The organism is Variovorax paradoxus, assembly GCF_009498455.1.
Taxonomy (GTDB): Bacteria; Pseudomonadota; Gammaproteobacteria; order Burkholderiales; family Burkholderiaceae_C; genus Variovorax; species Variovorax paradoxus_H.
On the sequence record NZ_CP045644.1, the window covers coordinates 5341087 to 5565887 of the forward strand.

The 224801-nt window shown below is 67.0% G+C and carries 211 protein-coding genes and 3 tRNA genes (1 of these 214 running past the window's edge); 92 read left to right on the forward strand and 122 right to left on the reverse strand.

What is annotated here, in order from left to right:
• The first annotated feature begins 84 nt into the window (after window positions 1-84).
• Complete coding sequence (locus GFK26_RS24625) at window positions 85-945, forward strand: dienelactone hydrolase family protein (RefSeq protein ID WP_153284277.1); 861 nt, start codon at window positions 85-87, stop codon at window positions 943-945.
• On the opposite strand, the gene GFK26_RS24630 is transcribed toward GFK26_RS24625, so the two are convergent.
• Entirely contained in the window at window positions 909-2105 is a 1197-nt protein-coding gene (locus GFK26_RS24630) for an MFS transporter (protein ID WP_153284278.1), read from the reverse strand. The two genes, GFK26_RS24625 and GFK26_RS24630, sit on opposite strands and share 37 nt — an antisense overlap.
• A gap of 91 nt (window positions 2106-2196) precedes the next feature.
• Here GFK26_RS24630 and GFK26_RS24635 point away from each other — a divergent pair, with 91 nt between their 5' ends.
• Complete coding sequence (locus GFK26_RS24635; RefSeq protein WP_153284279.1) at window positions 2197-3159, forward strand: LysR substrate-binding domain-containing protein; 963 nt, start codon at window positions 2197-2199, stop codon at window positions 3157-3159.
• Here GFK26_RS24635 and GFK26_RS24640 read toward each other — a convergent pair.
• From GFK26_RS24640 to GFK26_RS24650, 3 genes are all read right to left on the reverse strand, one after another.
• On the reverse strand, window positions 3108-3872 hold the full coding sequence (locus tag GFK26_RS24640) for a fumarylacetoacetate hydrolase family protein (RefSeq protein ID WP_153284280.1): 765 nt from the start codon (window positions 3870-3872) through the stop codon (window positions 3108-3110). The two genes, GFK26_RS24635 and GFK26_RS24640, sit on opposite strands and share 52 nt — an antisense overlap.
• 295 nt (window positions 3873-4167) lie before the next feature.
• Window positions 4168-5145, reverse strand: coding sequence for a Bug family tripartite tricarboxylate transporter substrate binding protein (locus GFK26_RS24645; RefSeq protein WP_153284281.1), 978 nt, complete (start codon window positions 5143-5145; stop codon window positions 4168-4170).
• Window positions 5146-5275: 130 nt separating this feature from the next.
• The gene (locus GFK26_RS24650; RefSeq protein WP_153284282.1) at window positions 5276-6520 is read right to left on the reverse strand and encodes a pyridoxal-phosphate-dependent aminotransferase family protein; all 1245 of its coding nucleotides are present in this window, start codon (window positions 6518-6520) and stop codon (window positions 5276-5278) included.
• 121 nt (window positions 6521-6641) lie between these two features.
• Here GFK26_RS24650 and GFK26_RS24655 point away from each other — a divergent pair, with 121 nt between their 5' ends.
• Both GFK26_RS24655 and GFK26_RS24660 read left to right on the forward strand, forming a co-directional pair.
• On the forward strand, window positions 6642-7361 hold the full coding sequence (locus GFK26_RS24655; protein ID WP_153284283.1) for a GntR family transcriptional regulator: 720 nt from the start codon (window positions 6642-6644) through the stop codon (window positions 7359-7361).
• Window positions 7362-7370: 9 nt separating this feature from the next.
• Window positions 7371-10427, forward strand: coding sequence for an FAD-binding and (Fe-S)-binding domain-containing protein (locus tag GFK26_RS24660; RefSeq protein ID WP_153284284.1), 3057 nt, complete (start codon window positions 7371-7373; stop codon window positions 10425-10427).
• A gap of 27 nt (window positions 10428-10454) precedes the next feature.
• Here GFK26_RS24660 and GFK26_RS24665 read toward each other — a convergent pair whose 3' ends face one another.
• Genes GFK26_RS24665 through GFK26_RS34725 form a run of 6 tightly spaced genes read right to left on the reverse strand, consistent with a single transcriptional unit; the run spans window position 10455 to window position 17542 of the window.
• A complete protein-coding gene (locus tag GFK26_RS24665) occupies window positions 10455-14237 on the reverse strand; it encodes a pilus assembly protein (RefSeq protein ID WP_228121771.1) in 3783 nt (1260 codons plus the stop codon).
• A 58-nt stretch (window positions 14238-14295) separates the two neighbouring features.
• A complete protein-coding gene (locus tag GFK26_RS24670) occupies window positions 14296-14787 on the reverse strand; it encodes a type IV pilin protein (RefSeq protein WP_153284285.1) in 492 nt (163 codons plus the stop codon).
• A gap of 22 nt (window positions 14788-14809) precedes the next feature.
• Window positions 14810-15415 carry a pilus assembly PilX family protein gene (locus GFK26_RS24675; RefSeq protein ID WP_228121772.1) on the reverse strand — a complete coding sequence of 202 codons (606 nt, stop codon included), beginning with the start codon at window positions 15413-15415 and terminating at the stop codon, window positions 14810-14812.
• Window positions 15412-16416, reverse strand: a complete 1005-nt coding sequence (locus tag GFK26_RS24680) for a PilW family protein (protein ID WP_153284286.1) — start codon at window positions 16414-16416, stop codon at window positions 15412-15414. Before GFK26_RS24680 ends, GFK26_RS24675 begins: the two co-directional genes overlap by 4 nt.
• Window positions 16413-17009, reverse strand: a complete 597-nt coding sequence (pilV, locus tag GFK26_RS24685) for a type IV pilus modification protein PilV (RefSeq protein ID WP_153284287.1) — start codon at window positions 17007-17009, stop codon at window positions 16413-16415. The genes GFK26_RS24680 and pilV overlap by 4 nt, the downstream gene beginning before the upstream one ends.
• Window positions 17006-17542: a GspH/FimT family pseudopilin gene (locus GFK26_RS34725; RefSeq protein ID WP_416222513.1), complete on the reverse strand. Its 537-nt coding sequence runs from the start codon at window positions 17540-17542 to the stop codon at window positions 17006-17008. The genes pilV and GFK26_RS34725 overlap by 4 nt, the downstream gene beginning before the upstream one ends.
• A gap of 320 nt (window positions 17543-17862) precedes the next feature.
• On the opposite strand from GFK26_RS34725, the gene GFK26_RS24695 reads away from it, so the two are divergent.
• Window positions 17863-18420, forward strand: coding sequence for a methylated-DNA--[protein]-cysteine S-methyltransferase (locus GFK26_RS24695; RefSeq protein ID WP_153284289.1), 558 nt, complete (start codon window positions 17863-17865; stop codon window positions 18418-18420).
• A gap of 10 nt (window positions 18421-18430) precedes the next feature.
• Here the strand turns inward: GFK26_RS24695 and GFK26_RS24700 are convergent, their stop codons facing one another.
• Together GFK26_RS24700 and GFK26_RS24705 are read right to left on the reverse strand one after the other, a co-directional pair.
• Window positions 18431-19651, reverse strand: coding sequence for an MFS transporter (locus tag GFK26_RS24700; RefSeq protein WP_153284290.1), 1221 nt, complete (start codon window positions 19649-19651; stop codon window positions 18431-18433).
• Window positions 19652-19729: 78 nt separating this feature from the next.
• On the reverse strand, window positions 19730-20611 hold the full coding sequence (locus GFK26_RS24705) for a LysR substrate-binding domain-containing protein (protein ID WP_153284291.1): 882 nt from the start codon (window positions 20609-20611) through the stop codon (window positions 19730-19732).
• 78 nt (window positions 20612-20689) lie between these two features.
• Between GFK26_RS24705 and GFK26_RS24710 the strand changes: the two genes are divergently transcribed.
• From GFK26_RS24710 to GFK26_RS24780, 15 genes are all read left to right on the forward strand, one after another.
• The gene (locus GFK26_RS24710; RefSeq protein WP_153284292.1) at window positions 20690-21865 is read left to right on the forward strand and encodes an MFS transporter; all 1176 of its coding nucleotides are present in this window, start codon (window positions 20690-20692) and stop codon (window positions 21863-21865) included.
• Window positions 21862-22485 (forward strand): pyridoxamine 5'-phosphate oxidase family protein, encoded by a 624-nt coding sequence (locus GFK26_RS24715; RefSeq protein WP_153284293.1) that lies wholly within the window; start codon window positions 21862-21864, stop codon window positions 22483-22485. The genes GFK26_RS24710 and GFK26_RS24715 overlap by 4 nt, the downstream gene beginning before the upstream one ends.
• A gap of 98 nt (window positions 22486-22583) precedes the next feature.
• The gene (locus GFK26_RS24720) at window positions 22584-23801 is read left to right on the forward strand and encodes a multidrug effflux MFS transporter (RefSeq protein ID WP_194273949.1); all 1218 of its coding nucleotides are present in this window, start codon (window positions 22584-22586) and stop codon (window positions 23799-23801) included.
• 1 nt (window position 23802) lies between these two features.
• A complete protein-coding gene (locus GFK26_RS24725; protein ID WP_228121774.1) occupies window positions 23803-25233 on the forward strand; it encodes an MFS transporter in 1431 nt (476 codons plus the stop codon).
• 20 nt (window positions 25234-25253) lie between these two features.
• Complete coding sequence (locus tag GFK26_RS24730) at window positions 25254-25940, forward strand: paraquat-inducible protein A (RefSeq protein WP_153284294.1); 687 nt, start codon at window positions 25254-25256, stop codon at window positions 25938-25940.
• On the forward strand, window positions 25937-26680 hold the full coding sequence (locus GFK26_RS24735) for a paraquat-inducible protein A (protein WP_153284295.1): 744 nt from the start codon (window positions 25937-25939) through the stop codon (window positions 26678-26680). The genes GFK26_RS24730 and GFK26_RS24735 overlap by 4 nt, the downstream gene beginning before the upstream one ends.
• Window positions 26677-28338, forward strand: a complete 1662-nt coding sequence (locus GFK26_RS24740) for an intermembrane transport protein PqiB (RefSeq protein ID WP_153284296.1) — start codon at window positions 26677-26679, stop codon at window positions 28336-28338. Before GFK26_RS24735 ends, GFK26_RS24740 begins: the two co-directional genes overlap by 4 nt.
• The gene (locus GFK26_RS24745; RefSeq protein WP_153284297.1) at window positions 28335-28961 is read left to right on the forward strand and encodes a PqiC family protein; all 627 of its coding nucleotides are present in this window, start codon (window positions 28335-28337) and stop codon (window positions 28959-28961) included. Before GFK26_RS24740 ends, GFK26_RS24745 begins: the two co-directional genes overlap by 4 nt.
• A 157-nt stretch (window positions 28962-29118) precedes the next feature.
• On the forward strand, window positions 29119-30729 hold the full coding sequence (locus GFK26_RS24750; protein ID WP_153284298.1) for an MFS transporter: 1611 nt from the start codon (window positions 29119-29121) through the stop codon (window positions 30727-30729).
• Window positions 30730-30748: 19 nt separating this feature from the next.
• Window positions 30749-32230 (forward strand): flavin-containing monooxygenase, encoded by a 1482-nt coding sequence (locus GFK26_RS24755; RefSeq protein WP_153284299.1) that lies wholly within the window; start codon window positions 30749-30751, stop codon window positions 32228-32230.
• A gap of 175 nt (window positions 32231-32405) precedes the next feature.
• The gene (locus GFK26_RS24760) at window positions 32406-33842 is read left to right on the forward strand and encodes a PAN domain-containing protein (protein WP_153284300.1); all 1437 of its coding nucleotides are present in this window, start codon (window positions 32406-32408) and stop codon (window positions 33840-33842) included.
• A 211-nt stretch (window positions 33843-34053) separates the two neighbouring features.
• Window positions 34054-34563: an RNA polymerase sigma factor gene (locus tag GFK26_RS24765; RefSeq protein ID WP_153284301.1), complete on the forward strand. Its 510-nt coding sequence runs from the start codon at window positions 34054-34056 to the stop codon at window positions 34561-34563.
• 81 nt (window positions 34564-34644) lie between these two features.
• Entirely contained in the window at window positions 34645-35661 is a 1017-nt protein-coding gene (locus tag GFK26_RS24770; RefSeq protein WP_153284302.1) for a FecR family protein, read from the forward strand.
• Between the two features lie 105 nt (window positions 35662-35766).
• Window positions 35767-38181: a TonB-dependent siderophore receptor gene (locus GFK26_RS24775; protein ID WP_153284303.1), complete on the forward strand. Its 2415-nt coding sequence runs from the start codon at window positions 35767-35769 to the stop codon at window positions 38179-38181.
• Between the two features lie 136 nt (window positions 38182-38317).
• Entirely contained in the window at window positions 38318-38794 is a 477-nt protein-coding gene (locus tag GFK26_RS24780) for a VOC family protein (RefSeq protein ID WP_153284304.1), read from the forward strand.
• A gap of 18 nt (window positions 38795-38812) precedes the next feature.
• Here GFK26_RS24780 and GFK26_RS24785 read toward each other — a convergent pair whose 3' ends face one another.
• From GFK26_RS24785 to GFK26_RS24820, 8 genes are all read right to left on the reverse strand, one after another.
• A complete protein-coding gene (locus GFK26_RS24785; RefSeq protein ID WP_153284305.1) occupies window positions 38813-40255 on the reverse strand; it encodes an MATE family efflux transporter in 1443 nt (480 codons plus the stop codon).
• Complete coding sequence (locus GFK26_RS24790; RefSeq protein ID WP_153284306.1) at window positions 40252-40824, reverse strand: DUF2239 family protein; 573 nt, start codon at window positions 40822-40824, stop codon at window positions 40252-40254. Before GFK26_RS24790 ends, GFK26_RS24785 begins: the two co-directional genes overlap by 4 nt.
• 68 nt (window positions 40825-40892) lie before the next feature.
• The gene (locus GFK26_RS24795; protein WP_153284307.1) at window positions 40893-41333 is read right to left on the reverse strand and encodes a MarR family winged helix-turn-helix transcriptional regulator; all 441 of its coding nucleotides are present in this window, start codon (window positions 41331-41333) and stop codon (window positions 40893-40895) included.
• Window positions 41330-41692 carry a GIY-YIG nuclease family protein gene (locus tag GFK26_RS24800; protein WP_153284308.1) on the reverse strand — a complete coding sequence of 121 codons (363 nt, stop codon included), beginning with the start codon at window positions 41690-41692 and terminating at the stop codon, window positions 41330-41332. Before GFK26_RS24800 ends, GFK26_RS24795 begins: the two co-directional genes overlap by 4 nt.
• A gap of 56 nt (window positions 41693-41748) precedes the next feature.
• Window positions 41749-42258, reverse strand: coding sequence for a hypothetical protein (locus GFK26_RS24805; protein WP_153284309.1), 510 nt, complete (start codon window positions 42256-42258; stop codon window positions 41749-41751).
• Between the two features lie 91 nt (window positions 42259-42349).
• Window positions 42350-42688 (reverse strand): hypothetical protein, encoded by a 339-nt coding sequence (locus GFK26_RS24810; RefSeq protein WP_153284310.1) that lies wholly within the window; start codon window positions 42686-42688, stop codon window positions 42350-42352.
• A 23-nt stretch (window positions 42689-42711) separates the two neighbouring features.
• Window positions 42712-43614, reverse strand: coding sequence for a hypothetical protein (locus GFK26_RS34355; RefSeq protein ID WP_228122103.1), 903 nt, complete (start codon window positions 43612-43614; stop codon window positions 42712-42714).
• A gap of 77 nt (window positions 43615-43691) precedes the next feature.
• A complete protein-coding gene (locus GFK26_RS24820; RefSeq protein WP_153284311.1) occupies window positions 43692-44384 on the reverse strand; it encodes a hypothetical protein in 693 nt (230 codons plus the stop codon).
• 379 nt (window positions 44385-44763) lie between these two features.
• On the opposite strand from GFK26_RS24820, the gene GFK26_RS24825 reads away from it, so the two are divergent.
• The 5 genes from GFK26_RS24825 to GFK26_RS24845 all read left to right on the forward strand — a co-directional run bounded on the left by GFK26_RS24825 (window position 44764) and on the right by GFK26_RS24845 (window position 51229).
• A complete protein-coding gene (locus GFK26_RS24825; protein ID WP_153284312.1) occupies window positions 44764-45558 on the forward strand; it encodes a LuxR C-terminal-related transcriptional regulator in 795 nt (264 codons plus the stop codon).
• Window positions 45559-45598: 40 nt separating this feature from the next.
• Window positions 45599-46564 (forward strand): sensor histidine kinase, encoded by a 966-nt coding sequence (locus GFK26_RS24830; protein ID WP_153284313.1) that lies wholly within the window; start codon window positions 45599-45601, stop codon window positions 46562-46564.
• 79 nt (window positions 46565-46643) lie between these two features.
• The gene (locus GFK26_RS24835) at window positions 46644-49019 is read left to right on the forward strand and encodes a Tex family protein (protein WP_153284314.1); all 2376 of its coding nucleotides are present in this window, start codon (window positions 46644-46646) and stop codon (window positions 49017-49019) included.
• A gap of 40 nt (window positions 49020-49059) precedes the next feature.
• Window positions 49060-50136 (forward strand): phospholipase, encoded by a 1077-nt coding sequence (locus GFK26_RS24840; RefSeq protein WP_153284315.1) that lies wholly within the window; start codon window positions 49060-49062, stop codon window positions 50134-50136.
• Between the two features lie 106 nt (window positions 50137-50242).
• Complete coding sequence (locus GFK26_RS24845; RefSeq protein WP_153284316.1) at window positions 50243-51229, forward strand: tripartite tricarboxylate transporter substrate binding protein; 987 nt, start codon at window positions 50243-50245, stop codon at window positions 51227-51229.
• Window positions 51230-51244: 15 nt separating this feature from the next.
• Here GFK26_RS24845 and GFK26_RS24850 read toward each other — a convergent pair whose 3' ends face one another.
• The 7 genes from GFK26_RS24850 to GFK26_RS24880 form a co-directional block, all read right to left on the reverse strand.
• On the reverse strand, window positions 51245-51631 hold the full coding sequence (locus GFK26_RS24850) for a DUF4150 domain-containing protein (protein WP_056580973.1): 387 nt from the start codon (window positions 51629-51631) through the stop codon (window positions 51245-51247).
• A 28-nt stretch (window positions 51632-51659) separates the two neighbouring features.
• Window positions 51660-52286: a DUF3540 domain-containing protein gene (locus GFK26_RS24855; protein WP_228121775.1), complete on the reverse strand. Its 627-nt coding sequence runs from the start codon at window positions 52284-52286 to the stop codon at window positions 51660-51662.
• Between the two features lie 56 nt (window positions 52287-52342).
• The gene (locus GFK26_RS24860) at window positions 52343-53467 is read right to left on the reverse strand and encodes a pentapeptide repeat-containing protein (protein WP_153284318.1); all 1125 of its coding nucleotides are present in this window, start codon (window positions 53465-53467) and stop codon (window positions 52343-52345) included.
• Window positions 53464-56121, reverse strand: a complete 2658-nt coding sequence (locus GFK26_RS24865) for a DUF2169 family type VI secretion system accessory protein (protein WP_153284319.1) — start codon at window positions 56119-56121, stop codon at window positions 53464-53466. Before GFK26_RS24865 ends, GFK26_RS24860 begins: the two co-directional genes overlap by 4 nt.
• 7 nt (window positions 56122-56128) lie before the next feature.
• Complete coding sequence (locus GFK26_RS24870) at window positions 56129-56566, reverse strand: hypothetical protein (RefSeq protein WP_153284320.1); 438 nt, start codon at window positions 56564-56566, stop codon at window positions 56129-56131.
• Window positions 56567-56580: 14 nt separating this feature from the next.
• A complete protein-coding gene (locus tag GFK26_RS24875; RefSeq protein WP_153284321.1) occupies window positions 56581-58923 on the reverse strand; it encodes a type VI secretion system Vgr family protein in 2343 nt (780 codons plus the stop codon).
• A gap of 174 nt (window positions 58924-59097) precedes the next feature.
• Window positions 59098-60234, reverse strand: coding sequence for an iron-containing alcohol dehydrogenase (locus GFK26_RS24880; RefSeq protein WP_153284322.1), 1137 nt, complete (start codon window positions 60232-60234; stop codon window positions 59098-59100).
• A gap of 63 nt (window positions 60235-60297) precedes the next feature.
• On the opposite strand from GFK26_RS24880, the gene GFK26_RS24885 reads away from it, so the two are divergent.
• The 3 genes from GFK26_RS24885 to GFK26_RS24895 are packed head-to-tail and all read left to right on the forward strand — an operon-like array spanning window position 60298 to window position 63019.
• On the forward strand, window positions 60298-61170 hold the full coding sequence (locus GFK26_RS24885; RefSeq protein WP_153284323.1) for a 2-keto-4-pentenoate hydratase: 873 nt from the start codon (window positions 60298-60300) through the stop codon (window positions 61168-61170).
• Window positions 61171-61223: 53 nt separating this feature from the next.
• A complete protein-coding gene (locus tag GFK26_RS24890) occupies window positions 61224-62138 on the forward strand; it encodes an alpha/beta hydrolase (protein WP_153286098.1) in 915 nt (304 codons plus the stop codon).
• Window positions 62135-63019, forward strand: a complete 885-nt coding sequence (locus GFK26_RS24895; protein WP_153284324.1) for a YbgC/FadM family acyl-CoA thioesterase — start codon at window positions 62135-62137, stop codon at window positions 63017-63019. Before GFK26_RS24890 ends, GFK26_RS24895 begins: the two co-directional genes overlap by 4 nt.
• A gap of 9 nt (window positions 63020-63028) precedes the next feature.
• Here the strand turns inward: GFK26_RS24895 and GFK26_RS24900 are convergent, their stop codons facing one another.
• A complete protein-coding gene (locus GFK26_RS24900; protein ID WP_153286099.1) occupies window positions 63029-63943 on the reverse strand; it encodes a hypothetical protein in 915 nt (304 codons plus the stop codon).
• 148 nt (window positions 63944-64091) lie between these two features.
• The gene (locus GFK26_RS24905; RefSeq protein ID WP_153284325.1) at window positions 64092-65018 is read right to left on the reverse strand and encodes a YgfZ/GcvT domain-containing protein; all 927 of its coding nucleotides are present in this window, start codon (window positions 65016-65018) and stop codon (window positions 64092-64094) included.
• A gap of 138 nt (window positions 65019-65156) precedes the next feature.
• Here GFK26_RS24905 and mltG point away from each other — a divergent pair, with 138 nt between their 5' ends.
• From mltG to GFK26_RS24935, 6 genes are all read left to right on the forward strand, one after another.
• Window positions 65157-66182 (forward strand): endolytic transglycosylase MltG, encoded by a 1026-nt coding sequence (mltG, locus tag GFK26_RS24910; protein ID WP_153284326.1) that lies wholly within the window; start codon window positions 65157-65159, stop codon window positions 66180-66182.
• Window positions 66179-66850, forward strand: coding sequence for a dTMP kinase (gene tmk / locus GFK26_RS24915; RefSeq protein ID WP_153284327.1), 672 nt, complete (start codon window positions 66179-66181; stop codon window positions 66848-66850). The genes mltG and tmk overlap by 4 nt, the downstream gene beginning before the upstream one ends.
• Window positions 66847-67869, forward strand: a complete 1023-nt coding sequence (locus GFK26_RS24920) for a DNA polymerase III subunit delta' (RefSeq protein ID WP_153284328.1) — start codon at window positions 66847-66849, stop codon at window positions 67867-67869. Before tmk ends, GFK26_RS24920 begins: the two co-directional genes overlap by 4 nt.
• Entirely contained in the window at window positions 67866-68267 is a 402-nt protein-coding gene (locus tag GFK26_RS24925; RefSeq protein ID WP_153284329.1) for a PilZ domain-containing protein, read from the forward strand. Before GFK26_RS24920 ends, GFK26_RS24925 begins: the two co-directional genes overlap by 4 nt.
• An 83-nt stretch (window positions 68268-68350) precedes the next feature.
• Entirely contained in the window at window positions 68351-69157 is an 807-nt protein-coding gene (locus GFK26_RS24930) for a TatD family hydrolase (protein ID WP_153284330.1), read from the forward strand.
• Window positions 69154-69834: an ankyrin repeat domain-containing protein gene (locus GFK26_RS24935; RefSeq protein ID WP_153284331.1), complete on the forward strand. Its 681-nt coding sequence runs from the start codon at window positions 69154-69156 to the stop codon at window positions 69832-69834. Before GFK26_RS24930 ends, GFK26_RS24935 begins: the two co-directional genes overlap by 4 nt.
• A 13-nt stretch (window positions 69835-69847) precedes the next feature.
• Here GFK26_RS24935 and GFK26_RS24940 read toward each other — a convergent pair whose 3' ends face one another.
• A complete protein-coding gene (locus tag GFK26_RS24940; protein WP_153284332.1) occupies window positions 69848-70468 on the reverse strand; it encodes a hypothetical protein in 621 nt (206 codons plus the stop codon).
• A gap of 419 nt (window positions 70469-70887) precedes the next feature.
• Between GFK26_RS24940 and GFK26_RS24945 the strand changes: the two genes are divergently transcribed.
• The 6 genes from GFK26_RS24945 (at window position 70888) to GFK26_RS24970 (ending at window position 77528) form a co-directional block, all read left to right on the forward strand.
• A complete protein-coding gene (locus GFK26_RS24945) occupies window positions 70888-71727 on the forward strand; it encodes a DUF6502 family protein (protein ID WP_153284333.1) in 840 nt (279 codons plus the stop codon).
• Window positions 71724-73064 (forward strand): DUF5666 domain-containing protein, encoded by a 1341-nt coding sequence (locus GFK26_RS24950; RefSeq protein ID WP_153284334.1) that lies wholly within the window; start codon window positions 71724-71726, stop codon window positions 73062-73064. The genes GFK26_RS24945 and GFK26_RS24950 overlap by 4 nt, the downstream gene beginning before the upstream one ends.
• 360 nt (window positions 73065-73424) lie before the next feature.
• Window positions 73425-73895 (forward strand): hypothetical protein, encoded by a 471-nt coding sequence (locus GFK26_RS24955; protein WP_153284335.1) that lies wholly within the window; start codon window positions 73425-73427, stop codon window positions 73893-73895.
• Between the two features lie 375 nt (window positions 73896-74270).
• Window positions 74271-75953: a sensor histidine kinase gene (locus GFK26_RS24960; protein ID WP_153284336.1), complete on the forward strand. Its 1683-nt coding sequence runs from the start codon at window positions 74271-74273 to the stop codon at window positions 75951-75953.
• 35 nt (window positions 75954-75988) lie between these two features.
• Window positions 75989-76675, forward strand: coding sequence for a response regulator (locus GFK26_RS24965; RefSeq protein WP_153284337.1), 687 nt, complete (start codon window positions 75989-75991; stop codon window positions 76673-76675).
• A 79-nt stretch (window positions 76676-76754) separates the two neighbouring features.
• Complete coding sequence (locus tag GFK26_RS24970) at window positions 76755-77528, forward strand: response regulator transcription factor (protein ID WP_153284338.1); 774 nt, start codon at window positions 76755-76757, stop codon at window positions 77526-77528.
• 16 nt (window positions 77529-77544) lie between these two features.
• On the opposite strand, the gene GFK26_RS24975 is transcribed toward GFK26_RS24970, so the two are convergent.
• Window positions 77545-77934 (reverse strand): RidA family protein, encoded by a 390-nt coding sequence (locus GFK26_RS24975; protein ID WP_153284339.1) that lies wholly within the window; start codon window positions 77932-77934, stop codon window positions 77545-77547.
• Window positions 77935-78072: 138 nt separating this feature from the next.
• Between GFK26_RS24975 and GFK26_RS24980 the strand changes: the two genes are divergently transcribed.
• Window positions 78073-79008, forward strand: coding sequence for a LysR family transcriptional regulator (locus GFK26_RS24980; protein WP_153284340.1), 936 nt, complete (start codon window positions 78073-78075; stop codon window positions 79006-79008).
• A gap of 25 nt (window positions 79009-79033) precedes the next feature.
• On the opposite strand, the gene GFK26_RS24985 is transcribed toward GFK26_RS24980, so the two are convergent.
• The 5 genes from GFK26_RS24985 to GFK26_RS25005 are packed head-to-tail and all read right to left on the reverse strand — an operon-like array spanning window position 79034 to window position 82357.
• On the reverse strand, window positions 79034-79516 hold the full coding sequence (locus GFK26_RS24985; RefSeq protein ID WP_153284341.1) for a nucleoside deaminase: 483 nt from the start codon (window positions 79514-79516) through the stop codon (window positions 79034-79036).
• A 19-nt stretch (window positions 79517-79535) separates the two neighbouring features.
• Complete coding sequence (gene uraH, locus GFK26_RS24990) at window positions 79536-79871, reverse strand: hydroxyisourate hydrolase (RefSeq protein WP_153284342.1); 336 nt, start codon at window positions 79869-79871, stop codon at window positions 79536-79538.
• Window positions 79872-79916: 45 nt separating this feature from the next.
• Window positions 79917-80429, reverse strand: a complete 513-nt coding sequence (locus GFK26_RS24995) for a hydroxyisourate hydrolase (RefSeq protein ID WP_153284343.1) — start codon at window positions 80427-80429, stop codon at window positions 79917-79919.
• Entirely contained in the window at window positions 80422-80976 is a 555-nt protein-coding gene (gene uraD / locus GFK26_RS25000; protein ID WP_153284344.1) for a 2-oxo-4-hydroxy-4-carboxy-5-ureidoimidazoline decarboxylase, read from the reverse strand. Before uraD ends, GFK26_RS24995 begins: the two co-directional genes overlap by 8 nt.
• A gap of 49 nt (window positions 80977-81025) precedes the next feature.
• Window positions 81026-82357, reverse strand: coding sequence for an MFS transporter (locus GFK26_RS25005; RefSeq protein ID WP_228122087.1), 1332 nt, complete (start codon window positions 82355-82357; stop codon window positions 81026-81028).
• A 205-nt stretch (window positions 82358-82562) separates the two neighbouring features.
• Here GFK26_RS25005 and GFK26_RS25010 point away from each other — a divergent pair, with 205 nt between their 5' ends.
• Entirely contained in the window at window positions 82563-83522 is a 960-nt protein-coding gene (locus GFK26_RS25010) for a LysR family transcriptional regulator (protein ID WP_153284346.1), read from the forward strand.
• Here the strand turns inward: GFK26_RS25010 and GFK26_RS25015 are convergent.
• Entirely contained in the window at window positions 83519-84427 is a 909-nt protein-coding gene (locus GFK26_RS25015; protein ID WP_153284347.1) for a LysR family transcriptional regulator, read from the reverse strand. The genes GFK26_RS25010 and GFK26_RS25015 overlap by 4 nt on opposite strands.
• Window positions 84428-84566: 139 nt before the next feature.
• Between GFK26_RS25015 and GFK26_RS25020 the strand changes: the two genes are divergently transcribed.
• On the forward strand, window positions 84567-85553 hold the full coding sequence (locus GFK26_RS25020) for a tripartite tricarboxylate transporter substrate binding protein (RefSeq protein ID WP_153286100.1): 987 nt from the start codon (window positions 84567-84569) through the stop codon (window positions 85551-85553).
• Entirely contained in the window at window positions 85550-86740 is a 1191-nt protein-coding gene (locus GFK26_RS25025; protein WP_153284348.1) for a M20 aminoacylase family protein, read from the forward strand. Before GFK26_RS25020 ends, GFK26_RS25025 begins: the two co-directional genes overlap by 4 nt.
• 4 nt (window positions 86741-86744) lie before the next feature.
• On the opposite strand, the gene GFK26_RS25030 is transcribed toward GFK26_RS25025, so the two are convergent.
• Window positions 86745-87626: an AraC family transcriptional regulator gene (locus GFK26_RS25030; RefSeq protein WP_153284349.1), complete on the reverse strand. Its 882-nt coding sequence runs from the start codon at window positions 87624-87626 to the stop codon at window positions 86745-86747.
• Between the two features lie 104 nt (window positions 87627-87730).
• On the opposite strand from GFK26_RS25030, the gene GFK26_RS25035 reads away from it, so the two are divergent.
• From GFK26_RS25035 to GFK26_RS25045, 4 genes are read left to right on the forward strand one after another with little or no spacing between them, the layout of a single operon-like run.
• Complete coding sequence (locus tag GFK26_RS25035; RefSeq protein WP_153284350.1) at window positions 87731-88279, forward strand: carboxymuconolactone decarboxylase family protein; 549 nt, start codon at window positions 87731-87733, stop codon at window positions 88277-88279.
• Window position 88280: 1 nt separating this feature from the next.
• Window positions 88281-88832 carry a redoxin family protein gene (locus GFK26_RS25040; protein ID WP_153284351.1) on the forward strand — a complete coding sequence of 184 codons (552 nt, stop codon included), beginning with the start codon at window positions 88281-88283 and terminating at the stop codon, window positions 88830-88832.
• On the forward strand, window positions 88829-89080 hold the full coding sequence (locus GFK26_RS34365) for a hypothetical protein (protein ID WP_228121776.1): 252 nt from the start codon (window positions 88829-88831) through the stop codon (window positions 89078-89080). The genes GFK26_RS25040 and GFK26_RS34365 overlap by 4 nt, the downstream gene beginning before the upstream one ends.
• Entirely contained in the window at window positions 89014-89538 is a 525-nt protein-coding gene (locus GFK26_RS25045; protein WP_228121777.1) for an MOSC domain-containing protein, read from the forward strand. Before GFK26_RS34365 ends, GFK26_RS25045 begins: the two co-directional genes overlap by 67 nt.
• 6 nt (window positions 89539-89544) lie before the next feature.
• On the opposite strand, the gene GFK26_RS25050 is transcribed toward GFK26_RS25045, so the two are convergent.
• Window positions 89545-90906: a homoserine dehydrogenase gene (locus GFK26_RS25050; RefSeq protein WP_153284352.1), complete on the reverse strand. Its 1362-nt coding sequence runs from the start codon at window positions 90904-90906 to the stop codon at window positions 89545-89547.
• A gap of 317 nt (window positions 90907-91223) precedes the next feature.
• Here GFK26_RS25050 and GFK26_RS25055 point away from each other — a divergent pair, with 317 nt between their 5' ends.
• From GFK26_RS25055 to GFK26_RS25070, 4 genes are all read left to right on the forward strand, one after another.
• Complete coding sequence (locus GFK26_RS25055; protein ID WP_153284353.1) at window positions 91224-93917, forward strand: bifunctional acetate--CoA ligase family protein/GNAT family N-acetyltransferase; 2694 nt, start codon at window positions 91224-91226, stop codon at window positions 93915-93917.
• A gap of 69 nt (window positions 93918-93986) precedes the next feature.
• On the forward strand, window positions 93987-95000 hold the full coding sequence (locus GFK26_RS25060; protein ID WP_153284354.1) for a DUF4105 domain-containing protein: 1014 nt from the start codon (window positions 93987-93989) through the stop codon (window positions 94998-95000).
• Complete coding sequence (locus tag GFK26_RS25065) at window positions 94997-96922, forward strand: esterase/lipase family protein (RefSeq protein ID WP_153284355.1); 1926 nt, start codon at window positions 94997-94999, stop codon at window positions 96920-96922. Before GFK26_RS25060 ends, GFK26_RS25065 begins: the two co-directional genes overlap by 4 nt.
• Before the next feature lie 324 nt (window positions 96923-97246).
• Window positions 97247-97453 carry a dodecin gene (locus tag GFK26_RS25070; RefSeq protein WP_056581096.1) on the forward strand — a complete coding sequence of 69 codons (207 nt, stop codon included), beginning with the start codon at window positions 97247-97249 and terminating at the stop codon, window positions 97451-97453.
• A gap of 29 nt (window positions 97454-97482) precedes the next feature.
• On the opposite strand, the gene GFK26_RS25075 is transcribed toward GFK26_RS25070, so the two are convergent.
• The 3 genes from GFK26_RS25075 to GFK26_RS25080 form a co-directional block, all read right to left on the reverse strand.
• Entirely contained in the window at window positions 97483-98712 is a 1230-nt protein-coding gene (locus tag GFK26_RS25075) for an SAM-dependent methyltransferase (protein ID WP_153284356.1), read from the reverse strand.
• A 185-nt stretch (window positions 98713-98897) separates the two neighbouring features.
• Window positions 98898-99113, reverse strand: a complete 216-nt coding sequence (locus GFK26_RS34505; RefSeq protein WP_265590112.1) for an amidase family protein — start codon at window positions 99111-99113, stop codon at window positions 98898-98900.
• Window positions 99095-100369 (reverse strand): amidase, encoded by a 1275-nt coding sequence (locus GFK26_RS25080; RefSeq protein WP_194273952.1) that lies wholly within the window; start codon window positions 100367-100369, stop codon window positions 99095-99097. Before GFK26_RS25080 ends, GFK26_RS34505 begins: the two co-directional genes overlap by 19 nt.
• Window positions 100370-100482: 113 nt before the next feature.
• Here GFK26_RS25080 and GFK26_RS25085 point away from each other — a divergent pair, with 113 nt between their 5' ends.
• Window positions 100483-101289 carry a helix-turn-helix domain-containing protein gene (locus GFK26_RS25085; RefSeq protein WP_194273953.1) on the forward strand — a complete coding sequence of 269 codons (807 nt, stop codon included), beginning with the start codon at window positions 100483-100485 and terminating at the stop codon, window positions 101287-101289.
• 35 nt (window positions 101290-101324) lie between these two features.
• Here GFK26_RS25085 and GFK26_RS25090 read toward each other — a convergent pair whose 3' ends face one another.
• Window positions 101325-102317: an AraC family transcriptional regulator gene (locus GFK26_RS25090; protein ID WP_153284358.1), complete on the reverse strand. Its 993-nt coding sequence runs from the start codon at window positions 102315-102317 to the stop codon at window positions 101325-101327.
• Between the two features lie 235 nt (window positions 102318-102552).
• Here GFK26_RS25090 and GFK26_RS25095 point away from each other — a divergent pair, with 235 nt between their 5' ends.
• Complete coding sequence (locus GFK26_RS25095; RefSeq protein WP_153284359.1) at window positions 102553-103605, forward strand: aldo/keto reductase; 1053 nt, start codon at window positions 102553-102555, stop codon at window positions 103603-103605.
• Here GFK26_RS25095 and bioD read toward each other — a convergent pair.
• The 3 genes from bioD to bioA are packed head-to-tail and all read right to left on the reverse strand — an operon-like array spanning window position 103588 to window position 106956.
• Window positions 103588-104346: a dethiobiotin synthase gene (gene bioD / locus GFK26_RS25100; protein ID WP_153284360.1), complete on the reverse strand. Its 759-nt coding sequence runs from the start codon at window positions 104344-104346 to the stop codon at window positions 103588-103590. The genes GFK26_RS25095 and bioD overlap by 18 nt on opposite strands.
• Window positions 104343-105575 (reverse strand): 8-amino-7-oxononanoate synthase, encoded by a 1233-nt coding sequence (gene bioF, locus GFK26_RS25105; RefSeq protein ID WP_153284361.1) that lies wholly within the window; start codon window positions 105573-105575, stop codon window positions 104343-104345. Before bioF ends, bioD begins: the two co-directional genes overlap by 4 nt.
• Window positions 105559-106956 (reverse strand): adenosylmethionine--8-amino-7-oxononanoate transaminase, encoded by a 1398-nt coding sequence (gene bioA / locus GFK26_RS25110; RefSeq protein ID WP_153284362.1) that lies wholly within the window; start codon window positions 106954-106956, stop codon window positions 105559-105561. Before bioA ends, bioF begins: the two co-directional genes overlap by 17 nt.
• A 319-nt stretch (window positions 106957-107275) precedes the next feature.
• On the opposite strand from bioA, the gene GFK26_RS25115 reads away from it, so the two are divergent.
• The 6 genes from GFK26_RS25115 to GFK26_RS25140 all read left to right on the forward strand — a co-directional run bounded on the left by GFK26_RS25115 (window position 107276) and on the right by GFK26_RS25140 (window position 114373).
• On the forward strand, window positions 107276-107428 hold the full coding sequence (locus GFK26_RS25115; protein WP_153284363.1) for a hypothetical protein: 153 nt from the start codon (window positions 107276-107278) through the stop codon (window positions 107426-107428).
• A 149-nt stretch (window positions 107429-107577) separates the two neighbouring features.
• Window positions 107578-110244: a type VI secretion system Vgr family protein gene (locus tag GFK26_RS25120; protein WP_153284364.1), complete on the forward strand. Its 2667-nt coding sequence runs from the start codon at window positions 107578-107580 to the stop codon at window positions 110242-110244.
• Window positions 110245-110255: 11 nt separating this feature from the next.
• Entirely contained in the window at window positions 110256-112559 is a 2304-nt protein-coding gene (locus GFK26_RS25125; RefSeq protein ID WP_153284365.1) for a M23 family metallopeptidase, read from the forward strand.
• Window positions 112556-112963: a hypothetical protein gene (locus tag GFK26_RS25130; RefSeq protein ID WP_153284366.1), complete on the forward strand. Its 408-nt coding sequence runs from the start codon at window positions 112556-112558 to the stop codon at window positions 112961-112963. The genes GFK26_RS25125 and GFK26_RS25130 overlap by 4 nt, the downstream gene beginning before the upstream one ends.
• A gap of 45 nt (window positions 112964-113008) precedes the next feature.
• Window positions 113009-113659 (forward strand): hypothetical protein, encoded by a 651-nt coding sequence (locus GFK26_RS25135; protein ID WP_153284367.1) that lies wholly within the window; start codon window positions 113009-113011, stop codon window positions 113657-113659.
• Between the two features lie 30 nt (window positions 113660-113689).
• Window positions 113690-114373, forward strand: a complete 684-nt coding sequence (locus GFK26_RS25140; protein ID WP_153284368.1) for a hypothetical protein — start codon at window positions 113690-113692, stop codon at window positions 114371-114373.
• A 370-nt stretch (window positions 114374-114743) separates the two neighbouring features.
• Here GFK26_RS25140 and GFK26_RS25145 read toward each other — a convergent pair whose 3' ends face one another.
• The 4 genes from GFK26_RS25145 to GFK26_RS25160 all read right to left on the reverse strand — a co-directional run bounded on the left by GFK26_RS25145 (window position 114744) and on the right by GFK26_RS25160 (window position 118962).
• Window positions 114744-115610: an NmrA family NAD(P)-binding protein gene (locus GFK26_RS25145; RefSeq protein WP_153284369.1), complete on the reverse strand. Its 867-nt coding sequence runs from the start codon at window positions 115608-115610 to the stop codon at window positions 114744-114746.
• Window positions 115611-115629: 19 nt separating this feature from the next.
• A complete protein-coding gene (locus GFK26_RS25150) occupies window positions 115630-115941 on the reverse strand; it encodes a plasmid stabilization protein (protein ID WP_153284370.1) in 312 nt (103 codons plus the stop codon).
• 89 nt (window positions 115942-116030) lie between these two features.
• Window positions 116031-116651 (reverse strand): alpha-ketoglutarate-dependent dioxygenase AlkB, encoded by a 621-nt coding sequence (locus GFK26_RS25155; RefSeq protein WP_153284371.1) that lies wholly within the window; start codon window positions 116649-116651, stop codon window positions 116031-116033.
• Window positions 116629-118962, reverse strand: a complete 2334-nt coding sequence (locus GFK26_RS25160) for an ATP-dependent DNA helicase (RefSeq protein WP_153284372.1) — start codon at window positions 118960-118962, stop codon at window positions 116629-116631. The genes GFK26_RS25155 and GFK26_RS25160 overlap by 23 nt, the downstream gene beginning before the upstream one ends.
• 141 nt (window positions 118963-119103) lie before the next feature.
• Between GFK26_RS25160 and GFK26_RS25165 the strand changes: the two genes are divergently transcribed.
• The 5 genes from GFK26_RS25165 to GFK26_RS25185 all read left to right on the forward strand — a co-directional run bounded on the left by GFK26_RS25165 (window position 119104) and on the right by GFK26_RS25185 (window position 125747).
• Window positions 119104-122613, forward strand: coding sequence for a response regulator (locus tag GFK26_RS25165; protein ID WP_153284373.1), 3510 nt, complete (start codon window positions 119104-119106; stop codon window positions 122611-122613).
• Between the two features lie 89 nt (window positions 122614-122702).
• Window positions 122703-123485, forward strand: a complete 783-nt coding sequence (locus GFK26_RS25170) for a CheR family methyltransferase (protein WP_153286102.1) — start codon at window positions 122703-122705, stop codon at window positions 123483-123485.
• Complete coding sequence (locus GFK26_RS25175) at window positions 123482-124096, forward strand: chemotaxis protein CheB (RefSeq protein WP_153284374.1); 615 nt, start codon at window positions 123482-123484, stop codon at window positions 124094-124096. Before GFK26_RS25170 ends, GFK26_RS25175 begins: the two co-directional genes overlap by 4 nt.
• Window positions 124086-125303 carry a hybrid sensor histidine kinase/response regulator gene (locus GFK26_RS25180; protein ID WP_153284375.1) on the forward strand — a complete coding sequence of 406 codons (1218 nt, stop codon included), beginning with the start codon at window positions 124086-124088 and terminating at the stop codon, window positions 125301-125303. Before GFK26_RS25175 ends, GFK26_RS25180 begins: the two co-directional genes overlap by 11 nt.
• A gap of 84 nt (window positions 125304-125387) precedes the next feature.
• Window positions 125388-125747 carry a response regulator gene (locus GFK26_RS25185; RefSeq protein ID WP_153284376.1) on the forward strand — a complete coding sequence of 120 codons (360 nt, stop codon included), beginning with the start codon at window positions 125388-125390 and terminating at the stop codon, window positions 125745-125747.
• A gap of 15 nt (window positions 125748-125762) precedes the next feature.
• Here GFK26_RS25185 and GFK26_RS25190 read toward each other — a convergent pair whose 3' ends face one another.
• The 12 genes from GFK26_RS25190 to GFK26_RS25245 form a co-directional block, all read right to left on the reverse strand.
• Window positions 125763-125993, reverse strand: coding sequence for a hypothetical protein (locus GFK26_RS25190; protein ID WP_228121778.1), 231 nt, complete (start codon window positions 125991-125993; stop codon window positions 125763-125765).
• Between the two features lie 189 nt (window positions 125994-126182).
• The gene (locus tag GFK26_RS25195) at window positions 126183-126536 is read right to left on the reverse strand and encodes a hypothetical protein (RefSeq protein ID WP_153284377.1); all 354 of its coding nucleotides are present in this window, start codon (window positions 126534-126536) and stop codon (window positions 126183-126185) included.
• A 111-nt stretch (window positions 126537-126647) separates the two neighbouring features.
• The gene (locus GFK26_RS25200; protein WP_153284378.1) at window positions 126648-127595 is read right to left on the reverse strand and encodes an adenylate/guanylate cyclase domain-containing protein; all 948 of its coding nucleotides are present in this window, start codon (window positions 127593-127595) and stop codon (window positions 126648-126650) included.
• Window positions 127596-127850: 255 nt separating this feature from the next.
• Entirely contained in the window at window positions 127851-128363 is a 513-nt protein-coding gene (locus GFK26_RS25205; protein ID WP_153284379.1) for a hypothetical protein, read from the reverse strand.
• Complete coding sequence (locus GFK26_RS25210; RefSeq protein WP_153284380.1) at window positions 128308-129285, reverse strand: LD-carboxypeptidase; 978 nt, start codon at window positions 129283-129285, stop codon at window positions 128308-128310. Before GFK26_RS25210 ends, GFK26_RS25205 begins: the two co-directional genes overlap by 56 nt.
• Window positions 129282-130397 carry a tRNA adenosine(34) deaminase TadA gene (tadA, locus tag GFK26_RS25215; RefSeq protein ID WP_153284381.1) on the reverse strand — a complete coding sequence of 372 codons (1116 nt, stop codon included), beginning with the start codon at window positions 130395-130397 and terminating at the stop codon, window positions 129282-129284. The genes GFK26_RS25210 and tadA overlap by 4 nt, the downstream gene beginning before the upstream one ends.
• The gene (locus GFK26_RS25220) at window positions 130387-130587 is read right to left on the reverse strand and encodes a hypothetical protein (RefSeq protein ID WP_373696558.1); all 201 of its coding nucleotides are present in this window, start codon (window positions 130585-130587) and stop codon (window positions 130387-130389) included. The genes tadA and GFK26_RS25220 overlap by 11 nt, the downstream gene beginning before the upstream one ends.
• Before the next feature lie 7 nt (window positions 130588-130594).
• Window positions 130595-131230 (reverse strand): FMN-binding negative transcriptional regulator, encoded by a 636-nt coding sequence (locus tag GFK26_RS25225; protein WP_153284383.1) that lies wholly within the window; start codon window positions 131228-131230, stop codon window positions 130595-130597.
• A 64-nt stretch (window positions 131231-131294) separates the two neighbouring features.
• Entirely contained in the window at window positions 131295-131993 is a 699-nt protein-coding gene (locus GFK26_RS25230) for an ankyrin repeat domain-containing protein (protein ID WP_153284384.1), read from the reverse strand.
• Window positions 131993-132493, reverse strand: a complete 501-nt coding sequence (locus GFK26_RS25235; RefSeq protein WP_099796854.1) for a GlcG/HbpS family heme-binding protein — start codon at window positions 132491-132493, stop codon at window positions 131993-131995. The genes GFK26_RS25230 and GFK26_RS25235 overlap by 1 nt, the downstream gene beginning before the upstream one ends.
• A gap of 116 nt (window positions 132494-132609) precedes the next feature.
• Complete coding sequence (locus GFK26_RS25240; RefSeq protein WP_153284385.1) at window positions 132610-133269, reverse strand: response regulator transcription factor; 660 nt, start codon at window positions 133267-133269, stop codon at window positions 132610-132612.
• Window positions 133266-134744 carry an ATP-binding protein gene (locus GFK26_RS25245; RefSeq protein WP_153284386.1) on the reverse strand — a complete coding sequence of 493 codons (1479 nt, stop codon included), beginning with the start codon at window positions 134742-134744 and terminating at the stop codon, window positions 133266-133268. Before GFK26_RS25245 ends, GFK26_RS25240 begins: the two co-directional genes overlap by 4 nt.
• Before the next feature lie 61 nt (window positions 134745-134805).
• Between GFK26_RS25245 and GFK26_RS25250 the strand changes: the two genes are divergently transcribed.
• Window positions 134806-135879: a DUF72 domain-containing protein gene (locus GFK26_RS25250; RefSeq protein WP_153284387.1), complete on the forward strand. Its 1074-nt coding sequence runs from the start codon at window positions 134806-134808 to the stop codon at window positions 135877-135879.
• A gap of 10 nt (window positions 135880-135889) precedes the next feature.
• Window positions 135890-136399, forward strand: coding sequence for a GNAT family N-acetyltransferase (locus GFK26_RS25255; protein WP_153284388.1), 510 nt, complete (start codon window positions 135890-135892; stop codon window positions 136397-136399).
• Here the strand turns inward: GFK26_RS25255 and GFK26_RS25260 are convergent.
• From GFK26_RS25260 to icd, 22 genes are all read right to left on the reverse strand, one after another.
• A complete protein-coding gene (locus tag GFK26_RS25260) occupies window positions 136396-136911 on the reverse strand; it encodes a GNAT family N-acetyltransferase (RefSeq protein WP_265590113.1) in 516 nt (171 codons plus the stop codon). The genes GFK26_RS25255 and GFK26_RS25260 overlap by 4 nt on opposite strands.
• A 22-nt stretch (window positions 136912-136933) precedes the next feature.
• Window positions 136934-137365 (reverse strand): DUF3574 domain-containing protein, encoded by a 432-nt coding sequence (locus GFK26_RS25265; RefSeq protein ID WP_153284389.1) that lies wholly within the window; start codon window positions 137363-137365, stop codon window positions 136934-136936.
• 17 nt (window positions 137366-137382) lie between these two features.
• Entirely contained in the window at window positions 137383-138822 is a 1440-nt protein-coding gene (gene sbcB / locus GFK26_RS25270) for an exodeoxyribonuclease I (protein ID WP_153284390.1), read from the reverse strand.
• Entirely contained in the window at window positions 138823-140271 is a 1449-nt protein-coding gene (gene cls, locus GFK26_RS25275; protein WP_153284391.1) for a cardiolipin synthase, read from the reverse strand.
• A 100-nt stretch (window positions 140272-140371) separates the two neighbouring features.
• Window positions 140372-142693 (reverse strand): ATP-dependent Clp protease ATP-binding subunit ClpA, encoded by a 2322-nt coding sequence (clpA, locus tag GFK26_RS25280; protein WP_153284392.1) that lies wholly within the window; start codon window positions 142691-142693, stop codon window positions 140372-140374.
• Window positions 142694-142760: 67 nt separating this feature from the next.
• Window positions 142761-143120 (reverse strand): ATP-dependent Clp protease adapter ClpS, encoded by a 360-nt coding sequence (gene clpS, locus GFK26_RS25285; protein WP_070060554.1) that lies wholly within the window; start codon window positions 143118-143120, stop codon window positions 142761-142763.
• A gap of 141 nt (window positions 143121-143261) precedes the next feature.
• Complete coding sequence (locus GFK26_RS25290) at window positions 143262-143852, reverse strand: hypothetical protein (protein WP_153284393.1); 591 nt, start codon at window positions 143850-143852, stop codon at window positions 143262-143264.
• Entirely contained in the window at window positions 143849-144892 is a 1044-nt protein-coding gene (locus GFK26_RS25295) for an ImpA family type VI secretion system protein (protein WP_153284394.1), read from the reverse strand. Before GFK26_RS25295 ends, GFK26_RS25290 begins: the two co-directional genes overlap by 4 nt.
• 23 nt (window positions 144893-144915) lie before the next feature.
• A complete protein-coding gene (gene tssG / locus GFK26_RS25300) occupies window positions 144916-146073 on the reverse strand; it encodes a type VI secretion system baseplate subunit TssG (protein ID WP_153284395.1) in 1158 nt (385 codons plus the stop codon).
• Window positions 146070-147131 (reverse strand): TagK domain-containing protein, encoded by a 1062-nt coding sequence (locus tag GFK26_RS25305; protein ID WP_194273954.1) that lies wholly within the window; start codon window positions 147129-147131, stop codon window positions 146070-146072. Before GFK26_RS25305 ends, tssG begins: the two co-directional genes overlap by 4 nt.
• Window positions 147132-147169: 38 nt before the next feature.
• Window positions 147170-147910, reverse strand: coding sequence for a type VI secretion system-associated protein TagF (gene tagF / locus GFK26_RS25310; RefSeq protein ID WP_153284397.1), 741 nt, complete (start codon window positions 147908-147910; stop codon window positions 147170-147172).
• A 3-nt stretch (window positions 147911-147913) separates the two neighbouring features.
• Window positions 147914-151981, reverse strand: coding sequence for a type VI secretion system membrane subunit TssM (gene tssM / locus GFK26_RS25315; protein WP_153284398.1), 4068 nt, complete (start codon window positions 151979-151981; stop codon window positions 147914-147916).
• A 24-nt stretch (window positions 151982-152005) separates the two neighbouring features.
• Window positions 152006-153358 (reverse strand): type VI secretion system protein TssL, long form, encoded by a 1353-nt coding sequence (gene tssL / locus GFK26_RS25320; protein ID WP_153284399.1) that lies wholly within the window; start codon window positions 153356-153358, stop codon window positions 152006-152008.
• A gap of 53 nt (window positions 153359-153411) precedes the next feature.
• The gene (locus tag GFK26_RS25325) at window positions 153412-154068 is read right to left on the reverse strand and encodes a hypothetical protein (RefSeq protein WP_153284400.1); all 657 of its coding nucleotides are present in this window, start codon (window positions 154066-154068) and stop codon (window positions 153412-153414) included.
• A gap of 12 nt (window positions 154069-154080) precedes the next feature.
• Window positions 154081-155343, reverse strand: coding sequence for a sterol desaturase family protein (locus GFK26_RS25330; RefSeq protein ID WP_153284401.1), 1263 nt, complete (start codon window positions 155341-155343; stop codon window positions 154081-154083).
• On the reverse strand, window positions 155340-156695 hold the full coding sequence (gene tssK, locus GFK26_RS25335; RefSeq protein WP_153284402.1) for a type VI secretion system baseplate subunit TssK: 1356 nt from the start codon (window positions 156693-156695) through the stop codon (window positions 155340-155342). The genes GFK26_RS25330 and tssK overlap by 4 nt, the downstream gene beginning before the upstream one ends.
• A 35-nt stretch (window positions 156696-156730) precedes the next feature.
• Window positions 156731-157258: a type VI secretion system lipoprotein TssJ gene (gene tssJ / locus GFK26_RS25340; protein ID WP_153284403.1), complete on the reverse strand. Its 528-nt coding sequence runs from the start codon at window positions 157256-157258 to the stop codon at window positions 156731-156733.
• 176 nt (window positions 157259-157434) lie between these two features.
• Window positions 157435-157920 (reverse strand): Hcp family type VI secretion system effector, encoded by a 486-nt coding sequence (locus GFK26_RS25345; RefSeq protein WP_062471480.1) that lies wholly within the window; start codon window positions 157918-157920, stop codon window positions 157435-157437.
• Window positions 157921-158045: 125 nt separating this feature from the next.
• A complete protein-coding gene (gene tssC / locus GFK26_RS25350; RefSeq protein WP_153284404.1) occupies window positions 158046-159536 on the reverse strand; it encodes a type VI secretion system contractile sheath large subunit in 1491 nt (496 codons plus the stop codon).
• Between the two features lie 34 nt (window positions 159537-159570).
• Entirely contained in the window at window positions 159571-160116 is a 546-nt protein-coding gene (tssB, locus tag GFK26_RS25355) for a type VI secretion system contractile sheath small subunit (protein ID WP_153284405.1), read from the reverse strand.
• 96 nt (window positions 160117-160212) lie between these two features.
• Window positions 160213-162918, reverse strand: coding sequence for a type VI secretion system ATPase TssH (gene tssH, locus GFK26_RS25360; RefSeq protein WP_153284406.1), 2706 nt, complete (start codon window positions 162916-162918; stop codon window positions 160213-160215).
• A 360-nt stretch (window positions 162919-163278) separates the two neighbouring features.
• A complete protein-coding gene (gene icd, locus GFK26_RS25365) occupies window positions 163279-164538 on the reverse strand; it encodes an NADP-dependent isocitrate dehydrogenase (protein WP_153284407.1) in 1260 nt (419 codons plus the stop codon).
• 219 nt (window positions 164539-164757) lie between these two features.
• Here icd and GFK26_RS25370 point away from each other — a divergent pair, with 219 nt between their 5' ends.
• The 3 genes from GFK26_RS25370 to GFK26_RS25380 all read left to right on the forward strand — a co-directional run bounded on the left by GFK26_RS25370 (window position 164758) and on the right by GFK26_RS25380 (window position 165999).
• Window positions 164758-165096, forward strand: coding sequence for a cell envelope biogenesis protein TolA (locus tag GFK26_RS25370; RefSeq protein WP_153284408.1), 339 nt, complete (start codon window positions 164758-164760; stop codon window positions 165094-165096).
• 152 nt (window positions 165097-165248) lie between these two features.
• The gene (locus GFK26_RS25375) at window positions 165249-165437 is read left to right on the forward strand and encodes a hypothetical protein (RefSeq protein ID WP_153286104.1); all 189 of its coding nucleotides are present in this window, start codon (window positions 165249-165251) and stop codon (window positions 165435-165437) included.
• Window positions 165438-165528: 91 nt separating this feature from the next.
• A complete protein-coding gene (locus GFK26_RS25380; RefSeq protein ID WP_101493050.1) occupies window positions 165529-165999 on the forward strand; it encodes a DUF192 domain-containing protein in 471 nt (156 codons plus the stop codon).
• 67 nt (window positions 166000-166066) lie between these two features.
• On the opposite strand, the gene GFK26_RS34370 is transcribed toward GFK26_RS25380, so the two are convergent.
• Together GFK26_RS34370 and xseA are read right to left on the reverse strand one after the other, a co-directional pair.
• Window positions 166067-166648 carry a superoxide dismutase gene (locus tag GFK26_RS34370; protein WP_228121780.1) on the reverse strand — a complete coding sequence of 194 codons (582 nt, stop codon included), beginning with the start codon at window positions 166646-166648 and terminating at the stop codon, window positions 166067-166069.
• Between the two features lie 39 nt (window positions 166649-166687).
• Window positions 166688-168016: an exodeoxyribonuclease VII large subunit gene (gene xseA, locus GFK26_RS25385; RefSeq protein ID WP_228121781.1), complete on the reverse strand. Its 1329-nt coding sequence runs from the start codon at window positions 168014-168016 to the stop codon at window positions 166688-166690.
• A gap of 312 nt (window positions 168017-168328) precedes the next feature.
• Here xseA and GFK26_RS25390 point away from each other — a divergent pair, with 312 nt between their 5' ends.
• From GFK26_RS25390 to adk, 6 genes are all read left to right on the forward strand, one after another.
• The gene (locus GFK26_RS25390) at window positions 168329-168961 is read left to right on the forward strand and encodes a MotA/TolQ/ExbB proton channel family protein (RefSeq protein ID WP_070060550.1); all 633 of its coding nucleotides are present in this window, start codon (window positions 168329-168331) and stop codon (window positions 168959-168961) included.
• Window positions 168962-168975: 14 nt separating this feature from the next.
• Window positions 168976-169401 carry an ExbD/TolR family protein gene (locus tag GFK26_RS25395; protein ID WP_153284409.1) on the forward strand — a complete coding sequence of 142 codons (426 nt, stop codon included), beginning with the start codon at window positions 168976-168978 and terminating at the stop codon, window positions 169399-169401.
• A complete protein-coding gene (lpxK, locus tag GFK26_RS25400; protein WP_153284410.1) occupies window positions 169402-170397 on the forward strand; it encodes a tetraacyldisaccharide 4'-kinase in 996 nt (331 codons plus the stop codon).
• The gene (locus tag GFK26_RS25405; protein WP_013541700.1) at window positions 170378-170560 is read left to right on the forward strand and encodes a Trm112 family protein; all 183 of its coding nucleotides are present in this window, start codon (window positions 170378-170380) and stop codon (window positions 170558-170560) included. Before lpxK ends, GFK26_RS25405 begins: the two co-directional genes overlap by 20 nt.
• Window positions 170557-171330 (forward strand): 3-deoxy-manno-octulosonate cytidylyltransferase, encoded by a 774-nt coding sequence (kdsB, locus tag GFK26_RS25410; RefSeq protein ID WP_153284411.1) that lies wholly within the window; start codon window positions 170557-170559, stop codon window positions 171328-171330. Before GFK26_RS25405 ends, kdsB begins: the two co-directional genes overlap by 4 nt.
• 135 nt (window positions 171331-171465) lie before the next feature.
• Window positions 171466-172122: an adenylate kinase gene (gene adk / locus GFK26_RS25415; protein ID WP_153284412.1), complete on the forward strand. Its 657-nt coding sequence runs from the start codon at window positions 171466-171468 to the stop codon at window positions 172120-172122.
• Between the two features lie 31 nt (window positions 172123-172153).
• Here adk and GFK26_RS25420 read toward each other — a convergent pair whose 3' ends face one another.
• On the reverse strand, window positions 172154-173140 hold the full coding sequence (locus GFK26_RS25420) for an asparaginase (protein WP_153284413.1): 987 nt from the start codon (window positions 173138-173140) through the stop codon (window positions 172154-172156).
• A 73-nt stretch (window positions 173141-173213) separates the two neighbouring features.
• On the opposite strand from GFK26_RS25420, the gene lexA reads away from it, so the two are divergent.
• The 9 genes from lexA to GFK26_RS25465 all read left to right on the forward strand — a co-directional run bounded on the left by lexA (window position 173214) and on the right by GFK26_RS25465 (window position 182434).
• The gene (gene lexA / locus GFK26_RS25425) at window positions 173214-173897 is read left to right on the forward strand and encodes a transcriptional repressor LexA (RefSeq protein WP_153284414.1); all 684 of its coding nucleotides are present in this window, start codon (window positions 173214-173216) and stop codon (window positions 173895-173897) included.
• A 144-nt stretch (window positions 173898-174041) separates the two neighbouring features.
• Window positions 174042-174425, forward strand: a complete 384-nt coding sequence (locus GFK26_RS25430; RefSeq protein WP_153284415.1) for a hypothetical protein — start codon at window positions 174042-174044, stop codon at window positions 174423-174425.
• Window positions 174426-174592: 167 nt separating this feature from the next.
• On the forward strand, window positions 174593-175600 hold the full coding sequence (locus GFK26_RS25435; RefSeq protein ID WP_101493041.1) for a D-2-hydroxyacid dehydrogenase family protein: 1008 nt from the start codon (window positions 174593-174595) through the stop codon (window positions 175598-175600).
• Between the two features lie 4 nt (window positions 175601-175604).
• A complete protein-coding gene (locus tag GFK26_RS25440; protein ID WP_153284416.1) occupies window positions 175605-176765 on the forward strand; it encodes an MFS transporter in 1161 nt (386 codons plus the stop codon).
• 133 nt (window positions 176766-176898) lie between these two features.
• Window positions 176899-178419 carry a 3-hydroxyacyl-CoA dehydrogenase gene (locus GFK26_RS25445; protein WP_153284417.1) on the forward strand — a complete coding sequence of 507 codons (1521 nt, stop codon included), beginning with the start codon at window positions 176899-176901 and terminating at the stop codon, window positions 178417-178419.
• A 26-nt stretch (window positions 178420-178445) separates the two neighbouring features.
• Complete coding sequence (locus GFK26_RS25450) at window positions 178446-179225, forward strand: oxepin-CoA hydrolase, alternative type (protein WP_153284418.1); 780 nt, start codon at window positions 178446-178448, stop codon at window positions 179223-179225.
• A 60-nt stretch (window positions 179226-179285) separates the two neighbouring features.
• Entirely contained in the window at window positions 179286-180005 is a 720-nt protein-coding gene (locus GFK26_RS25455) for a Crp/Fnr family transcriptional regulator (RefSeq protein WP_153284419.1), read from the forward strand.
• Window positions 180006-180015: 10 nt separating this feature from the next.
• Window positions 180016-181122, forward strand: coding sequence for a phosphotransferase (locus GFK26_RS25460; protein ID WP_153284420.1), 1107 nt, complete (start codon window positions 180016-180018; stop codon window positions 181120-181122).
• A 34-nt stretch (window positions 181123-181156) separates the two neighbouring features.
• A complete protein-coding gene (locus tag GFK26_RS25465) occupies window positions 181157-182434 on the forward strand; it encodes an acyl-CoA dehydrogenase family protein (RefSeq protein WP_153284421.1) in 1278 nt (425 codons plus the stop codon).
• Between the two features lie 103 nt (window positions 182435-182537).
• On the opposite strand, the gene GFK26_RS25470 is transcribed toward GFK26_RS25465, so the two are convergent.
• The 5 genes from GFK26_RS25470 to GFK26_RS25490 all read right to left on the reverse strand — a co-directional run bounded on the left by GFK26_RS25470 (window position 182538) and on the right by GFK26_RS25490 (window position 188051).
• Window positions 182538-183035, reverse strand: coding sequence for a GNAT family N-acetyltransferase (locus GFK26_RS25470; RefSeq protein WP_153286105.1), 498 nt, complete (start codon window positions 183033-183035; stop codon window positions 182538-182540).
• Window positions 183036-183037: 2 nt separating this feature from the next.
• Complete coding sequence (glmM, locus tag GFK26_RS25475; protein WP_153284422.1) at window positions 183038-184375, reverse strand: phosphoglucosamine mutase; 1338 nt, start codon at window positions 184373-184375, stop codon at window positions 183038-183040.
• A gap of 6 nt (window positions 184376-184381) precedes the next feature.
• Window positions 184382-185290, reverse strand: a complete 909-nt coding sequence (gene folP / locus GFK26_RS25480) for a dihydropteroate synthase (protein WP_153284423.1) — start codon at window positions 185288-185290, stop codon at window positions 184382-184384.
• A gap of 9 nt (window positions 185291-185299) precedes the next feature.
• The gene (ftsH, locus tag GFK26_RS25485) at window positions 185300-187216 is read right to left on the reverse strand and encodes an ATP-dependent zinc metalloprotease FtsH (protein ID WP_153284424.1); all 1917 of its coding nucleotides are present in this window, start codon (window positions 187214-187216) and stop codon (window positions 185300-185302) included.
• Window positions 187217-187382: 166 nt separating this feature from the next.
• Entirely contained in the window at window positions 187383-188051 is a 669-nt protein-coding gene (locus GFK26_RS25490; protein WP_153284425.1) for an RlmE family RNA methyltransferase, read from the reverse strand.
• A gap of 33 nt (window positions 188052-188084) precedes the next feature.
• Between GFK26_RS25490 and GFK26_RS25495 the strand changes: the two genes are divergently transcribed.
• The gene (locus GFK26_RS25495) at window positions 188085-188564 is read left to right on the forward strand and encodes a YhbY family RNA-binding protein (RefSeq protein WP_099796820.1); all 480 of its coding nucleotides are present in this window, start codon (window positions 188085-188087) and stop codon (window positions 188562-188564) included.
• A 41-nt stretch (window positions 188565-188605) separates the two neighbouring features.
• Window positions 188606-189325 (forward strand): glycosyltransferase, encoded by a 720-nt coding sequence (locus GFK26_RS25500; RefSeq protein ID WP_167395020.1) that lies wholly within the window; start codon window positions 188606-188608, stop codon window positions 189323-189325.
• A gap of 49 nt (window positions 189326-189374) precedes the next feature.
• On the opposite strand, the gene GFK26_RS25505 is transcribed toward GFK26_RS25500, so the two are convergent.
• The 21 genes from GFK26_RS25505 to rpsB all read right to left on the reverse strand — a co-directional run bounded on the left by GFK26_RS25505 (window position 189375) and on the right by rpsB (window position 211101).
• Window positions 189375-189797 carry a DUF4149 domain-containing protein gene (locus GFK26_RS25505; RefSeq protein ID WP_153284426.1) on the reverse strand — a complete coding sequence of 141 codons (423 nt, stop codon included), beginning with the start codon at window positions 189795-189797 and terminating at the stop codon, window positions 189375-189377.
• Between the two features lie 5 nt (window positions 189798-189802).
• On the reverse strand, window positions 189803-190279 hold the full coding sequence (greA, locus tag GFK26_RS25510) for a transcription elongation factor GreA (protein ID WP_056581276.1): 477 nt from the start codon (window positions 190277-190279) through the stop codon (window positions 189803-189805).
• Between the two features lie 66 nt (window positions 190280-190345).
• The gene (locus GFK26_RS25515; RefSeq protein WP_153284427.1) at window positions 190346-191215 is read right to left on the reverse strand and encodes a Kdo hydroxylase family protein; all 870 of its coding nucleotides are present in this window, start codon (window positions 191213-191215) and stop codon (window positions 190346-190348) included.
• A gap of 15 nt (window positions 191216-191230) precedes the next feature.
• Window positions 191231-194479 carry a carbamoyl-phosphate synthase large subunit gene (gene carB, locus GFK26_RS25520; protein ID WP_153284428.1) on the reverse strand — a complete coding sequence of 1083 codons (3249 nt, stop codon included), beginning with the start codon at window positions 194477-194479 and terminating at the stop codon, window positions 191231-191233.
• Window positions 194472-195665 carry a glutamine-hydrolyzing carbamoyl-phosphate synthase small subunit gene (gene carA, locus GFK26_RS25525; RefSeq protein WP_153284429.1) on the reverse strand — a complete coding sequence of 398 codons (1194 nt, stop codon included), beginning with the start codon at window positions 195663-195665 and terminating at the stop codon, window positions 194472-194474. The genes carB and carA overlap by 8 nt, the downstream gene beginning before the upstream one ends.
• A gap of 142 nt (window positions 195666-195807) precedes the next feature.
• Window positions 195808-196593, reverse strand: coding sequence for a TrmH family RNA methyltransferase (locus GFK26_RS25530; RefSeq protein WP_153284430.1), 786 nt, complete (start codon window positions 196591-196593; stop codon window positions 195808-195810).
• 7 nt (window positions 196594-196600) lie between these two features.
• Complete coding sequence (rnhB, locus tag GFK26_RS25535) at window positions 196601-197332, reverse strand: ribonuclease HII (protein WP_153284431.1); 732 nt, start codon at window positions 197330-197332, stop codon at window positions 196601-196603.
• Window positions 197304-198452 carry a lipid-A-disaccharide synthase gene (gene lpxB / locus GFK26_RS25540; RefSeq protein ID WP_153284432.1) on the reverse strand — a complete coding sequence of 383 codons (1149 nt, stop codon included), beginning with the start codon at window positions 198450-198452 and terminating at the stop codon, window positions 197304-197306. The genes rnhB and lpxB overlap by 29 nt, the downstream gene beginning before the upstream one ends.
• Before the next feature lie 10 nt (window positions 198453-198462).
• Window positions 198463-199251 (reverse strand): acyl-ACP--UDP-N-acetylglucosamine O-acyltransferase, encoded by a 789-nt coding sequence (lpxA, locus tag GFK26_RS25545; protein WP_153284433.1) that lies wholly within the window; start codon window positions 199249-199251, stop codon window positions 198463-198465.
• Window positions 199252-199276: 25 nt separating this feature from the next.
• A complete protein-coding gene (gene fabZ / locus GFK26_RS25550) occupies window positions 199277-199759 on the reverse strand; it encodes a 3-hydroxyacyl-ACP dehydratase FabZ (protein WP_228121782.1) in 483 nt (160 codons plus the stop codon).
• Window positions 199756-200733, reverse strand: coding sequence for a UDP-3-O-(3-hydroxymyristoyl)glucosamine N-acyltransferase (lpxD, locus tag GFK26_RS25555; RefSeq protein WP_153284434.1), 978 nt, complete (start codon window positions 200731-200733; stop codon window positions 199756-199758). The genes fabZ and lpxD overlap by 4 nt, the downstream gene beginning before the upstream one ends.
• A 14-nt stretch (window positions 200734-200747) precedes the next feature.
• The gene (locus GFK26_RS25560) at window positions 200748-201293 is read right to left on the reverse strand and encodes an OmpH family outer membrane protein (protein ID WP_153284435.1); all 546 of its coding nucleotides are present in this window, start codon (window positions 201291-201293) and stop codon (window positions 200748-200750) included.
• Window positions 201294-203723, reverse strand: coding sequence for an outer membrane protein assembly factor BamA (bamA, locus tag GFK26_RS25565; RefSeq protein WP_153284436.1), 2430 nt, complete (start codon window positions 203721-203723; stop codon window positions 201294-201296).
• Window positions 203724-203761: 38 nt separating this feature from the next.
• Entirely contained in the window at window positions 203762-205138 is a 1377-nt protein-coding gene (gene rseP / locus GFK26_RS25570; protein WP_153284437.1) for an RIP metalloprotease RseP, read from the reverse strand.
• A 21-nt stretch (window positions 205139-205159) separates the two neighbouring features.
• Entirely contained in the window at window positions 205160-206347 is a 1188-nt protein-coding gene (gene ispC, locus GFK26_RS25575) for a 1-deoxy-D-xylulose-5-phosphate reductoisomerase (protein WP_153284438.1), read from the reverse strand.
• A complete protein-coding gene (locus tag GFK26_RS25580) occupies window positions 206344-207189 on the reverse strand; it encodes a phosphatidate cytidylyltransferase (protein ID WP_153284439.1) in 846 nt (281 codons plus the stop codon). Before GFK26_RS25580 ends, ispC begins: the two co-directional genes overlap by 4 nt.
• Window positions 207190-207212: 23 nt before the next feature.
• Window positions 207213-207938, reverse strand: a complete 726-nt coding sequence (uppS, locus tag GFK26_RS25585; protein WP_153284440.1) for a polyprenyl diphosphate synthase — start codon at window positions 207936-207938, stop codon at window positions 207213-207215.
• An 8-nt stretch (window positions 207939-207946) separates the two neighbouring features.
• Entirely contained in the window at window positions 207947-208507 is a 561-nt protein-coding gene (frr, locus tag GFK26_RS25590; RefSeq protein ID WP_153284441.1) for a ribosome recycling factor, read from the reverse strand.
• A gap of 11 nt (window positions 208508-208518) precedes the next feature.
• Window positions 208519-209241, reverse strand: a complete 723-nt coding sequence (pyrH, locus tag GFK26_RS25595) for a UMP kinase (protein WP_153284442.1) — start codon at window positions 209239-209241, stop codon at window positions 208519-208521.
• Between the two features lie 99 nt (window positions 209242-209340).
• Complete coding sequence (tsf, locus tag GFK26_RS25600; RefSeq protein WP_153284443.1) at window positions 209341-210264, reverse strand: translation elongation factor Ts; 924 nt, start codon at window positions 210262-210264, stop codon at window positions 209341-209343.
• Between the two features lie 81 nt (window positions 210265-210345).
• A complete protein-coding gene (gene rpsB / locus GFK26_RS25605; protein WP_095745188.1) occupies window positions 210346-211101 on the reverse strand; it encodes a 30S ribosomal protein S2 in 756 nt (251 codons plus the stop codon).
• A 205-nt stretch (window positions 211102-211306) separates the two neighbouring features.
• Between rpsB and GFK26_RS25610 the strand changes: the two genes are divergently transcribed.
• Window positions 211307-212629: an amidase gene (locus tag GFK26_RS25610; RefSeq protein WP_153284444.1), complete on the forward strand. Its 1323-nt coding sequence runs from the start codon at window positions 211307-211309 to the stop codon at window positions 212627-212629.
• A 57-nt stretch (window positions 212630-212686) separates the two neighbouring features.
• A complete protein-coding gene (locus tag GFK26_RS25615; protein WP_153284445.1) occupies window positions 212687-213940 on the forward strand; it encodes a D-amino acid dehydrogenase in 1254 nt (417 codons plus the stop codon).
• Here GFK26_RS25615 and GFK26_RS25620 read toward each other — a convergent pair.
• Entirely contained in the window at window positions 213930-214349 is a 420-nt protein-coding gene (locus GFK26_RS25620; RefSeq protein WP_153284446.1) for a hypothetical protein, read from the reverse strand. The two genes, GFK26_RS25615 and GFK26_RS25620, sit on opposite strands and share 11 nt — an antisense overlap.
• A 43-nt stretch (window positions 214350-214392) precedes the next feature.
• Between GFK26_RS25620 and GFK26_RS25625 the strand changes: the two genes are divergently transcribed.
• Window positions 214393-215856: an NAD(P)H-hydrate dehydratase gene (locus tag GFK26_RS25625; protein WP_153284447.1), complete on the forward strand. Its 1464-nt coding sequence runs from the start codon at window positions 214393-214395 to the stop codon at window positions 215854-215856.
• Window positions 215857-215865: 9 nt separating this feature from the next.
• Here GFK26_RS25625 and GFK26_RS25630 read toward each other — a convergent pair whose 3' ends face one another.
• Both GFK26_RS25630 and rnr read right to left on the reverse strand, forming a co-directional pair.
• The gene (locus GFK26_RS25630; protein WP_062471631.1) at window positions 215866-216630 is read right to left on the reverse strand and encodes an SDR family oxidoreductase; all 765 of its coding nucleotides are present in this window, start codon (window positions 216628-216630) and stop codon (window positions 215866-215868) included.
• 63 nt (window positions 216631-216693) lie between these two features.
• Complete coding sequence (gene rnr / locus GFK26_RS25635) at window positions 216694-218964, reverse strand: ribonuclease R (RefSeq protein WP_319360921.1); 2271 nt, start codon at window positions 218962-218964, stop codon at window positions 216694-216696.
• Window positions 218965-219045: 81 nt separating this feature from the next.
• Between rnr and GFK26_RS25640 the strand changes: the two genes are divergently transcribed.
• Together GFK26_RS25640 and GFK26_RS25645 are read left to right on the forward strand one after the other, a co-directional pair.
• Window positions 219046-219130, forward strand: a tRNA-Leu gene (locus GFK26_RS25640).
• Window positions 219131-219401: 271 nt separating this feature from the next.
• Window positions 219402-219486, forward strand: a tRNA-Leu gene (locus GFK26_RS25645).
• Between the two features lie 84 nt (window positions 219487-219570).
• Here GFK26_RS25645 and rimO read toward each other — a convergent pair.
• The 6 genes from rimO to GFK26_RS25675 form a co-directional block, all read right to left on the reverse strand.
• Window positions 219571-220977, reverse strand: a complete 1407-nt coding sequence (rimO, locus tag GFK26_RS25650; protein ID WP_153284448.1) for a 30S ribosomal protein S12 methylthiotransferase RimO — start codon at window positions 220975-220977, stop codon at window positions 219571-219573.
• Window positions 220978-221059: 82 nt separating this feature from the next.
• Window positions 221060-221620, reverse strand: a complete 561-nt coding sequence (phaR, locus tag GFK26_RS25655) for a polyhydroxyalkanoate synthesis repressor PhaR (RefSeq protein WP_153284449.1) — start codon at window positions 221618-221620, stop codon at window positions 221060-221062.
• 69 nt (window positions 221621-221689) lie between these two features.
• Window positions 221690-222076, reverse strand: coding sequence for a hypothetical protein (locus GFK26_RS25660; RefSeq protein WP_228121783.1), 387 nt, complete (start codon window positions 222074-222076; stop codon window positions 221690-221692).
• A 201-nt stretch (window positions 222077-222277) separates the two neighbouring features.
• Window positions 222278-222354: transfer RNA gene (locus GFK26_RS25665), tRNA-Val, on the reverse strand.
• A 38-nt stretch (window positions 222355-222392) separates the two neighbouring features.
• Window positions 222393-224582 (reverse strand): RelA/SpoT family protein, encoded by a 2190-nt coding sequence (locus tag GFK26_RS25670; protein WP_228122089.1) that lies wholly within the window; start codon window positions 224580-224582, stop codon window positions 222393-222395.
• A gap of 58 nt (window positions 224583-224640) precedes the next feature.
• Window positions 224641-224801, reverse strand: partial view of an alpha/beta fold hydrolase gene (locus GFK26_RS25675; RefSeq protein ID WP_228121784.1) — the final stretch only. The gene runs 793 nt beyond the window's last position; only the last 161 of its 954 coding nucleotides appear in the window; the start codon falls outside the window, past its right edge — the gene reads right to left on this strand; the stop codon is at window positions 224641-224643.

Consider the following 224801-nt stretch of genomic DNA (forward strand, 5'->3'; position numbering starts at 1 on the left):
CCTGATAGGCGTCTGAATGGACACTGGCAGTCTAGCGCCGCACCGGGTGCAATGGCAGCCACCTCAACCTTCTGGATTTCGACCATGACGCAGCCCATGGACAGGACCGATCCGCTCGACGACTTCACGCGCCGCGGGATCACGCTCGCCAGCGCCACCAAGGCGGTCTACGTGGCCGGCACCGGCCCGGCCGTGATCGTGATGACCGAGATGCCCGGCATCAGCCCGCACGTGGCGCGCTTCGCCCGCTGGGTGCGCGACGCCGGCTTCACGGTCTACATGCCGTCGATGTTCGGTCGCGACGGCGTCGTGCCGGACGCGGAGGAGGGCAAGGCCGTGTTCCAGCGCGCCTGCGTGAGCGCCGAGTTCCGCGCCTTCGCGGGCAACGCCTCGAGCCCGGTGACGCAGTGGCTGCGCGCGCTGGCGCGGCTGGCGCATGCCGAATGCGGCGGGCCGGGTGTGGGCGCGATCGGCATGTGCTTCACCGGCAACTTCGCACTCACGATGATGTTGGAGCCCGCGGTGCTGGCGCCCGTGCTGTCGCAGCCGTCGCTGCCGATGGACAACCCCGGCGGCATCGAGATTTCTCCGGAAGAGATCGCCCAGGTGCGGCAACGCCTGGAGCGCGAAGACCTGACCGTGATGGCCTATCGCTTCGAGGGCGACCGCTTCTGCCGGGCCCAGCGTTTCGCGGCGTATGCAGACGCGCTGGGCGATCGCTTCGTGGCCCGCGTGCTGCCCGACAGCGCGGCCAACACGCGCGACCTGCCGTCGTTCTTCTCGCAGCTGGTGGCGAGCCCGCACAGCGTGGTGACGGCGCACCTGATCGACGAGGCCGGCCAGCCGACGATCGCGGCGCGCGACGAGATCCTTTCGTTCTTCGCGCGCCGCTTGTCGGGTGTGTCGGATCAGGCCCGTGCGGAGGCGCCGTCGGCTGGCAGCTGACCGGCCTTTTGCGCACGACGGTCGAGCGAACGGCTCCAGAGTGCAATCGCCAGGCCCACGAGCGTGAGCAGCGCGGCCACCCAGCCCAGGGCGTGCAGCCCGGGGCCGTGGTCGATCGTCACGCCGCCGACCCACGCGCCGAGTGCGTTGCCGAGGTTGAAGGCCGCGATGTTGAGGCTCGACGCGAGGTTCTGGCCCGCACCCGAAGCCTTCTCCAGCACGCGCAGCTGCATCGGCGCCACGGTCGCGAACGAGGCCACGCCGAGCAGGCCGACGAACACCACGGCGGTGAAGGGCGTGCCGATGGTGAACTGCATCGCGCCGAGCACCACGGCCAGCGCCACCAACGTGCCGAGCACGGCGGCCATCGGTGCGCGGTCGGCCAGCTTGCCGCCGAGGATGTTGCCGACGGCGAGGCCGCCGCCGAACACCAGCAGGATCGGCGACACGGCCGACTCCGACAGGCCGGTGAGCTGCGTGAGCAGCGGCTGGATGTAGGTGAAGACCACGAACACGCCGGCAAAGCCGAGCACCGTCATCGCCAGGCCGAGCAGCACCTGCGGGCGCGCCAGCACGGCGAGCTCTTCACGCAGCGGCGCGGGTTTGACCTCGCCCTTCACGCGCGGCACGAACACGGCGAGCACCATGAGCGCGAGCACGCCGATCACCGTCACCGCCCAGAAGGCCGAACGCCAGCCGAACTGCAGGCCCAGCCACGCACCGGCGGGCACGCCGAGCAGCGTGGCGGCGGTGAGGCCGGTGAACATGATCGCGATGGCCGAGGCGCGGCGCTCGGGCGCTACGAGGCCGGTGGCGACCACAGAGCCGACGCCGAAGAAGGTGCCGTGCGCCAGCGAGGTGATGACGCGCGCGGCCATCAGCATTTCGTAGTTGGGCGCGAGCGCACAGGCGAGGTTGCCGAGCGTGAAGATCGCCATCAGCGCGAGCAGCACGGTCTTGCGCGGCAGCTTGCGGGTGGCGATGGTGAGCACGGGCGCGCCGACCGCGACCCCGAGCGCGTAGCCCGAGATCAGCAGGCCGGCGGCCGTGATGGAGACCTGAAGGTCCGTCGACACCTGCATGAGCAGGCCCATGATGACGAATTCGGTGGTGCCTATTCCGAAGGCACCGGCGGTGAGGGCAAGAAGAGCGATGGGCATGATGCCTGTACTGTGCGGACGATCGGTCTCGATGACTAGAATGCCGCGAGTACATGCACTTGTGAATTCAAGTCACAACCGAAGGAAAGCCATGCCGCGCATCGACGTCAACCGCTCCGGTGAAATGGAGGCCTTCGTGCAGGTGGTGGAGGCGGGCGGTTTCTCGGCGGCGGCACGGCTGCTCGACATGACGCCCTCGGCCGTCAGCAAGCTGGTGGCGCGGCTTGAGCTGCGCCTGGGTATCCAGCTCGTGCACCGTTCCACGCGCAAGCTGCAGCTCACGCCCGAGGGGCTGCATTTTTACGAGCGCAGCACGCGCGTGCTGGCCGACATGGACGAGGCCGAGCGTTGCGCCGCAGCCGGTGCGGCGCCGCGCGGGCGCGTGAGCATCAACGCGAGTGTGTCTTTCGGGCATCACAAGCTGGTGCCGCTGGTGCCGCGCCTGCTCGAGATGCATCCGGAGATCACGCTCGACATTGCGCTGACCGACCGCATCGTCGATCTGATGGACGAGCGCGCCGACATCGCGATCCGCTGGGGCCAGTTGCCGTCGTCCGACCTGGTGGCGCGGCGCCTGGGCGAAACCAGCCAGTCCATCGTGGCGGCGCCGGACTACCTGGCGAAGTACGGCACGCCGCGCACGCCGCAGGAACTGGAGGCGCACAACCGGCTGGGCTGGAGCTACCGGCGCAACACGCCCGACTGGCCGTTGCGCGTCGACGGCCGCATGGTGATGCTGCCGGTGGCGGGGCCGGTGCGCGCGGGCGACGGCGAGACGCTGCGGCAGTTGGCGATTGCGGGGGCGGGTGTGGCGCGGCTGTCGCTGTATCACATCCAGCACGACATCGATGCGGGCCGGCTGGTGCCTTTGCTCGAAGAATTCAACCCGGGCGAGATCGAGCCGATCCACGCGGTGTACATCGGCAAGGCCGGCACGCTGCCCGCGCGGGTGCGGGCGGTGCTCGATTTTCTGGTGGCGTGCTCGGGCGTGAGCGGTGGGCGTTACACGCTCAAGCGTACGGCGCCGATGCCGGGGAACTCGGCCTTCACCTGATCGCCGCGGCGGCAGGGCAGCACGCCGACCCACGAACCGGTGGTGACGACGGTGCCGGCGGGCACGGTCTGGCCGTGGCGCGTGAGGTGGCGCAGCCAGATCGGCAGCAGCCACGTCGGATCGGCCAGCGGATGCGTGCCTTCGCGCACGACGGTTTCAGCCTCGCCGATTTTTGTTTCGCAGCGCTGCGAGGCACAGTCGACGGCGGCGTACGGTTGCCAGTCGCCGAGCGCGAGCGCGCCGTGTACCTGCGAGTCGGCCAGGCGCAGCAAGGCGGGTGTGGTGGCCAGGTCTTGCCAGCGCGCATCGACGATTTCGACGGAGACGGCCATGGCGTCGATGAGCGCTGCTGAGTTGTCGTGGTCGAGTGCGGCGGCTTGGGCGGGTGTGACGTCCTGGCCGAGTCTCAATGCAATCTCTGCTTCGATGCCAGGGGTGTGGAATGTGAGGTCGCTGAAGTTGGCGGGGCTCTGGCGCACACCATGTGGGGGCAGCGGGGCATGCGTGAGCGTGGCGCTGCGGGAGCCACCGCCGGACTTCCAGGTCTTCGGGATGCCGTCGAACCAACCGAGGGCTGCGGCTACGGCGTCTTGCACTTCGTAGGCCTGCGTTGCGTCTGGCAGTGCGTCGGTCCAGGGCGTAGCGTCGAGCGTGTGGTTGGCCTGGCGTGCGGCGATGAGGGCTTCGGTGAGGGCTTTTTGGTCGGGCGTCATTCTTGGAATCTTCTCAGGTTCTTTGGGTGTTTGTTCAGGGCGCGTGCACAGGCCACTGGGTGCTTCCCTCCGCGAATGTCCCCCGCTTCGCTCCTCCTTGATTTCGCTGCGGGAAGCACCCAGTGTCCTGAGCACGAGAAGCCGCGCTGGTGTGCGGTCGATCAACGACTGCACTGAACACGCTCACGTCGATGGGGTGCCTTGCGCAGCGAAATCAAGGAGGAGCCCGAAGGGCGGGGGACATTCGCGGAGCAAGGCTCCCCGTCGGCGGGAGCGTCGCCCCGAACGACAGCCCTCAGGTCTCGACCTGCACCTTGCCGTCCTTCACGACCTTCGCCCACTTGGCGATCTCGGTGTTGATGAACTGCTTGAACTTGTCCTGCGAACCGCCGCCGTCTTCCGCGCCGTAGGTGTCGAGCCGCTCCTGCACGTCGGGCATCGCGAGCACGGTGTTGACGTCGCGGTTCACCTTCTGCGCGATGGCGGGCGGCAGCTTGCCGGGGCCGGCGAGGCCGTACCAGGTGGTCGCTTCGAAGCCGGCAAAGCCCTGCTCCTGCATCGTGGGCACGTTCGGATGGCCCTTGGCGCGCTTGGTGCGCGTCTGCGCCACGGCGAGCACGCGGCCGTTCTTCACGTGCGGGGTGGCGGCGGTCATGGTCTCGAAGCTGAACTGGATCTGTCCGCCCATCAGGTCGGCAAGCAGCGGGCCGCTGCCTTTGTACGGCACGTGCAGCGCATCGACGCCGCCCTGCAGCTTGAACATCTCCAGCGCCAGGTGCTGTGCCGAGCCCGGGCCGGCCGAGCCGAAGCTCACGGTGCCGGGCGCGGCCTTGCAGGCGGCGACGATGTCTTTCACGCTGAGGGCCTTCTGCGTGGGGTTGGCGATGAGCAGGTTGGGCGTGACGCCCACGAGCACGATCGGCACGAAGTCGCGCTCGACGTTGTAGCGCAGCTTGGGCTGCAGGCTGGGCGCGAGCGCGTGGCTGTTGATGTGGGCCATGAGCAGGGTGCTGCCGTCGCTGGGCTGCTGCGCCACGTAGTCGGCCGCGAGCACGCCGGCGACACCGCCCTTGTTCTCGACGATGACCTGCTGGCCCCACATGATCGTGAGCTTCTGCGCGACCACGCGTGCCAGTGCGTCGGTGCCGCCGCCGGGCGGGAAGCCCACCACGATGCGCACGGGGCCGGTGGGCCACTCCTGCGCGAACAGCCGGGGTACGCCCAGCGTGGCGGCCGCACCGGCGGCGGCCTGGATCAGGGAACGTCTTTGCATCTTCTTTGTCTCCGTCGGTTGGGGAATCCGATGCGTGCCGGGAGCCGCTTGCGCGGGCCCGGCAGGGTGGTGGGCCGCCGCATCGTTCGAGCGATGCGCTGCGGCCCGTGTGAGGTTCTGCGCGCCCGGCTCAGGCTGCTTTTTGCAGGCCGACCGGTGCGGCGGGGTGGCTCGCGAAATAGTCCATCGCTGCCTGCACGCCGCTGCCTGCCAGCTTGATGCCGCTGAGCTTCATGCCCATCTCGACACCCGCGACCATCGCCACGAGCGTCAGGTCGTTGCTGTCGCCCAGGTGGCCCATGCGGAACATGCGGCCCTTGAGCTTGCCGAGGCCCGTGCCCAGCGAGAGGTCGAAGCGCTGGTGGATCAGGCGGCGCACGGCGTCGGCATCGATGCCTTCGGGCGTGATCACGCCGGTGAGCACGGGCGAGTACACGGCCGGGTCGGCGCACTGGATCGGCAGGCCCCAGGTGTTGACCGCGGCGCGCACACCGGCAGCCCAGCGCTGGTGGCGCGCGAACACGTTGTCCAGGCCTTCGCCGAGGATCATGTCGAGCGACTCAGACAGACCGTAGAGCAGGTTGGTGTTCGGCGTGTAGGGCCAGTAGCCGTCCTTGTTCATCTCGACGATTTCGTCCCAGGCCCAGAAGGCCTTGGGCAGCTTGGCGTGCTTGGCGGTTTCGAGGGCGCGTGGCGATAGCGCGTTGAAGCTGATGCCCGGCGGCAGCATCAAGCCCTTTTGCGAGCCGCTCACGCAGACGTCGACACCCCATTCGTCATGGCGGTAGTCCGCACTGGCCAGGCCCGAGATGCTGTCGACCATGAGCAGGGCGGGGTGGCCCGCCGCATCGATGGCCTTGCGCACCGAGGCGATATCGGAGGTAACGCCGGTGGAGGTCTCGTTGTGCACCACGCACACGGCCTTGATCTTCTTCTCGGTGTCCTTGCGCAGGCGCGCCTCGATGAGTTCGGCCTGCACGCCGCGGCGCCAACCGGGCGCGTTGGGCAGGTGCGCGTCGGTGCCGGTGTAGGCGAGGAACTCGGTCGACAGGCCCAGGCGCGTGGCCATCTTCTGCCAGAGCGACGCGAAGTGGCCGGTCTCGTACATGAGCACGTGGTCGCCGGGGCTGAGCGTGTTGGCGAGTGCGGCTTCCCATGCGCCGGTGCCCGACGCGGGATAGATCGCGACCGGGTGCTTCGTCTTGAAGATCTCCTTGATGCCGCCGAGCACCTTCAAACCCAGCGTGCCGAACTCGGGCCCGCGGTGGTCGATGGTCGGCAGGCTCATGGCCCGCAGGATGCGATCGGGCACCGGGCTGGGGCCGGGAATCTGGAGGAAGTGACGGCCGGTGGGGTGGATGTCGAGTTGCAGCATGGGCTCTCCTTTTGCAGCTAGTTTTGCATTCAAAATGCATTTAAGTATGATGGTTTACACCTATCAACCTGCGTTGTGGCGGCTATTTTTTGCATTCAAAATGCAAGCAAGGGAACATCACATGACCGCTGAAATCATCGAAATCTCCAGGCTGGCCTTGCATGACCAGGTCGCGTCGCGCCTGCGCACCATGCTGGTCGAAGGGCGCATTGCGCCGGGCGCCAAGCTCAACGAACGCGAGCTGTGCCTGCAGCTGAACGTGTCGCGCACGCCGCTGCGCGAAGCCATCAAATTGCTCGCGGCCGAAGGGCTGGTCGACCTGCTGCCCAACCGCGGCGCGGTGGCAGTGAAGCTCACCGAGGCCGACGTGCTCAACACCTTCGAGGTGCTGGCGATGCTCGAGGGCATGTCGGGCGAGCTGGCGGCCAAGCGCATCACCGACGAGGAACTGGCCGAGGTGCGCGCGCTGCACTACGAAATGATGGCCTGCTTCGCGCGCCGCGACCTGTCGGGCTACTACCGCCTGAACGCGCGCATCCACACGGCCATCAACGACGCGGCGGCGAACCCGGTGCTGTCGAACACGTACCGCTCGATCAACGCCCGCGTGCAGTCGCTGCGCTTTCGCACCAACCAGGACGAGACCAAGTGGCAGCACGCGGTCGAGGAGCACGAACAGATGGTGCAGGCGCTGGCCGCACGCGACGCGCAGGCCATGCGCAAGGTGCTCACGGCGCACGTGCTGCGCAAGCGCGACACCGTGCTGGAGCTGCTGCGCGCGGGCCAGATCTATCCCACTGCCAAGAGCAAGAGCAAGACCACGAGCAACAACGCGAGCTAAGCACCCACCATGCGCATCGACCCCGCCAGCCACATGCAGCCAGCCGGAACCGTTCTTCCGCCCAACGACACCTGCGAACTGCTGGCGCGCCGGCTGCGCACCGACACGCAGGGCGAGGTGCTGTTCGACGACGGCTCGCGCGGGCGCTACGCCACCGACGCGTCGATCTACCAGATCACGCCGGTCGGTGCCTTCGTGCCGACGAACGAGCGCGACATTGCCACCGCCATCGACATCGCCCGCGACCTGAAGGTGCCGGTGCTCGCGCGCGGCGGCGGCACCAGCCAGTGCGGCCAGACCACGGGCGCGGCGCTGGTGATCGACAACAGCAAGCACTTTCGCAAGGTGCTCGACGTGAACGTGGAAGAGGGCACGGCGACGGTCGAGCCGGGCCTGGTGCTCGACCACCTGAATGCGCAGCTCAAGCCGCACGGGCTCTGGTACCCGGTCGACGTGTCGACCAGCGCGCAGGCCACGCTGGGCGGCATGGCGGGCAACAACTCCTGCGGCTCGCGCTCCATCGCCTACGGCAACATGGTGCACAACGTGCTGGGCGCGAGCGCGTGGCTGTCGAGCGGCGAGCTGGTCGAGTTCGGTCCGGTGGGAGCCCTCGGCGCGCGCGCGGCCGGCATTGCGCAGTTCGTGCACGGGCTGGCGCAAGAGCACCGCGACGCCATGGCGCAGCACTGGCCCAAGGTGATGCGCCGCGTGGCGGGCTACAACCTGGACATCTTCGACAACCAGAGCGAGCGGCCCTACACCGCCGACGGCAGCGTGAACCTCGCGCACCTGCTGATCGGCGCCGAAGGCACGCTGGCCTACACGCGCAGCCTGAAGCTCAAGCTCGCGCCGCTGCCGCGCGCCAAGGTGCTGGGCATCGTGAACTTTCCGACCTTCCATGCGGCCATGGACGCGGCGCAGCACATCGTGAAGCTCGGGCCGACGGCGGTGGAGCTGGTCGACCGCACGATGATCGAGCTGAGCCTGGCCAATCCGGCGTTCAAGCCGACGGTGGAGACGGCGCTGATTGGCAAGCCCGCCGCCATCCTGCTCGTCGAGTTCTCGGGTGCCGACAAGGCCGCGCTGCTGCCGCAACTGAAGCAGCTGGTCGAACTGATGGGCGACCTTGGCCTGCCCGGCAGCGTGGTCGAGATGGCGGACGATGCGCGGCAGAAGAACCTGTGGGAAGTGCGCAAGGCCGGCCTCAACATCATGATGAGCCTCAAGGGCGACGGCAAACCCGTGAGCTTCATCGAAGACTGCGCCGTGCCGCTCGAGCACCTGGCCGAATACACCGACGGGCTGACCGAGGTGTTCGCGAAGTACGGCAGCCGCGGCACCTGGTACGCGCATGCCTCGGTCGGCACGCTGCACGTGCGGCCGATCCTCGACATGCGCGCCGACGGCGGCGCCAAGATGCGCGCCATTGCCGAAGAGGCCAGCGCGCTCGTGCGCAAGTACAAGGGCGCGTTCAGCGGCGAGCACGGCGACGGGCTGTGCCGCGGCGAATGGATCGAATGGCAGTTCGGGCCGGCGATCAACGAGGCCTTTCGCGCGATCAAGCAGCAGCTCGACCCGATCGGACTGTTCAACCCCGGCAAGATCATCGACCCGCCGCGCATGGACGACGGCGCGCTGTTCCGCTTTGCGCCGCCCACCGCGCCCAAGCCCTACCGCCGCATCGAACTGAAGCCGGTGCTCGACTGGTCGGGCTGGAACGTCAACGCCGACCCCGTGACCGAGCTGACCACCGCGCCCGGCACCGGCGGCGACAGCACCGGCGGCCTCGCGAAGGCTGTCGAGATGTGCAACAACAACGGCCACTGCCGCAAGTTCGACGCCGGCACCATGTGCCCGAGCTACCGCGTGACGCGCGACGAGCAGCACCTGACGCGCGGCCGCGCCAACACGCTGCGCCTGGCGCTGTCGGGCCAGCTCGGCGCCGATGCGTTCACCAGCGAGGCCATGCACGACACCATGGACCTGTGCGTCGGCTGCAAGGGCTGCAAGCGCGACTGCCCGACCGGCGTCGACATGGCGAAGATGAAGGTCGAGTTTCTCGACCACTACAAGAAGCGCCACGGCCACACGCTGAAGGACAAGCTGGTCGCCTACATGCCCGACTACGCGCACCGCGCCAGCCGCATGCCGTGGCTGCTGAACCTGCGCAACCGCGTGCCGGGTGCGGCGTGGCTGGGCGAGAAGATGCTGGGCTTTTCAGCCAAGCGCTCGCTGCCCGAATGGCGCACCGACACCTTCTGGCGCGGCAAGGACACGGTGGCGGCGGGTCTGTTTTCTGATCAAGCGTCGGTGCTGGCTGCGGCTGCGCGTGGCGAGAAGGTCGCCGTGCTGTTCGTCGACACCTTCAACGGCACCTTCGAAAGCGAGAACGTCTTTGCAGCCGCGCGCGTGCTGCACGCCGCAGGCTATGCGCTGCACACGGTGGAGAAGGGCGGCGGGCACCACTGCTGCGGCCGGACCTTCCTGGCCAGCGGCATGGTGGACGAGGCCAAGGTGCGCGCAGGGGCGCTGATCGACGCGCTGCTGCCGCTGGCACAGGCAGGCGTTCCCATCGTCGGGCTCGAGCCCTCGTGCCTGCTCACGCTGCGCGACGAAACGCTGGTGATGGGTTTCGGCGACAAGGCGCAAGTCGTCGCGAAGCAGGCGCTGCTGTTCGAAGAGTTCATCGCCCGCGAACGCAAGGCCGGCCGCTTCGAACTCGCGCTGAAGCCGGCCACCGCGCCGATCCTGTTGCACGGCCACTGCCACCAGAAGGCCTTCGGCGCGGTGACTCCGATCATGGAAGTGCTGAAGCTGATTCCGGGCGCCGAGCCCGAGCTGATCGAGAGCTCATGCTGCGGCATGGCCGGCAGCTTCGGCTACGAGGCGAGCCACTTCGAGGTATCGATGCAGATGGCCGAAGCGAGCCTGCTGCCCGCCATCCGCGCGAAGCCCGATGCGATCGTGGTGGCGGACGGCACGAGCTGCCGGCACCAGATCGGCGATGGGGCGCAGCGGGAGGCGGTGCATGTGGCGGTACTGTTGGCGCGGCACATGGTGCTCTGAGGCTGGCCCGGCTTTCTTCTTCGGAACTCAGAAGGGTGGAGAGACCACCTGGCGCCAGCTGCGGCGCCAGGTGCGGGAAGTCCCACAGCCGTCACCGACTTTCTGCGTATCGCCCACACCGGTGAGAAAGCCGGTTTCATTCGTGCAGTTGGCTTCGGGCTTGCCGTCCGGTCGGCCTTCGTTGGGCTGGCCAACCATGTTGCGCGAGGTCACGTTGCCCCGCGTGAAGCCGCCCGCAGGATTCGAGACGATGGAATAGAAGTCGAAGCTGCCGTTGCCATCGACGTCGAACGAATACTTGTTCTTGCCGGTCAGCGCGTCCAGTACGTAAGTGTTGTTCGGCAGGCTGCCAGTGGCAGTGCAGGACTCGATCCCCAGGTTCTTGTCCTCGGGCAGGAAGGACGTCGCGATGATGCTGCTGCCCAGGTTGGCCAGGTCGCCCACCACGCGCTCGCCGCTTTCCATCGCCCCGGGATAGTGGATCACGCCGAGATTCAGCAGCCATCCCTTTTTGTCTTTCCAGTCGATGGCGTTGCTGCTGACCTGGTAGAAGTTCTTGTCGCGCTCGATGAGCGCGCCGGCTTTTGCAGAGACCTTGTCGATGGTTTGCGCCACCAGGTCCGGGACGGTGACAGGTGCGAGGCCCGCCTTGGCGTCACCGCCGATCGGTACCTGGTCCCAGATGCCGTAGAGGGCCTGCTTCGCGGCGGGTGTCGCGAGGTCACCCTCGTCGAGCAGGATGCCCGTGCCGATCACGACGATGGCGCCGCACGATGTGGTGGCGCTATAGGTGCAGGTTCTGCCGTCGCCGGGATGCACCTGCCATGCCGGTGCGGCGTAGATCGGCTGCGCCTTGCCGCCCGCCGTGGTGAACAGCCGCCTGGGAACAGCCGTCGCGAGTTGGGTGCTGCGTAGATCGAAACGCCACAGGTTGCCGTTGGCGTCGCCAGCGTAGGCAGCCACGATGCGGCGGGTGGTGTCTCGCACCGCAACCAAGCCGCCCAGGCCGCGGTTGCCACCCGTAGCGTCGTTGCCAAAGCCCGCGGGAAGTGAAATGAACTTCTTGAGCTTGCCAGTGAGCGCCTCTGTGACGTACAGGCCTGTTTTCTTGCCGGTTGCCCCATAGTGGCCGCTGCCTGTCAGCATGACCCAGGTGCCGTCGTCCAACTGGCCCGCGGCAGGGTTGTTGGTCACATGGGCCAGATCGAGGTAGTCCGGGTGTTTGTTGTTCACCTCCCAGAGAAAGTGCTTCTCGGTCGGCGTGCGGTCGGTTTCGTTCAGAGGCGACTCCAGGCCGTACAGGAATGGGGTTGCGCGCCCGCTGGTACCCAGCACCAGCTGGCGCCAGGTCTTCTCTCCGCCGGCTGGCGCAACGCCGTTCTTGTCGTACACGTCATGCTCAACCAGCGGGCCATCGAGCGTGTAGCGGAAGCGGAAGTTCGGATCGGCCAGATCGATCTGCGACGCCATGGCGCCCTTGGGCATGAACGCGGCCAGCTCGACGCCGGAGGTGGCAACGTCCCGCGCGGCGTTCAGCACGTGCACCTTGCCGTTGTTGGTGGCTGCAAAGATGGTGGGCGGGAGCGAACTCTTGCGCGTTCTGAAGGTGTCATAGGTGCCAGAGCCGTCGACCGAGCCTTTGGCGTAGCCCATGTCGAAGCGCCCACCTACGAACACCGGCGGCGAGTTGACCGCGGCGCCGATGGGCTGCTTGCGCAGCCGGTAGACCGTGCCGGCGGTGTCCTTCTGAGGATCTTCGCCGAGCAGGTATCGGACGAATTTCTCATCGGTGGTTTGCTGCGTGTCGGCATTCAGCAGGGCTTGAAAATCTGACGGCAGGCGGTCCAGTCTTGTGCTGTAAGTGATTGACGTGCGCACAGCGGAAATCGCCGGGGCGTTGGGGTCGTAGTTCGACAAACCGAAGATCTTTCGCTTGTCGACCGCCGGCATTCGGGCATTGGCAGACCAGGCCGGCATCGGCTTTTTACTGGCGTCGACGGCGTCATAGCCGCCATTGGCATTCAGCTTGAAGGCCTTGATGTCGCCGCTGTTGTCCGCCGTCTGGTACTCGGTCGTGTACTTGTACTGGCCTTCCAGCGTCTGGAACTCGTTGCTGTTGCCGGACACCGCCACCCCCGCGTCGTTGCCGGAACCGACCATGCTGCTCAAGGCGTTGTCGAGCGCGCGGCGCACGTCGTCGCCCGAGTACACGCTGTAGGCGCGGCCACCGCCGGTGAAGCCGGCACGGATGAAGTCGTCGACGCGCCGGGCGTTGTCCGCATCCGTGGTGCCCGTATTCAGATTGCCGGTTGCCCACTGCGGCGGCGTCACCGGGTTGCCGGCGAGCCAGTCGTTGTTGTACTTGTCGATCTGGCCCCAGTTCAATCCAGTGTTTTTGCCCTCTCCGGACGGCGTCAGGCCCCAGCCAATGGTGAACGTGGTCATGTTCTGCCAGAACGTGGGGTTGTGCTGGCCTTCCATTGTGGGAACGTTGTTGGCCAGGGCACCGGAAAAATCCGTGTGCCAGAAGTAGCGGGCCGTCAGGTCGGCGAAGCCGTTGCTGCTGCTGCCACCGATGTAGGGGATATAGAGATTCCTGGCGCGCAGTTTTTGGGCCAGATCCGCACTGTCGTAGCCGATGGCGCCTTTCGGGTCGTACTGAAACTTCGTCGCGTTTCCGGAGGGCGTGCCGTCATAGTTGATGCTTCCCGCGGTGGCTGCGTAGCGCGTGTCGATCTCTTGGGCAGTGCCTGCGTTCCAGGCGCCATCGGACAGCACGATGGCGTAGGCACGCCTGCAACTCAGTTCGCCGCTCGTCAGGTCGTTGGGATCGTTTTTCCAGGGACTGCTCAGTGGGGCCGAGGTGATGGACGTCGTTACGTTGCCGGCATAGTAGTTGGCGGCGAGCACAAGGGCGTTGTGGCTCGGTGTTCCTCCTCCCGGGTTGATGCCGTAGATCCATTCGTAGAAATTGGTTTTCCATTTCCTCCCGGTGGCGCCCGCTTCGTCCCTGAAGTAATTGACGCCACTCACGATGCTCGACGCCTTGCTTCCGCCATTGTTGTATTGCGTGTAGCCCACCCTGAACTTGTTGTCGTAGCTTTGCATCGCCAAGCCCAGCGCGCTACTGACCGCAAGCGCGCGAGAGCGGTACCACTCGTACCAGTTCGCGATGTTCTGGCGCTCCAGCGCTGCAGTGCACTCGGTGGTACTCCCGCAGTCCGTTCGTTTGTGCCCCGCGGGCAGTGGAACGGTGCCTGTGTCGGACGACTGAATGATGCGGACAGTCCTGTTGGCCTCAATGGAGCAGATGTCGCTTTTGCACAGGACGTAGGTGAATTTCTTTGCGCCTGCGGTCCATCCGGTTTCGTGCTGAGGCTTGGAATTATTTGACGATTGGTTGTCCACGAAAGTGGTCGAATTGAATTGCTTGCTGCGGTCTGCGTTGACCCTGGCAGCGTAGGTGATGGCCGGGTTGTAGTACTGGGTGTTGACGCTGCTGGATCGCATGGCATACCAGCCGTACCTGGTCCCGCAATTCCATCCACTTTTTGGGCAGTTGTCGTCGACCGCATACCCGTCCTGAGCTTCGAAGTCCATCGATCCCGAGTTGTCCAGCACAAACATCAGGTTGGGCTTGGCGCCCGGCACGGCGTTGTAGAGCGGGGTCTGGCTCGGTGTGGTGGCGGCGAGCGCGCCGCCGAGGGGCAGGAGCACCGCACCCAGAGCCGCAGCGAGGCCGGCAAACGCCCGTCCCATGCGCGAGGCTGTGGCAGAGGCGGGAACAAGAATGTGGCGCGTGGTGGTCATGCGATCTTCCCTGGCGTTCGGAGGAGGAGGAGCTTCGTGTGGGTAGGGCATGCGTGGCTCACCGCCAGCAATCTGTGGCCCCGAGGCCCGTGGCCTGGTCTGTGACGCCCTTGGCCCCCAGGCTGTTCAAGGTCTGCGTGCCGCACCGGTCGCGGCTCATGCTCCCGGTGCCTGTGGCCTTGAGGGTGTAGGAGGGCGGGTTGTCGCGCGCGACCACGGAGAAGGTGTAGTTGGCGGCGGCGCCTGATCGCGGCGACTGGCGCAACGCGGCGGGCAGCATGCTGTCGTTGCCGATCTTCTGTTCGGCTTCGACAGTGATCTTTCCTGCGACGGCGGTGTAGCGGTCGTTGGCTGAGTAGTGGCGCTGCATGTACTGGGCGGCTTCCATCAGGAGCCCCTGGGCCTCGGCGCGTTTGGAGCGGCGCACGTGCTCCTGGTAGTTCGGCAGTGCGATGGCCGCGAGGATGGCGACGATCGCGACGACGACCATGACTTCGATCAGCGTGAAGCCGCGGCGGGCGTGCGAGAAAACGGAACGTGGGTGTTTCATGGATTGAAGAGGCAAGAGAAGGTCATTTGTCTCGCGTCAGCACGGACTGCAGCCATGCTTCGGCGCCCTGCGTGGCTTTCCCGGTCGTGCCGTCGAAACTGGCGTTGTTGGCGAAGCCCCGCGCGGTGATGAGGTAGCCGGTCAGCTGGGGCGTCGAGGTCGTCGCAATCTTCTGGACGAGGCAGCGCGGTTGAATCTCCAGCTGCACGGCGTCGACCTGGGTGCCGTTGGGCTTCTTGTTGATGTAGTCCTTCGGAACGAGGATCGCGCTGTTGCCGACCCAGCTGCTGCTGTCGCGCCATGCCGCGCCCACATCGAACTCCGAGCCGATGGTGGTCGCAATGATCCGGGCGCGCATGCCGGTGGTGCCGTACTCGGTGTAGTCCTTGCCGTCGCCGTCGAACATGGCCACCTGCTCGCAAAAACGCAGCGCCGTCTCGGCCGCCTCGCGGGCCACTTCGGCCGAACGGATGCCGTTGATGCTGCGTTCGCTCTGCGTGGCATTGCGAATAGCGAAGGTGCCAACCAGCGAAAGAATCACGACCAGGATCAGCGTGACGACCAGCACCACGCCGCGTTCGTTCGTGCCGGTGTTGCGGCGCACAGGAGGGGGCGGCTTCGTGTTCATGGGGTGATCATTCGGTTGCGCAGCAGCACCGTGGTGGTGAAGGTCCTGCGCAGATAGCCATCGGTGCCGGTGTGGTCGGTGTTGTCGCATCGCTTGTAGGCAAAGCCGCCGGCAGGCACGTCGCGCACGGGCCGGTCGCTGCGCATCTGCAGGCACATGCGCACGCTCAGCACGCGGCCCCAGCGGTCTTCGGCGAGGTCGGCAAGGACGCCGCTGCTGACCTGGGCATCGACACCCGCGGCATCCAGGTACTTGACGATCTGATGCCGCTGCGGGTCGTAGGTGGCCGCGAGTTCGATGCTGGGCCGGTTGGCGACGCCATACAGGATCCGCATGCTCTCGACGTTGGCCAGCAGCGGCTGAGGGGTGCCGATCGCGTTGACGGCATCGCGCTTCTCCATGCCGCGGCAAGACAGCATGGGGGCTGTGCTCGCGTCGGTCACCAGATAGCGGTTGTCGGCCAGTGCGTAGTTGCCGGGTGGGGGCGCGCCGGGTGCCGGCGTGGGAGGCGGGCTCACCTGCGACGCCGTGAGCGCGTTGATGCCGTTGCCCAGGCAGTTCGTCGCCAGCTTGGTATCGGTGCCCGTGGGCATGGTGTTGTCGGTGGTGGCTTCGTAACGGATGGCGATGGCGTCGCTGCCTTTGCCCGTGCACGAGAGCTTGTCGAAGGCGGCCGCGGCGTCGGTGAATGCGCCGTCGCAGCCCCGCACCGCAGATCCGGCGAAATTGCCCATCACCGTGGCGCCGCTGCCCGGAATGAGCTGCTGCGAATAACCGGCCTGCTTGAGCTGCTGCTGGATCAGGTTGAGCGCAAGGATGCCGTCCTCGTTCAATTGCGTCTCGGCCTGCGACAGCTGGCTGCTGCGGCTCGAGGTCGAGAACGTGGACAGGGCGGCTGCCAGGATCACCAGTCCGATCGTCAGCGAGATCATCAGCTCGATGAGCGTGAAGCCGCGGGCCGGGTTGCGCATGCGCGAGGGAGCAGCGAAGACGGCGCTCATAGCGTGATCCGGAAGTACATGCAGTTCACCTCTGCCGGGGCCGAGATGTTGGCGCCGTCGATGGGGCAGGTCTGGCGCTGCCCGAAGCCGGCGTCTTCGGCGATGGCACTCCATATCAGCCAGATGTTCAGCACGCGCGTGGCCGGCAGGCCGTTCACGCCGGAGGGCGCATCGACCAGTTCCGTGGTCACGTAGGCCGTGCCGCCCGGCAGCCTGTTCTCGACATTGGTGAGCCACTGCGCCAGGTCGTAGGTGGCAATGGCCGCCCCGCAGGTGTTGACCGGCTTGTCGGGAACGGAGGTGTCGATCTTGCAGGCGACGGGCAGCGCTGTGGGGTCGGTGGATGCCGCCTCTCGCACGCTGGCGTTGTAGGCCTTGGTGTGGGCGTAGCCGGCAAAGCCCGAGAGGTTGGCGCGGGCGCGCTCCGCGTAGTCGTTCACGAGGCTCAGTCCGGTGGCGCGCATGCGCGAGAACTGGTTGTACTTGAGGGCCGCCGACGTGAGCCCCGCCATGCCGAACAGGGCGATGGCCAGCACCACGATGGCCACCAGCACCTCGATCAGCGTGGCGCCGCGTTGTGTGGGGTGCTTCATTCGTCGTTGCCCGAGCAATCGACGCCATCCGCTGCATGGCGGATTCGCCCCGGCTTGCTGATGCACAGCGTCCTGCGCGCCCATGGGGTGGTGACGAGCGTGTCGAAGCCGGGGGCCTCGACGGCGACGCTGTTGCTTCCCGAGCTCACCAGGCCGTTGGGCAGGAAAACGAAGTCTGCGGCTTTGCCCAGCGTGATCTTCGCGATGCCGGGCAGTGCGCTCTGTCGCAGCAGCAGCTCGTCGCCCGCCGATTCCGAATAGGCGGAGGCCGCGTCGCGGTCGTTGTTGACGAAGACGATCCAGCCGACCGCGAAATCCCTGGCGCCCGTACCGGTTTCGCAGCCGACCGTGGTTCCCGCGCGCAATTGGCAGACGATGACGGGGCGCGCACGCGCGATGGCTTCGGTACGTGCGGTGCGCAGCGAGCCTGTCAGCGCATTCACCGTGTTGGACAGCCGCCACTGCACGATGAAGCGCGTCATGGATGGAGCCGCCAGCCCGAGCAGGATCGCCAGGATCGCGAGCGTGACCATCAGCTCGATGGCCGTCAGTCCCCGCTGGTTGCGCAGCCTCGTCGGCCGCGAAGAATCGCGTCGCCTCATGTGCATTTCCTCCCTGTCGTTCTGGAATGTCAGCCGACAACTTCTGGGCGCGAGACTAGTGGCCGATGCACGTGTCCGACAACGGCTTGCCGACGTTCGGTCCGTTCGAAACGATGAGCGGAAACGCCTCGAAGCGCCGAGTGAAAGTCTGGTATTTCGGGGTGTTTGGCTGGTACTTTTTCTCTTCTGCGGAAGAGGGCTTCGAGCGCTTGCTCGTGCCTCGTTTTTCAACCTTGAATCACAATGCTTCGATGACTGCCGCATCCACTCCCGAATCCGGCTTCGCCTTGTTCCCGACCGCCATCGGCGCCTGCGCGCTGGCCTGGGGGCCGCAGGGACTGGTCGGCGTGCAACTGCCTGAAGAGCGGGGCGAAGCCGCGACGCGTGCGCGCATGCGCCGGCGCTTTCCTGACCTGGAGGAAGCCCCACCGTCGCAGCATGCGCAGCACGCCATCGCGGGCGTGCAGGCGCTGCTCGAAGGCGCGACCGACGACCTGTGCGACATCGCGCTCGACATGCGCGGCGTGTCCGAATTCCACCAGCGCGTCTACGCGATCGCGCGGCGCATTCCGCCGGGGCAGACGCGCACTTACGGCGAGGTGGCCGAAGAATTGGGCGACAAGGGCCTCTCGCGCGCAGTCGGTCAGGCCATGGGCCACAACCCCTTCGCGCCGGTCGTGCCGTGCCATCGCGTGCTGGCCGCGGGCAACAAGCCCGGCGGCTTCTCGGCGGGCGGCGGCGCGTTGACCAAGCTGCGCATGCTCGACATCGAAGGCGCCACGCCGAGCGGGACGCGTTCGCTGTTCTGAACTGGAACGCTCAGGCCGCCGGCACCGGCAGGCGGTGCAGCCTTGCGATGTGCGATCCGAAGATGATCGCGGCTTGCAGCACGAAACCCGCGAGCGCCAGCAACAGGCACGCGGGCTCCCCCCACATCGCACCGACCACGCCGCCGAGCGCCGCACCGACCGGGCGCGCGCCTGCGTTCACCGTCAGGAACACCGCCGATACCCGGCCCAGCATCGCCGAGGCCGTCACGCTCTGGCGCAGCGTGGTCGAGGTGATGACCCAGACCATCGGTCCCGCACCGAACAGGAAAAACGAAAGCGCGGCCAGCGACGCGCTCGGCACGATCAGCGTGGCCGCCATCGTCGCGGCAGCGGCGACCGCCACGGCGGGCCCGACCTGGATCGCGCGCCCGAAGGGCAGCCGTGCCGTCACGCGCGAGGTCAGCAGCGCGCCGACGACCATGCCCGCACCGTACATCGCGAGCGTGAAGCCCACGGCCTGCGCGCCGAGGCCGAGCACGCGCACCGCATAAGGCACATAGCCCGCCTGCAGCACGAACCACGAGATGTTGAAGACCGCACCGGTCATCAGCATGGGCCGCAGGAACGCGTGCTGCCAGACGAAGCGAGCGCCGTCTTGCACCTCACGCAGCGGATGGCGTGACGGGGCCGCGGGGCGGGGCGCTTCGTTCAGGCGCAGCAAGAGGCCCACGGCCGCCACCGACAGCACCGCCGCCAGCACGAAGGCCGACGAGGCCCCGGCCCACGCGACGAGCGCGCCCGCAAGCGCAGGCCCCGCTGTGAAGGCGGCGCTGCGCGCCAGCTCCAGCCGCCCGTTGGCGAGCGCCAGCGCGTCGCGTGGCACAAGGGCTGGCACCAGCGCGGGCGCCGCGACGCTGAAGCCCACGGTACCGACCGCGCCGAGGAACCCGAGCACGGCCAGCCCGCCGATGCCGAGCGTCGACGACAGCACCATGCCCAGCAAGGCCAGCAGCGACACGGCGCGCAGGCCCTCGGCCCACACCATCAACCGGTGGCGCGACATGCGGTCCGCGAGCAGACCCATTGGCAGCGAGACCAGCAGGAAGGGCAGCGTCTGCACCGCGGCCAGAAAACCGATCTCCCCGGGCCCGGCGCCGAGCGCGAGCACGGCCACCAGCGGCACGGCCGCGAGGCTCAGTTGTTCGGCGGACTGCGCCGCGAGGTTGGCCCACGCGAGGTGGGAGAAGGAGCGGGGAAGGGGCGAGGGCATGTGGCGGAACACGAAAGCAAAGCCTGCATCGTGCGTTCCGCACCCCTTTGCCGCTGGCCGTTTACGGACGTGGAAGCGTCAGCCCGAGTTCATCTGCTCGAACCACTCGGCAACGCACACCGCTTCGGGTGCCGCGTCAGGTGCGAGGCCGTAGTAGTAACGCTCCAGCGTCATCCGCAATTCCGGCAGCGGCGACTGCAGTCGCCCCGACGCCAGGTCGTGCGCCACCAGCGAGGTCGGCGCGAGCGCAATGCCCAGCCCGTCGACTGCGGCCTGCAGCACGAAGTGCAGGTGATCGAACTGCAGCCGCCCGGCCGGCCGCGCGCGCGGTGCGCCGACCTGCTTCTTCCAGTCGTCCCAATCGTCTTTGCGCGTGCGTGCCGACAGCAGCACATGCGAAGCGAGGGCGCGCAGGTCGGGCAGCGGCTGCGTCTTGAACAGCGCCGGCGCGCCGACCACCAGCACCTCGTCTTCGAGAAAAGGCCGCACCTTGATCGACGACGGCCAGCCCTCAAGGCCACGGCGCACGGCAATGTCGAAGCTGCCCGTCGCCTGCTCGGGCATGACGGTGCTGGTGACGACCTGCGGCTCGATGTCGGGATGCCGTTCCACGAACGACGGCAGACGGGGAATCAGCCAGCGCACGGCGAACGACGGCCGCACGTTGATGCGCACCGCACGCGCCGGTCCCTGCAGCTGCAGCGCACGCGCCGCCGCGTGGATCTGCGCGAGCGCGGGTTCGGTTTCCGCAAAGAACTGCTGGCCCTCGGGCGTCAGCGTGACCTGCCGGATGCGGCGTTCGAACAGCGCCACGCCCAGGCTGGCTTCGAGGCTCTTGATCTGCCGGCTCACTGCGCTGTGCGTCACATGCAGTTCGACCGCGGCGCGCGTGAAGCTCAGGTGGCGGGCCGCCGCGACGAAGGCACGCACGGCATGAAGGGGCGGTTCGCGAAGCGGCATGCGTGCGATTTTCTCACGCATGCCGCGCGGGAATGTCGGTTGTCGGCGGGTGGCGCGAGCGGGCACGATACGGGCTCGATGTCCGCCGCACCACCGCCTTCTCCCACAGTTCCCGTCCGATCCACCGACCTGGATTCCCGCCACGCCGCGATGGCGCTCGGCCTGTCGCTGCCGGCCGATGTGGTGCTGTACCTGCTGCTGCCCATGTACGCGTCGCAGTTCGGCGTTTCGCTGGCCGAGGTCGGCCTGCTGCTGGCGGCCAACCGGCTGGTGCGGATCGCGGGCTACGGCTGGGTGGCGCGTTTCTATGCGCGCCATGGCGACCGGGCGAGCTGCACACTGGCCGTGGTGGCCGCCGCGTGCTGCGGGCTGGGCTACGCCACGCTCTCGGGGTTCTGGGCGCTGCTGCCGTTGCGGCTGACCTGGGGCCTGTGCTTCGCGGCGCTCAATCTGTCGACGCAGGCCCTGGCCACGGCCGACCCGATCGGTGCCGCGCGGCGCAGCGGGCGGTCGCGCGCCTTCATCGCGACCGGGCCGGTGCTGGCGTTGCCGCTCGGCGCGCTGCTGGCGTACACGGTCGGGCCGCGCGCGATCTTCGGCGTGCTGGCGGTGGTGTCGTTGCTTGCGCTGTTCGTCACCTGGCGGTTGCCGTCGAAGCCGCATCACAGCGCAGCGCCGACGCGGCGTTTCCAGCGGCCGAATGCGCTGGACGGCTGGTCGTTCATGGAAGGGCTGGCGCTCGACGGCCTCTTCATCGTGGGCCTGTCGTACCTCGGCAAGGACCTGCTGCCCGGCGGCGCGGTGATCGTGGCCGGCGTGCTGATGGCGCTGCGCTACCTCGCAGAAATCTTCCTCGGGCCGGTGGGCGGGCGCATGGCGGAGCATTTCGGCGCCGAGCGCCTGCTCGTGAGTCTGTCGCTGGTGACGTCGCTCGCGCTCGTGGGTTTCGGCATGGGTTGGCTGTGGAGCTGCGCCGCGCTGATCGTGGTGCTGCGCGCGCTGCAGCTGCCGCTCTTGCCGCCCATCGTGGCACGTCGCACGCCCGGGCCCGAGCGCGTGCGGGCGCTCGCGGCCCGCGCGGTCTGGCGCGACATCGGCGCGGGCGCCGGGCCCTTGTTGGCCGGCGTGCTGCTGCCCATTGCTTCGCCGCCGTGGATCTACGGCACCGCCGCGCTGCTGTTGGCGGTCGCGGCACTCGCATGCGTACGGCGCGCCTCCGCACCAAACCCGATTCAGGAGAACATCACCCCATGACCACCATCGACACCGTTGCGCAACTCGAAGCCCTGTTCGGCCAGCCGGGCGAGGCCTCGCTCAAGAAAGAGGTGCCGTACCTGCACCCGAGCTACCAGGCGTTGATTGCCGCATCACCGTTCGCGGTGCTGGCGACCCTCGGCCCCGGCGGGCTCGACGCCTCGCCGCGCGGCGACGCCCCGGGCTTCGTCGCGGTGCAGGACGAGAAGACGCTGCTGCTGCCCGAGCGCCGCGGCAACAACCGCATCGACAGCCTGCGCAACATCGTGACCGACCCGCGCGTGGCGTTGCTGTTCCTGATTCCGGGCGTGGGCGAAACGCTACGCGTGAACGGACGCGCACGCATCACCGCAGCACCCGAATTGCTGGCGCGCTTCGCGGTGGAAGGGCGAGCGCCGCAGTGCGTGATCGAGATCACCGTCGAGACCGTGTTCTTCCAGTGCGCCCGCGCCATCCAGCGTTCGAAGCTCTGGGCGCCCGTGCCGGAAGACGTACCGCGCACCGTACCGCGCACCGTGCCGACGCCGGGCGCCATCCTTTCCGCGCTGACCGATGCGGCCTTCGACGGCGCCACCTACGACCGCGAACTGCCCGCGCGGCAGCGCTCGACGCTGTACTGAACAGGGCGCCGTACCGCCCGGTAGAACGAATGCACTAGCGGCGAAAGCCGCCGACCCCACGCCTGCACCGATTGCGAGCCTTCGCCACAATCGACCCGATGCGTTCTTCTCCGTTCTTCAAAATGGCCCTGCTGCTGGGCCTGCTCTCCGCCATCGGGCCTTTCGCGATCGACATGTACCTCCCGGCATTGCCCGCCATCGGGCAGAGCCTGCATGCGGACATCGGCGCGGTGCAGATGAGCCTCACCGCCTTCTTCCTGTCGCTCGGCGCGGGGCAGCTGCTCTACGGTCCGATCTCCGACATGGTCGGGCGCAAGCCGCCGCTGTATGCCGGGCTGGTGCTGTTCGCGCTCGCCAGCGTGGGCTGTGCGTTGGCGACCGACATCCAGACGCTGATTGCGTTGCGCTTCGTGCAGGGCCTGGGCGCGGCCGCCGGCATGGCGATTCCGCGCGCCGTGGTGCGTGACCTGCACACCGGCACCGACGCCGCGCGGCTCATGTCGCTGCTGATGCTGGTGTTCAGCGTGTCGCCGATTCTTGCGCCGCTCGCGGGAAGCGTGGTCATCGCCTTCACCGGCTGGCGCGGCGTGTTCTGGGCCGTCACCATCGCCGCGGTGGCGGGCCTGGCCATGATGGTCAAGCTGCTCGACGAAACACGCCCGGCTTCGGAGCGCGTCGAAAGCAGCCTGGGCAGCGCGCTGTCCGCCTACTGGCTGCTGCTGCGCGACTGGCACTACCTCGGGCTGGTGTTCATCGGCGGCTTCGCGATGGCGGGCTTCTTCACCTACCTGGCGAACTCGTCGTTCGTGATGATCGACCACTACGGCCTGTCGCCCGCGATGTACAGCGTGGCCTTCGGCGTGAACGCGGCGGCCTTCATTGCGGCCTCGCAGTTCACGGGCTCGCTGGGCGAGCGCTACGGGCTGGTCAACCTCGTCAAGTTCGGCGTGGTCTGCTGCGGCGTGGCGATGGTCGCGATGTTCGTCTACTTCGCGATGGGCGGCGACAACCTCTGGGTGCTGATCGTTCTGTACTTCATCGCTTCGGGCTTCATGGGCCTCGTGATCCCGACCACCGGCGTGCTGGCGCTCGAGATGCACGGCGCCATTGCCGGCACCGCCTCGGCGCTGCTGGGCACGTTGCAGATGCTGACCGGCGCACTCGCGATGGCGGTGGTGGGCCTGTTCTCCAACGGCCGTCCGCTGCCGATGGTGGCGGGCATGGCCGCCGGTGCGCTCATCGCGCTGGTGCTGACCTGGCTCACGCTCGGCGGTGTGCGCTCGGAGCCGACCGAGGGCAGGGCGCAGGAGGCCTGACATGACGGTGGCCATGGCAGGTGACGGCAAGCCGGCTCCGCTCGACGGCCTGGCCGCGCCCGCGCGTGGCTGGGCGATGCTGGTCATCATCCTCGGGCTCACGGTCTCGGTGCTCGACGGCACCATCGTCAACCTCGCGCTGCCGGGCATTGCGCGCGAGCTGCAGGCCACGCCGGCGCAGGCGATCTGGGTGGTCAACGCGTACCAGATCGCCACGCTGGTGATGCTGCTGCCGCTGGCGTCGCTGGGCGACCTCGTGGGCTACCGGCGCGTGTACCTCGTGGGCATGGCGGTGTTCACCGTGTCGTCGCTGGCCGCGACCTTTGCCAACTCGCTCGGCACGCTGATCGCGTCGCGCGCGCTCCAGGGGTTGGGCGCCGCCGGCATCATGAGCGTCAACGCAGCGCTGGTGCGGCTCACGTATCCGTCGGCACAGCTGGGCAAGGGCATGGCGATCAACTCGCTGGTGGTTGCCACCTCGTCGGTGGCCGGGCCTTCGGTGGCGGCGGCGATCTTGTCGGTGGCGTCGTGGCCGTGGCTCTTTGCCATCAACGTGCCGCTGGGCATCGTCACCTTCGCGCTGGGCATGCGGGCGCTGCCGTTCAACCGCTCGGCGCCGGCGGCGGGCGCGCGCTTCTCGCTGCTCGACGTGACGCTCAACGTGCTGATGTTCTCGCTGGTGTTCCTCGGCGTGGACCAGCTGGGCGTGCGCGAGGGCGGGGTGCAGGCCGCAGGCACGCCGTGGCTGGCCTGGGCGACGCTGTTGGCCGGGCTGGCGGTGGGCTTTGTTTACCTGCGGCGCCAGCGCAAGCTGGCGGTGCCGCTCTTTCCCATCGACCTGCTGCGCATCCCGGTGTTCGCGCTGTCGATGGGCACGTCGGTGGCGGCGTTCTGCGCGCAGATGCTGGCCTACATCGCGCTGCCGTTCTTGCTGCTCGACGTGTACGGCCGCAGCCACATCGAGGCCGGGCTGCTCATCACCGCGTGGCCGCTGGCCATCGTGGTGATGGCGCCCATCGCCGGCCGGCTGATCGGGCGCTACCCCGACGGGCTGCTCGGCGGCATCGGCCTGGGCCTGCTGGCCGCCGGCCTCGCGCTGCTGGCGGCGCTGCCGGCGCATCCGGGCAATGCCGACATCGCCTGGCGCATGGCGCTGTGCGGCCTGGGCTTCGGCCTGTTCCAGTCGCCGAACAACCACACCATCGTGAGTTCGCCGCCAGCGCACCGAAGTGGTGCGGCCAGCGGCATGCTGGGCACGGCGCGGCTCACGGGCCAGACGCTGGGCGCCGTCGTGCTGGCGGCGGTGTTCAGCATCTGGAGCCCACACGGCGGACATGGTCCGGTGGTGGCGCTGGTGCTGGCGGCGGGCTGCGCGGCGGTGGCTGCGGTTTTCAGCAGTCTGCGGCTGAAGACGACAAGTCCGCACGCCTGAATAAGGTAGGGTACGGCCTCATGAAGGAAGTACCTGACACCGTGGTCTGCCCCGGCTGCGACGCGGTCTATGCCCGTGCGCCGCTGGCGCCGCGCGACGTGGCCGAGTGCCCCCGCTGCGGCACCGAGCTCGACCGCCACCCGGGCGCGCAGCAGCGGCGGATCCTGCCGCTGACGGTCGCGAGCCTGATCATGTTCGCCATTGCCAACCTGTTTCCCATCGTCGAGATCGAGCTGCAGGGCCTGCGCAGCCAGACCACGCTGGCCGGCGCGGTGGTGGTGCTGAGCACCGAGGGCATGTCGCCGGTGGCGCTGCTGGTGCTGGCCACGACCATCCTGTTTCCGCTGCTGCAGCTGTGCATCCTGGCCTACCTGCTGGTGCCGCTGGCCCGCGCGCACCGGCCCTGGGGTTTTGCGATGCTGGTGCGCATGATGCAGTCGCTGCGGCCCTGGGGAATGATCGAAGTCTTCCTGCTCGGCGTGCTGGTGGCGATCGTCAAGCTGTCGAGCATGGCGACGGTCGTGCCGGGCCCCGCGCTGTGGGCCTTCGTGGCGCTCACCGTGACGCTCACGGCGGTGCTGTCGTTCAACCCCGGCGCGTTCTGGGAAATGACCTTCCGCCAGGCCGATGAAGAAGACGCGGCCGCCGCCGCCGCCGCGGCAGCAGGCGCGGGCGCGGGCGCCGAGGCGCCGGAGGTGCGCGCATGAACGTGCGCGGGCTGCCCGCCCGCCTGGCTTCGGCCCGCCCCTGGGAGGCGCAGGCCGACGACGAGCACGACCACGAGAACCCCGCGCCGACGGCCGCCGGGCTCGGCCTGCACGTCTGCCCGCACTGCACCGCCGTCTGGCGCGACGCCGAAGACGGCGACGCCTGCGCCCGCTGCGGCACGCACCTGCACACGCGCAAGCCGCAGAGTCTGAACCGCACCTGGGCCTTCCTGATCGCGGCCTGCATCATGTACATCCCGGCCAACCTGCTGCCGGTGATGATCACGCGCACGCTGTTCGGCGCGCAGTACGACACCATCCTGAGCGGCGTCATCTACTTCTGGGTGTCGGGCGCCTGGGGGCTGGCGGCCATCGTGTTCATCGCGAGCTTCCTGGTGCCGCTGTTCAAGCTGGCGGTACTGCTCTTGCTTGTGGTGCTGGCGCAGCGGCGCAGCAACTGGCGCCGCCGCGAGCGGGCCAAGCTGTATCACATCATCGAGATCATCGGACGCTGGTCGATGCTCGACGTGTTCGTGGTGTCGCTGCTCACCGGGCTGGTGCAGATCCAGGGCTTTGCGGTCATCACCGCGGGCGTGGGCATTGCTGCCTTCGGCGCGGTGGTGGTGCTGACCATGCTGGCGTCGCTGAGCTTCGACCCGCGCCTGACGTGGGACGGCCCGGTGCCGCAAGCCGACGCGGACGCAACCGAATTTGAAAGCAGGGAAGAAAAAATCGCATGAGTGAAGAAGACACGCAACCGCAAGACCGTCCGGCAGCGTCGGCCCCGCCCGCGCTGCCGAAACCGAAAGTGGCGCGCCGCCGCGAGTGGCTGCCCTCGCTGATCTGGCTGATTCCCATCGTCGCCGCGCTGGTCGGCGTGACGCTGGTGGCCCGCATCCTCATGGAGCGCGGCCCCGAGATCGTGCTCACCTTCAAGACGGCCGAAGGCCTCGAAGCTGGCAAGACCGCCGTGAAGTACAAGGACGTGCAGATCGGCCTGGTGCAGAGCCTGCGCCTGGCACGCGACCGCTCGCACGTGCGCGTGCTGGTGCAGCTCAACAAGGAGGCCGAGGGCTTCACCTCGGCCGACTCGCGCTTCTGGGTGGTGCGGCCGCGGCTCGACACCTCGGGCATCTCGGGCCTGGGCACGCTGCTGTCGGGCGCCTACATCGGTGCCGACGCGGGCGTCGAGAAAGAAACCGCGGGCGAGTTCACCGGCCTCGAAACGCCGCCCATCGTCACGCGCGGCGACTCGGGCCAGCAGTTCTTGCTGCGTGCGCGCGACGTGGGCTCGCTCGACGTCGGCTCGCCCGTGTACTTCCGGCGCATCAAGGTCGGGCAGGTCGCGGCCTACGAGCTCGACGGCGACGGCCGCGGCGTCACGCTGCGGGTGTTCGTCAACGCGCCGTACGACAAGTTCGTCGGCATGAACACGCGCTTCTGGCAAGCCAGCGGCATCGACGCGCAGCTGAGCGCCAGCGGCTTCACGCTGCGCACGCAATCGCTGGCGACCATCCTGCTCGGCGGCATCGCCTTCCAGGCGCCCGACGACGCCATGGGCCCGCTCGCCAAGGAGAACACGGCCTTCGTGCTGGCGCAGGACGAAGCCACCGCCATGAAGGAGCCCGACGGGCCTTCGCAGACCTTGCTGATGTACTTCAACCAGTCGCTGCGAGGACTGACGCCGGGCGCGCCGGTCGACTTCCGCGGCGTGGTGCTCGGCGAGGTGAAATCCATCGGCGTCGAGTTCGACCGCGCCGAGCGCGAGTTCCGCATGCCGGTGCTCGTGCAGATCTACCCCGACCGCCTGCGCCGCCGCGAGAGCGGGGCCGGTGCGCAGGGGGTGGAGTCGCGCGCGACGCAGCAGGAACGGCTGCGCTTCCTGGCCGAGAAGGGCCTGCGCGCGCAGCTGCGCAACGGCAACCTGCTGACCGGCCAGGTCTACGTGGCGCTCGACTTCTTCCCGAAGTCGCCGCCCGCGAAGATCGACCTGTCGAAGAGCCCGATCGAGCTGCCGACCGTGGCCAACGGCCTGGACGAGATCCAGTCGCAGGTGCAGGAAATCGCGACCAAGCTCAACAAGGTGCCGTACGAGCAGATCGCCACCGACCTGCGCACCACGCTGGCCACGCTCAACAAGACGCTCACCAGCGCCGAGCAGACCGTCAGCCGCATCAACACCGATGTGACGCCCGAACTGGCCGCCGCCATGAAGGACGTGCGCAAGACCGTCAACACAGCCGAACGCACGCTGGCCGACGACTCGCCGCTGCAGCAGGACATGCGCCAGACCTTGCGTGAACTGACGCGCGCCGCAGGCTCGGTGCGCGTGCTGACCGACTACCTCGAACGCCATCCCGAATCGCTGCTGCGCGGCAAACCGGACGACAAGAAATGAAGACGACGACCTTCGCGCTCGCGTGCGCCGCCGCTGCGGTGCTGCTGGCAGGCTGCGCGAGCAAGCCCGACAACTACTACACGCTGGCGAGCCCGCCCGCGCTCACCGACGCCGCGCCGCGTGTGCCCAACGCGGCATCGCCGCTGTACATCGAGCTCGCGCCCGTGGCCGTGCCCGAGCGGCTGGCGCGCCCGCAGATGGTCGTGCGCCGCCCGACCGGCGGCGTGCAGGTCGATGTGCTCGAGCAGCACCGCTGGGCTTCGTCGTTCGAGAACGAGCTGCGCGATGCGCTCGGCAACGGCATCGCCGGCCGGCTCGGTGCGCTCGACGTGACCCAGGGCGGCCGCCAGACCTCGCAGCCCGTGTGGCGCGTCGCGGTGCAGGTGCGCCAGTTCGACCTCGTCGATGGCGGGCGCGTGGACGCGGGCTTCAGCTGGACGCTGCGCCGCTCCGACGAGGCGCGCACGCTGGTGTGCCGGCTCGACGCGGGCGAGGCGACCGGCAGCGGCATGGATGCGCTGGCGCAAGGTGCGCAGCGTGTGACGGCAGCAGCGGCGGCGGCCATGGCGCGCAGCGTGAACGCAGCGCAGGCGAACCCGGGCGCAACGGCGTGCGCGATCTGACGCGTTGCCTTTGTCTTTCTCCCTCCCTCTGGGGAGGGCAGGGGTGGGGCACGACGGTGCTCGAAAGAGCATGGCGCCTCGTTGGAAGATGCCCCCATCCCAACCTTCCCCCAAAGGGGGAAGGCGCAACACCGGCAACCCCTGAACCGGAGGCCCCATGGCACAGATCGGCAAAGCGCCCTGCGACGACACGCTGATCCTGCATGGGCCAAATCCACCCACGGAAGAGGGCGCCTGCCCCGAAGCCTCCAAACCCTGGGTGCTCGCCGCGGCCATCGTCGGCTCGAGCATGGCCTTCATCGACGGCACCGTGGTCAACGTGGCCTTGCCTGCCATCCAGGCCGACCTGCACGCCACGGCCTTCCAGGCGCAATGGGTGGTCGAGTCCTACGCCTTGCTGCTCGCGGCGCTGCTGCTGGTGGGCGGCGCGCTCGGCGACCACTACGGGCGGCGGCGCATCTTCGCCATCGGCGTCGTCGTGTTCGCCCTGTCGTCGGTCGGCTGTGCGCTCGCGGCCGACGTGCAGCAGCTCATCGCCGCACGCGCGATTCAAGGCATCGGCGGCGCGCTGCTCGTGCCGGGTAGCCTGGCGCTCATCAGCGCCTCGTTTCCCGAGAAAGAGCGCGGCAAGGCCATCGGCACGTGGTCGGGTTTCAGTGGCATCACGGCGGCGGTGGGGCCGGTGCTGGGTGGTTTTCTGGTCGATCACTTCTCGTGGATCTGGGCCTTTCTCATCAACGTGCCGATGGCGCTGCTCGTGCTGTGGATCGTGCGCCGCCACGTGCCCGAGAGCAAAGGCGCCGCAGCGCGCGGCGGGCTCGACCTGTGGGGCGCGCTGCTCGCGACCGCAGGGCTGGGCGGCATCGTCTACGCCTTCATCGAGGCGCCGACGCAGAGCTGGCGTTCGCCGGCCGTGCTTGCGGCGCTGGCCATCGGTGTCGTGGGCAGCGTCGGCTTCGTCATCGCCGAACGCCGGGCGCGCACGCCGATGCTGCCGCTGTCGCTGCTGCGCATCGGCAATTTCAGCGGCGCCAACCTGCTGACCTTGCTGCTGTATGCGGCGCTGGGCGGCGGGCTGTATTTCTTTCCGCTCAACCTGATCCAGGTGCAGGGCTACTCGGCCACCGTGGCCGGCGCGGCGCTGCTGCCGTTCATCTTTCTCATGTTCGCGCTTTCGGGATGGGCCGGGCAGCTGGTCGATCGCTTCGGGCCGCGGCTGCCGCTGGTCATCGGGCCGGCCATCGCGGCTGTGGGCTTTGCGCTGTTCGCGCTGCCGGGCGTGGGCGCGAGCTACTGGAGCGGCTTTCTGCCCGCCGTGGTGGTGCTGGGCTTCGGCATGACGGTGACGGTCGCGCCGCTCACCACCACGGTCATGAATGCCGTGGGGCCCGACCTCGCGGGCGTGGCCTCGGGCGTGAACAACGCGGTGTCGCGCGCGGCGGCAGTGCTGGCGATTGCGGTGTTCGGCGCCATCATGGCCTGGGCCTTCGACGCGGCGCTGGCCGAGCGGCTGCAGGCGATGGGCGCCTCGGACGAGGTGCGATCTTTTCTTGCGACCGAACGCGACCGATTGGCCGCGGCCGGCGCACCGCCGGGTGCCGATGCGGCGACCGTTGCCGCCGTGAAGCGCGCGGTGGCGGAATCGTTCGTCGCGGGCTTCCGCTGGGTGATGCTGCTGAGCGCCGGCCTGGCCGTGCTGAGTGCGGTGAGTGCCTGGCTGATGATCCGTCGCGCGCCCACAGAAAAGCCAGACAACAACAAGCCATGAGCCAGGAGACAAGCCCCCGATGGAAGCAGAAAACCCGTCCGACGCGCCGCATGTCGATGTCCTGATCGTCGGCGCCGGCCTCTCCGGCATCGGCGCCGCCTGCCACCTGCAGGCGCAATGCCCGGGCCGCAGCTACGCGATCCTCGAAGGGCGCGAACGCAGCGGCGGCACCTGGGATCTGTTCCGCTACCCGGGCGTGCGTTCCGACTCCGACATGTACACGCTGGGCTACGTGTTCCGCCCGTGGACGCAGGCCAAGGCGATCGCCGATGGTCCGTCGATCCTGCAGTACGTGCGCGACACCGCGCGCCAGCATGGCGTGGACGACAAAATCCACTACCAGCACCGCGTGGTGCGCGCCGGCTGGTCGAGCGCCGACGCCTGTTGGACGGTCGATGTCGAGCAAGGCGCCGACAAGCAGCTCGTGCAGTGGCGCTGCAACTTCCTCTTCCTGTGCAGCGGGTACTACCGCTACGAAGCGGGCTACACGCCCGACTTCGCCGGCATGGCCGATTTCAAAGGCCGCATCGTCCATCCGCAGCACTGGCCCGCCGACCTGGACCACGGCGGCCAGCGCGTGGTCGTGATCGGCAGCGGCGCCACCGCGATGACGCTGGTGCCTGCGATGGCGAAGACCGCCGCGCACGTCACGCTGCTGCAGCGCTCGCCGACCTACGTGGTGGCGCGCCCGGCTGAAGACCCGATGGCCAACCGCCTGCGGCGCCTGTTGCCGGCGATGGCCGCGTACCGCCTCACGCGCTGGAAGAACGTGACGCTCGGCATGCTGTTCTTCCGGCTCGCACGGCGCAAGCCGGCACGCGTGAAGCGCATGCTGCTGGGCGGCGTGCGCCACGCGCTCGGGCCCGGTTACGACGTCGCCACGCACTTCACGCCGCGCTACAACCCGTGGGACCAGCGCCTGTGCCTCGTGCCCGACGGCGACCTGTTCGCGGCGCTCAACGCGGGCCGCGCCTCGATGGTCACGGACCACATCGACACCTTCACGCCCAAGGGCCTGCGATTGAAGTCGGGCCGCGAGCTCGAGGCCGACATCGTCGTGACCGCCACGGGCCTCGAACTGCAGGTGCTCGGCGGCATCGAGCTGAGCGTGGACGGCCGCCACATCGACCCGGCGAGCACGTTCAACTACAAGGGCATGATGTACAGCGACGTGCCCAACCTGGCTTCTTCCTTCGGCTACACCAACGCCTCGTGGACGCTCAAGTGCGACCTGACCTGCGCCTACGTCTGCCGGCTGCTGAACCACATGCGCAAGCACGGCTGGCGGCAATGCACGCCGCACAACGCCGGCCCCGACCTGTCGCCCGAACCGTGGATCGATTTCAGCTCGGGCTACGTGCAGCGCTCGCTCGACAAGTTTCCGAAGCAGGGCGCGCATACGCCGTGGAAGCTGCACCAGAACTACCTGCGCGACATCCTCCTGTTGCGCCTCGGGCGCGTGGACGACGGGGTGATGGCGTTCTCGAATCGCGCGCGTTAGCGGCTGCTTCGTGACACGGCGATGTATAGCTCTGCTGAATACAACATCGAAGATTTTTGAATTGGATCGATGGCAGGCGGCGGTGATTTACTCCGCCCGGCGTTGCTCTCACCGTGCGAAAGACGGCGGGGCAGCACCCGGGAATCACCCCACGACCCTGTGATGAGGAGACCTCATGAAGTCATCGATCCGCGCATCCCTGGCGGGCCTGCTGTACGCAGCGCTTGCAGGCCATGCAAGCGCCGCTTCGCTGGACGCTTTCGCGACCACGCCGAACGCGGCCATCTCCGGCAACAACATCGAGAACCTGACGCAGTCGACGCCCGAGATGTGCGCGTCGGCCTGCCTGGGCGCGCCACGCGGCGCCTGGTGCGTCTCGTTCGACTACAACAAGACCAACCAGAGCTGCGACCTGAGCGACAAGCGCGCCGCCGACGTGGGCGGGCTGAAGACCGACTACGCTGGCAACCCCTATGACCACTACAGCCTCAAGCCCGATCCGCTGAAGCCTTTTGCGCACACGGCCAACGCGGCCATCAGCGGCTACAACGTCGAGGCCCTGCAGACCGTGACGCCTGCCGACTGCGCCAACGCCTGCACCGACGCAAGCCGCACGGCGTGGTGCAAGTCCTTCGACTACAACAAGACCCAGCAGCGCTGCGACCTCAGCGACAAGCGCGCCGGCGACGTGGGCGGCCTGAAGACCGATTACGCCGGCAACCCCTACGACCACTATTCGCTGATTGCGGGCGAGGGCATTCCCAACCCCGTGCCCGGCAACAAGCACATCCTGCTGATCGGCCTGGACGGCCTGCGCGGCGACGCCATCCAATGCGCGGGCTGCGTGCAGACGCCCGCGATGTCGGCGCTGATTGCCGGTGGCGCCTTCCACGGCAACGTGCTGGCGGGCGGCACCAAGCAGGCGACCGTGAGCGGGCCCGGCTGGTCGTCGGTGTTCACCGGCTTCTGGGCCGACAAGCATGGCGTGACCTCGAACACCACCACCTTGCCGCTGAAGAAGACCCACGTGTTCGACCAGATCAAGGCGGCCTGGCCGACGGCCACGACCGCGGTGGTGGGCGACTGGTTCAACATCACCCACAACCTGCGCCCGGCGCTGGCCGACTTCGTGGTCGCCAATGCCGCCAAGAATTCGCAGCAGGCCACCGACACCGTGAAAGGCTGGCTGAGCTGGAAGCACCCGCCGACGGCCATCTTCTATTACCTGCACAACGCCGACATCCACGCGCCGAGCTACGAGCCGCTCAATGCGTTCTACCAGGGCAAGATCGCCGGCGAAGACCAGCAGATCCAGCAGGTGCTCACGGCGCTCACGTCGCGGCCGAACTACGCGAACGAAGAATGGCTGATCGTCGTCACCTCGGACCACGGCGGCACCGGCAGCGGCCACGGCGGGCAGACTGCGGGGGAGCGCAGCACGCTGCTGATCCTGAACAACAACCACCAGAACCCGCTCAAGCCCAGCTACTGCCTGGGCAACCTCGGGGGTACCGCGTTGACGCAGATCGACGGAACGACGCCGCACATCCTGGACTTCCTGGGCCTGCCGAACACCACCGAAGGGCAGAAGCACCCCGCGTGCGGCAACTGAGGCCGCGCGAATCTGGCGCGCGCCGAAGGAGAGGGGAGCTCGCGCGCATGCCGTGCGCGGCAGGCGAAATGCCTACCCTTCGACGAGGTGCGGGTTGAACCCGCACATAATCTCGCGTTTTCTTTTGTTCTGAATCTCTCAGGTAGCCACGCCGTGTCGAAGCCAACCTGCCCCTGGACTTCGATCCGCCTTTTCCGGCTGTGGTGCGCCTGTGTTCGAACACTATTACCGCGAGCTGCTGAGCTTTCTGTCCCGCAAGGTACCCGACCGCGCCACCGCGGCCGACCTGGCGCAGGAGAGCTACGTGCGGGTGTACGAGGCGCAGCGCACGGGCAGCGTGGTGCGCGACCCGCGCGCGCTGCTGTACCGCACGGCCCGCAACCTCGTCACCGACCACCACCGCCGCACCAGCGTGCGCGCGGGCGGCGACGCGGCGACGCCCGATGAGCCGCCGCCCGACGCCGACGACTGCATCGGTCCGCAGACCTTCGAGCCCGACGCCATCCTGTCGTCCAGCCAGGGCATGGCGGCCATGGTCGAGACCATCGACCGGCTGCCCCCGCGCTGCCGCGAAGCCTTCGTGCTCTACAAGTTCGACGGGCTCTCGTATGCCGAGGTCGCCGAGCGCATGGGCATTTCGGTGCGCACGGTCGAGATGCAACTGCGCATCGCGATGGAGGCGTGCTGGGCGTGCCTGGAGCGGACCCGGGGTTCGCAGTGAGATGAGCGACCGCAGATCACGCACCATTACGGGGTTTGACCACGCTCGTGCGTCTACCCCCATAAGAACGATGCCCACGCCATGACCCTCACGTCGCCTCCGTCCGAAGAAGCCCAGCGCCTGCGACAGGACGTGCTGGACTGGTTCGTCCGCCGCCAGCGTGCGCACTGGGGCGCGTCCGACGAGCGCGCGTTCCAGGCCTGGCTCGGTGCCGATGCGCGCCATGGCGCGGCCTTTCGCGAATGGGAGTCGCGCTGGCGCGCCTTCGACGCGATCGCGCCCGAGACGGTCGCGGGCTGGCGCAGCGGCTTCGAAGGCCGCACATCGGTTGCGCCCACGCGCCGCGGCTTCCTGAAACCGGCCTTCGTGCTGGCCGCCTCCGGCATGGCGGTCGGCGCCGGCTACCTCGGCTGGCGCGAGGTGCAGGCCCAGCCCGTGTTCGAACAGGCCTTTGCCACCCGGCGCGGGCAGCAGCTCGAAGCACCGCTGCCCGACGGCTCCCGGCTGCGGCTGGACACCGCCACCCGCCTCGAAGTGCGCCTGTTCCGCGACCGCCGCGAGGTGACGCTGATCGACGGGCAGGCGGTGTTCGCGGTGCAGTCCGATGCGAAACGACCGTTCGATGTGCTGGCCGGTCCGCTGCGCGTGCGGGTGGTCGGCACGCGCTTTGCCGTGCGCCACACCCCCGGCATGCCGGGCGCCGACGGCACGCGGGTGTCGGTGGAAGAGGGCAAGGTGCGCGTGCTGCGCCGCGCGCCGGAGGCGACGAGCGAAGTCTTCCTGACCACCGGCCGCCAAGTGGAGAGCGATGCGCAGGGCGTGTTTTCCGCAGTCTCGGCCGTGCCGCGCGACGGCATCGCACCCTGGCGCGAGCACCGCCTGAGCTTTGTCGACACGCCGCTGGCCCGGGCGCTGGCCGAACTGGAGCGCTACGGCAGCACCGGCCTGGTGGTGAACGACCCGGCCGTGGCGGCGCTGCGCCTGAGTGGCACCTTCGATCCGCGCGACGCGCGCACGCTGCGGCTCGCTTTGGCCAGCGCCCTGCCGGTGCGGCTGAAGGAAAACGGCGCGGTCGCCGAGCTCGTGCCGGCCCTCTAAAACAAAAGAACCCAAAGATTTTTTCGCCGGCACTACGGGGATTCCGCCGGCTCGTGCGTCAGCCCAGATAGGAACCATTTGCATTCACTACCTGGAAGACGTTCGATGACGAAGCGCTTGATAACAAAGATGACACCCGCGCCGCTGGCCCTGGCCGTTGCACTGGCCCTGGCGAACGCGCCCCTGATGGCCCGGGCGCAGGGCGCGCCCCAGCCGATCAGCATCGCCGCGCAGCCGCTGGCCGAGGCGCTGAACGACTGGGCGCGGCAGACCCGCATCCAGCTGGTCGTGCAGCAGAACCTGGTCGCGGGCAAGTCCGCACCGGCCATCTCGGGCAGCCTCACGGCCCGGCAGGCGCTCGACCGGCTGCTGGCCGGCAGCGGCCTGGCGGCCACGATGGAAGGCAACGCGGCGGTCATCAAGGCCGCGCCGGCATCGGGCGGCACCTCCACGCTGCCGGCCGTGACGGTCGTGGCCGACGGCGAAGAAAGCGCCACCGGCCGCGTGCAGGGCTACGTCGCCAGGCGCAGCGCCACCGGCACCAAGACCGACACGCCGATCATCGAGACGCCGCAGTCGATCTCGGTGATCACGGCCGACCGCATCGAGGCCATGGGCGCCGCCAACCTCAAGGACGCGCTGGGCTACACGCCGGGCGTGTCGACCACCACCTACGGCGCCGATTCGCGCTACGACTGGATCTCGCTGCGCGGCTTCGACGCCTATTCGCCGGGCTTCTATCTGGACGGCCTGCCGCTGCGCAACAACAGCACCTGGGGCGTGTGGCGCACCGAGAACTACGGCGCCGAGCGCATCGAGCTGCTGCGCGGCCCGTCGTCGGTGCTGTACGGCATGAGCGGCCCCGGCGGGGTGGTGAACGTGGTCAGCAAGCGCCCCACGGCCGAGCCGATTCGCGAGCTGCAGCTGCAGGTGGGTGACCACGCCCGCAAGCAAGTGGCGGGCGATTTCTCGGGCGCGCTGGATGCCGACGGCAAGCTGCTGTACCGCATCACCGGCCTCGTGCGCGACGCGCAACTGCCGGCGGGCAAGGAGGCCGACGACCGCATGTACATCGCGCCCGCACTCACGTGGAAGCCGTCGAGCGACACCACGCTCACGCTGCTGTCGCAGTTCTCGCGCACGCGCGCCGGCGTCTACACGCGCGCACGGCCGCAGGTCGGTTCGCTCGACGCGACCGCCATCGGCACCCGCATTCCCTCGAAACTGTTCGTCGGCGAGCCCGGCTTCGACCGCTTCAATCAAGACCAGGAGATGGTCGGCTACCAGTTCGAGCACCGCATCAACGACACCTTCACGGTGCGGCAGAACGCGCGCTACGCGCACCAGAAGCTCGACTACACGGGCACCCAACTGACCGGCTTCATGGCGCTGAACCCCGAGGTGCCGAACGACCCGCTCAACTTCCAGCAGATGTCGCGCAGCGTGTTCGGCAGCCGCGAGAACATCGGCGCGCTGGCACTCGACAACCAGCTGCAGGCCGACTTCCGCCTGGGCGAGACGCAGCACAAGGTGCTGGTCGGGCTGGACTACCAGCGCACGCGCATCGACCAGGTCACCTTCAGCGGCGGCAGCGCCTCGCCGCTGAACATCTACGCGCCGCGCTACGGCGGCCCGATCGAGTTGCCCGCGCCGTACTTCGACGGCATCACCCGGCTTGCGCAGACCGGCGTCTACCTGCAGGACCAGATCAAGTGGGGCGACCGCTGGACGCTGACTTTGGGCGGGCGCTACGACACCGCCGACAGCACGGTGGACAGCCGCCTCGACGGCGCGCGCCAACGCATCCGCGACCACAAGTTCACCAGCCGCGCGGGCCTGGTCTACCTGCACCCGAGCGGCTGGGCGCCGTACCTGAGCTACTCGGAGTCGTTCGCGCCCACGGCCACCATCGACCCGGTGTCGGGCGACCCGTTCAAGCCCGAAAGCGGCAAGCAATACGAGGCCGGCGTGCGCTACCAGCCCACGGGCAGCAAGGCGATGTACAGCGCCGCCATCTTCGATCTGCGGCGCAAGAACTACATCAGCTACGACGCCGAGTTCATGCCCAAGCAGACGGGCGAGATCTCGGTGCGCGGCCTGGAGCTCGAGGCCACGGCCGAGATCGTCTCGCGCCTGAACCTCACGGCCTCGTACAGCTACACGCCGCGCGCCATCGTCACGGCCAGCGCCAACACGAGGGAGATCGGCAAGCAGGCCACGGCCGTGCCGCGCCACCGGCTGTCGGTGTGGGCGGACTACCGTTTTGTCAACGGTGTGAAGGTGGGACTGGGCGCCCGCTACACGGGATCGAACTACGGCGACGGCGAAGCCGCGTGGCCGAGCAAGGTGCCCGCATCGACGGTGTTCGACGCCATGCTCGGCTACGACATCGACCGCTGGAGCCTGGCGCTGAATCTGCGCAACCTCACCAACAAGACCTACTTCGCCAACTGCGGCTTCCGCAACTGCTACTACGGCTATCCGCGCACGGCGACGGCCACGGCAACCTACCGTTGGTGAACGCGTGCGGCGACGGGCTTCGGGCCGCCGCCGTGCGTGCGAACTTCTCGGTGACAGCGGCCGCACGGGTTGACAACGCCCGGTTCGGGCTTTGATACTGAACCCTTCAGTTCATCATCCAACCCAAGGAGATTCCATGCAGAAGATCATTCCCTGCCTCTGGTTCGACGGCAACGGCGAGGACGCGGTCAAGTTCTACACCGCCATCTTTCCGAAGTCGCGCCTCACCGACACACTGCTCTGGGGCGACGTGAATCCCGCCAAGAAGGGCCAGCTGCTCACCGCGACCTTCGAGCTCGACGGCCAGTCGTTCATGGTGCTCAACGGCGGGCCCGAATACAAGATCACGCCGGCCATTTCGCTCATCGTGACGTGCGAAACGCAGGAGGAGGTCGACTACTACTGGGACAAGCTGCTCGAGGGCGGCGGCCAGCCCGTGCAGTGCGGCTGGCTCACCGACCGCTTCGGCGTGTCGTGGCAGGTCACGCCGATGCCGCTGATCCGCATGTTCCAGGACAAGGATGCGGCCAAGGCCGCCCGTGCGATGGCGGCCATGATGAAGATGATCAAGCTCGACATCGCCACGGTGAAGAAAGCCTTCGACGGGGAGTGACCCCCGCCGAGGCGCGCATCAGACCAGCCGGCCGATCGACTTCTTGCGCCACACCAGCCGGTAGTACGCGGTCTGCAGCAGCAGCATCGCGCCGAAGGTGACCGGGTAGGCGATCCAGATGCCGTCCAGGCCCAGGCCGAAGGTGCGGCTCATGAGCCAGGCCACCGGCACTTCGACGCCCAGGATGCATGCAATGGTGATGAGCGTCGGCACCAGCACCGAGCCGCTGGCACGCATGATCCCCGACACCGCCGAGGCCATGCCGAACAGCACCATGCTCCACAGCATGATGTGCAGCAGGTTCTGCGCAATCTCGATCACCGGTGCGCTGGTGATGAAGAAGCCCATCAGCGGGCGCGAGAACAGGTAGCCCAGCAGCACCAGCCCGCCCGTGAGGACGAGGTTCATGCCGAGCGCGGTCTGCACGATGGCGCCGAGCCGGTTGGCGCGGCCCGCGCCGATGGCCTGCGCGCCGAGGATCGACGTGGTGATCGCGATCGAGATGGCCGGGAACTGCACGTACGCCACCACCTGGTTCACCGCGCCGTACGCGGCCGTGGCGTTGGAGCCGTAGCTGTTGACCATCGACAGCAGCACCACTTCGGCCAGCGCCACCACGATCATCTGCACGCCCGTGGGCACGCCGATTTTCAGCACGGCCTTCAGCAGCTGCGGCTGGATGCGCAGGCACCGGAAGAACTCCGCATCGGGCGCGAGCGGGCTCTTTTTCTGGCGCAGCCGGAAGCCCAGCCACGTGGTCGCGACCGCGAACGACAGCACCGAGGCCCATGCGCCGGCCGCCACGCCGAGCTGCGGCAGCCCGCCCCAACCGCGGATGAGCGCGGGCGTGACGACGAGGCCGATGGCCGTGGAAATCAGCAGCGTCAGCAGCGGCGTGATGGTGTCGCCCACGCCGCGCAGCATGGCCGTGGCCAGCAGGAACAGGAACACGCCGGGCATTGCGATCAGCATGATGCGGGCGTAGCGCGTGGAGTCGGCCAGCACGTCGGGCGGTGTGCCCAGCATGGCCAGCATCGGCGTGGTGAAGACGCCGCCGAACACCGCGATCGCCAGGCCCAGCAGCAGGCCCACCGTGAGCGTGGTGCCCGCCACCGCCTTGGCCTTGGCCGCGTCGCGCGCGCCCCAGGCCTGGCCGATGAGCACCGAGGCACCGGCCCCCAGGCCGATGATGAAGGCGATGAAGAAGAACATCACCGGGAAGAAGCTCGAGACCGCCGCCAGCGCGCTCACGCCGAGCATCTGCCCGACGTAGACGTTGTTGATGGTGCCGGAGAGCGACTGCAGGATGTTGCTGAGCAACATCGGCGCCAGGAAGAACAGGAACACCTTCCACAGCGGACGCGCCGCACCCGCGGGCGCCACGGGCACGCCCCGCAGGCCGCTCGGGTTGCCGGGGCTGGTGGCGGTGGCGGTGCTGCTGCTGTCGGGCGCCGCGCTCATGCGGCGCCCCAGCCACCGGCCGACAGCTTGTGCAGGTGCACGCGCAGGTCGGTGGGCCAGGGTTCGACAAGATCGCTGAAGCGCTGGTGCTCGCCCGCGAACAGCGCGCGCGTGGCTTCCTCGAAGTGGGGCAGGTTGCCGGCGATGGCGGTCATGAAGCGGTAGGTGGCTTCGCGCGCGGCGCGCACGGTGTCGCGGTCGGCGTGCACGTGGCGTGCGTCGTCGACCAGCTTGCGCAGCGCCACCGAGGCGCCGCCCGGCTGGCGTCCGAGCCAGTCCCAGTGGCGCGGCAGCAGCGTGACTTCGCGCGCCACCACGCCCAGCCGCGGACGGCCGACGCCGCGGGGTGCGTCTTCGTGTTTTTCGGCTTCGAGCGCGGAGGTTTCGATGGCCTTCGGGTCGCGCAGATCGACATCGAGCTGCTCGCCGGTCTGGTCGTTGAACACGAGGCAGGCGGCGGCGTCGCCGCGCTCGCGCAGTTGCGTGAGCACCTGGGCCTTGGTGCCGGCAGCGACACGCTGGAAGCCGGCAAACGCAGTGAATGTGGTCGGTAGTTCGTCGGGTGACATGCGGATTCTTTTCGGGTTGTCGATCCGGGCGGAACGAAACGAGGTTCGTAATCTACCCGCAGGACGGTTCAGGCGTGCGGCGTGTCGTGATCGCACAGCGTCCGCAGCGCGGCATGGAGGTCTGGCAGGCGTTGCGGGTCCAGCGATTTCACGGCGTCGGCGCAGATCGCCTCGACGGTCGGGAGGGCAGCCTGCATCAATTGCTTGCCGCCGCCGCGAATCACCGCGTGGCGCCGGTTGTCGCCCTCCGTTCCCGTCATGCGCTCGGCCAGGCCGGTCTTTTCGAGCAGCACCATCTTGCGGATCAACGCCGACATTGGCAACCCCAGCGTGTGCGCAAGCTCGGCCATCGGCACGCGGCCGTTGCCGGCACGCAGCAACAGGTGGAGCAGGGTGAAGTCTTCGTAGTCCAGGCCATGGAAGGCGCCCAGGTCTTCGTTGAGCTTCAGGCTCAGGCTGGCGTGGGCGCGGCCGAGGTCGAGGCAAAAGCCCAGTGCGTCGGTGCTCATGGTGTGTTGTAGCCCTTGTCACCGGTGCAGGGGAGTTCCTCGCGCCAGAGTTCAAGCAGCTTTTCGAGTTCGGCCGCGCGGTCGAAGGCGGGGTCGTCGCGCTCCTTCACCCGGTCGATCACCTCGAAGCTGAAGTGCGTCGCGCCCTGCGCCACCCAGTCGCGCTGCAATGCCTTGTTGCGGTGCGAGCGCAGGTTCAGTTCGAAGCGGGCTCGGTTCATGGCACCTTCTACGTCGAGGCTGCCGGCCACGTAGACGCGGCCGTCCGTCAGGTTGCGGACGACGAACACGCCCGCGGGGCGCACGCTGTCCTTGTATTGCTTGATGAGGGTACGTCGCGTGAGGGGAGATGGATTCATCTCCAAATATTACCCGGGCAAAATATAAAACACAATACACCCGGGTAAAAATGGATTCACCCGACCCGCAGCCGGTGCCATCCCCGAAGGACGCGCCGGTGCACCGCGCGCACGATGCGCCAGGGGCGGCTTTCGCGCACCCGCGTCAGCACCAGGTCTTTCCATGCCTTCCAGCGCGGGTACCAGCGGGCGAACCAGGCCAGCTGCATCAGCGAGCCTTCGACCAGCTGGAAGATCCGCGCGACCACCGCCGTGCCCGCGAGCTTGGCCAGCAGCAGCACGGCCATGCCGCTGAGCGCGTGGCCGCGCCCGAACAGAAACAGCGCCATCAGCTTCACCGGAAAGAGCAGCAGCACCGGCACGAGGAACGCGAGCAACGCGCCCCACGGCGGCAGCGCGCGCAGCAGGTTTTCGAGGCGCGCCCAGAAGGGCAGGCGCGCAAGCCGCGCGACCAGCGCCGCGAGCGGTGCCCAGCCCCATTCCTCGAACAGCAGCACCGGCACGAGGATCGTGGTGGCAACGGCGCGAAACAGGGCGCGCAAGGCGCGCACGAGGGGGTTGTGCATGCGCGAAGGGTATCCGCACATGGCGGCGCGCCGCCGGAACCTTGCGGACCCGGCGGCGCCTCGTTCGAAAAGGCGGCGTCTGCGTGTCGGTCTACTTGCGGCCGACGCTGCTGTCTTCCGCAGGCCGGAAGAACAGGTACTCGCCTCGGCCCAGTTCAGGCGTCACTTCGTAGCCGCTGCAGCGCGCGACGCTGCACTGGATGATCACGACGCGCGGCCAGATCGTGGCCGAGGTCGGAAACCCCGGCATGTACTGCGGCACGTGCCAGACGCCGTAGTCGCCCACCGGCTCGGCGTTCTCCGTGCCGCTGGCGTTCTGCAGGCCGCTGCCCAGTGGCATCCGCTCGATGCGGATGATCGGCGTGGCGGCGACCGACGCCGTCGCCACGCAACAGGCGGCCAGCCAGAGAGGAACGGTCCTGGTGTTCATGGTGATGGACTCCGGATCCGGCCTCATTGCGCGTCGGCCGGTGCGGCTGCCACCTCGTCGGCCGGGCCAGCCGGCAGGCGGCGCGTGATGCGCGCTTCCAGGATGTCCGGCTGCGGGGCCAGCGCGACCGGTGCCACGGCGCTCACCATCACCGGTGCCGGTTGCGCGGCTTCCACGGCCGGCGCGGGTTGCGGCGCCGGGGTTGCCATGGGCATCGCCTCGACCAGCGTGGCCGGTGCGGCGGGCTGTTGCACCGCCACGACCGGCGCGGGCGCCGGGGCCAAGGCGACAGGCGCTGCAGGTGCGACGGGCGCTGCGGCCACCGGTGTCACCGGCGCCGCCGGACGTGCCGCCACCGGTGCGCCGCTGCCCGATGCCTGCGGTCCGAAGGCGCTCACGCGCTCTTCGGCAGTCATCGACTGCGGGCACTTCGAGCCGGTCATCTCCAGGGCCGCCTGCGCCTGCGGGTCCATGCAGTCCATGGCCAGCGACGCGGCCTTCATGCCCTTGTTCCAGAGCTCGCGGCTCATCTTCAGGCGCTTGCAGTGTTCGTCCGTCCAGGTGGTGCCGAAGCTCAGCCCGACCCCTGGGCCGTTGGCACTGGCGCTCGAGCTGCCCATGCAGGTGTCATTGCTGGTCGTCAGGTTCGGGCCGCTCACGGAGGGCACGTTCTTGACGGTGTAGCTGCCGCGGTAGTCGACGACGCTGGTCGTCGCGCCGGTGTTGTTGATGTTCTGTGTGCTGTCCAGCGTCGAGCGCGTGGTGACGTCCGAGGGGGCCGAACTGTTGAAGTTCACCGCCTGGGTGTTGCCTTGCGCCGATGTGGTGGCCGAACTCGACGACTGGTTGTTGGCACCACCCGCCGTTGTTTGTGCCAAGGCGCCCGCCGACAAGCCCAGCAAGGTCAGGGCGATCAATGTTTTCATTTTTTCGACTCCTTTGGGAAACAGGGGAGGGGCGTGCCCCTCCCCATGGGTGGTCCACAACCGATGGTCCGGATCGCTCAGGGCGCGTTGGCCGTTGCGCCGGAGATCGCGCCACCCGCGGTGCCGCCGCCGTTGCTGAAGCCCGCTGCGTTGCCCACGGCGAAGTTGATGACGCCCGAGGAGCCGCCGGTCGAACCCGAGGTGGCCGAGGTCGTCGTGCCGTTGACGATGCCGTTGACCGCACCCGAATTGGCGCTGAAGCCAGCCGTCGTGCCCGAGGTGCGCGTCACCACGGCGAGACCGCCGCCGGGGCCTGCAGCGGTGGCTGCGGTGTTGTTGGTGGTCGAGCCGGCTGCGCCGCCCGCAGCACCGCTCACGGGGTTCGCACCGCCGCCGGCGTAGTTGGCATTGGCGCTCGAGGTCGCATTGGCCTGTGCGTTCGCACCGCCTGCGGCCACGCCGTTGCCGGTCGTTGCAGCCACGCTGGTCACGCGGCCTTGCGTGGTGGCCGCGCCGCTGGCCGTGGCGCCACCGAAGCGCAGGAACGAATTGCCCGCTGCGCCGCCCGCCGCGTTGGCCGTGGCCGACGAGGTGGAGCTGGCTGCGTTGTAACTGAGTGCGCTGCCCGTTCCGGAGCTGGCGGCGACCGAGCCCGCCGAGCTGGAGGAACCGGTCGTGGTGTTGGTGACGGCGAGCGCCACGCTGCTGCCGGTTGCGGTCCCGATGCCAGCCACGAGAACCACTGCCATGGCGATAAGAGTCTTCTTCATGATGCTTCCTCGATAGTGTTGAAACGAACCCGATGGCCGGCGAATCCGGCCATCAGCGACGGTCAGCGAGCACGGAGTGAAGGGATTCCGTTGCGACCGGAAGGCAGTTTCAGCGGGGGGAAGCGAACGAAAAATGCCTCAGGCTGGGTAGAGGAAGGCTATGGCGAAAGCAATGCCCGAAGGCGTTTTCGGCGGGGGCAAAGAGCCGGTTCCAGGCCCTGTTCCCCTCGCGGGGACTATCACTTTGGTTCACAATCTGGCAATATTGCAACCGAAAGAAACCAAGGTAATCAAAAAAACCGATAGACGGAAAAAGAGTAGAAATCGATTAACTTTTGTTCACGAAGTCGCAACTTTTATCTGTGACAAGGGGGCGTAAATGGAAAACGATCTCGACATTTCATTGACCGATGTCGGTGGTGGCGCTAGGAAATTCTCCAATCCTGGCCAGTTCGGAGGGCTCCTCGCGCCCTCGGCAGATACCCTGCCGTGGCCGGACTACCTCATGGGCCAGGAAACCAAGCCCGTTCGTGTCCTGCTCGTCGACGACGACCCCTTTGTCCGCCGCGTCATCGCCCAGGAACTGCTGGGCGACCTGCGCATCCAGCTCGAAGGCCAGGCCGGCTCCCTGCGCGAGGGCCGGCGCCTCCTGATGCAGCATGAATTCGATGTGCTCATGGTCGACATCCGCCTCGGGGACGGCAGCGGATTCGAGCTCATCGAAGAAGCCAAGAAGCACCGCAGCGCCGCCGAGATCATCGTCATTTCCGCGCTGGAAGACGAGCCTCAGGTACTGCACGCCTTCGAGCTCGGCGCCTCGGGTTACCTGGTGAAGAACGCCTGGTTCCAGAGCTACGCCCAGGCCGTGCTGCAGGTGGTGAACGGCGGTGCCGCCATCACCCCCCGGCTGGCGCGCCGGCTGCTCGTGCACCTGGACCACCAGCGCGCCAATCCGAGCCCGGTGCGCCCGCCGGACAGCAAGGCGACCCTGTCCGCACGGGAGCGCGAAGTGTTGCGACTTGTAGCCACGGGGTACGTGACCGAAGAGATCGCGCTGCAACTCACCATCAGCGCCCAGACGGTGAACGCGCACGTCAAGAACATCTACCGCAAGCTGCACGCCCACACCCGCGCGCAGGCCGTGAGCTTCGCCTCGCACCGGGGGCTGCTCTAGGGCGCGCTTCGGGCGCGCCGCGTTCGCAGCGGAGCCACCGATGCTCGCGCCCGCGCCCCAGCTCCCGCCGTACTTCCTGGAGGACCAGTTCGTGTGGCTTTCGATCGCTGCCTGGTGTGTGCTCCTGATCTGGCTCTGGCCGCACGCCTCGCGCCAGCGAAGGATGCTGTGGGTGTGGCTGGCATTCGCGCTGCACCTGACACCGGTGGCGGGGCAGGCGATTCGCGCGACCTCCGCGATCACCACGCTGGGTACCGAGGCGCCGATCGCCTTCTGGGCCCTGCAGGGCGTCAACGCCGCCGTACTTTGCATGATCGTCGGCACGTGGTACCTCACGCGGCGCCGCCTCTTGCGCAACCGCCAGGCGCAGGCCGTGCTCGCGGAGCGCCGCCGCATCGCCAGCGACCTGCATGACGGCGTCGGCTCGCGGCTGGTGGCGCTCATGGCCAGCTACGACCCGCGCTCCGCCGACGCCCGCGAGCTGTCGATGGCCCTGCAGGCCTGCCTGCTGGAGCTGCAGATGACGGTCGATTCCCTCGACGACCAGGCCGACACCAGCATCGGCGAGCGTCTGGGTCATTTGCGTTACCGCCTGCAACCGGCGTTCGACCGGCTCGGCATCACGCTCGTGTGGAACGTGCAGGACGTGGCGCTGTCGCCGCCGCTGTCGTCCGAAGCCGCGATGCAGCTGTGCCGCATCGCGCAGGAGGCCTTGTCGAACGTGCTGCGCCATTCGCAGGCCACCCGCGTCGAAGTGCGCTTTGGCCCGCGCGAGCGCTCGCACGGGCTGGTGCTCGAAGTGCTCGACGACGGCCGCGGCCTGGGTGCGGCGGCCGGCCAGGCCGGGGGCAAGGGGTTGCGCAGCATGCGCGAGCGCGCCGACGCGCTGCACGGCGAGCTGGCCGTCATGGACGCGGTGCCGCACGGGCTGCGCGTCCGGCTCGTGATGCCCGGTGACGTGCTGCCACAGGCGGCGGTTGCGGCGCAGGCCGAGCGCACGTTGTAACCATGCCGCGGGGGTACCCGGCGGGACGCATCTTCGCCTATGGCAAACTTCCGCGCTTTGCCAGGGACGCGCTCAAGACATGCAGAAAATCATTCGCCAGCTCGCCGTTGAAATCAAGGTCGGCGAGCACCAGGTGAAGGCCGCCGTCGAACTGCTCGACGAAGGCGCCACGGTTCCGTTCATTGCCCGCTATCGCAAGGAAGTCACGGGCGGCCTCGACGACATCCAGCTGCGCGAACTGGAAGCCCGCCTGTCTTACCTGCGCGAACTTGAAGACCGTCGCGTGGCGGTGCTCAAGGCCATCGACGAGCAGGGCAAGCTGACCCCCGAGCTGCGCGCCGCGATCGAATTCGCGCCCACCAAGCAGGAACTCGAAGACCTGTACCTGCCGTTCAAGCAGAAGCGCCGCACCAAGGGCCAGATCGCCCGCGAATTCGGCATCGAGCCGCTGGCCGACAAGCTGCTGGCCGACCCCTCGCTCGACCCGACCGTCGAAGCCAAGGCCTTCCTGCAGCCCGCCACCACGCTGGACGACGGCAAGCCGGGCCCCGATTTCTCCACCGTGCCGCTCGTGCTCGACGGCGTGCGCGACATTCTTTCCGAGCGCTGGGCCGAAGACGCCGTCCTGGTGCAGCGCCTGCGCGAATGGCTCTGGGCCGAGGGCCTGCTCAAGTCCAGCCTCATGGCCGGCAAGGATGAAAACAACGCCGACGTCGCCAAGTTCCGCGACTACTTCGACTACGACGAGCCCATCGGCCGCGTGCCCTCGCACCGCGCCCTGGCCGTGTTCCGCGGCCGTGCGCTCGAGGTGCTCGACGCCAAGCTCGTGCTGCCCGTCGAACCCGAGCCGGGCAAGCCCAGCATCGCCGAAGGCAAGATCGCGCTGCACCTGGGCTGGAGCCATGCCGGCCGCCCGGCCGACGACCTGCTGCGCAAGTGCGTGGCCTGGACCTGGCGCGTGAAGCTGGCGCTGTCGACCGAGCGCGACCTGTTCACCCGCCTGCGCGAAGACGCCGAAAAAGTCGCCATCAAGGTGTTCGCCGACAACCTGCGCGACCTGCTGCTGGCCGCACCCGCCGGCCCGCGCGTCGTGATGGGCCTGGACCCCGGCATCCGCACCGGCGTGAAGGTGGCCGTGGTCGATTCGACCGGCAAGCTGGTTGAAACCGCCACCGTGTTCCCGCACGAACCGCGCAAGGACTGGGAAGGCTCGCTGCACACGCTGGGCAAGCTGTGCGCCAAGCACGGCGTGAACCTCATCGCCATCGGCAACGGCACCGCCAGCCGCGAGACCGACAAGCTCGCCGGCGACCTCATCAAGCTGCTGGCCAAGATGGCCGCGCAGGCCGGTGCGCCCGAAATGACGGTCGACAAGGTCGTCGTCAGCGAAGCCGGTGCCTCGGTGTACTCCGCCAGCGAATTCGCCTCGCAGGAAATGCCCGACGTCGACGTGAGCCTGCGCGGCGCCGCCTCCATTGCGCGCCGCCTGCAAGACCCGCTGGCCGAGCTCGTGAAGATCGACCCCAAGAGCATCGGCGTGGGCCAGTACCAGCACGACGTGAACCAGAGCGAACTCGCGCGCACCCTGCAGGCCGTGGTCGAAGACTGCGTGAACTCGGTGGGTGTAGACCTCAACACCGCCAGCGTGCCGCTGCTCAGCCGCGTGTCCGGCCTGTCGGGCAGCGTCGCCAAGGCCGTGGTGCGCTGGCGCGAAGCCAACGGTGCGTTCTCCACCCGCAAGCAGCTGCTCGACGTGACCGGCTTCGGCCCCAAGGCCTTCGAGCAGAGCGCCGGTTTCCTGCGCATCCGCGACGGTGCCGACCCGCTGGACATCACCGGCGTGCACCCCGAAACGTACCCGGTGGTCGAGCAGATCATCGTCAAGACCGGCAAGCCGATCGCCGAGCTGATGGGCCGCGCCGACATGCTCAAGACGCTCAAGCCCGAGCTGTTCGCCAACGAGAAGTTCGGCGTCATCACGGTCAAGGACATCCTGGGCGAACTCGAGAAGCCCGGCCGCGACCCGCGCCCCGACTTCAAGGTGGCGCGTTTCAACGACGGCGTGGACGACATCAAGGACCTCGTCGAAGGCATGATCCTCGAGGGCACCGTGAGCAACGTCGCCCAGTTCGGCGCCTTCATCGACCTGGGCGTGCACCAGGACGGCCTGGTCCACGTGAGCCAGCTGAGCCACAAGTTCGTCAACGACGCCCGCGAAGTCGTCAAGACCGGCGACATCGTCAAGGTCAAGGTGATGGAAGTCGACGTGGCCCGCAAGCGCATCGGCCTGTCGATGAAGCTCGACGCCGCCCCCGCGCGCCGCGACGGCCCGCGCGACAACCGCTTCGAAGGGGCAGGGCGCGGCCAGCAGCAGCAAGGCCGGCGCGACAACGCGCCGCAGCCGGAGGGGCAGATGGCGAGTGCGTTTGCGAAGTTGCAGGGGTTGCGCAAGTAAGCACCCCGCGGACCGCACGTTTCTTGCAAACACCACCGGCATGAAAGCCCTGCGCATCTACGCCGGCCCCGCGGCCCGCCAGCACATCGAGCAGCACGGCCTGCGACCGCAGGACGTGCGCACCATTCCCGGCGCGGCGGGCGGGCCCAAGGGGTTGATCCTCGGGCCGCTCGATCGCTTCATCTTCGGGCGCTGGCTCACGCAGTCGAGCCAGCCGGTGGACCTGGTGGGCGCGTCGATCGGCGCGTGGCGGCTGGCGACGGCGTGCCTGTCGGACCCGGAGGCCGCCTTTGGGCGCTTCGAGCACGACTACGTACGCCAGCAGTTCGAAGTGCCACCGGGCCAGAAGCGGCTCAGCCCGCACCAGCTCAGCGAGCGCTTCGCAGAAAGCCTCGACACCTTCTATGGCGGACGCATCGGCGAGGTGCTGGGCCATTCGCGCTACCGGTTGCATGTGGTGACCTCGCGCGGGCGCCACATCCTCGGGCGCGAGGGCAGGGCGCGCACGCCGGTCGGCTACCTGGGCGCCTTTGCGAGCAACAGCCTGCATCGCAAGAGCCTGGGCGCGTGGCTGGAGCGCTGCGTGTTCTCCACGCCCGGCGCGGCCTTGCCTTTCGGCACGACCGACTTCCGTACGCGACAGCATGCGCTGAGCGAGGCCAACTTCAACCGGGTGCTGCAGGCCTCGTGCTCCATTCCGTTTTTGCTGGCCGCGGTGCACGACATTCCGGGCGCGCCGCGCGGCGCCTACTGGGACGGCGGCATCACCGACTACCACCTGCACCTCGACTACCAGCCTGTCGACGAAGGCATCGTGCTGTACCCGCATTTCCAGCAGGCCGTGGTGCCGGGCTGGCTCGACAAGGGGCTGCGCTGGCGCCACAAGTCGACGCGCTTTCTCGACCGCATGGTGGTGCTCGCGCCGAATCCCGACTGGGTGAAGACGCTGCCGCACGGCAAGCTGCCCGACCGCAAGGACTTCATCCGCTTCGCGAACGACGCCCAGGCGCGCATCTCTGCGTGGGGCCAAGCCACGCGTGAGGCGACGCGGCTGTCGGACGAGTTCGAGGCCTGGCTCGGCGACGACGGGCGTTCGCGCGACATCCTGCCGCTCTGAGCGCACCTTGTCCCTTCGGGGACAAACCCTGAGAGCCAGTGCGCGAGGGCGCTTCGAGAATGGCCCGATTCATTCTCAGAAGATGCCATCCGAAGGGTTCCCGACCATGCCGCACGCCACGCTCTCCCGCCGCCGTTTTTCCCTTGCCACGGCCGCCGCCGCTGCCAGCCTCGCCGCACCGTCTTTCGCGCAGAGTGCGTGGCCGAACAAGCCGATCCGCATCGTCGTGCCCTACACGCCGGGCGGCTTCACCGACCAGATGGCGCGGCTGGTGCAGGCCGGCCTGCAGACGCGGCTCGGCCAGCCCGTGGTGATCGACAACAAGCCCGGTGCCAACAGCCTGATCGGCGTCGATGCCGTGGCCAAGGCCGCGCCCGACGGCAGCACCTTCGGCGTCGTCATCGCGGCCTACACGGCCAACACCACGCTGTACCCCAAGCTGCCCTACGACCCGCGCAAGGACCTCGTGGGCGTGTCGCTCATGGGCGTGTCGCCGCTGCTCGCGGCGGTGAACAACGATGCGCCGTTCAAGACCGCGCGCGAGCTCATCGACTACGCGCGCGCGCATCCCGGCAAGATCAGCTTTGGCTCGTCGGGCAACGGCTCGGCGGCGCACCTCACGAGCGAGCTGTGGAAGTCGCTCACGCAGACCTACATGATCCACATCCCGTACCGCGGCGCGGTGCCTGCGCTGACCGACCTGATGGGCGGGCAGATCCAGCTGTTCTTCGACGCGCCCACGGGCCTTATCAACCAGGGCAAGGCCGGCAAGGTGCGGCTGATCGGCGTGGCCGGCGACAAGCGCCTGCCGGCCGTGCCCGACGTGCCCACCTTCATCGAGCAAGGTTTTGCGGGCTTCACCGGCAGCACCTGGGCCGGCATGCTGGCGCCGGCAGGCACGCCGCGCGAGATCGTCAAGCGCATGTCCGAAGAGGTCGCGCGCATCATCAAGAGCGACGAGACGCGCGCCAAGCTCGATGCCATGGGCACCTTCCCCGCGGGCAGCACGCCCGAGGAGTTCGACGCCTTCATCGCGGCCGAGACCACCAAGTGGGGCAAGGTGATCCGCACCGCGGGCGTCAAGCTGGAGTGATCGCCCCTCGCTGCTTCAGGGCGCCAGCACCAGCACCTTGAACTGGCTGGGCACGATGCGCATGCCCACGATGTTGCAGCGGTTCTGCACCGCCAGGCTGGTCATGCGCGTGCAGGGCGTGCCCTTGAGCAGCACCGTGAACGCGCCCGTGATGTGGCGCGACGGCCCCATCACGGTCTGCGACACCACGCCCATCAGCACACCGGCGTTGTCGCCGTTGGTGATCGGCGTGGTGGTCGCCATGTTGTGCACGGGCGTGCCGCCGTACAGGATGTTCCAGGCGTTGGGCAGGGCCGTCGGCCCGAGCGCGATGTTGGGGTAGGGCACGGGCAGCGCGGGCGGTGTCTTGCAGACATCGGGAAACGCGAGGTCCATTCCCATCATCTGTGCGTTGGCGAACATGGCGAAAGCTCCTTTTTCTCTGTCTGCATCAACCCATGTGGATCTGTTCGGCGTCGACCTTCACCAGCGCCTGGCTGGTCACGAAGGTGTTCTTCGCGTGCAGGCGCAGGCTTTCCGAAGCCTGCATGTCGATCTGGCCCGCGCGCACCTGCTCGACCTCTTCGGTGAGGCGAAAGCTCGAGCGCGTGAGCAGGCTCAGGCGATCGAGCACGGTTTCGAGCGTACGGCCCACGAAGCGCGCGACCAGTGTGGTCACGCGCACTTCGGCGCCGCGGTAGGCCATGTCGGTGATGTCGACGGTGGCCTTGTCGGCCTGAAGTGCGAACGCAGAGGCTTGCAGCGCGATGCCACCGCGGCGCGAGCGGATCGTGAGGTCGCCGTCGCTCACGAGCTGCGACTGGCTGGGGTCCGCCTGCGTGACGACGGCGATGAGGAACAGCTGGTCGCGCTGCGGCCCGGCCACGAGCACGACGTCGCCCGTGTTGGGCTGGAGCAGGCAGCTCGCGGCGCGCGGGCAGTGCCAGGGCGCGCCGCCTTGCTGCGGCTCGACAACGAAGCGGCCGTCGGGCAGCGTTTGCACGACGGTGCCGAGCGCACTGCCGGTCCAGGGCGGGGCGGCGACCGACGGCAGCGGCTTGCGCAGCAGCGCGTGCATCTCAGTCTCAGGCGCAGTCGACGGCGGCAAGACAGGTTCGCGAACGGCGCGGTGGTTCATGGCGGGGTGTCCTGTGGATCGGTCGGCAGCGGCCGCCCGAAGGTGTCGCGGCCGGCGCGCTGCGGGCGGCTCGCGCGGGCCGCGGAAAAGCGCTCGGCCTCGAACAGCGCCGGGTCGCTGTCGAGCACGCCGAGGCGGTCGCTCCAGCGCACGCCGGTCTCGATCGCGCGGTGCATCTGGGTCCGATGGAAGGTGGCGCCGCGCAGGTCGGCCTCGCTGAGGTCGGCGTACGAAAAGTCCGCGTACACGAGGTGGCTGCGGGCGAACGCGGTGCGGCGGCAGCTCGCGCGATGGAACACGCACTGTTCGAGCCGCGCGTCCGACAGGTCGGCATCGTCGAGCCGCGCACCGACCCACAGGCTCTGGTCGAAGTGCCCGCCGCGCGCATCGGCCCGGCGCAGGTCGGCTTCAGGGAACAGGCACTGGGGCGCCTGCACGCCCGACAGCACCGCGCCTTCGAGCTTCGCGCCCTTGAAGTTGCACTGGCTCAGCCGTGCACCGGCGAAGTTGCAGCCCGTCAGGTCGGCATCGATGAACTGGCAGAGATGAAAGGACTGAGTCGAGAAGTCCTGCCCCGCGAGGTCGGCCTCGCCGAAGATCACGTTGTGGAAGCTCGCACCCCGGAAGTGCGTGCCGCGCAGCGCCGCGCGGTAGAAGACGGTGGTGTTCAGCGCCACGGCGTCGAAGCGCGTGCCGTCGAGGCGGCATTCGCCGAACACCGACTTGGTGAGGTCCGCGCGCTCGAAGCCCGCGCCGTCGAGCGTGCTCTGGTGAAAGGTGGCCTGGCCCGCCTGCGCTTCGGCCATGTCGGCACCGCACAGGTCGGCTTCGTTGAAGACCGCGTGCGCCATCGCCGCTGACCGCAAGTGCGCGAGGGGCAGGGCGCATCGGTTGAAGGCGGCGTGCTGCAGGTCGGCGGCGTCGAGCACCGCGTCGTCGAAGCGGCAGCTGTCGAACACCGACTCTGTCAGCAGCGCCGCATGCAGGTTCGCACGACGGAAGTCGCAGGCGCCGAAGCTGCCGCCACGCAGGTCCATGCCGTCGAAGTTCATGCCCTGGAAGTCCTGGTCCTGGATGTGTTCGCCGCCGCGGATCTTCGCTGCCAGCTCGGCCGGCGTCATCGGGCCGAATCCGCGGCGCGGCGCGGGAGGGTCTTGGCCTGTTCGAGGTACGCGCCGTGCGTGTCGGTCACGCTGTCGATCAGGGTCTGCGAGACGTCGGCGCGGAACAGGTTGGCCTCGCGCAGGTCGGTGCGGACCAGGCGGGCTTTCTGGAGGCTGGCATGCATGAGGTTGGCGCCGCGCAGCGAGGCCTGCGTGAAGTCGGCGCGGATGAACAGGCTTTCGGGCGCATCGCAACCGCTGAGGTCGGCGCCCGTGAGGCTGCAGGCCGACAGGTCGCAGGTGTCGAGCGTGGCGCGCACGAAGCGCGCGCCGTCCAGCGGCATCTCGCGCAGGCCGCATTGCACCAGCGTCGCGTCTACGAAGTCCATGGTGCGCAGGCTGCTGGTGCCGACGAAGCAGGTGGTGTGCAGGGTCGCGCCGCGAAAGGCGATGCCGGTGTCGCCCGGCGTGTGGGCCCAGGCGCAGGCTTCGAGCCTGGCGCCACTGAAGTCGAGCCGCTCGGCGATGCACGCGATCAGCCCGACCTTGTGGAGCACGGCGCCGCGAAAGCTGCAGTCTTGCAGGCGCGTCTGCTCGAGGAAGGTCACGTAGGAGAAGCGTGCGGCGTCGAAGCGGCAGTGCGAAACCTGCAGGCCGAGCACGGCCAGGTGTTCCAGCGAGGCTTGCGAGAAGTCGCAATGGTCGAGTTGCGTCTGCTCGAGCGTGGTGTGGTGCAGTTGCGCGCCGGCGAACACGGTGTGGATGCACTGGGCCAGGCTGAGGTTCGCACAGTGCAGCACGCAGCCCGCGAGCGACGCGCGCGACAGGCGCGCACGCACGAGCACGGTCTCGGTGGCATCCGCGCCATCGAGCCGGGCGCCTTCGAGGTTCGCGTGTTCGAGCAAGGTGCGGTGCAGCCGCGCACCGCGCAGGTCCATGCCCGACAGGTCGGCGCCCGTGAGGTCCATCTCCGAGAGGTCGCGCGTGGTGGCCATCACGTCCAGTACGCGTTGGCGTGCCTCGGTGGCGCGTTCGCCTTCGAGCACGTCGGCCGGCGACTGGTGCTGCGCGCCCATGCGGTACATGTCGATCAGCCCACGCTGGCCTTTCTCGACCACCTCTGCGAAGGCCTGCTGCTGCGCGGGCGGCAGCGCGGCCGTGCCCGTGGCAGCGGCGATGCCGAACATGCCCTGCAGCACGGTCTGCGCATCGAAGACGGGCGGGCCCTTGGTCGTGGTGCGGTCGATGCGCGAGACCAACTCTGCGGAGTCGAAACCGACCTGGCGTGACTCGGCCGCGTTGAGTTGCCCCGCACGTTCCAACTCGCGCCGACCGTCTTCGAGCGCCTTGCGTTGGTCCTCGGTGAAGCGCCGCGTGCGCTCGACGAACTCGGGCAGCTCGGCGAGCGTCGGCATCTTTCGGAACGGTTCGGGCATCGGCCGTTCGCGCAGCAGGCGCGGATCGTGACCGGCCTCGCTCGCCTTCTGCATCATGTCCGCGCGCAGCCGGTCGCCGCGTTCGCGCATGTTGCGCACGAGCGCGGATTCCTCGCCGTCGTCCAGCGTGTCGAGCCAGGGGCCGATGGCCTGTGCGGGCAGCAGTTCGTCGTCGCGGGCCGCATGCAGCGCGCCGGTCTCGGGATCGCAGCGGCGCTGGAGGAGGGCGAAGTAGTGCGCCAGCGGGCGCGGCGCATCGCTTGCGGCTTCAATCGCCGGCATGACATGCGTCACATCGTCGGCGTCGTCTTCCACGATGTCGATCTCGCCGTGGTGGATCAGCGCCACCTGTCCGCGGTGCGGAAAGAACCACGCCGTGGTCAGGCGCATGGGCACTTCGTCGAACTGCTCGGGCTCGCGGCCGCGACCGCTCCGTCGCGCGATGAAGGCGCGCGCACGCCAGTCGGGCAGGCGCCCGCGCTGCACCGGCTGCGTCGGGTGCATGTGCCAGATTTCATAGGGCGTGCCACCGGGGATGTGATCGCGCGCGGGCCAGCGCTGCTGCGGCGGCGCGGCGTTGAAGAAGCGCCAGTCCATGTCCTCCGAGAAACCGGGGAACAGGTGCTCGCGCCAGTGGCCGTCGTACTGGCGGCCGATCAGGCGCATGCGGCTGGGCCGCGTCAGGTCGATCGCGCCGAAGCCGGCCGGCTCGATCTCGCGGTCGGGCCGGTCGATGCGCTGCTTCGGGTCTTCGATGTTGGCCAGGCGCTGCACCTGCAGGCCGTTGACGATCTCGTGCGCATGGCCGACGCCCTGCGGGTTCTCGGCGAAGCCGGGGCCGCCATAGGCGCGTGTGGCGTCGAGCCGCATCGACTCGAAGGGTCGTGGCGCAGTGGCGCGGCCATCGAGCCAGAAGCGATCGCCGAACACCAGCAGTTGGCGAGAGAGTTCACCCACGCGCATCGCGACGGCGCAGGCGGTCTTGTCGTCCCGATGGTGCGTGTAGGCGTGGCCGGTGGCCAGGAATTCGGCGTGGGGTTTGGGAATGCCCAGGTCGATGGCGCCCGTGGGGCCGAGCTCTTCGGCGGCGATCTTCCAGAACTCCGGCTCGGGCAGCAGAACGGGCGCGGCGTCCATCGACACCATGCCCATCAGCGTGACGCCCAGGCGTTGCTGGCGGCCCCGCAGAAAGGGGCGCGTGATGACGCTCAGCCGCAGCGGCTTGACGGTTTTCAAGGCGCGGCTAGCTCCGTGCAGGCGCCATTTCGAGCGGCGTGCGCTGCCGGTCGACCGACACCACGTCGGGATGTGCCGGGTCCTGGACCAGGTGCAGCGTGGCGCCCGGCACCGCGAGGCGGGGCAGCAGCAGCTCGTCGACCAGCGTGCGCAGCACCACGGTCGGCACCGGCGACGTCGGCGGCATCTGCAGCGTGAATTCGAGCGCAACCATGCACTGGCCATGGCTGCCCGGGCTCGTGAGCTGGTGTTCGGAGCGCCGCACCTGTGCCACGACGCCGTGCGTGGCCACGCCCGCAAAGCCCAGGCGCTTGCCGATGCGCCGCTCCTGCGTGTACTTGCGCTGCTCGCGCGTGGCCGTGACGACCACCGCGACGCCGGCCAGCAGCGCCCCGCCCATCATCACGGCGAAGACGCTCCAGAGGATTTGCTCCCAGACGGCCATCGATCGGTGGAAGCTCAGACCTTGACGGTCATCGCCTTGGCGGCGAAGGCCAGGCCGCCGCTCGCGATCTTCATGCCGATGTTCGCGACCTTGAGGTACTTTCCCTCGATCTCGGTCGCGGAGTTCTGCGAGCGGAACACCGCCACGTCGAGCCGTATGCCCGAGAACTGCGAGTTGAGGAGGTAGTTCTGCTGGCGCAGTCCCCACAGGTCGAGCGCCACCCCGACCGCCGAGAAACGCGCCCCCACGCCGCCCGCGCGGTACCAGCGCCAGTCGTTGCTCTTGGCGTAGTTGTTGATGTAGGTCTTCGAGTTGTTCGTGTAGTCGTTCGTGATGTTCTTGTAGGTGTTCGACGTCGTGTTGTAGACGTTGGTGTTGATCACGTGCTGCGTCGTGTTGTGGATGTGGTTCGTGGTGTTGAAGGTCACGTCCGGCGAGGTGTGCACGGTGGGTCCGGTCACCGTGGTGTTCGACGGACCGTTGACGAGCACGGTGTTCGACGTGTTGATGGTGTCGTTGCGGCCCGCGCTCACGAAGCGGATTTCCTGCCCGTCGATGGTGCCGTTGAAGCCGCCGCTGATCGCGAGCGTCACGCCGCCGGAGATGGTGTCGTTCAGCCCGCCGCTGAGCGTGCGCGTCTTGCCGCCCGTGATGCGCTGCGTCACGCCGCCGCTCACGGTTTCGCTGAAGCCGCCGGTCACGTCGCGCGTGTCGCCGCCGGTGATGGTCTCCGTCGCGCCCGCGGTGATGTCGCGCGTCTCGCCGTCCTGGTAGGTGGCCGACTCGTGGCCCTTGATGAGGGTGGTGCGCGTGCCGTCGGTGGTGTGGGTTTCGTCGGCTTCCACTTCGACGTCGAGGTTGCGCTCGGCGTGCAGCAGGATCTGCTCGGCGCCCGCGCGGTCTTCGAAGCGCAGCATGTTGGCCTGGTTGGCCGCACCGCCGGTGCTGGAGCGCGTGAGGATGCCGCTGGCCGTGGCGTTCGCGGGCAGTTCCCACGGCGGCATCTGGTCGCTGTTGTAGACGCGGCCGGTGATGATGGGGCGGTCGGGCTGGCCGCCGATGAAATCGACGATCACTTCCTGGCCCACGCGCGGCATGTGCATGGTGCCGTAGTTGGCACCGGCCCAGTTGCTCGACACGCGCACCCAGCACGAGCTGTTTTCGTCCGACTTGCCGTAGCGGTCCCAGCGGAACTGCAGCTTCACGCGGCCGAAGCGGTCGGTCCAGATCTCTTCAGGACCGACCACGGTGGCGGTCTGCGGGCCGTTGGTGCGCGGGCGAGGCGTCTTCCGCGCGGGGCGGTAGGGCACGCCCGAAGGCAGCACGGTGAAGTCGAACTCGCACACCGATTCGCTGCTGCCGCCGCTCGAGTACTCGGGCTCGCGCAGGTCGTAGCGCGTTTCGGTGACGAGGTACTCGCGGTTGTCGGCCTCGCGCGGGCAGTGCGTCATCTCGAACAGGTGGCCCGGCGCCATGCCCACCACGTTGGTGTGGCCCGAGGCCAGCTCGTGCGCGCACTGCAGCTCCTGCAGGCGGATCTTCGCGTAGGCGTCGCCTTGCTGGTGCTCGCTGTAGCCGCCGAGCCATTCATAGACCTCGTAGGTCGCGTGCTCGTGGCCCTTGGGGTCTTGCTGCACGCTTTGCAGCGAGGCGCGCGACTTCTTGAAGTCGAAGTCGTCGAGCATCACGCGGCCCGAGGTGATCTGCTCGGCCACGCGCCAGCGGTCGATGCAGGGTTCCAGCGCATTCACCACGCGGTCGCGCGGACGGTACGGAATGCGGGCGTGGCCCGGCAGCTTGGCGTAGCCGCCCGCGTCGTCGGCCAGCACCAGCAGGTGCGAGCCGTTGCTGTGCTCGAAGTGGTAGGCGATGCCTTCGTGCTCCATGAGACGGCTCACGAAGGCGAAGTCGCTCTCCTGGTACTGCACGCAGTATTCCCACGGGCGGTAGTTGCCGGTGAGGCGCTTCTCGAACTCGAAACCGTATTTGCCCAGCACCGCGTCGAGCACCTCGGGCACGCTCTGGTTCTGGAAGATGCGGCAGTCGGTGGTGCGCGTGAGATACCAGAGCCACGGCTGCACGAGCGCGCGGTAGATGTAGTGGCGGCCGGTTTCATTGGCGCGTCCGACCAGCTCGAAGCGCACCACGGTGCCGTTGAGGTAGCGCGGCGCGCCGTCGTCGGCAATGGCCAGCGTGAGCGAGGTGCCGAGCAGGCGCTTCAAATCGAGGTTGAAGCTGGTGCTGACCATGTCGACCTCGAACTCGAAGAGTTGCGAGAGTCCTTCGTGCCCCCGCATTGCGCGGAACTTGAGCTGCTCGGGGCTCAGGACGGTATGGACTTGAACGGTACGCGGCATTCGGCACTTCCCTGACCCCTCGGGCTTTCACGGATGCGAAGCCTCTGCAGATGGGGCTGGGACAGTATGAAAACGCCGCGTGTCATGTCCATGACGCGCCCATGCAAAAGGCCGTCGAAACGGCCTTTTACAAACGGGAATGCACGCCTGCGCGGCAGGAGTGATTCAAACGTTTTACATCGACGCTTCGAGCATGGCCTTGTAGTCGTCGCGCGTGGCCAGCCGTGGGTTGGTCTTGTGGCAATGGTCGGCCATGGCGCCGTCGATGATCTGTTCGAATATCGCGGGCGTCACGCCCACTTCGGCCAGGCCGGCGGGCAGGCCCAGGCGTGCGTTCATGTCGCGGATCGCATCGCCGAGGTCACCGGCCGAATCCAGGTGCATGGCCTGCGCCATGCGCTGCAGGCGCTGTTCTTTCTGCACCGACTCGGCGCCGGCGTTGAAGTGGATCACCGCGGGCAGGAAGAGGGCGTTGAGCGTGCCGTGGTGCAGGCGCGGATCGACGCCGCCCAGGCTGTGGCTCAGCGAGTGCACGCAGCCCAGGCCCTTCTGGAAGGCCATGGCGCCCTGCATCGACGCGCTCATGAGGTTGAGGCGCGCCTCGCGGTCGCTGCCGTCTTTGGTCGCGCGTTCGATGTGGCCCCAGGCGCGCTCCAGGCCGTCGAGGCCGATGCCGTCGGCCGGTGGGTTGAAGGCGGCCGACATGAAGGTTTCCATGCAATGCGCAATGGCGTCCATGCCGGTCGCGGCCGTGAGGCGGGGCGGCAGGCCGAGCGTGAGCTCGGGGTCGCAGATGGCGGCCTTGGGCATGAGGAACCAGCTGTGGAAGCCCAGCTTGCGGTGGTCGTCGACGATGACGATGGCGCCGCGCGCCACTTCGCTGCCGGTGCCGCTGGTGGTGGGCACGGCAATGAGCGGCACCGCGCGCTCGGTGATCTTGGGCGAGCCGCCTTCGATGGTGGCGTAGGTCTTGAGCGGGCCTTCGTGCGTGGCGGCGATGGCCACGCCCTTGGCGCAGTCGATGGCCGAGCCGCCGCCCACGGCGATGAGGCCGTCGCAGCGGCCGCTGCGGTAGAGCTCGACGGCGGCGCGCACGGCGGCCTCGGTCGGGTTGGAGGGCGTCTGGTCGAACACCGAGACCTCGAGATCGGCGATGGCGTCGAGCGCCTTCTGCAGCACGCCGGCCGCGCGCACGCCGGCGTCGGTGACGATCAGGGGGCGGTTGATGCCGACGCGCGCGCACTCGCTCGACAGGAGCTTGATGGCGCCGAATTCGAACTGGATCTGGGTGAGGTATTGGATGAGGGCCATGAGGGTGAACGCCCGAGGGCAGTACGATTGCTGACCGTTCGAATCTAACAAGAGGGGACATTCTTGCCCACCAACAAAACCCTTGCGTCTGTCGCCCTCGGCACAGTGCTGCTGGCAGCCTCCGCGCACGCCGCGTGCCTCAGCGACACCCAGGTGGCCGACTTCGCCGCCGCGCAGGCGGCACGCACGCCCGCCGCCGACATCGAGAACCTCGACGAGGCCGACGCCGCCTGCACGCGCGCCAAGCTCAACGTGCTGCATGCGCGCAACCTGGGCGACGTGGTCGGCTACAAGGCCGGCCTTACCAACCCCGCGGTGCAGAAGCGCTTCAACTACGACCAGCCGGTGTGGGGCGTGCTCTACCAGCGCATGCTGCTCGACAGCGGCGCGGTGGTCGATGCGGCCTTCGGCGCGCGGCCGCTGTTCGAGGCCGACATGCTGGTGCGCGTGAAGAGCGCCGACATCCACAAGGCCAGGACGCCGGCCGAGGTGCTGGCCAACATCGACCAGCTGATTCCCTTCATCGAGCTGCCCGACCTCGCGGTGCAGACGCCGTCCAAGCTCAACGGCCCGGGCGTGGCCGCGATCAACGTCGGTGCGCGGCTCGGCGTGCGCGGCCTGCCGGTCGATGTGCCGACGACCACTGACGGCCAGTCCTGGATGCTCGAGAGCCTGCGCGACATGCGCGTGGTCATGAAGGACGGGCAGGGCAAGGAGCTGGCCACCGGCAAGGGCTCGGACATCCTCGAGCACCCGCTCAACGCCGTGGTGTGGCTGGCCGGCGCACTGGCCAAGGAAGGCATCGCGCTGAAACCGGGCGACCTGATCAGCCTGGGCTCGTTCTCGCCGCTGCTGCCGCCCAAGGCCGGGCTGACGGTGGTGGTGAGCTACGAGGGGCTGCCGCGCATGCAACCGGTGGTGGTGTCTTTCAAGTGAACGCGCCCACGACAACGAACAACCGCCTCACGCAGCCCGCACTCACCGCAAAGATGGCCGGCGTGGTCGAGCGCATGGGGCGCGCGGGCCATCCGCCGCTCGACCGCCTCACGCCCGACGAAGCCAAGGCCTCGTACGAAAAGGGCGCGGGCGTGCTCGAAGTGCCCAAGCCCGAGCTGGCGCGCATCGAAGACTTCCACATCGCCGCGCGCGACGGCCATGCCATTCCCGCGCGGCTGTATGCGCCGTCGGCCGAGGTGCTGCCGGTGCTCGTGTACTTTCACGGCGGCGGCTTCACGGTCGGCAACATCCGCACGCACGACACGCTGTGCCGCGTGCTCAGCCTCAAGAGCGGCTGCGCGGTGGTGTCGGTCGACTACCGGCTCGCGCCGGCGCACAAGTTTCCGACCGCATCGAACGATGCCTGGGACGCCTTCCAGTTCGTCGCCACGCAAGGCGCGAGCCTCGGCCTCGACGGCACGCGCCTCGCCGTGGGCGGCGACAGCGCCGGCGGCACGCTGGCGGCCGTGTGCGCGATCCTGGCGCGCGATGCAGGCCTGCCGGTGGCGCTGCAGCTGCTGATCTACCCCGGCATGGCCGCGCACCAGGACACCGACTCGCACCGACGCCACGTCGACGGCCCGCTGCTGACCAAGGCCATGATCGACTTCTTCTTCGGCCAGTACGTGAACACGCCGGCCGACCGCGACGACTGGCGTTTTGCGCCCTTGCTGGCCGACGACGTCGACGGCGTGGCACCGGCCTGGATCGGGCTGGCCGAGGCTGACCCGGTGGTCGACGAAGGCATCGCCTACGCCGACAAGCTGCGCGCCGCGGGCGTGGCGGTCGACCTGGAAATCTACCGTGGCGTGATCCACGAATTCATCAAGATGGGCCGGGCGATTCCCGAAGCGCTGCAAGCGCAGAACGACGCGGCCCGCGCACTGAAAGAGGCATTGACCCCATGAGCGACCACACCAACGACACCCCCGTGCGCGCGGACTTCCGCTTCTTCCACCGACTGCGCGTGCGCTGGGCCGAGGTGGACATGCAGAAGATCGTCTTCAACGCGCACTACCTGATGTACTTCGACACCGCCATCGCCGACTACTGGCGGGCGATGGCGCTTCCTTATGAAGAGGCCATGCTGGAACTGGGCGGCGACCTGTACGTGCGCAAGGCGACCATCGACTTCCGCGCCTCGGCGCGCATGGACGACGTGATCGACGTGGGCATGAAGTGCGCGCGCATCGGCAACTCGTCGATCGTGTTCCAGGGCGGGCTGTTTCGCCAGGACCAGTTTTTGGTCGGCTGCGAGCTCGTCTACGTGTTTGCAGACCCGGCGACGCAGACCTCGAAGGCGGTGCCTGTGGCCCTGCGCGAAACGCTGACGGCCTTCGAGGCCGGGGAGCCGATGCGCACCGTCGAGACCGGCGACTGGGCCGCACTCGGCGAAGGCGCGAGCGCGCTGCGCCGCGCCGTGTTCATCGAAGAGCAGAACATTCCCAAGGAGCTGGAGTGGGACGCGCACGACGCCGTCGTGCTGCATGCGGTGGCGCGCAACCGCATCGGGCAGGTCATCGGCACGGGCCGGTTGCTGGCGGCCGAAGACGGTGTGTCGCACATCGGCCGCATGGCGGTGCACCGCAGCCTGCGCAGCGGCGGCCACGGCGCGGCCGTGGTGCAGGCGCTGGAAGACGCGGCCCGCGCACGCGGCGACCGCGAGGTGGCGCTCAACGCGCAGCGCAGCGCCGAGCGCTTCTATGCGCGGCTCGGCTACGCGGTGCACGGCCAGCCTTTCGAGGAAGCCGGCATTCCGCACATCGAGATGCGGCGCGCGCTGCGCTGAGCAAGCCGATCAGTAGCGGGCTGGCGGGTCCGGCACGTAGCCCGGGTCCGAGCCCGGGAACGGCGACGGGCCCGACGGGCGCGGCCAGCGCTGCGGCATCGGAATGACGCCCGCGGCGACCAGGTTCTCGCGGCTGTCGTAGCGGATGCGGATCACCTCGTCGGGCTGAGAACTCGCACGCTCGAAGGTCGTCTTGCCGACGTAAGAAGTCTCGCGCCGTCCGTGCGCCGTGCCCAGGCTCGGGCTGGGCGCCGACTGGCGGGCCATGGCGCCGGCCGACGACTCCGAGGCCATGTCGGCGCTGCCGGCGGGCGGAGCCGCCTTGGCGCGTGCATCGCCCATCGACGACGGTGGCGGCGGCGCCTCGCTGCGCCGCTCGCGGTTGCTGTTGCTGTATTCGTCGCGCGACGGATAAGGCGTCACGACCGGCGGTTCCGGCCGGCGCTCGCGGAACATCGCGACGCCGATCACGCCCACGTCGTCGGGGCGGCCCGTGCGGCTCGCGTAGGAATTGCCTGCGGCGGCGAACTCGAAGGCCGCGATCTGCGAGTCGCTCTTGCGCCAGCCCGTGATGTCGCTGCGCTCGCGGGGGCCGAACACATAGCCGTTCTGGCCGATGCCGGCGGTTTCGCCGGTGACGACGTTGACGCCGTCCACCGACATCACGGCCATGACGCGTTCGCCCATCGCGTTGCGCGCCCGGATCGCATAGCGTGCGCCGGGCCGGCCGGCCACCCAGTACTCGCCGCGGTGGCGGTAGATCGGCAGCTCGGCGCCGTTCGTGCGGTCGACGATGCTGATGTGCATCAGGCCGCCGATGCGGCTGGCCGGTGGCGGCGCGTACGGCCGGACAACCGGGCTTTCCGCCCCCGCCGACAGCGCGGTCAGGGCCAGGACGGTGGAAAGAAGAAGTCTGCGCTGCATCATGGTGGCTTCCTTGCCAGGAGTGGATCGATGCAGGCTTCTACGGCGGGGCCTCGCGAACGGGGTTAAGCGCCGCGCAAAAAAAAATGGCGCTGTCAGTAAGACAGCGCCAAGCGCCCCCGGAAACAAAACAGGGACGCAGGGGGAATCAGACGTCTTCGAGCAGCGGGTACGGCAGCGGGTCGATCGACAGCACCGGCCCGTCGGGCGTGCCGGCGTGCAGGCCGCCGGCCTCGAGCGCGGCGATCTGGATGGAGATGAGCGCCGACCAGCCGCCGTCGGGCGCGGGCGCGGCCTGCGCCACGGTGCCCACGGGCTGTTCGGCGTCGTTGGCCGCAAACACCTCCTGGCCCGCGGCCAGCGGTGCGTCGGTCTGCGCGATGTAGGTGCGGCGCTTGAGCGTGCCGCGGAACTGGCTGCGCGCCACGATTTCCTGACCGGGGTAGCAGCCCTTCTTGAAGTTCACGCCCCCCACCGACTCGTAATTGATCATCTGCGGCACGAAGGCTTCGATGACCGGCGTGGTCAGCGTGACGATGCCGCTGCGCACCTCGCTCCACGGCCACAAGGCGGCGTCGAGCGTCGGGCCCACGGGCGCCTTCTGGCCGGTTGGGGCGATCCACAGCGCGCGCGGCACGCCGTCGGCGGGGTAGAGCGACACCACGCTGATGTCTTCGCCGATGGCCGTGCGGCGACCGGGCGGCAGGGCCGCGTCGAGGCCGTTGGCGGTCAGGGCGGTGCCGGCCAGGCCGTGCAGCGCGAACTGCTCGGTGGCGTCGGTGAGCTTGACCTTGGCGCGCAGCACGTACATCGACAGGCGCTTGAGCGTGGCCGCGAGGATGTCGCGGCTGCACACCAGCAGGATGAGTTCGGGTTGCGGCCGGATGCCGATGAAACTGGCGATCACGCGGCCCTTGGCCGTGCAAAGCGCCGCCAGGCGGGCCTCGGTGGCCCCGAGCAGAGAAAAATCCTGCGTGAGCTGGCCGTGCAAGAAGCTGGCGGCATCGGGGCCTTCGGCGCGAATCACGCCGAGGTGGGGCAGGGTGCTCACCCCGTTGAGAACGACTGTGGTCATCGCTGAATTATCATGGCCGTGCCTGTTCCTTCGGGGCGGCAGGGATTCCCCGTCGCAGCGATGGGGCCGGTCTTTCCCGCGGGTCTGTGTGCGTTCTCTTTCAGGCCTTTTTCTTTCTCCGTCCTTTTCCTCGGATTCGTGCGCAGCTTCTTCCTCACGCTCTTCCTGCTCGTGGCCCTGGCCGTTCTGGCGCTCGGCGGCGCCGGTCTCTGGTGGGTGCACCAGCCGCTCAAGTTGCCGACGCCCAGCGTCGACCTGTCCGTGGAGCCCGGCACCACGCCGCGCGGCATCGCCCAGGCCGTGGCCGACGCGGGTGCCGACGTGCAGCCCCAACTGCTGTACTGGTGGTTCCGTATCTCGGGGCAAGACCGCCAGATGCGCGCCGGCAGTTACGAACTGGAACGCGGCGTCACGCCCAAGCTGCTGCTCAACATCCTGGTGCGCGGCGAAGAAGCCACGCGCAGCGTGGTGCTGGTCGAAGGCTGGAACATCCGCCAGGTGCGCGCCGCGCTCGCCAAGGCCGAGCAGCTCAAGCCCGAAAGCGTGGGCATGACCGAAGACGCATTGATGGCCGCGCTGGGCAAGCCGGGCGTGCACCCCGAAGGCCGCTTCTTCCCGGACACCTACACCTACTCGAAGGGCTCGACCGACATCGCGCTGCTGCAGCGCGCCATGCGGGCCATGGACAAGAAGCTCGAAGCCGCCTGGGCGGCCCGCGCAGCCGATCTGCCGCTTAAATCGGCCGATGAAGCGCTGATTCTGGCCAGCATTGTCGAAAAGGAGACAGGCAAGGCCAACGACCGCTCAGAGATTGCCGCTGTCTTCACGAATCGGCTGCGCGTCGGCATGCCGCTGCAGACCGACCCGACCGTGATCTACGGCATGGGCGCCACCTTCGACGGCAACCTGCGCAAGCGCGACCTGCAGACCGACACGCCCTGGAACACCTACACCCGCGGCGGCCTGCCGCCCACGCCGATCGCCATGCCCGGCAAGGCTGCGCTGCTGGCGGCGGTTCAGCCGGCGCAGAGCAAGTCGCTGTACTTCGTGTCGCGCGGCGATGGCACGAGCCAGTTCAGCAGCTCGCTCGACGACCACAACCGCGCGGTCAACCGCTACCAGCGTGGCGGTGGCAGCAGCTCCCAACCCAAGGCGACCCAATGAGTGACTCAGGCCTGTTTCTGACGCTGGAAGGCATCGACGGCGCGGGCAAGTCCAGCCACCTCGACGCGCTGGAAGCCCGCTTCCAGGCGCAGGGCCGCACGGTGGTGCGCACGCGCGAACCCGGCGGCACGCCGCTGGCCGAAACGCTGCGCGGGCTGGTGCTCGAACAGCCGATGAACCCGCTGACCGAATCGCTGCTGGTGTTCGCGGCACGCTGCGACCACATCGCGCAGGTCATCGAACCGGCGCTGGCGCGCGGCGAGGTCGTGCTGTGCGATCGCTTCACCGACGCCACCTTCGCCTACCAGGGCGCGGGACGCGGCTTCGACACCGCCGTGCTCTCGACGCTCGAGCAGTGGGTGCAGGCGGGCCGGGCCGGTGTGCCGGCGTCGCAACTGCTGCAGCCGCAACTGACCGTGTGGTTCGACCTCGCCCCCGAAATCGCCGCCCAGCGCCTGGCCGGCGCGCGCGTGCCCGACAAGTTCGAGGCCCAGCCGGTCGAGTTCTTCCGCCGCGTGGCGCAGGGCTATGCGGCCCGCGCCGCCGCCGATGCGTCGCGCTTCGTGCGCATCGACGCCAGCCAGGCCCGCGACCAGGTCTGGCAGCAGATCGACACGGCGCTGGTGGCGCGCGGCGTGCTGTCGCCGGTGCAGGGAGCCGCCCGATGAGCGAGCCGGTGAACACATTGACGCCCTGGCTGCGCCAGCCGCTCGCCGAACTGCTGCGCCAGCGCGGCCATGCCTGGCTGCTGCAAGGCCCGTCGGGCATCGGCCAGTACGAACTCGCGCTGGCGCTCGCCGCCGCCTGGCTGTGCGAGCGGCCGGTGGAGGAGGGCGGTGCCGCCTGCGGCCACTGCCCCAGCTGCCACGCCATCGAGGTTCGCACCCACGCCGATTTGTGCGTGCTGATGCCCGAAGTCGCCATGGGCGAACTCGGTTGGCCGCTCGACGAAAAAGCCCAGTCCGACATCGACGACAAGAAGCGCAAGGCCAGCCGCGAGATCCGCGTCGAAGCGATGCGCGACGCGGTCGGCTTTGCGCAGCGCACGAGCGCGCGCGGCCGCGGCAAGGTCGTGCTGGTGTATCCGGCCGAGCGCATGAACACCATCACTGCCAATGCGCTGCTCAAGACGCTCGAGGAGCCCGTCGGCGATGTGCGCTTCGTGCTAGCCAGCGAGGCCGCGTGGCAGCTGTTGCCGACCATCCGCAGCCGCTGCCTGGGCTTCACGCTGCCGTGGCCCGAAACCGCCGAGGCCGAAGCCTGGCTGGTGGCACAAGACGTGCCGCCCGCCGATGCCGCGCAGTTGCTGCGTGCCGCGGGCGGACGGCCCAGCGATGCGCTGCGGCTGGCACGCTCGGGCCAGTCGCCCAAGGCGTGGTCGCTGCTGCCCAAGGCCGTGTCGCGCGGCGACGTGGGCGCGCTGGCCGACCAGGCGCCGGCCCAGGCCGTCGTCGCGCTGCAGAAGCTCTGCCACGACCTCATGGCCGTGGGCCACGGCGCCGAACCCCGTTTCTTCGACGCGGCCGACCTGCCGCCGGTGCCGCACAAGCTGGCGCTGGCGCGCTGGTCGAAATCGCTCGCCAGCGCCGCGCGAACCGCCGAACATCCGTTCAACGCCGGCCTCATGCTCGAAGCGCTTGTGAGCGAAGCGCGAAGCACCCTAAACTCTGCCGCTCGCCGCCCATGAACCCACCTGCCGCGCCTGTTCCAGCCTCTGCCGCCGCTGCCGCGTTGTCTGCCACGCCGGCCCGGCCGAGCGTCATCCAGCTCGCCATCAAGGAAAAGGGCGCGCTCTACGCGGCCTACATCCCGCTGTTTGCCGAAGGCGGCATCTTCATTCCGACCACGCGCGAGTACCGGCTCGGCGACGACGTCTACGTGCTGCTCACGCTGCCCGAAGACCCGCAGCGCTACCCGGTCGCCGGCAAGGTCGCCTGGATCACGCCGGCCCGTGCCGCCGGCAACCGGGCGCCGGGCGTCGGCGTGCGCTTTCCGTCAGACGAGAAGTCGCGCCAGCTGAAGGCGCGCATCGAAGCCGCGCTCGGTGGCTCCATGGCCTCCGACCGCGCGACCCAGACCATCTGAGTTCTTTCTCCGCCGCGCCTCGTGGCGCGGAACTCCGGACACGGCGCGATCTCCCACAGGCGCGCCGCACTTCACCCTTTCCGATGTTCACCGACTCCCACTGCCACCTGACCTTTCCCGAGTTCGCGGACCAGATGCCGCAGATTCGCGCTGCCATGGCCGCCGCCAAGGTCGACCGGGCGCTGTGCATCTGCACCAAGCTCGAAGAGTTCGACGACGTGCAGGCCCTGGCCGCCCGCTACGACAACTTCTGGGCCAGCGTGGGCGTGCACCCCGACAACGAGGACATCGCCGAACCCACCGTGGAAGACCTGGTGCGCCTGTCGGCCCGGCCGCGTGTCGTGGCCATCGGCGAAACCGGCCTCGACTACTACCAGATGGAAGAACGCAAGGGCGGCCGCAGCATCGCCGACATGGAATGGCAGCGCGACCGCTTCCGCGTGCACATCCGCGCCGCACAGCAAACGCGCAAGCCGCTCATCATCCACACCCGCGACGCATCGGCCGACACGCTGGCGATCCTCAAGGAGGAGGGCGAAGACGGCGCGGGCAGGGCGGCCGGCGGCGTGTTCCATTGCTTCACCGAAACCGCCGAGGTGGCACGCGCCGCACTCGACCTGGGTTTCTACATTTCCTTTTCGGGCATCCTGACCTTCAAGAAGGCCCAGGACCTGCGCGACGTGGCGGCTTTCGTGCCGCTGGACCGCATGCTGATCGAGACGGACAGCCCGTACCTCGCGCCCGTGCCGTACCGCGGCAAGACCAACAATCCGTCGTATGTGCCCTTCGTGGCGCAACAGATCGCCGAACTGCGACACGTGCCCGTAGAGGACATCGCCAAGGCGACAAGCGACAACTTCGAAGCTTTGTTCAGGGAAGTCAAATTATGAAAAACTACTTTAAGAAGTCGATATATCTTGTTGTCATGGCTGCATCTTTTGCAGCGCATGCCGGGTCGTTTGAAGACTTTTTCCGGGCCGTGCGCGGCGACAACGCCAGTGGTGTCCGCACCCTGCTGAACCGCGGTTTCGACCCGAATACACGCGACGAGAACGGCCAGACCGGTTTGATGCTCGCGCTGCGCGAGCCGTCGCCGAAGGTCGTCCAGGTGTTGATGGAATCGCCGCAGCTCAACGTCGACCTGGCCAACGCCAAGGACGAAACGCCGCTGATGCTGGCGTCGATCAAGGGCCAGCAAGACCTGGTCGTGCAACTGCTCAAGCGCGACGCCGCCGTCAACAAGACCGGCTGGGCGCCGCTGCATTACGCGGCCAGCAGCGGGCAACTGTCGATCATGAAACTGCTGCTCGAGAACCACGCCTTCATCGACGCCCAGTCGCCCAACGGCACCACGCCGCTGATGATGGCCGCGATGTACGGATCGAACGACGCCGTGAAGCTGCTGCTGGCCGAAGGCGCGGACACGGCGATGAAGAACCAGCTCGGCATGACGGCGGTCGACTTTGCGGTGAAAGCGAATCGGACGGAGTCGGCGGAGCTGATCAAGGCGGCTGGGGATGCGAAGGCGAATGCGGTGAAGGCGGTGCCGAAGGACGGGAAGTGGTGAGTGCCTGCGGGCCTCAACAATCCTGACGAAAAAGAGGCTGCACACGGTCGCCCAGGTAGCCGGACAACCACGTGGAGTGTTCCTCAAGGCTCACTACCGGGATACGGTGTCCCAGCCACAAGGACTTCTCATCGCGTCCTGGCTGGCGCGTGACCACACTCAGATGGCCCACGGTGGCGTTGGCGGTGAGCGTGGTGGGAGTCACTGAGCGGATGGACTCAAACGGGACCACGGTGGTGCGCGGCTTTCGCAGCGGCGCCATCTCGACGTAACTCAGCTGCTCGGTTTTCCCATCGAATCGGAAGGCAACGATTGTTTTTCTCGAGGCCAAGACCAGAACGATGAGCCCCGCGAGGCCACTCGTTCCGAACAGTGGAAACCAGATCATCGGGTCCGCAAACACGCCGGATGAAAAAGTGTTCACGCCTTTCGCGAGTGAGGCGACGCTCGCCAGACCCAGCCCGAAAAGATAGACGGGGGTGACGATGAAAAGCGCTGCCAGGGAGACGGCAACCGCCATCAACAGGGAAAAACGCGCGGTCGATTCTTCTGCGTCTGATTGCCAGGAAAAACAGGGGCTGATCTCTTTGCTGCTTCTGCGAGATGCCCGTCGATCGGCGGACGTCCGTTTCATCGGCTGAGCAGCCCATCTGGCATGACCATCGATGACTCGCGTCGCTCGGTAAGGGCGTTTGATGCCGACGGAGATTCTTCGACAGGTTGAAAGGCTGACAGGCTCATGGATCTGACTGGAGGCTTTGGGCTTTCTCGAACTGTACGTCAGCCTGCATTTAATGGACACAATGTGCATTATGTAAAATCACATAATCCAAGGCCAAGGTTCAAATCCACAAAGGTGGGATTCAAGAAGCTGACGGCCGCACGCCGCAAACCTGATCAGGCCGCTCTCACGGGACTGCATCCGTACTACCAGCCGGACGCCGTAGTCCAAAGCGTTCACTTCAACGGGGTTACGCAGGACAATGTCACGTTGATGGCGTAGCGGCGACGCCTCCAAGTCCCGCTTGAATCGCACGTTCAGGAAGCGGCTTCATGGAACAACGGCTGGACTGGGCCCTTGCGGCCTGCTCACGCATCCTGCGACCCGTGGTCAGGCTCGCCCTCGCGATGGGGGTCAAGCATCCCCACCTGGAGGAGTTGTTGCGCGACCTGCTGATCGAGGAAGCCCAGCGCTCGTGGCGGACCCAGGGCGTTCCCAAGCCCAACCTGAGCCAGCTGTCCGTCACGACGGGCCTGAACCGCAAGGCGGTGACCGCCAAGGTCCGCTCCACCGGCGACCCCCTGCCCCACACCGAACTGTCGGCCGCTGCCAAGACGTTCACGCTGTGGCTGCAGATGCTCACCGAAGACGCCTCGTTCCGGCGCCTGCCCGTCACGGCGGGACACACAGCGCCCTCGTTCGAGGCGGTCGCGCGCCTGAGCAGCCGCGGCAATGTTCACCACCGCACGATCCTCGACGAGTTGATCCGGTTGAACATGGTGACCGAAAACGAAGGCGTGGCCGAACTCACCACCGACGGTTTCGTGCCCGTGCAAGACCTGCAATCGATGCTGGCTTTCCTGGGCGACAACGGGCGGGACCATCTGCTGGCGGCTGTCGCCAACACGCTGGGCGAGCAGCCCCGCATGCTCGAGCGCGCGGTGTACGCGCGCGGGCTGTCGCTGAACGATTGCGAACAGATCCACCGCCTGGTGCGAGAACGCTGGTCCGCCCTGCATCACGACCTCGCGCAGGAAATGGCGCAGGCGGTCAGTCGTGCGCCGGCCCGCGCCAAGGGGCGAATCCGGGTCGGCATCTACACGTACTACGAAGACGAGGGCACACCGTCCACGTCCACGTCCACGTCCTCTGAAAGCGAGCGCACATCATGAGCACGATGAAGACACCCCGCCGGCTCATGCTTGGCTTGTTATCTGTCGGACTCACGGCCTTGTTGATGTCGTGCGGAGGCGATGGCCGCGGGTCGGCAACGCACCAGAGCGTGGGAACGGGCACCGCAATCGGCGGCGACAGCCCGGGCGGCGCGGGCACGGGTTCAGGCGGGGATGCGACCGGGACCGGTGCAGGCACCGGCACGGGCTCTGGCGACACCGCCGGCAACAGCAACACCGACGGCTCCGGTGTCGGTTCGGGCGGCACCGGCGTGACGGCGGACGCCGCGGGCATCGGCGCGGCGGACGGCCTGGGCAGCATCATCCTGAACGGCCTGCGCTACACGACGGGCACCGCAACGATCACCGTCGAGGACGCCACCGAACTCCAGATCGGCATGAGCGCGCGGGTCGCCGGCAAGGTCGACCCCGACTTCACCCGCGGCATTGCGACGCAGGTCGTGTCGGGGGCCGAACTGCGCGGTGCCGTCTCACGCATCGACGTGGGAACCGGCAGCTTCGTCGTGATGGGCATCCGCGTGAGCATCGATTCGGCCACGGTCTGGGCCGACGCGAGCGGGCTCGCCAGCGTGGCTGACGGCAGCCTCATCCAGGTGTGGGGCCTGCCCGGCGCGCCCGGCACGCTGCGCGCCACCCGCGTGCAGATTGCGCCCCCACTGACCGCCCCGCTGGTCACGGCCGCCGTCCAGAACCTCGATGCAGCGAACCAGACTTTCATGCTCGGCGAGCTGACCGTCAACTACAGCGGCGCCAGCTTCGCGGGCATCGACGCCTCCTCGCTGGCCAACGGCGGCATCGTGCGCGCCCGGGGCACGGCCGCGCCGATCGGGAATGCGTTCGCGGCGACCAAGGTGGAGGGCTGGTACGCGATACCGGCGAGCAACGGCATCGCGCTCCAGCTCGCGGGGGTCATCACCGATTTCGCCTCGCGCGGCGCCTTCGAGGTGCTGGGCACGCCGGTGGACGCCACCAACGCATTGATCACGGGCGGCCCCGTCGCTTCGCTCGGCAACGGCGTGAAGGTGGAGGTCGACGGCTTCATGTCCGGCGGCGTGCTGGTGGTCAAGAAGCTGCGCATCCGGCATGTGCCGGGGACGGGCGGGCCGGCCTCGTTCATGCTCATCGGCGCCATCGGCAGCTATCTCTCCCCTGCCAGTTTCAGGGTCCAGGGCCAGCCGGTGGACGCCAGTGGCCCGGGTACCGTGTTCGAGAACGGTACCGCTGCAAACCTGGCCAACGGCCGGAGCGTGACCGTCGTGGGAGACCGCGTGATCAACGGCATCCTGATCGCCCAGCGGGTGAAATTCACCCCTTGAAGCAGCGGCAGAGCGCCCCGCGCCTGATCGCACCGCCCGTCCCTCCTCTCTGGCGGGGCGTTCCCCCATTCGGCTCGACCTCGCCACTCCGCGGTGGCTGTGTGCACGCGGGCCATCTAGCACCTTTGGCCATCTATCGCCAAATTCGTGGCGAAAGTACGAAAAAGGGACTAAAGTGAAAAAATCACATTTTTCACATTGGTGGCTTCCGTGTCTGTTCCTGCGAGTTCAGTGCGACCGTTGCTCCCCGCTGGTACCGCAGGCCGATGCCTGATGGGTGCCACCCCTTGCGGGGCTGCGCATCGGATGACTGTTCGTTGCCGGCGCAGCCGGCACCGCTGACACTGCGAGGAGCACCGCATGCCGCTCGTCCTTCTTCTTCGGCTTCTGAACAAGCGTTTTCCGGTCATGCTCACTGCGGAAGCAGACATCCGGCACGCCTCGGTGCTGGTCGCCACCGGACTCATCGAAGCCGAGTTCCACGTCGACAACTTCGGTTACCAGCGGTACGAAAGCGCCCAGGTCTTTGCCATCACGGACGAAGGCCATGCGGAGGCCGCCACGCTGTGCGGCGGCGGCGCTTCGGTTCATGAAGAACGCCCGCAATGGAGCGTGATGCCGCTCGACTACCTGCGCAGGATCGGCAACTCGACCTTTCCCCTCCACACCGAGGACCCGTCGGAGATCAACTCCGTGGCGGTTCTTGAAGCCGCCGGCATGGTGGAAGCCACCCTCCCCCCGATCTGCCGCGCACGGCAGAAGCTGCGGCAGGCCACCGTTCTGCGGGTCACGCCCCTGGGACGGACGGCGCTGGTGCCACGGCGAACCTGAATCCCGGCCCGAGTCGCGCGGCATGCCGGTCCTGGCACGCTGATGGATGTGCGCGTCCGGCGCACACGCCCCATCGCCCTTCGCGCGCCCTCCCCCCTACCTCCATGAAACGGGTACCCGTTCGCCATGCAGCGGCCCCCGGTTGGGGCGGACGCTCCTCGTGCGGCGATCGAAAAGGCCCGTCGGCGACGCAAGTGCAACCAGGCGCAACAGACGTCACAGATCACCGGCAAGGTTCCTTTCGAAAACCAAAGCAGTAATGTGAAACCTTCACATACACGACGTCATCGGCAAGAAGAAATGAACGCCACGCTGTTACAGCCCGGTTTCGAACTTTGCGGCGCATGAACCCGTTCATGCGAAGGATGCCATTCCATGCGTGCCCCCGTCTCCGCCCCGAGCCTCGACAGCAGCCTGTCGACGGATGCCCTCATGGCCGCCCGGATGCGGCTCGTGCTGTCGATTTCGGCGGTGCTGGCGATGGCGGTCGATGCAGGGCCGGCCCGGCAACCGGTGGCCGGCGCGGTGTGGCTGGCCTTTTGCGGGTACCTCCTGCATAGCGTGCTGGTGCACGCCTGCACGCAGGGGGGCTGGCGTTATGTGCAGGGCAAGGCCGTCCACTGGACCGACGTGATGTGGTTCACGCTGATCGTCTTCGTGACGGGTGGCGTGCAGAGCCTGTTCTTCCTGTTCTATTTCTTCGCCATCCTGACCTCTTCGTTCCGCTGGGGCTTCGAGGAAGGCGCCCGCGTGACGGTGGTCTCGGTCGCATCGTTCGCCGCCTGCGGGCTCGGCACCAGCACCGGCGACGATGCCCCGCAGTTGCTGATGCGCACGACCTTCCTGCTGGCGCTGGGCCACATGATCGTGCACTGGGGCGGCTCCAAGCTCATCCTGCAGCGGCGCCTGGCCCTGCTGGGCGACATCAGCCAGCTGTCGAACCCGCGCTTCGGCGCGGGCCGCACCATCGCCCGCACGATGGAAAAGACGCTGGCCTTCTTCAGGGCCAGCCATTGCATCCTCATGATGCGCGACACCGCCACCGGCAACTGGACCCTGCGCACGCTGCGCAGGGACGACACGTGCGAGCACGTCGGTGTCGAGACGCTCGGGGGCATCGCCGACTCGCCGCTGATGGCGCTCGGGCATCCGCACACCGTGCTGAGAAACCGCCTGCCCTGGCCCCTGAACCTGTTCTTTGCACGCAGCCACATGCACGGACCCGGCACGACCGGCTGGCGCCCCGAGGACCGCGACGGCGCCCTGCGCAGCGCCGCCGTGGCCGCCATGCTCGAGGCCCGCGCGTTCATCAGCGCCGCGCTGCCGCTGCGCCTGGGCGAGGGGCGCGTGTTCATCTCGTCGCGCAACGGCCACTTCAGCAAGTCCGACGCGCTGTTTCTCGCGCATCTCATGGAGCAGATCTTCCCGGTCATCGAGACCATCGAGGTGCTCGACCGTATGGCCTCCGAAGCGGCCGCGACCGAGCGCCTGAAGATCTCGCTGGACCTGCACGACACGGCCGTGCAGCCCTACATCGGGCTGCGCATGGGCTTGTGCGCCCTGCGCAAGAAGGCCGCCGCCGACAACCCGCTGCTTGAGGACCTCGACAAGCTCGCCGAGGTGGCGAACGGCGTGATCGCCGACCTGCGGCGCTTTGCCGGCGCGGTCAAGGACGGCGCAGAAAGTTCGTGCGGGCTCGTGCTGCCCCAGCTCTACCGCCAGGCCGCCCGCATCCAGGGCCTCTACGGCATCGAGATTTCGGTCAACGTCGAAGGCCAGGTGCGCCTGGACGACCGCATGACCGCGGAGGTCCTGCAGATGGTGGGCGAAGGCCTCAACAACATCTGCAAGCACACGCAGGCGCGGCACGGCAGCGTGCGCATCGGCTGCCGCAACGGCTGCCTGCACCTGCGCATCGTGAACGAAGGCGGCGAAGAGAACTTCGCGGATTTCCGGCCCCGCTCCCTCAGCGACCGCGCCGCGGCGCTCGGAGGTCGCGCGCAGGTCAGCCGGTGCAGGGGCGGCGGCACCGAGGTGCTGATCGAGATCCCCATCTGAGCAAAAAAACACGACGACACCCCCAGGAGCTCCCCATGCCAACCGAAGCCCATCCCATCGGCGTCCTGCTGGTGGACGATCACCAGACCATGCTGTGGGGCCTGTCCCGGCTGATCGACGGCGAACAGCCGCGCATGAAGGTCGTCGCCACCGCCAGTTGCTGCGAAGAAGCCGTGGCGCACACGCAGAGCCTGGTGCCCGACGTCATCGTGCTCGACCTCGACCTGGACGGCCAGTGCGCCCTTGAGATCCTGCCGCAGCTGCTGTCGAACGAGGTGTCGCGCGTCGTCGTGCTGACCGGCGAACGCGAGCAGCGCACCCTGGACCTTGCGGTCCTGCGCGGCGCGCGCGGCGTGATGCGCAAGGACGCCTCGGCCGAGCAGGTGCTCGATGCGATCGAACGCGTGCACCGCGGCGAACTCTGCGTCGATGCCCAGACCATGGGCCGCGTCCTCTCGGAACTCACCGCGGTGAAGAAACCGCCCAAGGCCGACCCCGAGTCCACGAAGCAGGCCAGCCTGACCCAGAAGGAGCGCGACATCGTCCGCACCGTGGTGCGCGGCAGCGGCGCCTCCAACAAGACCCTGGCCGGACAGGCCTTCGTCACCGAACACACGCTGCGCAACCATCTCACGTCGATCTACCAGAAGCTCGGCGTTGGAAACCGGCTCGAGCTGTACATCTACGCGGTCAAGCACCACCTCGACGCCGTGGCGCACTGACACGCGCCCGGCTTTTTCGTCTTTCAGCCCGCGCTCGAAGCGACCCGCATCCGTCGCTCACGCCAACCGGGGGCAGCACATGGTTGATCACAGGCTCATCAGCTCCGGCGACAAGACCTCCGCCGGGGTTTGCGCGCCCGCCGCGAGGCTGTGGCCCGACTTCCTGGTCGGCCAGGAAAATTCGCCGGTGCGCGTGCTGCTCATCGACGACGACGAGTACATGCGCCGCGTGATCGCCCAGGAGCTGCTGTCGGACCTGCGCATCCAGCTCGAAGGCCAGGCCGACAGCGTGCGCGAGGGACGCCGGATGCTGGCCACGCACACCTTCGACGTGCTGATGCTCGAACTGCAACTCGGCGACGAGATGGGCTTCGAGCTGATCACCGAGGCACGCCGGCTGCATCGCAACAGCGAGGTCATCGTGATCTCCTCGCTCGAGGACGATGCCCACGTGCTGCGTGCCTTCGAGCTGGGCGCCATGGGGTACCTGCTGAAGAACGCCTGGCTGCAGAGCTTCGCCGATGCGGTGCTGCACGTGGTGAACGGCGGCGCCGCCATCACGCCACGGCTCACGCGGCGCCTGCTGCACCGCCTGGACTACCGCTCCCGCGAGTCGTTTGCGGACGACGCACCACCACCACCAAGAGCGCCGTCGCACGACATGACGCTCACGCCGCGCGAGTGCGAGGTCCTGCGTTGCGTGGCCTCGGGCTACGTCTCCGCGGAGATCGGCGCCAGGCTCGGCATCACCGGCCAGACGGTCAACGTGCACATCAAGAGCATCTACAAGAAGCTGCACGTGCATTCGCGCGCCCAGGCGGTGAGCTTCGCCGTCCACATCGGCCTGATCTGAGTGCGGAACCCAGGGCCTACGGCAGCTTCGCAATCACCTTGATCTCGAACTGGAAGCCATAGAGCCACGTCACGCCGATGCCGGTCAGCGTCGGGTGCGGCGCGTCGCCCCAGTACTCGGGCACGATCTTCCAGATGGTTTCGAAGTTCGATGCCGGATCGACGATGAAGACCGTCACGTCGACCACGTCGTCGAAGGTGCAGCCCGCCGCTTTCAGGATGGCGTTCAGGTTGTCGAACGCGCGCCGCACCTGCGCCTCCAGTTCGGGTTCCGGCGAACCGTCTTCGCGGCTGCCGACCTGCCCCGACACGAACAGAAAACCGTTGGAGCGAACCGCCGGCGAATACCGGTTGCGTTCATAGAGCGCCTGGCGCCCGGGGGGAAAAACGACGTCGCGTGAGGCCATGGCTGCTTTCTTTCTGCGGTAAGTGATGACGATGCAGGGACTTTAGAAAGCCATTCGCCATCGATCAACGGGCAAAGCCAACAATCACTGTTTGCAGATCCCAAACAATCACGGCAACCGCCCCGCAGGAGCCCATCCATGGACCGTTTCGACGCAATGCAGGCCTTCACCCGCGTGGTGGAAGCCGGCAGCTTCACCAAGGCCGCCGACACACTGCACATGAGCAAGACCACCGTGACGCAACTGGTGCAGCAGCTCGAGGCCAGGCTGCGGGTGAAGTTGCTGAACCGCACCACGCGCAAGGTGAACGTCACGGCCGATGGCGCGGCGTACTACGAACGCGCGGTGCGGCTGCTGTCCGACCTGGACGACGCCGAGACCAGCCTGTCGAGCGCGTCCGCCCTGCCCCGGGGCCGCCTGCGCGTCGACGTGCCCAGCCCGCTGGCCCGCACGATCCTCGTGCCCGCGCTGCCGGCCTTTCATGCGCGCTACCCCGACATCCAGCTCGACATGGGCGTGAGCGACCGCATGGTCGATGTGATCGGCGAGAACGTCGATTGCGTCGTGCGCGGCGGCGAACTCACCGATCCGTCGCTCATGGCGCGCCGCGTGGGCGACCTGCGGCTCGGGGTCTATGCGGCGCCGGGCTACCTCGAATCGGCCGGCATGCCCGTGCACCCGCGCGCGCTGGAAGACACGCACCACCGCATCGTCGGTTTCGTCTGGTCGCGCAACGGCAAGACCTTTCCGTACGCGATGCGCCGGGGCGGCGAACACATCGACGTGCAGGGCCGCTACGTGCTCTCGGTCGACGACGGCAACGCGTACCTTGCAGCCGGGCTCGCGGGCCTGGGCATCCTCTGGCTGCCGGACTACATGGCTGCGCCGCACCGGGCGCGCGGCGAACTGGTGCCCTTGTTCGAAGACTGGCAGCTCGACCCGATGCCGCTGTACGTGGCCTTCGCGCCGAACCGGCACGTGAGCGCCAAGCTGCGCGCCTTCATCGAGTGGGTCGCCGGGCTGATGGCGCAGCATGCGCCGGTCATCGGTCGCCCCGGCGCACCCTCCTCCTGAACCGCCCTGCTCTGCCGAGGCGCTTTCAGCCAGCCACCTTGCGCCAGGCCTCGTACAAGTCTTCGTCGCTCTCGTCGCGCACCGGCATCGAATGCAGCTTCATCTCGCGCTGTTCCGGCGGCCGCGCAATCTCGATGTAGCCGCGCTCGGCCGACAGGTCGAAAGGCTCGCCGTCCTCGTTCGAGTAGGCGTAGAAAACTTCCTTCACGCCCGCCAGGTACATCGCTGTCAGGCACATCGAGCAGGGGTAGCCGCTGGCGTACACGGTGCAGCCCGACAGGTCGGTGCTCTTCAGTGCCTTCGCTGCGGCGCGCACGGCCTGCATCTCGGCATGCGCGGAGGGGTCGCACAGGGCGTCCACCTCGTTGACGGCGGTGGCGATCACCTTCCCGTCGCGCGCGATCACCGCGCCGAAAGGCCAGGTCTTGCGCTCGCGGATGTTGCCCATGGCGAGGCGGATGGAGTCGAGCAGGTACGCGCCTGCGTTCGGGTCATGGGGTGTGGTCATTCAGAAAAAGCTCCCGCGGTCAGCTGCCGCGATAGGTGGAAAAAAACCAGGGCGCGCACAGCATCGGCACGTGGTAGTGCTGCGTGGCGTCGGCGATGGCGAAGCGCACGGGCACCACGTCCGACAGCGCATCGTCCGCCTTGAAGTGGTCCCCGACGTGGAACTGCAGTTCAAACTGCCCGGCGCGCGCCGCGGCCCCGGGGAGCATGGGCGCGTCGGTGCGGCCGTCGGCGTTGGTGCGCGTGCTGTTCAGGCGCGTCGGCGGCGTGGTCGCCACGTCGTAGAGGTCGACCTTCATCCCGACGAGCGGGCGGCCGGTGGTGATGTCGAGCACATGGGTCGTGATGCCGGTCATGAGAAGAAAACTCCTTGCAGGCGATGGGGTACGAACGGCGCTGCGTCAGCTGCCGCGCGAGTAGGTGTAGCTCCACGGGCCGAACTGGATCGGCAGGTGGATGCGCTCGGCCGCGTTGGCGACGCGGATGCGCACCGGCAGCTTCGACAGGAACGGCGGCGTGGGCAGCCGCGATTGCTTGCGCGCGAAGTACTCGTCGACGTGCAGCAGCAACTCGTAGTCGCCGGTGCGGTAGCTGTCGCCGATGAGCAGTGGCTCGTCGGAGCGCCCGTTGCCGTTCATGGTCACGGTGCGCAGCAGCTTGAAGCTGTCGCCCTCGCGCACCGAGAAATCGATGCGCAGTCCGGTCGCCGCGCTGCCGTGGAAGGTGTCGAGCGCATGCACGGTCAGGCGCGGGCTCACGCCGTGCAGCACGATCGGACCGCTGGCCTGGGCCGGGCCGGCGGGTGCGGCCGTTTGCGCAACAGCGCCGTGGGGTGCCAGGGCGGCGGCGCCGAGCGCGAGGCCCGACAGCGCGAAGCGACGACGCGCCGCAAGGGAGATGACGTTCTCAGGCATGGACCGCTCCTTGAGGCATCGAAGAACCCAGCAGCGTGTCGATGCGCCCGCGGGTGATCAAACCGATCTGCGCCAGCGCCGCGCGGCGCTCGGCTTCGGTCGACTCCGCGGCGCGGCTGCGCATCGCCTCGAAGATCTGGCCCTTGGTGCTGCGCCGCACCGCGATGATGAAAGGAAAGCCGTGCCGCTCGCGATACACACGGTTCAGCCGCTGGATCTCGGCCATCTCTTCGCGGCTCAGTGCGTTCAGGCCCGCGCTGCCCTGCTCGCCGACCGACTCGGCGGTCATCGTGCCGTCCTGGGCTTCGCGGCCCGCCAGTTCGGGGTGGCCGCACAGGAAGGCGAGTTGCTGGGCGTCGGGGGCGCGGCGCACCACGTCGAGCATGGCATCGTGCAAGGCGTCGATGCTGGCGAAGGGCCGCAGCGACCAGGCCGTGCGTGCGACCCAGGGCGAATTCTCGAAAGTCGGCCCGAGCGCGGCGACGAACGCGTCGCAGTCCATGGCGTTGAGCGCCTGGAGGTCCAGGCGATAGGCGTGGGAAGGCATGGAGAGCATCTCCTTGTTTCAGACAGAGGGTTGAGCGAGGGAGCGCTGATCAGCGCGCGGGCGTCTTCGTCTTCTGCAGACGCGGCACGAACAGCAGGATCAGCACGGCGGCGCAGACTTCCACCGCCGCGACCACGTACAGCCCCGGTGCAAGGCTGCCGGTGGCGGTCTTGATGAGGCCCAGCATCCACGGCGCGCCGAAGCCCGCGAGGTTGGCGATCGAGTTGATCAGCGCCACGCCGCCGGCGGCAGCGGTGCCGGCCAGGAAGCGGTTGGGCATCTGCCAGAACACGGGGATCGCGCTCATGGTGCCGACGATGGCCAGCGTCAGGCCGGCCAGCACGAGGCCCGGGCTCTGGCGCAGGAACAGCGCAACCACCAGCAACGCACCCGAACCGAGCGCCGCGGCCAGCGCGCAGTGGTAGCGCGACTCCTGGTGGCGGTCGGAGTGGAAGCCGTTCCAGATCATCCCGGCCGCGCCGCACAGGTAGGCGCCGGCCATGATCCAGCCGACGGTCAGCGGGTTGGTGAAGCCGATTTCTTTGACGAGCGTCGGGCCGTAGAAGGTGAGCGACGAATTGGCCGCGATGATGCAGAAGAAGATCAGGATCAACAGCCAGAACTTGCCGTTCTTCAGCGAGGCCAGCATGCTGTGCTCGCGATGGCCCAGCGCCTTGCGGTCGCGCTCCAGGTCGTCGTGCACCAGTTGGCGTTCACGCGCCGTGAGCCAGTGGGCCTGCTCGGGCCGGTCGGTCAGGTAGAAGTAGGTGGCGATGCCCGCCAGCACCGAGGGAATGCCCTCGAGCAACAGCACCCACTGCCAGCCGGCCCAGCCGTTCACACCGTGCATGTTGTTCATGATGAAGCCGGCCAGCGGCCCGCCGATCACGCCCGCGAAAGCCGAGGCCGACATGAACATGCCGAAGGCCTTGGCGCGCCGGCTGTCCGGGAACCAGTAGGTCAGGTACAGGATGATGCCGGGATAGAAGCCCGCCTCGAACACGCCCAGCAGAAAGCGCAGCAGGTAGAACGCCTCGGTGCTCTTCACGAACATCGTGGCGATCGAGGTCAGGCCCCAGCCGATGGTGATGCGCATGATCGTCTTCTTGGCACCGATCTTCTGCAGCAGCAGGTTGCTCGGCACCTCGAAGAAGAAGTAGCCCAGGAAGAAGATGCCCGCGCCCAGCCCGTACGCTGCCTCGCTCCATTTCAGGTCGTCGAGCATCGTCAGCTTGATGAAGCCGATGTTGACCCGGTCGATCCAGGCCAGCACCCAGAGCAGCATCAAGAAGGGAATCAGGCGAAAGATGATCTTGCGGTAGATGCCGTCCAGTTCCGCCGTGGCGGTGTGTTCCCGGATCGGCGCCAGCGTGGCGTCCATGCTCATGGTTGTCTCCATTTTGGGTGTGGACGGGATGCGCCGCCTGGGGCCTTCTGTGAGCCCGCTTGCCGCTGCCATTCCCGTGGGTGGCGAACTGTAGGCAGATATCGCCGCGCCGGATCACGCTCTCTAGAATGTGCGACATAACGGTTTGCCATGTGGGGCCTGCCGCCGGCACCGCCCCCAGAGGCCATTTCTCTTCGCCATGTCACGCTCCCACGCCCCGATCGACACCTACCTGCTGCGCGTGCTGGTCGCCCTGGTGGCCGAACGCAGCGTCTCCCGCGTGGCGGTGCGCATGAACCAGAGCCAGCCCGCCATCAGCACCGCGCTGCGCCGGCTGCGCGAGGTGTTCGCCGACCCCATCCTCGTGCGCGAGCGCAGCGGCATGGTGCCGACCGAGCGGGCGCTGCAGCTGCGCGACCGCGCACGCGGCGCGCTGCTCGAAATCGACCGCATGCTTTCGGGCCCCGAGCAGTTCGAGCCCGCTTCCAGCGCGATGACTTTCCACCTCGCGCTGCCCGACTACCTGGCGATGAGCTTCCTGGCCGACGTGACCACGCGGTTCCGCGCCGAGGCACCGCACGCACGGCTCGTGGTGCACCCGCTGAGCGTCACCTACGACTACGAGCGTGCGCTGGCGCAGGGCGAGCTCGACATCGTCATCGGCAACTGGCCGCAGCCGCCCGACCGCCTGCACCTGTCGCTGCTGCTCGAAGACGACCTCATGTGCCTCATGGGCAGGAACAACCCGCTCGCCGCCAAGGGCGCGATGACGATGGAGCGCTACATCGCGGCGCGCCACGTGGTGCCCACGCCGTACGCGGCGTCGCAGCGCGGCGTGGTCGAAACGCACCTGGCCACGCTGCGCCAGACGCGCGAAGCCTGCATTGCCGTGCCCTACTTCACCGTGGCGCCGCACCTGCTGGTGGGCACCGACCTGGTGTTCACCACCGCGCGCCACTTCGCGATGCAGTTCGTGGACACGTTGCCGCTGGTGGCCGTGCCCGCACCGCAGGGCTTTCCGCGCATGCGCTTCTACCAGCTGTGGCACGACCGCTCGCAGCACGAGCCGGCGCACCGCTGGCTGCGCGGCATCCTGGCGGCGGTGGCGTCGGGGTTGGCGCGGCCCGATGCCGCACCCGCGGACGCACGGGCCGCCTAGGCTCTTTTCTTGACGGGCCGCTGCCCGCCCATCTGCGCTTCCATCAACCGGCGAAGAATCGCGAGCGCCGGCGCCTCGGTGCGCTGGCGCAGGGTGACGAGTCCGAAGCGCGCCGTGCCGTGCATCGGCGGCTCCATCCGCAGTTCGACCAGGTCGGGCGCCGACTCGTGCACCGCGAGCAGCACCGTGTCGCTCTGGCGCACCACGTCGGCGATGCTGGGCAGCTCCTCGCACTGCAGGGTCACGCAGTTGGCAGGATGCGCCTGCGGGCCGTAGGTCTCGACCAGGCCGCGCGCCACCTCGTCGCTCAGCGGCGTCGAGGCGATCGGGTAGCGCTGCACGGCGTCGAAACTCACGCCCTTGCGCAGCCGTGTGAGCGGATGGCCGCGGCGGCACAGGAAGGCGCCGCGCAGCTCGTACACGTGGGTCAGCGCCAGGTCGGGGGCGGGCTTGAGTGCGCGCGCATCGACCACCAGCGCATCCAGGCTGCGCTCGCGCAGCGCCTGCGCCAGCAGGTCGGTGCTGCCGCGCGCGATCTCCGTGCGCACCGCCGGATGGTGCTTGGCCATGTGCAGCAGGAAGGGCGTCATCAGCAGCGCACCCGGCCCGGAACCGAGGCCGATGCGCACCGTGCCGCCCTCGCCTTCGCGCATCTGCCGGCCGCGGTCGCGCAGCGCCTCGGCTTCCGACACCAGCAGCCGCGCGCGCTCCAGCACCTCGCGCCCGAAGGCCGTGAGCTCGTTGCGCCGGCCGATGCGGTCGAACAGCGGCATGCCCAGCTCGTCCTCGAGCGCGCGCACGCTGCGGCTGAGCGCGGGCTGCGTCAGGTGCAGGGCTTGCGCCGATTTGCTGAAGGAGCCCGTGTGGGCCAGCGAAATCAGGTGCCTCAGTTGAACCAGCGTCATGGCGGGAGCCTCGTTTTCATGAATGCATTGGACTCATGCTAATGCAGACAACAATGCATTGGACGTTCGTTCTTGTCACTCCTAGCATTCCCCTGCATCCGGCCCCACGAGCCGGCACCACCCCAGGAGACATGACTTGATGACGACTTCGTTCTTCCGATCCGCGCTCGGCCTCGCCTGCGGGCTGATGCTGGCCGCGGGCCCTGCCAGCGCCGACAGCTTTCCCACCAAGCCCGTGAACCTGATGGTTCCCTACCCGGCCGGCGGCCCCTCGGACGCCACCGCGCGCATCTTCACCGTGCCGCTGGGCAAGGCGCTGGGCCAGCAGGTGATCGTGGAGAACCTGGGCGGCGTGAGCGGCGCCATGGCCGCGCAGAAGGTGCTGGCCGCGCCCGCCGATGGCTACTACATCTTCCAGGGCTCGCCCAACGAGATCATCCTGTCGCCGCTGGCCAATGCGGCCGTCAAGCTCAAGGCCGAAGACTTCCGCATGGTCCATCCGGTTGCCGAGGCCGTGATGGTCTTCGTCGCCCGCAAGGACCTGCCGGCCAACAGCGTCGACGAGCTCATCGCGCTGGCGCGCAAGTCGGCCGACAAGCCGCTGTCGTACGGCAGCGTGGGCATCGGCTCGCTCTACCACCTGATCCTCGAGAAGGTGCAGCTGGACACCGGCGTGAAGCTCATGCACGCGCCCTACAAGGGCAACGCGCCGCTGCTGCAGGACATCGGCGGCGGGCAGGTCGACTTTGCCGTGCTGGTCTACAGCGCCGCCATGGGCGCGCTGGCTGAACAGGGCCGGCTGAAGATCCTCGGCCAGCTCGGCGGACAACGCTCTGAACTGCTGAAGAACGTGCCCACGGCCAGCGAAGGCAAGGAGCTGAAGAACGTCAACTACAAGACCTGGAGCGGCTTCTTCGTGCGCAAGAACACGCCCGAGGACGTGGTGCAGAAGCTGCACCAGGCCATCGGCACGACGCTGAAGGAAACCAGCGTGCGCGAGCAGCTCGCCGCCCAGACGCAGCAGGCCTCGCCATCGACCACGCTGGCCGACTCCGCGAAGTTCTACGAGGCCGAAACCGCGCGCTACCGCGACATCGCCAAGTCCATCCGACTGGAACCCCAATGAGCACCACCACCGCCCTCCTGAACGACCTGCACGCCACCGCGGACACCTTCATCGGCATCCGCCGCGACATCCACCAGCACCCCGAACTCGGCTTCGACGAGCACCGCACCTCGGCGCTGGTGGCCGAGAAGCTCGAAGCCTGGGGCTACACCGTCGAGCGCCACATCGGCGGCACCGGCGTGGTGGGCCGGCTGGTGCGCGGCAACGGCACGCGTCGCCTCGGCCTGCGCGCCGACATGGACGCCCTGCCCATCGACGAGGCCACGGGCCTGGCCTACGCCAGCGCACACACCGGCGTGATGCACGCCTGCGGCCACGACGGCCACACGGCGATGCTGCTGGCAGCGGCGCAACACCTGGCCGAACGCGGGCGCTTCGACGGCACGCTGAACCTGATCTTCCAGCCCGCCGAAGAAGGCGGTGGCGGCGCGGTGCGCATGATCGACGACGGCCTGTTCGAGCGCTACCCCTGCGACGCCATCTTCGCGATGCACAACATGCCCGGCCTGGCGCAGGGCCGGCTGGCGATGCGCGAAGGCCCGGCCATGGCCTCGTCCGACTACGCCACGATCACGCTGACCGGTGTGGGGGGCCACGGCGCCATGCCGCACCGCGCGGCCGACCCGGTCGTGGCTGCGGCCAGCACCGTGATGGCGCTGCAGAGCGTGGTCTCGCGCAACATCGACCCGCTGCAGATGGCCGTGGTGACGGTGGGCGCGATCCACGCGGGCAAGGCCAACAACGTGATCCCGCAGAGCGCCGTGCTCGAACTCAGCGTGCGCGCCCTCGACCGCGACGTGCGCAAGACCATCGAAACCCGCGTCAAGGCGCTCGTGGCCGCGCAGGCCGAAAGCTTCGGCGTGCAGGCGCAGATCGACTGGCGGCCCGGCTATGCCGTGCTGGTCAACACGCCCGAAGAAACCGCCTTTGCGCGCACCGTGGCCGAAGAACTCGTGGGCACGGCGCAGGTCACCTGGCAGACACCGCCGCTGTCGGGCAGCGAAGACTTCGCCTTCATGCTGGAGCGCGTGCCCGGCTGCTACCTGCTCATCGGCAATGGCGAGGGCGACGCGCACGGTGCCTGCATGGTCCACAACCCCGGCTACGACTTCAACGACAGCAATGTCGCGGTGGGCGGCGCCTACTGGGTGCTGCTGACCGAGCGCTTCCTGGGCGTGGCAGGCTGATCGTTCAAAAAGACTGCCGCGCGCGCCATTCGCGCGGCGACACGCCCACCTTCTGCGCGAACAGGCGCGACAGCGCCGACGCATTCGCGTAGCCGAGGCGATCGGCAATCGTCTTGACCGACGCGCCCGTGCGCAGCTCGGCCTGCGCAATCGTCAGGCGCCACTGCGCGAGGTAGTCCGCGGGCGTGGCGCCCACCACCGACTTGAAGCGCGCCGCGAACGCACTGCGCGACATGCCCCCTTCCGCGGCCATCTGTTCGAGCGGCCACGGCTCGCCCGGCCGCTCGTGCAGCGCGACCAGCACGCGCGCCAGCTGCGGGTCGCCCAGGCCCGTCAGCAAACCCGCGGGCACGCCGCTCTCCTGCGGATGGTCGAGCAGCCAGCGCAGCAACTGGATCAGCACCACTTCGAACAACCGGTCGGCCAGCAGCCGGTGCCCGCACAGCACGCGCCCGGTTTCCGCGAACAGCAGCGCCAGCGACGCTTCGAGGCCATCGACCGCATGCAGCGGCAGTTGCACCAGCGGCGGCAAGGCGCGCACCAGCGGGTGCGCCTCGCCGCCGTCGAAGTCGACCGTGGCGCAGACGAAATCCGAGCCTTCCGTGGGCGCGTTGTGGAAGTCGTGCGCCAGCGGACGTGGATAGAACAGCAGGCTGGGTTCCTTCACGACCAGCTTGCGCGGCACGCCGGCCGAGCGCACCGACGGCGCCGAGTGCGTGACCACCATCTCGCCGCGCCGCATCACATGCAGGAAGCTGCGCCCCTCCTTCGCCGCGAAGTGCGTCACGCCGCACAGCGGCCCCGTGTGGAACAGATGGGCCCGGACGCGGAAGCGCTCGAGCAGGGACGAGAGCCTGTCGATGGGCGGAGGAGTCTGTGTCGGCATTGGACGAAAAGGTATGTTGAATGGATGAAAGCATTCAAATCATACGGATTTCGGGAAGACACTGCGTCCATCGTTCTCACTGTCATCACCGAAAGGAAGTCTTCATGCCCCGCATCAACCTCGTCTCCGACACCGCCGCCACCGGCGACGCCCAAGCCCTGCTCTCCCAGATCCACGGCGCCTTCGGCGCGACGCCCAACATGTTCCGCGCCGTCGCCAACTCGCCTGCAGCGCTGCGCAGCCTGTGGGGATCGTTCGGCGCGCTCGGCGGCGGCGTCATTCCGGCGCAGCTCCGCGAGCAGATCGCCGTGGCGGTGGCCGACCGCAACGCCTGCCACTACTGCTTGGCTGCGCACACCGCGCTGGGCCGCAAGGCGGGCGTGTCGGCCGCCGACATGGCGGCCGCGCAGGCCGGCGAATCGGCCGACCCGCGCACGGCGGCGGCGCTGCGCTTTGCACTCAAGCTCGTCGATGCACGCGGACAGATCGACGACGCCGACGTGCAGGCCTTGCGCGCCGTGGGCTTCGACGACCAACACATCGTCGAGATCCTCGCCCACGTCGCCCTGAACCTGTTCACCAACTACGTGAACGTGGCCTTCCAGGTGCCGGTCGATTTCCCGCAGGTGAAGCTGCGCACCGAGGTCGCCTGACATGGCCTGGCCGCACCCCGAGGCGCCCGAGCTGCAGGTTTCGCAGTGGCTCAACACCGACACGCCCGTCACGCTCGCGTCGCTGCGGGGCCGGGTCGTGGTGCTGCACGCGTTCCAGATGCTCTGCCCGACCTGCGTGTCGCACGGCCTGCCGCAGGCGAAGAAGACGCGGCAGCTGTTCGCGGAAAAAGACGTCGCGGTGATCGGCCTGCACTCGGTGTTCGAGCACCACGACGTCATGACGCCTGCTGCGCTCGACGCCTTCGTGCGCGAGTACCGCCTGGGCTTCCCGATCGGCATCGACCGGCCCTCGCCTACCGGCATCATCCCCGCCACGATGCGCGACTACCAGTGGCAGGGCACGCCGAGCACGGTGCTGATCGACCGGCGGGGCCGTCTGCGCATGAGCCATTTCGGGGTGATCGACGACATGGCGCTGGGTGCCGCCATCGGGCAGCTCGCGGCTGAAGATGTACCCACGCATCTCATCGCGCAACCGGCGGACGGTGCGCCGCCAGATGGCGCGTGCAACGACAACGGCTGCCCCGCATGACCTCACAGACCACCCTGCCCATCGACGCGCTGCTGGTCGGCCCCGTGGCCCTGCTGCCCGCCGGCCGTTCACGCAGCGGCATCCGCAAGACGGCCACGTCCGATGCGCTGTGGCTGTCACCCACGGGCCTGCAGGGCGACGCACAGGCCGACCTGCGCGTCCATGGCGTGTCGAGAAGGCCGTGCACCACTACCCGCGCGAGCACTACGCGGGCTGGGCTTCTGCGAGCCACCCAAGCGAGTTGCTGACGCACGCAGGCGCCTTCGGCGAGAACATCTCGACCACCGGCTGGGACGAATCGACCGTGTGCATCGGCGACGTGATCCAGCTCGGCGATGCGCTCGTGCAGGTGTCGCAAGGCCGACAACCCTGCTGGAAGCTCGACGCGCACTTCGGCGTGCCCGGCATGGCGCGCGAGATGCAGGCGCGCGGCTGCACGGGCTGGTACTACCGCGTGCTCGAACCCGGCTGGGTGCGGGCCGGCGCGATGGCGACGCGCGTGGAGCGGCCGCATCCTGAGTGGCCGCTGTCGCGCCTCATCGCGCTGCTGTTCTCGCGCGACGCGCGCTTCGTGCCCGAATGGCAACAGGCCGCCGCCCTGCCCGCGCTGGCCGAACGCTGGCGCGCCACGTTCCGCAAGCGGGTGGATGCGGGGCGCGTCGAAGACTGGGAGCCGCGCCTGCGCGCGCCCGCATCCGATACCTGAGCGCCCTCAGTCGTCCAGGGTTTCCACGCGCAATGCAACGACCGGGCCTGCGACGACCGGGCTCGCCTGCAACGCATGCAGCGCGAGATCGACCGCGCCCTGCACCGCCGATTCGGTGATCACCAGCACCTGTGGCGCCGCATCGGCCGGCCCGTTCGCCAGCACCAGCTGCCGCACCGGCAGCCGCTGCGCGGCCAGCAGCTCGGCCACGGCCGCGATGTCGGTCGCCGCCTGCACCGGCACGCGCAGGTAGTGCGCGCTGCGCACCGCCGCGCGCGGCAGCACCGGCAGTTCGCGCACCGCATGCGCGTGGAAACCGGTGTGCGGCACGTGCTGGCCGGCGTGGGTGCCGTCCAGGCGCGCCACATCGACGAGGTCGGCGATCACGGCTGAGGCGGTCTGCTCCGAGCCGGCGCCCGCGCCGTAGTACATCGTGATGCCCGCCGCGTCGGCCTTGACCATGATGCCGTTCATCGAGCCGTTGACCTGCGCCAGCAGGTGCGTCGCGGGCACCAGCGCGGGCTGCACGCGCAGCTCCACACCGTCTTCCCGGCGGCGTGCCACGCCCAGCAGCTTGACGCGAAAGCCCAGTTGCTCGGCGCAGGCCACGTCGAGGCGCTGCAGCGCGGTGATGCCTTCGATTTGCGCATCGGCAAAGCGCACCGGCATGCCGAAGGCATTGGCGGCCAGCAGCGCGGTCTTGTGGGCGGCGTCGACGCCCTCGATGTCGAAGGCTGGATCGGCCTCGGCATAGCCCAGCGCCTGGGCCTGCGCGAGTGCGTCGGCAAAGTCCAGGCCCTCGTCGCGCATCTTGCTCAGGATGAAGTTGGTGGTGCCGTTGACGATGCCCGCCACCCATTCGATGCGGTTGGCCGTGAGGCCCTCGCGCAGCGCTTTCACGATGGGGATGCTCACCGCCACCGCGCCTTCGTACATCACGGCCACGCCGTGCGCGCTGGCGGCGGCAAAGATCTCGGTGCCGTGCACGGCCAGCAGCGCCTTGTTGGCCGTGACCACGTGCTTGCCGTGCGCAATGGCCGCCAGCACCCAGTCGCGCGCCGGGCCGGTGCCACCGGCCACCTCGACGACCACATCGACATCGGGATCGGTCGCGACCTGCATCGGGTCGGCCGTGAGCGCGACGCCCTCGCCCACGATGCCCTGGGCGCGCGCCAGGTTGCGCGCCGCCACCACCGTCACCTCGATGCCGCGACCGGCGCGGGCGGCAATGAGGTCCTGGTTGCGGGCCAGCACGCGGAAGGTGCCCGAGCCCACGGTGCCGATGCCGATCATGCCGACGCGCAAGGGGCGAATGGCCGCGCCGTGGCTGGGCTGGGGCAGGAAGGACGAGACGGGATCGCGGTACATGGGCTTCTCCAAACGACGAACGAACAGGACAAAAACAAAAAAACCCAGCTGCCAGCTGGGTTTCGTTCATTCGGGAGAAGAGACACCAGGTGGCTGCCGGAGCGGCCACCTGCGCGAGCTAGGGGGCCGCGGCGGTCATGGTGGTAATCATTCGTGCATTCACGGCGTCGCTCGTTCGCACGCAAGCGGCGAACGGCATCGTGCGGCCAAAAACGGCGGCGCTGGATGCTGCAACAGGGGAAAGTGAAAGGCACGACATGAGCCGGCGAGTGTACACGCGGTGCTTGCGGCAGGCCCCGATACGGGCAAACTAGGGCATGGACAAGCATTTCCTGACCCCCCTGTTCGCCCCCACGTCGATCGCGGCCTTCGTCGGCGAGCCCAGCGATCCGGGCGGCCAGACCGCCCTGGGCCGCACGCTGCGCGAAGCCTTCCGCGCCGACCGTTTCGACGGCACGCTGCGCTTCATCGACATCCGCACGCAGGGCACGCTCGAAGAGCTGGCGCAGACGCATGCCGACCTGGCGCTGATCGCACTCGCACCGCGCGACGTGGCCGCCGCCCTCGAAATCGCAGGCCGCATCGGCTGCAAGGCCGCGGTGGTCATCTCCACCGGCATCGCCGCCGACCAGGCCGCGCAGTGGCGCAAGATCGCGCGCCGCGAAGGCGTGCACCTGCTGGGCCCGAACTCACTGGGCTTTCAGCGCCCGCCGCTGCACCTGAACGCCAGCGTGGCCGGCCCGCTCGCGCGCACCGGGCCGCTGGCATTGGTATCGCAATCGGGTGCGCTCACGGCATCGATGCTCGACTGGGCGCGGCAGAACGGCGTGGGCTTTTCGAGCGTGGTCTCGCTCGGGCCGCACACCTCGGTCGACATCCCGCAGGTGCTCGACTTCCTGGCCAACGACGCCGCCACGCACAGCATCATCGTGTACCTCGAAGGCATTGCCGACGCGCGCCGCTTCATGAGCGCGCTGCGCTCGGCCTCGCATGCCAAGCCGGTCGTGGTGCTCAAGGCGGGCCGCAAGCCGGCCGGCAACGAGGCCGCACAGACGCACAGTGCCGCCATCGTGGGCAGCGACGACGTGTTCGACGCCGCCTTGCGCCGCGCGGGCGCGGTGCGGGTGCGCTCCTTCGTCGAGCTGTTCTCGGCCGCCAAGTGCCTGGCCTCGCGCTACCGGCCCGTGGGCAAGCGGCTGGCCGTGGTCACCAACGGCGGCGGCCCCGGCGTGCTCGCGGCCGACTGGATCAACGAGATCGGGCTCGACCTGGGACGCCTCTCCGCGCCCGCGCAGAAGCTGCTGCAGCCCTCGCTGCCCGCATTGGCCTCGCTCACCGACCTCATCGACCTGTCGGAAGACGCCACGCCCGCGCACTTCCGCGCGGCCATCGACACCGCGTCGGCCGACAGCCAGATCGACGGCGTGCTCGCCATCTTCTCGCCCAAGGCCGGCGTCGACGCGGCCGCCACGGCACGTGCGCTGGCCGACATTCCGCGCCCCATGCCCAAGCCGCTGCTGGCGTGCTGGATGGGCGATGCCTCGGTCGGCAACGCGCGGGCCGTGCTGGCCGAGGCCACCATCCCGAGCTTTCGCACGCCCGAGGCGGCCGTGGGCGCCTTCGGCAACATCGCGGCCTTCTATCAGAACCAGCAGCTGCTGCAGCAGACGCCGCCGCCGCTCTCGGCGCTGGCCAAGCCCGACATCGACGGCGCGCGCCTGCTCATCGAAAGCGTGCTGGCCGAGCGGCGCAAGGTGCTGACCGAGATGGAGTCGAAGTCGCTGCTGTCGTGCTTCCACATCCCGATCACGCGCACGCTGCTGGCGCGCAGCGCCAACGAGGCCATGATGATCGCCACGCAACTGGGCTTTCCGGTGGCGCTGAAGATCGACTCGCCCGACATCTCGCACAAGTCCGACGTCGAGGGCGTGGCGCTGAACGTGATGAACGGCACCAGCGCGCGCGACACCTACCTGGAGATGATGGAGCGCGTGGCGCAGCTCGCGCCCGACGCCCGCATCAACGGCGTGACCGTGCAGAAGATGGTGCGCGCGCGGCGCGGGCGCGAGATTTACGTCGGCCTCGTCACCGACCAGCCCTTCGGCCCGGTGATCGTCTTCGGCGCGGGCGGCACGATGATCGAGCTCATGAACGACCGCGCCATGGAGCTGCCGCCGCTCAACCAGTTCCTGGCGCGCCACCTCATCGAGCGCTCGCGCGTGGCCGAGACGCTGGGCGAATGGCGCGGCGCCAACGCGGTGAACATGGAAGCCCTCGAAGACGTGCTGCTGCGCGTGTCCGAAATGGTGTGCGAGCTGCCCGAGCTGCGCGAGATGGACATCAACCCCATCATCGTGGACGAGCACGGCGCGGTGTCGGTCGATGCGCGCATCGTGGTCGACAGCAGCACGCAGGCGGTGGCCGGGCTCGCGGGCAACGGCTACCAGCACCTGGCCATCATGCCGTACCCCGCGCGCTACCGGCGCGAATGGCCGCTGCCCGGTGGCGGCGCGTACGTCGTGCGGCCGGTGCACCCGAACGACGCGCAGATGCTGCAGGCGCTGGTGCAGGGCCTGTCGCCCGAGAGCCGCTGGTTCCGTTTTGTCTCGCGCTTCCATGAGCTGCCGCCGTCGATGCTGTCGCGCTTCACGCTCATCGACTACGACCGCGAGATGGCGCTGGTCGCCACCATCATGGAACGCAGCACCGCGCCCGACGGCACCGTGCTCGACACCGAGCGCATCGTGGGCGTGTCGCGCTACATCACCAACCCGGACCAGACCAGCTGCGAGTTCTCGCTCGTGGTGGCCGACGAGTTCAGCGGCAAGGGCATCGGCTCGCGCCTCATGGAAAGCATCATCGACGTGGCGCGCGACCGCGGCCTGTCCGAGATGGACGGGCTGGTGCTGGCCGGCAACCCCGACATGCTCAAGCTGGTGCGCCGGCTGGGCTTCACGGTGAAGTCCTTCCCCGAGGACCCGGACTTCAAGCTCGTGACCTACCCGCTGTAGCCCGGCGACAGCGGAATGGGCGGCCCCAACTCGACGAGAATCGGCCGCCCTTCATCTCCGCGCTTCTTCATGCTCCGAATCCTTTTGCGCTCCCTCGGCCGTCTGCTGCTGAGCTTCGCCGTGCTGGTGTCCGCCGCCTGGGCCTGCGCGGCCCTCTGGTACCAGCTGCCGGTGGCGACACTCGTCAAGGTCGGCGCGATGGTGCTGTGGGGCCTCTTCGGCCTGGCGGCGATCGTGCTCGTGTGGCGCGGCAAGGCCGCCCGACCGCTGCTGTCGTATGCCATCGGCTTCGCCCTGCTGCTCGGCTGGTGGAACACCATCGCGCCTTCGCAGAACCGCGAATGGGCCGACGACGTGGCGCGCCACCTGAAGCCTCGCGTCGAAGGCAGCGTGGTCACGATGGAGAACGTGCGCAACTTCGACTGGCGCAGCAACACCGACTACACCGTGCACTGGGACACGCGCCGCTACGACCTCGACCGTCTGCGCTCGGTCGACGTGTCGCTGTCTTACTGGACCGGCCCCGCCATCGCCCACACGCTGGTGTCCTTCGGCTTCGACGACGGCCAGTACGTCACCTTCTCCATCGAAATCCGCAAGGAGCGCGGCGAAAGCTTCTCGTCCATCGGCGGCTTCTTCAAGCAGTTCGAGAACAGCCTCGTGGCCGCCGACGAGCACGACATCCTGCGCGTGCGCACCAACGTGCGCGGCGAAGACGTCTACATGTACCGCGTGCAGCTGCCGCAGGCCGAGATGCGCTCGCTGTTCCTCGGCTACGTGGGCGAGGCCGAGGCCCTGGCGCGCGCGCCGAGCTTCTACAACACGCTCACGGCCAACTGCACGACCATCGTCTACGACCTCGCCAAGCATGTCGTGCCCGGCCTGCCGATGGACTATCGCCTGCTGGCCTCGGGCTATCTGCCCGAATATTTGTACGACGTCGGCGGTCTCACGCCGGGCCAGCGCATGGACGCGTTGCGCGCCGCCGGCCGCATCACCGACCGGGCCATTGCCACCGACAAGCAGCCCGGCGTGAACTTCTCGCAAGCCATCCGCAACGGCCTGCCGGACGCTGCGCCATGAGGCGCATCGGCTTCTCGTCCCTGCTGCTGGCGCTGTCGCTGCTCACCGGTTGCGCCGGCGTCACGGTCGGCACCATCTCGCCGGCCGAGTACCTCGCGCAACGGCGCGGCGACGTGCTCACCACAGGCAAGCTCAGCAGTTCGGCGCAAGAGGTGCTGCGCGTCATCGGTTCCGACGCCGACCAGTGCCGCCAGGACGGCCGCGCCTGCCGCCAGAACCTCGCCACCTCGGCCGGCCTGAGCGACGAGCAGCGCATGTCGGCGCTGTCCGAGGTGTGGCTGCAGCTCGCGCTGGCGGGCGGCGACGGCGGCTCGGCCGCACAGCCCATGGCGCCCGAGGCCATCGAGGCCTGGCTCGAGACCGCGCGCCATGCCTACGCCTACCTGTTCTTCACCGCACGCAAGCCGCGCGACCGCGCCTTCGAAGACCGCCAGACGCAGGTGCGCGACTACTACAACTACGCGGTGCAGCGCGCCATCACCGGCCTGTTCAGCCGCTACCGCAAGGACGAGATGCCGCCGGCCAGCATTCCGCAGGTGAGCGGCTGGCGCATCGAGGCCGATCTGTCGGCGGTGCAGCTCGCGCCCGACGCGCCCCCGCCCAAAGAGCTGATTCCCGCCGCCTCGCTGACGTTCTCTGGCCTGCGCAACATCTACCGCCGCGACGGCTTCGGCGCCGAGCTGGTCGCCGCGGGCAGCGACCGCCCGACCGATGCGCAGGCCAAGGCCGACGAAGACGCGCCGCCCTTCAGCGAAACGCCCTTCCCCGCCCTCACCGCGCTGCTGCAGTTCGACGGCGCCACCCTGCAGGACGTGCTGGCCACGCGCACGCTGCGCATCGCCGTGTTCGACCCCTACCGCACCAGCACGATCCAGCTGGCCGGCGAAGAGATTCCGCTGGCCGCCAACTTCACCTCGGGCTACGGGCTGTGGCTGGCCCGCTCCGACTTCGCGCTGCAGGCGCTGCGCAGCCTGTTCGGCGGCGCCGAGGGCCTGACCCGGCCGCACATCTACCTGATGCAGCCCTACGACCCGAAGCGCCGCACCATCGTCATGCTGCACGGCCTGGCCAGCAGCCCCGAGGCGTGGATCAACGTGGCGAACGAAGTGCTCGGCGACGAAACGCTGCGCCGCCGCTACCAGATCTGGCAGGTGTACTACCCGACCAACGCGCCGCTGCCGCTGAACAACCTCGCCATCCGCGAAGCCATCACGCAGACGCTGGCGCATTTCGATCCGCAGGGCCGCGCCGAGGCGTCGCGCAACGTCACGCTCATCGGCCACAGCATGGGCGGCGTGCTGTCGCGCCTGCTGGTGTCGTCGTCGGGCGATGTGTTGTGGAACGCCCTGCGCGAGGGCTACCCGATGCCGGCCGCCCAGCGCCGCCGCATCGAGGAAGGGCTGGGCCCGTACCTGCGATTCGAGCCGCTGCCCCAGGTCAGCGACGCCATCTTCATTGCGTCGCCGCACCGCGGCACCTCGTTCGCCAACAAGCGCATCTCGCGCTGGGTGGCCAACCTCATCACGCTGCCGGTGGCGATGCTGGGCCAGCTCAACGACCTGTCGCGCGAGCTGATGCGCGTGGCGCCCAGTTCGCAGGAGCTGGGCCCGCTGCGCATTCCCAACAGCATCGACAACCTCAGCGACCGCGACCCTTTCGTGCGCCTGTCGTCAGGGCTGCCGATGAATCCGAAGGTGCGCTACCACTCGATCATCGGCAACGACACGCCCGGCGTGGCGCAGGCCGATTCGAGCGACGGCATCGTGCCCTACGCCAGCGCGCACCTCGACGGCGCGGTGTCCGAGCTGGTGATTCCGTCGGCGCACAGCGTGCAGGAGAACCCGCTGGCGATTCTGGAGATCCGGCGGATTCTCAGGGAGCAGCTGCGCAGCTCGCGCGCAGGTGGCACGCAGGCGCGTTGATCTTTCGAGGGCGAAGCGACTGCGGCTCCGTCACGCGCATGAAAACCGATGGTGAGCCCGGCGCGATGCGCCACGCGACGGCGGTCAGCGCGAGGATGTGGCGGGCCCGTGCGGCCGGGGACGAAGAGACGACGGTGTGCAGCGGCATGGCGGACGGTTTCTCTGGATCGATGCCGCCGATTCTGCGAAGCACCCGCGCCCTTGCCAACGACGGATTGCGAATGTGCTGATGCGTTTTGCATCGCATCCGCGCGCGCCCAAGGGTTGCGCCGCACCCCGTGCACTGACTACGATGGATGCGAAACCACCCAAGGAGCAAGTGCCATGTCGAACCATGTCTACAAGTCGCTCGAGCTGACCGGCTCGTCCCCCACGAGCATCGAAGATGCGGTGCAGACCGCCATCGCGAAGGCGCACGAGACGGTGCGCAACATCCAGTGGTTCACCGTCACCGAGACGCGCGGCCATGTGGTCGACGGCAAGATCGCGCACTGGCAGGTGACGGTGAAGATCGGCTTCACGCTGGAGTAGCCGCAACGCGGCCTTGGCCGCTGAGGCGCTCAGGCGCGCAACGCCGACGTGCCTTCGTAGATATAGCGGCGTGACCACGGCAGCGTCTTCGCCGCCCTGCCCGCCTTGCGCCCCACGATCTGGTAGATCGCCACATCGTCGTTCTCGAAGGCATAGGCGCAGCCCGCCAGGTAGATGCGCCAGATGCGGAACTTCTCTTCGTCGACGAGCGCACGTGCCTCGTCGGCATGGGCCTCGTAGGCGTCGCTCCAGTGGCGCAGTGTCTGCGCATAGTGGCGGCGCAGGTTCTCCACATCGAAGGCTTCGAGCCCGCCCTGCTGCATGGCCTGCAATGCGAGGCTGATGTGCGGCAGCTCGCCGTTGGGGAACACGTAGCGGTCGATGAAGTCGCCACCGCCGTACGACACGCCGCCGCCCTCGGGGTCGGACGAGGTGATGCCGTGGTTCATGACGATGCCGTCGTCGGCCAGCAGCTGCTGCACGCGCTTGAAATACTCGGGCAGGTTCTTGCGGCCCACGTGCTCGAACATGCCGACGCTGGTGATGCGGTCGAACTGGCCCGTCACGTCGCGGTAGTCCTGCAGGCGGATTTCGATGCGGTCCTGCAGGCCGGCGGCCTTCACACGTTCGGTGGCGAGGTCGAACTGGTTCTGCGACAGCGTGACGCCCACGCAGCGCGCGCCGAACTTCTGCGCCGCACGGATCACCAGCGCGCCCCAGCCGCAGCCGATGTCGAGCAGCGTTTGCCCCGGCTTGAGTTCGATCTTGGTGAGGATGTGGTCGATTTTTTTCAACTGCGCGGTGGCCAGGTCTTCGTCGCCGTTCTCGAAGTAGGCGCACGAATAGACCATGTTCGCGTCGAGCCAGAGTTGGTAGAAGGCGTTCGACACGTCGTAGTGGTACTCGATCGATTTCTTGTCCGACGACTTGGTGTGCGCGAAGTAGCGCGCCATGTGCCGCAGCGCACCGCCTGGCTTGTCCATCGAGGTCCTGGCCAGGCCGTAGGCGATGTCGATCACGTCGCTGAGCTTGCCTTCGATGTCGATCTTGCTCTTGACGTAGGCCTCGCCCAGGTTGTCGAGCGTGGGCTGCAGCATCAGCGACAGCGCCGCGGGCGATTTCACGTGCAGCGTGACCGCCGGCCCGCTGAAGTCACCGAAGTCGTAGGACTGGCCGTCCCACAAGGTGAGCCGCGCGGGCAGGTTGGCCCGTGCGCGAACCGCGGCGCTCCACTGCGCCAGCTTCTTTTCCCAAAGCATGCATCTCTCCGAGTTGTTGAGTAGTTCCGCCCCCATGGGCGGACGGGTGCTGCAGCAACAAAACGATAACGAGATTTTGCGAAATCTGCATTTCCACGACGACGCAAGAAATCGCGGCAAGTGCTAGTTTGGACGATTGACCGGGCGGGCCCGGAGCCCTCTCAGAGCCCTCGCTCAGAGCCCTGTTACACGGCTCCCGGCTTGCGTTGCACCCAGGGCGCGGCGCGCTCCAGCTCGAAGGCCAGGCCGAACAGCATGGATTCGTTGCCCACGCGTGCCGCAAACTGGCTGCCGATGGGCAAGCCCGATGCACTCTGGCCGAGTGGCACCGACATCGCGGGCGTGCCCGCCACGTTGTGGATCGGCGTGTACGACACGTAGGTCAGGAGCCGCTCGAACAACTGCGAACCGGGCACGTCCGGCCCCAGGAAACCCAAGGGGGCGGCTCTTCGTGAAGCACCGGTGTCAGCATCACATCGAAGCTCTGGAAGAAGGCGTCGAAGCGCCGCGAGAGTTCCGCGAAATACACACCGGCCTTCGCACCGGCATCGGCGGGTTGCCTGCGGAAATGCGCGCTGAGGTACAGCGTCCAGGGCTCCAGCACGTCTTCGGCTCGCAGGCCCTGCGTCTCGGCCATGCGCCGCATGTGATCGGCACCGCTGCTCCACGCCACCATGAAATGCGTGAAAAACGCTTCGCCGTCCACGGGCAGGCGCGCCGGTTCGACGTGGTGGCCGATGCTCGCGCAGAGCCTTGCGCTTTCTTCGAGCGCCGAACGAACTGAAGGCGCGGCTTGCTGCCCGAACACATTGGCGGTCGAGAAGCCGATCTTCAGCCGCCGTGCGCCCAGCGGTTCGAGCACCGGCGCGGGCTTCAGTGGTGCCTGCGCATCCTGTCGCTGGTTCCATGCGAACAGGCGCGCGCTGTCGCGCACAGAGCGGCTCACGCAATGATCCACACCTGAATCGGTGGCGCGCGAGCCGACCATGCGGCTGCGGCTCGGCATGAGACCAAAAAGGCCGCAGCACGACGCGGGAATGCGGATCGAGCCGCCGCCATCGCTGGCATGCGCGATCGGCACCATGCCCGAGGCCACCGCGACGGCGGCACCGCCCGACGAGCCGCCGGAGGAACGCGCCGCGTCCCACGGATTGCGCGAAGGCCCGAACAGCACCGGCTCGGTGGAGCCGTTGAGGGCGAACTCCGGCGTGTTCGTCTTGCCCAGGATCACGAGGCCTGCCGCCGTGGAGCGCGCAACGATCGCGCTGGTGTCTTGCGAGATGTTGCGCGCCAGCAGCCGCGAGCCCGATGTGCGGCGCGTGCCCTGCAGGTCCAACATGTCCTTGATGGCGTAAGGCACGCCCTGGAATGGTCCTGCCGGCAGCGGTGTGCGAACCTCGCCGCGCGCACGCTCGTACAGCGGCGTCACGATGGCGTTGAGCCTGGGGTTGAGCGCCTCGATGCGCGCGATCGCTGCTTCGAGCAGTTCGCCGGGCGTGACCTCGCGGCGCTGCACCAGCTCGGCCTGCGCGGTGGCGTCCAGGCCTGCGAAGTCGTCGCGACGCGCGGCCGTCGGGCGCTCGAAGGCGGCGCAGCCGACCAGGGCGATGCCGCCGAGGCTGGCGCCGGCGCTTGAAAGAAGTTGACGTCTGTCCACGGTGAATGCGCTCCTGATGAATGGAGCCGCATTGTTTTTCGCGGCCTGCGTCCGAGGCTTGTATCTGTGCGCCACGGGCCGTCACTAGAATTCCGTCCACCTTCCCCAAGACCATGACGCACTGGAAAAGCTATCACCTGCTCGGCGAATCCTTTGCCGACACGGACGATGCCCCGGCCTCGCTGTTCCGTTGGGCGGTCGAGCGCGTGGTCGATGGCCTCACCGATCACGATGTCTATTCGCAGACCGTGGCGAAGGCCGCCACGCGGCAAGGTGCCATGCAGCGCGCGGAGCGGCGCATGCTGCGGCTTCTGGCCCTCGATGCGGACCCCGTCGCAGAGCTGATGCGCACGGCCCACGATGCATCCGCTTTCCAGATGCGATGGAACGGCTTCAACCGCATGGCGCCGCTGGGCGTGGAAACGCGGGTCTCCTGCGATGCCGGTCTTCGCCTGCAACGCGAGACGCGCGCTGCAGGGCTGCAAGACGAAATGCGCGAGCAGGCGGGCGCAATCTGCGTGTCGCACCTCATGGCCGAAGACAGCCCGCTGCGCCAGCGCAACGAAGAAATCAGGCCGCTCGCACGCCACTTCGGCGAACTCGGCTATGCGAACGCCGCGTTGCGAGACAGCGTCGACAGCCTGTATGCCGACCCCTTCGCCGAGCTGGACCAATGTGCCGATGCGGTGGGCGCTTCACGCCGCACGCTGCAGCGCGCTTTCACGCAGGCCGGCCTGAGCTTTCGCCTGCTGCGCCAGGCCGTGCGCCTGACGCTCGCAAGCCATGCGATGTGCAGCACGAGCGGCGAATCGATCACCGCCATCGCGCATGCCTCGGGCTTCTTCGATTCGGCGCACCTGGTGCGCGCGTGGAAGCAATCCTGCGGCCTCACGCCTTCGCAGTACCGCTCGCTCTGCTGAACGTGCCGTTGCTCAGGGTGCGGCGGCCGCTTCCCTCAGGCAGCTTCCATCGACGCCGCACCCAACGCGTCGTTGCCGGCCTCGCCGAGCCAGCGGCGCTTGTCGCGCAGCGGCGGCGCGCCGAACATGCGGCCGTATTCGCGTGCGAACTGCGACGGGCTTTCGTAGCCCACGTTGTGCGCGGCGCTCGCCACGTCGGTGCCGGCGATCAGCATCTGGCGGCGCGCCTCCTGCAGGCGCAACTGCTTTTGGTACTGCAGCGGGCTCATCGCCGTCACGGCCTTGAAGTGGTGGTGGAACGACGACACGCTCATGTGCACCGCGCGCGCCATGTCTTCCACGCGCAGCGACTGCGCGTAGTTCGTGCGCAGCGCGCTGATGGCTTTGGCGATGCGCTGCGTGTGGCTGTCGTGCAGCGCAATCTGGCGCAGCCGCGCACCCTCGCCGTTCACCAGCAGGCGGTACATGATCTCGCGCTTGATGAGCGGCGCCATGATCGGAATGTCTTCGGGCGTGTCGAGCAGCCGCAGCAGGCGCAGCACGGGCTCGAGCACCGGCATGGCGATGCGGTTCACGTACATGCCGCGCGAGGCCGGGGCGTTGGCCTTGGCCGGCAGTTTTTCGTCGCCGATGAGGTCGCCGATCTCGTCGACCGCCAGCTCCAGCCGCACGCCCAGGTAGGGCTCCTTCTCGCTGGTCACGCACACCTGGCCGCACACCGGCAGGTCGACCGAGGTGACGAGGTAGTTCATCGGGTCGTACACGTAGATGTCGTCGCCCACGATGACCCGCTTGGAGCCCTGCGCAATGAGGCCCAGCGCCGGTGTGGCGAAGCCGTGCTTGGGGCCGTCGGGCTTGCTGATGCAGTGCACCTGCAGGCCGGGCACGGCGCACTCCACCGTGCCGTCCTGTCCGCGCGTGATGTGGCGGATGAGCTGCACCAGCTCTTCGCGGGCGGCATCGAGTTCGGGGTCCAGCGGCATCGGCATGGCGAGGACGGTGGCGGTGTCGGGGGTTTCGTCGGACATGAATGAGCCTCTGCTGAAGGAGCGCGGCCGTGGCAACGGCCATGGAGGATTGGGCTGCCCGAGCTTAGCGTCGTGCCTGCGAATCTGCACGGTCCGGGCACGAGGTCTGGAGGAATAGGCAAAGACTTTGCAGAAACGCGCTCGCCCGACAGGGGCCGCCGGCCGGATACTTTTTGGCAACCCCCGGCACGCCTGATCGCCGGACGGCCCCTCCTCACGCAAAGGACCCCTTTCGATGCACTACCGCAAATTCGGCCGCACTGGCCTCCTGGTTTCCGAACTCTGCCTCGGCACGATGACCTTCGGCGGCGCACCCGGCATCTGGGACCACATCGGCCAGCTGCAGCAAGGCGAGGCCGAAGGCCTCATCGGCCGCTCGCTCGACGCCGGCATCAACTTCATCGACACCGCCGACGTGTACTCCGACGGCCTGTCCGAGACCATCACCGGCCAGGCGCTGAAGAACCTCAAGGTGCCGCGCGACCGCGTGGTGGTCGCGACCAAGGTGCTCGGCGAAACCGGCAGCAAGGGCGTGAACTCGGCCGGCGCCTCGCGCTATCACATCATGGACGGCGTGAAGGCCAGCCTGAAGCGGCTGCAGCTCGACCACATCGACCTCTACCAGATCCACGGCACCGACCCGCTCACGCCCATCGACGAAACGGTGCGCGCGCTCGACGACCTCGTGCGCCAGGGCCACGTGCGCTACGTGGGCGTGTCGAACTGGGCCGCGTGGCAGATCGCCAAGGCGCTGGGCATTGCCGAACGCGACCGGCTCGCGCGCTTCGAGTCGCTGCAGGCGTACTACACCGTGGCCGGGCGTGATCTGGAGCGCGAGCTGGTGCCCATGCTGCGCAGCGAACAGCTCGGCCTGATGGTCTGGAGCCCGCTGGCCGGCGGCCTGCTGAGCGGCAAGGTCGACCGCCACACCGCCACCGCAGAAGGCAGCCGCCGCGCGAGCTTCGACTTTCCGCCGGTGAGTGTGGAGCGCGCCTACGACTGCATCGACCTGATGCGCCAGTTCGCCGAACCGCGCGGCGTGTCGGTGGCGCAGATCGCGTTGGCCTGGCTGCTGCACCAGCCCGTGGTGACCAGCGTGATCGTCGGCGCCAAGCGCATCGACCAGTTGAACGACAACATTGCCGCGACCGACGTGCGGCTCACGGCCGACGAGCTCGCGGCCATCGACAAGGCCAGCGCGCTGGCGCCCGAGTACCCGGGCTGGATGCTCACGCGCCAGGGCGGCGTTCGCGCCCAGCGGCTGGTGGATTCAGGCCGTCGCGGCTGACACGAGCGGGACCTCGGTGCGACGCGCGGCATGAGCCGCGCTCGCACGCAGCGCGCGCAGGTCGAGATGCTCGGCGGCGCGCGCAGCCTCGGGCTCGGCCAGGTGCGGCACCACGCCCAGCAGCGGCGCACCTAGCCGCGCGCGCAGCGTCTGCAGGTTGCCTTCGGGCGAGAGCATCTGCGGCTCGACCACGCTCGCGACCCAGCCTGCGAGCACCAGCCCGCGCGCACGGATCGCCTCGGCGGTGAGCAGCGCATGGTTGAGGCAACCGAGCCGCAGTCCGACCACGAGAATCACGGGCAGGCCCAGCGCCACCGCGAGATCGGCCGTGTCGAGGTCGTCGCCCAGCGGCACGCAGAAACCGCCCACGCCTTCCACCACCACCGCATCGGCCTGCGCCGACAGCCGCTCGAAGGCATCGAGCAGCACGGGCAGCGCGACCTGCACGCCCTCTGCCCGTGCCGCCAGGTGCGGCGACATCGGCGCCTTCAGCACATAGGGGCAGCGCCAGGCGAGCGGCGCATCGACATTGCCCGCCGCCTTCAGTCGCTCGACGTCTTCGTTGCGCCATTCGCCGTCGATGGCATCGAGCCCCGCCGCCACCGGCTTCATGCCGACCGCACGCAGGCCCGAGGCGGCCAGCAGCGCGAGCATGGCGCTGCTCACGAGCGTCTTGCCGACGCCGGTGTCGGTGCCGGTGACGAACCAGCGGCGCTGTGTCGCCGCAGCCGTCGTCGTCATGCGGCCTCCGGCCACGGTTCGGCCAGGGCTTCGCCCAGCGCACCGATGAGCCGTGCCACGTCGGCTTCGGTGTGGCTCGCCGAGAGCGCGATGCGCAGCCGCGCGGTGCCGGCGGGCACGGTCGGCGGACGGATCGCACCGACACGCAGGCCGTGCGCATCGAGCCGTTCCATGGTCTGCATGGCGCGCGCGTTGTCGCCCACGATGAGCGGCTGGATCGCGGTCGGCGAATCGGCCAGCCAGGCGCTGCCGTCGGCCGGCAGCACCTGCTTCAGGCCGCTGCGCAGTTGCGTGATGCGGGCGCGCAGTTGGGCTCGGCGACGCATGCCCTCCTCGCCTTCGATGAGCGCCAGGCTCGTCAGCAGCGCATGCGCCACCGCTGGCGGCGCAGCCGTGGTGAAGATGTAGGGCCGCGCGCGCTGCACCAGGAAGTCGATCACCGTGCGGTGCGCCGCCACGAAGGCGCCCGACACACCGGCCGCCTTGCCCAGCGTGCCGATGAGCACCAGCCGCTCGGAGCGCAGCGCCAGCGCCTGCAGCGCGCCGCGCCCGGTGGCGCCGAGCACGCCGAAGCCGTGCGCGTCGTCGATCACCAGCCAGGCGTCGTGCTGCTCGGCCAGCGTGAGCAGGCCCGCCACGGGGGCGATGTGGCCGTCCATGCTGAAGACGGCGTCGCTCACGATGATCTTGACCGGCGCATCGCAGGCGGCAAGCTGCGCGTCGAGCGCCTGCAGGTCGCAGTGCGGGTAGCGCTCCACGCGGGCACGGGCCAGCCGCGCGCCGTCGATCAGCGAGGCGTGGTTCAGCGTCTCCGAGAAGATCACCGCCTCGGCGTCGCCCAGCGCCGACAGCACCGCGAGGTTGGCCATGTAGCCGGTGCAGAAGAACAGGCTGCGCGCCTCGGGAATGTGCGGCGCCATCCATTCGCCCAGCCGCTCTTCGAGTTGCGCATGGGCGCGCGAGTGGCCCAGGATCAGGTGCGAGCCGCCGCTGCCCGTGCCGTAGCGCGCCGCGCCTTCGGCCAGCGCCTCGGCCAGCGCGGGGTGCGCGGCCAGGCCCAGGTAGTCGTTGCTGCTGAAGCCGAGCATGGTGCGCGGCGCCGTGGCGCCGGCCAGCGTGAGGATCTGCTCGGGCGCGCAGGCGGTCTCGGCGATCTGCCGGCGGCGGCGCAGCGAGCGCGCGTCGAGCGCGGTGATCTCGTCCTGCAGGCGTTCAAGCAAGCGCAGCATCGCGGGCTCCTTCTTCGGCAACGGGGCCGGATGCGGTGGTGACGGCTTTGAGCGTCGCGAGCGTGCCGTCCACCAGTTGATCGATCTCGTCGTCGGCGATGGCGTACGGCGGCATCAGGTACACGGTCGCACCGATGGGCCGCATCAGCAGGCCGTGGTCGCGCGCCGCGAGGTGGAAGCGCTCGGCGAAGCGCGGGCCGGGCGCGCGCACGTCGAAGGCTGTGATCATTCCGCGCTGGCGCAGGTGATCAACGCCATGCGCCTGGCCGGCCAGCCCCTCGCGCAGGCGGGCGAACAGGCGCGCGGACCGCGAGCGATTGCGGTTCAGCGCGTCTTCTTGGTCGAACAGATCGAGCGTGGCGAGCGCCGCGCGGCAGGCCAGCGCGTTGCCGGTGTAGGAATGCGAATGCAGGAAGCTGCGCGCGGCGTCGTCGTCGACGAAGCCCAGGTAGATGGCGTCGCGCGTCATCACCAGCGCCAGCGGCAGGTAGCCGCCGCTGATTCCCTTCGACAGGCACAGGAAGTCGGGCCAGATGCCGGCCTGCTCGCATGCGAAGAAAGTGCCGGTGCGCCCGCAGCCGACCGCGATCTCGTCGGCGATCAGGTGCACGCCGAAGCAGTCGCACAGCGCGCGCAGGCGGCGCAGGTAGGCCGGATCGTGCATCGCCATGCCGGTGGCGCACTGCACCAGCGGCTCGACGATCACGGCGGCGATGCTGTCGTGCTGCGCGGCCAGCAGCGCCTCGAGCTCGTCGGCCGCGCGATTCGCCACGGCGGCGGCGTCTTCGCCGGGCTGTGCGGCGCGCGCGTCGGGCGAGGCCACGAGGTGCGCGCTGGCGAGCAGCGGCGCATAGGCGTCGCGGAACACGGGCACGTCGGTGACATGCAGCGCGCCCAGCGTCTCGCCGTGGTAGCCGCCGCGCAGCGCCACGAAGCGGCGCTTGTCGGCGCGGCCCGCGTTGCGCCAGGCGTGGAAGCTCATCTTCAGCGCGATCTCCACGGCCGAGGCGCCGTCGGAGGCATAGAAGCAATGGCCCAGCGCGTGGCCCGTGAGCGCCGCCAGCCGCTCGGCGAGTTCGACCGCCGGCGCGTGCGTGCAGCCGGCCAGCATCACGTGCGGCAGCGTGTCGAGCTGCGCCTTGAGCGCAGCGTTGATCACCGGGTGCGCGTGGCCGAACAGGTTGACCCACCACGAGCTGGTGGCGTCGAGGTAGCGCCGGCCCTCGTGGTCGGTCAGCCAGACGCCCTCGCCGCGCGCAATGGGCAGCGGCGGCGCGACGTCGAGGCGGATGCTCTGGGTGCAGGGGTGCCAGACGTGTTGGCGGCTGCGTTGTTGCCAGCCGGCATTGGCGTTCGGAGAAGCAGTGGTCGTTGAGGGCACCCGCGCATTCCTTTCTTGTTCGAAAAAAGCACTACCCCTCGCGAGAAACGAGGGGCAAAGGCGCGGGATCGTATCGACGGAAAGACGGTGCGGCAAACGCGCTTCGGGCGGGTGTTTCGCGGGCGCGATGAGGGAGGTTTGGGCGACGTTGTGTGGCGTAGCGTGGGCGTTCGTCGCTGAGGCAAGCGGCGCAGCAGCGTCGCCCCTGCCCCGCTCGCAGGGGCGCTCCCGCAAGTTGTCCGGCTGCCGCCAAAGATAGCGAGCGTGTGTCCGGTTCTCGGGGTGTCGGCCGCTGCGTCTGCGCTTTTCAGACACAGACGTGGCCGACTTCAATGCGCATCCATCGACCTGTCGCTGTCAGAAAAAACTTCATCCAGAAATTGGCATGAGAACGAACGCCTTCCTTTGCGAAGCAGAGAACAAATTTTCCGAAGAAATGCATCCAGAAGCACTCACTTTGGGGGCGCTTTGATGCTTCATCGTTGAAGTAGAGTTGTCCGGATTCATGCAGCACTTCCGAGGCCGATCTTTGAATCGACAAGGCAGGCGGGAAGATCACGCATGTGAAGAAATAGACCAAGACCGGGCATACCGGCAGTGACACCGGGGAGGTGGTTATCCATGTCAGACAGTTCAAACATCTTCCATGGCGCTGCGCCATGGAAGCTCGAAGGCCTGAGCGTCGCGCGGCTCTCGGAGCAGGCGCGGCTCATCAAGCTGCAGCTGCCCGCGTCGGCGCCGCAGAACGCCGTCGTCGTCGAGTGCTTCACCGGCACCGAAGGCCTCAACGAGCTTTTCGACTTCACCATCGACACGCTCGCCACGTCGAGCGAGTTCGACCCGTTCGCGCTGATCGGAGAAGAGCTGAGCCTGCGCCTGCTGCTGGCCAATGGCAGCTTTCGCACCTGGCACGGCTACCTCACGGCCGTCGATGCGCTGGGCGGTGACGGCGGCCTGGCGCGCTACCGGCTGCACCTGCAACCCTGGCTTGCTGCGCTGGGTCTGCGCCGCGACAGCTTCGTGTACGCCGCCAAGCACGTGCAGGACATCGTCAGCGAAGTGTTCGCCGACCACACGACCGCGAGCTTCAGTTTCGAAGTCACACAGGAGATGCCCGTGCGGCCCACCTGCGTGCAGTACCGCGAGTCGGACCTGGCCTTCGTGCTGCGCTTGCTCGCGGAAGAAGGCCTGAGCTTTCGCTTCGAGCATGAACAGCAGTCGCCCAATGGCAGCAGCACGGGGACCAACACCACGCCCTCGCACCACCGCTTGGTGATCTTCGACCGCGCGGCAACCCCGCCCGACTGCGGCTTGCCGCAGATCCGCTTCCACCGCGTCGACGCCACCGAGTCGACCGACGCCATCATCGCCTGGAGCAGTCGGCGCCAGGTTGCGACCAACGCCGTCATGCGCAACGCCTGGGACGCCAGCGTGCTGCAGGCTCCCACCGGCGCCGTGCAGAGCGCGCTGTCGATGGGCGACGTGCCCGTGCTGGAGCACTACGACGGCGCTGGCGCACAGCGCTACGCCGACAGCGCCACCGCCGCCCGGCGCGCCGAGCAGCAGCTCGTGGCCTTCGAGTCGCGCATCAAGCGCTACGGCGCCGCAAGCAGCGTGCGACAGCTCGGTGCGGGCGAGCGCTTCACGCTCACGCAGCACGACCGCTACGAAGGCCGCAAATTTCTCGCACTGCGCGTGCGCCATGAAGCAGCCAACAATTTGGGCGCGCAAGCCGCGCAGGTGCTGGAGGCCGGCGAACTCGAAAAGGGCAGCTACCGCAACAGCTTCGAGGCCCAGCCGGCCGAAGCGCAGGTCGTGCCGCTGTGGCGACCCAAGCCCACCGCTCCCGAAGCCATGGTCGCGCTCGTGGTCGGGGCCGATGACGACGAGGCACCGACCGCCGTCCACACACAGCGTGACCATCGCGTGCAAGTCCGTTTCCATTGGCAGACCCAGCGTGCGGGCCAGCAGCAGTCGACGAGCAGCGGACAAGGCAGCCTGGTCGCCGCCGGCCGCCACGCCAGCAACCGCCAGTCCGTCTGGCTGCGCGTGGCCGCACCGGTGGCCGGCCCCAACTGGGGCGCCCACCACCTGCCGCGCGTCGGCTCCGAAGTGCTGGTGTCCTTCATCGAAGGCGACATCGACCGACCGGTGGTCGCCCAACAGCTCTACAACGGACAGGATCTGCCGCCCTGGTCGGCCGGCACCGATTCGTCGGCCAATCATGCCGGCGTACTCTCAGGCTGGCACAGCCGCGCGCTCGACGGCAGTGGCTACAACCAGTGGATCGCCGACGACGCGCCCGGACAGGTGCGCACCCGCCTGGCCAGCTCGCACGCGGCCAGTCAACTGAACCTGGGCCACCTCAACGCCCAGTCTCCTGACGAGAGCAGCCGTGGCGCCTGGCGCGGCAGCGGCGCAGAGCTGCGCTCCGACGCCTGGGTCGCCACGCGCGCTGGTGAAGGCCTGCTGATCTCCACGCTGGCCCAGGAACGAGCGGCGGGCAGCGTGCAGGACACCACCAGCGTGCGCGGCCAACTCGCGGGCGCGTTGCGCGAGGCGCAGAAACTGTCCGATGCGGCCGGCGGCGCGAAGGCGTTGGCATTGAGCGCCACGGCGCTGCTGCAGCCGCTCATCGACGACATCGATCCGCAGAAGAACGGGCACTACCCGGGCAGCGTCAACGGCCAGGACGCCCGCGAGCCCAAGGGTGGAGAAGGCGCAGGCTCGCGCGAAGGGCAAGACCCAGTGCCTACCTTCGCGCGACCGCTCATGGTGCTCGATGCGGCCATGAGCTTGAACATGGCCACACCCGCCAGCGCCACGGTGTTCGCGGGCGAGGCGATCCATTGGACTGCGCAGGCGCAAGCTCACTTGGCAGCGGGAAAGACCGTGAGCTTGGCGGCTGGCAAATCAATCGGCCTGTACAGCCACGAAGGCGGCATCCAGGTCATCGCGCAGGACGGGCCGGTGAGTGTGCAGGCGCACACCGACGAACTCGAATGGCTGGCCAAGGAAGGCTTCACGGTCACCAGCAGCAACGACGAGATCCATGTGCTGGCCCAGAAGAAGATCACGCTCAAGGGTGGGCAGACGAGCATCGAGCTGGATGGGATGAACATCACGCTGAAGATGCCGGGGCTGCTGGACATCAAGGGGACGAGCAAGAGCTTCGTGGGGCCGGGAGGGAAGCCCGCAAAGTTGCCGGCCCTGCCCACGGGCATCGCGGTGTTCGAAGAGCCGCCGAGCACTGCACCGCCGCCCCGCAAGTTCAAGTTTTCGGTTTAGGCGAGCACGCGATGATCATCAGCCCACCCTTTCTGTCCCAGCCGAACATCCCCGTCTACAGCGACCAATGCGTCAGCGACGTGATGCCCGGCGGTATCGTCGGCAGCGGCGCCTTTCCCGTCAGCCAGGCGATGGCCTGGCACGGCGGCATCCACATCAACGCCCCCGCAGCCGACGAACCGGTGCGCGCCATCGCCGATGGCATCGTGATCTTCCGGCGCGATGGCGGTACCGCGCGCTATGACGCGCAAGACCATTCGACGGGGTGTGTCGTCATTCGCCACAAGACGGAGATCGGTGCCAACGGCGCCAACGCCGTCGAGGTTGTCTACTACTCCATCTATCAGCATCTGCGCCTGCTCGATGCCAATCTGCCGGCCGTCAATCAGGCCGTCTACCGCAAGGACAAGCTGGGTTTGGCCGGCACGATCTACGGTCGGGCCAACTGCATCCACCTGGAGATCGTTGCTGGCGATGCCGATACCCGGAATCTCGTGGGTCGCGACACCGGCAATTTGCCGCTCACCAGTGACGGTCGCACCGACGCGGTGTACGGCGAGGTCTACGTGCTGGTGCCCGCCAAGAGCCCTTACCACAGCGCGCAACCAACCGGCGCGACCCTGCCTGCGGCGGCGGGTGACAGCGGCGGTGCCGATCTGATCGTCGGCATCAGGTACGAGGCCGCCAACGCCACGCTGACCACCTACCAACTGACGGGCGAGGTCGTCGGTGCGGCCATCGTGGAAACCGACGCCGAGTACAACCTCTATACCGAAGCGAACACGCGGCATGGTCGCCTCAGCGCAAGCGTCCAGACCACCAGCAGCCCCAGCGGCTGGTACGAGCTGCTGCGCTTCGGCCGCAAGCTGGGCACCGACCCATTGCCCAACGATGCGGCCCATTGGCGCAAGGTCGCTGTCCCCGGACAGCCGGGGGGCGTCTGGCTCGACCTGAATGCCAGCAACACCCGGAAATTCAGCGATGCCGACTTCCCCCACTGGTCTGGCTGGAAGCTCATTGACGATGACACCCAGGACGACAACAGCCAGTGCAGCTCGGCCCTGATCGATGCCATGCTGGCCCCAGCGGCCCAGCCCACGACACCACCCAGCGGGCCCCCGAACATGAACGGCCCATCCGTGCCGACACCGCAAGCGCCGGAGAACGCCACGACCACGCCAGAGCAAAAGGCAGCCAACCGAAAGCAGAACCTGTGCAAACCCGCGGTTCAAGCGAAGTTGGCCAAGACCGTCTGCAAGTTCCCCACGGAGTGGGCCAAGGACGAAGTGCGCAAGCGCTGGGCGTGGACACGCGACAAGGGCAACCCTCACATGCCATACCCGTTGGAGGACGAGACGGACTTCACGGAAATGTCCGACTTTGCGCAAAAGCTTTGTTTCTGGGAGGAACTGCCCGCGGAAGACAAGGCGCGCCTGACGATCAAGCACTGGCACTTTCATCCGCGGGAGTTCATCAAACACTTCAGGAAATGCGGGTGGCTCGGAAAGGAAGAATTGGCGCAGCTATTGCCTCGTCGTTCTTATAAGTACAGATTCACTCCATTCAGGGCCGATCCGGTGAATATTGGCTGGGCCACTGCCCTGCAGCGATTTTCGATCTACTCGATCGAATTCAACAAGGCGATCAGAAAATATGGAATTTCCATTGGATTCCGGCTAGCCCATTTTTTGGGGCAAATATACATCGAGACCGATATTGTCAGAACAATGAGGGAGGTTGGGCAAGGGCGAAAAAGTTCGAATGGAAACTGGCCCGCACCAGCCATGGAGTTCTATACCGTCTTCTTTGGCCGCGGCATGATGCAATTGACATGGCCTGCAAACTACGACGGATATCGGAATTTTCGAACTGCCGCCTCACTCCCTGACTCAGGAGGGAGCTATGTAGATCAATGGGGAAGAATTACTACAACCTCGACTCACTATTGGGCGAACCCTCGTGACGGTGGAGTTCAGCAGCTATGGTTTCCTCGGTATGACCCGGATATCATTGCAAGTGATGCTCATAATTCCTGCGACTCTGCCGGTTGGTATTGGGTTTCAAAAGCGATAGGCAATCGTCAAACCAACATCAATCAAGTTTGCGATCAAGGCATGACTTCTGCAGCCATAGGACGAGCCTCAGTTCTTGTGAATGGTGGTGGCTATGGCTACTTCGAGAGACAAGGCTATGCCTTGTTCGCCATTCAGTATTTGAGTGAGGCTTCACCTCGCACCGACGAGGTTCAAATTCAAATCTCCCATGGCAGAATGACCGCCAGCATTTCGGTTAACTATCAGCCGCAACGACCATGAAATCAAAGTCCATACTCTTTGCAATTATTTTCGCACTACCCCTCCTGGCTTTCGCAAAAGACGTCCGACTAGAGGCAAATAGAGAGTTCAATGCATGCATGAAGGAAACAAAAAAAGACAGAGAGCAATGCAATTTTGGAGGATGCGGAAATATAGCCGGAACTTGCTATGAAAGGCAGGTGAATTCGATTTCTTCAGCGACTGACGTTTTGGTGAAAAACCTAAAGTCTGGGCGGTGCGCGCAATCAGTCGATGTGGCTTCTAATGAAATTGAAGCCCTCAACTCAAAATTGAAATTACTCGCCCCCTTTGATGGAACCTGGAGTGGGTACGACGTCCAGGTGGAAATCGCGTTATTAAAAAACACCGTCATGAATGCATTGACAAAAGAGTGCCGCCAATGACTTTAGCATCCATGATGCATCGAACTTTTTCCTACTAAAATTCTGATGAGAAAGTTGATTTTTTGTTTTTTCATGGCTTTTCACTTGTTGGCAAGCGGGCAAGTGTCGAAAGAGTCGCAGCAGAAAAAAATTCAGGCAAACGTATCAAAAATTGCCAATCTCGGTCCGGGTTGCCGCATCGAGTTGAAGATTCCAAGCGGTGCCAACTTCAGATCGGGCCACGAATCCAGTCAAGGCCCAGGTGTCGCAGGATTTTCTTTAAAAATGACTCCCGATTTTTCCAGCAGCGGCGACTGGAGTTTTGACTTCAACTGCTACAAAATTGACGATGACCAAGTTCAAAGGGGGTGGGCTGTTCGTTTGCCAACGGGAGGATGGGCGCCAAATCATGAAAACGGTGGAAGGGAGCTTCTTGAGAATAAAGCACTTCGACTTTTTTCCTTGACCGCGAAAAACTCGAATGGCTGGGCGGTCGCCGTGGATGACACGATAGGGGAGGAAAAATATCGACAAAGACGCCTGATTTATTGTTTTACCCGTGAAATGAAAGCCGTGTGTGGTGAAAGCGTGGTTGGGCATCTTGATTTTCTAAAGAGGAAAGGCAACATCGATTTGACCTCTCGAGCATTAGCAATATTGCGCGGGATAGAGTTTTTGGAAGATACCCCACCAACCCCAGAGTCATTGCAGCGTTGACAGTAGATCTATGAGCTTCCAATCGGTGCAATGAAAAAATTTCTCCGTATTTTTCTCCTTCTGCATTTGAGCTTAATTTTTTCCGCGTGCCTTCATGCCGGCGAAGCTGAAAGCTTCAATTTATGCAACTCCATAAAATTCAAAACTTTCGGCTTTAGTTTGGAGAAATTGCAATCCTCTCTCGAAGAGGGGATGTGCCAAAAGTGGAAAAACGCCGAAGTACGGATTCTGGTTATAAATCTGGAGAAGGGCGACAGAGAGTTAGAGCAGAAAATTCAAAAAGAAAAGAAACCTTACTTGTATGTAAGGAAGGATCGAACAACTCCTCCGGGGCCAATTTTTGATTTTGTAAGATATGAAGCTGCCGGGAGAAGATATTTTTTTGATGAAAATAAATTCCTGCAGGCAATCAATGAATGGCCTGTGTACCAGCAGAGAGCGGCAGAGGTAGCGAAAGAGTCTGAGGGCGCAATAAATCCAGATGCAAAAATTCAGCACTGGAAGAATAACTCCGGGGATTTTTTGGTGTGTGCCATAACTTATCGAAATCAGAAAAATGAACCCAAGTTCATGGAGAGGCACTTTTCTTTTTTCAAAAGAAACAGGATTTCCGCAGTCTATAGCTCTGCTTTATTGCGGATCAACGACAGTGTGGCGCTCGAAGAGGTCGACACTGTTGAAAAACTATTCCGATCTATCGAGTTGGTGCAGTAGACGATTTCGAATTGAGGGTCAGGCTTGGCGCGCTCCACGTCGCCCCATCCGAGCGGGAAAAAGGAGACTTCAATAAAAAGGCTTGTCTTTTTTTCGTAGCCTTTCAGTTGCCCGCAACAGGTCAAACCTCGAAAAAATCGCCCCCATGAAATATTGCGGACTCTTGCCATAGCAGGCAATTGAATGTCATTTCATCGACAACGAATTCGTTGACGCAGAAGATCGACGTCGAACGTTGCAAACAGGCGGCGATCTCAGCCTCCGACGAGATTGAAAACCTCAATTCAAAACTGAAATTACTCGCTCCCTTTGGTGGAACTTGGAGCGGATACGACGTCCAGGTGGAAATCGCACTATTAAAAAACACCGTTCAGTTGCTGCTCTTTTTCACCAGCGCGGCGATGTACGCATCCATCGACACGGCCCCGCGCTTCGGCGCATGCGCCGGCTCGTAGGCCTCTTCGAGCGTGAGCCGCGTCATCTCGACATAGGACTTCGCCGCCGGCTCCGAGAAGCCCATCGCGCGGAAGGCCTGCTCCCACTGCGCGGGCGGCGTCTGCACGGCTTCGACCGGCCGGCCCAGCGCGGCGGCAAAGGCTGCTGCCACATCGGCCGGCGAATACGGCTTCGGCCCCTCGACGTGATGCAACCCCGAGGCTTCGGGCGGGGCTAGCATAAGCTTGGCCGCGGCCTCGCCGATGTCGTGCGGCGCCACCATCGGCAGCTTGAAGTCGGGCGGGTACATGCTGTGCACCTTGCCCTCGGTGCGCGCGGTCTCCAACGAGGCGTCCCAGTTGCTCATGTAGTAGGCCGCGCGCTGCACGCTCAGCGGCGCGGGCCCGGCGGCCAGCGCCTGCTCCATGTCGTAGAGCACGCCCAGGTCGCCGATGCCCTCGCCGGGCTGCGCGCCGTAGGTCGACGCAGCGACGATCTTCTCGAGCTTGCAGCCTTCGATCGCGGCCAGGATGGCGCGCAGGCTGCGGTGCTCCTCGGCCACGGTGTCGGTCGACGGAGCGGCCGGCGGGTTGAGCACGAAGAGCCGCGTGCCGCCGGCGATCACGCGGTGCAGCGCGGCCGTGTCGAAGATGTTGACCTCCGCCACGCGTGCGCCCTTGTCCTGCTGCGCCCGCGTCTTGCGGGCGTCTCGTGTGACCAGCGTCACGGGCTGGTTTTGCGCAAGCAATGCTTGCGTCAGCGCCGAGCCGACATGGCCCGTCGCGCCCAGAATGATGTGCATGGTGGCCCTTCGTGCGGGGTCAGCTGCGCTTCTCGGCGTTGCGCTTGCGTGTGGCCGCGGCCTTCTTCGCGGACGCGGAGCGTTCGGCGGCGGTGCGGTTCGCCGCTGCCGCGCCGCCGAGGCGGCCGCCCTTGCGCGACGGCCCGTGGTGCTCGGCCTTGCCGCGCCCCGAGCCGCTCTTCTTGCCGCCGCCGGTCTCGGCATTCACCGTGGCCCAGGCGCGGCGCTCGGCCTCGCCCTTGGCCACGCCGCGGTGCTCATAGCCTTCCTCGATGTGCTCGGCCTTGCGTTTCTGCTTGTCCGTGTAGGACGACTTGTCGCCTCTTGGCATGTCGTGCTCCTTCGATCAAAGGGATGAAAGAAGCCTTCATGCTGGCCGCCTGTGCGGGGCCGTGGGTCGGAGGAGACAGGCGCTGCGCGTCAGCGCAGTCTGTCGTGCGAGCGGGTTCGCAAGGTGATCGAGTAGCGCAGCGCCTCGGTCGGCGCAATGGCGTGCTGCCATGCCCAGCGCGCCGGCCCGCGCAGCAGGTACACGGAGCGCGGCTCGATGAGCAACTCGAGCGCGGCCGGCCCCGAGGCGGGCGCGCCGGGCACGTAGGGCCGGAACTGCATCACCGCATCGCCGTGCAGCGAGACGCCGACGATGTCCTCGAAATCGGGCACGTCGCGGTGCCAGCCCAGCGGCGTGCCGGGGCGGTACTCGGCGATCAGCAGGTGCGTGAGGTCTTCGGGCGCGACGCCGGCCCAGGCCCCTGCCTTGGCCCGCAGCGGGTGCAGCACCTCGGGCAGCGGCGCGCCGGGCTTGAGGCGGTTCGTGTCGAAGTCGTAGCTGCCGCCGAAGCTGGTGCCGCGCCGGCGCGCGGTGTATTCCTTGTAGCGCATCTCCTTGAGCGGCAGGCCCTGCACGATGCGCAGCAGATCGGCCTCTTCGTCGCGCGACAGGAACTCGCTTTCGTAGCGCAGGCCCTCGATGGCTGCGACGGGCGCCTCGCCGAACAGGTCGGGCTGGCCGGCGTGTTCAAGGCGTCGGGTGGCGCGCATCGTTTTCGGTTTCCCCGGCCAGTTGCACATGCCACCAGCTCGGCAGCAGCTCGCGGATCTCGGCGCGCGCAAAGCGGTCGTCGAGCAGGTGCAGCACGCCCGTGTCGGCCTCGGTGCGGATCACGCGGCCCGCGGCCTGCACCACCTTTTGCAGGCCCGGGTAGAGGTAGGTGTACTCGTAGCCCTTGCCGAAGCGCGACTGCATGCGTTCGCGCGTGATCTCGTTGAGTTCGTTGTACTGGGGCAGCCCCAGGCTCGCGACGAAAGCGCCGATGAGCCGGCTGCCCGGCAGGTCGATGCCCTCGCCGAACGCGCCGCCGAGCACGGCGAAACCGATGCCCTGTCCGCCCTCCTCGAAGCGCGCGACGAAGCCGTGGCGATCGGCCTCGCGCATGCCGCGCGTCTGCGCCCACACGGGCACGCCGGGGTGGCGCAGCGAGAACGCGGCGCAGGCCTTGTCGAGGTAGTCGAAGCTGCTGAAGAAGGCCAGGTAGTTGCCGGGCAGGCGCTCGAACTGCGCGCCGATGATGTCCGCCACATGGCGCAGCGAACCGGCGCGGTCGCGAAATCGCGTCGACACGCCGGTCGCCACCTCGACGCGCAGCTGCCGGCTGCTGAACGGCGACGCCACGTCGAGCAGCGCCGTGTCTTCGGGCAGGCCGAGCGCGTCGCGGTAGAACGCGAACGGCGACAGCGTGCCCGAGAAGCAGGTGACCGACACCGCGTCGGCAAAGCGGCCTTCGAGAAACGGCCCGGGCACGAGGTTGCGGATGGCCAGGCCGCGCTGTTCCTGCGTGCTGCCCAGGGTGCGCTCGAACACCGAGTGGTCGTCGAAGACCTCGGCCAGCCGCGCGAAGTGCAGCGCGTCGAAGAAGAAGCGCTGCAATGGCCCCTGCGCGGCCTCCGGCGTGGCGGCGAAGTGCTCGGCCATTGCGGTGTTGGCGGCCTGCAGCGTGCGCAAAAAACGCTCGGGGATCTCGTCGGCGGTGTCGTAGTCAGCCGTCTGCGCCTGCTGCAGCGTGTCCCATTCGCGGAACAGCCGTGCGAGCGGGCCGCGCACGGCGGCCGGCGCGGCGCGGTGCGCTTCTTCGAGGGCCGCGCCTTCGAGCTTCGCGGTGTACATGCCGCGCGCCCGCTCCAGCAGGTTGTGCGCCTCGTCGACCAGCACGGCGACGCGCCAGTTGGCGTCTTTCATGCTGGCGAACAGGAAGGCGCTGCTGTCGAAGTAGTAGTTGTAGTCGCCCACGATGACGTCGCTCCAGTGCGTCATTTCCTGCGCGAGGAAATAGGGGCACACCTCGTGTGCGAGCGCGACCTGGCGCAGGGCCTCGCGGTCGAGCCAGCCCGTCTGTGCGGCCTCGGCACGCGCGGCGGGCAGGCGGTCGTAGAAGCTGCGCGCCAGCGGGCAGGCCTCGCCGTGGCAGGCGCGGTCGGGGTATTCGCAGACCTTCTCGCGGGCCGCAAGCTCGAGCACGCGCGGGCGTGCGCCGCCCTGCCCCAGCACCCGCAGCGCATCGAGCGCCACGGGCCGGCCGGAGGTCTTGGCGGTGAGGAAGAACACCTTGTCGACCCGGTGCGCCGCGCGCGCCTTGAGCAGCGGGAACAGCGTGGCCAGCGTCTTGCCGATGCCCGTGGGCGCCTGTGCCAGCAGGCATCGCGCACTGACCGCCGCGCGGTAGACCGCCTCGGCCAGTTCGCGCTGGCCGGTGCGGAACGTGGCGTGGGGAAATTCGAGCCGCGCCAGTGCGGCGTCGAGCGCGCCGCGGTGATCAGCCTCGCGCTGCGCCCAGTCGCTGTAGCAGGCGCACAAGGTCTCGAAGTGCGTGCGCAAGGTGTCGCGCGTGTGCTGCTCCTCGAGCACGGTTTCATCGCCGCTGGCCAGGTCGAGGTAGACCAGTGCAACGGTCAGGCTGTCGTGCCCTTCCTGTTCGCAGAGCATCCAGCCGTAGCAGCGCGCCTGTGCCCAGTGCAAGGCGCGGTGGTTGGCGCGGATGGCGTCGAAGTCGCCGCGGAAGGTCTTGATTTCTTCCACCCGCGCCTGCGACGGGTCGTAGCCGTCGGCCCGGCCGCGCACGCGCAAGGGGCCGCAGGTGGTGTCGAGCGGCACCTCGCTGCGGTAGTCGCCACCGCGCCGGGCCTGCACGAGCGCGTGGCCGGCCATGCCTTCGAGCGCGCTGGGCGCGGGCACGAAGCGCAGGTCGAGATCGCCTGCCTTGGCGCCGAACGCGCACAAGGCCTTGACGGACACGACGTGCGCCGCCGAGACGGTGGCAGACGCGGCGGGAGACGGAGATTGGGGTTCGGAAGGCATGCTGCCGATACTGGATGAAACCACAGTATACCGAGCACCGAATGCGGCAATACGTCACACAAAGTGCTATCGGGGTGTTCTCCGACAGGTCAAATGCACTTTTTCGGCAAGACTTGACAAGTTTTGCTTACAAATGCGCCCATGAAAACTCCCTCCGCGATCGACCCCGTCGAATTCGACCGCCTGCTCAGCCGCAACCTCAAGCTGCCGCTGCTCGGGGGCCTGATCGGCGCCGTGGCATTCGTCGCGCTCATCCTGTATTTGCTGTCGAGCCTGAGCTGGGTCGAGCACACCGACCAGGTGACGCGCGCCGCCAGCGAACTGCAACGCCGCTCCATCGACATGGAGACCGGCATGCGCGGCTACCTGATCACCGGGGAGGAGAATTTTCTCGAGCCCTACCAGACCGCGCTGCCGCGCCTGAAGGCCGACACCGACGCGCTGCGCCGCCAAGTGTCGGACAACCGCCAGCAGGTGGAACGCGTCGACCGCATCGCGGGCCTGCAGGAGTCATGGCTGACGTTTGCGCGAGAAATGATCGAGGCGCGGCGCAATGGCGTCGACCTGCAGGCCACGGTGCGGCTGGGCCGCGGCAAGCGCCTGACCGACGAGCTGCGCGCCGAGTTCACGGCCTTCATGGACACCGAGCAGACGCTGCGCTTCCAGCGCAACACCGAGGCCAACCGCACCAGCTGGTGGGTCGTCGGCCTGTTCCTGCTGTTCACGCTGGTGTTCTCGGGACTGGTCGCGTTCTTCGGGCGCCGGCAGCTGATGCGGCTGTCCGACAGCTACGACGTGGTGCTGCGCGAGCAGGCGGCGCATGCCGAGCGCCTGGCGCAGGAGGCCTGGCTGCGCAGCGCGCAGACCGAGCTGGTCGGCGAATTGGTCGGCGAACTCAGTGCGCCCGACATGGGCCGCAAGATCCTCGCGTTTTTCTCGCGCCACCTCGGCAGCTCGGTCGGTGCGCTGTATGTGCGCGAACGCCACGGTCCGCTGCGCCGTGCCGCGAGCTACGGTTTTTCGAGCGAGGCCGAAGCCTCGCCGCAGGTGTTCTCGCCCACCGAAAGCCTGGTCGGCCAGGCGGCGGCCGAGCAGCGTCGCATGCTGATCGACCCGGTGCAGGCCGACTACCTGAAGGTCAATTCGGGTCTGGGCGAGATGGCACCCAAGGCCGTGCTGCTGCTGCCCGTGGCGGCCGACGGCGTCGCCAACGGCGTGATCGAACTCGGCCTGCCGGGCGCGCCCGACCCTCGCAGCGAGCAGCTGCTCGACCTGGTGGCCGACGACATCGGCACCTCGCTGGCGGCGGCGCGCTACCGCGAACAACTGCAGGACGTGCTGGCCGAAACGCAGCAGCTCAACGAAGAGCTGCAGGTGCAGCAGGAAGAGCTGCGCACGGCCAACGAAGAACTCGAAGAACAGTCGCGCGCCCTGCGGGCTTCGCAGGCCATGCTGGAGAACCAGCAGGCCGAACTGGAGCAGACCAACAGCCAGCTGTCGGAACGCACCGAAGCGCTCGACCAGCGCAACACCGCGCTGCGCCGCGTGCAGCGCGACCTCGAAGACCGCGCCGACGAGCTGCAGCGCGCCAGCCGCTACAAGTCGGAGTTCCTGGCGAACATGTCGCACGAACTGCGCACGCCGCTCAACAGCGCACTCATCCTGGCCAAGCTGCTGGGCGACAACCCGCAGGGGAACCTGTCGTCGGAACAGGTGAAGTTCGCCGAATCGATCTACGCCTCGGGCAACGACCTGCTGGTGCTGATCAACGACATCCTGGACATCGCCAAGGTCGAGGCCGGCAAGCTGGAGCTGGTGCCCGAAGAAGTGCCGCTCGACAAGCTCGCCCACAGCCTGGAGAACACCTTCCGCCCGCTCGCGACGGACAAAAACCTGGAGTTCCGGCTGGAGCTGCGGCCTGACGCGCCGGCCTTTCTGGTCACCGACCGGCAACGGGTCGAGCAGATTCTCAAGAACCTGCTGTCGAACGCGATCAAGTTCACCGAGCGCGGCGAGGTGGCGCTCACGGTGTCGGCCACGGCCGATGGCGGCGCGGCCTTTGCGGTGCACGACTCGGGCATCGGCATCGACCCGCAGCAGCACGAGCTGATCTTCGAAGCCTTCCGCCAGGCCGACGGCACCACGAGCCGGCGCTATGGCGGCACGGGGCTGGGCCTGTCGATCTCGCGCGACCTCACGCAGCTGCTCGGCGGCACGCTGACGGTCAAGAGCGAAGCCGGCCAGGGCAGCACCTTCACGCTGCAGCTGCCGGCGCGCGCGCCGCAGACCCCGCTCGCACCGGCCACGCCGCTGGGTTCGATGGGCACGCTGCGCGCCACGCCGACGCCTTCGCCGGCCCATGCGCCGGCCGTGCTGTCGCCGCCGCCGCTCGCGCCCCCTGCCCCGGCGCCGGCGGTGCCGGCCCCGCGCTTCGCGGACGACCGATCGATTCCGCGCGACCAGGTGCGCCGCGTGCTGGTGATCGAAGACGAGCCCCAGTTCGCCCACATCCTCTACGACCTGGCGCACGAGCTGGGTTATCGCTGCCTGGTGGCGCACGGCGCGGCCGATGGTTTCGAGCTGGCCACGCAGTTCGTGCCCGACGCGATCCTGCTGGACATGCGCCTGCCCGACAGCACCGGCCTGGACGTGCTGCAAAAGCTCAAGGACTCGCCGCACACGCGCCACATTCCGATCCACGTGGTTTCGGCCGCCGACAACGCGCAGGCCGCCGCGCTGCACATGGGCGCCATCGGCTTCGCGCTGAAACCGGCCACGCGCGAAGAGCTGACCAAGGTGTTCGCGCGGCTGGAAGAAAAGCTCACGCAGAAGGTCAAGGTCGTGCTGCTGGTGGAAGACGACGCACGGCAACGCGAGAGCGTGATCAAGCTCATCGGCGACGACGACATCGAGATCGTCGCGGTCGGCTCCGGCGAAGAGGCGCTCGAGCTGCTGCGCACGCGCGTGTTCGACTGCATGGTCACCGACCTGCGCCTGCCCGACATGCAGGGCAGCGAGCTGCTCAAGCAGATGGCGGCGGAAGAGATCGTGTCGTTCCCGCCCGTCATCGTCTACACCGGGCGCAACCTCACGCGCGACGAAGAGACGGAGCTGCAGCGCTACTCGCGCTCGATCATCATCAAGGGCGCGCGCTCGCCCGAGCGGCTGCTCGACGAGGTGACGCTGTTCCTGCACAAGGTGGAGGCGGAACTGTCGAGCGAGCGCCAGGGCATGCTGAAGACGGCGCGCGGGCGCGACCGCATCTTCGAGGGCCGCACCATCCTGCTGGTGGACGACGACGTGCGCAATATCTTCGCGCTGACCAGCGCGCTGGAGCAGCGCGGCGCCACGGTCGAGATCGGCCGCAACGGCCGCGAAGCGCTGGAGCGCCTGGACCAGGTGAGCGAGATCGACCTCGTGCTGATGGACGTCATGATGCCGGAGATGGACGGCCTGGAAGCCACGCGCCGCCTGCGCGCCGACCCGCGCTTCGCGAAGATGCCGGTGATTGCCATCACCGCCAAGGCCATGAAGGACGACCGCGACCAATGCCTGGCCGCAGGTGCCAGCGACTACCTGGCCAAGCCGGTGGATCTGGAGCGCCTGTTCTCCCTGCTGCGCGTGTGGATGCCGAAGATGGAGCGCCTGTGACCCGCAAGCCCCTCCCCGCTCCGGCGTCGGGCACGCCGCCCGCGCAAGCCCAGCCGCTGAGCGACACCGAGATCGAGCTGCGCCTGCTGATGGAGGCCATCTACCTGAAGTACAGCTACGACTTCCGCAACTACACCACGGCCTCGCAGAAGCGCCGCGTGCTGTACGCGCTGGAGCAGCTGGAGTTCCCGAGCATCTCGGTGCTGCAGGACCGCGTGCTGCGCGACGCGACCTTGTTCGGCCGGCTGCTGCAGTTCCTGACGATCCCGGTGAGCGAGATGTTCCGCGACCCGGCCTACTTTCTGGCGCTGCGCCGGCACGTGGTGCCGATCCTGCACACCTACCCGTCGGTGAAGGTGTGGGTGGCGGGCTGCAGCACCGGCGAAGAGGTGTTCTCGCTGGCCATCCTGCTGCGCGAGGAAGGCCTGCTCGAACGCACGCAGATCTACGCCACCGACATCAACCCGGCCTCGCTCGAAAAGGCGCGCCAGGGCATCTTTCCGCTCGAAGCGATCCGCGGCTACACGTCGAACTACCAGCGCGCGGGCGGGCTCAGTGCGTTCTCCGATTACTACACCGCCGCCTACGAGGCCGCGCGCTTCGACCCCTCGCTGTGCGCCGACGTGATCTTTGCCGACCACAGCCTGGCGACCGACAGCGTGTTCGCCGAGACGCAGCTGGTGTCGTGCCGCAACGTGCTGATCTACTTCAACCGCCAGCTGCAGGACCGTGCGCTCGGGCTGTTCCACGAGTCGCTGTCGCACCGCGGTTTTCTGGGGCTGGGCTCGAAGGAGAGCATCGACTTCTCGGGCTACGCCGACCGCTTCGACACGCACGCGCGCGCCGAGCGCATCTACCGCAAGGTCGCATGAAGCGCGACAGCACCCGGCACCGTTCGTTTCCGCTTCGCCGCGTCGAGGCCGTGGTGCTCGGCGCCTCGGCGGGCGGCATCGACGCGCTCAGTGCGGTGCTCGACGGCCTGCCCGCGGGCTGGCGCATTCCGATGGCGGTGGTGCTGCACCTGCCCGAATCGCACGACAGCCACCTCGCCGAGATCTTTGCGCAGCGCCTGCCCATTCCCGTGCACGAGGCACTCGACAAGATGCCGCTGACCGACGGCTGCCTGTACTTCGCGCCGCCGGGCTACCACCTGTCGATCGAGCGCGGGCGCCGCTTCTCGCTGAGCTGCGAGCCGCCCGTGCTGTATTCGCGCCCCTCCATCGACGTGCTCATGGCCTCGGCCGCCGACGCCTACGGGCCGTCGGTGGCGGGCTTTCTCATGACCGGCGCGAACGAAGACGGCGCCGAAGGCCTGTTGTGCATCCACCGCGCCGGCGGACTCACCGCCGTGCAAGACCCGAAAGAAGCCCTGGTTTCCACCATGCCCCTCGCCGCCATCGCGCGCCACACGCCCGACCACGTGCTTCCCCTGCGTGACCTGCGCACGCTGCTGCAGCAACTGGAGCCCGTCCATGCCCTTTGAGGTCGAAAGCAAGCTGCTGATCGTCGACGACCTGCCCGAGAACCTGCTGGCGCTCGAAGCGCTGATTCGCGCGCCGGGCCGGCTGGTGTACCGCGCCGGCTCGGCCGAGGCCGCGCTGACGCTGCTGCTGGAGCACGAATTCGCGCTCGCCATCGTCGATGTGCAGATGCCCGGCATGAACGGCTTCGAGCTGGCCGAGCTGATGCGCGGCACCGAGCGCACGCGGCACATTCCGATCATCTTCGTGAGCGCCGCCGGGCGCGAGATGAACTACGCCTTCCAGGGCTACGAAAGCGGCGCGGTCGACTTTTTGCACAAGCCGCTCGACCCGCACGCGGTGGTCAGCAAGGTGAGCGTGTTCGTCGACCTGCACCAGCACCGCAAGGCGCTGCGCCACGAAATGGAATCGCTGGCCGCCGCGCACCGCAAGCAGGAGGAGCTGGTGCAGCAGCTGCAGCACACGCAGCGCGAGCTGGAACGCGCGGTGCGCATGCGCGACGACTTCATGTCGATGGTGTCGCACGAACTGCGCACGCCGCTGAACACGCTGTACCTCGAAGCACAGTTGCGCCAGCTGCACCTGTCCAAGGGCAAGCTCGACAGTTTTTCGCCCGAGAAGCTGCCCACCATGATCGAACGCGACCAGCGGCAGATCCGCAACATGGTGCGCCTCATCGACGACATGCTCGACGTGACGCGGCTGCGGCGCGATGCGCTGTCGATCCAGACCAAGCCGGTCGATCTGGCAGAACTGGCGCGCGCCGTGGTCGACAACCTGCGCCACCAGGCCGAGGCCGCGGGCTGCACCATCGCGCTGGAAGCGCCCGACACGCTGCGCGGCGTGTGGGACGAATTCCGCATCGAACAGGTGCTGACCAACCTGCTGACCAACGCGTTGCGCTACGGCGGCGGCAAGCCGGTCGAGATGACGGTGCGGCGGGAAGGCGACAACGCCGTGGTGAGCGTGCGCGACCAGGGCATCGGCATTTCGCCCGAGGACCACCAGCGCATCTTCGAGCAGTTCGAGCGCACCGACGTCAGCCGCAAGCACGCGGCCGGCCTGGGCCTGGGGCTGTACATCACGCACAAGATCGTGACGCTGCATGCAGGGCGCATCGGGGTGGAGAGCACGCAGGGCCAGGGCGCGCGCTTTTTCGTCGAACTGCCGCTGCAGACGCCTGCTGCCACCCAGGACGGCGGGAAGTAACAAACGAAGCCCTTGTTACGGCTTCCCGTAGGCACTGCGCCGATACTGGGGATCGCAATCAATGGATGCCGAGAGAAAACAACTGTGAATGTGCTGATCGTCGACGACAACGAGGCTGCGGCCGACCTGCTGCGGGAGCTGCTGACACTGCAGGACCACACCGCCCGCTGTACCTACACGGCGCAACAGGCGCTCGATGCAGCGGCCGGCGAGCGCTTCGATGCGGCGCTGATCGACCTCACCCTGCCCGACTTTCCGGGCACCGAGGTGGCGCGACGCCTGCGTGCCACCGCAGCCGAAGGCACGCCGCGGCTGCTGGTGGCGATCTCTGGTTTTTCGGAACGGGACGCGGCGAATGCCGCGCCGGGCGAGGTGCTGTTCGACCACCACCTGCAAAAGCCGATCGACATCGACGCGCTCGAGCGCATCCTGGCGCCGGGCTGACCGGCGCCCTCGCCTTCAGCGCATCGCGCGGTAGCGATACAGGCGAAAACCTTCCTTCTGGATGAAGCCGCTGGGCTCCCAGCCGCGTGCGAGCGCGCGATCGGTGATCTGCGCCATCTGCAGGCCGATGCTGTCCTGGAGGTTGTCCCCCACGGCCAGCTCGAACTTGCGAAGCTCCCCGTCCAGGGCCTCCACCGCCGCCATGGCGGCCTCGACATCGGTGAAAGGCCGAACGCTGGTCTGCATTTTTTGTCGCTCCTTGGGCACTCTGCGCGCCTGTTGAACGATGAAAGGCAAGTGTCATGCCCCGGACTGAAACCCTCCTCCGGGCATGAATTGAATTCTTTGAACTTACAAATGTGACTGATTGTGACGTTTTCGTCAGGAGTCACGCCAAGAATTGGCATGCCCGAAAGCATGCGGCGACGGGATCAATCAATCGCGGTCGTCATCCTCGTCGTCGTCATCGTTCGGCGGACGGTAGGGATAGCCGGGGCCGTAGTACGGGCGTCCGGGCGGTGGCGCATAGATCGGAGCCGGCCGGTAGTACACGGGCGGCGGCGGCCGGTAGTAGGCCCGCGGCGGCGGTGGCTCGTAGTAGATCGGGGCCGGGTATGCATAAACGGGCGGCGGCACGTAGTACGGCGGCGCATAGACCGCGCCGGGCGTGCCGATCTGCACCGACCAGTTCGTGCGTGCGCTGGCAGTGCCCGTGACGAGCAGCGCGCCGGCCGCGATGGCGGCAACGGCGGCCCATCTGAAAACAGAAGAATCATTGGGGGAATGCATGGGGACTCCAGGCCCGGCGCGAACGGCGCCGGGGTGGTCATGCAACGTGGCTCGCCTCCGCATGGTGCACGCCGAAGGTCACCAGCTGGTTGCCAAACGTGAACAGAATTCTCAGTCGACGATCGCTCTGCGCGACAGCATGACGTCGTCGCCGGTCGTGTTGAAGGCGATGGTCGGCGCGCTGAAGTCGCTCAGCGGCGCGCCCAGGCCGATCTCGCCGCGGCCGTGCAGCACGCATTCGTCGCGCCGCAGCGCAATCTCGTGGCTCGAGCCGCCGTTGCCATGGAAGCGCACCCACGTGCCGTAGGTGCTGACGTCGATCAGCACGCAACTGCCCTGCCGCTCTTCGATGCGCGCATGCAGCCGCGACACGCGCGGATCGTTGACCACGAACTGCGCGTCGCCCACGCGGCCCAGGTGAATGGGCAGCTGGTCGATGCGGAACATGGAGCGCACATCGAGCCACGCGAGCTCGATGTGGCCGAAGGTGGAGTCGGGCAGCCGCGCCGGCAGCAGCGCGGCCGGCACCGTGAGGAAGCTCGTGAGGTCTTCCTGCCAGTCGATGCGGTGGACGATCGACATCTCGGTGCGCCCGCGAATGCTGATGGGCCCGAGGTCACGGTGCTGCACGGCGCCCTCGTGCAATTGGAAGATCACCGTCTCGGTGACCCAGATCTGGCCGGGGCCGGCCAGGTCGCTCAGGCGCGAGGCCAGGTTGACGGCATCGCCGAAGCAGTCGCCCTCGACCTCGACCACGTCGCCGCTGGCCACGCCGATCTGCAGCGCCATGCGCAGCGGCACGGGCCAGCCGGCCAGGCGCTTCTGGTGGTAGCGCTGCAACTCGATCACCGCGTGCGTGGCGGCGGCGCCGCCCGTGAAGATGGCGAACACACCGTCGCCCAGCGACTTCACGACCCGGCCGCCGTGGGCCTCGCACACACGCCCGATCCACTGGGTCAGCCGCGTCACGGTTTCGGTGGCACGTGCATTCCCCATGGCCTCGAAGACCCTGGTACTTCCGGTCAAGTCCGCGAAAACGACTGTGGAATTGACACCCATACTGTTTTTTCTTGGCAGCAAGCGCTGGTTATGTTGCTCTGGACCTTTCGCCGCTCCTGCGGGAAGTTTCCCCGACATGCGCCATCACATGCAAGGAACGATCCGCAGAAGCTTCTTGTTGACGCTGCACGACGCGGGCCCACCGCCGCATCGTGCCGATGAGCGCTAAAGTTTTTTAATACTTTTGAACTCAAAACTCAAATGACAACAAAAGAGACCGCTAAAGCTTGTTGTTTGCAAACAAGAAACGGTGTTTCACATCTTGTGTCTCGGCCAACTGAGGCTTAAGGTAGCGACCGTTCCAGTTCCGGGCAATACGCTTTTCGTGACATGCTGCTCTTTCGCCGCCTTTTTCAACTTCTGAACGTACCCGGCCTGGGATCGCGGCAGGCGGGAGAAAGTCAGCTCGGCCGCATCCGCACCGCGATGCTGTCGGTGCTCCAGGGCCGCGGCGGCCAATCGGTTCAGCGTGTCAGTCAACGCGTGCGCTTTGCGGTCGATGTGGAAACCCTCTGGTACCTGCGCCAGGACGTGATGGTCGCGCTGAGCGCCATCGACGGCGAATCGGCTGCGCGGCGCCAGATGAAAGAAATCAACAGCATGTTCAAGGGCGGCCTGCCCGGCTCGATGGGCCCGCGCGTCCATCAGCGTTTCACGAACCAGTAAGCGGCCTGAGCGAGCGAGCGGCATCGAGAGCCGCCCGCGTCGCGGCTCAATGATCGTGGTGATGGTCGTGACCGTGGTGATCGCCATGGTCATGGTGGCCATGCCGATGGCCCCACACCAGGAACACGTCGCGCCCTTCGGCGGCCAGCGCCACCTTCGCACCCACCGGCAGCAGCACCTTGGTCTGCACATGTCCGAACGGCAGGCCGGCAATCACCTGCACCTTCTTCAGGCTGGCGCGCAGCCGATCGATCACCGTGTTCATGCCGAAACCGCGGTCGTAGCCGGCGATGTTGCGCACGCCCGTGAACTGGCCGAACACGACGGCCTTCTGGCGCGCCAGCACGCCCGCGAGCTTGAGCTGGTCGAGCATGCGTTCGACACGGTACGGGTGTTCGTTGGTGTCCTCGATGAAGAGCACGCCCTTGTCGACCACCGGGAAGTACGGCGTGCCCAGCAGGCTGGTCAGCACGCAGAGGTTGCCGCCCCAAAGCACGGCGTCTTCGATCGGCTTGACCTTGAGCTCGGCATCGCGCACCGGCATGCGCCAGCCGGTGCCCTCGCCCTGCCCGCTCAACAGGTCGTCGAAGCAGGCTTCCATGATGTCGTCGGGGCCGCCTTCGGCGCCGAAGTCTTCGCCGACCGCCGGGCCGGACCAGGTGATGGCGCCGTTCTTGGCCAGCAGTGCGTTCTGCAGCGCCGTGAAGTCGCTGCAGCCGACGAACTCGGTGCCCTTGTCGATCGCCTTGGCCAGCGCCTTGTACGGGAGCGACTCGAGGATGCGCGTGAGGCCGTAGCCGCCGCGCGCGATGAGCGCCACGTCGGCGCCGCTCGCGGCTGCGCGCGAGATCGCGGCGAGCCGCGTGGCGTCGTCGCCCGCGAAACGCTGGTGCGCCGTGAGCGCGGCTTCGTCGATTTCAACCTCATGGCCGAGGGCCTTGAGCCGGGCCACGCCGCGCCGGAAGGCGGCTTTGTCGCGGATGGCACTGGAGGGGGAGTAGATGTAGATATGTTGCGAAGTCACGGCGTCGAGTATCCCATTGCGTCCCGGACCTGCCGGGCCAGGGTCGCGGCCTGCGCGGCGCTGGGCCCGCCCGATGCGGCACGCGGACCGAGCGCGCGCAGCGCGGCTTCGTAGCCGCGGTCGGGGAACGGCGCGCGCCAGGCGTCCTTGGCGCGCACGCCGCCGTCGGGGGCGACGAGCGTCGCGACGAAGCGGCCCGGTGCTGCCGCTTGCAGCAGCGTTGCCAGTTCGCCGCCCGCTTCGCTGTGGACCAGCACGAGCGGTTCGGGATGAATCTGATCGAGCCACGCCAGCACCACGTCGCGGTGCCATTCGAGCCGATGCGTTGCTTCGCGCTTGGGCTTGTCGCTCTTGCCGAAGCCGATCAGGTCGGGCACCAGCGTGCGCACGCCGGGCGTGCCGACGAGGTGGCGGAAGAAGTAGCCCCATTCGCCCGGGCCATGCAGGCACAGCGCATCAGCCACGCGGCCATCACTGCCCGGCGGACCGCTTTCGTCCACCCAATGCAGACGCCAGCCCTCCAGGATCGGCAGGTCCTGGACGTGATGCGGCGCGAAGTCGAAATCGATGAGCGCGGCAAAGTGCTCGATGGGCGTGCGCAAGGCATCGTCACGCAGCGGCTCGGCCTGTGCGCGCGCGGCGCTGCGGCGCTGCTGGAAGAAGCGCTGAAGCAACGCACTGCAGTCGTCGGCCAGCACGCCGCCCTGCACGCGCGTGTGGTGGTTCAGCTTGGGCTCGGCGAACAGGTCGAGCACCGAGCCCGCGGCGCCGGTCTTGGGATCGGCCGCGCCGAACACCACGCGCGACAGCCGCGAATGCAGCATCGCACCCGCGCACATCGCACAGGGCTCGAGCGTGACGAACAGCTCGCAGCCGTCGAGCCTGTAGTTGCCGAGCGCAGTGGCGCCGGCACGCAATGCGTTGATCTCGGCGTGCGCGCTCGGGTCGTGTTGCGCCACGGGGGTGTTCCGGCCGGTCGCGATGACCTGCCCGTCCTTCACCAGCACCGCGCCCACCGGCACCTCGCCCGCATCGGCTGCGCGCTGCGCTTCCTGCAGCGCGAGCGCCATCCAGTGCGCGTCCGATGGTGATGCGACCGGCTCAGTTGTCATCGGGCATCTTCCGGGCCTGGGCCGCGGCGTCGAGGGCGTCCTTGACCTGTTGCTGGACCTGCTGCGCCTGCGCGCGCGCATCGACCGCAGCCGGTTGCGTGGCGGTCGCCGCAGTGGGACGCGACAACTGCTGCTTCGCCAGCAGGCCGACGACGACCAGCGCCAGCACGAGGCCGATCAAGCCGAACATCCGCATCTCAGCGCGCTTCCGTTGCGGCGACCATGCCGAGCCGCTCCATCCACACGGCCAGCGCCTGCTCGTCCGGAGAACCGGCGCGGTAGACCTCGCCCATCGCCGCATGCGATTCGGGCCGGTGCTGGTTGAGCTTGATCTTGCATTGCAGCGCCGTCACGTGCAGCTCGAAGCCCATGATGCCGGCCAGCATCTTTCGCTGGAACTCCTCGCCGAGGTCTTTCCATTGCTGGGCGTAGGCCGGCTCGTGGTCGCCGATGAGCTTCTTGAGCAACACGTCCTTGGCCTCGGGCGTCTCGACGAGCCGGGCTTCGACGGTGCAATGGACCGCGAGGTAGTTCCAGGTCGGCACCCGCGCCAGGTCGGGATAGACCGAAGGCGAAAGATAAGCGTGGGGGCCCTGGAAGACCACGACTGCGCGCGGTCGCGCCTGCAGGTAGCGCCAGTGCGGATTGGGCTTGGCGCAATGCCCCAGCAACACAAGCGCATCGCCCTCGCGCGGCTCGGCCACGATGGGCAGATGGGTGACGAAGGGCAAGCCCTCGTCGTCGTTCGAGATCAGGTTGGCAAAGGGATGCGCGCGCATCAGGCCCAGCGCGACGGCCGGGTCCTTGGCGTTGAACTGCGGAGGCATGTACATGGGGCGGGTTCCTCGTGGGGAGGTCCGATTGTCCCCGAGTCGCCCCAGACTCCGATGCGACAGGCTACTTGGCGCGTGCCGCTTCCAGCTGCTTCACCATCTCCTTGTAGCCGCGCGCCTTCGCCAGTTGCAGCGGCGTGAGGCCCTGGCGGTCGGCCAGTTGCAGGTTGGCGCCGCCGGCGATCAATGCGGCCAGGGTGCGCTGGTGGCGTGCACCGCCGTCGCCGAGCACGATCGATTCGATCGTCGCCGTCCAGTGCAGGTTGTTCACGTGGTCCAGCGGCGCACCCGCTGCGACCAGCCGGCGCACGACCTCGTCGTGCCCCAGGTGCGCGGCGGCAATCAAGGCGGTGCCGTCGTAGCGGCTGGTGGTCTGTCCGGGCTTGGCGCCCAGTTGCAGCAACAGCGTGAGCGTGGTCACGTCGTCGGCCACGGACGCGATGGTCACGGCGTCGTAGCGATCGTCTTCGAACAGGTCGAGGTTCGCGCCCGCCTTGGCGAGCAGCTTCACGGCGTCGCGCTGGCGCGCATAGGTGGCGACCTGCAGCGGCGTGCGGCCGCGTGCGTCACGCACATCGAGGCTGGCGCCGGAGGCGATCAGGCTCTTGAGCTTCGGCAGATCGCCGTGCCAGGCCGCGCGATGCAGGCCTTCGTAGGCCAGCACTTCGGCAGCCAGCGGCGGCACCTGGGCCGCCGCACCGGGCGCGGCGCTCCAGCCGATTGCGGCGGCGAGCACCGCCGACCAGAGACCGCGCGCCGTCATCAGAGCTGGCCCTTGACCTTCTCGAGCGCGGCGTTGGCGCACTGCTCGTCGAGGTGGCCGCCCGGCGCACCGCCCACGCCCACGGCACCGATCACTTCGTTGCCCGACTTGATCGGCACGCCGCCGCCCAGCAGCAGGAAGCCCGGCAGGTAGACGAGGTTGGCGGCGCCGGGGTTCTTCTGGGCGCCTTCCATCATGGCTTGCGTGGGGCTCTTGGCCGAAGCCGAGGTCCAGGCCTTGCGTTCGCTCGATGCCAGCGTGTGCGGGCCGGCATTGTCGGCACGCTGAACGGCGCGCACGAGGCCGGCGCGGTCGACCACGGTCGCGGCGACGTTGTAGCCGTTGGCGGCGCAAGCGGCCACGGTTTCTGCGGCAATCTGGTTGGCCAGCGCAAGCGAGATGTTCTTCTCGGTGCGAACAGCGGGGGCCGGCGTCTGGGCCTGGGCGACGGAAGCAGCGAGCAGAACGGCGAGGCCGCCCACGCGGATGATCGATTGCATGTGTTTTTTCTCCAGTGATGAGAGGGTTCGTGCCGGCCTGTGCCGACCACGGTGTCACTGTAAAAAATACGGCCCGCCGCGGCCATTCGTACGGCTACGCCCGGCACTCCGTAGTTCTACGGAGCGCCCTCTTCCCCTGCACTCGACGCCAGCACGGCATAGCGCCGGATCAGCTGCGCGAGCGAATCGCAATCGAGCTTGGCGAACAGGTTCGCGCGGTGGGTCTCGACGGTGCGCGGCGACAGCGCCAGCACGCGCGCGATCTCCTTGTTGGTGAGCCCTTGCACGATGAAGGCCAGCACCTCGCGCTCGCGCTCCGACAGCTGCGCCACCCGCTCGCGCGCCGCGTTGTCGGCCTGCGAGCGCTCGCGCGTGCGCACATGCTGGCGCACGGCCTGCTGCAGGGCTTCGAGCAGCTGCTCGTCGTCCACCGGCTTCTCGAGGAACTCGGCCGCGCCGGCCTTGAAGGCGCGGCGGCACATCTCGACCGTGCCGTGGCCGGTCAGCATGATCACGGGTTGGTCAACGCCCTGCGCCACCAGCCGGTCGAGCACCGTGAGGCCGCTGATGCCGGGCATGCGCACGTCGAGCACGATGGCGCCGACGCTCGCGCGGTCGAAGCCGTCGATGAAGGCCTGCGGATCGGCCCAGCCCTGCACGCGCAGGCCGACCGTGCCGATCAGCAGCGAGAGGCTGTCGCGCACGGCCTGGTCGTCGTCGATCAGGTGGATCAGGGGCGATTGGGGCTGGTCGGCGGTGGCGGTCAACGTGTTCATGTGGAGGGTGCCACCAGCGGCAGCAGCAAAGTGAAGCGCGCGCCGCGCGGCGAGGCGTTGGCCGCGCTCAGGCTGCCGCCCATGCCGCTGGCCAGCGTTTCGCTCAGGCTCAGGCCGAGGCCCAGGCCGCCTTCGCGCGTGCTGAAGAAGGGTTCGAACAGGCGCGGCAGCGCCTCGGGCGCGATGCCGCGGCCGTTGTCGGTGACGGTCAGCACCCCCTCCTCGCCGTTGCGACCGACCGAGACCACGAGGCGCCGCTCGGCCGCAGGCACGAGGTCGAGCGCCTGCGTCGCGTTCATCAGCAGGTTGTGCACGATCTGCTCCAGCGCCACGGCCTCGGCCTGCACGCGCACGGGCGCCTGCGCGCTGGCGTCGAACTGGGCCGCGACGCCATGGCGTGCGAACTCGGGCGCCAGCAGGTGCATGGCGCTGCGCACCACCTCCTGCAGCACCAGCGGCTTCACGTCGCCACCGGCCTCGGGGCGTTCGATCACGCGGCGCAGGCGGCCGACCACGCCGGCCGCGCGGCGGGCCTGCTCGACGGCCTGCCCCATCGCGTCGCGCGCGGTGGGGAGGTCGGGCGGGTCGTCGTCGAGCAGGCGGCGCGCGGCCTGCGCGTTGGCCAGCACGGCCGTGAGTGGCTGGTTGAGTTCGTGCGCCAAGCCGGCCGACAGCTCGCCCAGCGCATTGAGCCGTGCGACCTGGCCCAGGCGCAGCAGCTCTTCGGCGCGGCGCCGAGCGATGCGCTGGCGCTGCGCGGCCCAGAGGCCGGCCAGCAACAGCGCCACCGCCACGGCCCAGCCGCCAATGGCGCGCCACGGCAGCTCGGCCCAGCCGACCTGGCGCTCGGCCACCAATTCGAAGGGCTGGCTCGGCGACGCGAGCGCCTTGCTCAGGCTGTAGCGCCAGCCATGTTCGGCCGATTGGCCGGGTTGCAGCACCAGTTGCTGGCCGTCGCGTTGCAGGATCAGGCGCACGGGGCTGCGCTGCGGGTTCATCGGCCAGTCGCGCCAGGGCACCGAGCCGACGAGGTCGATCTCGAGCGCGTAGCTGAGCGGCTCGGAGCCGATCACGAGCTGGTAGCGGCCATGCGGCAGGTCGAGCACGGCCAGGTCGGCGCGGCGCTCGGCGCGCGAGCGGGCCTCTGCGGCGGCCAGCGCGTCGGCGTGTTCGGCATCGGGCCAGGGCTCGTCGGCCGCGCGCCGCTGCACGCGCAGGATCGACGAGTACACCGACGGCAGGCGCCGCTCCGGGTAGTCGGCGCCGGCGTTGGGCTCGAGCAGCGCGAGCGTGGCCAGCACGGCGTCGTACTGCACCACTTGCTGGCTCATGAGCCTGTGCGCGATGCGCGCATCGGTCTCGAAATCCTGCTGGAGCTGCGTCAGCTCGGCGCGCGCGAACCACACGGCCCCGGCGGCCGTGAGCACCCCCCACGCCAGCCACCAACCACCCCGCGTACGCAACCACTGTGTCATGGCGCGGATTGTGCCCGGCGCCGACAGGCCTCCCCGCTTGGCCGAAAATGCCGACCCAAACATGGCTGACGTGCAGGACTCCCTCTTTTCCGATCTCCCCGAACTTCCGCGCCCGACCCAGGTGAACGAAGCGGCCGAGGCGCCGGCGCCTTCGCCGAAGAAATCGCGCGGCGCGACCGTGAAGCCCGTGGCACCCGACGCGTCACTGGTCGCCCTCGCCGCCGAGTTGCCGCCGCAACTGCGCCTGGGCACTTCGTCGTGGAGCTACCCCGGCTGGGCCGGCCTGGTCTGGGATGGCGACTACGCCGAAGCCGTGCTCTCGAAGAACGGCCTGTCGGCGCTCGCGCAGCACCCGCTGCTTCGCACCGTGAGCCTGGACCGCAACTTCTACCGCGCCCTCACCGCCAGCCAGTACGCGCGCTACGCGGCCATGGTGCCGGACGATTTCCGCTTCGTCGTGAAGGCCCCGAGCCTCGTCACGGACGCCACCGTGCGCGACGAAAGCGGCCGCGGCACGCAGGCCAACCCGGTGTTCCTGAGCCACGAGATCGCGCTGCAGGAGTTCGTGCAGCCGGCGCTCGACGGACTGGGCCATCGCATCGGCGCGCTGGTGTTCCAGCTGAGCCCGATTCCCGCGCACCTGCTGGCCGACCAGCCCGCGCTGATCGCCCGCATCGGCGCGGTGCTGGCGGCGATGCCCGACCTGAAGCCGACTGCGCCCGACGCCGTGCTCGCCGTCGAGGTGCGCGACCCGCAGCTGCTGTGCCCTGCCTTCGCCGACATGCTGCGCAGCGTGGGCGCGACCTTCTGCATGGGGCTGCACGCGAAGATGCCGCCCATCGAAGACCAGTTGCCGATGCTGCGCGCGCTGTGGCCCGGACCGCTCGTGTGCCGCTGGAACCTGCACCGCCGCCACGGCCGCTTCGGCTACGAAGACGCCGAGAAGCTCTACGGCCCTTTCGACAAGGTGCTCGACCCCGACCCCGAAACGCGCGCAGCCTTGGCCAAGGTGATCGCCGGCACCACGGGCGCCGGGCAGAACGCCTTCGTCACCGTGAGCAACAACGCCGAAGGCTGCGCGCCGCTGACCATCGCGTCGCTGGCGCAGGACATTGCCGACCGGCTTTGCCGATAGGACTCCCGCCATGCATTCGATTTCGTTCCGACCGCTACACGCCACCGATTTCGCGATGCTCCACGACTGGCTGTGCCGCCCGCACGTGGCCGAGTGGTGGACGCCCGTGCCCACGCTCGACGAGGTCGAGGCCGACTTCACGCCGATGCTGGCGCCCGACTCGCCCGAGCGCGGCTACATCGCGCTGCTTGATGGGCAGCCGCTGGGGTTCATCCAGTCTTACGTGGTGATGGGTTCGGGCGATGGTTGGTGGGAAGACGAACGCGACCCGGGCGCGCGCGGCATCGACCAGTTCCTCGCGCAGGCGGACCAATTGAATCGCGGCCTCGGCAGCGCGATGGTTCGAGCCTTCGCGGACCAGTTGTTCGCCGACCCGGCCGTGACGCGCATCCAGACCGATCCGTCACCACGCAACGCACGCGCGATCCGCAGCTACGCCAAGGCCGGCTTCCGCGCGTTGGGCGAAGTGGTCACGCCCGACGGACCCGCGCTGCTGATGGTGCGCGAGCGAGACGCTTAAATCGCAGGCGGTGCAGTGTCGAGGTCGCACCACATGTGGAGCTTCGACAAGAACGCACCATTCAGAAGGTTGGCCATCGGCTCGACGCCGAAGACCTCGAAACCGCAGCGCTCGTACAGCGCCTGCGCCGGGCGATTGCCTTCGGTCACGGTCAGCTGCACCACGCGCACGCCGTCGAGCGTGCGCGCATGCGCGAGCAAGGCGAGCACCAGTTGCCGTCCGGCGCCGACGCGCCGCGCCGTCGGTGCCACGGCCATGCCGAACAAGCTGGCCTTGTGGCGTGTGCGCTGCCGCGATTCGCGACCGAGGCCCGCCGCGCCGATGAGCGCGCCCTCGGCATCGAAGGCGCCGTACACCACCTCGGCCGCGTCGGCGTCCGTGCGCAGGCGCGTCTCCCACCAGGCCGGCGGCAGGCTGGCGCGCTCCTCGACCGTGGAAGTGAACGCCTCGGGGTGCCGCGCGTAGGCGTCGAGCATCAGCGCGCGGTAGGCCGGCGCGTCGGCGGGGACCAACCGGCGAACTGTGGGAACGACTTCAGAAACGGGCACAGACGGACTGCCTTTCCTGCAACACCGCCTCTTGCGCAAAGCGCTGGCGGTAGGTGTCGATCAACGTGGCGATGGCCGCGTCAGTCTTCGTGTCGCGCGGGTGCAGCAGCACGACCAGCTTCGAAGGTTCGCGCACCACCTGCCCCGACGCAGCCCGCCATTGACCGGCGGCGTCGATCACGGTGAAGCCTTGCGGAAACGCCGGGGTCACGCGGGTGTCGAGAAAGCCGGCCCAGTCGGTGTCGGACACCTGACCGCCCGTGGGGATGGCGCGGCCGAAATAGAGGGTGTCGCGCTCGAAGGCTTCGAAGCCCGTGGCGCAGTTGCCGGGCTGGCGCGTGGCGCAGCCTGCGAGCACCGCAGCGAACAACGCCCCCGCCACGCCTGCGCGAGACAGTCTGTGGCGGGCGATGTTCATGCCGGCACCTCGGTCTTTCAGGCCTCGGGCGCGATCATCTCGGCGTACTCGTACAGCGCGCCGAGGATTTCCTCCCCGCGCTCGTCGGCGTTCTCGGACAACGCATCGACCTCGCTGAACAGCGCCTCGATCGTGCGCGCCCCGCCCTCGCCCTTGAACAGGCGCGCCACGCGCAGCGCTTCCCAGCGCTCGGTTTCTTCCTCGTTCAATGATTCGGGCCAGTTGCGCGCCCGGTAGCGAAAGAGGATTTCGTCGAGCCGCCCGTCGTCGAAGGCCACGCGCTCCTTCGCGAGCCCTTCGGGCGACAGTCCGCGCAGCTGGTTCAGCCGCCGGCGGTCGCCGTTCCCGACGAAGCCGCCGTAGAGGTCTTCATCGACATCGGGCGTCGCCTCCTTCGGGCGCGAAAAAACCTGCGACCAGATGGCGCTCATGTCGGGCAGGTCGCGCGCGATGGCGGCGTGGCGCATGGCGGTGTCCATGTCGACGCCCCAGCGCTCGGCCATGGCCGGTGCCAGCGTGCGCAGGTTGCCGACCACCATCGGCGACTTGTTCAGGTGCACGCTCTTCATCGGCAGCCGCGTCAGGCCCTCGGGCAGGTCGGCGGTGCGCGTGAACAGGCGCAGGCGCAGCGTTTCGGCGTCGAGGTCGCGCAGCTCGCTCGGGTCTTGCGACAGGTCCCAGGCCAGCAGCTCGTTCTTGTTGGTCGGATGGCTGGCCAGCGGCCACATCACGGCCAGGCAGCCGCGCTCGACCGGGAACATGCCCGACACGTGGAGGAAAGGCTTGGCGGTTTCGCGCATGGCAGGGAGGCTGAGTTCGATCGCCACGCGGTCCTTCTTGTGCAGGCTGAAGGCGAAGTCGAACAGCTTGGGCTGCTTGTCGCGGATGAGCCGGGCCAGCGCGATGGTGGCGCGCACGTCGGACAGCGCATCGTGCGCCGACTCGTGCAACAGGCCGTTGGCGCGCGCCAGGTCTTCGAGCTTGAAGCTGGGCTTGCCGTCTTCTTTTTTCGGCCACTCGATGCCGTCGGGGCGCAGCGCGTAGGTGAGGCGTACCACGTCGAGCAGGTCCCAGCGCCCGCAGTCGTTCTGCCATTCGCGCGCGTACGGGTCGATGAGGTTACGCCAGAACAGGAAGCGCGTGACCTCGTCGTCGAAGCGGATCGTGTTGTAGCCCACGCCGACGGTGCCGGGCTGCGAGAAGGCTTGCTCGATCTGCGCGGCGAACTCGTGCTCGGGAATGCCGCGCTCCAGGCAGATCTGCGGCGTGATACCGGTGATCAGGCAGGCCTCGGGGCTGGGCAGGTAGTCCGGCGCGGGCTTGCAGTAGATCATCAACGGCTCACCGACCTCGTTGAGTTCGGCATCGGTGCGGATGGCGGCGAACTGCGAGGGACGGTCGCGGCGCGGCACGGCGCCAAAGGTTTCGTAGTCGTGCCAGAGAAAGGTGTGGTTCATTCAGAGCAAGGGAGAAAACAGTCGCGCGATGGCGTCGCCGAGGCGGCGCCAGAAACTCTGCGGCCGGTGGGCGCGCACGGCGCCGGAACTGTGCAGATCGGTTTCGAATTGCGCCGCCAGCGGCTGGGTCAGCGCGGGTCCGTAGACCACGGCACAGACCTCGAAGTTGAGCCGGAAGCTGCGGTTGTCGAAATTGGCGGTGCCGATCATCGCGCAATGGTCGTCGACCACCAGCGTCTTGGAGTGCAGCATGCGCGCCTTGTACTCCCAGACCTTGACGCCCGCCGTCATCAGCTCATCGAAGTACGAACGCGCCGCAGCGCTCACGATGGCCGAGTCGCTGCGGCGCGGCACGAGCAGTCGCACGTCGACGCCGCGCAACGCTGCGCTGGTCAGCGCCATCAGCGCGGGCTCGCCCGGCACGAAGTACGGCGTGGTGAGCCAGGCACGCTGCGTGGCCGAGTGGATCGCCTCGACGTGCATGCGGTGGATGGCCTCGAGCGCGTTGTCGGGCCCGCTCGTGACGATCTGCACCGGAATGTCGCCCGCATCCACGCGCGGCAGCAGCAGGTCCATGGTGTCGTCGAGGCGACGCACGTCATCGCCGGTGGCGTAGGTCCAGTCTTCGAGGAAGGTGGTCTGCAGCCAGCGCACCACGCTGCCTTCGACGCGCAGGTGCACGTCGTGGTAAGCGTCTTCCGGGTACGTGCGCTTGTCTTCCTCGTCGGTGATGTTCACGCCGCCGGTGAAGCCGACGCGGCCGTCGCACACCACGATCTTGCGGTGGGTGCGGTAGTTGGTCACGGGGCGCAGGCGCCGGCCGATCTTGGTGTCGTGGAACAGTGCCACCTGCACGCCCGCCGCCAGCATCGGCGCCATGAACTTGCGGCCGATGCGCTTGGAGCCGAGCGCGTCGATCAGAAGACGCACCGTCACGCCGGCCTGCGCGCGTTCGATCAGCAGATCGCGCAGCGCGGTGCCGATGCGGTCGGGCTCGAAGATGTAGTACTCGAGGTGGATGTGGTCACGCGCCGCGCGCACAGCCTCGAAGATGGCGTCGAAGGTGCGCGCGCCGCCCGACAGCAACTCGACGTTCGTGGCGCTCGACACCGGCAACCCGCAGGCGGCGGTGCCCAGCCGCGCCATCTGCTGCAGCGCCGGCGGCGCATGCTGCGACGCGTCCCGCAACCGCGCGAGGTCGGCCTGCGCATGCGCGCTCGCCCGGCTGCGCAACCGCTTGACCCGCTGCTTGCGCAGCCGCTGCGGTCCCAGGAAGTAATAGACGATGAAGCCCGCGAACGGCAGCAGCGCCAGCGACAGGATCCAGCTCATGGTGGACACCGGCGCGCGCTTCTGCATCACGATCCAGACCGACAGCACGGCGATGTAGCCGCTCCACGCCAAGGAGAGGCCGGTTTTCCATTCGTGGCTGAGTTCGGGAAGGATCAAGGCGAAAGCGGATGAAGGCGAAGTGTTTGGGGCCTGCCCAAAGAAAAAGGCCGGCAGCGAATGCTACCGGCCTTTGACGGGGTTCCTCGAAGAGGCGGAATCAGCCTGTTGCTGCTTCCTCTGCTTCGGGCTTCGACTTGCCTTCCTTCTTCGGGATCGGCTGGATGTCGAGCAGCACTTCGTCCTTCTCGTCGAGGTCGACTTCGAGGCGACCGCCGTCGGTCAGGCGACCGAACAGCAGCTCGTCGGCCAGCGCACGACGGATCGTGTCCTGGATCAGGCGCTGCATCGGACGTGCGCCCATCAGCGGATCGAAGCCCTTCTTCGCCAGGTGCTTTCGCAGCTTGTCGGTGAAGGTGACCTCGACCTTCTTCTCGCTGAGCTGGGTTTCCAGTTGCAGCAGGAACTTGTCGACCACGCGCAGGATGACGTTTTCGTCGAGCGCCTTGAAGTTGACGATGGCATCCAGACGGTTGCGGAATTCAGGCGTGAACAGGCGCTTGATGTCGCCCATTTCGTCGCCGGCCTGCCGCGCGTTCGTGAAGCCGATGGTCGCCTTGTTCATGGTCTCGGCACCCGCGTTCGTCGTCATGATGATGATGACGTTGCGGAAGTCGGCCTTGCGCCCGTTGTTGTCGGTCAGCGTGCCATGGTCCATGACCTGCAGCAGTACGTTGAAGATGTCCGGGTGCGCCTTCTCGATTTCGTCGAGCAGCAGCACCGCGTGCGGCTTCTTAGTGACAGCCTCGGTCAGCAGACCGCCCTGGTCGAAACCGACGTAGCCCGGAGGCGCGCCGATCAGGCGGCTCACCGCGTGACGCTCCATGTACTCCGACATGTCGAAACGGATCAGCTCGATGCCCATGATGTAAGCCAGCTGCTTCGCCGCTTCGGTCTTGCCGACGCCCGTGGGACCCGAGAACAGGAACGAGCCGATCGGCTTGTCGCCCTTGCCCAGGCCCGAACGTGCCATCTTGACCGCGGAGGCCAGCACTTCGAGTGCCTTGTCCTGGCCGAACACCACGCTCTTGAGGTCGCGCTCGATCGTCTGCAGCTTGCTGCGGTCGTCGTTGCTGACGTTGGCCGGGGGAATGCGCGCGATCTTTGCGACGATTTCCTCGACCTCGGTCTTGCTGATGGTCTTCTTGCGCTTGCTCGGCGGCAGGATGCGCTGGGCGGCGCCGGCCTCGTCGATGACGTCGATCGCCTTGTCGGGCAGATGACGGTCATTGATGTACTTGGCGCTGAGCTCGGCCGCGGCCTGCAGCGCCGCCACGGCGTACTTCACGCCATGGTGTTCCTCGAAGCGCGACTTCAGGCCCTTGAGGATGTCGACGGTTTCCTGCACCGACGGCTCGACCACGTCGACCTTCTGGAAACGACGCGACAGGGCCGCGTCTTTCTCGAAGATGCCGCGGTATTCCGTGAAGGTGGTGGCGCCGATGCACTTGAGCTGGCCGCTGGAGAGCGCCGGCTTGAGCAGGTTCGACGCATCGAGCGTGCCGCCCGAGGCGGCGCCCGCACCGATCAGGGTGTGGATTTCGTCGATGAACAGGATGGCGTTCGGCTTGTCCTTGAGCGACTTGAGCACGCCCTTCAGGCGCTGTTCGAAGTCACCGCGGTACTTCGTGCCGGCCAGCAGCGCGCCCATGTCGAGCGAGTAGACCTGCGCCTCGGCGAGGATCTCGGGCACGTCGCCCTGGGTGATGCGCCATGCCAGGCCTTCCGCAATCGCGGTCTTGCCCACGCCGGCCTCGCCCACGAGCAGCGGATTGTTCTTGCGCCGGCGGCACAGGATCTGGATGACGCGCTCGACCTCGTACTCACGGCCGATCAGCGGATCGATCTTGCCGTCCTTGGCGAGCTGGTTGAGGTTCTGGGTGAACTGCTCGAGCGGCGAGGCCTTCTCGTTGCGTTCGCCACCGCCCTCTTCACCTTCGCCCTGGGGCGCTTCGCCGCTGCCCTTGACGGCTTCCGGCGGATCGCTCTTCTTGATGCCGTGGGCAATGAAATTGACCACGTCCAGGCGGGTGACGCCCTGCTGGTGCAGGTAGTACACGGCGTGCGAGTCCTTCTCGCCGAAGATCGCGACCAGCACGTTGGCGCCGGTGACTTCCTTCTTGCCGTTGCCGGTGGACTGCACATGCATGATGGCGCGCTGGATCACGCGCTGGAAACCCAGGGTCGGCTGGGTGTCGACATCGTCGGAGCCCGCCACCTGCGGCGTGTTGTCCTTGATGAAGTTGGTGAGCGACGCCCGCAGGTCGTCGACGTTGGCCGAGCAGGCACGCAGAACTTCCGCGGCGCTCGGGTTGTCCAGCAAAGCGAGCAGCAGATGTTCCACGGTGATGAACTCGTGGCGTTGCTGCCGGGCCTCGACGAAGGCCATGTGCAAGCTGACTTCCAGTTCCTGGGCAATCATGTGATTTCCTTTTGCCTTGCTGTAAATAAGTTCTCAGATGGGTTGGAGCGCGTGCAATTCAACTGGTTCACGCGACCGGTTCGCTGACACATTGCAGCGGGTGCCCAGCCTGCTGCGCGGCCTCCATCACCTGATTGACCTTGGTGGCCGCCATGTCGCGGGAATAGACCCCACAAACACCGCGGCCATCGAGGTGGATCTTGAGCATGATCTGGGTCGCCGTTTCCCGGTCCTTGCTGAAATATTCCTGCAGGACGACGATCACGAACTCCATTGGTGTGTAGTCGTCGTTCAGCATGACGACCTGGTACATCTGGGGCGGTGCCGTTTTTTGCGGGCGGCGCTCCAGAACGACCGAATCTCCGTCGTCGCCCGCCGGTTTCTGCGCCGGTGGGGTGTTGGGAGTTTTGGGAATTCTCGTTGCCATGAAAAAGATTCTATAGAGCGTGCAAGCACCGTGCCGACGCCAACAGACTTGGTGACGCCTATTCGACAAATCAAGGGGCATGCGTCGTGTACGACAGCACGAAGACAGACGTAAAAAAACCGGCAGATTGCCGGTCTTTTTTTACAGATTGCGCAGAACGGGGCCCTTGGGCGCCGGCAATTTCCGACCCGGTACCCGGGTCGGGATCGGTAAATCGGGCGGCAAGGCGTCGATTTCTTCGTCGGAGAGTTCGCGCTCGGGTGCCGTCTCTGTCTCTGCCTCCCAGTGAGAGACAGGGGGCAGCACGAGCGGGACCGGCGACTTCTGCGGTTCTGAATCCTCGTGCAAGGCGGGTGTGGGTGGCGACGATCGCGTCCGCTGTGCTGGGAACGGTGCAACGGGCGGGGCAATCAGCCCTGCTCGTCTGGCCGGCAAGGAGGGGGGCGCTGGCCACAACGCCTGCCATTCAGCCCGCCGCCGCGCGTCTTGCTCAGATTGCCAGTGCGCCAGCGCGAGGCGCTGCGCTTCCTGGTGCGCGGTCTGTTGCTGTCCGAGCAGCGCCAACTCGGCGCAGATTGCCTGCCGCGTCTGTTCGCGCTCCGAATCCAAGGCACGGCGCTGCGCGTCGAGTTGCCTGCCGAGCCTGTGTGAAAACGCCCAGAGCCCCAGCAAGGCGCCCACAGCACCGACCGAAAAGCAGACGACAAGGAAATTGGCCTGGATCAGCGTCACAGCGAGACCTCCTCGTCGGCATCCCATTTGCGCAACAGATCGAGCGGGATGGCATCGGCCACCTGTGAGAACCGCAGACCGGTCATGCGTTCGGCCTGCTTGAGCAGCACGGCGACAGGGCTGCTCGGCTCATGGCTTTCGAACCATCGACGGGCTTTGCGAATGTCGCGCAGGATGTCGTCGCGTGCCACCAACCCTTCGCCGACTGGCGGAGTGGCCGGCCACGGCGGCAGCGGGCCAGGCATTGTTGCGACCACATCAGGTGACACCGATGACCCGGTTCGCTGGAACGGGGCCAGCAACCGCACCAGCGTGTGCAGTGGCGGCGCGTCCTGTCCCAGGTGCTGCGTGGCCCACGCGACGATCTGCGCAGCGGCCTCGCCCGCTTGCGCCAGAAGGCGTAGCGGCGCCTGGTCACCGCCCGAAGCGGCAACCGCCAGGTCTGCCAATTGCTGCGTCATGCTCTCGGGACTGGCGGCGTCCGGCGACCGGGGCATTGCAAACGCGCGCTCGACTTCGCGCACCGTCAAGTGCCGCGCGGCATTGGCCGCGACGACGACTTCTCGTATGTCGCTCAACAGACCTTCCGGATCGGCCAACGCTGCAAGCGCATTGGCACGCACAGCCGGATCGCGTTCGCCTTCGATCATCAACTGAGGGTGCACCGCGTCAGGCCACGTCTTGAGCGCCTCGACCAGCAGCACCAACGACTGCGCAAGCCCTGGCGCCTGCGCCAACCGGGTGCGCGCGCGACACAGCCAGACAAAGAGATTGATATCCCGGGTCCGCAGCAACAGTCGACGGCAGTCCCGTTCGATCTCGGCCCAGTTGGGCGCATCGGGCGCTCCAACGAACTGCCCGTACTGGGCATCGCCGCGCGGGGCCATGCGTGCCAGCAAGACGGCGTATTCCGCGTCGTATTCCAGGCTCGGGCCGCAGGGGGCTGCGGCACTGAAGGGCGACAGCCGGTTGTCGGCCTCGATGCGGGCAGGCATGGCATAGACGGTTGGCTCGGCGTCAGTGTGAATGGGAGCGGTCATGGCAGGTTCTCACAGGGAAAAAATCAACGTGCCACGGTCGCGTTGCCGTGATGGCACGAACCGATGTAGGCCTCGGGCTCGAACACCATCCCGACGGTGTAGCCTGGGGATGAACGCGCCGCATCGACGGCCCGGCGCCCCTCCTCCGCGCCCCCGGAACCGCCAAGCCACGTGGACCACCCGAGCTTTTCGGTGTCCTCGAGCCGCGCAGGCGGCGTGCTGTCGTTGCGCACGCGCAGCTCCACCTCCCAGACGAATTCGTAGCCGACAAAGCCACGGACCCATTCGACGAGCAGCGCCAGGTCTTGCCCCTGCGGCGTGAAACGCAGGTACTGCGCCAGGCTCAACGGGCCGAGCACCAGCCGGAACTTGTTCTGCCGATCGGCCACGACCTCCCCCGCAATGGCTCCGAGGCCCATGATGCTGGAGCTGCGCGCGAGCCCCAGATGGCTCTGGTCCTCGGGATCGATCCGGATCCAGTGGCGCACGAACTCATCCAGTTGGACGGGCACGGCGAAGAATTGCGCGAGGGTGGCCGCCAGCCCATCGGGATTGCGAGCTTCGCGGGCCAGATGGGTCGAGGCCGCCAGCCGGGCATGCGACGGCAGCACCGAATCACGGATCTCCAGCGGGTCGTGGCCTGTCAGGCGTGCGATGTAGCGGCTGAACGCCTCGTCCTCCGGCCGGTCGAGCCCGGCGGCGGCCTGCCCTTGCGCCCATGCCCGGTACATGTGCGTCAGGTAGCGGTGATGAAACAGGTCGAGGAAGTCCGCCAGGGTGCTGTCGTTGTGGTTTTCGGTGCGGTCCCGAACCAGTTCGGTGAAATGCAGCGGCAGCGGGCCGTTGGGCCCGAGAAGGCCGAGGCTGTACAGGCGCACGACCGGGAGCGCCGGATTGTTCCCGGACCGCGTCGGAGAAGCCCCCAACATCCGGCGCTCCGACTCGCCGGGCAGCACCACGCTGGCGATTTCACGCGGCGCGAAAGTCAAGGCCGCCGCCTGCCCCAGCCGGAACGACTCCTGCTGAGGGCGTCGGGCCAATCCAACGGAGGGATGCTGCAGATGGGATGCACCCAAGCGCCTCAACAGCGACAGGAAGCCAAACTTCCAGGGCGTGCGACGCAGCCGTCCAAGCATCTCGTGAAGTGGTCCACCGGGATCGGCCTCGCGGGCTTTCGTCATGACCTCTCCTCGCCTTCGCTGCCGGCGTCCCGTTGCTGCGCAGTTCCCAACCGGATATGGCTGTCGGGCGACAGGTCGTGGTGCTCTTGCCGTGTCAGGCTGGGCAACGGTGCACGGCTGTCGCGCGCCAGTTCGGGAGCGAACAGGCCCAGCACGTCCTCGGGTACCTCCGGATCAAGCAATCCGGACCTCATGAGGGGCTCGAAGTCCTCGATGATCCGGTCGATGCCCTCGCGCGGCAGCAGGATGTCACGCAGCAAGGGATACGGTTCGGCCTGCTTGCGCAACTCGTCCAGCGTGGGGGCGGCTTCGTTCCCGGACGCCAGCAACCCCTCCCAGTCGACACGCCCGGCGAGTTGCGCAGGGTCGCGCACCACGCGAACGAACTCCTCGTGCAACTCCTCAAGCAGACTTGCCGGTCGGCCATCGCCACGGGTCGGCGGACTCGCCAATCGCGCAGCGGGCCGTGCTTGCACAGCCACAGGCGCCTCACCGAGCAGCCCCGCCAGGACGTCGGCAACCGGCGAAGGCTGCGCGCCCGCGATATCGAGGATGCCGAAAGGGTTCACCAGCACATCCACGTGCGACTCCTGCGCGCTGCCATCTCCTGCGGAACGGTCGTCGAAAGCCAGTGCACGCAGATCGAAAGGCGATGCCTCGACTGCTGGCGTGGGCGACAGGCCACGCGGCTCGACATCGGCAACCCAGCGCCGCTCCGGAGTCGGCACACGCGGCCACGTCGGGTCCGCCGGGAGGTCTTGCTCCACGATGAAACGCAGCAAGCCGAGCTCCAGGGTGTCCCCTGGCGTGATCGGCACGCTTGCTCCCGCGAGCACGCGTTCGCCTTCGCGCACGCACATCAATGTCTGGCTGCTGTTCGTCAGGCGCCACTCTCCCGCACTGTCGCTCCATGCAATGCGGCACAGATTGGCCGCACGCCATTGCGCTTCGCTCTGGCGCTCTCCACACAGCTGGAGCGCATCGGCCATGCCGGCGCCGGACGGCGGAATCGACAGCGCCCCGCTGCGCGCTTCGCCGTTGCCGTGCGTGAGCTTCAAGCGCAACCGAGAGCCGTTCCTCTGCGTTTCCGTGCGACTCATGGCGCGCCCCCCCACAGCGTTTGCAGCCGGTTGGCCGCACCAATGAATCGGCCCTGGGCGTCCTGCTGCCAGAACGCCATCTCCGCTCGAGGCCCCTGCAGGCGGTTTGGCCAGTCGGTCCATGGCAGGAAGCGAACGCCCTGCAATGCCGCAGCGGGATCGTCCGGCAAGGGTGGCCCCGCCCATCGTTCGAGCAACGCCTGATTCTGCTTGCCCCGGTGCTCGCGGCTGCCCTCGGGCTCCGCACGCGCGTCCTGCGACTGCTGCGCGCGCCACAACGCCCGCACCGTGCGCTCCAGCGCGCGAAGATCGGCCAGCCCCTGGGCATGCGTATGACGGGCCACCGCGCGCGCGAGAGAGAACTGCCAATCCAGCGGCTCCTGCAGTTGAGCGCTGAAATGTGCCTGCGTCCAGCGCGGGTGCGCCAGCTGGTAGACGAGCAAGGGGTGATGCCGCCCCACCTTGTCACAGGACGGTGCGATCACACCCAGTACGAAACGTCGCCGCGCGAACGCCAGCGTCCCCGGCGGTAGCGCGAATGCGACAGGGATGGCCACGGCACGCGCACTGGCGCCGCTTCCTCCATGGGGACACTGCTGGGCCAGCCAGGGCATCCAGGCGTCCGCCTCGCCGTGGCGCACACCGCTGCGAACGAAATCCGCATGACCGGGAAGTTTTCCCCAGATGGCGGGCGGGGTGACGTGCCACGCGGCACGCAGCGTGTTCCACATCCGCATGGGTCAGGCGGCTCGTCCAGGGCAACGAAAGCCCTTGAGCACATCACTACCGAGGGGGTTGGGCTGACTGCCCGAACTGACATCGATCAACGCCTTGCGGCCGTCGAAGACATATTCGACGCTCAATCGGCCGGGCGTGGCCGTGTTCACGATGCGGCCTTTCTCCAAGAGGCGAAACAAGGCCCATGGACCATGGGCCAGCAAGGTCGAGGTCGGATTCGAAATGCGCGGGTTGGCCGTGAGCTCTGCCATCGCCCCGCCCCGCGGCCCTGGCCAGTTGACGGCAAAGGCCTGCACCGGCCCATGGACGTAGCGCTGTCCTTGCCCGTCGATGTCGATGACCAGCTCGGTGATGCTGGGTTCGAGTTCGAGCACGCGCAGATCGATCTTCCAGGCCAGTTTCTTGCCACCCGCATCGCGGAAGAACAGGTCGCGAATCTGCTGTGCGCGGTAGAAGGCATCGAGGTTGGGCCCATTCAGGGCCAGCAGCTTGAGCAGTTCGCCCAGCAACGTGGGGCCCGAAGTGGCCGGTTTCAATCCGGTGCCGTTGGCAGCCGCCGTGTCGATACCGACCATGGCATTCGCTACGTTCGGGTCCTTGTAGCGCCAGGGCCGCACGCTCATGTCCACATAAGGCGCGAGGTGCTTGTTGAAGAACTCATCCGCGGCACCGCCGACGGCAAACACCAGCGAGAAGTCTTCGATGGATGCGTCCTGCGTCACGGCCGCCAGCGGGTAGCGCCCTTCTACCCCGCGCTTGCAGGGCTCGCTGACTTGCATGGCCATCAGTCCCATGATGCGATCGAGCTGCATTTGCGCCTGGTTGCGCAGGATGCCGGTGGAGCCCAGCATCACCTTGTCGCCGCCGCTGGCGGCCAGCGCCGTCAGCACCTCGCGAAAAGGCGCCGGCAACTTGCCGGCCTCCAGCTTCAAGCGCGCACCGACTTCGGCGCCACCGGGGGGCAAGCTCCCGGCGGTCAGCGCCGTGTCGGCCACGACCAGCAAGGTGTAGAACTCGTTCAGCAGGCCCGAGATGTTCTCCAGTCCTGGCTTGGCCCCGGTGGCACCGGCGCTGGCCGCTCCGATGTCCGCCTCACCCGTGACCACCTCGCGCAGTGCGGCAAAGCGGTTGTCGACGATCTGCTTTTCGAGCCGCTCCTCGGCCCGAATCCCGAGGTTCCTGCCGATGGCGTTGGTCTGTTTGTTCAGTTCGTCGGTCGCCTTGTCGAGAAATCCCTTTTCCTCCTGCGTGCGAACCACCAGCGGGCGGGACAAGGTGGTTTCTCGCGCAGCCGCGCGCGCCAACCGCGCGAGCGGCGAGTCTGGCGCGGCGAACTGCCGCAGCACGCTCAGGTCGAATCCCAGGCTCGTTCCCGTGGTGTCGCTGCCACTCACCGTGCGAATCGATTCGAGGAAAGACTCCCAATGCTGGGCATACTCCATCAGGTACTGGCGCCTGATGTCGTCAAGCAGAGGGTCATTTCGCAGCTTGCGGGCCGCCTCGTCCAGCAGCGCTGGCGTTTTGCTTTGCCCCACCGAGGCAGCGCCTTCCCGCCCGCTGCGCCCCATGACCCATGCGTCGTCGTCGAGGGCCCGGGCGACGAACTCTGGCAGGCGCTTGTTGAAGACCTCGTGGTAGCCGTCATAGGTAAAAAGGCCCGCCACGCCTTTTTCCAGAGGCAAGCCACCGGCACGCGAAAATACGGTGCCAGCTTGAGGCCCCACCGCGCGCACCAACGTGAATTCTTGTGGCGCCTCGGGCAGCATGGCGGCCTTGGCCCGCTCATAAACGCGTTGACTCGAGGTGTTGCTGTTCAGGAAATCTTGCACCGCGCGCACCAGCGCGTCGTTGGGTAGCGACGCCGACTGCACCGGTCGAACCCCGGAGAACAGCGCCGTGACATGTCCCACCATTGACGCACGGCCACCAAAGGCGGCGGCACTGTCGGCCTTTTCCCAGTCTTTCAGCACCCAGTTGCGAACGTCCTGCGCGCCGCCTTGCATGTAGCGGTCCTTGTCGTGCAACAGCTTGTAGACACGCAAGACCTCATAGGCAGTCTTGGCATCGCCATCACTCACGCTTTGCTTGAGCACGCTCTCCATCCGTTGCAGGACGGCAGGGAGCAAGGTGTGGTCCTGCAGTTGGGCGTAGGTGTCACTGGCCGTGTCCAGCACCGGGGGCACCGTGTAGAGGCCGTACAGAAAGCTGCCGGGCGGGTTGTCGATGTCCAGGCCCGAATAGCCCGGCAACTCCCGCGCTCCATTGAGCACATCGGGAACGCCCGCAGGCTTGAACTCGGCGAACAGCTGGCGCACCTGCACGGTGAGCGCTTCGGCGCGCTGGCCCACCGCGCTCAGGTACTGGCGGTTGTTGCCGAAGCTCAAGGCCAACGCGCCGGCGAGCCACAGAAAGACCACCACGGCCAGCAGGTGTCCCGTGAGGCGCAGCAGTCGAAAGCGAAACTCCCAGCGCAAGTTCGGTCGCACCAGATGCGCCTCCGGGATGATCACCTTGGTCAGCAGGTCCTGCAGAAAGAAACCTTGCTGGCCCCGCATGGGCGATGCCGTTCTGCGCGGCTGGCTGGCTCGCGCCTCGTCATCGGACGCGGATGCCCTGCCGCCTCCCAAGCCCAGACTGCGTTGCAGGCGCTGGAACAGCGTGCCGGGATCGGCGGGCACCTCCAGGTCAGCCTGCGCACCACTCGTGAAATAGACGCCACGCAGCGTGTCATGCACCTGGGTTCCATCGAAACGCGAGGCCAGGAATATCTCGTCGAGCATCGGGACCAGCAGCGCCGACATGCCGGCCAGTTCCTGAGGCAATGCGAACAGCCGCTTTCTGCGGTCGATATCGAACTCTTCGTTCAACCTGGCGCGCAAGCCCGCCGCCAGACGCTCCTTGAGCAGTGCCAGCTCCGCTTCGACCTGTGCGCGCAGCGGCTCGCGATCGCGCAGCGCGGCACGCGAACTCTGGATGCCGTGGAACGGCAACGTGAAGCCCCAGGTCTGGGTACGGCCTTCGCTGGTGAGCGACTGGAAGTACTCGCTGAAGCCCCGCAGCAGATCGATCTTCGTCACGATCACGTAGACCGGGAAGCGGATGCCAAGCTCCTGCCGCAGGTCGGCCAATCGGTCACGCACCATGCTTGCATGCTCAGCACGTTCCATCTCGGACATCGTGAGCAACTCGGCCGCGTTGAGGGCGACGATGACGCCATTGAGCGGCGCGCGCGTTCGGTGCTTGCGCAACAGCCCCAGGAATCCCCGCCACTCGATGGGGTCCGAGACCGGGTTGCTTTCCTGCGTGGTGTAGCGGCCGGCCGTATCGATCAACACGGCCTCGTTAGAGAACCACCAGTCGCTGTTCAGCGTGCCGCCCTCCGACTTGAGCACCATGCTCCTGGATGCATGCCCCATCTGCCGAGCCAAAGGAAACTGCAGGCCAGCATTCAGCAGGGCCGTGGTCTTGCCCGCTCCCGGACTGCCGACGATCATGTACCACGGCAACTCGTAGAGGTAGCGTTTGCCTTCGAGGATCTGGCGAAACCCGCCGCGCGCACGCAAACCCTTGAGCTGCGCCAGGGCGCGGGTGACCGTGGCAGTGACTGTCTTGAGCTCTTCCTTCGCGCTGTCGTCCTTGTCGGCATCCTGCCCAAAGCGCAGGAACTTCGCGAGCAGATCGTCGTTGTTGCGCAAGGCCTGCCAGAGCCGGTAGAGCCAATACACGGCGTACAGCACGAGGATGGCGCAGATGACCATCGTGCGCACCCACAGCGGCGCCAGCGGCTTCGCGGCCCCGATTGCCAACAAGGGTCCTGCATGCCACACGAGCAGACAGAGCGCTGCCACTCCCAGCAGGCTGTACGGACCCGACACCATCCAGAGAAGGCCAAGTACTAGCAGCATCACGATGATGGTCACGCGCACCCCGGCCGAGGCGAACGGGCGAAGTCCATCCACGGCGAGCAGCGGGCCGATGAACCAGATCGCGAGGGCCAGCAGCACCACCGCGAGGAAGGCCAGCATCTGTCGGGAAAACAAGAATGCCAGGAATTGTTTGAGGTATTGCATGAGTGATCGATTCCTGCCTTGCGACTAGCGGGTGGCGACAGCGGGCGGTTTCACCGTACCCGCACTGGCGCCAGTGCCCTGCGTGACCATGATGTCGACGCGCCGGTTGCGGGCGCGTCCCGCAGCGGTCGCGCTGTCGGCGATGGGAACTGTGGCGCCCCGCCCTTCGGTCTGGATGCGCGATGGCACCACGCCCTTGCCGGTCAGCACTTCGGCCACCGCCGCAGCGCGCTTCTCGCTCAGGATCTGGTTGTCGGGAAACTCTCGTGTGCGAATCGGCTGGTTGTCCGAATGGCCGGTGATCAGGACCGTGCCGGAGACCAGATTGATCTCGTCGGCCACCTTCGCCAATACGGGAAGAATCCGGACACTGAGACGCGCTTGGCCGGGCACGAACATTTCGTCGCCCTTGAAGGTGACGATGCTGCGGCGTTCGTCTTCGTCCACACTGACCGTCTCTCGCTCGATCTCGCTCGCCAGCAACTCCTTCAAGCGCAACGGCTTGACTGGCGGCGCCGGCGGGGGACGCAGCCGGCCGATGGCGGCAATGCGCTGCTGCAGGTCGGTGCTCGACTGCAACAGCTGGTACTTGTACCAAGCGAAGAGGCCGAACAGGATCAGCGTCAGCACCGAGCCCGTCACCCACACCGGCACGCTGCGCAACAAGCGAAACTTGCCCGCTCCCACGCCCTTCCAGTGCGGAGACAAGTCGCGCGGTACGTCGCCACGCGCATTGCCCAGCAGGGAGAACAAGCGATGCCGGACCGTTTCGAGCTGCCGGCGCCCGTTCGTTGCGGTGCTGAAGCGCCCTTCGAAACCCAGGCCAAGAATTTGGTAAAGCACTTCGAGCAGGTCTACGTGCTCCTGCGGACTGGCGGCCAGGCGGCCGACCAGAAGAAAAAACTTATCGCCGCCTTTGGTATCGCCGTGAAATTTCGCGGCCAGCTGCTGGCCAGCCCAAACGCCGGCTTCCGCGCCCTGCCCGCCACCCCATGACGTGCTGTTGGCTGCTTCGTCAAGTGCAGTGCACAGGGCATAGCTCGCGGCCACCACGTGCTCGTGCCGGACCTGCGCGCTCGTACAAATGGATTGAAAGACTGCCACCTCGCGCTCGAGCAGTTGGTGAAACACCGCCACACCGTCGCTTTCGAGCGTCTCGGGCATGTCGGCCAGCGCCCGCAGCAAGGGCTGAGCCGCCTCCAACAAGGGATTCTGTGCTGCTGCGACAGCGGTCAGACGCTCCCGCGTCGAGGACTCGGACACCAGAGGCGCAAGGTCGGCCGAGCCGCCGAACAGTTCGCCATCGCCGAATCCGTCGCGAGGCTCCGGTCCATCGCCTCCCGCAGGCGCCTCGTTGAGTTCTTCTTTGTAGAGCATTGGAGCGTTGGAAAAATGAACGGGCCAGGCCCGATGAAAGAACGAAGGCCTGTTCAGGCCTCGCACTCGGAGCTGTCGTTGACGATCTGCTCGAAACTGCTGTTCTGGATGTGGCTGGTCTTCATGCGGCAATCGACCATGCGCCACACGCCCGTGCCCTGCGAGTTGTCGATCAGGACCGTGGCCGCCAGTGGTGTCCCGCGCTTGCGCTGGCGGCCGATAGCGAAGGTCATATCGCTGAACTGGCAGTTGTCGATGGTGAGGCGGGTTCCGGCCACCAGCACTTCGCCGCGTCCCGTGCAATGGCGAAAGGTGACCTCCCCCATGCACCCGATGCCCTCATGCGCCGCGGGCGCCGAACCGCCGCCTTCAAAGCCGCAATCCTGAAACAGAACGCCTGTGCTTCCATCACCTCCGCCGACGATCGAACGACCGACCGATCTGCATCGGGTAAAGCGCACGTCGGTCATCACGCCGAAGTCGTGATGAGGTGCCAGGAACCGACAATCGATGAAATTGCAACCTGACATCGATGCCAGCTTGATGTTTCCGTCGCCCGCGAAGTCGCAATCCACAAAAGTGAGGTTCTGCCAAGGCACGCCGACGAACGCGCCTGGCCCCATGTGGGCGCTGGCGATGGTCATCGCGGCCGAACTGCCATCCAGCAAGCGGATGTACGCTTTCTGGAGACTGGTGATGGGTGTGGTCATGTACATCTTCGATCAACGGTTCTCTCGGTGCTCGACGCCGTGCGCATCGATCCAGCGCCCCGACCAGCGGATCGGATGCAGCTGCTGGGCCCAGAACCCGCGCGGTACGTAGTCGCCGACCACGCCGTAGCCATCCGGCCATATCTTGTTCTTGTCGGCTTTGACTGCGGTACCGAACAGATGGTCCCAGAACGCAAAATGCGCGGCATAGCATCGGTCCAGTCCTTCCGCGTCTCGGCTGTGATGCCAATGGTGGAAGTTCGGCGTCACGATGAGGTAACGCAGAGGCCCGAGCCGCACCGATGCATTGGTGTGGTTGAACACCGCCTGCACACCTGCGATCAAGACATAGACGTTGATCACGTTCTGAGAAAACCCCAGTAGAAATGCAGGAGCCAGGATCACCACCGTCGAGAGCACTGTTTCCACGCCATGGGTTCGGCTTCCCGAGATCCAGTCCATGTGCTCGGCACTGTGGTGGATCGAGTGCAGTCGCCATCCAATGGCTGTCTCGTGATAGAAGCGATGCAGCCAGTACCGACCGAAATCGGTGATCAGCAGAAGCAAGAGCAGCGCACAGCCAAATGGAAGCTGCCGAACCCATCCGCGCAACGAACCCTGTGCCGCGGGGCTGAGATCGGCAAGCGCACCGCTCACACCGTACAAAATGGCATAGACCAAAAACAGTGTCACGCCGATGAGCAAGTGGCCGGTGACGAAGTACATGAAGTCGATCTGCCAGTCCCTCCTGAATACCGGCATCTCCGGCTTCAAAGGCCTCAGTTTTTCAATCGTGGTGAAAAGCAAGGTCGTGGCCAACAAGTCAAAGATCAGCCAGTCGATTCCAAGGTAGGGAACGACAGCGAGCTGTCCGGCGACCGGAAGCCAGCCGTTGCCGGTTGCGCTGACGCCGACCTTCGATCCCATGACGGCCGCCGCCAGCCAAAACAGCGCCCACGCAGACAAACGTCGAACACGCCCGAAGGCGATGTTGAACAGCGCCAACACACCACACAACACCATCGCAGTCAGCAGCACGGTCCGCATCATGTCGAAGCTCAGGTACTCACGCACCTTGGGCGTGCTGAGAAAATCGGGGAACTGGAACAACAAGACGCCCAGCATGCTGAAGTTGGCCAGCACCAGCGCGATCATTCCACTGACCATCCCCTTGCTTGGTCGCAAAGGCCCATGCGACAGCGCGAGTTCGGCTCCCTTGCGAATTTCGTGGACGGCACCCTCGTACAGGAGGTGGAAGAAACGCGGCGAGCTCATTTCTCTCTCACGCCCCAAAGCTCCATGCGCAGCCCCGGAAACTCGCCTGCGACGTGAAGCGCAAGGCCCCCGTGCTTGACCATGTGCTCCCATAACGGGCCGCGAGGGTCGATCTGGAAGTAGACAAAACCCGCATTGAAAGGAATCTGACGCGGAGGAACGGGCAAGGTCTGCAGCGGGATACCTGGCAGATGAGACCGGATGAGTTCGGTCAACCGGTCGCTGGGCCCGACCTTGCAGCGAGCGGGGAACTGACTTGCCAACTGCTCTGGAGGTGTGTGTGCCGCGACCGCAAACACCAAACTGGAGAAACCTTGCAGCTCGGCAGGCTCGACGCTCGCGACGCGCACGCCGTTGGGCCTTGAGGCCAAGGGGATGCTCTGTGCACTTCGCACCAGCACGTCGTTCAGGAGGGCCTGCACGTCGGCGATCAGCTCCTTGAACGAGAGGTATGGGTCGATGTGTTGGTAAGCGGGATGTGCTTGCGGACGACGCGTGGTTCCCCGCACGAAGGTCGCCAACTCCCCGCTCAACGTGCGCAATGCGGTATAGAGCGTCTCCGGAGAGGTTTCCCGGACCCGAAGCCAATGCTCGAGCATGGGCTCGTAGCGATTGAGGATCTGAAGCAGAAGGAAGTCGGACACTTCGGCGGCTTCACTGGATTTTCCGTCGTTGCCACTCAATCGCGCCGCCAGCGATTGCGCACGCAGCTTGCACAGTCCGTGCAGATTGGTGACCCAGTCTGCCAGCAAGGGGCTTGCCCCATAGCCAGCGACGGGAGGGATCAAGTTCGGGTCGACGGCGATGCTTCCATCCGAACGGAGCACCGTCACCTTCGCGAGCGGCAGGCCGATCCAGGCGTCGGTCAGTTCGCGCTGGGGCAAAAGGCGCAGGCGAAGACGGGACAGTTGCACGGTCTTCGAGCCTTGTCCGATGGAGTTGGCATCGCGCAGCTCCGCATCGAACACGGAAAATCGCGCCAGCGACGACGCGGAAATGCGGGTGTCGTCGAACGTCGTTTCTTCGCCGTTGGGTGTCCGGATCGGCACGGCCAGGTGAATGACCTGCTCCAGGTGCTCCGGCAAGATCGTGAGCGGCGCGGGCGGCAGCGTCTGGCCCGGTGCATCGAAGGGCGTACCGTCGGAAAAAATGCCGGCCGCGCTGGCCAGCACCAGCTTGCCCAACGAGAGTGACTCCGCATCGATGCTGTAGTGATTGAATCCCCAATAGAAGGGAGTCAATGACGCGGCCCGCTTGTGCGCGAGGTGTTCGAGATAGCGTTCCTGCTGTTGAAACAGCTGCGGACGCAGAAAGAGCCCTTCGCTCCAGGCGACTTTGTTGTACCAACTCATGAATTCGATCGTTGTGCTTTCGGGCTGCGAACTTGCTACTTGATGGGAGTCAGTTGGATGCCCTTGCCTTGCAAGGCGATCTCCAGCTTGACCTTGTTGGCGGGGAGAACTGCGCGATACCACGCCGCTTCGGGCGCGGGATCAAATTTCTGCACCACACGCCATTCGGTTTGCGCAAGCTCCCGATAGCCAGCGATAACACCGATCGCTGCGAGCTCGGGGTGCGACATGCGTCGGATCTTCTTGACCTCACCGGGTCGCAAGATGAACTCGTCGCGCACCAGCAAGTCGGCACCCATCACCGTCTTGTCGCTGCTGTTCAGTGAAAAATAGTCGGCAGCTTCGAAGCTTGCTTCGGACTTCAATTCGTAGATGCGAACCAGGATGGGCGCTGCCCTGCCCTTGTCATCGGGATTGACACCTGCTTCTGCGGTGACCGTGATGTCGAGCTTGGTCTGCTCTCTCGGATGCGAGAACTGCGCGTGCGCCAGAGAAGGCACCACCCACACAGCGGCCACTGCAAAGCCCCACAGGCACAGAAATGCGAAACGCAGTGGCCGCATGGGCGACCTGCATCGTGAGACGACGCTTCGGTAGAGCCATGGCATGGAGAGATTCATGTGGGAATCAAACTGAAAAAGGAACTCAAAAAGAACCGACTTCGGTTCGCGCCTCCTCAACCCCCTTGCGCGAACCGAAGTCGAAAAGCCCCGGACGGGTCCGGAGCGAAGCGAAGGCTTCAGGATTCCTTGTTGCCCTTGATGTCGTAGCCTGCGGTGACAGCACCGCCGCTGCCGCCTTGCGCGTTCTGCACGGAGTACTCTTGTTTGATCTTGGAGAAGGAAAGGCGCACGCGCTCCTTGACACGCATCTCGTCCGAGTTCGAACCGAAGGGCTGGATCGAGGTGATGATCACGTCGGAGAATGTGAACTTCAGGTACTCGAGCGGGTTACCGCCAGCCTTGCGGACCGTGAGCTTGGCCTCCTGCACGTGCTTGCCGGTGAGGCAATACTTCATGAGGTTGGGACTCGAACGATCGATGTAGTGGTCGAACTCCAGATCTTCGACCGTCGCCTTGCCCGCGCCGCCGCCAGAACCGGCATGCATGGTGGATTCCTGGAAGGCTTTCCAGTTGAAGGCCAGAACCTCGATCTCGTTCTTGTGGTCCGAATCCTGCGATTCGCCTTCGATGCCGTTGATCTTCAGAAAAATGTCTTGTGACATGAAAAAACTCCCTGTGTTTGAATTTGTCGGTAAATAACGGATGCATGAGCGCTCTTGGTGGCGCGTCCTTGATGCCGTGGCGTCTGTGCGCCACTTCCTCGAACAATTTGCTGGGCAGTTGCTGGTCAGGCCGCTTCTTTGAGCGACGGCAGCTTGGCGACCAGGCGCAGAGAAACGGTCAGACCTTCAAGCTGAAAGTGCGGACGCAGGAAGAACTTGGCGCTGTAGTAGCCGGGGTTGCCCTCGACGTCTTCCACTACGACCTCGGCCGCTGCAAGGGGCCGCCGGGCTTTGGTTTCCTGGGACGAATTCGCAGGATCAGCATCGACGTAATGCATGATCCATTCGTTCAACCAGCGCTGCATTTCGTCGCGCTCCTTGAAGGAACCGATCTTGTCGCGCACGATGCACTTCAGGTAGTGAGCGAATCGCGTGCTGGCGAAAAGGTAAGGCAGCCGTGCCGACAGATTGGCGTTGGCGGTCGCATCCGGGTCCATGTACTCCTGCGGTTTCTGGAGCGACTGGGCACCGATGAAAGCGGCATGGTCGGTGTTCTTCCGGTGCACCAGAGGGATCAGGCCGGCCTTCGCAAGCTCGGCTTCGCGGCGGTCGGAGATCGCGATCTCGGTCGGGCACTTCATGTCGAAGCCGCCGTCGTCGGTCGGGAAGGTGTGGCATGGCAGGTTTTCGACAGTGCCGCCTGACTCCACGCCGCGGATCATCGTGCACCAGCCGTAAAGCTTGAAACTGCGATTGATGTTGACGGCCATGGCATAGGCCGCGTTGCTCCACACGTAGTTGCGGTGATCTGCGCCCTCGGTTTCTTCCTCGAAGTCGAACTCGTCGACGGGATTGGTCTTCATGCCATAGGGCAGCCGTGCGAGGAAGCGGGGCATGGCCAGGCCGACGTAGCGGGAGTCCTCGGTGCTGCGCAGCGAATTCCACGGCGCGTGCTCGAGGTTGGACGTGATCTTTGCAAGGTCTCGCGGGTTCGCGAGCTCCTGCCACGACTCCATGCCGAGCAGCGACGGCGCCGAGCCGGCAATGAACGGCGCATGCGAGGCGGCAGACACCTTGGCAATCGCGCCCAGCAGCTCGACATCGGCGGGGGTGTGGTCAAAGTAGTAATCGGCAACCAGGCATCCGTAGGGCTCGCCACCGAGTTGACCGTACTCCTCTTCATAGATGCGCTTGAAGATCGGGCTCTGGTCCCATGCAATGCCCTTGTGGCGACGCAGCGTGCGACGGACTTCGTCCTTGGAGACGTCCATGAAACGGATCTTGAGCTTCTCGTCCGTCTCGGTGTTGTAGACCAGGTGATGCATGCCTCGCCAAGCCGACTCGATCTTCTGGAAGTCTTCCTTGTGGAGCACAAGGTTGATCTGCTCCGACAGCTTGCGGTCGATCTCGGCAATGATCGCTTCGATGCTGCTGTACGCGTCGTCGGTCATCGTCGCGGCGTTGACGAGCGCCTGCTCCGCCAGCGTCCGGACAGCCGCCTCGACGGCGTCTCGCGCCTCGTCGGTCTTGGGCTTGAACTCCTTGTCGAGCAAGGCTGAGAAATCGGTGGGATCTGTGTAGCGCGCCGCGTCGGGTGCCTCGAGCACGTTGTCCATGAGTGTGGTCATCTGAAGTTCCTTGATCTGAAGGTCATGCGGCGGAATCGGACGCAGGCGCGCCTTCTTGGACGTCGGTGTGGGTCTTGGCGGACTTCGCCAGCGACTTCATCAACGAGGGGTCTTGAAGCAGCTTGTTGACGAGGTTTTCGGCCCCCGCCTTGCCGTCCATGTAGGTCTGCAGGTTGGCCAGTTGCGTGCGTGCCTCGAGGAGCTTGCTGAGTGGCTCCACCTTTCGTGCGACAGCCGCCGGGGAGAAGTCTTCGATGCTCTCGAACGTGATGTCGACCATGAGTTGGCCTTCACCCGTCAGCGTGTTGGGCACAGCGAAAGCCACGCGGGGCTGGATCGCCTTCATGCGCTCGTCGAAGTTGTCGATGTCGATGTCGAGGAACTTTCGCTCGGACACCGGAGGCAAGGCCTGCGTCGGCTTGCCGGACAGATCAGACAGGACGCCCATCACGAAGGGCAGTTCGATCTTCTTCTCGGACCCGTAGATTTCCACGTCGTACTCGATCTGCACGCGCGGAGCCCTGTTGCGGGCAATGAACTTCTGACTGCTGTTGTTAATGGTAGCCATGAAAACTCCCTGGTGAAAAAAGCAAACAAGAACCTGGCATCACGCCGTTTCAACACGGTGATGCGTCTCTAGGGCCAACGAGGCCATTCGCGGGTCTCAGGCGAACTCGGTGTGACAGACGATGGCACCCCCTCCTTGCAACGCCGGATTGCTGCTGTCGCTCGGTTTCATGTCGGCAGTCATGCGCCGGATCTTTCGCCGCGCTTGAACTGCATCCAGCCACTGCCGGGAAAGAACCGGCAGAAGACGTTGTTCAATGAAGCCGATCAAGCGTCGAGCCCCCGTTTCATGGGCGCCGCCGTAGCCCGCAATTTCGGCCAGCAGCGCGGGTGTGTAGTCCAGTGCAATGTCATGCTGCATACGCATGCGCTCGGCCACGCGATCCAGATGCAAGCTCACGATGTCGTGCAGTGCGCTCGTGGCCAAAGGAAGGTAAGGCACCACCGATAATCGGCCCAGGAAGGCGGCGGGGAAGACCGTTCGCAGCGACGGCTGGAGCGCCGCGCGCAAGGCTTCGACGTCCGGCATCAACAAAGGGTCGTTACACAGCGCGGCAATGAGTTCCGCACCGGCGTTGCTCGTCAACAGGATCGTGGTGTTCCTGAAGTCGATGCGCCGTCCCTCGCCGTCCTCCATCCACCCTTTGTCGAACACCTGGTAAAAGATTTCGTGCACATCGGGATGGGCTTTTTCCACCTCGTCGAGAAGGATCGTGCTGTAGGGCTTTCGACGCACGACCTCTGTGAGCACGCCGCCCTCGCCATAGCCGACATACCCCGGGGGCGCCCCCTTCAAGGTCGAGACCGTGTGCGACTCCTGGAACTCGCTCATGTTGATGGTGATGAGGTTCTGCTCCCCGCCATACATGGCCTCGGCCAGCGCCAATGCGGTTTCCGTCTTGCCCACGCCCGAGGGGCCGACCAGCAGGAACACGCCGACGGGCTTGTTCGGATCTGTGAGGCGCGCCCGCGCCGTCTGCATGCGCTCCGCGATCGCTGCAAGTGCGGGCCCCTGGCCGATCACGCGCGCTTCCAGGCGGGATTGAAGCGCGACGACTGCAGCAACCTCGTCGGTGACCATTCGCCCCACCGGAATCCCGGTCCAGTCGGCCACGATGCCAGCAACCACCGCTTCGTCGACCTGAGGGAATATCAGCGGCGTGTCTTTCTGATGCGCGGCAAGTTCAAGCTCGAGGGCCGCCAACTGCGCCGAGGGTGCATTGCCCTCGGCGCAGCTCACCTCTTCCGCCTCCTCCCTCTTCTTTGTTCTCAATCCATGGATCGTGCGAACCAAGACAAGCTCGTCCTGCCACCGCGCCTCATGCTGGGACAACGCGTGCTGCGCTGCGTTGAGTTCTGACTGGGCGATGTCGAGGCGCAACACTCTTTCGTGCCTGCCTTGGACGACAACACCTTCTTGGCCAAGCAGTTCAAGCTCGGCTTGAAGCGCTGTGATGCGATGCCGCCATTGATCGACTTCGGGCGGAGGCGCATGGAGTGACATGGCGACGCGCGCGCAAGCGGTGTCCAGCAGACTGATCGCCTTGTCGGGCAGCTGGCGTGCAGGAATGTAGCGATGTGACAGCGTCACTGCGGCACGCACGGCTTCGTCGAGCACAAGCACGCCGTGATGCTCGGCAAATGTGGCGACGAGGCCGCGAACCATCTCGATCGCGGAAATCTCATCGGGCTCTGCCACCTGCAGCGTCTGAAAGCGCCGCGTCAGCGCGGGGTCCTTTTCGATGTGGCGCTTGTACTCGCTCCAGGTGGTGGCGCCGATGGTGCGCAAGGTTCCCCGCGCAAGCGCCGGCTTGAGCAGGTTGGCTGCGTCGCCAGTTCCCGATTGCCCGCCCGCGCCGACCAGCGTGTGCACTTCGTCGATGAAGAGGATGACGGGCTGCGCCGACTTGCTCGCCTCTTCCAACAAGGCCTTGAGGCGCGACTCGAATTCCCCCCGCATGCTCGCGCCGGCCAGAAGCGCACCGACGTCGAGACTCCAGAGCCGGCAGTTCTTCAGGCCAGGAGGAACTTCGCCTTGGGCGATGGCCAGTGCCAAGCCTTCGACAACCGCTGTCTTGCCAACGCCCGCATCGCCCGTGAGCAAGGGATTGTTCTGGCGACGGCGAAGCAGGATGTCCACCATCGTGCGGATCTCGTGCCCGCGCCCGATGACGGGGTCGATCTGCCCTTGAGAAGCGCGCTCGGTCAGGTCCGTACAGTAGCGACGCAACGCCGACTTGCCATCCGACGCCGCATCGGCGAACGCGGCGCTGGCCTCGCCTGGCAGCGCAGACGGAAGCCCCGAGCCGTCATGCGGTCCTTCCTTCCCTTCGGGGGAACCGGCCACGATCGCGCTGACGGCTTCCGTCAGCTGATCCGCAGGGATTCGCTGGAACGCAGATGAGATGCCAAGAAGTACGCGCCGCAGCTCCGGCGTTTGTAGCAGCGCAGCAAGCAGCCAGGCACCACGCACGCAATGCGCGCCGAACTCGAGGCTCGAGAGCACCCACGCGCGCTCGATGGCTGCTTCGATGTGGCTGGAAAAATCTGTCAGCGACGTTGCGCCAGATGGCAGGCTGGACAACGCCGATGCAAAGTCTTTCTCGATGACCTGCGCGTCGATCTGGTAGTACCGGCAGATGCGGTGCAGATCGCTGTCGTTGAGCTGCCAGAGCTGATGAATCCAGTGCGTCAGTTCAACGTACGGATTACCGCGCAGCTTGGCAAATGCAGTGGCAGATTCGATGCCGCGAAACAAGGTGAGATTGAGCTTGCCGAACAGCGCTCGCCGAGAGATCGTCATTGCGCGATCTGTCGTGCGGTGTACACGCCTTGTTCGATCGATTCATCTGCAACGCCCGATGTCGTCGAGCAGATTTCTGCGTTCTTTTTCCCCACTTCGCGCCCCTATGCTTCTTGGAATGGGCGCGATTCTGGCGGCTCGTTGCAGGGCAAATCGCAGCACAGTTTCTACCAATAGTTAAACGCAAGAGGCCGCCTATTGATCTGTGATGTTTGCCCGCCGCTCCTTACGTTCAGAAGACAAAGGAGGTCATTCGACAACGATATCGAAACCGCCGCAGGCAAGAAAAAACCCTCGAGTCCTTTCGGAAACTCGAGGGCTTGAGAGGCTTCTGACGTGTCGCAACGTCCGCGGTTGCAATCACATGTTGTCGATCATGACCTGGCCAAAACCAGAGCAGCTCACTTGCGTTGCGCCATCCATGAGGCGCGCGAAGTCATAGGTGACCTTCTTGCTGGCGATCGACTTTTTCATCGAGCTGATGATCAGGTCAGCCGCTTCGGTCCAGCCCATGTGGCGCAGCATCATCTCTGCGGACAGGATTTCGGAACCCGGGTTCACATAGTCCTTGCCGGCGTATTTGGGGGCCGTGCCGTGGGTGGCTTCGAACATGGCGACGGTGTCGCTCAGGTTCGCGCCCGGAGCGATGCCGATGCCACCGACCTGTGCGGCCAGTGCGTCGGACACGTAGTCACCATTCAGGTTCAGTGTCGCGATCACGCTGTACTCGGCGGGGCGCAACAGGATCTGCTGCAGGAACGCGTCGGCGATGCTGTCCTTGACCGTGATCTCCTTGCCCGTCCTCGGGTTCTTGAACTTCATCCACGGACCGCCGTCGATCAACTCGGCGCCGAATTCCTTGGCGGCCAGGTTGTAGCCCCAGTCACGGAAGCCACCTTCGGTGAACTTCATGATGTTGCCCTTGTGGACCAGAGTCACGCTGGGCTTGTCGTTGTCGATCGCGTACTGGAAGGCCTTGCGCACGAGGCGCTCGGTGCCTTCGCGCGAGACCGGCTTGACGCCGATGCCCGAGGTGTCCGGGAAGCGGATCTTCTTGACGCCCATCTCGTCCTGCAGGAACTTGATGAGCTTCTTGGCCTTGTCGCTTTCGGCCTCGAATTCGATGCCGGCGTAGATGTCTTCCGAGTTCTCGCGGAAGATGACCATGTTGGTCTTGTGCGGCTCGCGCACCGGGCTGGGCACGCCCTCGAAGTACTGGATGGGTCGCAGGCAGACGTACAGGTCGAGTTCCTGGCGCAGCGCCACGTTCAGCGAGCGGATGCCGCCGCCCACGGGCGTGGTCAGCGGACCCTTGATGGAGACCACATAGTCGCGCACAGCATGCAGGGTTTCCTCGGGGAGCCAGACGTCGGGGCCGTAGACCTTGGTCGACTTCTCGCCTGCGTAGACTTCCATCCAGTGGATCTTCTTCTTGCCGCTGTAGGCCTTGGCCACTGCGGCGTCCACCACCTTGAGCATCACCGGCGTGATGTCCAGCCCCGTGCCATCGCCCTCGATGAACGGGATGATCGGCTGATCGGGCACATTGAGCGAATTGTCGGCGTTGACCGTGATCTTCTGGCCTTCGGTCGGGACTTTGATGTGCTGATAGCTGGACATGAGGGGGCTTGACTCCGGGAAATGACGTAATTCGAACGACTGTCTGCGAATTCAGACAGCGAGGAGAATCGCTGTACAGCGCGCTAACAAATCGCTGTACATTTTAGACGCAACCCATCAGCGGACAATTGTCAACCGTAGGGCGATAGCGCCCGTTACTGGCTGACCTTCTGCTCGCCGGGAGGCGTTTCCAACCAATTCTCGATAGAGGAATCATCAATGAGCAAACTTCTCGCAGTCATGATCGCTGGCCTGTTCGCCGCTGGCGCGTACGCCCAAAACCCGGCCGGTACCACGCCCGAACAAGGCAACGCGACCAACAGCAAGCCGCAAGCTCGCGCTGAAGCCAAGAAGGAAGCCAAGCCCGCTGGCCAAGTGGCTCCCGCTGCTGGCGACACAGCCAAGACGCCCGAAGGCGGCGCATTCGGCGCTGACAAGGCTGGCGTTGCTGGCGAAAAGCGCGCCAAGACCCGCGACGATCGTCGTCGCAACAAGGACGGCAGCGTGAAGCGCAAGGCCACCCAGGGCGGCACGCCCGACATGGCCGGCGCCAAGTAAGCTGGTCGGTCCCCTCAAGAAAAGCGCTCTTAGGAGCGCTTTTTTTCGTTTGCAGTTTTGCTCGACCACTGTCAACCGGGGCTCTTGAGGTCCGTTGAATGGAAGCCTTCCGCAGGGAGGTGATCCATATCAACAATCTCAAAGGATTTCTCATGAACAAGCTGATCGCAGCCCTGGTCGTCGGCCTCTTCGCAGCCGGTGCATTTGCGCAAGCCGCCGCCCCCGCAGTTGCCGCTCCGGCCGCCCCCGCCGTCCACAAGGCGAAGGCCAAGCACACGGTCAAGAAGCACAAGGTGCGTCACGTCTCCAAGGCCCACGCGGCCGCCGCCAAGAAGGTGTAAGCTTTCAAGCTCCCGGCAATGCCCGCTTCAGCGGGCATTTTTATTGGTCACGGGCCGACCCTGTGTATGGCGGCCCCGAAAGAGTCATCCGATGTTCCAGCGTCTTGCCGCGCTGCTTCTGGTGTCCGCGTCCTTCCTGGCGCCGGCCCACGCGCAGCAGCAAATCCAACCGCAACCCCAAACCGATCTGGCACGCACGCAGTTGTCGGTCGGCCTCTACAAGATCGACGCACAGGTGGCGCAATCGCCCCGTGAACGCGAGATCGGCCTGATGTTTCGCAAGACGATGCCGCAGGCCGAAGGCATGATCTTCGTGTTCGATCAGCCGGCCACACAGTGCTTCTGGATGCGCAACACGCTGTTGCCACTGACCGCCGCCTTCGTGGCCGACGATGGCCGCATCGTCAACCTGGTCGACATGCAGCCGATGACCGAGAACTCGCATTGCTCCGAAGAACCGGTGCGCTACGTGCTCGAAATGAACCAAGGCTGGTTCGCCAAGAAGAACATCAAGAAGGGGGCCAAGCTCGGCGGCGAGCTGTTCTCCACAGCCAAGCGCTAACTCTGGACTCAGCGCCCGTAAAAAAGCCGACCCGCAGGTCGGCTTTTTCATGGCGAGAGCGCCGGCTTCAGCCGAAGTTCTTGGCCGCGAAGTCCCAGTTGGCCAGCTTGGCCAGGAAGGTTTCGACGAACTTCGGGCGCATGTTGCGGTAGTCGATGTAGTACGCGTGCTCCCACACGTCCACCGTCAGCAGGGCGGTGTCGGCGGTGGTCAGCGGCGTGCCGGCGGCGCCGGTGTTCACGATGTCCACCGAGCCGTCGGCCTTCTTCACGAGCCAGGTCCAGCCCGAACCGAAGTTGCCCACGGCCGACTTCACGAAGGCTTCCTTGAAGGCGTCGTAGCTGCCCCACTTGGCATCGATGGCCTGGGCCAGCGCGCCCGTCGGTGCGCCGCCGCCTTGCGGCTTCATGCAGTTCCAGAAGAAGGTGTGGTTCCAGATCTGCGCGGCGTTGTTGTAGATGCCGCCGCTGGACTTCTTGATGATCTCTTCGAGCGTCATCGCTTCGAACTCGGTGCCCTTTTGCAGGTTGTTCAGGTTCACCACGTAGGCATTGTGGTGCTTGCCGTGGTGGTACTCGAGCGTTTCCTTCGAGTACTCGGGGGCCAGCGCGTCGATGGCGTACGGCAGGGGTGGGAGCACATGTTCCATGGTTTTTTCTCGTGGGTTGGTTGTGGGGAATGAAGGATTCTAGGAAGTAATTTTCGAGGGCGCGTCGGACGTGTTCCCGTTGTTGCTCCCTCCATGCGTCACGGTCAGGCCGACCTCGCCATCCGCGAGCCGAGCGACGACCGCATCGCCAGCATGCAGCTTTTTCGCGCTGATGACCGCGCGGCCGGAGCCATCGCTGAGCCAGGCGTAGCCGCGCTGCAGAACCAGCGCCGGATCGAGCAGCCGCAAGCGCAGCGCCACGCGCTCCAGGCGCTCGCGCCGCTGCACCAGCGCGCGGTCGAATTTCGAAGGGAAGTCGGCGGCGATCGATCCCGGCACCTGCGCCAGGCGCTCACGTCGCGACAGCACCGCGAAGTGCAGGCGCTGTGCATGGTGGGCGAGGCGAAGCTGCTGGCGAGCCACCAGATTCGAGGGCCGGCCAAGACGCCCCGCCGCTTGATCGAGTCGCTGCCCCAGTACGTCCAAGCGTGCGCCAAGCGCGTCACCGAGCCGTTCGTCGAGCAGATCGAGCGCACCGAGCCACAGGTCGCGCGGCGCGCTGACGAGTTCCGCGGCGGCCGTGGGCGTGGGCGCGCGCAGGTCGGCGCAGAAGTCGGCGATCGTGAAATCGGTTTCGTGTCCCACGCCGCTGATCACCGGCACGGGACTCTGCACGATGGTGCGCGCCAGGGTTTCGTCGTTGAAGGCCCAGAGGTCCTCGATCGAGCCGCCACCGCGCACCAGCAGGATCACGTCGACAGCCGGCTCCAGCGTGTAGAGCGACTGCAAGGCGCGCACCAGCTCGGCCGGTGCGTTGACGCCCTGCACCGTCGCTGGCGCCAGCACCACGGGGATGTGGGGCACGCGCCGCCGCAACGCGGTCACGACGTCATGCAGTGCCGCAGCGCCCAGCGAAGTGACGACGCCCACGGCACGCGGCATCGACGGCAGCGCCCGCTTGCGCGCCGGATCAAACAGGCCTTCGGCTTCGAGGCGCGCCTTGCGCTGCAGGAACTGCTCGAACAGCGCGCCCTGCCCCGCGCGCCGCAGGCTCTCGACCACCAGTTGCAGATCGCCACGCGGTTCGTACACCGCCAGCCGGCCGCGCACCTCGACCTGATCGCCATCACGCGGCGTGAAGTCGAGCAGGCTCGCCGCGCGGCGGAACATCGCGCAGCGCAACTGGCCGGACTCGTCCTTGAGCGAGAAGTAGCAATGACCGCTCGATGCGCGCGAGAAACCCGAGATTTCCCCGCGCACGGAGACAGGGTTGAAGCGCGCGTCGAGCGCGTCGGCCACCGCGCGGCACAGCGCGCCCACGGCCCACACACGCGGCCCGGGCGCTGCATTCGGCTCCCTGAAGCTCATCGCGCCCCTCCGCCGTCGAGCGCCACTCTTCCACAACGGGCGCTGCGCCCCCCACTTTGGAGGGGTATGGTGGAACAGATGCACGAGTTCTCGTGCAAGCTGTTGATTTCATTGAAAAAAGTGCTGCTCAAAATTCAATCGATCTAACGGAAAGCCCGTCCCATGCGGGTTCGGAGCCATTGCGCCACGGGTTAATCACAAAGTTATCCACAGAATCTGTGCGTCCTTGCCGACACACAAACAAGCCGCGAGCCGATGGTGGCTCGGTGGATAATCGCCGCGCATTTGCAGTCTACGGGCCGGAGGATTTTCTTGTTTTCCATCATTGTTGCCGCGGGCTGGCCAATCTGGCCATTGCTCGCCTGTTCGGTCATCGCACTCGCGCTGGTCATTGAACGTTTCACCAGCCTCAAGACCGTCAAGGTCCTGCCGCCGAAGCTGCTGGACGAGACCATCACCGTGTCGCGCGGCGCGGTTCCCGGCCCCGATGTCGTGACCAAACTCGAAAGCAACTCGATGCTCGGCCAGGTGCTGGCCGCCGGCCTGCGCGCGCTGAACGCCAACCCGCGCTGCACCGAAGAAGACCTGCGCGCCGCCATGGAGGCCTCGGGCCGCACCGTGGCGCACAAGCTGGAGCGCTACCTGCCGGCGCTGGCCACCATCGCCTCGGCCGCGCCGCTGCTCGGCCTGCTGGGCACGGTGATCGGCATGATCGAAATTTTCGGCTCGCAGTCACCCGGCAGCGGTGCCGTCGGCTCGGGCAACCCGGCGCAGCTGGCGCACGGCATCTCGATCGCGCTGTACAACACGGCCTTCGGCCTGATCGTGGCCATTCCGACGCTGATTTTCTGGCGCTACTTTCGCAGCCGCGTCGACGAGTACCTGCTGAACCTCGAACTCTCGGGCGAGCGCTTTGCCCGCCACCTGAACGCCCTGCGCAAATGAGCTCGCGGGGCCGCATGCAGTTTCGCCATGGCGCGCGCGACGAGCCGGAGATCAACCTGATCCCGTTCATCGACGTGCTGCTGGTTGTGCTGATCTTCCTGATGCTGTCGACCACCTACAGCAAGTTCACCGAGATGCAGCTGCGACTGCCGACGGCGGACGTCGACGCCCAGCGCGATTACCCGAAAGAGGTGATCGTGGCGGTGTCGGCCGACGGCCGCTACGTGATCAACAAATCGCCGCTTGCAGACCGCAGCGTCGACACCGTCGCCGCCGCGCTCGCCGCCGCCGCCACCGGTGGGAAGGACAGCGTCGTGATCATCAGCGCCGACGCGGCCAGCCCGCACCAGGCCGTGGTGACGGTGATGGAGGCCGCGCGCCGCGCCGGCCTGATGCAGATCACCTTCGCCGCCCAGTCGACGGCCCAGGCCGGTCACTGAGTGTCGACCGGCGTGCGGCTGCAGGATGCCTGGCTGCGCCGCGGTGCGCTGGCCTGCGTGCTGTGGCCACTGTCGCAGGTCTACGGCGCCCTTTTCGCGCTGCGGCGCGCCTTCTACCGATGGGGTTGGCAAAAGACCGGGCGCGTGCCGGTTCCCGTGATCGTGGTCGGCAATGTGATTGCGGGCGGGGCCGGCAAGACACCGGTCGTGATGGCGGTCGTGCGCCATCTCCAGGCGCGCGGGCTGCGCGTAGGCGTGGTGTCGCGCGGCTATGGCCGCCGCACCGATGACTGCCGCGAAGTCCAGGCCGACAGCGATCCGCAGGACGTCGGCGATGAACCCGCGCTGATCCACCATGCCACTGGCGCGCCGGTCTTCGTGGCCCGGCAGCGCATCGAGGCTGCGCGCGCCCTGCTCGCCCGACATCCGGACACCCAGATCATCGTCAGCGACGACGGCCTGCAGCATCTGGCGCTGGCCCGCGACATCGAAATCTGCGTGTTCGACGACCGCGGCGTCGGCAACGGCTGGCTCCTGCCCGCCGGCCCCTTGCGCGAGCCATGGCCCCGCCCCTGCGACCTGCTGCTGCACAGCGGCGAACGACCTGCTTTCGCCGGCGGCTACACCGCCACCCGCGAACTGGCGCCGTACGCCCTCGCGAAGGACGGCCGTCGCATTCCGCTGGACACGCTGGCCGGCCAGCCCGTGATCGCGCTCGCCGCCATCGCGCGGCCGGAAGCCTTCTTCACGATGCTGCGCGCACGCGGCTTGACGCTCGCGGACACCTTCGCGCTGCCCGACCACCACGACTTCAGCGGCTGGCAACGCCCGGCCGGCCCCGCCCTGCCGCTCATCTGCACCGAAAAAGACGCCGTCAAGCTCTGGCACCAGGCGCCCGACGCGCTCGCCGTGCCGCTGCACTTCGAACCCTCGCCGGCGTTCTTCGCCGCCCTCGACGCAAAGCTATCATCGCTCGATGGATACCAAGCTGCTTGAACTGCTCGTCTGCCCCGTCACCAAGGGCCCGCTGACCTGGAACGCCGAGAAGCAGGAACTCTGCTCGCGCAGCGCGCGCCTGGCCTACCCGGTCCGCGACGGCATCCCGGTGCTGCTCGAGAACGAGGCCCGCACGCTGTCCGACGAAGAGCTGGGCCTGTGAGCTTCACCGTTCTGGTGCCGGCCCGGCTGGCTTCGACGCGACTTCCCAACAAACCGCTGGCCGATATCGCCGGCCTGCCGATGGTCGTGCGCGTGGCGCAACGCGCCCGCCAGTCCGGCGCCCTTCGCGTGGTGGTGGCCGGCGACGACGCCTCCATCATCGACGCCTGCAAGGCGCACGGCGTCGAAGCCCTACTGACCCGCCAGGACCACGCCAGCGGCACCGACCGGCTGGCCGAAGCCTGCGAACAGCTCGGGCTGGACGGCGACGCGATCGTCGTCAACGTGCAGGGCGACGAACCGCTGATCGACCCCGCGCTGATCGACGCCGTTGCCGCCACGCTGGCCGCGCGACCGCATGCCGCGATGAGCACCGCCGTCCATGCGATCGATTCGCTGGCCGACTTCATGAACCCGAACGTCGTGAAGGCCGTGCTCGACGCACAAGGCCATGCGCTTTACTTCAGCCGCGCCCCGATCCCCTGGTGGCGCGACGGCTCTTCAGGCGGCGCGGCACCCTCGGCGCTGCCCAGCCCCGCACCGCTGCGCCACATCGGCATCTACGGCTATCGCGCGGGCTTCGTGCGGCAATTTCCGTTGCTGTCGCCTGCGCCTGTCGAAGCCGCCGAAGCGCTCGAGCAGCTGCGCGCGCTGTGGCACGGACACCGCATCGCGGTGCATGTCAGCGACGTGGCACCGGGCCCCGGGATCGACACGCCCGAAGACCTGGCGCGCGTGCGCGCGGTCTTCGCGGCCGGCTTGCCTGCGTGAACTGCCCGCCGCCCCGAGGGGAACGGCGGCAATTTGTCACGGGCACGCATGCTATCCTCGACGCAATTCCGCCTCGGCGCGCCTGAGGGTGCGCATGGGGTGCGACACAAAATCTAAGAACCTTCCGAGGACACCATGAGACTTATTTTGCTGGGCGCGCCCGGAGCAGGCAAAGGCACGCAAGCGACCTTCATCTGCCAGAAATACGGCATTCCCCAAATCTCGACCGGCGACATGTTGCGCGCCGCCGTCAAGGCCGGCACCCCCCTCGGGCTGCAGGCCAAGGCGATCATGGACTCGGGCGCGCTGGTCAGCGACGACCTGATCATCAACCTCGTGAAGGAACGCATCGCGCAGCCCGACTGCAACGGCGGTTTCCTGTTCGACGGCTTCCCGCGCACCATTCCGCAGGCCGACGCCATGAAGGCGGCTGGCGTGAAGCTCGACTACGTGCTCGAGATCGATGTGCCCTTCGGCGACATCATCGAGCGCATGAGCGGTCGCCGCTCGCACCCGGCATCGGGCCGCACCTACCACGTCAAGTTCAATCCACCGAAGGTGGAAGGCAAGGACGACGTGACCGGTGAAGAGCTGATCCAGCGCGAAGACGACAAGGAAGAGACCGTGCGCAAGCGGCTCGACGTGTATAGCCAGCAGACCCGTCCGCTGGTCGAGTACTACTCGACCTGGGCCAAGGCCGATCCGGCCGCCGCGCCGAAGTACCGCGCCATCCAGGGCGTGGGCACGGTCGACGAGATCACGCAGCGCGCCCTGGCCGCATTGAACAGCTGATCCAGCAGCGGCTGCCCCGTCAGCCGCTCTCCTAGCCGCCTTCCGACTCTGGCAGGGCGGCCACTCCCAAGAGTTCCAGCACCAGCGCGACCCGCGCCTTCACCGGCGTGAGTGCGCCTGCATCCCGCAGCCCGTCACCGGGTTTCGGCAGGATGCGTCCGTTCGCGCAGCGCGTGGCGCGCAGCACCGCGGCGCCGGCGGCCTGCGCCCTCAGCGCCGCGGCTTCCAGGGCGTGGTGCACCGTGCCGTTGCCGGTTGCTGCCACGACCAGCCCGCGCAAGGGTTCAACCGAAGGAAGCAGGAGCGCCTCGACGATCGCACCGCTTGCGCCCGCGTGGCTCACGACGATCTCGACACGAGGCCACGGTTTCGACACCGCCTCCAACCTTGAAGCATCGAGCGCCGCTCCCTGCGGCCACGCGCGAACACGCCGCACCTCGCCCTCTTCCACATAGCCGACCGGCCCCGCATCGCCCGACGCGAAGGCATCGAGGCGATAGGTGTGCACCTTCTGCACATCGACACCGCTGTGGATCGTGCCCGCGCACACCGCTGTCACGCCCTGGGCGCCCCGCGTCGAAGCCACCACGAGCGCGTCACGCACGTTCTGCGGACCATCGGGCGACAAGGCTGTCGCCGGACGCATCGCGCAGGTCAGCACCACCGGCTTGGCCGGCGCCAGCACGGCGTGCAGGAAGAAGGCGGTTTCCTCCAGCGTGTCGGTGCCGTGCGTGACCACGATGCCCGCCACGTCAGGCTGCGCCAGCCAGTGTGCGCAGCGCGCGGCCAGTTGGCGCCAGGTGTCGGCGTCCATGTCCTTGCTGTCAAGCTGCGCCACCTGCTCCGCGACCAGCGTCACGTCGGCCGGCGCCTCGATGCCGCCCAGCAGGTCCGCCACACCCACCTGCCCCGCTGTATAGCCGATGTTGTCGCCGCTGTTGGCGGCCTTGCCGGCAATGGTGCCGCCGGTGCCCAGCACCACCACGCGGCGCGTCTCGGACAAAGAGGAATGAGTCATGGCTTGTCAACTTTTGAAAACTGGTTAAAAATACAGGTACTGGATATCTAGCCAGTGCCGCAAGGAAACCACTATGCAGTTCGCAGTGAAGCTTACCGCCCGCCAGCAGCAGATCCTGGACCTGATCCAGGCCGCCATCGCACGCACCGGTGCGCCGCCGACGCGCGCCGAAATCGCCAATGAGCTGGGCTTCAAGTCGGCCAATGCCGCCGAAGAGCACCTGCAGGCCCTGGCCCGCAAGGGTGTCATCGAACTCGTCAGCGGCACCTCGCGCGGCATCCGGCTCAAGGGCGATGCGCTGCGCTCGCTCCACGAAACGCGCCACCGCGAAGGCAACCAGTTCTCGCTCTCGCTGCCCGGCATGGCCCAGCTCGCGCTGCCGCTCATCGGCCGCGTGGCGGCGGGTTCGCCCATCCTTGCGCAAGAGCATGTCGACCAGACCTATTACGTCGAGAACACACTGTTCCAGCGCCAGCCCGACTACCTGCTCAAGGTGCGCGGCATGTCGATGCGCGACGCCGGCATCATGGACGGCGACCTGCTCGCCGTGCAGGCCACCAAGGAAGCGCGCAACGGCCAGATCGTGGTGGCCCGTCTCGGCGAAGAAGTCACCGTGAAGCGCCTCAAGCGCAACAAGCAGGTGATCGAGCTGCACGCCGAGAACCCCGACTACCCGACCATCTTCGTCCAACCCGGCGAGCCCTTCGAAATCGAAGGCCTCGCGGTCGGCCTCATCCGCAACACCATGCTGATGTAGTCCCCGGGCTTGCTGCCCACACGCAGCAGCACCTCATCCGGCCGCGACAGGTGGCGGGCGTATGGCGCGAAGTCGCCATCACCCTGTTGCGGCCGATTCAAGAAATCCTGCCTGTGTTCAACCTCATACTTTTTTGGAGTTCACATGGGAATCGCCCTCCTCGCCATCGCCGACCTTTGGTCACCCCTGCAATCGCTGGCCACCCGCTGGATGCCCGCCCGCCGTCCGTCGCGTGGTGACAGCAGCGACGCTGCCGCTGGCTTGCGCTACGTGGCCATCCGCCCGGCCTGCACGGCACGCACCGCGGGCAGCCCTGCTCCGACCACGTCGCCATCCACTGCAGCCACACCCGCCCGCCCGCTGCGCGTCGTCCGCGTGGTCGACCGGCAAGGCTCGCAGCGCGGCTGCGCCAACCGGGTCGTGATTTCCGGCCGCATGGCCGACGTGTGCGCCGAACTCGAACGACTCGCCGCACTGGAAGCCGCAGAAACCGGCAGCGGCACGCACCGCCCCAGCCACCTGCACTGAGAAAGTGCGAACGACCCCGCCGTGCCTGCGCGACCTGCGCACTCCCCATGAGCACGGCGGATTCACCGACAACGGCCTGAAACAGGCCTCCCGGGCGCCACGTGGCACCGGGTATCCAAACGTTCACACGTGCGACCTGCCAATGCTGCGAGGCACAATGGCATGCCATGAACATTGTGATCCTCGACGACTACCAGGACGCCGTGCGCAAGCTGCAGTGCGCTGCCAAGCTGGACGCGTACGCCGCCAAGGTCTACACCAACACGGTCAAGGGCATTGGCCAACTGTCGGTTCGCCTCAAGGATGCGGACGTCATCGTGCTCATCCGTGAGCGCAGCCAGATATCCCGCCAACTGATCGAGAAGCTGCCCAAGCTCAAGCTGATTTCCCAGACCGGCCGCGTCGGCGGCCACATCGACGTCACGGCCTGCACCGAACGCGGTGTGGCGGTGGCCGAGGGCTCGGGCTCGCCGCAGGCGCCTGCCGAGCTCACCTGGGCGCTGATCATGGCGGCCATGCGCCGCCTGCCGCAGTACATCAGCAACCTCAAGCACGGGGCCTGGCAGCAGTCGGGCCTCAAGTCGGCGTCGATGCCGCCGAATTTCGGCATGGGCTCGGTGCTCAAGGGCAAGACGCTGTGCATCTGGGGCTACGGGCGCATCGGCCAGCTGGTGGCGCGCTACGGGCAGGCCTTCGGCATGCAGGTCGTGATCTGGGGCCGCGAAGCCAGCTGCGCCAAGGCGCGTTCCGACGGCTTCCAGGTGGCACAGAACCGCCACGAGTTCTTTGCCGCGGCCGACGTGCTGTCGGTGCATCTGCGGCTCAACGAAGACACGCAGGGCCTCATCAAGCTCGAAGACCTCTCCCGCATGAAGCCGACGGCGCTGTTCGTCAACACGTCGCGCGCCGAGCTGGTGGAGGCCGATGCCCTGCTGGCCGCACTCAACCGCGGACGCCCCGGGCTGGCGGCCATCGATGTGTTCGAGAGCGAACCGCCGCTGCAGGGCCATGCCCTGCTGCGCCTCGAGAACTGCATCTGCACACCGCACATCGGCTACGTCGAGCAGGAAAGCTACGAAAGCTACTTCGGCCAGGCGTTCGACAACGTCGTGAGCTTCATCAAGGGCAACCCCACGAACATCGTGAACCCCGGCGCGCTGCAGGTCCGGCGGTGAACGCATGAGCCGGCCCGCGCCGCAGCGAGGCGCGCTCTGGGCGCTGCTGGCCGGCAATTTCGTGATCGGCACGGGCGTGATGGTCGTGCCCGGCACCCTCAATGAAATCAGCGTCTCACTGGCGATCAAGGTCGCCACGGCGGGCCAGCTGATCTCTGCAGCCGCCTTCGTGATGTGCCTGGGCGCCCCGCTGCTGGCCGCCGCGGTCGCCGGCTGGGATCGCCGCAAGCTGCTGGCCCTCACCCTGCTCTGGTACGCCGCGTGGCACGTGGTGGCCGCGCTCATGCCCAGCTTCGGCGCGCTGCTGCCAGTGCGCATGCTCACGGTGATCGCGCCCGCCATCTTCACGCCCCAGGCCGCGGCCTGCGCCGGCATGCTGGTGCCGCCCGAGCAGCGCGGGCGCGCCGTGACCTTCGTCTTTCTCGGCTGGTCGGTCGCCTCGGTGCTGGGCCTGCCGATCGGCGCACTGATCGGCGGCCACCTGGGCTGGCGCATGGCCTTCATGGCCATCGCGGCGCTCAGCGTCGTGAGCGCCGCCTCGGTGTGGCTCACATTGCCCAACGGCATCCGGCCCGCCGCGCTCACGGCCGCGGCCTGGTCGCGCGTGCTGCGCAGCCCGGTGCTGATGGGCATCGTGTCGGTCACGGCGCTGCAGGGCATCGGCCAGTTCGTGCTGTTCAGCTATTTCGGTCCGCTGCTCAAGCAGGGCTTCGGCGCCGACGCCAACACGCTGAGCCTGATGTGGGCGCTGTTCGGCGCCTTCGGCCTGCTGGGCAACATGGTCGTGAGCCGCTACATCGACCGCGTCGGCGCCGGGCGCATGGTGCTGCTGACGACCGGGCTGATCGCGCTGAGCCTGCTGCTGTGGCCGCTGGCCAGCACGCTGGCGTGGCTCGCGGTGGTGCTCGTGCCCTGGGGCCTGGGCTGCTTTGCCACCAACTCCTCGCAGCAGGCGCGGCTGGTGGGGCTGGCGCCCGCCCTGGCGCCGGGCTCGGTGGCGCTCAACAGCTCGGGCATCTACATCGGCCAGGCCCTGGGCGCGGCGCTCGGCGGCTGGCTGCTGGCGAACGACGCCACCGATTGGATGAGCCGGGTCGGTTTCACTCTGATGCTGCTGGCCATGGGCCTGAGCATCGCCATCGACCGCAGCCGCCGCCCGGCCTGATTCCGATGCCCCGCGTAACACCCGGGGCGCGGGCCTCCCGCGAGATTGCAAAATCGGAGCTTCCGTCCGCGTCGCGCATTCGCGCCGGCGCGGCCGTCCCGGACTCCCACCAACCCATGAGAACCTTGATCCCATGACAGTGAACTACCCCCGAATCGGCGTGATCGGCGCCGGCGCCATGGGGCGCGGCATAGCGCAGATCGCCGCCCAGGCCGGCAGCGAAGTGCTGCTGCTCGACAGCTTCGCAGGCGCCGCCGAGCGTGGCCGCGAAGCCCTCGCCGCCCAATGGAACAAGCTGCACGAGAAGGGCAAGATCGACGCCCCCACGCGCGACGCCTACGTGGCGCGCGTCAAGGCGGTCGACGGCATGCAGACGCTTGCGGGCTGCGACCTCGTGGTCGAGGCCGTGGTCGAGAACCTCGAGGTCAAGCGCACGCTGTTCCGCGAACTCGAGGACGTGGTCGCGCCCACCGCGACGCTGGCCACCAACACCTCGTCGCTGTCGGTCACGGCCATCGCGGCCGGCCTGCAGCACCCCGCGCGCTTTGCGGGCTTTCACTTCTTCAACCCGGTGCCGCTGATGAAGGTGGTCGAGGTGGTGGCGGGCTTCAAGACCTCGCCCGAGGTCTGTCAGCAGCTGGCCGGCTATGCCACGCAGATGGGCCACAGCGCCGTGCAGGCGCAGGACACGCCCGGCTTCATCGTCAACCACGCGGGCCGCGGCTACGGCACCGAGGCGCTGCGCATCGTGGGCGAAGGCGTGACCGACTTCGTGACCATCGACCGCATCCTGAAGGACCAGGCGGGCTTTCGCCTTGGCCCGTTCGAGCTGCTCGACCTGACGGCGCTCGACGTGTCGCACCCGGTGATGGAGTCGATCTACCACCAGTACTTCGAAGAGCCGCGCTTCCGCCCGAGCGTGATCACCGCGCAGCGCCTGGCCGCCGGCGCGCTGGGCCGCAAGACCGGCGAAGGCTTCTACCGCTACGACAACGGCGTGATGCAGCAGACGCCCGAAGCACCGGCGCCCGTGGTCGAGGGCACGCCCGCGGTCTGGGTGTCGCCGCGCGCTGCGCGCCGCGCCGAGCTGTTGCGCCTGGTGAACACGCTGGGTGCGCAGATCGACACCGGCAGCGCCCCCGCACCGCAGTCGATCATCCTGGTCGCGCCGCTGGGCTTCGACGTGACGACGGTCGCGGCGGTCGAGCGGCTGGACGCCACGCGCACCGTCGGCATCGACATGCTGATCGACGACGCCGCCACCAAGCGCCGCGTGCTCGCCACCAACCCGGCCACGCGCCGCGACGTGCGTGACGCCGCGCACGCCCTTTTCGCACGCGACGGCAAAGCCGTGAGCGTGATCCGCGACAGCGGCGGCTTCGTCACGCAGCGCGTGGTCGGCGCCATCGTCAACATCGCCGCCGACATGTGCCAGCAACGCGTGTGCACGCCGGCCGACCTCGAGACCGCCGTGCAGCTGGGCCTCGGCTACCCGCGCGGCCCGCTCGCCATGGGCAACCTCTACGGGCCGACCAACATGCTCGAAGTGCTGTTCAACCTGCAGACGGTGTACGGCGATCCGCGCTATCGCCCGAGCCCGTGGCTGCGCCGCCGCGGCGCGCTGGGCCTGAGCCTGCTGCACGAAGAAGAATAAATAACAACCGAACAGGCACACACGCCATGACCGCCGAACTCAAGAGCACCAGCGAAGGCAGCACCATGGTGCTGACCATCGTCAACCCGACCCAGCGCAATGCGCTGGGCCCCGAGATCTATGCCGCCGGCATCGAGGCGCTGAACGGCGCCGAGAGCAGCGACGAGATCCGCAGCGTCGTCATCGTGGGCGAAGGCGCCTGGTTCTGCGCCGGCGGCTCGTTGCAGCGGCTGCTGGCCAACCGCCAGCTCGACCGCTCGGTGCAGGCCGAGAGCATCGAGGGCCTGCACAACTGGATCGACTCGATCCGCACCTTCCCCAAGCCGGTCATCGCGGCCGTCGAGGGTGCGGCGGCCGGCGCCGGTTTTTCGCTCGCGCTGGCCTGCGACTTCGTCGTGGCCGCGCGCGACGCCGTGTTCGCGGCCTCGTACAGCAACGTGGCGCTCTCGCCCGACGGCGGCCTCAGCTGGCACCTGGGGCAGGCGCTGCCGCGCCAGTTGGCGAGCGAATGGCTGATGAACGGCGAGCGCATCGAGGCCGCGCGCCTGCATGCCTTCGGCCTCGTCAACGAACTCACCGACAGCGGGCAGGCGCTGGCTGGCGCGATGGCCCTGGCCACCCGCCTGAACACGCGCGCCCCGAATTCGCTGGCCAGCATCAAGGAGCTGCTGAGCGAGGCGCGCGGCGCCACACTGGCATCGCAGCTATCGCAGGAGCGCGATCATTTCGTGCGCAACCTGCACCACGCGAACGCGGGCATCGGCATTGCCGCGTTCCTCGACAAGACACCGCCACGCTACGAGTAACGCCTGACGGCGTCGCTCCCGTGACACCCCCCAGCTTTTCAGTCGCCGAGAGGACAGACCATGGACGACCCCATTCTTACCATCGAAGAACGTGAAGCGATCAACAGTGGTCGCTGGTTTTCTTCCCTATCTCCATCACTACGGCACGACATCCTCCGATGCGCCTTTGTCAAACGCTACAAGGACGGCGACCTGCTCGCCGCGCGCGGCGACCCGCCCGAGCACTGGATCGCCTGTGCCAAGGGGGCGTTGCGCGTGAGCTCGACCGCCGTGTCGGGCAAGCAGGTGACGCTGACCTACGTCGAGCCGGGCATCTGGTTCGGCGACGTGGCGATGTTCGACGGGGAACGGCGCACGCACGACACGTACTCGCACGGCGACACCACCGTGCTGTGCGTGGCGCGGGCCGACTTCCAGAAAATCCTGGCCACGCACGTCGAGCTGTACGAAGCGCTGATGCGGCTGCAGGCACGCCGCATCCGCACACTGTTCGGGCTGGTGGAAGACCTCAACACCCTGCCCTTGCGCGCACGCCTGGCCAAGCAGCTCATTCATCTGGTGCGCAGCTACGGCGTGCCCAGCCTGGACGACGGCAGCCAGACGCGCATCGGCCTGCAACTGGCGCAGGAAGAACTCGCGCAGCTGCTCGGCGCCTCGCGCCAGCGGGTCAACCAGGAACTCAAGACGATGGAGCGCGAGGGCACCATCCGGATCGAGCCGGCCGGACTGGTCGTGCTGGACCGCTCGGCGCTGATGCAAATCTCCGCAGCAGACAACTAAAAGAATCGACATGAGCCAGGACTTCTCCAGTTTCATCGGCACCCGCGCGGTGTCCCAACAGCACACCTTCGACGTGGACGCGCTTGCGGCCTGGCTCGAAAAGAACCTCGAGGGCTTCCAGGGTCCGTTGACGGTCGAGATGTTCAAGGGCGGCCAGTCCAACCCGACCTACAAGCTCGTCACGCCCACGCAGAGCTACGTGATGCGCGCCAAGCCCGGCCCGGTCGCCAAGCTGCTGCCCTCGGCCCATGCGGTCGAGCGCGAATACAAGGTGATGAGCGGCCTGCAGGGCACCGACGTGCCGGTGCCGCGCATGTACTGCCTGTGCGAAGACGAAGCCATCATCGGCCGCGCCTTCTACATCATGGAGTTCATGCAGGGCCGCGTGCTGTGGGACCAGTCGCTGCCCGGCTTCAGCAACGCCGAACGCGCGGCCCACTACGACGAGATGAACCGCGTCATTGCGGCGCTGCACACGGTCGACTTCGCCGCGCGCGGCCTGGGCGACTACGGCAAGCCCGGCAACTACTTCGACCGCCAGATCGGCCGCTGGAGCAAGCAGTACAAGGCCTCGGCCGATGGTGCCGGCGAACTGTCGCAGCCCATCGACGCCATGGAGCGCCTCATCGACTGGCTCCCCGCCCACATGCCGGCGAGCGCACGCGACGAGACCAAGGTCTCGATCGTGCATGGCGACTACCGCCTGGACAACGTGATGTTCCACGCCACCGAGCCGCGAATCATCGCGGTGCTCGACTGGGAACTCTCCACGCTGGGCCACCCGCTGGCCGACTTCAGCTACCACTGCATGTCGTGGCACATGCCCCCCACCACTGGCCGCGGCATCGGCGGCGTGAATGTGGCGGCGCTGGGCATTCCCACCGAGAGCGAATACATCCGCCGCTACTGCGAGCGCACGCGCATCAGCACGCCCGAGGCGCTGGCGCCCGACTGGAACTTCTACCAGGCCTACAACCTGTTCCGCATGGCTGCCATCCTGCAGGGCATTGCGAAACGGGTCGAAGCCGGTACCGCATCGAGCGAGCAAGCCGTGGCGTCCGCCCGTGGCGCACGGCCGATGGCCGAGATGGCTTGGCAATTTGCCCAAAAGGCATAGCCAGCCCTCCCCCTTAACCCCACCAGGAGACAGCATGGATTTCGAATATTCGGCCAAAACCAAGGAGCTTCAGAAGCGCGTTCTCGCCTTCATGGAAGACCACATCTACCCGGCCGAAGCCGAGTACAGCGCCGAACTGGCCGCCAACACGGTCGCCGGCAAGCGCTGGACCGCGCTGCAGACCGTCGAGAAGCTCAAGGCCAAGGCCAAGGCCCAGGGCCTGTGGAACCTGTTCCTGCCGGTCGACAGCGCCTCGGCCTCGGGCTATGAGGGCGCCGGCCTGACCAACCAGGAATACGCCCCGCTGGCCGAGATCATGGGCCGGGTGCCATGGGCATCGGAAGCCTTCAACTGCTCCGCGCCGGACACCGGCAACATGGAAACCATCGCCCGCTACGGCTCGGAAGAGATCAAGGCGCGCTGGCTCAAGCCGCTGCTCGAAGGCCAGATCCGCTCGGCCTTCGCCATGACCGAACCCGACGTAGCCTCCAGCGACGCCACCAACATCGCCACGCGCATCGAGCGCCAAGGCGACGAGTACGTCATCAACGGCCACAAGTGGTGGATCTCCGGTGCCGCCGACCCGCGCTGCGCCGTGTTCGTCACCATGGGCAAGACCGACCCCGAGGCGCCCAGGCACTCGCAGCAGAGCATGGTCATCGTGCCGGCCGACACCAAGGGCATCCGCATCGTGCGTCCGCTGAACGTCATGGGCTACGACGACGCGCCGCACGGCCACGTCGAGATGCACTTCGAGAACGTGCGCGTGCCCGTCGGCAACATCCTGCTGGGCGAAGGCCGCGGCTTCGAGATCGCCCAGGGTCGCCTTGGCCCCGGACGCATCCACCACTGCATGCGCCTGATCGGCCTGGCCGAGCGCGCGCTCGAGCTGATGTGCAAGCGCGCCTCGTCGCGCGTGGCCTTCGGCAAGACCGTCGCCTCGCAGACCGTCACGCAGGAACGCATCGCCGAAGCGCGCTGCAAGATCGACATGGCCCGCCTGCTCACGCTGAAAGCCGCCTGGCTGATGGACGTGGCCGGCAACAAGGTCGCGCGCACAGAGATCGCCATGATCAAGGTCGTGGCGCCCACCATGGCCTGCCAGGTCATCGACTGGGCCATGCAGGTCCACGGCGGCGGCGGCATGTGCGACGACTTCCCGCTGGCCTCGGCCTACGCGCAGGCACGCACGCTGCGCTTTGCCGACGGTCCGGACGAAGTGCACCGCAACGCGATCGCCAAGTGGGAGCTGGGCAAGTACGCCGCCGACAAGTCGGGCGCCACCGCCGACGCGCCTGTCACGCGCTTTTGATCCAGAAACAAGAAAGGGCGCGATCGCCGCGCCCTTCTCTTTCTGCTTCGGTCATGCCGCCCACGCCTTGCGCGTCGGCGGCATTTTCATTTGCCTGATTCGGTCAGAGCTTCTTCTGCAGGAAGACGGCGTGGCCGAATTCCGGATCGAGCTGGTAGCTGACGAAGCCCTCGCGCTCGTAGCTGCGCAGCGCAGGCGCATTGCCCGACAGCACCTCGAGCGTGAGCTTGCAGGCGCCGCGCCGATGAGCCTCTTGCTCCACCAGCGCGAACATCTGCTGCGCCACACGCTGGCCGCGGTGGCTGGCGCGCACGACCACGTCGTGCACGTTGACCAGCGGCTGGCAGGCGAAGGTCGAAAACCCTTCGATGCAGTTGATCAGGCCCACGGGCATGTCGCCGTCGAAGGCCAGCACGCTGAACGCCTGTGGACGCGCCGCCAGCGCGGCAGGCAGGCCTTCGCGCACGGATGCCGGCAGCGGCATGCCACCGCCGGCGGGGTCGCGTGCGTAGCTGTCGAGCAGATCGACCACGGCCGCAGCCTGCAGAGGATCGCGGTAGTCGGCCAGGCGGGTTTCGATGCGGCCCGCTGTCGTTGTCATCGTCATGCAGCGGGCTTGAGCGTGGCCGCGAGGCGCTCGGCGCACGACTGAGACTGCTTGGCATCGCGCGCCTCGACCATCACGCGCACCAACGGCTCGGTGCCGCTCGCGCGGATGAGCACGCGGCCCTCGTCGCCCAGTTCGGCTTCGATGCGTTTGGTTTCGCTGGCGAGCGCTGCGTTGCTCTTCCAGTCCTGATCGGGTGCGAGGCGCACGTTGATCAGCGTCTGCGGGAACAACGTGACGCCTTCGAGCAGTTGTGCCACCGTCTTGCCGCTGCGCACGCAGGCTTGCAGCACCTGCAGCGCGCTCACGATGCCGTCGCCCGTGGTGTGGCGGTCGAGCGCCAGCAGGTGGCCGGAGCCTTCGCCGCCAAGCAGCCAGCCGCGCTTGTCGAGCTCTTCAAGCACATAACGGTCGCCGACCTTGGCGCGCACGAACTCGATATCTTGTGCGCGCAGGGCCATCTCGACGGCCTTGTTGGTCATCAGCGTGCCGACCACGCCCACCGGCTTTTCGCCACGCGCAATGCGCTCGGCCACCATCAGGTACAGCAGCTCGTCGCCGTTGAACAGGCGGCCGCTGGCATCGACCAGCTGCAGCCGGTCGGCGTCGCCGTCGAGGGCGATGCCGTAGTCGGCCTTCTGCGCCGTCACGGTGGCGACCAGCGCTTCGGGGTGCGTGGCGCCGAAGCCTTCGTTGATGTTGAGCCCGTCAGGCGAGCAGCCGATGCTCGTGACGTCCGCGCCCAGTTCGTGGAACACGTTCGGCGCCACCTGGTAGGCCGCGCCATGGGCCGCGTCGACCACCAGCTTCATGCCGCGCAGCGACAGGTCGTTGGCGAAGGTGCTCTTGCAGAACTCGATGTAGCGGCCGTCCGCGTCGTTCAGGCGGCGTGCCTTGCCGAGGTCGGCGGAGGCAGCCCAGACCGGCGCTTCTTCGAGCGCAGCCTCGACGGCCAGCTCCCAGGCGTCGTCGAGCTTGGTGCCCTGCGCGCTGAAGAACTTGATGCCGTTGTCGGGAAAGGCGTTGTGGCTGGCGCTGATCACCACGCCCAGGCTGGCGCGCTGAGCGCGCGTGAGGTACGCCACGCCCGGCGTGGGCAGCGGGCCGAGCAGCACGACGTCGACGCCGGCGGAGTTGAAGCCCGACTCGAGCGCCGACTCGAGCATGTAGCCCGAGATGCGGGTGTCCTTGCCGATCAGCACCGTGGGACGGGCCTGGGTTTTCTTGAGCACGCGGCCGACGGCGTGCGCGAGGCGCAGCACGAAGTCGGGGGTGATGGGCGATTGGCCGACCGTGCCGCGGATGCCGTCGGTGCCGAAGTATTTACGGGTCATTTCCTCTTATTGCTCTTGTGAAGTTTGTTGGTTCTGCGGTGTTTCCGCGCGCATGGCACGCCATACGGCGAGGGCGGCGACGGTGTCGCGCACGTCGTGCACCCGCACGACCGCTGCGCCCCGGTCCACGGCCAGCACGGCGGCTGCCACGCTGGGCACGGTACGCCCGGACGCATTGTCGATGCCCGTGACCGCCCCGATGGAGGACTTGCGGGACCAACCTAGCAACAAGGGGTAACCGGCTGCCAACAATTCGGGCTGGCGCCCCAGAAGTGCGAAGTTCTGCGCCACGCTCTTGCCGAAGCCGACGCCTGGGTCGAGCGTGACGCGTGCAGGGTCGATGCCCAACGCTTTCAGCGGCGCCAGTTGCGCGTCCCAGAAAGCCAGCACCTCGGGGATCACGTCGCCCTGCATCGGCAGCGTCTGCATGGTCTGCGGATCGCGGTGCATGTGCATGAGGCAAATGCCGCAATTCGGGTGCGCCGCCACGGCCTCACGCGCGCCCGGCTGGCGCAGCGCCCAGATGTCATTGACGATGTCCGCGCCCAGGTCGAGCACGGCGCGCATCACCTCGGGCTTGTAGGTGTCGATGGACAGCGGCACATTCAGCTTCACCGCCTCACGAACCACGGGCAGCACGCGCGCCAGTTCGGCGTCGAGCGGCACGGCCGGGCTGCCGGGGCGGGTCGATTCGCCGCCGATGTCGAGGATGTCGGCGCCCTCCTTCAGCAGCTGCTCGCAATGCCGGAGCGCGGTCGCGGTGGACGCGTGCGCGCCGCCGTCGGAAAAGGAATCGGGCGTGACGTTGACGATGCCCATCACGCGCGGCTGCGCGAGGTCGATGCGAAAGCGCGAGGTCTGCCAGACCGCCGCGCCATGAAAAACGGGGCCAGAGGCCCCGTTGCTGTTTGCCATTGAACCCACTCAGGCCGCCGTGGGCGCCGGGTCGGTTGTGACGGCCGGCGTGCCACCACTGCCGCCGCTGCCCGAAGGCGGAATGCGCGGCGTCCAGTCCTTGGGCGGACGCGGTGCGCGGCCGGCCATGATGTCGTCGAGCTGCTCGCTGTCGATGGTTTCCCACTCGAGGAGCGCCTTGGCCATCGCGTGCATCTTGTCGCTGTTGGCTTCGATCAGGTGGCGCGCCAGGGCGTACTGCTCGTCGATGATGCGGCGCACTTCGGCGTCGACCTTTTCCATGGTCTGCTCGCTCATGTTCGTGGTCTTGGTGACCGAGCGGCCCAGGAACACTTCGCCTTCGTTCTCGGCATAGACCATCGGGCCCAGCGCGTCGGTCATGCCGTAGCGCGTGACCATATCGCGGGCAATGGAGGTCGCGCGCTCGAAGTCGTTGCTGGCGCCGGTGGTCATCTGGTGCATGAACACTTCTTCGGCGATGCGGCCACCGAACAGCATGCTGATCTGGTTCAACATGTACTCGCGGTCGTAGCTGTAGCGGTCTTGCGCCGGCAGGCTCATGGTCACGCCGAGGGCGCGGCCACGCGGAATGATCGTGACCTTGTGGACCGGGTCGCACTTGGGCAGCAGCTTGCCGATGAGCGCGTGGCCGGACTCGTGGTAGGCCGTGTTGCGGCGCTCTTCCTCGGGCATGACCATGCTCTTGCGCTCGGGGCCCATGAAGATCTTGTCCTTGGCCTTCTCGAAGTCCTGCATCTCGACCACACGCGCATTGCGGCGGGCCGCCATCAGGGCGGCTTCGTTGCACAGGTTGGCCAGGTCGGCACCGGACATGCCGGGCGTGCCGCGGGCGATGACGCTCGGGTTCACGTCCTGGCCCAACGGGACCTTGCGCATGTGGACGGCCAGGATCTGCTCGCGGCCGCGGATGTCGGGCAGCGTGACGTACACCTGACGGTCGAAACGGCCCGGACGCAGCAGCGCGGCGTCAAGGATGTCGGGGCGGTTCGTGGCAGCCACGACGATCACGCCGAGGTTGGTTTCGAAGCCGTCCATCTCGACCAGCATCTGGTTCAAGGTTTGTTCGCGCTCGTCATTGCCGCCGCCAAGACCGGCGCCGCGCTGACGACCCACCGCATCGATTTCGTCGATGAAGATGATGCAAGGCGCGTTCTTCTTGGCGTTCTCGAACATGTCGCGCACGCGGGCCGCGCCCACGCCGACGAACATTTCAACGAAGTCGGAACCCGAGATCGAGAAGAACGGCACCTTGGCTTCGCCGGCGATCGACTTGGCCAGCAGCGTCTTGCCGGTGCCTGGAGGGCCGACCAGCAGCAGACCGCGCGGAATGCGGCCGCCGAGCTTCTGGAAACGTTGCGGGTCTTTCAGGAAGTCGACCACTTCACGGACTTCTTCCTTGGCCTCGTCGCAGCCTGCGACGTCGGCGAAAGTGACCGTGTTGTTGTTCTCGTCCATCATGCGGGCCTTGCTCTTGCCGAAGCTGAACGCCCCGCCCTTGCCGCCGCCCTGCATCTGGCGCATGAAGTAGATCCAGACGCCGATCAGCAGCAGCATCGGGCCCCAGCTGACCAGCAGGGTCATGAGGAGCGAGCCTTCTTCGCGCGGCTTGACGTCGAACTTGACGTTGTGGTCGATCAGGTCGCCCACGAGGCCGCGGTCGAGCACCGTCGCGGTCGTGCGGATCTTGCGATCGTCGTTGGTGACAGCGACGATCTCGCCGCCGCCGGCGCCTTCAGGAATGATGGCGCTCTTGATCTGGTTGTTGCGGACCTGGTCCAGAAACTCGGAATAGCTCACCGTTCCCGAGCCGACGCCACCGCGGGTGTCGAACTGCTTGAACACAGTGAACAACACCATGGCAATGACGAGCCATACGGCAACTTTGGAAAACCACTGATTGTTCAAACGAAGCTCCAGTCGAAAGCGCGTGACGGGAATATGAAATACGCGCTGAGGGTACGCAATTACGCCCCATTTTAGGCTTTTCAAGCTGCGAAAAGCGGACATTTCCCTATAGCAGCCATAGGCTGACAAGGGTTTGCGCCCCTGGAGGGCGCTCTGCGGCAAGGTATCAATGCGTATCGAGCGCCTTCAATCCCCTGCCGATGAGGAAGGTCTCTGCCGATTTATCGCGTGACGCCTTGGGCTTGAGCGGCTTCACGACGCGGAAATTGGCCTTGAACATCTTGACCAGGTCGTCATAGCCGCTGCCGTGGAATACCTTGGCCACGAGCGCCCCTTCGGGCTTCATGTGGTTCTGGGCGAAGTCGATGGCCAGCTCGATCAGGTGCGCCACGCGGGCCGCATCGGCCGAGTGGATGCCCGACAGGTTGGGCGCCATGTCGGACACCACAAGGTCGGCCTTGCGGCCGGCCAGTACCGCCAGGAGCTGCGCCAGCAGTGCGTCTTCGCGGAAGTCGCCCTGCAGGAAGGTCACGCCTTCGATGGGCTCCATCGGCAGCAGGTCGAGAGAAACGATGGTGCCGTTGAGGTCGCCGGCCGCCGCCCCGCCCGGCGACATGCGCCGCCGCAGGTACTGGCTCCAGGCCCCCGGGGTCGAGCCGAGGTCGACCACGAGCTGGCCGGGCTTGACCAGCCCGAGCGACTCGTCGATTTCCTTGAGCTTGTAAGCCGCGCGGGCACGGTAGCCCTCTCTGGTCGCGAGCTTCACGTAGGGGTCGTTGATGTGGTCGTGAAGCCACGCCTTGTTGACTTTTTTGCTTTTGGCTTTGGTGCTCATGAGGGTGTTCGTGTACGCGTCGATAATACGGGGATGCCCGCCATTCAACTTACCCCTGCCGAGCGCAAGGTGCACCGCGCCGAAGCTCACCACCTGGATCCGATCGTCATGGTCGGTGGAGACGGGCTCACCCCTGCCGTAAAAAAAGAGGCCGACGCGGCCCTGAAGGCCCATGGCCTGATCAAGGTGCGCGTCTTCTCCGACGACCGCCTCGCCCGCGACGCCATGCTCCAGGAGCTCGCCGACGAGCTCGACGCCGCCCCGATCCAGCACATCGGCAAGCTGCTCGTGCTGTGGCGCCCGAAGCCCGAAAAAGAGCGTGTGGTCGACGAAGACCGCATGCCCGGCCCGCGCGACGTGAAAATCGTCAAGTACAGCAAGCGCGGCGGCCAACGCCCTGAAATCAAGACCCTGCGCGTGCTCGGCAACCAGCGCCTCACCCCTGGCGGCACCATCAAGCGCGCCAAGGCCAAGCGTCCGCTGTCGGCCAAGAAACGCAACCAGGCGGACTGAGCTTGGTGGCAGCGCAAGGCGCCCAGCGCCATATCCTCTGCATGAAGTGGGGCACCAAGTACGGCCCCGAGTACGTCAACCGGCTCTACGCCATGGTGCGCCGCCACCTCAGCGGCGACTTCAAGTTCGTCTGCCTGACCGACGACGGCAACGGCATCCGACCCGAAGTGACGTGCCTGCCCATTCCGCCGCTCAACCTCCAACTGGCCCCGGGCCAGCGCGACGGCGCGTGGAAGAAGCTCACCACCTTCGAGCAGGACCTGCACGGCCTGCGCGGCACCGCCCTCTTCCTGGACGTCGACGTGGTGATCGTCGGCAGCCTGGACGCTTTCTTCGAGCAGCCCGGCGAGTTCCTGATCATTCACGACTACGCCCGCCCCTGGCGGCGCGAGCGGATCACGGGCAATTCATCGGTCTACCGTTTCGAACTGGGCGCCCACGCCGACGTGCTGGCGTACTTCCGCGCCAACATGGACAAGGTGCAGGCCGAATACCGCAACGAGCAGGCCTACCTGTCGGACGTGCTGCACAAGCAGGGCAAGCTGGCCTACTGGCCGGCCGCCTGGTGCCCGAGCTTCAAGTACCACGGCATTCCGACCTGGCCGACCAACTACTGGGAAGAGCCCTTCGTGCCCGAAGGCGCCCGTGTGATGGTGTTCCACGGCGAGTGCAACCCGCCCGATGCGCTGGCGGGACGGCGCAACCGCGCCTTCCGCTACATCCGGCCGGCGAGCTGGGTCGCCAAGCACTGGAAAGAGTAATTGAGCCGGAGGCCGCGGCGACATCACCTGTCGCTGCTGCCGCCCCGGTTCAGCGTGGCGCGCGAGCGGCGCCGCCCATGCGCCACAGCAGCGTGCCGGCGCACACCCACTGAACGAAATACATGCCCGTGCCCACGGCGTGCCACAGCTTGAGGTTGTCGCGCGCCACGATGCGCGGCGCCACGGCGTACTGCTGCAGCAGCGCCAGCAACAACGCCGCCAGCACCAGGAAGATGGCCGTCAGCACAGGCGGGGTCATGCCGTCGTCGGCCTTCTGGCGAAAGTGGATCAGCAGGATCAGCCCGCAGCCGATGGCAATCCAGCTTTGCGCCTCGAACAGCTGGGCGGCGAAATTGCCCGCCACCGCCGGGTTGCCGAGCTTCGCGAACAGCATCGGCACGACCAGGAAACCGATCGTGGTGAGGCTGCCCCACCACAGGGCTGCCAGCATCAGCGCGACGCGGTCTTTCATCCGACTCAGAGGTAGCGGACCGCCACGATCTCGTAGCGCTTGAGGCCGCCCGGGGCCTGCACTTCGGCCGTGTCGCCCTCTTCCTTGCCGATGAGCGCGCGCGCGATCGGGCTGGAGATGTTGATGAGGCCCAGCTTCAGGTCGGCTTCGTCTTCGCCGACGATCTGGTACTTGACGGCTTCGCCCGACTCTTCTTCCTCGAGTTCGACGGTCGAGCCGAACACCACCTTGCCGCCGGCGTCGAGTTCGCTCGGGTCGATGATCTGCGCGGCTGAGAGCTTGCCTTCGACTTCCTGAATGCGGCCTTCGATGAAGCCCTGGCGGTCCTTGGCGACTTCGTATTCGGCGTTTTCGCTCAGGTCGCCCTGGGCGCGCGCTTCGGAAATGGCATTGATGACCCAGGGACGGTCGACCGTCTTGAGCTGGTGCAGTTCGGCGCGCAGCTTTTCAGCGCCGCGCTTGGTGATGGGAATGGTGGCCATGTTGTTGGTTCTCCATAAAGCGAAACCGCCGAACGATGCCGTTCGGCGGTCGATTGGGGGGACAGATCAGACGAGATTGCGTCCGGTCAGCCGGCTCAGGATGGCGAGCGGGCTCGAATCTGGATTGTATTGCTTCGATGCGGCCAGATGAAGGGTCTGCTCGAGCATGTACTGGCCCGCCATCACGGCGTGCGAGGTCTGGTCCGAGAAGCACACCCACACCGAACCCGGCGGGAATTCGGCCTTCTCCTGTGGCGAGTTGTCCTGGTACGCCATGTCCGACTTCATGCCGTCGTGCAGTTGCAGCATCAGGTGGTCGTACTCGCTGCGGAACGACTTGGTGACGTGCAGTGCCTGCAGCAGCTTGGCCTGCCAGCGCGCATAGGGCTTGGCCCGCGGCAGGAAGCGCTTGGCGATGTCCTCGAAAGGCTCGCCCACGCGCCACACGCGCGGCGCGCCGTCGGGATTGACGTTGGTGAAAACGCGCAGGATGCGTTCGCCGTAGTTGGGCCGCGACGGAAACGCATCGACGTGCAGGCGCCGGTCGTCGGCGCGCCACGACTGCACGCGCGTCTCGACCTGGGCCGGCCGGTAGCTGGTCGGCGCCAGGCGCAAAGCCGGCGTGTAGTGCGGCAGCAGGCCATGAATGAGCTGCTGCGCCTGCGTACGGAACCGCTTCACCATCGCCGCCGTGGCACGCTGCACCGCCTCGTCACCCACGGCGCCCTTGAGCTTGCCGTGGGCGTCGAGGCTGATGTTGCGTACGTCGGGCGACAGCAGGCTGGGCGTCAGCAGGCTGCGCTCTTCAGGCCGCAGCTCGAAGCCCAGCCGCGGGAAGTACAGGACCTTGCCGGCTTCCAGTTCCGCGATCCACGCCTCGTTGGGCGCGGCCGCGTTCCAGTCCGCCAAGTCCAGTTCGACCAGCTGCGTTTCCATGATGGCGGTGCCCGATCAGGCAGCAGCCAGCTGCGCGTGCATCTCCTGCACCGAGATCACGCCCAGCTCGTCCATGAAGCCCATGCCTTCGACCGCGGCTTCGGCGCCGAAGATCGTGGTGAAGGTGGTCACACGGGCCAGCAGTGCCGAGGTGCGGATCTGGCGCGAATCGGTGATCGCGTTGCGGCGCTCTTCCACCGTGTTGATGACCAAGGCAATCTCGTTGTTCTTGATCATGTCCACGATGTGCGGACGACCTTCGGTCACTTTGTTGACCGTCTCGCAGGCGATGCCGGCGGCGCTGATGGCCGCGGCGGTGCCCTTGGTGGCGACCAGTTCGAAGCCCAGCTTGGCCAGGCCGCGCGCCACTTCGACGGCGCGCGCCTTGTCGTTGTTCTTCACCGAGATGAAGGCCTTGCCCGACTTCGGCAGGTGCGTGCCCGCGCCCAGCTGCGACTTCACGAAGGCTTCGCCGAAGGTCTTGCCCACGCCCATCACTTCGCCGGTCGACTTCATCTCGGGGCCGAGGATGGTGTCCACGCCCGGGAACTTGACGAACGGGAACACGGCTTCCTTCACGCTGAAGTACGGCGGCGTGACTTCCTTCGTGATGCCCTGCGATGCGAGCGACTGGCCGGCCATGCAGCGTGCCGCCACCTTGGCGAGCTGGATGCCCGTGGCCTTGCTCACGTAAGGCACGGTGCGCGACGCACGCGGGTTCACTTCGAGCACGTAGATGACGTCCTTGCCATCCTTTTGCTGGATGGCGAACTGCACGTTCATCAGGCCGACCACGTTCAGTGCCTTGGCCATCGCGGCGCTCTGGCGCTTCAGTTCGGCGATGGTGTCGGCGTTCAGGCTGTAGGGCGGCAGCGAGCAGGCGGAGTCGCCCGAGTGCACGCCGGCTTGTTCGATGTGCTCCATCACGCCACCGATCAGCGTGCCGCCTTCGGCGTCGCGGATGCAGTCGACGTCGCACTCGACAGCGTCGTTCAGGAAGCGGTCGAGCAGCACGGGCGAGTCGTTGCTCACCTTGACCGCTTCGCGCATGTAGCGCTCGAGGTCGCGCTGCTCGTGCACGATTTCCATCGCACGACCGCCAAGCACGTAGCTCGGGCGCACCACCAGCGGATAGCCCAGTGCCGCAGCCTTTTCGAGCGCTTCGGGTTCGGTGCGCGCGGTGGCGTTCGGCGGCTGGCGCAGGCCCAGCTCGTGCAGTAGCTTCTGGAAGCGCTCACGGTCTTCGGCCGCGTCGATCATGTCGGGCGAGGTGCCGATGATCGGCACGCCATTCGCTTCGAGGTCGAGCGCGAGCTTCAAAGGCGTCTGGCCGCCGTACTGCACGATCACGCCGAGCGGCTTTTCCTTGTCGACGATCTCGAGCACGTCTTCGAGCGTCAGCGGCTCGAAGTACAGGCGGTCTGAGGTGTCGTAGTCGGTCGACACGGTCTCGGGATTGCAGTTGACCATGATGGTCTCGTAGCCGTCCTCGCGCATGGCGAGCGCGGCGTGCACGCAGCAGTAGTCGAACTCGATGCCCTGGCCGATGCGGTTGGGACCGCCGCCGAGCACCATGATCTTCTTCTTGTCCGTCGGCTCGGCTTCGCACTCGTCCTCGTAGGTCGAGTACATGTAGGCCGTGTTGGTCGCGAACTCGGCCGCGCAGGTGTCGACGCGCTTGTAGACCGGACGCACGCCCAGGGCGCGGCGCTTTTCGCGCACGGCCGTGTCGGTGGTCTTGAGTTGCTTGGCGAGGCGCCGGTCGGAGAAGCCCTTCTTCTTGAGCGCGAGCAGCGTGTCCTTGTCGATATCGTCGAGCGACTTGGTTTCCAGCTCGAGCTCGATCTTCACGATCTCTTCGATCTGCACCAGGAACCACGGATCGATCTTGGTCAGCGCGAACACTTCGTCCACGCTCAGGCCCATGGCAAAGGCATCGCCCACGTACCAGATGCGCTCGGGACCGGGCTCGCCCAGTTCCTTTTCGAGCACTTCGCGGTCCTGTGTCTTCTCGTTCAGGCCGTCGACGCCCACTTCAAGGCCGCGCAGGGCCTTCTGGAACGACTCCTGGAAGGTACGGCCCATGGCCATCACCTCACCCACCGATTTCATCTGCGTGGTGAGACGCGAGTCGGCCTGCGGGAATTTTTCGAACGCGAAACGCGGGATCTTGGTGACCACATAGTCGATCGAGGGTTCGAACGACGCGGGCGTGGCACCGCCGGTGATTTCGTTGCGCAGCTCGTCGAGCGTGTAGCCCACGGCCAGCTTGGCCGCGACCTTGGCAATCGGGAAACCCGTGGCCTTGGAGGCCAGCGCCGACGAACGCGACACGCGCGGATTCATCTCGATGACGACCATGCGGCCGTCCTTCGGGTTGATGGAGAACTGGACGTTCGAGCCACCGGTGTCCACGCCGATTTCGCGCAGCACGGCCAGCGAGGCGTTGCGCAGGATCTGGTATTCCTTGTCGGACAGCGTCTGCGCGGGGGCCACGGTGATCGAGTCGCCGGTGTGCACGCCCATCGGGTCGAGGTTTTCGATCGAGCAGACGATGATGCAGTTGTCGGCCTTGTCGCGCACGACTTCCATCTCGTACTCTTTCCAGCCGAGCAGCGACTCTTCGATCAGCAGCTCGTTGGTCGGCGAGGCTTCGATGCCGCGCTTGCAGATGGTCTCGAATTCGTCGGGGTTGTAGGCGATGCCGCCGCCGGTGCCGCCGAGCGTGAAGCTGGGGCGGATCACGGTCGGGAAGCCGAGCGTCTTCTGCACGGCCCAGGCTTCGTCCATCGTGTGGGCGATGCCCGAGCGCGCCGAACCGAGACCGATCTTGGTCATCGCGTCCTTGAACTTCAGGCGGTCTTCGGCCTTGTCGATGGCTTCGGGCGTGGCGCCGATGAGTTCGACCGGCTTGTTGGTGGCCGCGCCCGTGTACTTGTCGAGCACGCCGTTGCGCCAGAGGTCCAGCGCGCAGTTCAGCGCGGTCTGGCCGCCCATCGTCGGCAGGATCGCGTCGGGGCGTTCCTTGGCGATGATTTTCTCAACCGTCTGCCAGGTGATGGGCTCGATGTAGGTGACGTCGGCCGTGGCCGGGTCGGTCATGATCGTCGCGGGGTTGCTGTTGATCAGGATGACCTTGTAGCCCTCTTCGCGCAGCGCCTTGCAGGCTTGCACGCCGGAGTAGTCGAACTCGCAGGCCTGGCCGATGATGATCGGGCCGGCGCCGATGATGAGGATCGATTTGAGGTCTGTGCGCTTAGGCATTCTTGCTCTCCGTCTTTTCCGTCTTGTTCTTTTCCATGAGTGCCGTGAAGCGATCGAACAGGTAGCCGATGTCATGCGGGCCCGGCGAGGCTTCCGGGTGGCCCTGGAAGCAGAACGCGGGCTTGTCGGTGCGTGCCAGGCCCTGCAGCGTGTTGTCGAACAGGCTGATGTGGGTGGGGCGCAGGTTGGCCGGCAGCGACTTCTCGTCGACCGCGAAGCCGTGGTTCTGGCTGGTGATGCTCACGCGGCCGTTGTCCAGATCCTTCACGGGATGGTTCGCGCCGTGGTGGCCGAACTTCATCTTGAAGGTCTTGGCGCCCGAGGCGAGCGCCATGATCTGGTGGCCCAGGCAGATGCCGAAGGTCGGGATGCCGGTTTCGATCAGTTCCTTGACCGCGGCGATGGCGTAGTCGCAGGGCTCCGGGTCGCCGGGGCCGTTGGCCAGGAAGATGCCATCGGGCTTGAGCTTGAGCACGTCGGCCGCGGGCGTCTGCGCCGGCACCACGGTGATGCGTGCGCCGCGCTGCGCGATCATGCGCAGGATGTTCTTCTTGACGCCGTAGTCGAAGGCGACCACATGGAACTGCGGCGTGATCTGCACGCCGTAGCCAGCGCCGAGCTTCCACTCGGTTTCGGTCCATTCGTAGGTCTGCTTGACCGACACCACCTTGGCCAGATCGAGGCCCGACATGCTCGGCACGGCCTTGGCGGCGGCGATGGCCTTGTCGATCAGCGCCTGGGTCACGGCTTCTCCAGCGGCCAGGCCCAGGATGCAGCCATTCTGCGCGCCGTGGGTGCGCAGGTGGCGCGTGAGCTTGCGGGTGTCGATGTTCGCGATGGCCACCGTGTTGCCGGACACGAGGTACTCGGTCAGCGTGGCGGTCTTGCGGAAGTTGGACGCGACGAGGGGCAGGTCCTTGATGATGAGGCCCGCGGCATGGATCTTGTCGGCTTCGATGTCCTCATCGTTGACGCCGTAGTTGCCAATGTGCGGATACGTCAGGGTGACGATCTGCTGGCAGTAGCTCGGGTCGGTGAGGATTTCCTGGTAACCGGTCATCGAGGTGTTGAACACCACTTCACCGGTCGTGGAGCCGGCGGCTCCGATCGAGTTGCCGAGAAAGACCGTGCCGTCTGCGAGCGCCAGGATGGCGGGCGGGAAACTTCCCTTGAGAGACAAAAGCACTGGGTTCTCCGGATGGTTACGGTCGCCCGGAGCCCCAGGCGCGTTGCCTGCGGACTGCTGCTTAAGGGGATTTTGGCGTTGAAGGCGGCCGGGCGACGCTGATTTGCGAGTAAGCCCCCGATTGTAGCTCGGACTGGGTGTGTTATTTGGCCTGTAGGGCCGCTCCGCTTGCGTGCAGGCAGATGGCGGCGGCGGCCGCGACGTTGAGCGACTCCTCGCCGCCGGGCTGCGCGATGCGGATGTGGTGGCTGGCGCGTGCCTCCAGCGCGGCCGAGACGCCCTGCCCTTCGTGGCCCATCAGCCAGGCGCAGGGGTGCGGCAGATTGGCCTTGTGCAGCCATTCGCCCCGGTGCGAACTCGTGGCCACCAGCGGCACCCGGAGTACGTCGAGGGCGCCGATGTCCACGCCTTCGACCAGCCGCAGGCCAAAGTGGGCTCCCATGCCGGCGCGCAGCACCTTCGGCGCCCACAGCGCCGCTGTGCCCTTGAGAGCGATCACCTGGGTGAAGCCGAAAGCCGCCGCGCTGCGCAGGATGGAACCGGCGTTGCCGGCGTCCTGCAGGCGGTCGAGCACCACGGTCGGGGCGTCAGGCAGGATTTCGGGCCGCGTCGGCAGGTCGAGGACGAACCCCATCGGTGCGGGCGATTCCAGTCCGCTGACCGCGCGCAGCAAGTCATCGGCGACCACTACCGTTTTGATAGCACTTTGCACCCATTCAGCGGGCGCCAAGGGCCAGAACGCCTCCGAAAACACCGCCACCGCCGGCTTCACGCCGCGGGCCAGCGCCGCGCGGCACAGGTGATCGCCCTCGAGCCAGAGCCGGCCCAGCTTGCGGTAGGCGCCCGGGTCCTGCGCGAGCTTGCGCAGGTCCTTGAGCAAAGGGTTGTCGCGCGAGCTGATGTGGCTCGGGCCGGTGTCGGTGGTCATGAGGGGTTCAGGGGGCGGCGCGCGGATCGAGGCGTGCACCGAGGTTTTCGGCGGCACCCATCACGAGGGCCACCGGCATCTCGCCGGTCACGACGGCGGCGCCCGAGGTCGCAGCGGCCGTGCGCGCCAGCGCCGCCGCCACGGGGCTGAAGGAGCGGCGATGGTGCACGCAGGCGCCATGCTGTTGAAGCGCCTCCAGGTGCTCACGCGTGCCGTAGCCCTTGTGGCCGGCAAAGCCGTAGTGAGGGAATTCGTCGTGCAGCTGCGTGCAGAGCCGGTCGCGGTGCACTTTGGCAAGAATTGACGCGGCCGAAATCGCCTTGACCCGCGCGTCGCCCTTGACGATGGCCTCGGCCAGCACGTCGAGCCGGGGCAGCCGGTTGCCGTCCACCAGCACCTTGACCGGCTTCAGTCGCAGGCCCTCGACCGCGCGACGCATCGCGAGCATCGTGGCCTGCAGGATGTTCAGGCTGTTGATCTCCTCGACCGACGCCTGCGCGATCGAGCAGCACAGCGCCTTGGCAAGAATCTGGTCGTGCAGGCGTTCGCGCTGCAGCGCCGTGAGCGTCTTGGAGTCGGCCAGGCCGCGGATCGGGCGCAGATCGTCCAGGATCACGGCCGCGGCCACCACCGGGCCGGCCAGGGGCCCGCGTCCGGCTTCGTCGACGCCCGCCATCAGGCCCGGCGCGTCCCACACGAGCGGGACCTGTTCAGCCTTCAAGAACTTTCTGGATCGCATCGGCGCAGAGTGTGGGCGTGTCGCGCTGCAATTGCACATGCAGCGCGGAAAATCTTTGTTGCAGCGCCTGCGTCTTCGCGGGCGCGTCGAGCCATTCGAGCGTGGCCTGTGCCAGCGCCTCGGGCGAGGCGGCTTCCTGCAGCAGCTCGGGCACCACGAACTCGCGGCACAGGATGTTCGGCAGCCCGACCCAGGGCTGTAGCTGCTTGCGCTGCATCAGCCGCCACGAAAGGCCGTTCATGTTGTACGCAATGACCATCGGCCGCTTGAACAGCGCGGCCTCGAGCGTGGCCGTGCCGCTGGCGATCAGCGTGACGTCGCAGGCGGCGAGCGCAGCATGCGACTGCCCGTGGAGCAGCGTCACGCGCCCCGCCATGCCGGCCGCCTGCAGCAGGCCTTCGACCTCGGCGCGCAGCCCCGGCAGGATCGGCGCGATGAGCTGCAGCTTCGGCTTGGCCTTCAGCATCAGCGCCGCAGCGGCAAAGAAACGAGCGGCGAGGTAGCGGATTTCGGAACGGCGGCTGCCGGGCAGCAGCGCAACGATCTGTGCGTCGGGATCCAGCCCCAGTGCGGCGCGGGCAGCTGCGCGGTCGGGCGTCATCGGGATCACGTCGGCAACCGGATGGCCGACGTAGCTTGCGGCGACACCCTGCTTTTCGAGCAGCTCGGGCTCGAACGGGAAGATGCACAGCACGTGGTCGGCCGCGGCGCGGATCTTGTCGATGCGATCGGCGCGCCAGGCCCAGATCGAGGGACAGACGAAATGAACGGTCTTGATGCCCTCGCGACGCAGGCCGGCTTCGAGATCGAGATTGAAATCGGGCGCATCGACGCCGATGAACAGCTCGGGACGCTCGCGCAGCAGCCGGGCCTTGAGCTGGCGGCGGATGCCGGCGATTTCGGCGTAATGCCGCAAGACCTCGATGTAGCCGCGCACCGCGAGCTTTTCCTGTGGCCACCAACTCTGGAAACCGTGGGCCAGCATGCGCGGACCGCCGATGCCGGCGGTCTGCAGCGCAGGCCAGCGGGCTTCGAGGCCGTCGAGCAGCAGGCCCGCGAGCAGGTCGCCGGACGCTTCGCCCGCGACCAGCGCGAAGTGGCGCTGCTCGTTCGTGCTCATCGCGCCCATGTCAGCGCGCGATGCCGCGCGTTGAACTGGCGAGGAAGGCCTCCATCAGCGCAACATCGCCGACGGCCTCGGGCATTTCCGCCGCGAGCGCGGCGATGCCGGCGCGCGCCTCTTCGAGCGTCTTGCCCTGGCGGTACAGCAGGCGGTGCATCTGCTTGACCGCGGCGAGCCGCTGCGCCGAAAAATCGCGCCGGCGCAGGCCCACTTGATTGAAGCCACGCACGGCCAACGGATTGCCATCGACCAGCATGAAAGGTGGCACGTCCTGCGAGACCGCGCTGGCAAAGCCGACCATGGCATGCGCGCCGATCGACACGAATTGGTGGATGCCGGTCAGCCCGCCGATGGTGACCCAGTCGGCCAGGTGCACATGGCCGGCCAGCGTCGTCTGGTTGGCCAACGTGGTGTGGTTGTCGACATGGCAGTCGTGCGCAATGTGCGTGTACGCCATGATCCAGTTGTCGTTGCCGACGGTGGTCACCCCCCCCGCCCCCGGCACGCCGAGGTTGAAGGTGCAGAACTCGCGGATCACGTTGCGGTCGCCGATGGTCAGCTCGGTCGGCTCGCCCGCGTACTTCTTGTCCTGGGGGATCGCACCGAGGGAGGAGAACTGGAAGATCCTGTTGTCGCGGCCGATGGTGGTGCGCCCCTCGATCACGCAGTGCGGGCCGATGGTGGTGCCCGCGCCGATCCGCACGTGCGGGCCGATCACGGTATACGGACCGATCGACACCGAGGCGTCGAGCTGGGCCTTCGGGTCGACGATCGCGGTCGAATGAACCTGGGTCATGCCTTGCAGAAAACGATGCGCCGGATCAGCTGTTGATCTGACGCATGGCGCACATCAGCGAGGCTTCGCACGCCAGCTCGCTGCCCACGAGCGCGCGGCCCTTGAACTTCGAAATGCCGGCCTTCATGCGTTCGATCTCGACTTCCAGCGTGAGCTGATCGCCCGGCTCGACAGGACGCTTGAAGCGCGCGCCGTCGATGGCCGCAAAGTAGTAGACCGTGTTGTCGTCGGGCACGATGTCCATCGAGCGGAACGACAGCAGTGCCGCCGCCTGCGCCATGGCTTCGAGCATCAACACACCCGGCATCACCGGGCGGTGCGGGAAGTGGCCGTTGAAGAACGGCTCGTTCATCGTCACGTTCTTGAGCGCCGTGATGCGCTTGCCCTTTTCCATGCTCAGCACCCGGTCCACCAGGAGAAACGGGTAGCGATGCGGCAGCAACTTGAGAATTTGGTGGATATCGAGCGTCGTGTCCGTCATGGTGTTCTGTTCCTGCATCGTCTTCATTTGTTCGAGGGGGCTTTTTCCAGCGCCTTCAGTCGTTCGCGCAGGCTGTGCAACTGCTTGAGCGTTGCCGCATTCTTTTCCCAGTTTGCATTGTCATCGATCGGAAACATGCCGGTGTACTGGCCGGCCTTGCGGATGGAGCGTGTCACCACGGTCGCCGCCGACACATGCACGCCGTCGGCCACCGTGAGGTGACCCAGCACGATGGCGCCGCCACCGAACGTGCAATTCGCACCGATGGTCGCGCTGCCGGCAACGCCGACACAGCCCGCCATGGCCGTGTGCTTGCCGACGCGCACGTTGTGGCCGATCTGGATCAGGTTATCGAGCTTCACGCCGTCTTCGATGACGGTGTCGTCGAGCGCGCCGCGGTCGATGCAGGTGTTGGCGCCGATCTCGACGTCGTTGCCGATGCGCACTGCGCCCAGCTGTTCGATCTTGACCCAGGCACCCTGGTGCGGCGCGAGGCCGAAGCCGTCGGCCCCGATCACCACGCCGGGGTGCAACAGGCAGCGCTCGCCGATGCTGCAGTCTTCGCTGACCGTGACGCGCGACTTCAGCACGGTTCCCGCACCGATGCGTGCGCCCCGCTCCACCACGCACAGCGCACCAATGCGCGCGGTGGCGTCGACCTGGGCTTCGGGATGAATCACGGCAGAGGGATGGATGCGATCGGCGTCCGGGCGCGCATGGTGCGCTTTCCACAGCTGCGTCAGCCGGGCAAAGTAGTAGTACGGGTCGGGCGTGACGATGTAGGCGCCACGCGCCGCGGCTGCCTCGCGCATGGCGGGAGACACGATGACACAGGCCGCCTTGGAGGCGGCCAGTTCCTGCTGGTATTTGGGATGGCTCAGGAAACTGAGCGCATCGGGCTGTGCATTCTGCAGCGGCGCAAGCCGCTCGATGGACAGCGTGGCATCTCCATGAAGCTCGCCCCCGAGGGCGTCAACGATGGCTCCGAGCTGCAGCGACACGCCGGTTCGCGGCGTTACTTGCCGGCCGCAGGCGCAGAGGAGCCGACCGACGCGTTCAGCGCCTTGATCACCTTGTCGGTGATGTCGTGCTTCGGATTGATGTAGATCGCTTCCTGGAGGATGGCGTCGTACTTTTCGGTTTCGGCGACCTGCTTGACCACGCGGTTGGCGCGCTCGTAGACCTGCTGGAGCTCTTCGTTCTTGCGCGCGTTCAGGTCTTCCTGGAACTCGCGGCGCTTGCGCTGGAAGTCGCGGTCCTGGTCGACCAGCGAGCGCTGGCGCGAAACGCGCTGGCTTTCCGACAGGGTCGGAGCCTCGCGCTCGAACTTTTCCGACGCCGTCTTCAGCGCTTCGCCCTGCACGGTGAGGTCCTTTTCGCGCTTGAGGAACTCGGCCTCGAGTTTGGCTTGCGCTGCCTTGGCCGGCTGCGCCTCACGCAGTACGCGGTCGGGATTCACGAAACCGATGCGAAAGCTCTCCTGGGCCTGCGCGGGCGCAGCCACCAGGGCAAAAGCGGGAATCAGGAACGCGCCGGCTGCGGCGCGAATCAATTGCTTCATTTAGAAAGACGTTCCGATCTGGAATTGGAGGCGCTGAATTCTATCCTTCGGGATCACGACGAAGCCTTGTTCATTCAGCACTTCCTTCTGGGACTTGACGGGGAAGGCATACGCAAGGCGCAGCGGGCCCAGCGGCGAGATCCAGCTGATGCCGAGGCCGACCGAGGCGCGCAACTTCTTCTGAGCCTTCCACTGCTCGTCCGTCACGTTGGGTGCACGGGAACCAAACACGTTGCCGACATCGAAAAAGCCGTACAGGCGCAGCGTGCGGTCATTGCCGGCGCCGGGGAACGGCGTGCTCAGCTCGGCGTTGAAAATGGCCTTCTTGGTGCCGCCGATGGCGGCGCCTTCGGTCTGGAGCCACAGCGGCTGGTCTCGCGGACCCAGCGAGTTCTGCTCGAAGCCACGGATCGAACCCAGACCACCGGCGTAGAAGTTCTTGAAGATCGGGTAGGTCTTGCCGCCGAAGGCCTTGGCATAGCCGACTTCGCCGTTGATCGCGAAGGTGTACTGCTTGTTGATCGCGAAGAACTGCTGGTACTGGTAGCTGGTCTTGAGGTACTTCATGTCCCCGCCCACACCCAGCTCGAGGTTGGCGCGCTGCAGTCGACCGGTGGTGGGAACCAGCGCGCTGTCGCGGCTGTCGCGACCCCATCCCACGGTCAGCGGCACGCCCCAGACGCTCTTCTGGTCGCAACCGGTAACGAACAAGCCGCTCGCGTCCTTCGCGCATTGGAAGTAGTTGAGGTACGACTGCGGCGTGGTGATGCCGGCCAGCGCCGAGCGATTCGGGTCGAACGCGTAGCGCTCCAAACCGACGCCGAAGAAGACGGTGTCGAGCTCGCTGAACGGCACGCCGAAACGGATAGCGGCCCCCTGGTTCACCAGCTTGTAGTCGCCGTCTTCGTTCGTGGAGTACGGACGCGTCGTCGTGTGGTAGACGCTGATCGTGCGCGAGATGCCGTCCTTCGTGAAGTACGGATCGGTGGTGGTCAACGACAGCGTGCGGTTGTACTTGCTGGTGTTGACTTGCACGCCCAGGAAGTTGCCCGAACCGAACACGTTCTCCTGCGAGATGCCGAAGGTCAGTGCGACCTTTTCTGCGCTCGAGTAGCCGGCGCCCAACTGCAGCGTGCCGGTCGGCTTCTCGGCCACGTTGACGGTCAGGTCGACCTGATCGGGCGAACCGGGCACTTCCTGGGTCTCGACGTTCACTTCGGTGAAGAAGCCCAGGCGGTCCACGCGGTCGCGCGAGATCTTGATCTTGTCGCCGTCGTACCAGGAGGCTTCGAACTGGCGGAACTCGCGGCGAATCACTTCGTCGCGGGTCTTGTTGTTGCCGCCGACCGACACGCGTCGCACGTAGACGCGACGTGCGGGTTCGGCCTGCAACGTCAGCGTGACGCGGTTGTTCACGCGGTCGATGTCCGGGCGCGCCTGCACACGAGCGAAGGCGTAGCCGAAGGTGCCGAAGTAGTCGCTGAAGGCCTTGGTGGTCTCGGTGACCTGCTCGCCGTTGTACGGCTCGCCGGGCTTGATCGTGATGAGCGACTTGAACTCGTCGTCGCGGCCCAGGTAGTTGCCGTCGAGCTTGATGCCCGCCACCACGAACTTCTCGCCTTCGGTGATGTTGACCGTGACGGAGAGGTCCTTGCGGTCCGGCGAAATGGCAACCTGGGTCGAATCGATGCGGAACTCGAGGTAGCCGCGCGTGATGTAGTACGAGCGCAGGGTTTCGAGGTCGGCGTTGAGCTTGGCGCGCGAGTACTGGTTCGACTTGGTGTACCAGCTCATGAAGCCGCCGCTGTCCTGGTCGAACAGGCTCAGCAGCGTCGATTCGCTGAAGGCCTTGTTGCCGACCACATGCACTTCGCGGATGCGGGCGGATTCGCCTTCGGTCACGGTGAACGTCAGGTTCACGCGGTTGCGCTCGATGGGCGTGACGGTGGTCACGACGTTCGCGTTGTAGAGGCTGCGGCTCACGTACTGGCGCTTGAGCTCCTGCTCGGCGCGGTCGGCCAGCGCCTTGTCGAACGGGCGGCCGTCGGCCAGCCCGATTTCACGCAGCGCCTTCTGCAGCGCCGCCTTGTCGAATTCCTTGGCGCCGACGAAGTCGACGTCGGCAATCGTGGGCCGCTCTTCGACGATCACCACCAGCACGTTGCCGTTGACGTCGATGCGGACGTCCTTGAACAACCCCAGGTCGAACAGCGCGCGGATCGCGGCCGAGCCGCGTTCGTCGCTGTAGGTGTCGCCCACACGCAGGGGCAGCGATCCGAAGATCGTGCCGGCCTCGACGCGTTGCAAGCCTTCGACGCGAATATCGCGTACCGTGAAAGGCTCGACGGCCCAAGCGGCCGTGGCCGCCAGCGTGCTGGCCACCACCGCGGCAACGCTACGCAGGCGAAAGCGACTGAAGTTTGTGTTCATCTGTGAATTGGGCCGGCACGGAAAGGGCCGGCAGAAAGTTAACCAAAGAGCCGCGTGACGTCGTTGAAGAGTGCGACCGACATCATCACCAGCAGCAAAGCGACACCGCCGCGCTGCAGCCGTTCCATCCAGGCGTCGGAGACGCTTTTCCCGGTCAGGCCCTCCCAAAGATAATACATCAGGTGCCCCCCATCGAGGACCGGGAGCGGCATCAGGTTGAGCACCCCGAGGCTCACGCTGATGAGCGCGAGAAAGACCAGATACTGCGTCAAACCGAGGCTGGCGGACTTGCCGGCGTAATCAGCAATTGTTAAGGGACCGCTCAGGTTCTTGATCGACGCCTCGCCGATGAGCATCTTGCCCATCATGCGAACCGTGAGCGCCGACACCTCCCAGGTCCGCACCACGCCACGCCAGACGCCGTCGATGACGCCCTGGCGCACCGTGACCATCTCGGGCGGCGCACCCACGTAGGCGCCGATGCGCGCGACCTTGGCGGCGCCCTCTTCGCGCACTTCGGGCTTGACCTCGAGCGAGAGCGGCTGGCCGTCGCGCTGGAGCTGCCAGGTCTGCGTGCGCGCCTGCCCGGTGGCATCGACCGAGGCACGGATGACCTCGCGCAGCTGCTGCCCGTCGAGGATGGGGGTGTCGCCGATGGCAAGGACCAGGTCGCCGTTGCGAAGGCCGGAACGCTCGGCCGCGCTTCCAGCCATGACCTCGCCGATCTCGGGACGGGTCAGCGGTGCGACCACGCCGATCTTGCGGAACATCTGTGGATCGGCGTCCTTGGCCTCCATCCGGCTCAGAGGCAGGACCAGCTGGCGGCCGGGCCGACCGCCCTCGCCCGCCACTTCGAGCGTGAGGTCGCGGCCGTCGAGCGCGCCGCGCGTCATGCGCCAGCGCAGGTCTTCGAAGGACTGCACCGGCGACAGATCGCCGTCGAAACCGGCCTGGGTGATGTGCTCGCCGCCGCGCAGGCCCGCCGCTTCGGCCAGCGATGCCGCCACCGGTCGCCCCAGCTTGGCCACAGGCTCGTCGACGCCGATCCAGTTGACCGACGTGTACAGCACGACCGCCAGCAGCAGGTTGGCGATCGGGCCGGCCGCCACGATGGCCGCACGCGAACGCAGCGGCTGGGTGTTGAAAGCGCGGTGCCGCTCCTCGGGTGCCACCGGGCCTTCGCGCTCGTCGAGCATCTTGACGTAGCCGCCGAACGGAAAGGCGCCGATCACGAACTCGGTCTGCTGCCCCGGATGCTGGCGCTTGGGCTGCCAGCGCAAGATGACCTTGCCGAAGCCGACCGAGAAGCGCTCCACCTTGACACCGCAGGCCACGGCGACGCGGTAGTGGCCGTATTCGTGGACCGCGATGAGGACGCCGAGGGCGACCACAAAAGCTATGACGGTGAGCATCAGGGTCCTCTGCGCTGTAGGGAATCAGGCCGCGAAACGTGCCGCGGCGGCGTTGGCCGCCTCGCGGGCGCTGGCGTCGAGCGCCAGCAGGTCGGCCAGCGATGCCGGCTTGGAGGGCAAGACCGCCTCCAAAGTTTCCAGGTTGACCGCATGAATGCGATCGAAACGCAGGCGCCGGTCGAGAAAGGCGGCCACGGCCACCTCGTTGGCCGCATTCAGCACCGCTGTGGTGCCCGAGGCGGCGCGCAGAGCCTGCCACGCCAAGCCCAGACCGGGGAAGAGCGCCGGATCGGGCGCGTCGAAGGTCAGCGAACCCATCTGGCGGAAATCGAGCCGCGCCGCCCCGCTCTCGATGCGCTCCGGCCAGGCCAGGCCGACCGCGATCGGCACGCGCATGTCAGGCGTGCCGAGCTGGGCGATGACCGAGGCGTCGGTGAACTGCACCATCGAATGGACCACGCTCTGCGGGTGGATGACGACCTCGATCTGCTCCGGCGTCACACCGAACAGGTGGCGCGCCTCGATCACCTCGAGCGCCTTGTTCATCATCGTGGCCGAGTCGACCGAGATCTTGCGGCCCATGACCCAATTGGGGTGGGCGCAGGCCTGCTCGGGCGTCACGGCGCCGAGCGTGTCGGGAGCGCGGGTGCGGAACGGGCCGCCCGACGCCGTCAGGATGATCTTGTCGATGCGCCGCGCCCAGGTGGACGGGTCTTCGGGCAGCGACTGGAAGATGGCCGAATGCTCGCTGTCGATGGGCAGCAGCGTGGCACCGCCCTCCTGCACCGTGCGCATGAACAGCTCGCCGCCGACGACCAAGGCTTCCTTGTTGGCCAGCAGCAGGCGCTTGCCGGCGCGCGCGGCGGCCAGGCACGGCGCGAGGCCGGCTGCACCGACGATGGCGGCCATCACGGCATCGACTTCGTCGTCGGAAGCTATTCTTTCGAGAGCGTCGTCGCCCAGCAGGACGCGGGTTGCAAGGTTGTTCTGCTTGAGCTTTTCAGCCAGCAGCGCAGCATGCGGCGCGCTCGCCATGACGGCGAAGCGCGGCGAGAAGCGCGCGCATTGGGCCAGCAGTTCGTCGACCTTGGTGGCAGCCGACAGCGCGAACACCTCGAAGCGCTCGGGGTGACGGGCGATGACGTCGAGCGTGCTGACACCGACCGAACCGGTCGAGCCGAGCACCGTGACACGTTGTTTGGGAGTGCTCACAGGAAAGCCAGCATCATGGCGATGGGAAGTGCCGGCAAGAGGGCATCCACGCGGTCGAGAACGCCGCCGTGGCCCGGCAGCAGGCGGCTGCTGTCCTTGGCGCCGGCGCTGCGCTTGATGAGCGATTCGACCAGGTCGCCGACGACGCTCATCGCCGCCAGGAACACCGCCCCGATCAGCAGCAGCCACCAGCCGCGCTCGTGCAAACGGGTGTACAGGCTGGGCACCGTGGCGCCCAGGCTCTTGTCGGCCCAGACCCAGGCAAACGCCAGCACGATGACGCCGGCCATGCCGCCCCAGACACCTTCCCAGCTCTTGCCGGGACTGATGGCGGGCGCCAGCTTGGCGCGCGTGAATTTCAAGCCGAAGGCGCGGCCGGAGAAATAGGCGAACACGTCCGCCACCCAGACCAGCACCAGAATGGACAGCAGAAAGTTGATGCCGACCATGCGCGCCTGCACCGCCGCGAGCCACGCGACCCACAGAGCCAGCAGGCCGCCCACCAGCCGCAGCCCGCGCGGAATGCGCGGCCAGCCAGGTACCGCGACGCGCAGCAGCGCCGCACCGCCGAGCACCCAGGCCGCGCTGGCCAGCGTCCACATCAGGAACAGGCGCTGCTCCAACAGGCCCAGCCACCACGACAATCCGCACAGCGCCACCATCTCGGCGCCCAGGAACAGCGACATGCCCTGCCCGTAGCCATTGAGGCGCCCCCACTCCCATGCAGCGGCGCCAATCAGCACCAGCATCACGCAGGCGAAAGGGATGTAGTTCCGGTAGAACAGCGCTGGCAGCAAGATCGCGAGCAGCACGATCGCCGTGAGGATGCGTTGTTTGAGCATGCGGAAGGTGGTGTCGGGCCGTGTCAGGCCGCGGAAGCCGAAACCTGCGCCGAGGTCTGGCCGAAGCGACGCTCGCGGCCCTGGAACGCGGCGATGGCCTCGTCCAGTGCGGCTTCGTCGAACTCGGGCCACAGCTTGTTGCTGAAGAACAGCTCGGCGTAGGCACTCTGCCAAAGCAGGAAATTCGACAGCCGCTGCTCCCCGCCCGTGCGGATGAACAGGTCGGGGTCGGGCACGTGGGCCAGCGCCATGGCACGGTCGAGGTTCATCTCGGTCATGGGCAGGCCCTGCTCGGCGAGCTTGGCCGCAGCGCGCGCGATGTCCCAGCGTCCGCCGTAGTTGAAGCAGATGTTGAGAATCAGACGCGTGTTGTGGGCCGTGGTCTGCTCGGCCGACACGAGTCCGGCCACCATCTTGTCGGACAGACCGGCGCGTTCGCCGACAAAATGCAGCCGCACGCCATCGGCGTTGAGGCGCGGCACTTCACGCGCCAGCGCCCCGACCATCAGTTGCATCAGGCCGGAAACTTCTTCAGGCGGACGGTTCCAGTTCTCCGAGGAGAACGCAAACACCGTGAGCACGCCCACGCCTCGGTCAGCGCAGGCCTTGACGCAGCGCCGCAGCGACTCCACGCCCTGCTTGTGCCCCGCCACGCGAGGCAGAAAGCGCTTGGTGGCCCACCGGCCGTTGCCATCCATGACGATGGCAACGTGGTGCGGCGGGGGCGTCGTCTGCGGCGAGGAGGCCATGCGGAGCCTCAAACGGCCATGATCTCCGCTTCTTTCGCGGTGACCAGACGGTCGATTTCCGCGATGTGCTTGTCGGTGACCTTCTGGATGTCGGCTTCGGCGCGCTTCTGGTCGTCCTCCGAGGCCAGCTTGTCCTTGACGAGCTTCTTGACCGCTTCGTTCGCGTCACGGCGCAGGTTGCGCGTGGCGATCTTGGCGCTTTCGCCTTCGTTGCGGACCAGCTTGGTCATTTCCTTGCGGCGCTCTTCGCTCATGGCGGGCAGCGGCACGCGAATCAGGTCGCCCATCGAAGCCGGGTTCAAGCCCAGGTCGCTTTCGCGGATGGCCTTCTCGATCTTGGCGCCCATGCCCTTTTCCCAGGGCTGGACGCTGATGGTGCGCGAGTCGAGCACCGACACGTTGGCCACCTGGCTCAGCGGTACTTGCGAGCCGTAGTAGTCGACGTGGATCGAGTCGAGCAGCGCCGAGTTGGCACGGCCCGTACGGATCTTGGTGAGGTTGTTCTGGAAGGCGGCGAGCGACTGGTTCATCTTCGCGTCGGCCGCACTGCGAATGTCTGCAATGGTCATCTCATTTACTCCTAGGCATGCACCAGCGTGCCCTCGTCCTCGCCCATCACGACGCGCTTGAGGGCGCCGTTCTTGAGGATCGAGAACACCTTAATCGGCAACTTCTGGTCGCGGCACAGCGCGAAGGCCGTGGCGTCCATGATGCCGAGATTCTTGGCGATCGCCTCGTCGAAACTCAACGTGGCGTAGCGGGTGGCATGGGGGTCGATTTTCGGATCGGCCGTGTACACGCCGTCCACCTTGGTCGCCTTGAGCACCAGCTCGGCGCCGATTTCGGCACCGCGCAGCGCGGCGGCCGTGTCGGTTGTGAAGAAGGGGTTGCCGGTACCGGCAGCGAACACCACGACCTTGCCCTCTTCGAGGTACTGCAGGGCCTTGGGGCGCACGTAGGGCTCGACCACCTGCTCGATGGCAATGGCGGACATCACGCGGGCCACGAGACCCTGCTTGTCCATCGCGTCGGCGAGGGCCAGCGAGTTCATGACGGTGGCCAGCATGCCCATGTAGTCGGCCGTGGCGCGGTCCATGCCGACGGAGCCTCCCGCGACACCGCGGAAGATATTGCCGCCGCCGATCACGACCGCCACCTGGACGCCCATGTGCACGACCTCGGCCACCTCTTGGACCATGCGCACGATGGTGGCGCGGTTGATGCCGAAGGCGTCATCGCCCATCAGTGCCTCACCCGACAGCTTCAACAAGATTCGCTTGTGGGCTGGGCGGGCATCAGACATGGGCATTTTCCTTAGAGGGTTGGCGAGGGCGAGTGTAAAACGTGGCGGTGAAAAAGCGGCGGCACGCTGTCGCGCACCGCCGCTTGGAGGCCAGCCGGATCAGGCGGCAGCCTTGGCAGCAGCGACTTGGGCAGCGACTTCGGCAGCGAAGTCGTCGACCTTCTTCTCGATGCCTTCGCCAACCACGTACAGGGTGAAGCCCTTGATCGTGGTCTCGGCGGCCTTGAGCATCTGCTCGACGGTCTGCTTGTCGTTCTTCACGAACGGCTGGTTGTGCAGCGAGACTTCCTTGAGGTACTTCTGCACGCCGCCTTCGATGCGCTTGGCAACGATGTCGGCCGGCTGCGGCTTCTTGCCTTCGGCTTCGGCAACCTTGCGGTCCTCTTCGGCCTTGCCAGCGGCCACAGCGCGCTCTTTTTCGATCAGGTCGGCGGGCACATCCGACGCCTGGACGGCGACCGGCTTCATGGCGGCGATGTGCATCGCGACGTCCTTGGCAGAGGTGTCGTCACCTTCGAATTCGACCATCACGCCGATGCGCGTGCCGTGCAGGTACGACGCCAGCTTGCCGTTGCCGGCGAAGTGCTTGAAGCGGCGGAAGCTCATGTTCTCGCCGATCTTGCCGATCAGGCCCTTGCGCACGTCTTCGAGCGTCGGGCCGAAACCGTCCTGCTCGTAGGCCAGCGCACCCAGCGCAGCCATGTCGGCGGGGTTGTTCTTGGCGACCAGCATCGCGGCAGCGTTGGCCATGGCCAGGAAGCTGTCGTTCTTGGTGACGAAGTCGGTTTCGCAGTTGATTTCGATCATGCCGCCGGCAGCGCCGTCGACAAAAGCCGTGACCACGCCTTCAGCGGTGATGCGGCCCGACGCCTTGCCTGCCTTGTTGCCGAGCTTGATGCGCAGCAGCTCTTCGGCCTTTTCCATGTTGCCGTCGGCCTCCGTCAGGGCCTTCTTGCATTCCATCATGGGCGCATCGGTCTTCGCGCGCAGTTCGCCGACCATGCTTGCGGTGATTGCAGCCATTTGTGTATCTCCGTAAATCCAAAAATCAAGTTAAAAAAAAGGGGCACCAAAGCCCCTTCTTCAGGCTCGCGAGAGCACCAATCAGGCCGAAGCGCCTTCTTCGACTTCGACGAATTCGTCGCCATTGCCTTCGGCAACGGCCTTGACCACGTCACCGCCGGCGCTGTTGCGGCCTTCGATGATGGCGTCGGCGATGCCGCGGGCGTACAGCGTGACAGCCTTCGACGAGTCGTCGTTGCCAGGGATCACATAGTCGATGCCTTCGGGCGAGTGGTTGGAGTCAACCACGCCGATCAGCGGAATGCCGAGCTTCTTGGCTTCGGCCACGGCGATCTTGTGGAAGCCCACGTCGATCACGAAGATGGCGTCGGGCAGCGCAGCCATGTCCTGGATGCCGCCGATGTCCTTCTCGAGCTTCGCGATTTCGCGCGAGAACGTGAGCTGCTCTTTCTTGCTCAGGCTGTCGAGGCCGGCTTCTTGCTGGGCCTTCATGTCCTTCAGACGCTTGATCGAGGTCTTGACGGTCTTGAAGTTGGTCAGCATGCCGCCGAGCCAGCGGGTGTCGACAAAAGGCACGCCGGCGCGACGGGCTTCTGCCGCGACGATTTCACGGGCTTGACGCTTCGTGCCGACCATCAGGATCGTGCCGCGGTTGGCCGTGAGTTGCTTGGCGTACTTCATCGCGTCCTGGAACATCGGGAGCGACTTTTCCAGGTTGATGATGTGAATCTTGTTGCGGTGACCGAAGATGAACGGAGCCATCTTGGGGTTCCAGAAGCGGGTTTGGTGACCGAAGTGGACACCGGCTTCCAGCATTTCGCGCATGGTGGTCGACATTGAATTTACTCCAAAGGTTGGGTCTAAAATCCAGCCCGTTTTGCGCCCCTTCGACGGGGGCGCAACACCTTGATTGGGCCGGTTTGCGGATGTGCTTGACTGGCGGCGACAAAACTGTCGCATAACCAGCGAAACCCAAAGAGTATAGCACGGCGGCGGCCCCCTCCTCCCTCGAACCAAGCCGTTCCAAGGTACCCTCGAAGCCATGAACGACCTTCACGCCACCCGTCTCACCCTTCTGGCTGGCGATTCCGATGCGCGCACCGAAATGGAGCGCGCCATCGCCCTCTCCGAATCCCCGGCCTGCGCCTACGTTTTCACCCGCACGCTGTTCGACGAGGCGCGCGCTGCGGCGGCCGCATCGGCACCCGAAAGTCGCCTCGCCGGGCTCGCCTTCACCAGCAAAGACCTGTTCGACGTCGCCGGCCAGCCGACACCCGCCGGTTCAGCCGTGCTCGCGCATGCGCCCGCCGCTCCGGCCGATGCGCTCGCAGTGGCACGACTGCGCGCCGCCGGTGGCGTGCTGACCGGACGCACCAACATGACGGAGTTCGCGTTTTCCGGCGTCGGCGTCAACCCGCACCACGGCACGCCGGCCAACGTGAGCGACACCGCCACGCCGCGCATTCCGGGCGGCTCGTCGTCCGGCGCGGCGATCTCGGTGGCGAGCGGTGCGGCCTTCATCGGCCTCGGCTCCGACACCGGCGGCTCGATCCGCATTCCAGCCGCACTGAACGGCATCGTCGGCTTCAAGAACACCGCCCGCCTCACGCCGGCGGACGGCGCCCTGCCGCTGTCGACCACGCTCGACACCGTCTGCGCCATGACCCGCTCGGTGCGCGACGCCATCACGGCGCACGAAATCCTCTCGGCGCGGCAGGTGACGCCCGGATCGGTGCCGCTGTCGGCCTACCAGCTGGCCGTGGCGAAGAACGTCTTCCTCGACGACATCGAGCCCGCCGTGGCCACAGCCTTCGAGCGCACCCTCGCCACGCTGCGCGCCACGGGCGCACATATCCAGGAGATCGAACTCCCGGAGCTGGCCGACCTGCAGGCCATCAACGCCACCGGCGGCTTCTCGGCGGCCGAGTCGTACGCCTGGCACCGGCTGCTGCTGGAGCGCAGCGGCGCCGGCTACGACCCGCGTGTGGCGCAGCGCATCCTGCGCGGCGCCGGCATGAAGGCGCACGAGTACATCGACCTGGTCCACGCTCGCCGCGACTGGATTGCCCGCGTCGAAAAGGCGCTGGCGCCGTTCGACGCCGTGCTGTCGCCGACCGTACCGATCACAGCGCCGTCCATCGCCAGCGTGGCGCCGGGCGCCGAGCGCGACGACGAGTTCTTCCGCGTCAACGCGCTGCTGCTGCGCAACCCGTCGATCGTCAACATGCTCGACGGCTGCGCCATCTCGCTGCCCTGCCACGTCGCCGGCGAATTGCCGGTCGGCCTGATGCTGTGGCACGCCGCGATGCACGACGATGCCGTGCTCGCAGTGGCACTCCAGGCCGAACGCGCGCTACAGAAATAACAGCTGTCACCGCCCGACCCGCGGGCGTCAGCCGCCTCTTTTATCTAGAACATTTCAATGAAAATCGCGATCGTGGGCGCCGGCATCGTCGGCGTCACCACCGCCTGGGAACTGGTTTCCGACGGTCATGAAGTGACCGTGTTCGAGCGCCGCGGCGCCGCCGCCGAAGAGGCCAGCTTTGCCAACGCCGGCGTGGTGGCCCCCGGCTACGTCACGCCGTGGGCCGCACCAGGCATGCGCGGCAAGGTGCTGCGCTCGCTGCTGTCCTCGCACGGCGCCATCAAGCTGCGCTGGCCGCTGAGCACGCGCGACCTCGGCTGGATGTCGCGCTGGCAGAAGGCCTGCAAGCTCGAAACCTACCTGGCCAACCGCGCCCGCATGCAGCGGCTGGCCTTCTACAGCCGCACCCGGCTGCACGCGGTGACCGAAGCGCGCGAGCTGAGCTACGAACGCAGCGACGGCTACCTGGTGCTGCTGCGCTCCAAGCGCGAGAAAAAACTGGTGCAGCCCGGGCTCGAGGTGCTGCGGTCGGCCGGCAGCGTGTTCCGCGAAATCGACGCCGACGAGGCCCGCCTGATCGAGCCCGCGCTCAACCCCGACACCCCACTGGCAGGCGCCATCCACCTGCCGGAAGACGAGGTCGCGAACTGCCGCCAGTTCGCGCTGCTGCTCAAGTGGGAGGCCGAGGCGCTGGGTGCACAGTTCCATTTCAACTGCGACATCGCGCCGCTGAGCCGCGCGGCGCCCACCGCGCTGACGCTCGCCAGCGGCTCGGACGCGCTGCAGTTCGACGCCATCGTGGTGTGCGCCGGCCTGTCGTCCGCCGCTCTGCTGCGTCCGCTGGGGCTGCGCATTCCGCTGGCACCGGTCTACGGCCACTCGGTCAGCGCACCCGTGCGCGAGCCGCTCAACGCACCGCGCAGTGCGGTGATGGACGAGCGCTACAAGGTCGCCATCTCCCGCCTGGGCCAGCGCGTGCGCGTGGCCGGCAGCGCCGAGATCGGCGGCTCGCCGGACGCGATGAGCCCGGCCGCGATCCAGACGCTCTACAAGGTGCTGCACGACTGGTTTCCGGGTGCGGCCACGCTGCAATCTGGCATCCAGCAGTGGAAAGGCGCCCGGCCGATGCTGCCCGACGGCCCACCGGTGCTGGGCGCCAGCGGCATTCCCGGCGTATGGCTCAATCTGGGCCACGGTTCGAGCGGCTGGGCGCTGTCGTGCGGCAGCGCGCGCGTGCTCGGCGACCTGATCGGCGGACAAGACCCCGGCATCGACCTCGAAGGCCTGGGGATCGAACGACTCAGTCTTTAGGGCCCCAGCGGCGCAGTTGCTCGGGGCTTGCCGGCTTTTCCGCCGGCAGTTCGGGCCGGGGCGCCAAACGCTGGGCGATCAACCCCAGAACAGCTGGCGCAATCAGCCCGAAGAACACCAGCACCAGCAGGTCCACGCCCAGCATCAGCCACTGCGTGCCGGACCCCGCCTCCACCGGCACGTCGAGCCACCGGATCACGCCGAGCCCATAACCCACGCCCAGAGCCCAGGCGACATCGCGCAGCGGCACCCGATGCAACACCTCGGCCAGCAGGAACAACCCCCACACAGCGATCAGCAGCCCGAACGCCCAGGCCGCGCCAGCGATCATCGCGGCAGCCGTGCCGATGAAGCCGGCAATGCACGCCAGCAGCAGAACCAGCAGCCAGCCGAAGGTCTTGAGCATCATCGGCCGATGATAGGAGGCGCGGCGTCGGCGGCACAATGGATCGATGCATCGCATCACGTCCGCCAGCGCCGCCGATCTGTTCGACATCGCCGCCACGCGCCGCATCGAGCAGGCCGCGGCCTCCGCCCTGCCCCCTCATACGCTGATGCGGCGTGCAGGCCTCGCGGCGGCACGGCTCGCAATGGCGCTCGCGCCGCACGCGCGAACGATCTGGATCGCCTGCGGCCCCGGGAACAACGGCGGCGATGGTTTTGAAGCTGCGGCGCAGTTGCGGCACCGAGGCTTCTTTCCGGTCGTCACTTTCGTGGGCGAAGAAAGTCGGTTGCCACCGGATGCGAAGGCCTCGCTGCAGCGCGCGCGGGATGCGGGCGTCACCTTCGCTTCGGAGCCTCCATCGAGCTTCGAACTGGCGATGGATGCGCTGCTCGGCATCGGGTCGGCACGACCACCCTCGGGCACCATGGCCGAATGGCTCGCGCAAATGCATGCGGGCGCGCAACCGGTGCTCAGCCTCGACGTGCCCTCGGGCCTCGATGCCGACACCGGCAAGCTGGCCTCTCACGTTGATCACGCGCCGGCATCGGCTCGCGCCACCCTCACACTCCTCACACTGAAGCCCGGCCTGTTCACGGCCCAAGGCCGCGACGCGGCCGGCACGGTGTGGTTCGATGACCTGGGCTGCAGCGTTTTCATCCGTGAGCGACCGACAGCCCGCCTTGCAGGCACGCCCGACATTCGGCCGCGCACCCACGCTTCACACAAGGGCAGCTACGGCGATGTCGCGGTGATCGGCGGCGCCTCGGGCATGGCCGGCGCCGCACTGCTGGCCGGCTCGGCCGCCCTCCATGCGGGCGCAGGACGCGTGTTCGTCGGATTGCTCGATCCCCGCGCGGCGCCGGTCGACACCTCGCAGCCCGAGCTGATGCTGCGCGACGCCCATGCGCTGGACCTCGCGGGCGTGACGGTCGTGTGCGGCTGTGGTGGCGGCGACGCCGTGCGCGAGCTGCTGCCGCGCGTGCTGTCGACGGCCGCCGCGCTGGTGCTCGACGCCGACGCACTCAACGCGATCGCCGCCGATGCATCACTTCAAACGCAACTGATCGCGCGAAGCCAGACCGGGGCACCCACCGTGCTCACGCCGCATCCATTGGAGGCCGCCCGCCTGCTCGGCGATACGACAGGCGGCGTGCAGGCCAACCGCCTGGCTGCGGCCCGCGCGCTCGCGTCGCGCTTCGGTGTTGTGACGGTCCTCAAGGGCTCCGGAACGGTGATCGCCGATGCGGGCGACGCGCCCCCGGTCATCAATGCGACCGGCAACGCCCGCCTTGCCACCGCAGGCACGGGCGATGTGCTCGCCGGCATGATCGGCGCGGCGCTCGCGATGCGTCGGCCGGCATTCGAGGCGGCCTGCGGAGCCGTCTGGCAGCACGGCCACATCGCCGAGACGTGGCCGGCCGATGAGGCCCCGCTCACAGCAAGCGCATTGGCCCGCCGCGCACCCCGCTGAGCGCAGGACTCAGCCGCGCCCGACGAAGGGCATCTTCGTCGCCATGATGGTGTGGAAGAGCACGTTGGCTTCCAGCGGCAGGTTCGCCATGTAGAGCACCGACTGGCCGACGATCTTGACGTCGATCAGCGGCTCGATTGCGAGTTCGCCGTTGGCCTGCGGCACGCCGGTGGCCATGCGTGCGGCCAGTTCGGTCATGGCATTGCCCACGTCCACCTGCCCCACCGCGATGTCGTACTTGCGACCGTCGAGCGAGGCGGTCTTGGTCAGCCCTTCGACTGCGTGCTTGGTCGAGGTGTAGGCCGCCGAATTCGGCCGCGGCGTGGTTGCCGAGATCGACCCGTTGTTGATGATGCGGCCGCCGCGCGGCGTCTGCGCCTTCATCGTGCGGAAGGCCTGCTGGATGCAGAAGAACATGCCGGTGAGGTTGATGTCGACCACGCCCTTCCACTGCTCGGGCGTCCAGTCCTCGAACGGGCCCGGCGGGTTGCCCACGCCGGCGTTGTTGAACAGCAGGTCGACGCGTCCGAAGCGCTCGACTGTGGCACCGAACAGCGCCTGTACCGAGTCGGCATTGGCCACGTCGGTGGGCACCGCGAAGGCGCGCGCACCCGCGCCCGACTCTTCCGCCACCTGCTCCAGCGGCTCGAGGCGACGCCCCGCAAGGGCCACGCTCCAGCCGTCAGCCAGCAAGGCCAGCGCGGCCGCACGGCCGATGCCCGACCCGGCGCCCGTGACGATCGCGATGCGGCCCTTGTTGTTTTCCACGCTCATGCTTCATGTCTCCTTTTCAGCTGGTCCATACACACGGTAAACACGTAGTGTGCACGGCGCATCTCATCCGCGGCGGGGCTTGCGCCCCTTGCCCTGCATCTTGTTGGCGGCTTTCTTCACCGCCGACTTGAAGGCCTGCATCGCCGATTGCGGGCCGGCGGGCGCCACGGCAGCGCCGCCGCCGCCGTGCTCCGACCGTGACTCGCCACCGGCCTCCGCCTTGTGGCGGGCGCTTCGCTTGGTCGACGCCTTCACCGGTGCGCTGCCTTTGTCCTTCATGGCGCGCGAGGTCAGGTCCTCGCCTTCGCGCACGAGGCGGAAGTCGATCTTGCGACCATCGAGGTCGACGCGGCTCACCTGCACCCGCACCCGCGTGCCGATGGCATAGCGGATGCCGGTGCGCTCGCCGCGCAGTTCCTGGCGCATCTCGTCGAACTTGAAGTACTCGCCGCCGAGCTCGGTGATGTGGACCAGACCTTCGACGTACATCGCGTCGAGCGTGACGAAGATACCGAAGGTGGTGGCCGCCGTGACCACGCCGCCGTACTCCTCGCCAAGGTGCTCGCGCATGTACTTGCACTTGAGCCAGGCCTCGACGTCGCGGCTGGCTTCGTCGGCGCGGCGCTCGTTGGCGCTGCAATGCAGGCCCGCCGCTTCCCATGCCAGCACTTCCTTGGTCGGTGCGATCGTGGCTTTTTGCGGCTTGGTCGTTGGCGCTTTCACACGCGAAGCCAGGCGCTTGGCCAGCTTGGCATGCGCCTCACCCGGCGTCGGCAGCATCGGCAACTGATAGCGCGTCTTGCCGAGGATCGCCTTGATCACTCGGTGCACCAGCAGGTCGGGGTAGCGGCGGATCGGGCTCGTGAAGTGCGTGTAGGCCTCGTAGGCCAGGCCGAAGTGACCGCTGTTGAACGGCGTGTAGATCGCCTGCTGCATCGAGCGCAGCAGCATGGTGTGGATCTGCTGCGAGTCGGGACGTTCCTTGGTGGCTTCGGCAATCGCCTGGAACTCGCCGGGGCGCGGATCGTCGGTGATGCTCAGGCCCACGCCCATGGCCTTCAGGTAGCCGCGCAGGATTTCCTTCTTCTCGGGCGTCGGGCCTTCGTGCACGCGGAACAGGCCCGGGTGCTTGCCTTCGGCAATGAAGTCGGCGCTGCAGACGTTGGCGGCGAGCATCGCCTCTTCGATGATCTTGTGCGCCTCGTTGCGCGTGCGCGGCACGATCTTCTCGATGCGGCCGGCGTCGTCGCAGATGATCTGCGTCTCGGTGGTTTCGAAATCGACCGCACCACGCTTGCCGCGCTGCTTGAGCAGGGCCCTGTAGACGTCGGCAAGATTCAGCAGGTCCTTGACGCGGTCCTTGCGCTTGGCGGCTTCGGGGCCGCGCGTGTTGCCAAGGATGGCTGCGACTTCGGTGTACGTGAAGCGCGCATGGCTGAACATCACGGCCGGATAGAACTGGTAGGCGTAGATCTCGCCGTCGGCCGCAACCAGCATGTCGCACACCATGCACAGGCGCTCAACCTCGGGGTTGAGCGAGCAAAGCCCGTTCGACAGCTTCTCGGGCAGCATCGGAATCACGCGGCGCGGGAAGTAGACGCTGGTGGCCCGGTCGTAGGCATCGATGTCGATGGCCGATCCGGTGTGCACATAGGCGCTCACGTCGGCGATGGCCACCAGCAGGCGCCAGCCCTTGCCACGGCCCACCTTCGCGGGCTCGCAGTACACGGCGTCATCGAAGTCTCGGGCGTCTTCGCCATCGATCGTGACGAGCGGCACGTCGGTGAGGTCGATGCGGCCCTTCTTGTCGGCGGGGCGCACCTTCTCGGGCAGGGCCTTGGCCTGCGCCAGGCACTCCGCGGAAAACTCATGCGGCACGCCGTACTTGCGCACGGCGATCTCGATCTCCATGCCGGGGTCGTCGATCTCGCCCAGCACTTCTCTCACGCGGCCCACGGGCTGGCCGAACAGTGCCGGCGGCTCGGTGAGCTGGACGACCACGACCTGGCCCACCTTGGCGGGGCCAGTGGCGCCCTTCGGAATCAGGACGTCTTGACCGTAGCGCTTGTCTTCCGGTGCAACGAGCCAGATCCCGCCTTCATGCAGCAAGCGGCCGATGATCGGCTGCTCGGGTCGCTCGACGATCTCGACCACGCGCCCTTCGGGGCGGCCGCGTCGGTCCTGTCGCACGATCCGCGCCTTGACGCGATCCTTGTGCAGCACCGCGCGCATCTCGTTCGGCGGGAGGTAGATGTCTGCCTCGCCGTCGTCGCGCTGCACGAAGCCGTGCCCGTCGCGATGTCCTTGAACAGTTCCTTCGATTTCGTCCAACAAGCTGCTGGAAGTGACATTATTTTTGATATGATCTCCTTCTTTCCTGAAATTCAAAACGTGGCTGCTTCTGCAGTCATGTGGGCCCAGATGGCGGAATTGGTAGACGCACTAGTTTCAGGTACTAGCGAGTAACATCGTGGAGGTTCGAGTCCTCTTCTGGGCACCAAGTTTAAACAGACCTTTACCAGGTCATCCGATTGAAGCCACCGGTCTCCGGTGGCTTTTTTCATGGCCGCTCGAAACTGCATCAAACGGGCGACGCGATCGTCAGATCACGCCCTTCGATGCCGGCCATGCGTGCACGATCACACCCACCCACCTTCGGCAGTGCAGCCACCGCACGAGCAATGTCGCGCAGAAGCTGAAATTTCAACGCAGCCAAAAGATCGCGCCAAATTTGTGGATATAATCGTAGTCTTTGCTGAAAAGCAAAAATAGCCCAGATGGCGGAATTGGTAGACGCACTAGTTTCAGGTACTAGCGAGTAACATCGTGGAGGTTCGAGTCCTCTTCTGGGCACCAAGATTGAACAGACCCTTACCAGGTCTTCTATAAAAAGCCACCGGCCTCCGGTGGCTTTTTTCTTGGCCGCTTGAATCAGGTGCATCAAACGGGCAACGCGATCAGGTCGTGGCCTTCGGCGCCCACGATGCGGGCGCGCGTGAACTCACCGACCTTCATCGTCTTGCTGATCTTCTCGGGCGGCAGGAGGCGAACAGTGCCGTCGATCTCCGGCGCATCGGCATACGTGCGCCCCACCCCACCCTTGCGGCCCATGCCTGGCGCCGAATCGACCAGCACCTGCATCGTCGAGCCGATGCGCTTTTGCAGCTTGGCGATCGACACGGCCTCCGCCACTTCCATGAAGCGGGCGCGGCGAGCTTCGCGCTCAGCCTCGGGCAGCATGCCCGGAATGTCGTTGGCGGTTGCGCCTTCGACGGGGCTGTAGGCAAAGCAGCCCGCACGGTCGATCTCGGCCTCGCGGATGAAGTCGAGCAGGTGCTCGAACTCCTGCTCCGTCTCGCCTGGGAAGCCGGCGATGAAGGTGCTGCGAATCACAAGTTCAGGGCAGGTTTCGCGCCAGCGCGCGATCCGCTCCAGGTTCTTTTCGCCGCTGGCCGGCCGCTTCATGCGCTTGAGCACGTCAGGGTGGCTGTGCTGCAGCGGCACGTCGAGGTACGGCAGCACCAGGCCGCTCGCCATCAACGGGATGATTTCGTCGACGCTGGGATACGGGTACACGTAGTGCAGGCGCACCCAGGCGCCATACGGCTCGGCGATTTCGCCCAGCGTGCGCACGAGTTCGAGCATGCGGGTCTTGACCGGCTTGCCGTCCCAAAAACCAGTGCGGTACTTCACGTCGACGCCGTAGGCCGAGGTGTCCTGGCTGATCACCAGCAACTCTTTCACGCCGCCCTCGAACAGCGCCTTGGCTTCGCTGAGCACATCGCCCACGGGACGCGAAACCAGGTCGCCGCGCATCGACGGAATGATGCAGAAGGTGCAACGGTGGTTGCAGCCTTCGCTGATCTTCAGATAGGCATAGTGCCGCGGCGTCAACTTGAGGCCGGCCACACCGAAGGTGTTCGGCACAAGGTCGACGAACGGGTCGTGCGGCTTCGGCAGGTTGGCGTGCACCGCATCCATCACCTCCTGGGTGGCATGCGGGCCGGTGACAGCCAGCACGCTCGGGTGCATCTGGCGCACGAGGTTGCCGCCTTGGTCGCCGGTTTTGGCGCCCAGGCAGCCGGTGACGATCACGCGGCCGTTCTCGGCAAGTGCTTCGCCGATGGTGTCCAGGCTTTCCTTCACGGCATCGTCGATGAAGCCGCAGGTGTTGACGATCACGAGGTCGGCGCCCTCGAAGGTCTTGGAGGTTTGATACCCCTCGGCACTCAGCCGGGTCAGGATCAGTTCGGAATCGGTCAACGCCTTGGGGCAACCAAGGCTGACGAAGCCGACCTTGGGGGCGGTCGGCGTGACAGTACGTTCAGGGGAGGCAACTTCGCTCATAGGCCTCTATTGTCCCAGCTATCGGTGACAGCGGGGCATTCATCGGACAGTCGCCCCATTCGGGCGGGCCATCGCGCGGCGCTCAGGGGCGCTTGATGCCAAAGGCGCCCAGCACCTGCTCGGTGTTTTTCTGCATCTGCTCCTGCATCTGCAGGAAGACGTTCTTCGATTGCTCGACGTAGTTGCCCATCAGCCCCTGGATCATCGGCGACTGCATGGTCATGAAGCGCGACCACATCTCGGGCGTCAGGCCTTCGGCCTTTTCGGTGAGCTGGGCCTGCATCTCGGTCATGGCCTGGATGTTCTTCTCGAGGTACGGCCCCATGTAACCCTGCATGGCCTGCCCGTAGAAGCGGATGATGTTGGCCAGCACCTGCTCGGTGAACATCGGTGCGCCGCCCGCCTCTTCTTCCAGAATGATCTGCAGCAGGATGCTGCGCGTGAGGTCGTCGCCGGTCTTGGCATCGCGCACCACGAACTGCGCGCTCTTGATGACCAGCTGCTTGACTTCGGTCAGCGTGATGTACGTGGATGTCTCCGTGTCGTAGAGCCGGCGGTTGGGGTACTTCTTGATCACACGCTGGACCGGCTTCACCCCGGACTTCTTGCTCTGCACTACAGACTCCTTCACATGGACGCCCATGTCATCGGATGATTCTAGGGAGCGGTTTTGCTGCATCGCGACAAGGTTTACCCTGACCGTGATTTTTCTTCACGCATCCGGCGCTGTCGCGTACTCGGCGCCACACGCATGACACGCCGCAGTTTCAGGACGCTCCGGGGTCGACAACCTGAATCGCAGCGGGATCTTCTGCCCGTAGACAACCCAGCACCGAGGACAGTGCTCCTGTCCCGCCGTCGGAAGATAGGCGCGTGCGCGCTGCTCGGCGCGCTCTTCGGTCACCGGCATGCTCTGTCGTTGTGCACGCGCCACCTCGCGTGCGGCCATGGTGTCAATGCGGCCACTGGCAATGTCATTGATGCCGTAGACCGCGCGCACAAATTCAACAGGGGCTTGCTTGAGCAATGCGGCCACGCGCTGGTCGGCGTGCGCCCGATCAACAGGCGTTGATCGCGTATTCATCAGATCGCTTATCAAGGAAATTCGAGAAGGTTGGCAGACCGCTCAAGGTAGCACAACCACATGGCTCGGACGCTTTGCCTGCACCGCGCGAAGGGCCGCCCGTGAAAGGCTTTCGCCTGTGTCGATCATTCGTGACGACCAGGCCGATCCAAAGACAAACACGCCGTCCAAACGACGAACGGGTTGCAGCGAAATCGCTGCAACCCGTGTTTGATTTGGTAGGCGCGATTGGATTCGAACCAACGACCCCCACCATGTCAAGGTGGTGCTCTAACCAACTGAGCTACGCGCCTAAGAGAAGCATCGAGTATAGCAGGAGAAATGGCCCTTTTCAGCGCCGACGTGCAGATCGCACACCAGTCACCGCAGTCACCACGCCCAACACTTGCGTCAGGCGCGCGGCATCGGCGATTTCCACGGTGAAGGTCATCCACGCCGTGCCCTTGATCGACTGCGTCTGCACGCCGATCACGTTCATCTTCTCGCGCGCAAAGACATCGGAGATATCGCGCAGCAGGCCCTGCCGGTCGGCCGCTTCCACTGCCACATCGACCGCGTAGACCGGCGCATCCGCCCCCTTCTTCGGCTGGCCCCATTCGACATCGATCACACGCTCGCCGTCCTTCGCAGCCATCATGCGGAAGTTGCTGCAGTCCGCGCGATGCACGCTGACGCCATGGCCGCGCGTGACGAAGCCGCGGATCGCATCGGGCGGCGCCGGCTTGCAGCACTTGGCGAGCTGCGTCATCAGCGACGACACGCCCACCACGAGCACGCCACCCTTGCCCGACTTCTCGCTGCCGCGCGCCTTCTTGATCTGTACGCCGTCGTCGGGATTCAGTGCCGGCTCGGGCGGACGCAACAGCGTCTCGATGTTGCGCAGCGAAAACTCGTCCTTGCCGACCACCTCGAACAGATGGTCCGCCGACTTGAAGCCGAGCTGCGAAGCCAAGTCTTCGAGCCGCATGGCCGTCTTGCCTTCGCGCTGCAGCAGCTTCTCGACGGCCTCGCGTCCGCGCGCCACGGTCTCGTGCGTGATCTGCGCGTTGAACCAGGCACGCACCTTGGCGCGTGCGCGATGGCTTGCGAGATAACCCAGCTCCGCATTCAGCCAGTCGCGCGACGGCCCGCCTTCCTTGGCCGCCATGATCTCGACGGTCTGCCCGTTCGACAGCGGCGTGTTGAGCGGCACCATCGCGCCATCGACACGCGCTCCGCGGCAGCGATGCCCCAGCGTCGTGTGCACCGTGTAGGCAAAGTCGACCGGCGTTGCACCCTGCGGCAGTTCGACGATGGCCGCATCGGGCGTGAGCACATAGATGCGGTCGTCGAACAGCCCCTGCCCCTGAAGCCCGCCGGACAGGTCGCGCTCCCAGGCCAGCAGCTGGCGCAGCACGGCGATCTTGGCGTCGTACTCGCCACTCGCCCAAACGCCCGCGTAGCCCTTGTGGCCCGCTTCCTTGTAGGCCCAGTGCGCGGCCACGCCATGTTCGGCGTGGTCGTGCATTTCCTCGGTGCGGATCTGGATCTCGATCGGCTTGCCCACCTTGCCGTCGACGATCTCGCGCACCACCGTGTGCAGCGACTGGTAGCCGTTGGGCTTGGGTCGTGCGATGTAGTCGTCGAACTCTTCGTCGATGGGCTGGAAGTGCGAGTGCACCCAGGCCAGCGCGGCATAGCAGTCCTTCACGTCCTGCACCACCACGCGCAGCGCAAGGATGTCGAAGACCTGCTCGAAGTCGAGCGACTTGCCGCGCATCTTCTTGACGATGCTGTAGATGTTCTTCGGGCGCCCCTGCACCGTGGCCTTGACGCCCTCGGCCTGCAGCTCGTGCTCCAGCTGCGAGCGCAACTGCTCGACGTGGCCTTCGCGCTCGATGCGCTTCTCGTCGAGAAGCCGCGCGATCAGCTTGTAGGTGTCGGGCTCGAGAAAGCGGAACGAAAGATCTTCGATCTCCCACTTCACCTGCCAGATGCCCAGCCGGTTCGCGAGCGGTGCAAACACCTGCAGCGACTCGCGCGCCACGCTTTCCGGCGCGGGCTGCTTGCTGGCCGCCGCGTGCCGCAGCGTCTGCAGGCGAGAGGCCAACCGCAACATCACGACGCGCAGGTCGCGCGAGAACGCGAGCAGCATCTTGCGCACGTTCTCGGTCTGCGCGCCGGCGCCTTCAGCGTGGTGCCCTTGCGAGGCCGTGCGTGCCTGCTCCTGCACACGCACGAGCTTGGTGGTCTCGACGGCGAGTGCCGCGAAGTTGTCGCCGAAGACCTTGGCGATCACTTCCTGCGGGCGGTTCAGGTGCTGGCACGAGTACACGAGGTAGCTCGCGGCCTGCATGGCCTCGGAGCCGCCCATCTTCGCGACGATGGCGGCCACCGCATCGGCGTGCGCCAGCGTGTTCTCGCCGGTGTCGAGTTTTTCATCGGCAATCAGCGGCTCGGCAAACGCGCGGGCGCGCGCCAGCATGTTCTCCATGACCGGCGAGCGGTCGGCCGTGGCGGCCGACAGCGGGTAATCAACCATGACGCCGTCGGACACGGGCGCCGTCTGAAGGCTCGCAGACTCTCGCTTCACGATGCCCTCAATCGAACAGGAAATTCGTGACGACGGCGACCTGTGCGGGATCGACGAAAGTCGGCGCGTGGCCTACGCCCTCGAACTCGACGAGCGTGGCACGCGGCCCGCGCTGCGTCATCGCCGCAGCCGTCTCGGGCGACAGCAGATCGGACACCGCGCCGCGCG

Bases quoted from the DNA above. Each gene is read 5' to 3' on its own strand.
- GFK26_RS25155 (WP_153284371.1), bottom strand. From the start codon at position 116,651: ATGCGCGCCACCCGACGCCTTGAACACGCCGGCCAGCCCGACCTGTTC.
- GFK26_RS25610 (WP_153284444.1), top strand. From the start codon at position 211,307: ATGAACGACCTTCACGCCACCCGTCTCACCCTTCTGGCTGGCGATTCC.
- GFK26_RS24925 (WP_153284329.1), top strand. From the start codon at position 67,866: ATGAACCCACCTGCCGCGCCTGTTCCAGCCTCTGCCGCCGCTGCCGCG.
- GFK26_RS34725 (WP_416222513.1), bottom strand. From the start codon at position 17,542: ATGGTCACGCTCGCGATCCTGGCGATCCTGCTCGGGCTGGCGGCTCCA.
- GFK26_RS24795 (WP_153284307.1), bottom strand. From the start codon at position 41,333: ATGAGCACCGACGCACTGGGCTTTTGCCTCGACCTCGGCCGCGCCCAC.
- GFK26_RS25060 (WP_153284354.1), top strand. From the start codon at position 93,987: ATGCTCCGAATCCTTTTGCGCTCCCTCGGCCGTCTGCTGCTGAGCTTC.
- GFK26_RS24845 (WP_153284316.1), top strand. From the start codon at position 50,243: ATGCCGCACGCCACGCTCTCCCGCCGCCGTTTTTCCCTTGCCACGGCC.
- GFK26_RS24850 (WP_056580973.1), bottom strand. From the start codon at position 51,631: ATGTTCGCCAACGCACAGATGATGGGAATGGACCTCGCGTTTCCCGAT.
- GFK26_RS24700 (WP_153284290.1), bottom strand. From the start codon at position 19,651: ATGCCCTCGCCCCTTCCCCGCTCCTTCTCCCACCTCGCGTGGGCCAAC.
- GFK26_RS24830 (WP_153284313.1), top strand. From the start codon at position 45,599: ATGCTCGCGCCCGCGCCCCAGCTCCCGCCGTACTTCCTGGAGGACCAG.
- GFK26_RS24955 (WP_153284335.1), top strand. From the start codon at position 73,425: ATGCCGCTCGTCCTTCTTCTTCGGCTTCTGAACAAGCGTTTTCCGGTC.
- GFK26_RS25325 (WP_153284400.1), bottom strand. From the start codon at position 154,068: ATGACCACACCCATCACCAGTCTCCAGAAAGCGTACATCCGCTTGCTG.
- GFK26_RS24960 (WP_153284336.1), top strand. From the start codon at position 74,271: ATGCGTGCCCCCGTCTCCGCCCCGAGCCTCGACAGCAGCCTGTCGACG.
- GFK26_RS25170 (WP_153286102.1), top strand. From the start codon at position 122,703: ATGGAGGCCATCTACCTGAAGTACAGCTACGACTTCCGCAACTACACC.
- GFK26_RS24995 (WP_153284343.1), bottom strand. From the start codon at position 80,429: ATGCCTGAGAACGTCATCTCCCTTGCGGCGCGTCGTCGCTTCGCGCTG.
- GFK26_RS24750 (WP_153284298.1), top strand. From the start codon at position 29,119: ATGGCACAGATCGGCAAAGCGCCCTGCGACGACACGCTGATCCTGCAT.
- GFK26_RS25055 (WP_153284353.1), top strand. From the start codon at position 91,224: ATGGACAAGCATTTCCTGACCCCCCTGTTCGCCCCCACGTCGATCGCG.
- tsf (WP_153284443.1), bottom strand. From the start codon at position 210,264: ATGGCTGCAATCACCGCAAGCATGGTCGGCGAACTGCGCGCGAAGACC.
- GFK26_RS25140 (WP_153284368.1), top strand. From the start codon at position 113,690: ATGAAAAAATTTCTCCGTATTTTTCTCCTTCTGCATTTGAGCTTAATT.
- GFK26_RS25180 (WP_153284375.1), top strand. From the start codon at position 124,086: ATGCCCTTTGAGGTCGAAAGCAAGCTGCTGATCGTCGACGACCTGCCC.
- GFK26_RS34355 (WP_228122103.1), bottom strand. From the start codon at position 43,614: ATGAAAACATTGATCGCCCTGACCTTGCTGGGCTTGTCGGCGGGCGCC.
- GFK26_RS25295 (WP_153284394.1), bottom strand. From the start codon at position 144,892: ATGACCGCTCCCATTCACACTGACGCCGAGCCAACCGTCTATGCCATG.
- GFK26_RS24680 (WP_153284286.1), bottom strand. From the start codon at position 16,416: ATGAGCGCCGTCTTCGCTGCTCCCTCGCGCATGCGCAACCCGGCCCGC.
- clpA (WP_153284392.1), bottom strand. From the start codon at position 142,693: ATGATTGCCCAGGAACTGGAAGTCAGCTTGCACATGGCCTTCGTCGAG.
- uppS (WP_153284440.1), bottom strand. From the start codon at position 207,938: ATGGCCTCCTCGCCGCAGACGACGCCCCCGCCGCACCACGTTGCCATC.
- GFK26_RS24785 (WP_153284305.1), bottom strand. From the start codon at position 40,255: ATGAGCGCGGCGCCCGACAGCAGCAGCACCGCCACCGCCACCAGCCCC.
- rpsB (WP_095745188.1), bottom strand. From the start codon at position 211,101: ATGTCGACCACCATGCGCGAAATGCTGGAAGCCGGTGTCCACTTCGGT.
- clpS (WP_070060554.1), bottom strand. From the start codon at position 143,120: ATGGCAACGAGAATTCCCAAAACTCCCAACACCCCACCGGCGCAGAAA.
- GFK26_RS25560 (WP_153284435.1), bottom strand. From the start codon at position 201,293: ATGAAGCAATTGATTCGCGCCGCAGCCGGCGCGTTCCTGATTCCCGCT.
- GFK26_RS25050 (WP_153284352.1), bottom strand. From the start codon at position 90,906: ATGTACCGCGATCCCGTCTCGTCCTTCCTGCCCCAGCCCAGCCACGGC.
- GFK26_RS25505 (WP_153284426.1), bottom strand. From the start codon at position 189,797: ATGAAAGACCGCGTCGCGCTGATGCTGGCAGCCCTGTGGTGGGGCAGC.
- GFK26_RS24920 (WP_153284328.1), top strand. From the start codon at position 66,847: ATGAGCGAGCCGGTGAACACATTGACGCCCTGGCTGCGCCAGCCGCTC.
- adk (WP_153284412.1), top strand. From the start codon at position 171,466: ATGAGACTTATTTTGCTGGGCGCGCCCGGAGCAGGCAAAGGCACGCAA.
- GFK26_RS25145 (WP_153284369.1), bottom strand. From the start codon at position 115,610: ATGCACATCATTCTGGGCGCGACGGGCCATGTCGGCTCGGCGCTGACG.
- GFK26_RS24665 (WP_228121771.1), bottom strand. From the start codon at position 14,237: ATGACCACCACGCGCCACATTCTTGTTCCCGCCTCTGCCACAGCCTCG.
- GFK26_RS25345 (WP_062471480.1), bottom strand. From the start codon at position 157,920: ATGTCACAAGACATTTTTCTGAAGATCAACGGCATCGAAGGCGAATCG.
- GFK26_RS24835 (WP_153284314.1), top strand. From the start codon at position 46,644: ATGCAGAAAATCATTCGCCAGCTCGCCGTTGAAATCAAGGTCGGCGAG.
- rnhB (WP_153284431.1), bottom strand. From the start codon at position 197,332: ATGCGATCCAGAAAGTTCTTGAAGGCTGAACAGGTCCCGCTCGTGTGG.
- frr (WP_153284441.1), bottom strand. From the start codon at position 208,507: ATGACCATTGCAGACATTCGCAGTGCGGCCGACGCGAAGATGAACCAG.
- GFK26_RS24670 (WP_153284285.1), bottom strand. From the start codon at position 14,787: ATGAAACACCCACGTTCCGTTTTCTCGCACGCCCGCCGCGGCTTCACG.
- GFK26_RS25035 (WP_153284350.1), top strand. From the start codon at position 87,731: ATGCCCCGCATCAACCTCGTCTCCGACACCGCCGCCACCGGCGACGCC.
- GFK26_RS24790 (WP_153284306.1), bottom strand. From the start codon at position 40,824: ATGTCACCCGACGAACTACCGACCACATTCACTGCGTTTGCCGGCTTC.
- bamA (WP_153284436.1), bottom strand. From the start codon at position 203,723: ATGAACACAAACTTCAGTCGCTTTCGCCTGCGTAGCGTTGCCGCGGTG.
- GFK26_RS24745 (WP_153284297.1), top strand. From the start codon at position 28,335: ATGAAGACGACGACCTTCGCGCTCGCGTGCGCCGCCGCTGCGGTGCTG.
- GFK26_RS24725 (WP_228121774.1), top strand. From the start codon at position 23,803: ATGACGGTGGCCATGGCAGGTGACGGCAAGCCGGCTCCGCTCGACGGC.
- GFK26_RS25430 (WP_153284415.1), top strand. From the start codon at position 174,042: ATGGGAATCGCCCTCCTCGCCATCGCCGACCTTTGGTCACCCCTGCAA.
- GFK26_RS24655 (WP_153284283.1), top strand. From the start codon at position 6,642: ATGACCGCTGAAATCATCGAAATCTCCAGGCTGGCCTTGCATGACCAG.
- GFK26_RS34370 (WP_228121780.1), bottom strand. From the start codon at position 166,648: ATGGAACATGTGCTCCCACCCCTGCCGTACGCCATCGACGCGCTGGCC.
- GFK26_RS25380 (WP_101493050.1), top strand. From the start codon at position 165,529: ATGTTCCAGCGTCTTGCCGCGCTGCTTCTGGTGTCCGCGTCCTTCCTG.
- lpxB (WP_153284432.1), bottom strand. From the start codon at position 198,452: ATGAGCACGAACGAGCAGCGCCACTTCGCGCTGGTCGCGGGCGAAGCG.
- GFK26_RS34365 (WP_228121776.1), top strand. From the start codon at position 88,829: ATGACCTCACAGACCACCCTGCCCATCGACGCGCTGCTGGTCGGCCCC.
- GFK26_RS25620 (WP_153284446.1), bottom strand. From the start codon at position 214,349: ATGATGCTCAAGACCTTCGGCTGGCTGCTGGTTCTGCTGCTGGCGTGC.
- GFK26_RS24695 (WP_153284289.1), top strand. From the start codon at position 17,863: ATGACTGCCGCATCCACTCCCGAATCCGGCTTCGCCTTGTTCCCGACC.
- GFK26_RS25670 (WP_228122089.1), bottom strand. From the start codon at position 224,582: ATGGTTGATTACCCGCTGTCGGCCGCCACGGCCGACCGCTCGCCGGTC.
- GFK26_RS24870 (WP_153284320.1), bottom strand. From the start codon at position 56,566: ATGGCCGTCTGGGAGCAAATCCTCTGGAGCGTCTTCGCCGTGATGATG.
- GFK26_RS25265 (WP_153284389.1), bottom strand. From the start codon at position 137,365: ATGAACATCGCCCGCCACAGACTGTCTCGCGCAGGCGTGGCGGGGGCG.
- sbcB (WP_153284390.1), bottom strand. From the start codon at position 138,822: ATGAACCACACCTTTCTCTGGCACGACTACGAAACCTTTGGCGCCGTG.
- GFK26_RS25230 (WP_153284384.1), bottom strand. From the start codon at position 131,993: ATGACGGCGCGCGGTCTCTGGTCGGCGGTGCTCGCCGCCGCAATCGGC.
- GFK26_RS25095 (WP_153284359.1), top strand. From the start codon at position 102,553: ATGCACTACCGCAAATTCGGCCGCACTGGCCTCCTGGTTTCCGAACTC.
- GFK26_RS25205 (WP_153284379.1), bottom strand. From the start codon at position 128,363: ATGGCCACCATGACCATGGCGATCACCACGGTCACGACCATCACCACG.
- bioD (WP_153284360.1), bottom strand. From the start codon at position 104,346: ATGACGACGACGGCTGCGGCGACACAGCGCCGCTGGTTCGTCACCGGC.
- pilV (WP_153284287.1), bottom strand. From the start codon at position 17,009: ATGAAGCACCCCACACAACGCGGCGCCACGCTGATCGAGGTGCTGGTG.
- GFK26_RS25120 (WP_153284364.1), top strand. From the start codon at position 107,578: ATGTCAGACAGTTCAAACATCTTCCATGGCGCTGCGCCATGGAAGCTC.
- GFK26_RS25130 (WP_153284366.1), top strand. From the start codon at position 112,556: ATGAAATCAAAGTCCATACTCTTTGCAATTATTTTCGCACTACCCCTC.
- GFK26_RS25580 (WP_153284439.1), bottom strand. From the start codon at position 207,189: ATGCTCAAACAACGCATCCTCACGGCGATCGTGCTGCTCGCGATCTTG.
- GFK26_RS24875 (WP_153284321.1), bottom strand. From the start codon at position 58,923: ATGCCGCGTACCGTTCAAGTCCATACCGTCCTGAGCCCCGAGCAGCTC.
- GFK26_RS24905 (WP_153284325.1), bottom strand. From the start codon at position 65,018: ATGACCACAGTCGTTCTCAACGGGGTGAGCACCCTGCCCCACCTCGGC.
- GFK26_RS24860 (WP_153284318.1), bottom strand. From the start codon at position 53,467: ATGACGCCGGCCGAGCTGGCAGCGAAGATCCGCGGCGGCGAACACATC.
- GFK26_RS25065 (WP_153284355.1), top strand. From the start codon at position 94,997: ATGAGGCGCATCGGCTTCTCGTCCCTGCTGCTGGCGCTGTCGCTGCTC.
- phaR (WP_153284449.1), bottom strand. From the start codon at position 221,620: ATGGGCGTCCATGTGAAGGAGTCTGTAGTGCAGAGCAAGAAGTCCGGG.
- greA (WP_056581276.1), bottom strand. From the start codon at position 190,279: ATGGCCACCATTCCCATCACCAAGCGCGGCGCTGAAAAGCTGCGCGCC.
- GFK26_RS25450 (WP_153284418.1), top strand. From the start codon at position 178,446: ATGACCGCCGAACTCAAGAGCACCAGCGAAGGCAGCACCATGGTGCTG.
- GFK26_RS24930 (WP_153284330.1), top strand. From the start codon at position 68,351: ATGTTCACCGACTCCCACTGCCACCTGACCTTTCCCGAGTTCGCGGAC.
- GFK26_RS25530 (WP_153284430.1), bottom strand. From the start codon at position 196,593: ATGACCACCGACACCGGCCCGAGCCACATCAGCTCGCGCGACAACCCT.
- GFK26_RS24945 (WP_153284333.1), top strand. From the start codon at position 70,888: ATGGAACAACGGCTGGACTGGGCCCTTGCGGCCTGCTCACGCATCCTG.
- GFK26_RS25020 (WP_153286100.1), top strand. From the start codon at position 84,567: ATGACGACTTCGTTCTTCCGATCCGCGCTCGGCCTCGCCTGCGGGCTG.
- folP (WP_153284423.1), bottom strand. From the start codon at position 185,290: ATGGCAAACAGCAACGGGGCCTCTGGCCCCGTTTTTCATGGCGCGGCG.
- GFK26_RS25330 (WP_153284401.1), bottom strand. From the start codon at position 155,343: ATGAGCTCGCCGCGTTTCTTCCACCTCCTGTACGAGGGTGCCGTCCAC.
- xseA (WP_228121781.1), bottom strand. From the start codon at position 168,016: ATGAGCTTCAGGGAGCCGAATGCAGCGCCCGGGCCGCGTGTGTGGGCC.
- GFK26_RS25405 (WP_013541700.1), top strand. From the start codon at position 170,378: ATGGATACCAAGCTGCTTGAACTGCTCGTCTGCCCCGTCACCAAGGGC.
- GFK26_RS24980 (WP_153284340.1), top strand. From the start codon at position 78,073: ATGGACCGTTTCGACGCAATGCAGGCCTTCACCCGCGTGGTGGAAGCC.
- GFK26_RS24640 (WP_153284280.1), bottom strand. From the start codon at position 3,872: ATGACGCCCGACCAAAAAGCCCTCACCGAAGCCCTCATCGCCGCACGC.
- tadA (WP_153284381.1), bottom strand. From the start codon at position 130,397: ATGACAACTGAGCCGGTCGCATCACCATCGGACGCGCACTGGATGGCG.
- GFK26_RS25490 (WP_153284425.1), bottom strand. From the start codon at position 188,051: ATGAGCACCAAAGCCAAAAGCAAAAAAGTCAACAAGGCGTGGCTTCAC.
- tssH (WP_153284406.1), bottom strand. From the start codon at position 162,918: ATGACGATCTCTCGGCGAGCGCTGTTCGGCAAGCTCAATCTCACCTTG.
- GFK26_RS24810 (WP_153284310.1), bottom strand. From the start codon at position 42,688: ATGAACACCAGGACCGTTCCTCTCTGGCTGGCCGCCTGTTGCGTGGCG.
- GFK26_RS25470 (WP_153286105.1), bottom strand. From the start codon at position 183,035: ATGACAACGACAGCGGGCCGCATCGAAACCCGCCTGGCCGACTACCGC.
- GFK26_RS24805 (WP_153284309.1), bottom strand. From the start codon at position 42,258: ATGCACAACCCCCTCGTGCGCGCCTTGCGCGCCCTGTTTCGCGCCGTT.
- GFK26_RS24800 (WP_153284308.1), bottom strand. From the start codon at position 41,692: ATGAATCCATCTCCCCTCACGCGACGTACCCTCATCAAGCAATACAAG.
- GFK26_RS24940 (WP_153284332.1), bottom strand. From the start codon at position 70,468: ATGAAACGGACGTCCGCCGATCGACGGGCATCTCGCAGAAGCAGCAAA.
- GFK26_RS24710 (WP_153284292.1), top strand. From the start codon at position 20,690: ATGTCCGCCGCACCACCGCCTTCTCCCACAGTTCCCGTCCGATCCACC.
- GFK26_RS25160 (WP_153284372.1), bottom strand. From the start codon at position 118,962: ATGCCTTCCGAACCCCAATCTCCGTCTCCCGCCGCGTCTGCCACCGTC.
- tagF (WP_153284397.1), bottom strand. From the start codon at position 147,910: ATGCGGATGTGGAACACGCTGCGTGCCGCGTGGCACGTCACCCCGCCC.
- GFK26_RS25030 (WP_153284349.1), bottom strand. From the start codon at position 87,626: ATGCCGACACAGACTCCTCCGCCCATCGACAGGCTCTCGTCCCTGCTC.
- GFK26_RS25435 (WP_101493041.1), top strand. From the start codon at position 174,593: ATGAACATTGTGATCCTCGACGACTACCAGGACGCCGTGCGCAAGCTG.
- GFK26_RS25630 (WP_062471631.1), bottom strand. From the start codon at position 216,630: ATGAGCGTGGAAAACAACAAGGGCCGCATCGCGATCGTCACGGGCGCC.
- GFK26_RS25005 (WP_228122087.1), bottom strand. From the start codon at position 82,357: ATGGACGCCACGCTGGCGCCGATCCGGGAACACACCGCCACGGCGGAA.
- lexA (WP_153284414.1), top strand. From the start codon at position 173,214: ATGCAGTTCGCAGTGAAGCTTACCGCCCGCCAGCAGCAGATCCTGGAC.
- GFK26_RS25070 (WP_056581096.1), top strand. From the start codon at position 97,247: ATGTCGAACCATGTCTACAAGTCGCTCGAGCTGACCGGCTCGTCCCCC.
- GFK26_RS24720 (WP_194273949.1), top strand. From the start codon at position 22,584: ATGCGTTCTTCTCCGTTCTTCAAAATGGCCCTGCTGCTGGGCCTGCTC.
- uraD (WP_153284344.1), bottom strand. From the start codon at position 80,976: ATGCCTTCCCACGCCTATCGCCTGGACCTCCAGGCGCTCAACGCCATG.
- GFK26_RS25460 (WP_153284420.1), top strand. From the start codon at position 180,016: ATGAGCCAGGACTTCTCCAGTTTCATCGGCACCCGCGCGGTGTCCCAA.
- GFK26_RS25075 (WP_153284356.1), bottom strand. From the start codon at position 98,712: ATGCTTTGGGAAAAGAAGCTGGCGCAGTGGAGCGCCGCGGTTCGCGCA.
- GFK26_RS24650 (WP_153284282.1), bottom strand. From the start codon at position 6,520: ATGCTGCAACTCGACATCCACCCCACCGGCCGTCACTTCCTCCAGATT.
- GFK26_RS25090 (WP_153284358.1), bottom strand. From the start codon at position 102,317: ATGTCCGACGAAACCCCCGACACCGCCACCGTCCTCGCCATGCCGATG.
- GFK26_RS24660 (WP_153284284.1), top strand. From the start codon at position 7,371: ATGCGCATCGACCCCGCCAGCCACATGCAGCCAGCCGGAACCGTTCTT.
- GFK26_RS25040 (WP_153284351.1), top strand. From the start codon at position 88,281: ATGGCCTGGCCGCACCCCGAGGCGCCCGAGCTGCAGGTTTCGCAGTGG.
- GFK26_RS24780 (WP_153284304.1), top strand. From the start codon at position 38,318: ATGCAGAAGATCATTCCCTGCCTCTGGTTCGACGGCAACGGCGAGGAC.
- GFK26_RS24820 (WP_153284311.1), bottom strand. From the start codon at position 44,384: ATGAAGAAGACTCTTATCGCCATGGCAGTGGTTCTCGTGGCTGGCATC.
- GFK26_RS24705 (WP_153284291.1), bottom strand. From the start codon at position 20,611: ATGCCGCTTCGCGAACCGCCCCTTCATGCCGTGCGTGCCTTCGTCGCG.
- GFK26_RS24735 (WP_153284295.1), top strand. From the start codon at position 25,937: ATGAACGTGCGCGGGCTGCCCGCCCGCCTGGCTTCGGCCCGCCCCTGG.
- GFK26_RS24975 (WP_153284339.1), bottom strand. From the start codon at position 77,934: ATGGCCTCACGCGACGTCGTTTTTCCCCCCGGGCGCCAGGCGCTCTAT.
- carB (WP_153284428.1), bottom strand. From the start codon at position 194,479: ATGCCTAAGCGCACAGACCTCAAATCGATCCTCATCATCGGCGCCGGC.
- GFK26_RS25495 (WP_099796820.1), top strand. From the start codon at position 188,085: ATGCCCGCCATTCAACTTACCCCTGCCGAGCGCAAGGTGCACCGCGCC.
- GFK26_RS25420 (WP_153284413.1), bottom strand. From the start codon at position 173,140: ATGACTCATTCCTCTTTGTCCGAGACGCGCCGCGTGGTGGTGCTGGGC.
- GFK26_RS24840 (WP_153284315.1), top strand. From the start codon at position 49,060: ATGAAAGCCCTGCGCATCTACGCCGGCCCCGCGGCCCGCCAGCACATC.
- GFK26_RS24630 (WP_153284278.1), bottom strand. From the start codon at position 2,105: ATGCCCATCGCTCTTCTTGCCCTCACCGCCGGTGCCTTCGGAATAGGC.
- GFK26_RS25500 (WP_167395020.1), top strand. From the start codon at position 188,606: ATGAAGTGGGGCACCAAGTACGGCCCCGAGTACGTCAACCGGCTCTAC.
- tmk (WP_153284327.1), top strand. From the start codon at position 66,179: ATGAGTGACTCAGGCCTGTTTCTGACGCTGGAAGGCATCGACGGCGCG.
- GFK26_RS24890 (WP_153286098.1), top strand. From the start codon at position 61,224: ATGGCCGGCGTGGTCGAGCGCATGGGGCGCGCGGGCCATCCGCCGCTC.
- tssL (WP_153284399.1), bottom strand. From the start codon at position 153,358: ATGCTCTACAAAGAAGAACTCAACGAGGCGCCTGCGGGAGGCGATGGA.
- GFK26_RS25190 (WP_228121778.1), bottom strand. From the start codon at position 125,993: ATGCAGACCAGCGTTCGGCCTTTCACCGATGTCGAGGCCGCCATGGCG.
- GFK26_RS25395 (WP_153284409.1), top strand. From the start codon at position 168,976: ATGCAGTTTCGCCATGGCGCGCGCGACGAGCCGGAGATCAACCTGATC.
- GFK26_RS24970 (WP_153284338.1), top strand. From the start codon at position 76,755: ATGGTTGATCACAGGCTCATCAGCTCCGGCGACAAGACCTCCGCCGGG.
- GFK26_RS25015 (WP_153284347.1), bottom strand. From the start codon at position 84,427: ATGACGCTGGTTCAACTGAGGCACCTGATTTCGCTGGCCCACACGGGC.
- GFK26_RS25125 (WP_153284365.1), top strand. From the start codon at position 110,256: ATGATCATCAGCCCACCCTTTCTGTCCCAGCCGAACATCCCCGTCTAC.
- GFK26_RS25615 (WP_153284445.1), top strand. From the start codon at position 212,687: ATGAAAATCGCGATCGTGGGCGCCGGCATCGTCGGCGTCACCACCGCC.
- GFK26_RS24950 (WP_153284334.1), top strand. From the start codon at position 71,724: ATGAGCACGATGAAGACACCCCGCCGGCTCATGCTTGGCTTGTTATCT.
- GFK26_RS25515 (WP_153284427.1), bottom strand. From the start codon at position 191,215: ATGGAAACGCAGCTGGTCGAACTGGACTTGGCGGACTGGAACGCGGCC.
- tssJ (WP_153284403.1), bottom strand. From the start codon at position 157,258: ATGCGGCCACTGCGTTTCGCATTTCTGTGCCTGTGGGGCTTTGCAGTG.
- GFK26_RS24900 (WP_153286099.1), bottom strand. From the start codon at position 63,943: ATGCAGCGCAGACTTCTTCTTTCCACCGTCCTGGCCCTGACCGCGCTG.
- GFK26_RS24740 (WP_153284296.1), top strand. From the start codon at position 26,677: ATGAGTGAAGAAGACACGCAACCGCAAGACCGTCCGGCAGCGTCGGCC.
- GFK26_RS25010 (WP_153284346.1), top strand. From the start codon at position 82,563: ATGTCACGCTCCCACGCCCCGATCGACACCTACCTGCTGCGCGTGCTG.
- GFK26_RS25465 (WP_153284421.1), top strand. From the start codon at position 181,157: ATGGATTTCGAATATTCGGCCAAAACCAAGGAGCTTCAGAAGCGCGTT.
- tssG (WP_153284395.1), bottom strand. From the start codon at position 146,073: ATGACGAAAGCCCGCGAGGCCGATCCCGGTGGACCACTTCACGAGATG.
- lpxA (WP_153284433.1), bottom strand. From the start codon at position 199,251: ATGACCCAGGTTCATTCGACCGCGATCGTCGACCCGAAGGCCCAGCTC.
- GFK26_RS24730 (WP_153284294.1), top strand. From the start codon at position 25,254: ATGAAGGAAGTACCTGACACCGTGGTCTGCCCCGGCTGCGACGCGGTC.
- GFK26_RS25085 (WP_194273953.1), top strand. From the start codon at position 100,483: ATGACGCACTGGAAAAGCTATCACCTGCTCGGCGAATCCTTTGCCGAC.
- tssB (WP_153284405.1), bottom strand. From the start codon at position 160,116: ATGGCTACCATTAACAACAGCAGTCAGAAGTTCATTGCCCGCAACAGG.
- uraH (WP_153284342.1), bottom strand. From the start codon at position 79,871: ATGACCGGCATCACGACCCATGTGCTCGACATCACCACCGGCCGCCCG.
- fabZ (WP_228121782.1), bottom strand. From the start codon at position 199,759: ATGAAGACGATGCAGGAACAGAACACCATGACGGACACGACGCTCGAT.
- GFK26_RS25440 (WP_153284416.1), top strand. From the start codon at position 175,605: ATGAGCCGGCCCGCGCCGCAGCGAGGCGCGCTCTGGGCGCTGCTGGCC.
- GFK26_RS25245 (WP_153284386.1), bottom strand. From the start codon at position 134,744: ATGACACAGTGGTTGCGTACGCGGGGTGGTTGGTGGCTGGCGTGGGGG.
- GFK26_RS24775 (WP_153284303.1), top strand. From the start codon at position 35,767: ATGACGAAGCGCTTGATAACAAAGATGACACCCGCGCCGCTGGCCCTG.
- tssK (WP_153284402.1), bottom strand. From the start codon at position 156,695: ATGAGTTGGTACAACAAAGTCGCCTGGAGCGAAGGGCTCTTTCTGCGT.
- GFK26_RS25455 (WP_153284419.1), top strand. From the start codon at position 179,286: ATGGACGACCCCATTCTTACCATCGAAGAACGTGAAGCGATCAACAGT.
- GFK26_RS24760 (WP_153284300.1), top strand. From the start codon at position 32,406: ATGAAGTCATCGATCCGCGCATCCCTGGCGGGCCTGCTGTACGCAGCG.
- GFK26_RS24625 (WP_153284277.1), top strand. From the start codon at position 85: ATGACGCAGCCCATGGACAGGACCGATCCGCTCGACGACTTCACGCGC.
- GFK26_RS25255 (WP_153284388.1), top strand. From the start codon at position 135,890: ATGCATTCGATTTCGTTCCGACCGCTACACGCCACCGATTTCGCGATG.
- GFK26_RS25135 (WP_153284367.1), top strand. From the start codon at position 113,009: ATGAGAAAGTTGATTTTTTGTTTTTTCATGGCTTTTCACTTGTTGGCA.
- GFK26_RS24935 (WP_153284331.1), top strand. From the start codon at position 69,154: ATGAAAAACTACTTTAAGAAGTCGATATATCTTGTTGTCATGGCTGCA.
- GFK26_RS24880 (WP_153284322.1), bottom strand. From the start codon at position 60,234: ATGGCCCTCATCCAATACCTCACCCAGATCCAGTTCGAATTCGGCGCC.
- tssC (WP_153284404.1), bottom strand. From the start codon at position 159,536: ATGGACAACGTGCTCGAGGCACCCGACGCGGCGCGCTACACAGATCCC.
- GFK26_RS24645 (WP_153284281.1), bottom strand. From the start codon at position 5,145: ATGCAAAGACGTTCCCTGATCCAGGCCGCCGCCGGTGCGGCCGCCACG.
- GFK26_RS25250 (WP_153284387.1), top strand. From the start codon at position 134,806: ATGGCTGACGTGCAGGACTCCCTCTTTTCCGATCTCCCCGAACTTCCG.
- GFK26_RS24965 (WP_153284337.1), top strand. From the start codon at position 75,989: ATGCCAACCGAAGCCCATCCCATCGGCGTCCTGCTGGTGGACGATCAC.
- GFK26_RS25235 (WP_099796854.1), bottom strand. From the start codon at position 132,493: ATGCAATCGATCATCCGCGTGGGCGGCCTCGCCGTTCTGCTCGCTGCT.
- glmM (WP_153284422.1), bottom strand. From the start codon at position 184,375: ATGACCCGTAAATACTTCGGCACCGACGGCATCCGCGGCACGGTCGGC.
- GFK26_RS25445 (WP_153284417.1), top strand. From the start codon at position 176,899: ATGACAGTGAACTACCCCCGAATCGGCGTGATCGGCGCCGGCGCCATG.
- GFK26_RS25195 (WP_153284377.1), bottom strand. From the start codon at position 126,536: ATGCATTCCCCCAATGATTCTTCTGTTTTCAGATGGGCCGCCGTTGCC.
- GFK26_RS25025 (WP_153284348.1), top strand. From the start codon at position 85,550: ATGAGCACCACCACCGCCCTCCTGAACGACCTGCACGCCACCGCGGAC.
- GFK26_RS25200 (WP_153284378.1), bottom strand. From the start codon at position 127,595: ATGGGTGTCAATTCCACAGTCGTTTTCGCGGACTTGACCGGAAGTACC.
- GFK26_RS25175 (WP_153284374.1), top strand. From the start codon at position 123,482: ATGAAGCGCGACAGCACCCGGCACCGTTCGTTTCCGCTTCGCCGCGTC.
- GFK26_RS24770 (WP_153284302.1), top strand. From the start codon at position 34,645: ATGACCCTCACGTCGCCTCCGTCCGAAGAAGCCCAGCGCCTGCGACAG.
- GFK26_RS24895 (WP_153284324.1), top strand. From the start codon at position 62,135: ATGAGCGACCACACCAACGACACCCCCGTGCGCGCGGACTTCCGCTTC.
- bioF (WP_153284361.1), bottom strand. From the start codon at position 105,575: ATGCTGCGCTTGCTTGAACGCCTGCAGGACGAGATCACCGCGCTCGAC.
- GFK26_RS25375 (WP_153286104.1), top strand. From the start codon at position 165,249: ATGAACAAGCTGATCGCAGCCCTGGTCGTCGGCCTCTTCGCAGCCGGT.
- rimO (WP_153284448.1), bottom strand. From the start codon at position 220,977: ATGAGCGAAGTTGCCTCCCCTGAACGTACTGTCACGCCGACCGCCCCC.
- icd (WP_153284407.1), bottom strand. From the start codon at position 164,538: ATGTCCAGCTATCAGCACATCAAAGTCCCGACCGAAGGCCAGAAGATC.
- GFK26_RS24855 (WP_228121775.1), bottom strand. From the start codon at position 52,286: ATGCACGCGCTGCTGCGCAAGCCGCTGCCGTCGGTCGCCGCCCCGCCC.
- GFK26_RS24675 (WP_228121772.1), bottom strand. From the start codon at position 15,415: ATGAACACGAAGCCGCCCCCTCCTGTGCGCCGCAACACCGGCACGAAC.
- GFK26_RS24635 (WP_153284279.1), top strand. From the start codon at position 2,197: ATGCCGCGCATCGACGTCAACCGCTCCGGTGAAATGGAGGCCTTCGTG.
- GFK26_RS25625 (WP_153284447.1), top strand. From the start codon at position 214,393: ATGCATCGCATCACGTCCGCCAGCGCCGCCGATCTGTTCGACATCGCC.
- GFK26_RS25165 (WP_153284373.1), top strand. From the start codon at position 119,104: ATGAAAACTCCCTCCGCGATCGACCCCGTCGAATTCGACCGCCTGCTC.
- GFK26_RS25240 (WP_153284385.1), bottom strand. From the start codon at position 133,269: ATGAACACGTTGACCGCCACCGCCGACCAGCCCCAATCGCCCCTGATC.
- pyrH (WP_153284442.1), bottom strand. From the start codon at position 209,241: ATGTCTGATGCCCGCCCAGCCCACAAGCGAATCTTGTTGAAGCTGTCG.
- GFK26_RS25220 (WP_373696558.1), bottom strand. From the start codon at position 130,587: ATGTTCGGCTTGATCGGCCTCGTGCTGGCGCTGGTCGTCGTCGGCCTG.
- GFK26_RS25225 (WP_153284383.1), bottom strand. From the start codon at position 131,230: ATGTACATGCCTCCGCAGTTCAACGCCAAGGACCCGGCCGTCGCGCTG.
- GFK26_RS24715 (WP_153284293.1), top strand. From the start codon at position 21,862: ATGACCACCATCGACACCGTTGCGCAACTCGAAGCCCTGTTCGGCCAG.
- GFK26_RS24825 (WP_153284312.1), top strand. From the start codon at position 44,764: ATGGAAAACGATCTCGACATTTCATTGACCGATGTCGGTGGTGGCGCT.
- GFK26_RS24985 (WP_153284341.1), bottom strand. From the start codon at position 79,516: ATGACCACACCCCATGACCCGAACGCAGGCGCGTACCTGCTCGACTCC.
- GFK26_RS25150 (WP_153284370.1), bottom strand. From the start codon at position 115,941: ATGCCAAGAGGCGACAAGTCGTCCTACACGGACAAGCAGAAACGCAAG.
- GFK26_RS24755 (WP_153284299.1), top strand. From the start codon at position 30,749: ATGGAAGCAGAAAACCCGTCCGACGCGCCGCATGTCGATGTCCTGATC.
- GFK26_RS25370 (WP_153284408.1), top strand. From the start codon at position 164,758: ATGAGCAAACTTCTCGCAGTCATGATCGCTGGCCTGTTCGCCGCTGGC.
- tssM (WP_153284398.1), bottom strand. From the start codon at position 151,981: ATGCAATACCTCAAACAATTCCTGGCATTCTTGTTTTCCCGACAGATG.